This is a genomic window from Gordonia prachuapensis (assembly GCF_036350515.1).
GTDB classification, from domain to species: domain Bacteria; phylum Actinomycetota; class Actinomycetes; order Mycobacteriales; family Mycobacteriaceae; genus Gordonia; species Gordonia prachuapensis.
In genome coordinates this window covers 1-228,765 of record NZ_JAZDUE010000009.1, presented here as the reverse complement: position 1 = coordinate 228,765, position 228,765 = coordinate 1, and the positions used below count along the sequence as shown (strand labels likewise).

At 67.6% G+C, this 228,765-nt stretch carries 202 protein-coding genes, 4 tRNA genes and 2 pseudogenes (1 of these 208 only partly in view); 110 read left to right on the top strand and 98 right to left on the bottom strand.

All coding sequences use genetic code 11. The features are described 5' to 3' along the window. On the top strand, positions 1 to 479 hold the 3' portion of the coding sequence (locus V1Y59_RS12945) for a DUF5926 family protein (protein ID WP_330505362.1). The gene continues 442 nt to the left of window position 1, outside the view; 479 of the gene's 921 nt are visible here — the last part of the coding sequence; its start codon lies off the left edge, out of view; the stop codon is at positions 477 to 479. Position 480: 1 nt separating this feature from the next. Here the strand turns inward: V1Y59_RS12945 and V1Y59_RS12940 are convergent, their stop codons facing one another. Both V1Y59_RS12940 and V1Y59_RS12935 read right to left on the bottom strand, forming a co-directional pair. Continuing rightward, positions 481 to 1,026, bottom strand: a complete 546-nt coding sequence (locus V1Y59_RS12940; RefSeq protein ID WP_330505361.1) for a ferritin — start codon at positions 1,024 to 1,026, stop codon at positions 481 to 483. Between the two features lie 90 nt (positions 1,027 to 1,116). Further along, positions 1,117 to 2,586 (bottom strand): LCP family protein, encoded by a 1,470-nt coding sequence (locus V1Y59_RS12935; RefSeq protein WP_330505360.1) that lies wholly within the window; start codon positions 2,584 to 2,586, stop codon positions 1,117 to 1,119. Between the two features lie 165 nt (positions 2,587 to 2,751). On the opposite strand from V1Y59_RS12935, the gene V1Y59_RS12930 reads away from it, so the two are divergent. From V1Y59_RS12930 to V1Y59_RS12915, 4 genes are all read left to right on the top strand, one after another. After that, complete coding sequence (locus V1Y59_RS12930) at positions 2,752 to 3,666, top strand: AurF N-oxygenase family protein (RefSeq protein ID WP_330505359.1); 915 nt, start codon at positions 2,752 to 2,754, stop codon at positions 3,664 to 3,666. Beyond that, the gene (locus tag V1Y59_RS12925; RefSeq protein WP_330505358.1) at positions 3,663 to 4,349 is read left to right on the top strand and encodes a DUF4873 domain-containing protein; all 687 of its coding nucleotides are present in this window, start codon (positions 3,663 to 3,665) and stop codon (positions 4,347 to 4,349) included. The genes V1Y59_RS12930 and V1Y59_RS12925 overlap by 4 nt, the downstream gene beginning before the upstream one ends. A gap of 74 nt (positions 4,350 to 4,423) precedes the next feature. Next, positions 4,424 to 4,909 carry a hypothetical protein gene (locus V1Y59_RS12920; RefSeq protein WP_330505357.1) on the top strand — a complete coding sequence of 162 codons (486 nt, stop codon included), beginning with the start codon at positions 4,424 to 4,426 and terminating at the stop codon, positions 4,907 to 4,909. A 25-nt stretch (positions 4,910 to 4,934) separates the two neighbouring features. Continuing rightward, on the top strand, positions 4,935 to 5,495 hold the full coding sequence (locus tag V1Y59_RS12915) for a hypothetical protein (RefSeq protein ID WP_330505356.1): 561 nt from the start codon (positions 4,935 to 4,937) through the stop codon (positions 5,493 to 5,495). Between the two features lie 24 nt (positions 5,496 to 5,519). On the opposite strand, the gene V1Y59_RS12910 is transcribed toward V1Y59_RS12915, so the two are convergent. Both V1Y59_RS12910 and V1Y59_RS12905 read right to left on the bottom strand, forming a co-directional pair. Continuing rightward, positions 5,520 to 6,326: a CPBP family intramembrane glutamic endopeptidase gene (locus tag V1Y59_RS12910; RefSeq protein WP_330505355.1), complete on the bottom strand. Its 807-nt coding sequence runs from the start codon at positions 6,324 to 6,326 to the stop codon at positions 5,520 to 5,522. A 30-nt stretch (positions 6,327 to 6,356) separates the two neighbouring features. Then, entirely contained in the window at positions 6,357 to 7,112 is a 756-nt protein-coding gene (locus V1Y59_RS12905; protein WP_330505354.1) for a DUF2470 domain-containing protein, read from the bottom strand. Positions 7,113 to 7,267: 155 nt separating this feature from the next. Here V1Y59_RS12905 and pheA point away from each other — a divergent pair, with 155 nt between their 5' ends. Continuing rightward, entirely contained in the window at positions 7,268 to 8,218 is a 951-nt protein-coding gene (gene pheA, locus V1Y59_RS12900; protein WP_330505353.1) for a prephenate dehydratase, read from the top strand. Further along, a complete protein-coding gene (locus tag V1Y59_RS12895; RefSeq protein ID WP_330505352.1) occupies positions 8,218 to 8,880 on the top strand; it encodes a histidine phosphatase family protein in 663 nt (220 codons plus the stop codon). The genes pheA and V1Y59_RS12895 overlap by 1 nt, the downstream gene beginning before the upstream one ends. Positions 8,881 to 9,158: 278 nt before the next feature. On the opposite strand, the gene V1Y59_RS12890 is transcribed toward V1Y59_RS12895, so the two are convergent. Continuing rightward, positions 9,159 to 9,509 (bottom strand): metallopeptidase family protein, encoded by a 351-nt coding sequence (locus V1Y59_RS12890; protein WP_330505351.1) that lies wholly within the window; start codon positions 9,507 to 9,509, stop codon positions 9,159 to 9,161. Between the two features lie 4 nt (positions 9,510 to 9,513). Further along, positions 9,514 to 10,689, bottom strand: coding sequence for a septum formation family protein (locus tag V1Y59_RS12885; protein ID WP_330505350.1), 1,176 nt, complete (start codon positions 10,687 to 10,689; stop codon positions 9,514 to 9,516). 64 nt (positions 10,690 to 10,753) lie between these two features. Here V1Y59_RS12885 and V1Y59_RS12880 point away from each other — a divergent pair, with 64 nt between their 5' ends. The 6 genes from V1Y59_RS12880 to V1Y59_RS12855 all read left to right on the top strand — a co-directional run bounded on the left by V1Y59_RS12880 (position 10,754) and on the right by V1Y59_RS12855 (position 18,527). After that, positions 10,754 to 11,188 carry an ankyrin repeat domain-containing protein gene (locus V1Y59_RS12880; RefSeq protein ID WP_330505348.1) on the top strand — a complete coding sequence of 145 codons (435 nt, stop codon included), beginning with the start codon at positions 10,754 to 10,756 and terminating at the stop codon, positions 11,186 to 11,188. 10 nt (positions 11,189 to 11,198) lie between these two features. Continuing rightward, positions 11,199 to 12,455 (top strand): serine--tRNA ligase, encoded by a 1,257-nt coding sequence (serS, locus tag V1Y59_RS12875; RefSeq protein WP_330505347.1) that lies wholly within the window; start codon positions 11,199 to 11,201, stop codon positions 12,453 to 12,455. Between the two features lie 44 nt (positions 12,456 to 12,499). Continuing rightward, entirely contained in the window at positions 12,500 to 13,441 is a 942-nt protein-coding gene (locus V1Y59_RS12870) for an EamA/RhaT family transporter (RefSeq protein WP_330505346.1), read from the top strand. 68 nt (positions 13,442 to 13,509) lie between these two features. Next, positions 13,510 to 14,697 carry an NAD-dependent epimerase/dehydratase family protein gene (locus V1Y59_RS12865; RefSeq protein ID WP_330505345.1) on the top strand — a complete coding sequence of 396 codons (1,188 nt, stop codon included), beginning with the start codon at positions 13,510 to 13,512 and terminating at the stop codon, positions 14,695 to 14,697. 3 nt (positions 14,698 to 14,700) lie between these two features. Next, a complete protein-coding gene (locus tag V1Y59_RS12860) occupies positions 14,701 to 16,701 on the top strand; it encodes a hypothetical protein (RefSeq protein ID WP_330505344.1) in 2,001 nt (666 codons plus the stop codon). Next, a complete protein-coding gene (locus tag V1Y59_RS12855) occupies positions 16,698 to 18,527 on the top strand; it encodes a glycosyltransferase family 2 protein (protein WP_330505343.1) in 1,830 nt (609 codons plus the stop codon). The genes V1Y59_RS12860 and V1Y59_RS12855 overlap by 4 nt, the downstream gene beginning before the upstream one ends. A 9-nt stretch (positions 18,528 to 18,536) precedes the next feature. Here V1Y59_RS12855 and V1Y59_RS12850 read toward each other — a convergent pair whose 3' ends face one another. Beyond that, the gene (locus V1Y59_RS12850) at positions 18,537 to 19,049 is read right to left on the bottom strand and encodes a hypothetical protein (protein WP_330505342.1); all 513 of its coding nucleotides are present in this window, start codon (positions 19,047 to 19,049) and stop codon (positions 18,537 to 18,539) included. Between the two features lie 143 nt (positions 19,050 to 19,192). Between V1Y59_RS12850 and V1Y59_RS12845 the strand changes: the two genes are divergently transcribed. Then, positions 19,193 to 20,068: a hypothetical protein gene (locus tag V1Y59_RS12845; RefSeq protein WP_330505341.1), complete on the top strand. Its 876-nt coding sequence runs from the start codon at positions 19,193 to 19,195 to the stop codon at positions 20,066 to 20,068. Position 20,069: 1 nt separating this feature from the next. Here the strand turns inward: V1Y59_RS12845 and V1Y59_RS12840 are convergent, their stop codons facing one another. Further along, the gene (locus tag V1Y59_RS12840) at positions 20,070 to 20,669 is read right to left on the bottom strand and encodes a TetR/AcrR family transcriptional regulator (RefSeq protein WP_330505340.1); all 600 of its coding nucleotides are present in this window, start codon (positions 20,667 to 20,669) and stop codon (positions 20,070 to 20,072) included. A 74-nt stretch (positions 20,670 to 20,743) separates the two neighbouring features. Beyond that, a complete protein-coding gene (locus tag V1Y59_RS12835; RefSeq protein ID WP_330505339.1) occupies positions 20,744 to 22,345 on the bottom strand; it encodes a Rieske 2Fe-2S domain-containing protein in 1,602 nt (533 codons plus the stop codon). 543 nt (positions 22,346 to 22,888) lie between these two features. Here V1Y59_RS12835 and V1Y59_RS12830 point away from each other — a divergent pair. The 4 genes from V1Y59_RS12830 (at position 22,889) to V1Y59_RS12815 (ending at position 27,340) form a co-directional block, all read left to right on the top strand. Next, positions 22,889 to 23,671, top strand: a complete 783-nt coding sequence (locus V1Y59_RS12830) for a lysophospholipid acyltransferase family protein (protein ID WP_330505338.1) — start codon at positions 22,889 to 22,891, stop codon at positions 23,669 to 23,671. A gap of 26 nt (positions 23,672 to 23,697) precedes the next feature. Beyond that, a complete protein-coding gene (locus tag V1Y59_RS12825) occupies positions 23,698 to 24,471 on the top strand; it encodes a lysophospholipid acyltransferase family protein (RefSeq protein WP_330505337.1) in 774 nt (257 codons plus the stop codon). Beyond that, positions 24,468 to 25,325, top strand: a complete 858-nt coding sequence (locus V1Y59_RS12820) for an HAD family hydrolase (protein WP_330505336.1) — start codon at positions 24,468 to 24,470, stop codon at positions 25,323 to 25,325. Before V1Y59_RS12825 ends, V1Y59_RS12820 begins: the two co-directional genes overlap by 4 nt. A gap of 359 nt (positions 25,326 to 25,684) precedes the next feature. After that, the gene (locus tag V1Y59_RS12815) at positions 25,685 to 27,340 is read left to right on the top strand and encodes a DUF222 domain-containing protein (RefSeq protein WP_330505335.1); all 1,656 of its coding nucleotides are present in this window, start codon (positions 25,685 to 25,687) and stop codon (positions 27,338 to 27,340) included. Positions 27,341 to 27,369: 29 nt separating this feature from the next. Here V1Y59_RS12815 and V1Y59_RS12810 read toward each other — a convergent pair whose 3' ends face one another. Next, positions 27,370 to 29,007: a peptidoglycan recognition protein family protein gene (locus V1Y59_RS12810; RefSeq protein ID WP_330505334.1), complete on the bottom strand. Its 1,638-nt coding sequence runs from the start codon at positions 29,005 to 29,007 to the stop codon at positions 27,370 to 27,372. A 251-nt stretch (positions 29,008 to 29,258) separates the two neighbouring features. On the opposite strand from V1Y59_RS12810, the gene V1Y59_RS12805 reads away from it, so the two are divergent. Further along, entirely contained in the window at positions 29,259 to 30,689 is a 1,431-nt protein-coding gene (locus tag V1Y59_RS12805) for an MFS transporter (protein ID WP_330505333.1), read from the top strand. On the opposite strand, the gene V1Y59_RS12800 is transcribed toward V1Y59_RS12805, so the two are convergent. Next, positions 30,690 to 31,952, bottom strand: a complete 1,263-nt coding sequence (locus tag V1Y59_RS12800; protein WP_330505332.1) for a DUF7373 family lipoprotein — start codon at positions 31,950 to 31,952, stop codon at positions 30,690 to 30,692. A 249-nt stretch (positions 31,953 to 32,201) separates the two neighbouring features. Between V1Y59_RS12800 and V1Y59_RS12795 the strand changes: the two genes are divergently transcribed. The 5 genes from V1Y59_RS12795 (at position 32,202) to V1Y59_RS12775 (ending at position 40,419) form a co-directional block, all read left to right on the top strand. Continuing rightward, the gene (locus V1Y59_RS12795) at positions 32,202 to 34,031 is read left to right on the top strand and encodes a dynamin family protein (RefSeq protein ID WP_330505331.1); all 1,830 of its coding nucleotides are present in this window, start codon (positions 32,202 to 32,204) and stop codon (positions 34,029 to 34,031) included. Next, on the top strand, positions 34,028 to 35,449 hold the full coding sequence (locus V1Y59_RS12790) for a GTPase (protein ID WP_330505330.1): 1,422 nt from the start codon (positions 34,028 to 34,030) through the stop codon (positions 35,447 to 35,449). The genes V1Y59_RS12795 and V1Y59_RS12790 overlap by 4 nt, the downstream gene beginning before the upstream one ends. Before the next feature lie 42 nt (positions 35,450 to 35,491). Beyond that, positions 35,492 to 37,393, top strand: a complete 1,902-nt coding sequence (locus V1Y59_RS12785; RefSeq protein ID WP_330505329.1) for an Hsp70 family protein — start codon at positions 35,492 to 35,494, stop codon at positions 37,391 to 37,393. Between the two features lie 121 nt (positions 37,394 to 37,514). Continuing rightward, a complete protein-coding gene (locus tag V1Y59_RS12780) occupies positions 37,515 to 38,099 on the top strand; it encodes a hypothetical protein (RefSeq protein ID WP_330505328.1) in 585 nt (194 codons plus the stop codon). A gap of 31 nt (positions 38,100 to 38,130) precedes the next feature. Further along, the gene (locus V1Y59_RS12775; RefSeq protein WP_330505378.1) at positions 38,131 to 40,419 is read left to right on the top strand and encodes an ATP-binding cassette domain-containing protein; all 2,289 of its coding nucleotides are present in this window, start codon (positions 38,131 to 38,133) and stop codon (positions 40,417 to 40,419) included. Between the two features lie 89 nt (positions 40,420 to 40,508). Here V1Y59_RS12775 and V1Y59_RS12770 read toward each other — a convergent pair whose 3' ends face one another. Beyond that, positions 40,509 to 41,105: a hypothetical protein gene (locus V1Y59_RS12770; RefSeq protein ID WP_330505327.1), complete on the bottom strand. Its 597-nt coding sequence runs from the start codon at positions 41,103 to 41,105 to the stop codon at positions 40,509 to 40,511. 234 nt (positions 41,106 to 41,339) lie between these two features. Here V1Y59_RS12770 and V1Y59_RS12765 point away from each other — a divergent pair, with 234 nt between their 5' ends. After that, a complete protein-coding gene (locus tag V1Y59_RS12765) occupies positions 41,340 to 41,717 on the top strand; it encodes a hypothetical protein (RefSeq protein ID WP_330505326.1) in 378 nt (125 codons plus the stop codon). A 56-nt stretch (positions 41,718 to 41,773) separates the two neighbouring features. After that, positions 41,774 to 42,304, top strand: a complete 531-nt coding sequence (locus V1Y59_RS12760; RefSeq protein ID WP_330434456.1) for an RNA polymerase sigma factor — start codon at positions 41,774 to 41,776, stop codon at positions 42,302 to 42,304. 20 nt (positions 42,305 to 42,324) lie between these two features. Here V1Y59_RS12760 and V1Y59_RS12755 read toward each other — a convergent pair whose 3' ends face one another. Both V1Y59_RS12755 and V1Y59_RS12750 read right to left on the bottom strand, forming a co-directional pair. After that, positions 42,325 to 42,720: a type II toxin-antitoxin system VapC family toxin gene (locus V1Y59_RS12755; protein WP_330505325.1), complete on the bottom strand. Its 396-nt coding sequence runs from the start codon at positions 42,718 to 42,720 to the stop codon at positions 42,325 to 42,327. Then, positions 42,717 to 42,968: a type II toxin-antitoxin system Phd/YefM family antitoxin gene (locus V1Y59_RS12750; RefSeq protein ID WP_330505324.1), complete on the bottom strand. Its 252-nt coding sequence runs from the start codon at positions 42,966 to 42,968 to the stop codon at positions 42,717 to 42,719. Before V1Y59_RS12750 ends, V1Y59_RS12755 begins: the two co-directional genes overlap by 4 nt. Positions 42,969 to 43,150: 182 nt before the next feature. Between V1Y59_RS12750 and V1Y59_RS12745 the strand changes: the two genes are divergently transcribed. Further along, positions 43,151 to 44,671 carry a SpoIID/LytB domain-containing protein gene (locus V1Y59_RS12745; protein ID WP_431309162.1) on the top strand — a complete coding sequence of 507 codons (1,521 nt, stop codon included), beginning with the start codon at positions 43,151 to 43,153 and terminating at the stop codon, positions 44,669 to 44,671. 7 nt (positions 44,672 to 44,678) lie between these two features. Here V1Y59_RS12745 and V1Y59_RS12740 read toward each other — a convergent pair whose 3' ends face one another. The 5 genes from V1Y59_RS12740 to V1Y59_RS12720 form a co-directional block, all read right to left on the bottom strand. Next, positions 44,679 to 45,353 (bottom strand): GAF and ANTAR domain-containing protein, encoded by a 675-nt coding sequence (locus tag V1Y59_RS12740; protein WP_330434245.1) that lies wholly within the window; start codon positions 45,351 to 45,353, stop codon positions 44,679 to 44,681. A gap of 76 nt (positions 45,354 to 45,429) precedes the next feature. Beyond that, positions 45,430 to 46,086 carry an SAM-dependent methyltransferase gene (locus V1Y59_RS12735; protein WP_330505322.1) on the bottom strand — a complete coding sequence of 219 codons (657 nt, stop codon included), beginning with the start codon at positions 46,084 to 46,086 and terminating at the stop codon, positions 45,430 to 45,432. Next, a complete protein-coding gene (locus V1Y59_RS12730) occupies positions 46,083 to 46,889 on the bottom strand; it encodes a PIG-L deacetylase family protein (RefSeq protein WP_330505321.1) in 807 nt (268 codons plus the stop codon). Before V1Y59_RS12730 ends, V1Y59_RS12735 begins: the two co-directional genes overlap by 4 nt. After that, complete coding sequence (locus V1Y59_RS12725; RefSeq protein ID WP_330505319.1) at positions 46,880 to 47,869, bottom strand: acyl-CoA dehydrogenase family protein; 990 nt, start codon at positions 47,867 to 47,869, stop codon at positions 46,880 to 46,882. Before V1Y59_RS12725 ends, V1Y59_RS12730 begins: the two co-directional genes overlap by 10 nt. After that, positions 47,866 to 48,660, bottom strand: a complete 795-nt coding sequence (locus tag V1Y59_RS12720; protein ID WP_330505318.1) for a glycosyltransferase family 2 protein — start codon at positions 48,658 to 48,660, stop codon at positions 47,866 to 47,868. The genes V1Y59_RS12725 and V1Y59_RS12720 overlap by 4 nt, the downstream gene beginning before the upstream one ends. A gap of 184 nt (positions 48,661 to 48,844) precedes the next feature. Here V1Y59_RS12720 and glf point away from each other — a divergent pair, with 184 nt between their 5' ends. From glf to V1Y59_RS12675, 9 genes are all read left to right on the top strand, one after another. Further along, entirely contained in the window at positions 48,845 to 50,080 is a 1,236-nt protein-coding gene (gene glf / locus V1Y59_RS12715) for a UDP-galactopyranose mutase (protein ID WP_330505317.1), read from the top strand. Positions 50,081 to 50,102: 22 nt separating this feature from the next. Next, the gene (locus V1Y59_RS12710) at positions 50,103 to 52,043 is read left to right on the top strand and encodes a glycosyltransferase (RefSeq protein WP_330505316.1); all 1,941 of its coding nucleotides are present in this window, start codon (positions 50,103 to 50,105) and stop codon (positions 52,041 to 52,043) included. Further along, a complete protein-coding gene (locus V1Y59_RS12705; protein ID WP_330505315.1) occupies positions 52,024 to 52,620 on the top strand; it encodes a phosphatase PAP2 family protein in 597 nt (198 codons plus the stop codon). The genes V1Y59_RS12710 and V1Y59_RS12705 overlap by 20 nt, the downstream gene beginning before the upstream one ends. Before the next feature lie 10 nt (positions 52,621 to 52,630). Continuing rightward, positions 52,631 to 53,542 carry a decaprenyl-phosphate phosphoribosyltransferase gene (locus V1Y59_RS12700; protein WP_330505314.1) on the top strand — a complete coding sequence of 304 codons (912 nt, stop codon included), beginning with the start codon at positions 52,631 to 52,633 and terminating at the stop codon, positions 53,540 to 53,542. Then, the gene (locus tag V1Y59_RS12695; protein ID WP_431309161.1) at positions 53,529 to 55,640 is read left to right on the top strand and encodes an arabinofuranosyltransferase AftB family protein; all 2,112 of its coding nucleotides are present in this window, start codon (positions 53,529 to 53,531) and stop codon (positions 55,638 to 55,640) included. The genes V1Y59_RS12700 and V1Y59_RS12695 overlap by 14 nt, the downstream gene beginning before the upstream one ends. A gap of 379 nt (positions 55,641 to 56,019) precedes the next feature. Continuing rightward, a complete protein-coding gene (locus V1Y59_RS12690; protein ID WP_330505313.1) occupies positions 56,020 to 57,003 on the top strand; it encodes an alpha/beta hydrolase in 984 nt (327 codons plus the stop codon). A 317-nt stretch (positions 57,004 to 57,320) separates the two neighbouring features. After that, complete coding sequence (locus V1Y59_RS12685; RefSeq protein ID WP_330505376.1) at positions 57,321 to 58,715, top strand: alpha/beta hydrolase-fold protein; 1,395 nt, start codon at positions 57,321 to 57,323, stop codon at positions 58,713 to 58,715. A 228-nt stretch (positions 58,716 to 58,943) separates the two neighbouring features. Continuing rightward, on the top strand, positions 58,944 to 59,516 hold the full coding sequence (locus tag V1Y59_RS12680) for a DUF732 domain-containing protein (RefSeq protein ID WP_330505312.1): 573 nt from the start codon (positions 58,944 to 58,946) through the stop codon (positions 59,514 to 59,516). 3 nt (positions 59,517 to 59,519) lie between these two features. Beyond that, a complete protein-coding gene (locus V1Y59_RS12675) occupies positions 59,520 to 60,515 on the top strand; it encodes a cutinase family protein (RefSeq protein ID WP_330505311.1) in 996 nt (331 codons plus the stop codon). Positions 60,516 to 60,666: 151 nt separating this feature from the next. Here the strand turns inward: V1Y59_RS12675 and V1Y59_RS12670 are convergent, their stop codons facing one another. Next, on the bottom strand, positions 60,667 to 62,028 hold the full coding sequence (locus tag V1Y59_RS12670; protein WP_330505310.1) for an NAD(P)/FAD-dependent oxidoreductase: 1,362 nt from the start codon (positions 62,026 to 62,028) through the stop codon (positions 60,667 to 60,669). A gap of 187 nt (positions 62,029 to 62,215) precedes the next feature. Here V1Y59_RS12670 and V1Y59_RS12665 point away from each other — a divergent pair, with 187 nt between their 5' ends. From V1Y59_RS12665 to V1Y59_RS12650, 4 genes are all read left to right on the top strand, one after another. Then, positions 62,216 to 63,217, top strand: a complete 1,002-nt coding sequence (locus V1Y59_RS12665) for an LLM class F420-dependent oxidoreductase (protein WP_330505309.1) — start codon at positions 62,216 to 62,218, stop codon at positions 63,215 to 63,217. Between the two features lie 256 nt (positions 63,218 to 63,473). Next, positions 63,474 to 65,375 carry a long-chain-fatty-acid--AMP ligase FadD32 gene (gene fadD32 / locus V1Y59_RS12660; protein WP_330505308.1) on the top strand — a complete coding sequence of 634 codons (1,902 nt, stop codon included), beginning with the start codon at positions 63,474 to 63,476 and terminating at the stop codon, positions 65,373 to 65,375. Between the two features lie 69 nt (positions 65,376 to 65,444). Further along, on the top strand, positions 65,445 to 70,721 hold the full coding sequence (gene pks13, locus V1Y59_RS12655) for a polyketide synthase Pks13 (RefSeq protein WP_330505307.1): 5,277 nt from the start codon (positions 65,445 to 65,447) through the stop codon (positions 70,719 to 70,721). Between the two features lie 23 nt (positions 70,722 to 70,744). Next, complete coding sequence (locus tag V1Y59_RS12650; RefSeq protein WP_330505375.1) at positions 70,745 to 72,340, top strand: acyl-CoA carboxylase subunit beta; 1,596 nt, start codon at positions 70,745 to 70,747, stop codon at positions 72,338 to 72,340. Positions 72,341 to 72,350: 10 nt separating this feature from the next. Here V1Y59_RS12650 and V1Y59_RS12645 read toward each other — a convergent pair whose 3' ends face one another. The 3 genes from V1Y59_RS12645 to V1Y59_RS12635 form a co-directional block, all read right to left on the bottom strand. Beyond that, positions 72,351 to 73,583, bottom strand: a complete 1,233-nt coding sequence (locus tag V1Y59_RS12645; protein ID WP_330505306.1) for a DICT sensory domain-containing protein — start codon at positions 73,581 to 73,583, stop codon at positions 72,351 to 72,353. 165 nt (positions 73,584 to 73,748) lie between these two features. Beyond that, positions 73,749 to 74,297 (bottom strand): Dps family protein, encoded by a 549-nt coding sequence (locus V1Y59_RS12640; RefSeq protein WP_330505305.1) that lies wholly within the window; start codon positions 74,295 to 74,297, stop codon positions 73,749 to 73,751. Positions 74,298 to 74,408: 111 nt separating this feature from the next. Further along, entirely contained in the window at positions 74,409 to 75,131 is a 723-nt protein-coding gene (locus V1Y59_RS12635; protein ID WP_330505304.1) for a VIT1/CCC1 transporter family protein, read from the bottom strand. A gap of 175 nt (positions 75,132 to 75,306) precedes the next feature. Here V1Y59_RS12635 and V1Y59_RS12630 point away from each other — a divergent pair, with 175 nt between their 5' ends. Further along, complete coding sequence (locus V1Y59_RS12630) at positions 75,307 to 75,552, top strand: FitA-like ribbon-helix-helix domain-containing protein (RefSeq protein WP_330505303.1); 246 nt, start codon at positions 75,307 to 75,309, stop codon at positions 75,550 to 75,552. Further along, a complete protein-coding gene (locus V1Y59_RS12625) occupies positions 75,539 to 75,949 on the top strand; it encodes a type II toxin-antitoxin system VapC family toxin (protein ID WP_330505302.1) in 411 nt (136 codons plus the stop codon). The genes V1Y59_RS12630 and V1Y59_RS12625 overlap by 14 nt, the downstream gene beginning before the upstream one ends. A 3-nt stretch (positions 75,950 to 75,952) precedes the next feature. On the opposite strand, the gene V1Y59_RS12620 is transcribed toward V1Y59_RS12625, so the two are convergent. The 3 genes from V1Y59_RS12620 to V1Y59_RS12610 form a co-directional block, all read right to left on the bottom strand. Beyond that, positions 75,953 to 76,843 (bottom strand): oxygenase MpaB family protein, encoded by an 891-nt coding sequence (locus V1Y59_RS12620; RefSeq protein ID WP_330505301.1) that lies wholly within the window; start codon positions 76,841 to 76,843, stop codon positions 75,953 to 75,955. A 95-nt stretch (positions 76,844 to 76,938) separates the two neighbouring features. Beyond that, positions 76,939 to 80,268, bottom strand: coding sequence for an arabinosyltransferase domain-containing protein (locus V1Y59_RS12615; RefSeq protein WP_431309159.1), 3,330 nt, complete (start codon positions 80,266 to 80,268; stop codon positions 76,939 to 76,941). Continuing rightward, complete coding sequence (locus V1Y59_RS12610) at positions 80,261 to 83,599, bottom strand: arabinosyltransferase domain-containing protein (RefSeq protein ID WP_330505300.1); 3,339 nt, start codon at positions 83,597 to 83,599, stop codon at positions 80,261 to 80,263. The genes V1Y59_RS12615 and V1Y59_RS12610 overlap by 8 nt, the downstream gene beginning before the upstream one ends. 88 nt (positions 83,600 to 83,687) lie before the next feature. On the opposite strand from V1Y59_RS12610, the gene V1Y59_RS12605 reads away from it, so the two are divergent. Both V1Y59_RS12605 and V1Y59_RS12600 read left to right on the top strand, forming a co-directional pair. After that, complete coding sequence (locus V1Y59_RS12605; protein WP_330505299.1) at positions 83,688 to 86,978, top strand: arabinosyltransferase domain-containing protein; 3,291 nt, start codon at positions 83,688 to 83,690, stop codon at positions 86,976 to 86,978. Then, the gene (locus tag V1Y59_RS12600; RefSeq protein ID WP_330505298.1) at positions 86,971 to 90,285 is read left to right on the top strand and encodes an arabinosyltransferase domain-containing protein; all 3,315 of its coding nucleotides are present in this window, start codon (positions 86,971 to 86,973) and stop codon (positions 90,283 to 90,285) included. The genes V1Y59_RS12605 and V1Y59_RS12600 overlap by 8 nt, the downstream gene beginning before the upstream one ends. A 349-nt stretch (positions 90,286 to 90,634) precedes the next feature. Here the strand turns inward: V1Y59_RS12600 and V1Y59_RS12595 are convergent, their stop codons facing one another. Further along, a complete protein-coding gene (locus V1Y59_RS12595; RefSeq protein ID WP_330505297.1) occupies positions 90,635 to 93,961 on the bottom strand; it encodes an arabinosyltransferase domain-containing protein in 3,327 nt (1,108 codons plus the stop codon). Positions 93,962 to 94,031: 70 nt separating this feature from the next. On the opposite strand from V1Y59_RS12595, the gene aroQ reads away from it, so the two are divergent. Beyond that, on the top strand, positions 94,032 to 94,493 hold the full coding sequence (gene aroQ, locus V1Y59_RS12590; RefSeq protein ID WP_330505296.1) for a type II 3-dehydroquinate dehydratase: 462 nt from the start codon (positions 94,032 to 94,034) through the stop codon (positions 94,491 to 94,493). Positions 94,494 to 94,497: 4 nt separating this feature from the next. Here the strand turns inward: aroQ and V1Y59_RS12585 are convergent, their stop codons facing one another. Both V1Y59_RS12585 and V1Y59_RS12580 read right to left on the bottom strand, forming a co-directional pair. Continuing rightward, entirely contained in the window at positions 94,498 to 94,809 is a 312-nt protein-coding gene (locus V1Y59_RS12585) for an antibiotic biosynthesis monooxygenase family protein (protein ID WP_330505295.1), read from the bottom strand. Positions 94,810 to 94,856: 47 nt separating this feature from the next. Then, positions 94,857 to 95,219 carry a hypothetical protein gene (locus V1Y59_RS12580; RefSeq protein ID WP_330505294.1) on the bottom strand — a complete coding sequence of 121 codons (363 nt, stop codon included), beginning with the start codon at positions 95,217 to 95,219 and terminating at the stop codon, positions 94,857 to 94,859. Between the two features lie 168 nt (positions 95,220 to 95,387). On the opposite strand from V1Y59_RS12580, the gene V1Y59_RS12575 reads away from it, so the two are divergent. Both V1Y59_RS12575 and V1Y59_RS12570 read left to right on the top strand, forming a co-directional pair. After that, a complete protein-coding gene (locus V1Y59_RS12575; RefSeq protein WP_330505293.1) occupies positions 95,388 to 95,837 on the top strand; it encodes an SRPBCC domain-containing protein in 450 nt (149 codons plus the stop codon). Further along, positions 95,830 to 96,192 carry an ArsR/SmtB family transcription factor gene (locus V1Y59_RS12570; protein ID WP_330505292.1) on the top strand — a complete coding sequence of 121 codons (363 nt, stop codon included), beginning with the start codon at positions 95,830 to 95,832 and terminating at the stop codon, positions 96,190 to 96,192. The genes V1Y59_RS12575 and V1Y59_RS12570 overlap by 8 nt, the downstream gene beginning before the upstream one ends. A gap of 93 nt (positions 96,193 to 96,285) precedes the next feature. Here the strand turns inward: V1Y59_RS12570 and V1Y59_RS12565 are convergent, their stop codons facing one another. The 4 genes from V1Y59_RS12565 to dprE1 form a co-directional block, all read right to left on the bottom strand. Continuing rightward, the gene (locus V1Y59_RS12565; RefSeq protein ID WP_330505291.1) at positions 96,286 to 97,047 is read right to left on the bottom strand and encodes an MBL fold metallo-hydrolase; all 762 of its coding nucleotides are present in this window, start codon (positions 97,045 to 97,047) and stop codon (positions 96,286 to 96,288) included. Further along, entirely contained in the window at positions 97,044 to 98,981 is a 1,938-nt protein-coding gene (locus tag V1Y59_RS12560; RefSeq protein WP_330505290.1) for a galactan 5-O-arabinofuranosyltransferase, read from the bottom strand. Before V1Y59_RS12560 ends, V1Y59_RS12565 begins: the two co-directional genes overlap by 4 nt. A 2-nt stretch (positions 98,982 to 98,983) precedes the next feature. Beyond that, the gene (dprE2, locus tag V1Y59_RS12555) at positions 98,984 to 99,745 is read right to left on the bottom strand and encodes a decaprenylphospho-beta-D-erythro-pentofuranosid-2-ulose 2-reductase (protein WP_330505289.1); all 762 of its coding nucleotides are present in this window, start codon (positions 99,743 to 99,745) and stop codon (positions 98,984 to 98,986) included. A 72-nt stretch (positions 99,746 to 99,817) separates the two neighbouring features. Then, positions 99,818 to 101,242: a decaprenylphosphoryl-beta-D-ribose oxidase gene (gene dprE1, locus V1Y59_RS12550; RefSeq protein WP_330505288.1), complete on the bottom strand. Its 1,425-nt coding sequence runs from the start codon at positions 101,240 to 101,242 to the stop codon at positions 99,818 to 99,820. 111 nt (positions 101,243 to 101,353) lie between these two features. On the opposite strand from dprE1, the gene V1Y59_RS12545 reads away from it, so the two are divergent. Then, positions 101,354 to 101,584, top strand: a complete 231-nt coding sequence (locus V1Y59_RS12545) for a toxin-antitoxin system protein (protein ID WP_330505287.1) — start codon at positions 101,354 to 101,356, stop codon at positions 101,582 to 101,584. Positions 101,585 to 101,627: 43 nt separating this feature from the next. Further along, positions 101,628 to 101,957, top strand: a complete 330-nt coding sequence (locus V1Y59_RS12540) for a type II toxin-antitoxin system PemK/MazF family toxin (protein ID WP_330505286.1) — start codon at positions 101,628 to 101,630, stop codon at positions 101,955 to 101,957. Positions 101,958 to 101,987: 30 nt separating this feature from the next. On the opposite strand, the gene V1Y59_RS12535 is transcribed toward V1Y59_RS12540, so the two are convergent. The 3 genes from V1Y59_RS12535 to V1Y59_RS12525 are packed head-to-tail and all read right to left on the bottom strand — an operon-like array spanning position 101,988 to position 106,305. Further along, positions 101,988 to 103,514: an acyl-CoA carboxylase subunit beta gene (locus tag V1Y59_RS12535; protein WP_330505285.1), complete on the bottom strand. Its 1,527-nt coding sequence runs from the start codon at positions 103,512 to 103,514 to the stop codon at positions 101,988 to 101,990. A gap of 27 nt (positions 103,515 to 103,541) precedes the next feature. Next, entirely contained in the window at positions 103,542 to 105,086 is a 1,545-nt protein-coding gene (locus tag V1Y59_RS12530) for a phytoene desaturase family protein (protein ID WP_330505284.1), read from the bottom strand. A gap of 7 nt (positions 105,087 to 105,093) precedes the next feature. Then, a complete protein-coding gene (locus V1Y59_RS12525; RefSeq protein ID WP_330505373.1) occupies positions 105,094 to 106,305 on the bottom strand; it encodes an alpha/beta hydrolase family protein in 1,212 nt (403 codons plus the stop codon). Between the two features lie 71 nt (positions 106,306 to 106,376). Here V1Y59_RS12525 and V1Y59_RS12520 point away from each other — a divergent pair, with 71 nt between their 5' ends. Genes V1Y59_RS12520 through V1Y59_RS12505 form a run of 4 tightly spaced genes read left to right on the top strand, consistent with a single transcriptional unit; the run spans position 106,377 to position 111,185 of the window. Continuing rightward, on the top strand, positions 106,377 to 107,207 hold the full coding sequence (locus V1Y59_RS12520) for an aldo/keto reductase (protein ID WP_330505283.1): 831 nt from the start codon (positions 106,377 to 106,379) through the stop codon (positions 107,205 to 107,207). Positions 107,208 to 107,247: 40 nt separating this feature from the next. Continuing rightward, positions 107,248 to 109,260 (top strand): MDR family MFS transporter, encoded by a 2,013-nt coding sequence (locus V1Y59_RS12515; protein ID WP_330505282.1) that lies wholly within the window; start codon positions 107,248 to 107,250, stop codon positions 109,258 to 109,260. 3 nt (positions 109,261 to 109,263) lie between these two features. Next, on the top strand, positions 109,264 to 109,767 hold the full coding sequence (locus V1Y59_RS12510) for a GtrA family protein (protein WP_330505281.1): 504 nt from the start codon (positions 109,264 to 109,266) through the stop codon (positions 109,765 to 109,767). Between the two features lie 2 nt (positions 109,768 to 109,769). After that, a complete protein-coding gene (locus tag V1Y59_RS12505) occupies positions 109,770 to 111,185 on the top strand; it encodes a phytoene desaturase family protein (RefSeq protein ID WP_330505280.1) in 1,416 nt (471 codons plus the stop codon). Here the strand turns inward: V1Y59_RS12505 and V1Y59_RS12500 are convergent. Together V1Y59_RS12500 and V1Y59_RS12495 are read right to left on the bottom strand one after the other, a co-directional pair. Beyond that, positions 111,175 to 112,053, bottom strand: coding sequence for a TIGR03619 family F420-dependent LLM class oxidoreductase (locus tag V1Y59_RS12500; RefSeq protein ID WP_330505279.1), 879 nt, complete (start codon positions 112,051 to 112,053; stop codon positions 111,175 to 111,177). The genes V1Y59_RS12505 and V1Y59_RS12500 overlap by 11 nt on opposite strands. A gap of 88 nt (positions 112,054 to 112,141) precedes the next feature. Then, complete coding sequence (locus tag V1Y59_RS12495; RefSeq protein WP_330505278.1) at positions 112,142 to 112,621, bottom strand: winged helix-turn-helix transcriptional regulator; 480 nt, start codon at positions 112,619 to 112,621, stop codon at positions 112,142 to 112,144. Positions 112,622 to 112,674: 53 nt separating this feature from the next. On the opposite strand from V1Y59_RS12495, the gene V1Y59_RS12490 reads away from it, so the two are divergent. Together V1Y59_RS12490 and V1Y59_RS12485 are read left to right on the top strand one after the other, a co-directional pair. Next, the gene (locus V1Y59_RS12490) at positions 112,675 to 113,490 is read left to right on the top strand and encodes an acyl-CoA thioesterase (protein WP_330505277.1); all 816 of its coding nucleotides are present in this window, start codon (positions 112,675 to 112,677) and stop codon (positions 113,488 to 113,490) included. Continuing rightward, entirely contained in the window at positions 113,490 to 114,899 is a 1,410-nt protein-coding gene (locus tag V1Y59_RS12485; RefSeq protein ID WP_330505276.1) for an MFS transporter, read from the top strand. The genes V1Y59_RS12490 and V1Y59_RS12485 overlap by 1 nt, the downstream gene beginning before the upstream one ends. A 104-nt stretch (positions 114,900 to 115,003) precedes the next feature. Here the strand turns inward: V1Y59_RS12485 and glfT1 are convergent, their stop codons facing one another. Genes glfT1 through V1Y59_RS12465 form a run of 4 tightly spaced genes read right to left on the bottom strand, consistent with a single transcriptional unit; the run spans position 115,004 to position 118,160 of the window. After that, positions 115,004 to 115,900, bottom strand: coding sequence for a galactofuranosyltransferase GlfT1 (gene glfT1 / locus V1Y59_RS12480; protein ID WP_330505275.1), 897 nt, complete (start codon positions 115,898 to 115,900; stop codon positions 115,004 to 115,006). Further along, complete coding sequence (gene wzt / locus V1Y59_RS12475; protein WP_330505274.1) at positions 115,900 to 116,721, bottom strand: galactan export ABC transporter ATP-binding subunit Wzt/RfbE; 822 nt, start codon at positions 116,719 to 116,721, stop codon at positions 115,900 to 115,902. Before wzt ends, glfT1 begins: the two co-directional genes overlap by 1 nt. A gap of 11 nt (positions 116,722 to 116,732) precedes the next feature. Further along, a complete protein-coding gene (wzm, locus tag V1Y59_RS12470) occupies positions 116,733 to 117,593 on the bottom strand; it encodes a galactan export ABC transporter permease subunit Wzm/RfbD (protein WP_330505273.1) in 861 nt (286 codons plus the stop codon). 24 nt (positions 117,594 to 117,617) lie between these two features. Next, positions 117,618 to 118,160, bottom strand: coding sequence for a bacterial proteasome activator family protein (locus tag V1Y59_RS12465; protein WP_330505272.1), 543 nt, complete (start codon positions 118,158 to 118,160; stop codon positions 117,618 to 117,620). Positions 118,161 to 118,244: 84 nt separating this feature from the next. On the opposite strand from V1Y59_RS12465, the gene V1Y59_RS12460 reads away from it, so the two are divergent. Next, the gene (locus V1Y59_RS12460; RefSeq protein ID WP_330505271.1) at positions 118,245 to 119,441 is read left to right on the top strand and encodes a cysteine desulfurase-like protein; all 1,197 of its coding nucleotides are present in this window, start codon (positions 118,245 to 118,247) and stop codon (positions 119,439 to 119,441) included. 111 nt (positions 119,442 to 119,552) lie between these two features. After that, positions 119,553 to 120,014, top strand: coding sequence for a MarR family winged helix-turn-helix transcriptional regulator (locus tag V1Y59_RS12455; RefSeq protein WP_330505270.1), 462 nt, complete (start codon positions 119,553 to 119,555; stop codon positions 120,012 to 120,014). A 9-nt stretch (positions 120,015 to 120,023) separates the two neighbouring features. Here the strand turns inward: V1Y59_RS12455 and V1Y59_RS12450 are convergent, their stop codons facing one another. Beyond that, complete coding sequence (locus V1Y59_RS12450; RefSeq protein WP_330505269.1) at positions 120,024 to 120,989, bottom strand: NAD(P)H-quinone oxidoreductase; 966 nt, start codon at positions 120,987 to 120,989, stop codon at positions 120,024 to 120,026. A 46-nt stretch (positions 120,990 to 121,035) separates the two neighbouring features. On the opposite strand from V1Y59_RS12450, the gene V1Y59_RS12445 reads away from it, so the two are divergent. Then, positions 121,036 to 121,120, top strand: a tRNA-Ser gene (locus V1Y59_RS12445). A gap of 102 nt (positions 121,121 to 121,222) precedes the next feature. Here V1Y59_RS12445 and V1Y59_RS12440 read toward each other — a convergent pair. The 4 genes from V1Y59_RS12440 to V1Y59_RS12425 form a co-directional block, all read right to left on the bottom strand. Further along, complete coding sequence (locus tag V1Y59_RS12440) at positions 121,223 to 121,612, bottom strand: hypothetical protein (protein ID WP_330505268.1); 390 nt, start codon at positions 121,610 to 121,612, stop codon at positions 121,223 to 121,225. Between the two features lie 178 nt (positions 121,613 to 121,790). Then, positions 121,791 to 122,183 (bottom strand): hypothetical protein, encoded by a 393-nt coding sequence (locus V1Y59_RS12435; protein ID WP_330505267.1) that lies wholly within the window; start codon positions 122,181 to 122,183, stop codon positions 121,791 to 121,793. A gap of 91 nt (positions 122,184 to 122,274) precedes the next feature. Further along, entirely contained in the window at positions 122,275 to 122,934 is a 660-nt protein-coding gene (locus V1Y59_RS12430; RefSeq protein WP_330505266.1) for a DUF5701 family protein, read from the bottom strand. 42 nt (positions 122,935 to 122,976) lie between these two features. After that, positions 122,977 to 123,792 (bottom strand): class I SAM-dependent methyltransferase, encoded by an 816-nt coding sequence (locus V1Y59_RS12425; protein WP_330505265.1) that lies wholly within the window; start codon positions 123,790 to 123,792, stop codon positions 122,977 to 122,979. Between the two features lie 172 nt (positions 123,793 to 123,964). Here V1Y59_RS12425 and V1Y59_RS12420 point away from each other — a divergent pair, with 172 nt between their 5' ends. After that, on the top strand, positions 123,965 to 124,639 hold the full coding sequence (locus tag V1Y59_RS12420) for a winged helix-turn-helix transcriptional regulator (RefSeq protein WP_330505264.1): 675 nt from the start codon (positions 123,965 to 123,967) through the stop codon (positions 124,637 to 124,639). 15 nt (positions 124,640 to 124,654) lie between these two features. Here V1Y59_RS12420 and V1Y59_RS12415 read toward each other — a convergent pair whose 3' ends face one another. Beyond that, positions 124,655 to 125,671 (bottom strand): magnesium transporter CorA family protein, encoded by a 1,017-nt coding sequence (locus V1Y59_RS12415; RefSeq protein WP_330505263.1) that lies wholly within the window; start codon positions 125,669 to 125,671, stop codon positions 124,655 to 124,657. A gap of 43 nt (positions 125,672 to 125,714) precedes the next feature. On the opposite strand from V1Y59_RS12415, the gene V1Y59_RS12410 reads away from it, so the two are divergent. Both V1Y59_RS12410 and V1Y59_RS12405 read left to right on the top strand, forming a co-directional pair. Beyond that, positions 125,715 to 126,839, top strand: a complete 1,125-nt coding sequence (locus V1Y59_RS12410) for an acyltransferase family protein (RefSeq protein ID WP_330505372.1) — start codon at positions 125,715 to 125,717, stop codon at positions 126,837 to 126,839. A 51-nt stretch (positions 126,840 to 126,890) separates the two neighbouring features. Further along, entirely contained in the window at positions 126,891 to 128,132 is a 1,242-nt protein-coding gene (locus tag V1Y59_RS12405) for a hypothetical protein (RefSeq protein ID WP_330505262.1), read from the top strand. Here V1Y59_RS12405 and V1Y59_RS12400 read toward each other — a convergent pair. Further along, positions 128,117 to 128,608 carry an acyl-CoA thioesterase gene (locus V1Y59_RS12400; RefSeq protein WP_330505261.1) on the bottom strand — a complete coding sequence of 164 codons (492 nt, stop codon included), beginning with the start codon at positions 128,606 to 128,608 and terminating at the stop codon, positions 128,117 to 128,119. The genes V1Y59_RS12405 and V1Y59_RS12400 overlap by 16 nt on opposite strands. A 205-nt stretch (positions 128,609 to 128,813) precedes the next feature. Between V1Y59_RS12400 and V1Y59_RS12395 the strand changes: the two genes are divergently transcribed. Beyond that, entirely contained in the window at positions 128,814 to 129,788 is a 975-nt protein-coding gene (locus tag V1Y59_RS12395; protein WP_431309163.1) for an alpha/beta hydrolase, read from the top strand. Here V1Y59_RS12395 and hisC read toward each other — a convergent pair. Further along, positions 129,785 to 130,861, bottom strand: a complete 1,077-nt coding sequence (gene hisC / locus V1Y59_RS12390) for a histidinol-phosphate transaminase (RefSeq protein ID WP_330505259.1) — start codon at positions 130,859 to 130,861, stop codon at positions 129,785 to 129,787. The genes V1Y59_RS12395 and hisC overlap by 4 nt on opposite strands. A gap of 121 nt (positions 130,862 to 130,982) precedes the next feature. Between hisC and V1Y59_RS12385 the strand changes: the two genes are divergently transcribed. Then, a tRNA-Ser gene (locus tag V1Y59_RS12385) sits at positions 130,983 to 131,071 on the top strand. A gap of 37 nt (positions 131,072 to 131,108) precedes the next feature. Next, positions 131,109 to 131,181, top strand: a tRNA-Arg gene (locus tag V1Y59_RS12380). 75 nt (positions 131,182 to 131,256) lie between these two features. Here V1Y59_RS12380 and V1Y59_RS12375 read toward each other — a convergent pair. Next, complete coding sequence (locus tag V1Y59_RS12375) at positions 131,257 to 132,006, bottom strand: GAF and ANTAR domain-containing protein (protein ID WP_330505258.1); 750 nt, start codon at positions 132,004 to 132,006, stop codon at positions 131,257 to 131,259. A gap of 176 nt (positions 132,007 to 132,182) precedes the next feature. Here V1Y59_RS12375 and V1Y59_RS12370 point away from each other — a divergent pair, with 176 nt between their 5' ends. The 4 genes from V1Y59_RS12370 to V1Y59_RS12355 all read left to right on the top strand — a co-directional run bounded on the left by V1Y59_RS12370 (position 132,183) and on the right by V1Y59_RS12355 (position 135,022). Then, the gene (locus tag V1Y59_RS12370; RefSeq protein WP_330505257.1) at positions 132,183 to 132,599 is read left to right on the top strand and encodes an NUDIX hydrolase; all 417 of its coding nucleotides are present in this window, start codon (positions 132,183 to 132,185) and stop codon (positions 132,597 to 132,599) included. 107 nt (positions 132,600 to 132,706) lie between these two features. Next, on the top strand, positions 132,707 to 133,471 hold the full coding sequence (aqpZ, locus tag V1Y59_RS12365; RefSeq protein WP_330505256.1) for an aquaporin Z: 765 nt from the start codon (positions 132,707 to 132,709) through the stop codon (positions 133,469 to 133,471). Between the two features lie 143 nt (positions 133,472 to 133,614). Beyond that, positions 133,615 to 134,319 (top strand): MmpS family transport accessory protein, encoded by a 705-nt coding sequence (locus tag V1Y59_RS12360; RefSeq protein WP_330505255.1) that lies wholly within the window; start codon positions 133,615 to 133,617, stop codon positions 134,317 to 134,319. A gap of 79 nt (positions 134,320 to 134,398) precedes the next feature. Next, positions 134,399 to 135,022, top strand: a complete 624-nt coding sequence (locus tag V1Y59_RS12355) for a putative glycolipid-binding domain-containing protein (RefSeq protein ID WP_330505254.1) — start codon at positions 134,399 to 134,401, stop codon at positions 135,020 to 135,022. On the opposite strand, the gene V1Y59_RS12350 is transcribed toward V1Y59_RS12355, so the two are convergent. After that, the gene (locus V1Y59_RS12350) at positions 135,023 to 135,994 is read right to left on the bottom strand and encodes a prephenate dehydrogenase (protein ID WP_330505253.1); all 972 of its coding nucleotides are present in this window, start codon (positions 135,992 to 135,994) and stop codon (positions 135,023 to 135,025) included. A gap of 85 nt (positions 135,995 to 136,079) precedes the next feature. Here V1Y59_RS12350 and V1Y59_RS12345 point away from each other — a divergent pair, with 85 nt between their 5' ends. From V1Y59_RS12345 to V1Y59_RS12325, 5 genes are all read left to right on the top strand, one after another. After that, positions 136,080 to 136,625 carry a tRNA adenosine deaminase-associated protein gene (locus tag V1Y59_RS12345; protein WP_330505252.1) on the top strand — a complete coding sequence of 182 codons (546 nt, stop codon included), beginning with the start codon at positions 136,080 to 136,082 and terminating at the stop codon, positions 136,623 to 136,625. Positions 136,626 to 136,666: 41 nt separating this feature from the next. Beyond that, positions 136,667 to 137,119, top strand: coding sequence for a nucleoside deaminase (locus V1Y59_RS12340; RefSeq protein WP_330505371.1), 453 nt, complete (start codon positions 136,667 to 136,669; stop codon positions 137,117 to 137,119). A gap of 272 nt (positions 137,120 to 137,391) precedes the next feature. After that, positions 137,392 to 137,670 (top strand): hypothetical protein, encoded by a 279-nt coding sequence (locus tag V1Y59_RS12335; protein ID WP_330505251.1) that lies wholly within the window; start codon positions 137,392 to 137,394, stop codon positions 137,668 to 137,670. 96 nt (positions 137,671 to 137,766) lie between these two features. After that, positions 137,767 to 137,982, top strand: coding sequence for a CsbD family protein (locus V1Y59_RS12330; protein WP_330505250.1), 216 nt, complete (start codon positions 137,767 to 137,769; stop codon positions 137,980 to 137,982). A 77-nt stretch (positions 137,983 to 138,059) separates the two neighbouring features. Next, positions 138,060 to 138,147: transfer RNA gene (locus V1Y59_RS12325), tRNA-Ser, on the top strand. A gap of 398 nt (positions 138,148 to 138,545) precedes the next feature. On the opposite strand, the gene V1Y59_RS12320 is transcribed toward V1Y59_RS12325, so the two are convergent. From V1Y59_RS12320 to V1Y59_RS12240, 17 genes and pseudogenes are all read right to left on the bottom strand, one after another. Next, positions 138,546 to 142,364 carry an nSTAND1 domain-containing NTPase gene (locus tag V1Y59_RS12320; RefSeq protein ID WP_330505249.1) on the bottom strand — a complete coding sequence of 1,273 codons (3,819 nt, stop codon included), beginning with the start codon at positions 142,362 to 142,364 and terminating at the stop codon, positions 138,546 to 138,548. 8 nt (positions 142,365 to 142,372) lie between these two features. Then, entirely contained in the window at positions 142,373 to 143,143 is a 771-nt protein-coding gene (locus V1Y59_RS12315) for a hypothetical protein (RefSeq protein WP_330505248.1), read from the bottom strand. Positions 143,144 to 143,257: 114 nt separating this feature from the next. Next, positions 143,258 to 144,976: an NADH-quinone oxidoreductase subunit NuoN gene (gene nuoN, locus V1Y59_RS12310; protein ID WP_330505247.1), complete on the bottom strand. Its 1,719-nt coding sequence runs from the start codon at positions 144,974 to 144,976 to the stop codon at positions 143,258 to 143,260. Beyond that, positions 144,973 to 146,595: an NADH-quinone oxidoreductase subunit M gene (locus V1Y59_RS12305; protein ID WP_330505246.1), complete on the bottom strand. Its 1,623-nt coding sequence runs from the start codon at positions 146,593 to 146,595 to the stop codon at positions 144,973 to 144,975. The genes nuoN and V1Y59_RS12305 overlap by 4 nt, the downstream gene beginning before the upstream one ends. Further along, positions 146,592 to 148,496, bottom strand: a complete 1,905-nt coding sequence (gene nuoL, locus V1Y59_RS12300; RefSeq protein WP_330505245.1) for an NADH-quinone oxidoreductase subunit L — start codon at positions 148,494 to 148,496, stop codon at positions 146,592 to 146,594. The genes V1Y59_RS12305 and nuoL overlap by 4 nt, the downstream gene beginning before the upstream one ends. 9 nt (positions 148,497 to 148,505) lie before the next feature. Next, on the bottom strand, positions 148,506 to 148,805 hold the full coding sequence (gene nuoK / locus V1Y59_RS12295) for an NADH-quinone oxidoreductase subunit NuoK (protein ID WP_330505244.1): 300 nt from the start codon (positions 148,803 to 148,805) through the stop codon (positions 148,506 to 148,508). Next, complete coding sequence (locus V1Y59_RS12290; protein WP_330505243.1) at positions 148,802 to 149,623, bottom strand: NADH-quinone oxidoreductase subunit J; 822 nt, start codon at positions 149,621 to 149,623, stop codon at positions 148,802 to 148,804. Before V1Y59_RS12290 ends, nuoK begins: the two co-directional genes overlap by 4 nt. Continuing rightward, positions 149,620 to 150,156, bottom strand: coding sequence for an NADH-quinone oxidoreductase subunit NuoI (nuoI, locus tag V1Y59_RS12285; RefSeq protein ID WP_330505242.1), 537 nt, complete (start codon positions 150,154 to 150,156; stop codon positions 149,620 to 149,622). The genes V1Y59_RS12290 and nuoI overlap by 4 nt, the downstream gene beginning before the upstream one ends. Further along, complete coding sequence (gene nuoH, locus V1Y59_RS12280) at positions 150,149 to 151,510, bottom strand: NADH-quinone oxidoreductase subunit NuoH (RefSeq protein WP_330505241.1); 1,362 nt, start codon at positions 151,508 to 151,510, stop codon at positions 150,149 to 150,151. Before nuoH ends, nuoI begins: the two co-directional genes overlap by 8 nt. Continuing rightward, the gene (locus V1Y59_RS12275; RefSeq protein ID WP_330505240.1) at positions 151,507 to 153,915 is read right to left on the bottom strand and encodes an NADH-quinone oxidoreductase subunit G; all 2,409 of its coding nucleotides are present in this window, start codon (positions 153,913 to 153,915) and stop codon (positions 151,507 to 151,509) included. The genes nuoH and V1Y59_RS12275 overlap by 4 nt, the downstream gene beginning before the upstream one ends. Next, positions 153,912 to 155,965: pseudogene (gene nuoF, locus V1Y59_RS12270) on the bottom strand (NADH-quinone oxidoreductase subunit NuoF). Before nuoF ends, V1Y59_RS12275 begins: the two are co-directional and overlap by 4 nt. Continuing rightward, positions 155,962 to 157,299 (bottom strand): NADH dehydrogenase (quinone) subunit D, encoded by a 1,338-nt coding sequence (gene nuoD, locus V1Y59_RS12265; protein ID WP_330505239.1) that lies wholly within the window; start codon positions 157,297 to 157,299, stop codon positions 155,962 to 155,964. Before nuoD ends, nuoF begins: the two are co-directional and overlap by 4 nt. Continuing rightward, on the bottom strand, positions 157,299 to 157,994 hold the full coding sequence (locus V1Y59_RS12260) for an NADH-quinone oxidoreductase subunit C (RefSeq protein ID WP_488803374.1): 696 nt from the start codon (positions 157,992 to 157,994) through the stop codon (positions 157,299 to 157,301). Before V1Y59_RS12260 ends, nuoD begins: the two co-directional genes overlap by 1 nt. 32 nt (positions 157,995 to 158,026) lie before the next feature. Next, on the bottom strand, positions 158,027 to 158,581 hold the full coding sequence (locus V1Y59_RS12255; RefSeq protein WP_330505237.1) for a NuoB/complex I 20 kDa subunit family protein: 555 nt from the start codon (positions 158,579 to 158,581) through the stop codon (positions 158,027 to 158,029). A gap of 70 nt (positions 158,582 to 158,651) precedes the next feature. Further along, on the bottom strand, positions 158,652 to 159,077 hold the full coding sequence (locus V1Y59_RS12250) for an NADH-quinone oxidoreductase subunit A (protein WP_330505236.1): 426 nt from the start codon (positions 159,075 to 159,077) through the stop codon (positions 158,652 to 158,654). Positions 159,078 to 159,162: 85 nt separating this feature from the next. Beyond that, positions 159,163 to 159,549, bottom strand: a complete 387-nt coding sequence (locus tag V1Y59_RS12245) for a DNA-binding transcriptional response regulator (RefSeq protein ID WP_330505370.1) — start codon at positions 159,547 to 159,549, stop codon at positions 159,163 to 159,165. A gap of 358 nt (positions 159,550 to 159,907) precedes the next feature. Beyond that, positions 159,908 to 160,987: a D-alanine--D-alanine ligase family protein gene (locus V1Y59_RS12240; RefSeq protein ID WP_330505235.1), complete on the bottom strand. Its 1,080-nt coding sequence runs from the start codon at positions 160,985 to 160,987 to the stop codon at positions 159,908 to 159,910. An 85-nt stretch (positions 160,988 to 161,072) separates the two neighbouring features. On the opposite strand from V1Y59_RS12240, the gene V1Y59_RS12235 reads away from it, so the two are divergent. Further along, a complete protein-coding gene (locus V1Y59_RS12235; protein WP_330505234.1) occupies positions 161,073 to 162,401 on the top strand; it encodes a UDP-N-acetylmuramoyl-tripeptide--D-alanyl-D-alanine ligase in 1,329 nt (442 codons plus the stop codon). 220 nt (positions 162,402 to 162,621) lie between these two features. Here the strand turns inward: V1Y59_RS12235 and V1Y59_RS12230 are convergent, their stop codons facing one another. Both V1Y59_RS12230 and V1Y59_RS12225 read right to left on the bottom strand, forming a co-directional pair. After that, entirely contained in the window at positions 162,622 to 163,395 is a 774-nt protein-coding gene (locus V1Y59_RS12230; RefSeq protein ID WP_330505233.1) for a MerR family transcriptional regulator, read from the bottom strand. Positions 163,396 to 163,440: 45 nt separating this feature from the next. Next, entirely contained in the window at positions 163,441 to 163,887 is a 447-nt protein-coding gene (locus V1Y59_RS12225; protein ID WP_330505232.1) for a hypothetical protein, read from the bottom strand. Positions 163,888 to 163,968: 81 nt separating this feature from the next. On the opposite strand from V1Y59_RS12225, the gene tgt reads away from it, so the two are divergent. From tgt to V1Y59_RS12205, 4 genes are all read left to right on the top strand, one after another. Continuing rightward, the gene (tgt, locus tag V1Y59_RS12220; RefSeq protein ID WP_330505231.1) at positions 163,969 to 165,228 is read left to right on the top strand and encodes a tRNA guanosine(34) transglycosylase Tgt; all 1,260 of its coding nucleotides are present in this window, start codon (positions 163,969 to 163,971) and stop codon (positions 165,226 to 165,228) included. Positions 165,229 to 165,499: 271 nt separating this feature from the next. After that, positions 165,500 to 166,189, top strand: a complete 690-nt coding sequence (locus V1Y59_RS12215; protein WP_330505230.1) for a GAF and ANTAR domain-containing protein — start codon at positions 165,500 to 165,502, stop codon at positions 166,187 to 166,189. A gap of 206 nt (positions 166,190 to 166,395) precedes the next feature. Continuing rightward, the gene (locus tag V1Y59_RS12210) at positions 166,396 to 167,766 is read left to right on the top strand and encodes a hemolysin family protein (protein ID WP_330505229.1); all 1,371 of its coding nucleotides are present in this window, start codon (positions 166,396 to 166,398) and stop codon (positions 167,764 to 167,766) included. Beyond that, a complete protein-coding gene (locus V1Y59_RS12205; protein ID WP_330505228.1) occupies positions 167,763 to 168,767 on the top strand; it encodes a hemolysin family protein in 1,005 nt (334 codons plus the stop codon). Before V1Y59_RS12210 ends, V1Y59_RS12205 begins: the two co-directional genes overlap by 4 nt. Positions 168,768 to 168,793: 26 nt before the next feature. On the opposite strand, the gene gluQRS is transcribed toward V1Y59_RS12205, so the two are convergent. After that, positions 168,794 to 169,717 carry a tRNA glutamyl-Q(34) synthetase GluQRS gene (gluQRS, locus tag V1Y59_RS12200; RefSeq protein WP_330505227.1) on the bottom strand — a complete coding sequence of 308 codons (924 nt, stop codon included), beginning with the start codon at positions 169,715 to 169,717 and terminating at the stop codon, positions 168,794 to 168,796. Positions 169,718 to 169,861: 144 nt separating this feature from the next. On the opposite strand from gluQRS, the gene V1Y59_RS12195 reads away from it, so the two are divergent. Then, entirely contained in the window at positions 169,862 to 170,917 is a 1,056-nt protein-coding gene (locus V1Y59_RS12195) for an ATP-dependent DNA ligase (protein ID WP_330505226.1), read from the top strand. Position 170,918: 1 nt separating this feature from the next. Next, positions 170,919 to 171,983: a DNA polymerase domain-containing protein gene (locus tag V1Y59_RS12190; RefSeq protein ID WP_330505225.1), complete on the top strand. Its 1,065-nt coding sequence runs from the start codon at positions 170,919 to 170,921 to the stop codon at positions 171,981 to 171,983. Between the two features lie 13 nt (positions 171,984 to 171,996). On the opposite strand, the gene V1Y59_RS12185 is transcribed toward V1Y59_RS12190, so the two are convergent. Beyond that, positions 171,997 to 173,862, bottom strand: a complete 1,866-nt coding sequence (locus tag V1Y59_RS12185; protein WP_330505224.1) for an HNH endonuclease signature motif containing protein — start codon at positions 173,860 to 173,862, stop codon at positions 171,997 to 171,999. Between the two features lie 1,303 nt (positions 173,863 to 175,165). Between V1Y59_RS12185 and V1Y59_RS12180 the strand changes: the two genes are divergently transcribed. Beyond that, positions 175,166 to 177,172 carry an aconitate hydratase gene (locus tag V1Y59_RS12180; RefSeq protein WP_330505223.1) on the top strand — a complete coding sequence of 669 codons (2,007 nt, stop codon included), beginning with the start codon at positions 175,166 to 175,168 and terminating at the stop codon, positions 177,170 to 177,172. A gap of 6 nt (positions 177,173 to 177,178) precedes the next feature. On the opposite strand, the gene V1Y59_RS12175 is transcribed toward V1Y59_RS12180, so the two are convergent. After that, the gene (locus tag V1Y59_RS12175; RefSeq protein ID WP_330505221.1) at positions 177,179 to 177,817 is read right to left on the bottom strand and encodes an SRPBCC family protein; all 639 of its coding nucleotides are present in this window, start codon (positions 177,815 to 177,817) and stop codon (positions 177,179 to 177,181) included. A 109-nt stretch (positions 177,818 to 177,926) separates the two neighbouring features. On the opposite strand from V1Y59_RS12175, the gene V1Y59_RS12170 reads away from it, so the two are divergent. The 3 genes from V1Y59_RS12170 to V1Y59_RS12160 are packed head-to-tail and all read left to right on the top strand — an operon-like array spanning position 177,927 to position 179,753. Beyond that, positions 177,927 to 178,247 (top strand): ArsR/SmtB family transcription factor, encoded by a 321-nt coding sequence (locus V1Y59_RS12170; RefSeq protein WP_330505220.1) that lies wholly within the window; start codon positions 177,927 to 177,929, stop codon positions 178,245 to 178,247. Beyond that, on the top strand, positions 178,244 to 179,338 hold the full coding sequence (gene arsB, locus V1Y59_RS12165) for an ACR3 family arsenite efflux transporter (protein WP_330505219.1): 1,095 nt from the start codon (positions 178,244 to 178,246) through the stop codon (positions 179,336 to 179,338). Before V1Y59_RS12170 ends, arsB begins: the two co-directional genes overlap by 4 nt. Then, positions 179,331 to 179,753, top strand: a complete 423-nt coding sequence (locus tag V1Y59_RS12160; protein WP_330505218.1) for an arsenate-mycothiol transferase ArsC — start codon at positions 179,331 to 179,333, stop codon at positions 179,751 to 179,753. Before arsB ends, V1Y59_RS12160 begins: the two co-directional genes overlap by 8 nt. Positions 179,754 to 179,761: 8 nt before the next feature. Here V1Y59_RS12160 and V1Y59_RS12155 read toward each other — a convergent pair whose 3' ends face one another. After that, positions 179,762 to 180,181 carry an ArsI/CadI family heavy metal resistance metalloenzyme gene (locus tag V1Y59_RS12155; protein ID WP_330505217.1) on the bottom strand — a complete coding sequence of 140 codons (420 nt, stop codon included), beginning with the start codon at positions 180,179 to 180,181 and terminating at the stop codon, positions 179,762 to 179,764. A 92-nt stretch (positions 180,182 to 180,273) separates the two neighbouring features. Between V1Y59_RS12155 and V1Y59_RS12150 the strand changes: the two genes are divergently transcribed. Further along, on the top strand, positions 180,274 to 180,630 hold the full coding sequence (locus V1Y59_RS12150; protein WP_330505216.1) for an Rv2640c family ArsR-like transcriptional regulator: 357 nt from the start codon (positions 180,274 to 180,276) through the stop codon (positions 180,628 to 180,630). 25 nt (positions 180,631 to 180,655) lie between these two features. Continuing rightward, positions 180,656 to 182,356 (top strand): plasmid pRiA4b ORF-3 family protein, encoded by a 1,701-nt coding sequence (locus V1Y59_RS12145; RefSeq protein WP_330505215.1) that lies wholly within the window; start codon positions 180,656 to 180,658, stop codon positions 182,354 to 182,356. A gap of 1 nt (position 182,357) precedes the next feature. On the opposite strand, the gene V1Y59_RS12140 is transcribed toward V1Y59_RS12145, so the two are convergent. Continuing rightward, a complete protein-coding gene (locus V1Y59_RS12140) occupies positions 182,358 to 183,296 on the bottom strand; it encodes an NADP-dependent oxidoreductase (RefSeq protein WP_330505214.1) in 939 nt (312 codons plus the stop codon). A gap of 346 nt (positions 183,297 to 183,642) precedes the next feature. Beyond that, positions 183,643 to 184,251: a helix-turn-helix transcriptional regulator gene (locus V1Y59_RS12135; RefSeq protein WP_330505213.1), complete on the bottom strand. Its 609-nt coding sequence runs from the start codon at positions 184,249 to 184,251 to the stop codon at positions 183,643 to 183,645. Positions 184,252 to 184,424: 173 nt separating this feature from the next. On the opposite strand from V1Y59_RS12135, the gene V1Y59_RS12130 reads away from it, so the two are divergent. Continuing rightward, positions 184,425 to 185,165, top strand: a complete 741-nt coding sequence (locus V1Y59_RS12130; RefSeq protein ID WP_330505212.1) for an MSMEG_1198 family transcriptional regulator — start codon at positions 184,425 to 184,427, stop codon at positions 185,163 to 185,165. Here V1Y59_RS12130 and V1Y59_RS12125 read toward each other — a convergent pair. The 3 genes from V1Y59_RS12125 to V1Y59_RS12115 all read right to left on the bottom strand — a co-directional run bounded on the left by V1Y59_RS12125 (position 185,154) and on the right by V1Y59_RS12115 (position 188,064). Beyond that, the gene (locus tag V1Y59_RS12125; protein WP_330505211.1) at positions 185,154 to 186,143 is read right to left on the bottom strand and encodes a phosphatase PAP2 family protein; all 990 of its coding nucleotides are present in this window, start codon (positions 186,141 to 186,143) and stop codon (positions 185,154 to 185,156) included. The genes V1Y59_RS12130 and V1Y59_RS12125 overlap by 12 nt on opposite strands. Positions 186,144 to 186,269: 126 nt before the next feature. Continuing rightward, entirely contained in the window at positions 186,270 to 187,361 is a 1,092-nt protein-coding gene (locus V1Y59_RS12120) for an inositol-3-phosphate synthase (protein ID WP_330505210.1), read from the bottom strand. After that, positions 187,354 to 188,064, bottom strand: a complete 711-nt coding sequence (locus tag V1Y59_RS12115; RefSeq protein ID WP_330505209.1) for a PadR family transcriptional regulator — start codon at positions 188,062 to 188,064, stop codon at positions 187,354 to 187,356. Before V1Y59_RS12115 ends, V1Y59_RS12120 begins: the two co-directional genes overlap by 8 nt. A gap of 353 nt (positions 188,065 to 188,417) precedes the next feature. Between V1Y59_RS12115 and V1Y59_RS12110 the strand changes: the two genes are divergently transcribed. The 6 genes from V1Y59_RS12110 to V1Y59_RS12085 all read left to right on the top strand — a co-directional run bounded on the left by V1Y59_RS12110 (position 188,418) and on the right by V1Y59_RS12085 (position 195,054). Continuing rightward, positions 188,418 to 188,807, top strand: a complete 390-nt coding sequence (locus V1Y59_RS12110) for a DUF5318 family protein (RefSeq protein ID WP_330434027.1) — start codon at positions 188,418 to 188,420, stop codon at positions 188,805 to 188,807. Positions 188,808 to 188,990: 183 nt separating this feature from the next. Further along, on the top strand, positions 188,991 to 191,342 hold the full coding sequence (locus tag V1Y59_RS12105; protein ID WP_330505208.1) for a transglycosylase domain-containing protein: 2,352 nt from the start codon (positions 188,991 to 188,993) through the stop codon (positions 191,340 to 191,342). Positions 191,343 to 191,355: 13 nt separating this feature from the next. After that, complete coding sequence (locus tag V1Y59_RS12100; RefSeq protein ID WP_431309157.1) at positions 191,356 to 193,035, top strand: glycosyltransferase family 87 protein; 1,680 nt, start codon at positions 191,356 to 191,358, stop codon at positions 193,033 to 193,035. 216 nt (positions 193,036 to 193,251) lie between these two features. After that, positions 193,252 to 193,569, top strand: a complete 318-nt coding sequence (locus V1Y59_RS12095) for an HNH endonuclease (protein ID WP_330505368.1) — start codon at positions 193,252 to 193,254, stop codon at positions 193,567 to 193,569. Between the two features lie 10 nt (positions 193,570 to 193,579). Continuing rightward, positions 193,580 to 194,578 carry an acrylyl-CoA reductase family protein gene (locus V1Y59_RS12090; protein ID WP_330505207.1) on the top strand — a complete coding sequence of 333 codons (999 nt, stop codon included), beginning with the start codon at positions 193,580 to 193,582 and terminating at the stop codon, positions 194,576 to 194,578. Positions 194,579 to 194,646: 68 nt separating this feature from the next. Then, positions 194,647 to 195,054, top strand: a complete 408-nt coding sequence (locus V1Y59_RS12085; protein ID WP_330505206.1) for a hypothetical protein — start codon at positions 194,647 to 194,649, stop codon at positions 195,052 to 195,054. Here V1Y59_RS12085 and V1Y59_RS12080 read toward each other — a convergent pair. Beyond that, positions 195,051 to 195,638, bottom strand: coding sequence for a GNAT family N-acetyltransferase (locus tag V1Y59_RS12080; protein WP_330505205.1), 588 nt, complete (start codon positions 195,636 to 195,638; stop codon positions 195,051 to 195,053). The two genes, V1Y59_RS12085 and V1Y59_RS12080, sit on opposite strands and share 4 nt — an antisense overlap. Next, complete coding sequence (locus V1Y59_RS12075) at positions 195,635 to 197,086, bottom strand: hypothetical protein (RefSeq protein WP_330505204.1); 1,452 nt, start codon at positions 197,084 to 197,086, stop codon at positions 195,635 to 195,637. Before V1Y59_RS12075 ends, V1Y59_RS12080 begins: the two co-directional genes overlap by 4 nt. Positions 197,087 to 197,266: 180 nt before the next feature. Here V1Y59_RS12075 and rpsF point away from each other — a divergent pair, with 180 nt between their 5' ends. From rpsF to rplI, 4 genes are all read left to right on the top strand, one after another. After that, complete coding sequence (gene rpsF, locus V1Y59_RS12070) at positions 197,267 to 197,548, top strand: 30S ribosomal protein S6 (protein ID WP_330434019.1); 282 nt, start codon at positions 197,267 to 197,269, stop codon at positions 197,546 to 197,548. Positions 197,549 to 197,661: 113 nt separating this feature from the next. Further along, positions 197,662 to 198,168, top strand: coding sequence for a single-stranded DNA-binding protein (locus V1Y59_RS12065; protein ID WP_330505203.1), 507 nt, complete (start codon positions 197,662 to 197,664; stop codon positions 198,166 to 198,168). 18 nt (positions 198,169 to 198,186) lie between these two features. Next, complete coding sequence (gene rpsR, locus V1Y59_RS12060; protein ID WP_330434015.1) at positions 198,187 to 198,444, top strand: 30S ribosomal protein S18; 258 nt, start codon at positions 198,187 to 198,189, stop codon at positions 198,442 to 198,444. A 17-nt stretch (positions 198,445 to 198,461) separates the two neighbouring features. After that, positions 198,462 to 198,914: a 50S ribosomal protein L9 gene (gene rplI / locus V1Y59_RS12055; RefSeq protein ID WP_330505202.1), complete on the top strand. Its 453-nt coding sequence runs from the start codon at positions 198,462 to 198,464 to the stop codon at positions 198,912 to 198,914. Between the two features lie 73 nt (positions 198,915 to 198,987). Here the strand turns inward: rplI and V1Y59_RS12050 are convergent, their stop codons facing one another. Beyond that, positions 198,988 to 199,722, bottom strand: coding sequence for a GAF and ANTAR domain-containing protein (locus V1Y59_RS12050; protein ID WP_330505201.1), 735 nt, complete (start codon positions 199,720 to 199,722; stop codon positions 198,988 to 198,990). 371 nt (positions 199,723 to 200,093) lie between these two features. Between V1Y59_RS12050 and V1Y59_RS12045 the strand changes: the two genes are divergently transcribed. After that, on the top strand, positions 200,094 to 200,360 hold the full coding sequence (locus V1Y59_RS12045; RefSeq protein WP_330505200.1) for a hypothetical protein: 267 nt from the start codon (positions 200,094 to 200,096) through the stop codon (positions 200,358 to 200,360). Positions 200,361 to 200,373: 13 nt separating this feature from the next. On the opposite strand, the gene V1Y59_RS12040 is transcribed toward V1Y59_RS12045, so the two are convergent. Beyond that, positions 200,374 to 201,051 (bottom strand): hypothetical protein, encoded by a 678-nt coding sequence (locus tag V1Y59_RS12040; protein WP_431309156.1) that lies wholly within the window; start codon positions 201,049 to 201,051, stop codon positions 200,374 to 200,376. Positions 201,052 to 201,613: 562 nt separating this feature from the next. On the opposite strand from V1Y59_RS12040, the gene dnaB reads away from it, so the two are divergent. Next, on the top strand, positions 201,614 to 203,863 hold the full coding sequence (dnaB, locus tag V1Y59_RS12035) for a replicative DNA helicase (RefSeq protein ID WP_330505199.1): 2,250 nt from the start codon (positions 201,614 to 201,616) through the stop codon (positions 203,861 to 203,863). 298 nt (positions 203,864 to 204,161) lie between these two features. Here the strand turns inward: dnaB and V1Y59_RS12030 are convergent, their stop codons facing one another. The 6 genes from V1Y59_RS12030 to V1Y59_RS12005 form a co-directional block, all read right to left on the bottom strand. After that, the gene (locus V1Y59_RS12030) at positions 204,162 to 204,569 is read right to left on the bottom strand and encodes a GNAT family N-acetyltransferase (RefSeq protein ID WP_330505198.1); all 408 of its coding nucleotides are present in this window, start codon (positions 204,567 to 204,569) and stop codon (positions 204,162 to 204,164) included. Between the two features lie 95 nt (positions 204,570 to 204,664). After that, positions 204,665 to 205,348: an HAD family hydrolase gene (locus V1Y59_RS12025; RefSeq protein WP_330505197.1), complete on the bottom strand. Its 684-nt coding sequence runs from the start codon at positions 205,346 to 205,348 to the stop codon at positions 204,665 to 204,667. Positions 205,349 to 205,457: 109 nt separating this feature from the next. After that, positions 205,458 to 206,165, bottom strand: a complete 708-nt coding sequence (locus tag V1Y59_RS12020) for a hypothetical protein (protein WP_330505196.1) — start codon at positions 206,163 to 206,165, stop codon at positions 205,458 to 205,460. 85 nt (positions 206,166 to 206,250) lie between these two features. Continuing rightward, positions 206,251 to 207,702, bottom strand: a complete 1,452-nt coding sequence (locus V1Y59_RS12015) for a wax ester/triacylglycerol synthase domain-containing protein (protein ID WP_330505195.1) — start codon at positions 207,700 to 207,702, stop codon at positions 206,251 to 206,253. Beyond that, entirely contained in the window at positions 207,695 to 209,179 is a 1,485-nt protein-coding gene (locus tag V1Y59_RS12010; protein WP_330505194.1) for an HAD-IB family hydrolase, read from the bottom strand. The genes V1Y59_RS12015 and V1Y59_RS12010 overlap by 8 nt, the downstream gene beginning before the upstream one ends. After that, positions 209,176 to 211,443 (bottom strand): glycerol-3-phosphate 1-O-acyltransferase, encoded by a 2,268-nt coding sequence (locus V1Y59_RS12005; protein WP_330505193.1) that lies wholly within the window; start codon positions 211,441 to 211,443, stop codon positions 209,176 to 209,178. The genes V1Y59_RS12010 and V1Y59_RS12005 overlap by 4 nt, the downstream gene beginning before the upstream one ends. A 210-nt stretch (positions 211,444 to 211,653) precedes the next feature. Here V1Y59_RS12005 and V1Y59_RS12000 point away from each other — a divergent pair, with 210 nt between their 5' ends. The 5 genes from V1Y59_RS12000 to V1Y59_RS11980 all read left to right on the top strand — a co-directional run bounded on the left by V1Y59_RS12000 (position 211,654) and on the right by V1Y59_RS11980 (position 215,947). Beyond that, positions 211,654 to 212,958 (top strand): MFS transporter, encoded by a 1,305-nt coding sequence (locus tag V1Y59_RS12000; protein WP_330505192.1) that lies wholly within the window; start codon positions 211,654 to 211,656, stop codon positions 212,956 to 212,958. Between the two features lie 48 nt (positions 212,959 to 213,006). Next, complete coding sequence (locus tag V1Y59_RS11995; protein ID WP_330505191.1) at positions 213,007 to 213,528, top strand: TetR/AcrR family transcriptional regulator; 522 nt, start codon at positions 213,007 to 213,009, stop codon at positions 213,526 to 213,528. Between the two features lie 57 nt (positions 213,529 to 213,585). Then, the gene (locus V1Y59_RS11990; protein WP_330505190.1) at positions 213,586 to 214,248 is read left to right on the top strand and encodes an NAD(P)H-dependent oxidoreductase; all 663 of its coding nucleotides are present in this window, start codon (positions 213,586 to 213,588) and stop codon (positions 214,246 to 214,248) included. Positions 214,249 to 214,365: 117 nt separating this feature from the next. Beyond that, positions 214,366 to 215,421, top strand: coding sequence for a zinc-binding dehydrogenase (locus V1Y59_RS11985; RefSeq protein ID WP_330505189.1), 1,056 nt, complete (start codon positions 214,366 to 214,368; stop codon positions 215,419 to 215,421). Positions 215,422 to 215,566: 145 nt separating this feature from the next. Continuing rightward, complete coding sequence (locus V1Y59_RS11980; RefSeq protein WP_330505366.1) at positions 215,567 to 215,947, top strand: SRPBCC family protein; 381 nt, start codon at positions 215,567 to 215,569, stop codon at positions 215,945 to 215,947. A gap of 22 nt (positions 215,948 to 215,969) precedes the next feature. On the opposite strand, the gene V1Y59_RS11975 is transcribed toward V1Y59_RS11980, so the two are convergent. After that, complete coding sequence (locus V1Y59_RS11975; RefSeq protein ID WP_330505188.1) at positions 215,970 to 216,359, bottom strand: DUF2255 family protein; 390 nt, start codon at positions 216,357 to 216,359, stop codon at positions 215,970 to 215,972. A 51-nt stretch (positions 216,360 to 216,410) separates the two neighbouring features. Further along, a complete protein-coding gene (locus V1Y59_RS11970; protein WP_330505365.1) occupies positions 216,411 to 216,740 on the bottom strand; it encodes a VOC family protein in 330 nt (109 codons plus the stop codon). Positions 216,741 to 216,874: 134 nt separating this feature from the next. On the opposite strand from V1Y59_RS11970, the pseudogene V1Y59_RS11965 reads away from it, so the two are divergent. Both V1Y59_RS11965 and V1Y59_RS11960 read left to right on the top strand, forming a co-directional pair. After that, positions 216,875 to 217,027, top strand: a pseudogene (locus tag V1Y59_RS11965) (type II toxin-antitoxin system VapB family antitoxin); the annotation flags it as partial. A gap of 65 nt (positions 217,028 to 217,092) precedes the next feature. Then, positions 217,093 to 217,509, top strand: a complete 417-nt coding sequence (locus V1Y59_RS11960) for a PIN domain-containing protein (RefSeq protein WP_330505187.1) — start codon at positions 217,093 to 217,095, stop codon at positions 217,507 to 217,509. A 103-nt stretch (positions 217,510 to 217,612) separates the two neighbouring features. On the opposite strand, the gene V1Y59_RS11955 is transcribed toward V1Y59_RS11960, so the two are convergent. Continuing rightward, positions 217,613 to 218,428 (bottom strand): SHOCT domain-containing protein, encoded by an 816-nt coding sequence (locus V1Y59_RS11955; protein WP_330505364.1) that lies wholly within the window; start codon positions 218,426 to 218,428, stop codon positions 217,613 to 217,615. Between the two features lie 224 nt (positions 218,429 to 218,652). Between V1Y59_RS11955 and V1Y59_RS11950 the strand changes: the two genes are divergently transcribed. Together V1Y59_RS11950 and V1Y59_RS11945 are read left to right on the top strand one after the other, a co-directional pair. Next, positions 218,653 to 219,954, top strand: a complete 1,302-nt coding sequence (locus V1Y59_RS11950) for a dicarboxylate/amino acid:cation symporter (RefSeq protein ID WP_330505186.1) — start codon at positions 218,653 to 218,655, stop codon at positions 219,952 to 219,954. A 90-nt stretch (positions 219,955 to 220,044) separates the two neighbouring features. Then, the gene (locus V1Y59_RS11945; protein WP_330505185.1) at positions 220,045 to 221,178 is read left to right on the top strand and encodes a nitronate monooxygenase; all 1,134 of its coding nucleotides are present in this window, start codon (positions 220,045 to 220,047) and stop codon (positions 221,176 to 221,178) included. A 4-nt stretch (positions 221,179 to 221,182) separates the two neighbouring features. Here V1Y59_RS11945 and V1Y59_RS11940 read toward each other — a convergent pair whose 3' ends face one another. Next, positions 221,183 to 221,410, bottom strand: a complete 228-nt coding sequence (locus tag V1Y59_RS11940) for a hypothetical protein (RefSeq protein ID WP_330505184.1) — start codon at positions 221,408 to 221,410, stop codon at positions 221,183 to 221,185. Between the two features lie 3 nt (positions 221,411 to 221,413). Beyond that, on the bottom strand, positions 221,414 to 221,998 hold the full coding sequence (locus tag V1Y59_RS11935; RefSeq protein WP_330505183.1) for an Rv1733c family protein: 585 nt from the start codon (positions 221,996 to 221,998) through the stop codon (positions 221,414 to 221,416). Positions 221,999 to 222,639: 641 nt separating this feature from the next. Here V1Y59_RS11935 and V1Y59_RS11930 point away from each other — a divergent pair. After that, complete coding sequence (locus V1Y59_RS11930; RefSeq protein ID WP_330505182.1) at positions 222,640 to 223,257, top strand: transglycosylase SLT domain-containing protein; 618 nt, start codon at positions 222,640 to 222,642, stop codon at positions 223,255 to 223,257. On the opposite strand, the gene helR is transcribed toward V1Y59_RS11930, so the two are convergent. The 3 genes from helR to V1Y59_RS11915 form a co-directional block, all read right to left on the bottom strand. Next, complete coding sequence (gene helR / locus V1Y59_RS11925) at positions 223,251 to 225,413, bottom strand: RNA polymerase recycling motor ATPase HelR (RefSeq protein WP_330505181.1); 2,163 nt, start codon at positions 225,411 to 225,413, stop codon at positions 223,251 to 223,253. The two genes, V1Y59_RS11930 and helR, sit on opposite strands and share 7 nt — an antisense overlap. Positions 225,414 to 225,664: 251 nt before the next feature. Continuing rightward, the gene (locus V1Y59_RS11920; RefSeq protein WP_330505180.1) at positions 225,665 to 226,420 is read right to left on the bottom strand and encodes a hypothetical protein; all 756 of its coding nucleotides are present in this window, start codon (positions 226,418 to 226,420) and stop codon (positions 225,665 to 225,667) included. A 143-nt stretch (positions 226,421 to 226,563) separates the two neighbouring features. Then, entirely contained in the window at positions 226,564 to 227,502 is a 939-nt protein-coding gene (locus V1Y59_RS11915; protein ID WP_330505179.1) for a LysR family transcriptional regulator, read from the bottom strand. 82 nt (positions 227,503 to 227,584) lie between these two features. Between V1Y59_RS11915 and V1Y59_RS11910 the strand changes: the two genes are divergently transcribed. Then, complete coding sequence (locus tag V1Y59_RS11910) at positions 227,585 to 228,496, top strand: EamA family transporter (protein WP_330505178.1); 912 nt, start codon at positions 227,585 to 227,587, stop codon at positions 228,494 to 228,496. Positions 228,497 to 228,765: the final 269 nt, after the last annotated feature.

The window sequence follows — 228,765 nt, the reverse complement described above, 5'->3', positions numbered from 1 at the left end:
GCACTCTCGACGTCGTCGTGCACGACGATTTCGCGTGGTGGTTCCCGCCGGGCGCCGATGTCCCGGCCGAGTTCGCCGACATGCTCGAACAGGCCAAGGATTCGATCATGCCCAGCGCCCGCCTGACCGCGAAGAGCGGGATCGGCGCCCCGTGGTGGGTCGACGCCGGGGAACGGGCGCACCTCCGATGGGTCCGGCCCGAACCCGAGGACGAGGTGATGAACGCCCTGGCCCGTCTCCATGCGGCGGGCCGACTCACCCTCGGCGAGGGTTCGCGGTTCGCCGGATCGTTCCGCACCCATGGACTGCTGGTCCCCGTCTTCGACCTCGACAACGAACTGCACCACGAGGAATGGTCGGCGGGACTCGATCAGTTCGACGACTGGCTCTCCGAGGCGTTGGCGGTCGACGGCGATCTGAGCACCGCGGAGGTGCGGTCGCGTGACGGCATCCGCGGGCGGCAGGTCACCCTGCGCTAGGTCAGAGGTTGCCGCCGGCGGCCGCGGGCGGTGTCGCGGACTCCGGTGCGGCGCCGTTGATCTCGCGCTCGACGAAGTTCTCCAGGTCGAACAGATTGCCCTGCGCGCGTTCGGCGATGGTCTGCAACGTGGTCATGGTGGCGACCTCCTCGACCTGCTCGGCGAGGAACCACTGCATGAACTGCTCGCCCATGTAATCGCCGGAGTCGCGCGCCGCGCGTGCGAGGTCGACGATCTGTTCGGTGACCGACTTCTCCTGCGCCAACGCCAGCTCGATCGGTTCGCGATAGTCGGCGAAATCGTTGCGGGGCGCCGGGACTCCGGGGATCTCGACGTCGACGTCGCGGTCGAGGAAGTACTGCACGATCATCATCGCGTGATTGCGTTCTTCGACGGCCTGGGCATAGAAGTGCTTGGCCAGCTGGGGCATGTCGTGGCTGTCGTAGTAGATCGCGACCGCGATGTACTGCTGCGCGGCGGCGAACTCGTTGCCGATCTGATCGTGCAACAGTTTGTGGAACACGGACTCACCGGTATTCGATGTCATGACACCAGAATACGAGCACGTCAAAAAGCTATTTCGGATCAGCGCAGCCTAACTGATTTGAGCCTCACCATATTTCGGAGGCGGATCGAATCAGCCGCCGACGACTCCGCCCTGTTCGGACAGCAGATCCTCGGGAACCGGCGCGCCCTTGCGGACGTACGTGAAGAACTGTTCGGTGGTGTCGCTCACAGCGAGGGAGGAGCCGTCGGAGGTGTACTCGTTGCCTCCCGTGGGAACGGTGGTGGTGATCGGATCGCCACGTAACGACCACGCCAGCCCGGCCAGGTTCCACAGATGGTCGCCCTCGTCGACGGTGACCGCATCCACCGCGGAGTTGACGAACGGTACGAGCGCGAACGGATTCAGCAACACCGCGGGGCTCGTCGCCTTCGCCATGAGCGCGCTGAGGAACTTGCGCTGGTTCTCGATCCGTTCCAGGTCGGCGTTCGGGAAAGCCCGCGTGCGCACCAGCCCGAGTGCCTGCTGCCCGTTCAGTTCCTGGCAGCCGGCGGGAAGGTTCAGGCCGGCGAGCGGGTCGTTGAGGGGCTGATCGAGGCAGATCTCCACCCCGCCGACCGCGTCGACGACCTGGTCGAACCCGCCGAACCCGATCTCGGCGTAGTGGTCGATGCGCACCCCGCTGAGCTGTTCGAGGGTCTGCACGAGCAGTTGCGGCCCACCGAAGTTGAACGCCGCGTTGATCTTGTGCGATCCCTGTCCCGGGACGGGGACGTACAGGTCGCGCGGGACGCTGATGAGCATGGCATCGCCGCTCGGCGGCTTGTACACCATCATGATGGTGTCGGTGCGGGACCCGTCGCTGTCTCCGGTGGACAACTCCGCGCGCTCGGCGTCACTCAGGTCGGCCCGCGAATCCGTCCCGACGATCAGCCAATTCGTGCCAGGGGTGTCGACCGGGCGTCCGGCATATGCCGCGAGTGCGTCGGTGCGGTGGAGCTTGCCGTCGTAATAGAAGACGAGGCCGACCGACGCGACCACCAGGAGCAGCAGCGCCACCAGTAGCAACCGGCCGACGCGAATACGGCGACGACGTCGTCGTGGTTTCGGCGTCCCGACCGGTCGTCCCGACCTGCTTCCCGGGCGTCGAGGCGGCGCGCCACTGCTGCTGCGCGGGGAGGAACCCGCGCGGTCGGGAACCGGGCGACGGGTGCGCTCGGCCGCCGGGATTGGCTCGGGCTTCTGGGTCGGCGCGTACCCCCGCCCGGCGCGGCCGGGTTCCGACGAATCCGACCATGCAAGCGGCGGACGATAACGGCCGTCGCCGGCCTGGCGTTCACGCAGATGGGCGGTCGGGCCAGGGGCCTGGGCCCCCTGTGGCCGCGCGTTCGGGTGCTGCGGCGGATGAGGTGGAGGTGGCGGCGCCGGACTGCGCTGGGGTGGACTGTGCGGGGGTGGCACCCGGTGGGTGCGGCCGGGCTCGGGATTGGGGGGCGGCATCCGCCGGGGCGGTGTGCCGCGACGAGCGGGGTCGCCGCCGCGCGGCGCCGGCCCCGGGGGGACGTCGCGCCTGCGCATCATCGGCGGCTCCGGCTCGTTCATCCCGTCCAATGTACGCATCACCGGGGGCATCCCCGCCGCGCCGCGTCCGCCGTCCACCGGCAGCCGAAAATCACCCACCAGCCATTGTGACAGTGAGTGTTGACACATAGGCGCGGCGATCCTAGTGTCGGAGGTCACAGCCGATTCCATCGCAGGAGGTGCGCGATGACGATGACATCGCAGGTGAGACAGGGCGAGACGTCGGGACGGGAGGTCATCTCTCAGCGCCTGATCAACGGATCGGTGAAGCGCTCCTATGATCCGGTCGTCGATCTCGACTGGGATCGCGGACCGGAACCCGACCGCTACTTCCTACCGCCGCGCGTGGTGACCCTCACGGGCACCGACCTGTGGGAGCGGCTCTCCGACGAGCAGCGCATCGAGGTGTCGCGTCAGGAACTCGCGAACATTCTCTCGGTCGGGATCTGGTTCGAGAACCTGCTCAACCGCACGTTGCTGGCGCAGTTGATGACCGCCGACCCTGCGTCGGCCAGCACCCACTACGCGCTCACCGAGATGGGCGACGAATGTCGGCACATGGTGATGTTCGGCCGGGCCATCGAATGGTCCGGGGCACGCCCGTACAACATGAGGTTGTGGGAGCGGGCGGTGATGAAGGTGCTGCCGAATGCGTTGCGGGGCAGTCTGCTGTGGGTCGCCGCGCTGGTCGGTGAGGAGATCTTCGACGCCCTGCAGCGCGAGATGCTCGACGACCCACAGTTGCAACCGCTGGTGGCGCGGCTGATGCAGGTCCATGTCGCCGAAGAGGCCCGTCACATCGGCTTCGCGCGCGACGGGATCATGCGGCGCAAGCCCACCCGTAGCCGGTGGGAAACTTTCGTCGCGGCCAACGGTCACGCGATCGCCGGTGTCCTGTTCCAACGGCTCTTCACCAACCCCGCCATGTACCGGCGCGCCGGGCTGGATGGCCGGGCGGCGGCACGCGCGGCGAGATCCAACCCGCACTTCCACGACGTTCAGGTCCGTGGGTTCGCCTCGCTCGCAGCATTTTTCGAGGATGCCGGACTGATGAGCAGGCTGTCCCGGTCCGGGTGGCGTCGCGGCGGGTTCCTGCCGTGACCACCGCGGCGTCGGTGGCGGTCTGTGGGCGCGGACCGCTGGCAGAGCGACTGCGATCCCGAATTCGGCGTTCCCCGTTGCCCATCGAGATCATCGACGACGGGCGTCGTGCGGGCCTGATCGTGCGTGCGGGTCCCGCACCCGCCGGAAGTTATTTGGGCCTGGTCACCGCCAGTCGGGAGGGGGAGGTGTTCCTCGATGACGCACGCGCCCTCGACTACGTGGTGGCCATGGTCGAACACCTCGCGATGTCGGGCGCGGTGAGCGTCACCGTGCGCCGTCCAATCGAGAACGAATGGGCGATGATCGCGAACCCGCGACGTCGACGCGCGCGCCTGCGCCGATTCCGGCCCGACGACTACGACTGGCCGGGTGTGGAATCCATCGACGACGAGGTGTTCGACGGCGCCGCGGCGATGTCGGCGGACGGCTGCGCCGACCTCGTGGTCCGGCTGCGTCTGGTCGGCCACCTCGATCCCCTGGACGGCCGCTATCACTGGGCCGGTACGGCTTTCGGTGACGAGATCCGACGATGGAAGGACGACCGGGTGCGCACGGTGACGGTGTCCGTCGACGGGCGTGAGCCGGTCGATGCGCGGCTGGCCGAGGTCACGCCGTCCGGGGCGGTGCGCATCGTCGGCGTCGGGGCCCCGCCCTATGTCCTCGACGACCTGATGGTGTGACCGCGTGTCGTTCGCCTGACCGAATCAGCCGAGTGCGTTCGTCGCACCGGGGCCGGCCTCCTTACGATCCCTGCATGAGCTACCCGCCGCAGTCCGGCCGACCCCCGACGGGGATGGCGCCACCACTCGATCCCCGCGTCCTCCGCCAGCGGGCCGGTTCCGCGCGGGGCGGGGCCGTGCTGCTGTGGGTCGTCGTCGGGGTGCTGCTCCTCGGCATGCTGGGCAACGCCACCCGATCGACCAGTGAGCCGATGGTGAGTGAGTCGGGTTCGGCTGCCGAGTCCGCGGGCCGCGTCATCGGCACACTCCTGATCCCGGGCGCAGCGGCCCTCGGCGCCATCATGCTGCACCGACGCCGCGGGCGGCTGCTCCGCCAGGCGAGTCAGATCGAGGCGGCGCAGCAGGCCTACGGGTACTACGCCCCGGGGTATCCGCAACCCGGCCCGATGGCGCACCATCCCCAGAACTTCCCGCCCCACAGCTTCCCGCCCCAGAATCAGCCCCCACAGCCCTATCCGCGGTATCCGTATACGCCGCAAGCAGGCCCGCCGCCTGCGTAGCGCGGCGTGTTGGAGAAGTCCCCTCATGACCGAAGCCCAGGACCGAGGTCCAGGACGTTGGTGGACCGCACTCGTCGTCGCGACCACGCTCGCGGTCATTGCTGCCTGCGGCGCCCTCCTGTGGACGCTCGTTCCCCCGACTGCGGATTTCGCCTACCTCGTCCTCGCGATGTGGGCGTTGCTCGGGTTCGCGGCGATCTGGTTGGTGTTGGCTGTGTTCGGATGCTTTCGGTATCGGCGATTCCGATTGTCTGCAGTCGCTCCGCTCGTCATCTTGGTCACGGTGATCCTCGCGGTGGCCGATGTTCCGTCACGGGTCGGGTTCGCGGTGTCGAGGCCCGCGTTGGAGGCCGCGGCCGATCGTTGCGACGAGTCACTCGACGAGACGAAGATCGGTGTCTACGAGGTGTGGCGAATCGAATCGGCGGATGGTGGATGCCGGTTCTTCATGAAGGGTGGCCTGGTCGACTCGGTCGGCCTCGCATATCTGCCGGACGGTCCGCCGACCGAGCGGTCCGGTGACGAGCGCGAGATCACCTATCGCGGGTTCGAGGATGAGTGGTATCGATTCGTCCAGCAATTCTGACGCTGGAGCCGCTCAGAGCGCGCCTTACCCCACCCAGCTCAGATGTTCGTGGAGCAGGGCGTAACCAACGAACGCGACGATGTCCATCACGGCGTGGGCGACGACGAGCGGCCACACCCGTGACGTGATCTGGAAGAACCGGCCGAAGACCAGACCCATCACCAGATTGCCCAGGCCTGCGCCCAACCCCTGATACAGGTGGTAGCCGCCGCGCAACACCGAACTGGCGATCAGCGAGCTGTTCTCCGAGGTCCCGAGCTGTCGTAGCCGGGTGATGAAGTAGGCGACGACGATGATCTCCTCCGCGGCAGAGTTGCCCACGGCGAGCAGGATCAGGATCGGCCAGCGCCACCACACGCCGTCGACCTCGCTGGGCACCAGGTGGGCGTTGACGCCGAGGGCACGGGCGATCGCGACCAGCGCGAGACCGGGCAGTCCGACGAGGGCCGCCAGCCCGAGGCCGGCCGGGATGTCGCGGCGCGGCCGCCAGCGCCCGAGGCCGGCGCGTTCGAGGAGACCGCTGCGCCACAGCAGGTAGGCGCCGAGGCCGCCGATGGCGAACAGTCGGAGTGCGCTCATCAACTGCCGGAGGAAGTCGATCCAGCCGAGATCGGATCGTGCCGGGTTGAGCGCGACGGTGCTGTTGCCGATGCCGCCCGCCAGTTGTGCCTCGATCAGCGACAGCGCCGCCGAGAGTGCGGAGAACAGGAAGGTGAGGACGCCGACGATGGCGAGTTCGACGATGATCGCGCGGCGTTCGATGGGGTCGGTGACGACCGCGACGCCGGTGGGGCGCCGGGGGTGCAGCACCGATCGCAGCGGGGCACGCATGGTGGCCACACTACGGTCGGCGCGCGAGATTCAGTCCGGGAGGCTGTTCATGAACGGGCATCCCGCGAGCGTGCGCAACGCCTGGGAGAGCTCGTAGACGTCGGAGACCGGTCGCGCGAAGGGCACGCGGACGTCGGAATCCCCGGCGGGGGCCTCGACACGGAACCGGATGCCGAATCGATCGAGCCCGAGTGGCCGCACCCGTCCGGACCGCATGTCGCGGGGGAGGCGCCGGGCGAGTTGACCGACGAGGTCGGCGTGATCGGCGTCGAGGTGAGCGATCCAGTCGCTCTCGAACTCCCAGAAGGGGTCGGGTGCGGCTCCGGCGAGTTCCACCGATCCGACCGACGCCGCGCCCGCAGAGGTGGCGATGACGGCGTTGTCGATCTGCAGACGCAGCATCGAGTACCCGTGCCCGAGGTCGAGCAGTCCGTCGTCGGGATGTTCGGCAGCGATCTCCACGGCGAGATCGCGTTCGAGATTGGCGGGTACCGCGTGCAGGCTGCCGTTCAGCCAGACCAGCGATCGGACGCGTTCGCGCAGGTCGATCGGTGCGCAGTCGGTCACCTCGACCATCGCGGCGAGCCCATCGGAACACTCGCCGGCCAGCGTCATGGCCTCCCCGTCGGTGGGAACCAGCAGGAATGCCTGCGACTCGAACAGATGGACCACGTTGACCGTCGTGGTCTCCGCGCCCTCCACCGCGAGGGTGGCGCCGCCGACCTGGCGGCACGCGGTCTGGATCAGTTCGGCGTCCGACGGACGGTCGGTGACTGCGTGCGTCATGCGTTCCCTCGCTCTCGGCAGTGCGGTGAAGAAGAAGGTCGATCTGGAATGAAGGTAACCCTAACCTAAGGTGGTGTCGGCTGTCCGTCAATCCTTCCGATCGCCACACGGGGCAACGACGGCCAGTGGGTCGATCGCTCGACTAGGATCTTGTCGTGACTGTGTTCGCCTATTTCGGTCCCACGGGAACCTTCACCGAGATCGCGCTCGACCGGCTGCTTGCCGACCGTCTGCCCCGGCAGAGCGCTCCGCGTCCGGCCGGTGACGTGCAGAAGGTCGCGGCGGTCAGTCCGGCGGCGACCATCGGCATGGTGCGCGGTGGTGTCGCCGACTTCGGGTGCGTCCCCATCGAGAGCTCGGTCGAGGGTGCGGTGCCGGCCACCGCCGACGCGTTGGTCCCGCCGGGGCCGGGTACGTCGGGCCGGGTGCAGGTCTTCGCCGAGGTGGTCCTCGACGTCGCGTTCACGATCGGCGCGCGGACCGCGTTGTCGCCGGTCGACGTTCAAACCGTGGCGGCCTACCCGGTCGCCGCCGCGCAGGTTCGTGAGTCCATCGAAAAGCTTTATCCCAACGCACAATTCGTCACTGCGTCGTCCAACTCGGCGGCCGCGGCCGACGTCGCCGCGGGCAAGGCGGACGTGGCCGTCACGACCTCGTTGGCGGCGCAGTTGTCCGGGCTGGTCGTACTCGCCGACGGGGTGGCCGACGCCGCCGACGCCTACACCCGGTTCCTGCTGATCGGGGCGCCCGCGCCCCCGGCCGAGGCGACCGGCTCCGACCGCACATCGGTGATCCTGGACCTGCCAAACGTCCCGGGCAGCCTGATGACGGCGATGGATGAGTTCGCTTCTCGCGGAGTAGATCTCACCCGAATCGAGTCCCGTCCGCGGCGTGATGTCCCGGGCTCGTACCGGTTCTACCTGGACGCGGTCGGCCACCTCGACGACGACGCCGTCGGTGAAGCCTTGCGAGCGCTGTACCGGCGGTGCGAACGGGTGGTGTTCCTCGGGTCGTGGCCCACGGACCGGGCGACCGGATCTCAACCACCAAACACCGCCGAGAGCGCTGCATGGTTCGAACGACTTCGTCGCGGGGAGGACGGCTAGTGGCGAGGCTCCACCTGGTTCGGCACGGAGAAACCACATCGAACGTCATGCGTCGCCTCGACACCGCGTTGCCGGGCGCCGCGCTGACCGATTTCGGTGTGCGACAGGGTGTCCGGTTCGCCCTCGAGAACCGGCCGGTGCACGATGTGGTGCTGCTCAGCTCGTTCGCGCGGCGAGCCCAACAGACCGCCGAACTCATCGGGTCGGTCTGGGATGTGGAACCGGCGGTCACCGCGGGCATCCACGAGGTGCAGGTCGGTGAACTCGAGGACCGCTTCGACGACGACGCGCACGGTGTGTTCAAAGAGATCGTCGACCGGTGGCATCAGGGTGATCTCGAGGCACGCATCCCGGGCGGCGAATCCCTGGCGATGGTCTACGACCGCTACCTCCCGGTGATCGAGGATCTCCGGAGTCGACATCTGCAGGGCACCGATCAGCGGGATGTGTACGTGGTCAGTCACGGTGCGGCGATCCGGTTGATCGCCGCCCGCCTGGCCGGGGTCGATCCGAGCTTCGCCGCAGGCACCCACCTACGTAACACCGGCACCATCGAACTCGAATTCACCGACGGCGGTTGGCACCTGCATCGCTGGGGCGCGGTGACCGGGCCGTTCGGGCCGCGGATCGACGAGCCGCTGGTCACCGACCCGATGGGGTGAGCCACCCCTCCGATGGTCGATTAGCCACCACCCCCCCCCGATGGTCGAGTAGCCACACCCTTCCGATGGTCGAGTAGCCGCTACCCCCCCGATGGTCGAGTAGCCACGAGGCGCTAGCCGAGTGGCGTATCGAGACCAGTTCTCGCGCAACTCTTTACGGGTACCTCACCACCGGTCTCGATACGGCGCCTCGCCTAGCGGCTCGGCCCCTACTCGACCAGCGGAAAGACCAGCGGGGGGAGGGGGGAGCGAGGGGCCGAAGGCGGAGGACCGCGCCGTCAGCCCCACCCGTTGGCGTGCAACCATTCGTCGCTGATGCCGAAGTGGTGGGCGATCTCGTGGATGACCGTCACCGCCACTTCGTGCACCACTTCCTCACGGCTGTGGCACATGGCGAGGATCGGGTCGCGGTAGATGGTGATCGTGTCGGGGAGGAATCCGCCGTACTCGTGGTCGCGCATCGTCAACGCCACGCCGTGGTACAGGCCGAGGATCGTCGGCTCCTCCTCGTTGAACGGCTCGACGAGGATCACCACATTGGACATGTTGTCGGTCAGCTCCGACGGGATGGTGTCCAGTGCGTCGGAGACCAGCCCGTCGAACTCGTCGTCGGACATGCGAACGGTCATCGGATCACCCCGCCGGTGCCGGCACTTCTTGCGGATTCGGCGCGATGCCCGGTGGCAGCGGGACCGGGGTGGGCAGTGCGCGGCCCGGCGGCGCCTGCGGCGGCGGGACCGGCAGTTTGCCGTTGATCAACAGCGTCGACCGCGCATCGCCGACCAGGGTGGCGAAGCCGCCGCCGTCGGGCAGTCCGAGGTAGCACACCACGGTGCGGCTGCCGGCGAGCCAGCTGGGTTCCGACAGCACCGACCACTGCACGTTGAGGGTGGTCGCGTCGAGCTTCGGCTTGCCGCCCAGGAAGCGGGTGGCCTGCACCGGACAGATCGATCGCAGGTAGTCGTTCTGCGCTTCGACGCCGGGCCACGGCCTCCCGGACAGGCTGTTGCCGAAACGCTGGGCGAGCACCACTGTGCCCGTGGTCTGGAAGGCATGCGGTTCTGTGCAGTTCACCGCGACACCGGTGGCCGCCTTGGTCGCCGGGTTGATGCCGACGCAGGTGCCGGGCGGCCATTGGAAGGATTGGTCCTGGTCGGCGACCCGACCCACGAACTGGTCGGCCATCCCGTCGGCACCGGTCTGCTGCAGGCCGCACCGCAATTCGCGTGCACCCTTGTCCCACTGCACCTGGGACGGATACATCATCCCGACCGAGAAGCGGCCCTGCGGATCGAGCCGACCGTCGAGGTAGCCGTCGACGATGACCGGGCACTGCTCGTCGCGGATGGCGGCGAATCGTTCGGTCCCCGGCCACGGAGCAGACTCGCCGAACTCGCTGCCCGGCAACAGGGCGGTGTCCAGCGGGCCCGCCACCTCGAATCGGTGCTGCTGGTCGCACGCCACCTTGCTCGGGTCCCCCGGTGCACCTTCCGGCCAGTCGAGACAGTCCCCGGGTACCGACTCGGTGAAGGCGTTCTCCGCGAGCCGCTCACCTTCGCCGATGTCCGTGCCGCCGACGCTGCCGCTGTCGTTGAACACACCCATCGCCAAGGCGATCGCACCGGCGACGATCGCGCCGATCACCACCGCCGCGAGGACCACCCGGACCGGGTTGTGCAGCAGTGAGCCGCGCCAGCCCTGCTCACGCTGCGGTTCGCTCGGTTCGTCGTCGGGTCGGGGCTCGTCGTCGGCGGGCACGTTCACCCAGTCGTCGGCCCCGTCCTTCGGGGTCTGGTCTTCGCCGTTCATCGGGATCCATCATGCCTGCTGTCACGGACCGGCAGTACCGTCTCTCGGCCTACACTCGCGTCCGATGAGTTCTGAGCACCCCATCCCCGACCAGCCCGACACCGACGGCCCGATCCCCGACGAGGTCGCCGATCTGGCCGGCCGCCTGTTCGACATGGCCCGGGCCGGTGACACGCCGACCCTGGCCGCCTACCTCGACGCCGGGGTGCCCGTCGGGCTGCGCAACCAGTCAGGCGACTCCCTGCTGATGCTCGCCGCGTATCACGGCTCCGCCGCGACCGTCGCCGCGCTGGTCGAGCGTGGCGCCGACGTCGACGCCGCCAACGACAAAGGCCAGACCCCGCTGGCCGGGGCGGTGTTCAAGGGCCACGACGACGTCGTCGAGGCACTGGTGCGTGCGGGCGCCGACCCACACGCCGGGACGCCCACCGCGGACGACGCCGCCCGGATGTTCGGCCGCGAAGACTACGCGCAGCTGTGGCGCTCGGGCCTCCAGTAGGGTTTCACACGTGATCGACCTGAAGATTCTTCGTGAGAACCCCGACCTCGTGCGCACCTCTCAGCGGACCCGGGGCGAGGATCCCGGCCTGGTCGACGCGCTGCTGGACGCCGACGCCGCGCGTCGGGCCGCCATCGTCGAGGCCGACGGGCTGCGGTCGGAGCAGAAGGCTCTCGGCAAGCAGGTCGGCAAGGCGCAGGGCGAGGAGAAAACCGCGCTGCTGGCCAAGGGCAAGGAACTCGCCGAACAGGTCAAGGCGGCCGTCGCCCGACAGCACGAGGCCGACGAGGCGGCCGCGACCGCACACCGGGCCATCTCCAACCTCGTCGAGGAGGGTGCGCCGGCCGGTGGCGAGGCCGACTACGTGGTGCTCGAGCATGTCGGCGAACCCCGCACCATCGATGAGCCGAAGGATCACCTCGAACTCGGGGAGTCGCTCGGTCTCATCGACATGGAACGCGGCGCCAAGGTCTCCGGGTCGCGGTTCTACTTCCTCACCGGGCAGGGCGCGCTGCTGCAGCTCGGTCTGCTCAACATGGCTGCGCAGAAGGCCGTCGCCAACGGATTCACCCTGATGGTCCCGCCGGTGCTGGTGCGACCGGAGATCATGGGCGGCACCGGGTTCCTCGGCGCGCACGCCGACGAGATCTATCACCTCGAAGACGACGACCTCTACCTCGTCGGCACCTCCGAGGTGCCGCTGGCCGGCTACCACGCCGACGAGATCATCGACCTCGCCGACGGACCGAAGCGCTATGCCGCCTGGTCGAGCTGCTTCCGTCGGGAGGCCGGCAGTTACGGCAAGGACACCCGCGGCATCATCCGGGTGCACCAGTTCGACAAGGTCGAGGGCTTCATCTACTGCAAGCCCGAGGACGCCGCCGCCGAGCACCAGAAGCTGCTCGGGTGGGAGCGCGAGATGCTCGCCGCGATCGACGTGCCGTACCGGGTGATCGACGTCGCCGGCGGCGACCTCGGTTCCTCGGCGGCACGCAAGTACGACTGCGAGGCGTGGGTCCCGACGCAGGGCACCTATCGGGAACTCACCTCGACCTCGAACTGCACCACCTTCCAGGCGCGGCGACTGGCCATCCGGTACCGCGACGAGAACGGCAAACCGCAGATCGCCGCGACCCTCAACGGCACTCTGGCCACGACGCGATGGATCGTCGCGATCCTGGAGAACCACCAGCAGCCGGACGGCTCGGTGACGTTGCCGCCCGAGCTCGCCAAGTTCGTCGGCACCGACGTTCTCGAGCCACGCTGAACCGGCGGATGCGATGAGTCCGAGCTGATGATGAGTCCGAGCCGATGACCGCCGGGATCATCATCGCGGTGATCGGCTCCTTCGCCTTCGCCGCCGCGGCGGTGCTCCAGGCGTTGGGCGCCGATCAGGTCGCGCAACGTGCGGCGGTGCGGGAGGAACGCCGAAAGTCCGCCCGCGCGCATCCGTCGGTGCGCTCGACCGTCGCGACCATGCTGACGGTGCCGTTCCTGGTGGGGTTCGTGTTCGACATCATCGGCTTCGTCGCGACGATCCTGTCCGCGCGCCTGATCCCGTTGTTCTTGTCACAGACCATCATCTCGGCCCGCCTGGTCGCCACCGCCCTGCTCGCGATGATGGTGCTGCACATTCGGCTCACGATGCGCGACTGGATCGCGGGCACCGTCGTGGTGGCCTCACTGGTGTTGTTGGCCGTGTCCGCGGGCAGCGAGGGCACCGTGAACGAACGATGGATGCATTGGGCGGTGCTGGTGGCCGGCCCCGTGCTGTTCGGCCTCGGCCTACTGTGTATGCGCATGCTGCACAAGCACATCGCTGCCGCCACAGGTCTGATGGCGGGCGCCGTGTTCGGTGTCATGGCGATCGCGTCGCGGATCGTCGACGGCCTCGACGAGTTCGACCTGGCCGCGATGTTCACCGATCCCGCTTTGTACGCACTGCTGTTCAGCGGCATCACCGGTTTCTACCTGTTCACCGTCGCCTTGCAGACCGGGTCGGTGAACGGTGCCGCCGCAGCGCTTGTCGTGGGGCAGACCGTGCTACCCGGTGCGGTGGGCATCATCTTCCTCGGCGACGTGACCCGGGCCGGGTGGGGACCGGCGGCGATTGTCGCGTTCGTCGCCGCCGTCGCCGGTGGTGTGGTGCTGTCGTCCTCGCGTGCGGTCACCGCGGTCGAAACCGCGGACGCGACGAACATGCCTGCGGGTTATGGACATCCGCCGCGGGAGGTCGGACGGCACGTCGGCTGAATCGGTCGATGTGTCCGAACTTCACCGGTTGCCAACATGAACTGTCGGTATGTGCGAATCTGGGGTGCATGAAAATCGCAGTCCTGGGGGGCGACGGTTTCTGCGGGTGGCCGAGCTCGCTTCACCTGTCGGCGTCCGGGCACGAGGTGACCATCGTCGACAATCTGGTGCGCCGCCGCGCCGACGACGAGTTGGGTGTGCAATCCCTGACACCGATCGAACCCCTGGACGTGCGGGTGGCGGTGTGGAAAGAGGTGAGCGGCCGCATCATCGACGTCGTCGACCTGGACCTCGCCCACGACTACGACGGCCTGCTGTCCATGCTGGATGACGTGCGACCCGAAGTCGTCGTGCATTTCGCCGAACAACGCTCGGCGCCGTACTCGATGAAATCCCCGGCGCACAAGCGCTACACCGCCGACAACAACATCAACGCCACGCACAACCTGTTGGCCGCGATCGTGCAGAGCGGACGCGATGTGCATCTCGTCCACCTCGGCACGATGGGTGTCTACGGCTACGAGTCGGTCCCGCTCGACCTGCCCGAGGGGTATCTGACGGTCAGCTACCCTGACAACAACGGGGTGATGCGGGACCGCGAGATCCTCTATCCCACAAGGCCGGGCAGTGTGTATCACCTGACCAAGTCCATGGATCAGTTGATGTTCCAGTTCTATGCACAGAACGACGGCGTGCGCATCACCGATCTGCACCAGGGCATCGTCTGGGGAACACAGACGGCGGAGACCGAACAGGACGTGCGGCTGATCAACCGCTTCGACTACGACGGCGACTACGGCACCGTCCTCAACCGGTTCCTGGTCCAGGCAGCCATCGGCTATCCACTGACCGTGCACGGAAGCGGCGGTCAGACAAGGGCATTCATCAACATCAACGACTCGATCGAGTGCATCCGACTGGCCGTCGAATCCGGTGACGAGGTCGGCAACCGGGTGCGGGTGATGAACCAGATGACCGAGACGCACAAGGTCGCCGATCTCGCGGAACTCGTCGCCGACAAGGTGGGTGCCCAGATCGACCACCAGGTCAACCCCCGCGCGGAAGCCGACGAGAACGCACTCACCGTCCGCAACGACCGACTTCTCGGTCTCGGCCTCGACCCTGTCCGGCTCGATTCGGATCGACTCACCGCGGAGATCGATCTGGGAAAGCACTACGCACATCGCATCGACATGAGCCGCATCCCGTGCCGCTCGTACTGGAACAGAGATCGCCAATCGGCAGCCGAGGAGTGACGGGTGAGCGACGACGAGAAATCCCCGGACGAGGATCGATCATCAGCTGACAACCCACAATCCGACAACCCACAATCCGACAACCCGCACCCCGAGGATCCGTCCGCGGCGAACCCCGGTGATGAATCGTCCGCCCAGCCGAGGGAACCGGACCCACCCGAGGACGAGTACTTCACCGGCGAACGCGGACGCCGGATTCCACGCGCTGCGCTGGTGGTGTTCGGCATCGCCCTGGTTGTCCTGCTCGTCTTCGTGTTCGCACGTCCGGGGTGGTTCACCCGCGATGTCGGCGACCACAGCCTGCACGTCCCGTCGGAACGCCACTTCGTGAAGTCGCTGGCCGGCGCCGGGCGCGAGGACGGCGTGTGGCTCACGGACGACTCGCCCTCGTCGAGCTTTCTCGTCACCTTCCCGGCCGATTCGCCGCGCGAAGAGACCCGGGTGCACCTGCAGGGTGATACCAAGGTCGCCGAGGACAGCATCGTGTTCCTGACGGTCCGGATGGACGGCCAGCAGGTGTTCAAAGAAGAACTGCCCCGCGGCGACAACGACCTCGACGAGTACATCGATGTACCCGACCAGATCGCGGCCGATGGACAGGTCCGCGTGCAGATGCGCGTCGACGGCGACCTCACCGACCAGCAGTGCACCGCCGACCGCAGTACGGGCATGCAGGTGCACATCGCCGCCGATTCCGTGGCCGAGGCGGCTCTGTCGGAGCCCGTACACACGGTCCGAGACGCGGTCGTGTCCTGGGACCGCGACGTCACCGTCGTCGTGCCCGACCAGTCCGACGAGTGGCGGACCGCGGCCGCGCAGATGGGGATCGCGCTGACCCAGGCCGGGCACGACGTGACCTTCTCCGCCGCGATGCCGGAATCCGACGCCGACGACGTGCTGCTGGCCGGACCGCCGGCCGGGCTCACCGACCTCGGGTGGACGGCGCCCGATCAGGCCGAGGGCGCTCTGGCGGTCGGTACCGTCGACGACACACCGGTGCTGGCCGCTACGGAGCCGGACGGCAGCGTGCTGGCATCGTTCCTCACCGAGAACCCGGTCGCCACCGCGGATTCCGCCGCCACCGATCCGCGATCCGTGCCGGCGGCGGCACCGTCGGGCAACGAGGTCGGAGTGGCGGCGCTCGGTGCCGACACGTCGGTCACCGACGTCATGGACACCCAGAACTGGCGGATGCGTTACTCACTGACCGACCTTCCGGGCGGTCGGCTGCCGCAGGCCATCCGGGTCGCCCTTCAGCTTCCGGCGACACCCGACGACCTCACCTGGGTGATGAACACCGAACTCAACGGCCAACTGCTGCAGAGCCGTCGGCTCACGCAGTCGACGGGTGAGGCCGTCGTCCCGCTCCCGGCAGCCGCGCAACTGCTGAACAACGACCTGACCATCTCGGTGCTGCGCGACCGGGATCTGGGCGGATGCGACGTCCGGGTGACGCCGTACCCGATGCAACTCCTGCCCTCGTCGGCCGTGCAGATGGGCAACGACCCGGGCGCCGGGTTCACCGCGTTACCCCGTGTCCTGGCACCGGGATTCGCCGTGCACGTCCCGGATTCGGTGGATGCCGACGCCATCACCCAACTCGACGCCATCGTCCCCGTACTCGCCACCTTCGTTCCGTCGCATTACAACCCGGAGTTCCGGTGGGGCGCAGCGCCTGCGCCGGGGCAACCGTACATCGTCGTCGGGGAGAGTCCGGGGGTGAACACGATGGTGCGCATCGTGGACGGGCGGATCGAGGCGGGCCCGGCCACACCCGCTCTCGACATCACCTCGTTCGAGACCGGCATGGTCATCCAGACCGCCACCGGGCCGGGCGATGCGCGAGGGTTGTCCATCCAGTACGCGGGCGCCCCCGGCGGCATGGCGCTACCCGCGTTCGGACGGGAAACGGCCGAGGTGGTGACCGCCCAGGGCAGTTTCGCGGTCAATCCCGACGGCAGCACCGTGCCCAGTGATCAGGCGAGTGCGGGCAGTCCCGGATGACCATCGCGCCGCATCCCGAACACGCCACCGAGGCGATCGCCGATCACTTCCGTTCTGTCGACAGCGCACCCAAGGGGTACGCGATCGACCGTCCGGCATCGGCGGTGAACGGGTTCCTCGTCACGTTCATCGGACTGACGATCATCGCCTTCTGCGTGCGAACCTTCATGGTTCATGGCGGATTCGAGGGCACGCCCCGCGATCTGGTCTTTCTCGGACATGACCGGGGCAGTGTGGTGTTCCCGCTGCGTCTGTTCGTCGCCCTGTTCTTCCTGACCTATGCCATGCTGGCGTACTCCAACATCTGGCGACGGCTCTACCTCGCCGGCTCGCTGCTCGGGAAATTCGCCGTCTTCTGCGTGGCACTCGACATCATCGGCTGGGCGCTCCACAGCGTCGGGATCGTGTCGATCTCCGTGTTCGCCGGGCAGATGATCTCCGGGCTCACAGCTCTTGCCATCTTCCCGCACACCGTCATGCGGCAGGCGCAACTGCCCGAGGAGGGTCCGCTTGCGAAACCACCTCCCCTGCCGCGCAAGGCCTTTCTGCAGTGGGCGGGATGCCTGGCGGTGGCGATGGGCGGGGCCGCGGTGGCGATGCACGTCCTCTACAACGTGGTCGGTGTCCTGAAGGAGTTCGCCATCCTCGGCGGCATCGGTGCCGGCGTGTTCCTCATGCAGCAGATCCTCGCCGTGTCCACCGCGATCCTCGGCATCCGGATGCTGCGGCGGTCGCGCGACCGGGATTTCGCACCTCCGATCGCGATTCTCGTTCCCGCGCACAACGAGGCGCACAGTATCGGGGCGACCATCGAATCGGTGGACCGGGGAGCCGAGACCTACCCCGGCGACGTCCGGCTCTACGTCGTCAACAACGCGTCCTCGGATGCCACCGCGCAGGTGGCCCAAGAGACGATCCGCGACTGCCGGTTCATCACCGGAGTCGTCCTCGACTGTCCCACCCCGGGCAAGGCCATCGCGTTGAACATGGGGGTGGATCACATCACCGAGGAGTTCATCGTGCGCATCGACGCCGACACGGTGATCGGCCCGGGCTGTCTGGAGACGGCCATGCGGCACTTCGCCGACCCGAAGGTCGGCTGCGTGGGCGGGTTGCCGATGCCGCTGGAGGAGAAGACCTGGATCGACAAGTGTCGCCTCATCGAGGTGTACATGCGACACGGCTTCTTCCAGGTGTCTCTCGACGGCTACGACGGTGTGATGGGCATCCCCGGGATGTTCGCGGTCTATCGACGCAGCCAGCTGATCTCGGTGGGCGGCATGGTGCAGGGCATGAACGGCGAGGACACCGACATCTGCATGCGCCTGGCCGCTGCCGGGTACCGCAGCGTCGCCGATCCGACTGCCGTCTATTACAGCGAAACCCCCGTGTCCTATGCCCACCTACGGGAGCAACGCACCCGATGGTTCCGCAGCATCTATCACCTGACCGCACGCAACCGCGGTCTCGTGTTCGACGGCCGGACAATGATCGGGACGTTCGTGCTCCCGTTCAACCTCGTGAACGCTGCTCGTCGCGCCATGCTGGCGCCACTGCTGATCTACGCGTTGATCGCCTACACGATCTTCGGAACCACATTCACCACGATGCGATGGCAGCCCGTCGTCGCCACCCTCCTCGGGATGTCACTGATCCTCACGGTGATCGTGTGTCTCATCTATCGCGCCAGGTCGGTCCGCTATGTCCTCCACTACCTGGGGTTTCGCGTGCTACGCAGCTATTTCACGCTGGGCTCCGCGCTGACGCTGATCTATCCGCCCATGCATCCGAAGATGCCGAGGTTGCCGCGCCGCGCTACGCGATGACCGCAGGGCTCACCCGCCCGACGTCTCGATCTCACCGTCGAAGGCGAACGGGGTGTCGCCGGGTTGGCAACCCTTGACGTCCGCGGTGAGCATCGGCATGCCCACACCGACCATGTCGCTCCCGCCGTTGGTGCCCTCACGGACGGTGATCTGCACAGCCGCGACGTCCACGAACTGTTCGGGCAGGCCGAACGGCGCGACGTCACTGATGGGATACACGAGCGAGGCGGTGTTGCCCTGCACGTAGATGCACGTGACGGGCCCGGTGACCTCGATCGGAGTCGGATCGGCGCCGTTGAGGACGGTCGCCTTGTAGTCGCCGGTGGTCTCGCCGGATTCGGCCCGGTCGCCCTGCGCCTCGATGCGCAGCAGGTGGATGGTGGGGGTGAGCTGCAGGTCGCCCTCGATCGACAGGGTCGCCGGTTCGACGGCTGGTGCGGTGCCTGCGGCCATCGTGGCGGAAGCAACGGCCAGACCGGACGCCGCGACGACGGATGCGGCGAGGCGAGCTGATCTCCTCATGAGGTATCTCCTTCTCGAGCCCCCGGAGTTTTCGCGTCCCCACCCCTGCAGGGAGTAACCCGACTCCCGCCCTCTCAACCGTAGGACGTCCGGTATCGCCCCGAAAGGGCGCGGATGAGCCCCGCCGGGCCGATACTGATGCGGTGATCATCGGGATCGTCGCCGCGGTCGTCGCCGCGTTGGCCTACGGCACCGCATCCGTCCTACAGGCCCACGGAGCGCAGAGCATCACCGAGCCGCCGCCGACCGGCGGTGTGGGGACGGTGACGGCGACCCGCACCCCGACCCTGCGGTCGACGGTGACCGCGATGCTGACGATCTCGTTCCTCGCCGGGATCGGCCTCGACGCCATCGGCTTCGTCGGTAACCTGGTCGCCGCCCGCGACCTGCCGCTGTTCCTCGCACAGCCGATCGTCAGTGCGAACCTCGTCGTCACGGCCGTACTGGCCGCGATCTTCCTGCATGTGCGACTACGCACCCAGGACCGTGTCGCGATCGGTGTCGTGGTGGTCGCGCTGATCGTGCTCGGGATCGCGGCCGCCGACGAAGGACACGGTCACGACGCCACCTGGCTGCACTGGTCGGTGCTGCTGGTGGGTGCGGCGCTGTTCGCCGGTGGGCTCGCGTTGCTGCACTTCGCGGGCGGCCCCCGAACCGCGGCCATCGCCGGCCTGTTCGCGGGTGCACTGTTCGGGGTGATGGCGGTGGCGGTGCGCATCGTGCACGGACTCGATCCGTTCTCGCTGACCGAGATGCTCACCGACCCTGCCGCCTACGCCGTGGTCGGCTGCGGGATCTGCGGGTTCTACCTGTTCACGGTCGCGCTGCAGACCGGGTCGGTCAACGGTGCCGCGGCGGCACTCGTCGTCGGGGAGACGGTGGTGCCGGGAGCCGTCGGGCTGGCGCTGCTCGGTGACGCGACCCGCGCCGGCTGGGAGCCGGTCGCGGTGATCGCATTCATCGCGGCGGTGGTGGGTGCGGTGGTGGTGGCGTCGTCGCCGGCCGTGCCGCAGGGATGACTCAGGTGCGGTGCGTCTCGGCCAGAGCCGCGATGATCGCGACCAGCATCTCGACGACCGTCTCCTGGTCGGGCCGGTGCGTGCTGCTCGCCCACCGGTGTCCGGCGGCGGTCAGCGCACCGATGAAAGCCGCTGCCTCGTAGGCGAATCCGAACCCCGTCTCATCCGGGCCGAGGATCGCCGCAGCGGCACCGTCGAAGAACGCGGTCCACTCCTCACGGGACCGCACCCGGTGGCCCTCCACTCGGGCGCTGACACCGCCGACCTCGACGAAGGCGATGCGCATCCGCCGTGGATCGGCCGCGACCGAGTCGAAGAAGGCGGCGATCGCCGGCCGGGCCCGATCCGCGATGGTCGCCGCAGGGTCGTCGACGCCGGCGAACGCGGCGGCCACTGCCGCCCGGGCCTCGGCATGGATCATGTCGTACACCGCGATCAGCAGATCCTCACGGCTGTCGAATGATTCGTAGAACTGTCGCCGGGACAGACCGGCCACCGAACAGATCGCGGACACCGTGCCACCCGAATATCCCTGCGTCCCGAACACCTCGAGGGCCGCGGACATGAACCGCTCGCGTCGATCGGCGCGGCGTTCCGTCATCGGGCGGCCCCGATAAGAGCGGTGTGTCACAGGGTCTCTCGAGTTCTACTGTTGCCTCGTCTACTGCGGTTTCGTCAGGATTCCAGGCGCTGTGCGCGCAACTCGTGGCCCTTGGACGTCAGGCAACGCCCAGAGGCCAGATCCCACTGCCAGCCGTGCAGGTTGCACGTCAGCTTCTCGCCCTCGACGACACCGAACTTCGACAGATCGGCCTTCAGATGCGGGCACCGGCGCTGCATCTCCCAGCCGTCCTTGACGATCGACGCCGAATCGTCGTGTGCCTCGGCGAACCAGCCGTCCGCGTAGGCGATCCGCTCATCGGTGAGGCATTTGAAGAACGTGTACAGGTACTCGTTGTAGCCGCCGATCCGCCACGTGGTGAACCGGGTGGACAGGAAGATCGTGTTCACCCAGTCGGGTTCGTCGTCGCGCAGCACTGTCCGCACCAGCTCCGGGGCAATCCGGAAACCGTAGCGGTACTTGCCCTCTCCCTCTTTCGGCTCCCGCACGATTCGGTTGGGGAAGTCCAGCACCACCGTCTGCTCGCCCATCACGAGCCCCACGGGATAGCCGATGCCGTCACAGATCAGGTCCGACTGCGCCATGATCGGCTCGAAGAGCTGACGCAGCGGCTCCAGCAGCGATTCGCCGTCGTCGACGGCCCAGGTGGCCTTCTGCGCGGCGATGACCGGGGCGAACTTCTCCTTCATCTGCTCGAGGTAGGCCTGCTTGTGCTCGCCGAACACCTGCTCGGGCGGATACGGATGGGCGACCTCGTTGAGTTCGGAGCCGGTGAAGTCGGCCACCGAGCCGGACACCATCATCAGGCCCCGGTGGCGTTCACCGTCGTCGGTGCCGTGGATCGTCATCTGCTCCAGGAACGTGGCCTGGTCCGGGAAGATCGACGTCACGTCGCCCGGCCGCGGATTGTCCTCGTTGTCTGCGACGCCCGATCCGAAGTCGTTGAGCGCGAACAGATCCTCGTCGAGAAACATCGGCGGACCGGCGGACGGCACGACCCAGGTGGCACCCACCTGCTCGATGTAGGAACGCGCCCGGTCCATGCCGCGCTGGCGTTTCTGCGCCGCGAAGTTCGCCTTCGACTTGCGCGGGATGTCGTAGACCATCGGATACCAGATGGCGCCCGAGTACTGCAGCAGATGCACATCGACGTGCCCGAACGCCTCGGAGATCACGTCGAGATCGATCGGCCGGGCGTCGTTCATGTTGAAGCAGGTCGTCTCGCCGTCGGAGACGATCAAGCCGCTGTCGCCGATCGGACCGTCCGCGGGGGCGCGCAGCGCGACGATCATCACGTCCAGGGACCCCTTCGGGCCGCTGACCGTGGTCTTCACCGAGTCCTCGGTCTCCACGAACTTGTGGAACCCCAGGTTCTCCAGCTCCCGTTTGAGATCCGGCACCGGATAGTCGGGCAGCAGGACCGTGGCGTCCTTGTTGATGTTCTCCCGAAGGTTGCGCTCGTCGAAGTGGTCGCGGTGCAGATGCGAGACGTACAGGTAGTCGCAGTCGCCGAGCGAGCGCCAGTCGAGTTCCGAGTTGTCCGGGAACGGCACCCATGACGCGAAGTAGGCAGGGTTGACCCAGGGATCGCAGAGGATCGAACCGGCCGTCGTCTGGATGTGGAAACCGGCATGGCCGACGCTGGTGATCTGCACGGATGGCCTTTCATGAACTGTGCGGTTCGTGACGATGCGCTGGGCTGCGCGGGTGTCGCTCGAACTACCAATCTAACGACCGCGGCTACGTGATGTCGTGGGCCATTGGGCCACTGTTGCCGTCAGCCACTCGTCGACATCGGTTTGGGTGCGTAACCGGACCACAGGTGTCCCCGCGGCGATCATGCGCTCCATCCGTGCACGCATCTCCGGATGCTTGACCCACGTCCACCGAACGATGTTCCGCTCCGGGTCCCAATGAAGCCACCACCAGGGACTTTCGCGGTTTCCGTGCCACAACTCGCGGCGGAGAAGCCCACGTCGGACGGTACGTGTGACGATCCGTCGCATGGTGGTGCATCGGGAGTGGGGTGTGGTGTGACGAGGTCGTGCACGATGTCCAACGCTTCGTCCAGGTCACGCAGGGGCCAATCGGCGTCCCAGAACACCGCATCCAGTTCGAGCCGCGCAGGTCGAGACGGCCGTATGCAGGGGGTCACCCGGCCGTCGCGGACGATCTGGGCTCTGGCCTAAGCTCGACGCATGGAACCGGTCTACGACGCTGTGATCACCACCGCACGCATGTTGTGGCTGGCCGAGGGCTTGAAGTTCAAGGTGTCGGGCGTGGAGAACGTCCCGAAGGACGGTCCCGGCGTGGTGGCGATCAATCACACGGGCTACATGGACTTCACCTACGCCGGGATTCCGGCATTTCTGCAGGGGCGCCGCAAGGTTCGGTTCATGGCGAAGAAGGAAGTCTTCGACAGCAAGACGAGCGGCCCCATCATGCGTGCGCTGAAACACATCCCGGTCGACCGGTCGAGCGGCGCGCAGAGCTACCAGACCGCCGTCGAATACCTCAAGCGCGGAGAGCTCGTCGGTGTCTATCCGGAAGCGACCATCAGCCGCAGCTTCGAGCTGAAGGCGTTCAAATCCGGCGCCGCGCGAATGGCGCTGGAGTCGGGGGCACCGATCATCCCGACGGTGATCTGGGGTGCGCAGCGGGTGTGGACCAAGGGGCATCCGAAGAACCTCGGCCGCAGCAACGTCAAGATCATGATCGGTGTCGCCGAACCGATCGAACCGACCGGCGACGCGGAGTCCATCACCACCCGCCTGCACAAGGTGATGAGCGAGAAGCTGCTCGAACTGCAGGACGCGTACGGCGAGCACCCGCAGGGAGAGTTCTGGGTGCCCGCGCGGCTCGGTGGGTCGGCCCCCACGCTGGAGGAGGCCAACCAGATGGACGCCGACGAGCAGGCTGCGAAGGCTGCCCGGCGGGCCGAGCGGGAGGCCGGCGGGCCCAACCCGGGCGCCGATTCCTGACACGTCGGGCAGATAGGCTTGCCGGTATGGAACCGGTCTACCGGACGCTCGAGGTCATCGCACATGGCCTCGTTCGGGCACAGGGCCTCGACCTGCGGTTTTCCGGACTGGACAACATTCCGCGCGCCGGTGGCGCCGTCCTCGCGGTCAACCACACGAGCTACGTCGACTTCCTGCCCGTGGCCCTCGGGCTGTACCGGGTGGGGCGGCGCACGCGGTTCATGATCAAGTCCGAGGTGATGGACGTCGCGATCATGCGGTTCCTCGTCAACCACACCAAAACCGTGCCGGTCAACCGGTCGGCCGGGTCGGATGCGTATCGCCTCGCCGTCGAGGAACTCCGGGACGGGGAGATCGTCGCGGTCTACCCGGAGTCGACGATCAGCCGTAGCTTCGAGCTCAAGGAGTTCAAGACCGGCGCCGCGCGCATGGCAGGCGAGTCCGGGGTGCCGATCGTCCCCGCGATCGTGTGGGGCGCGCAGCGACAATGGACCAAGACCGATACCGGCACCCGACAGATGGGGCGCAGCCGTCTGCCGGTCGCCGTGAGGTACGGAGCGCCGCTGCACGTCGGCGCCGACGAGGAGCCGCAGTCGGCCACCGCACGACTGCGTGAGGAGATGACGACGTTGTTGCACCATGTGCAGGACGAGTACGGCCCACACCCGCACGGGGAGTTCTGGGTACCGGCGAGGCTCGGCGGATCGGCGCCCACGCCGGAGCAGGCGCGCGGCATCGAGGATGCCGAGGCCGCCGCCAAGGCCGCGGCACGCGAGCAGCGGGCGAAGGGCGGCAAGTGACCGAGAATCACACGGACAACAAGACTTTCGGCCCGCCGACGCTGATCGCGTCGGATGTGGACGGCACGCTGATCGACGACGAGAACCGGGTGTCGCGACGCACGATCGACGTGCTCGGTGCGGCGGTGACCGCGGGTGTGGACTTCGTCCTGGCGACCGGCCGACCGCCACGGTGGATCGCCGAGATCACCGATCAGTTCGAGAACACCGCCGCTCACGTCCGCTACGCGGTGTGCGCCAACGGCGCGATCCTCTATGACGTCGAACACGACCGGATCATCTCCGCCGCAACACTGGACCCGGACACCCTGGAGAAGCTGGTCGATCACGCATACCGGCAGCTGCCCGGCTGCGGCATCGCCGCCGAACGCGCCGGCAGGTCGGCCTACGACGCCGCCACACCGCCGTTCGTCGCGACGTCGGGCTACCGGCACGCCTGGCTCAATCCCGATCACATCGAGGTGGGCGACGACGAGGTGTACGCCGCGCCGGCGGTGAAACTCCTTGTGCGCCAGCCCGGTATGCGCAGCGACGAGATGTCGGCGGCCCTGAAGGATGCGGTCGGCGGGCTCGCCCAGATCACCTTCTCCACCGACAACGGGCTCATCGAACTGGCGGTCCCGGACACGCACAAGGCATCCGGGCTGCGTGAGATCGCCGGCCTGGGCGGCCTCGACACCTCCGCGACCGTGGCCTTCGGCGACATGCCCAACGATGTGGAGATGCTGACCTGGGCCGGCCACGGCGTCGCGATGTCGCACGGACATCCGGCCGCCCTCGCCGCCGCCGACGAGGTGACGCTCACCAATAACGACGACGGTGTCGCTCGGGTGCTGGAGCGGTGGTTCGGGTAGGCGGTCCGGTCGTTGGTTAAGTAGCCGCGCGAGCGTGGGCGGGGGCGCTCCTGTCGCCGGTTGAGTAGCCGCGCGAGCTTGCGAGCCGTCGCCCCTGCTCGCTGGTTGAGTAGCCGCGCGAGCCTGCGAGCCGGCCCCCTATGTCGTTGGTTGAGTAGCCGCGCGAGCGTGCGAGCCGGCGTATCGAAACCCCCGTGACCTGCACGAACCAAACTTGTCAGACCCATGTCGTAGCTTGGTTGTCAGCAGGAACGAAACGATGTTGATGCCGGCCGAACCGTAGGGTTTCGGGCCTTCTTTCAGAGATATGTGGGACGCAGTTCTCCTGCGCTGTCCTTAGCTGTCTCTGAAAGGTGTTTATGGTGTCGGGTCCGGGGTGGGCGTTGTCGTCGTGGTGGCGGGATCCGTCACCGTGGCCCGACGTGCCGCCGATCTTCACCGGCGGCCTCGACGCCAGCGACGTCGCGTCGACTGACACCAATGATCTGATCGGCGCCCTCGTCTCGGATGTGCGCGGGGAGGCGTTCCTGGCGTGGCACCGCTACCAGATCGCCGCCCAACTGCATGCCCGTCTGGTGGGTGCTGAGCCGTCGGATCACGACTTTCTCCTGGTCGACGGCCTCGCCGATTGCGCCGCCCGGGTCGCGTTGGGGTTGGGCATCGGACAGGCCGCCGCCGAACGCCTGATCACTGAGGCGATCGCGCTACGTGACCGACTGCCGCAGGTGTCGCAACGGCTGCGGGACGGCCGGATCAGCGCGGCGCTGATTCCGACGATCATCTCGCGTACCGACCTGGCCGACGGCCAACCCTATGCGGCGTTGGTGGATGCCGAGATCGCCGCCGAACTCGACGCGCACGCCGGGGGCTGGTCGGCGCACCGGCTACGCGACATGACAGACCGCATCGTGTTCCGGCACGACCCGGATGCGGTGCGGGAACGCCGCCGACGCGCCCTGGACGCGCGCGGTATGCACACGAAGAACAAGCCGGATGGGATGGCCGAGATCTCGGCGACCATGGCCGCCGAAAACGTACGGATCGCCGCCGCCGCGGTCACAGCCCTCGCCAACTCGGTGTGCGAGTTCGATGAGCGCACCCGACAGCAGCGAGCCTCGGATGCGATGTTCGCCCTGCTGTCCGGCACCCGGTTCGAGTGCACCTGCGGGCGCGCCGACTGCACCGCCGACATCCCCGTGCCGGGTACGGTGCCGCCGGTCGACGCCAAAGTGGTGGTGCACGTGGTGGCCGATGAGTCCACCCTGAACGGCACCGCGCAGCATGCGGCGTTCATCGCCGGGCACGGGGTGATCTCGGATGAACATGCCCGCGATCTCGCCGCCCGCCCCGATGCGGTCATTGCGCCGTTGGTGCCCGAGGGCACCCCCACCAACCCGGACGGCACCATCACCCTGCCGGCGCATCTGCCCTCGGATCCGTACCGGCCCTCGGCGGCCTTGGACCGGTTTGTGCGGGTGCGTGATGGCTACAGCGTGATCCCCGGCAACGGCACGTCGTCGTTTGACGCCGACCTCGATCACGTCCACGAGTACGACCACGCCCATCCGGAGCGGGGTGGGCAGACCGAGCCGGACAACCTGAACGCCAAAGACCGCTTCTCCCATCTACTCAAGACGTTCGGCAGGTGGGTGGATGAGCAGTACCGCGACCGGCGCGGCCGGCTACGGACGGCGTTCACCACGCCGGAGGGACTGATCATCGAGGGCGAACCGGACAATCTGGAAACGATGTTCCCCGGGCTGCGTCGCATCCGGTTCGCACCACCGGACCCACCGCCGCCGCGGCGGTCGGGCACCGATCCCGAACCGCCACCACCGCCACCATCGACGCCCGAACCTCCCACCCGATCCACACCCCGGGTGGCGGCCAAACATGCCCGCCGACAACAAGAACGAGAACGCAACCGACAGCGCCGACAAGAGGAACAGAGCCGACAAGAGGAGGAGAGACGAGCGGCGGAGGGACGACAAGAGGAGGGTGACGACTCCGCCTGACTCAGGCTCCCGTACTCAGGCTCCCGTACTCAGGCTGCGGGCGGAGGTGCGGGTGCCGGCGGCGCCGGCTCGGCAGGCGGCGGTGCGGGCGCGGGCTCCGCGGGAGGCGGAGGCGCCGGTTGCTCCTCCGGCGGTGCCTCCTGCGGTGGGGCCGGAGGCGGTGCGCCGCCGACCATCGCACGGATCGGCCCGAGTGCGGCGTAGCCGTGCTGGCCCGGGCAACTGGTGCTGTTGTAGTCGCGGTGGCCGCTGATGGTCGGGAGGTTGGTGACGGCGCCGGCCGGGAACTTGCTGCCGCTGAACGGTTCCGCGGTCAGCTGGGCGGTCGCGTTGGCGTTGATGCCGGCCTTGCCCAGGCGCCACCGCAGGAAGTTCGCGACCGAGTTCACCATCGCCGGCGGCGGCACCATCTCGTCCAGGTTGCCGATCATCGAGATGCCGATGGTGTCTTTGTTGAATCCGCCGGTGTGCGTGCCCTGCACGTTCTGGTCGAGCCCGCCGAACGCGCCCTCGAAGATCTGTCCGTACTTGTCGACGAGCACGTTGTAGCCGATGTCGCACCAGTTCAGGGTGCGTGCGTGATACGCGTAGATGCCGCGCACGATCTCGGCCGACTGCTCGGGTGTGTAGTCATTGCTGCCGGCGGTGTGGTGCACGATCGCCGCCCGCGCGGTCGGCGAGTACTGCGGCTGCGAACAGCGGGCGGATTCGTCGGCACCCCACTGGGCGCGTCCGACCACCGACGGGCCACCCAGCAGCGGGGTCAGCAACGACGATCCGAGCGACAGCAGCCCCTCGGGGCTGATCAGGTTCGCAGACAACGCCGACAGGGCCGTCGTCACCAGCTCGGTGACGATCGTGCTCGCCGACCCGATGCCCAATTCGGCAACGCCGCCGCCCTGCGGCTCGGCCGCCGGGATCGCCAGACCCTCGTCGGTGACGGCGACCTGGACCTCCTTGGCGTCACCCACCCACACCGGTTCGGTGCCCATCGGATGCTCCGCCGACACCGGGTGCGTCGCGTCCACCGGGTCGAGTGTCATCCACTCACCCCACGACCCGTCCTTCTCCTTGGCCCGCATCATCATCGACGCATCGACGGCACGGTCCCAGGTGAACGCGACCATCTTCAGCGGTTCGTCGCGCACGATGTGTTTCACCGCAGCGCCGACCTCGCGGCCGTCCGCCATCCGCGGCGGCTCGGGTGGCGCGGACGGTGCGGGTGACGCCTTCCCATCGGGGGCGCGCTCTGCCGGCGGCTCCTTGGGTGCCGGCTTGGGTGTCGACGAAGGTGCTGGCGAAGGCGCGGGCTCGGACGTCGGCGCCGGATCGGATCCGGGCTCCTCGTCCGCGTCAGGTGGTGGCGGCGGTGCCGCCGGCTGCGACTGTTGCGGCACGTCGGGCAGATCGAATGCCGTCGGGTCGATCTCGGGCAACCGCAGACCCGCCGCGGCGAGACCCGACTCGGCGATGTCGACCACCACGGACGGCACATCGGCCAAACCGACCTGATCGATGGTGGTCGGCGGGACCTCGCGGTGATTGTCGGTGGGGCGCGGGTCCGAGCCGGTGACGATGATCGCGAACGGGCTCGCGACGATGGCGGCAGCGATCGTCGCGAGAACGAACGACGGCCTGGGACGGGCGTTGGGACGAACTCGGCGCATGGTTCGCCATCGTGCTGGCCGACTCCTCGAGGCGACGACGGCGCACGCCGCTTCTCAGCAACCCGTGATGTAGTTGTTATCTAGTGTGACGAATGTGGCGTCGGTGCAAACCCCCCTTTGGGGGGTGTCGCGAACGTCCCGGTCTCGACAGAGTGTGATCTACCCCTCAACTCATCGTTGATGTGACCTACCTCCGGTCCGGGTGCGCCGAGGCAGACTCGCCTCGTTCCTGTTGAGAGCAAGGACAATTCATGACGACGACCCCGACAGCACCGACCTCACCGGTCCCGAGAGAACCGGAATCGACCACCACCGAGCCGCCACGGACGAGCCTGCGGCGCGTCGCCGCCGCGAGCTCGATCGGCACCACCATCGAGTTCTACGATTTCTTCATCTACGGCACGGCCGCCGCGCTGGTGTTCCCGACCATCTTCTTCCCGGCCGCCGACGACGTGACCGCCACGATCGCCTCGTTCGCGACCTTCGCCGTCGCCTTCTTCGCGCGCCCCGTCGGCGCCGTGCTGTTCGGGCACTTCGGCGACCGCATCGGCCGCAAACGCACCCTCGTCTGGACGCTGCTCATCATGGGTCTGGCGACCGTGGCGATCGGTCTGCTGCCGGGCTACGAGACCGGTGTGTTCGGCTTCGCCGAATCGGGCATCGGCATCCTCGCGCCGATCTTGCTCGTCGCCCTGCGTTTCCTGCAGGGCTTCGCGGTCGGTGGTGAATGGGCGGGCGCGACCCTGCTGACCGCGGAGTACGCCCCCGAGGGCAAACGCGGGATGTACGCGATGTTCCCGCAGCTGGGGCCGGCATTCGCATTCTTCTTGTCCAGCCTCACCTTCCTGATCGCCAATCTGACACTGGGCGAGGCGAGCTCGGCGTTTCTCGACTACGGCTGGCGGATTCCGTTCATCCTGTCGTTCGCGCTCGTCGCGGTGGGTCTGTGGGTGCGCCTCGCGGTCGCCGAGACCCCGGTGTTCCGGGAGACCCAGCGTGCCCAGGAGATCCAGCGCACGGAGGCCCACGGAAAGGGGGCCCACGGAACGGATGCCCAGGCGGTCCTGCCGTTCGGTGACGCCGTCCGTCACCAGTGGAAGGAGATCCTGATCGCCGGCGGCGCGCTGGCCAGCTTGTTCTCCCTCTTCTACATGGGCACGGCGTTCCTGACGAACTACGGCACCAAGACCCTCGAACTCTCGCGCACCTTCGTGCTGACCTCGGGTATGGCGGCTGCGGTGGTCTTCGGACTGTCCACCGCCGCGTCGGCCATGTGGTCGGACCGGATCGGCCGACGTCGCGTGATCATGACGTCGTGCGCGCTCGCCGTGCCGTGGTCCCTGGTGCTGTTCCCGATCCTGGAAACGGGCGGCGGTCTGGCCTTCCTCATCGGCCTCCTGGGCACGCTCCTGATCTTCGGGATCGCCTACGGCCCGGCCGGAGCATTGCTGCCCGAACTGTTCGAGGCCCGCTACCGCTACACCGGCGCCGGGATGGGCTACAACCTCGCGGGCATCTTCGGCGGAGCGATTCCGCCGCTGATCGCCGCGCCGCTGATCGCGGGTCCGGGTGCGATCTGGGTCGGCGTGATGCTGGCGGGGCTCTCCGCGGTCAGCGTGGTGTGCACCCTGGTCATCGTGGAGACCAAGGACCGGTCGATGCAGGTCGACGCCGCCCGTTGATCATTCCGCCTGCTGGTCGGCCTTCGTCAGGATGACGTACTGCGCGGATATCTGCTGGTAGGCGTCCTGCGGGCTCGGCGACGACACCGAGGCGACGTATCGGCCGTCCTGCACCAGGCAATAGAAGAACCGCTCCTTCGACTGGCAGGTGGCGATCGGCAACCCCGGCGGGCTGTCGATGTCCTCCCACCCCTGATTGCGATTCGACGAGAGAAACGCCTCGACGATCTGCCGTCCGCCGTCGGACGTCTCCGCCCGATACACGGTGGAACGTTCGACGGCGTTCGCGGTGGAACCGGTCTCGGTGAGCACGTTGTAGTCGGTCACCGGATCGCTGCTGGTGTGGGCCATCCCGCGCGGACCGTAGACCGCACGAACGCTCCCGCCCGGCACACCGGTCGCCGCGTCCGCCAACTCCTCGTCGGTGTAGGGCAGCGCGTAGATGAGGACGTGGTCCTGGTCGATCTGCGGTGCGCTCGAACCCGTGATGCCCTGCGCGGCGGCCTCCGCGCGGGTGGGGGTGGCCGGGAACCGGTCGATCAGCGGTCCCTGCAAGCCGATCGCCTTGCGGATCGTGGGTTCCAACAGGTCCTGCTGCTCCGGGGTCGTCTCGTACCACTGATAGAGCACGTAGGTGTCGCGCGGCGTGAACGCCAGGATCTGCCGGTCGCCGCCGCTGTTCGTGCGGACGACGAGGGTGCCCGGCAATCCCGGCAGCGTCGACGGTCGGGTGCTGCCGCCCTCGGCGGCCGCCGCGGCCATCTGCCGTGCGGCGGCCTCGGCATCGTCGGCCGTCTGGTAGCGCAGCACCATGTTGTTGAGACTGCGCTTGTTGCCGGCCCGCAGGTTCTCGTCGGGTGTGGAGGCCGTGGACACGTAACCGCCGAGCATCGACCGGTTGGCGGGTACGTCGGCCACCTCGGGTGAGAACACCAGGCGAAGGTTGCCTCGCGTGGAGATCACCATGGTCGGGATGCCGCTCTTGGTGAGGTCGGCGTCGATCTCGAACGGCACGACGACAAACTGCGCCATCCGCTGTCCCTCGATCTCCAGGATGTTCTCCTCGGTCGCCGTGCCGAACTCCGCCCGCGGCTCGGTCGGGTAGGCGCCGGTGTCCAGGGCGGCGACGTCGATGGACGGCTCGGCCGCCGTCGAGTCGAGCGCGTCAGTGGTGCTCGGTGTTCCCTCCACGGTGCAGCCGGCGAGTGCCACAACCGCCGCGACCACCCCCAGCCACCGCGCTGCCGTCGGTACACGCTTCATCTGCCGGCTCCCTCTCGCCACACGGCGGCCCCTGGTGTCGGATCGGCCGCTCACGGTTGTCATGCTCATTCGACGCATCGGCCGCGGCGTGATGTTCCCCGGGAGGGCATCCGGTGTCCGGGTTGCAGATTAGTGCACCGAAGGAATGACCAGCGCACAATTCATCTCGGTAGACTACGGGCCCGGCGGACACCGGAGAACCGTGCTCTGCTGTTTCCGTGATGTACGACGACCGGGGGAATGTCATCGATGGGTGAGTCCGCACCGCAGGCAGCGGCCCCCCGGTCCGCGTCGTCGGACGCCGCCCCGGTCGTCGACGGCGCGGTGAAGGTGCTCCGCGCCTACCAGATGGACGCCCTGGCCGACGTCGCCGTCGCCAAGCTGAACCGCGGCGTCCAGGAACGCACCGTCGTGGTCGTCGGCGAGGTGCAGCGCGGCAAGAGCTCCCTGGTGAATGCGATTGTCGGACAGAGGGATCTGTGTCCGGTGGGCGTCGACGTGACATCGTCGGTCGCACTGAGCGTGACCCCGGATCCCGCGCTCGAATCCGCGACCGTCGCCGAACTGTTCTTCCCCACCGGCGCCCGCCGTATCGACGCCACAGAGGTGCCGCAGTGGGTCACCACGACGGGTGCCAAGGTCTGCGATCCGCGTGTCGAGGAACTGCCCACCGCCGCGGCCGTGGCCGTCCGCGACGCCCGGATCGACAACGTCACGCTGGTCGACACCCCCGGCGTCGGCGGCCTCGACTCGGGGCTCGCCCGCCTCGCCGCGCAGTCCGCCGAACAGGCCTGTGTGCTGGTTCTCGTGTGCGACGCGTCGTCGCCGCTCACCGCGCCGGAGATGGAGTTCGTGCGCGAGTCGACCGCGACCGTCGACTCGGTGATCGTGGTGGTGACCAAGACGGACAAGAACCTGCGGCGGTGGCGGGAGATCGTCGCCGAGAACGAGCAGATCCTCGTCGCGCAGCTCGACCGTCCGGTCACCGTGCTGGGCGTCTCCAGTCTGCTTGCGGTGGTCGCCGCCGACGCGCCCGACCCGGCGATCCGGGCGCGCTTGGAGAACGACAGCGGGATCACCGCGCTGCGTGCGGAGATCGTTCGTCGCCTCGACGCCGCCGCCGAACTGCCGCATCTCGATGCGGTCCGGACCTGCCTGGAGGGACTGCGGGTGGTGCGGGCGAAGGTCAGCCGGGAACTCGACGCCGTCCAGGAGGGCGCGGCCGCGCTGCCGGACCTCACCGCGGACATGGAACGCCTGTCGGATCTGCAGGAACAGTCGCGGCAATGGGAGCAGTACCTCGCCCGCGACCTGACGCTGCTGCGGCAGTCGGCGGTCGACGACCTCGAGCGCCGGCTCGACGACATCCGCGACAAGTGGACGAACTACGTGAACACCCACGGCATGGCGGTCCTGCGACGCAGCGCGCAGAAGTTCACCGCCGACATGCAGACCGACCTGCAACTGGCGATGGCGGAGACGGTGTCGACGTTCCTGCAGCGCCTGCACGACGAGATCATCGCCCCCCGGTTCGCCGACGATCCGACGGTGTGGGAGGAACTCAGCACCCGCATCGTCGCGTCCATGCAGGGCAAGCGGATCGAGACCCATCAGGTGGGCAGCAAACGACACGGCCTGCTGGACCCGACGCTGCTGACCATGGGCGTCGTCGGCGGGTCGTCGTTGGGCGGACTGCTCGGGCTCTCTGCGCTGATGGGTGTCGGCCTGGTGGTGGGCACCGTGTGGGTGGGTGTGAATCTGAGCTTCCGGGCGATCCGCGCCGGCAAGACCAATCTGCTGACGTGGCTGCGCGAGACCATCGCGACCACGAAGGGCGCCACCGGTCGGCTGCTGGAAAGTGCGGTGGCGCAATCGCGTCCGGAGATAATCATCCGCTACCGCGACTACCTGCGGACCAACATCGAACAGCTGCAGAAGACGATCAACGAGGTGCAGAAGGCCGCGTCGGCCGACGCCGCGGCACGCGAGAAGTCGACGCAACGGCTCACGACGAACCTGCAGATCGTCGACAAGCGGATCGCGGCGGCCGAACAACTGATGGCGGGTGGCCGGTCGTGACGCACCCCGATCCCGTCCACGCGACGCTTGACCGCGGCCTTCATCAGCTCGCCGCGCTCGGCGGCGACCTTGCGGCGCATGCGAACTCGATCGGCACCATCCTGTGGTCGCCGCCGCGGGTGGTGATCGTCGGGCGACTCAAGGCCGGTAAGTCCACACTGGTCAACGCGCTGATCGGGGCGCCGGTGGCCGAGACGGCGGCGCTGGAGGCCACCAACACCGTCACCGTCTACCAGGACGGTTCGCCGTCGCGCGCCGAGGTCGTCGGGATGGACGGCCGGCGGCATCCGATGGCGGTCGGTCATCACCAGCAGCGCCTTCCGCTGCCGCTGGCCACCCCGGACATCGCATATGTGGACCGGTGGCTGCCGTCGGCGGCGTTGCGGCGGCTGACGCTCATCGACACACCGGGCCTGTCGACGCTCACCGTCGCAAACGACGCCGCCACCCGCCGCGCCATGATCGACGGATTCGAGCAGACCCGCACCGCCTCGATCGACGCCGACGCGGCGGTGTTCCTGTTCGACGCCGCACCCCGCACCGACGAGATCGAATTCCTCTCACAGCTGCCGTTCACGCCGCTGAACATGCTTGGGGTGCTATCCCGCGCGGACTCGTTCGGCGAAGGCGCGCTCGGACGGCGCGACCCGCTCGGACACGCAACGGAACACGCGGTCCGCATGGCGCAGCAGCTGACGGAGACGGTCAGTGCGGTGGTCCCGATCTCGGGCCTGATGGCGCAGACCAGCCACACCGGCATGCTGACCGAGCAGCACGCGGCGGCCCTCGCCCGGCTGCGGGGCATGCCCACGCTCGAGGTGATCCGCACCTTCGACACCGACGCCGCCGACGAGGTCCTGCCGCTGGCGACCCGCATCCAACTGCTCGCGCTGCTCGGCGAATACGGTGTGCTCAACGGACGCGAAATAGCCGCCGGAGGCGCGGCCGCACTCAACGCCTGGCTCACCGATCGGTCCGGTATCGGCGGGCTGATGCGCGCGCTGGACGCATCCACCACGCGTTTCGCGATTCTGCACCGCGCACACCGGATCCTGGCCCGGCTCGACCAACTGGCGTTCACCCACCCGGCCCGCGACCGCATCCGGTCCTTGGCGGCGCAGCTGCGGTCGGCGCCGGCGCTGCACATGGTGACCGTGCTCGAGGACTACCAGCGGATGCTGCGCACCGACCCGCGGGCCGCGGTCACCGACGAACTGCGCACCGTGCTCACCGCCACCTCGCAAGCGGGGCATCTCGGACTGCCCGACGACGCACCCGCACAGGCTGTGTCGGCCGAGGCGTCGCGCCGGCTCGCCGCGGCCCAGCAACGGTCGCTGGCCACCGGTTCCGCTGCCGAGGACGCCGCCATCGTCACGCTGATCCGGACCTACACCGCCTTGACCGCTGCACCTCACTGACCCCCAGACCTCACTGAACCCCTGAACGAGGACCCGACACCCATGACATTCGCCGCCTGGACACTGGCCATCGATTTCGGCACGTCCAACTCTGCCGCAGCGCATTCCGGCGCCACCAGCGGCGGGATCGAGACCTTGTCGTTGTCGCACACCAGCAACCTCATGCCGTCGGCGGTGTATGTCGCCGGGCCCGGTCGGATCACCGTGGGTGACGCGGCCATCAATGCCGCACAACAGAATCCGGCGGGGTTCGTCGCCTCCCCCAAGCGGCTGATCGGGGCCGATCCGACCTGCACTGTCAATGGGCAGACGATGCCGACCTATGCGTTGGTGTCGGCCGTGATCGGGGCGATCGTGGCCCGCGGCAAGGCAGCCCACGCGGGTGCGCCCCCGGCCCAGGTGGTGCTCACCCATCCGGAGGCGTGGGCCCATCAGCAGATCCGCGTCCTCATCGACGCCGCGGCCGCCGCCGGAATCCACCCGTCACGGATCACCACCATCTCCGAACCGCGCGCCGCGGCCGCCCACTACTCACGGTCACACGCGATGCAGCCGGGCGCGCGGATCGCCGTCTTCGACTTCGGTGGTGGAACACTGGACATCGCGGTGCTCACGGTGACGGCCCACAACTCGTTCGAGGTGATCGCGGCCCGCGGCGACAACGGCCTCGGCGGCAAGAACCTCGACGCGGTGATCGGCCGCTGGGTGTCCGACCGGGTCGCCGACCGCGACCCGGATCTCGCGAACTGGCTGAGCCGAGAGGCTCCCGTCGACGTCGTCCAGAGTCTGCAGGATTCGATCCGGCACGCGAAAGAACTACTGTCCGAGGCGCCGTCGGCCACCATCACGGTGCCCACCCCGACCGGCCGGACCACCCTGCAGATCACCCGCGACGAATTCGACGAACTCATCGGCCCCGCGGTCGGGCAGGCCATCCAACTGACCCGCGCCGCCCTGTACGACGCGGGCATCACCCACCCCACGCAACTGACCGCGCTCTACCTCACCGGCGGCTCCTCACGAATCCCGCTGATCCAGCAACGCCTCCACGAACTCGGCCCGGTCGCCACTCTCGACGACCCGAAAACCGTTGTCGCACAAGGCGCACTGGTGACCGCAATTGCCGAGGCGACGCCGCGGACGAACGAACGGCCGACTGCGGTTCCGGGCGCCGCCGACCTCATGCCGCCGCCCCCGGCATCGGGCCCACCCTCGGGTCCCCGCCCGGCCGGGCCTGCGCCGTCTCGCCCCCAACAGACTTCTCCCTCGTCCGGGCAGCAGAAGGGCGGACGACGGTGGGGCCGGATCGCCGCAGTCGCCGTCGGGGTCGTCGCGGTGATCGGCATCGGTGCCGGGGCCGTCGCGCTGATGACTTCCGGCGATGAGGACCCGAATCCCGACATCGCCGCGGAGTCGAGCGCCGCGGGCGGGACCGGTGCCGGGGCGACCGGGGCCGGGGCGACCGGGGCCGAGGCGACCGCGGCAGGGGAGACCGGCAAGGACGGAGGCCGCATCCTCACCGACGACGCCGATCTGATGGCGGCTCTTCCGGGCCCGCTGCAGGCATCCGTGGACAACTGCCGCAAGACGGGGTTCAACCAGAACGACGCGGTCGAGATGATGTGCGACATCGCCGACGACGGTTCGCTGGCCGAACTCGGGAGTCCCGATGCGCTCAGCTACTTCATCATGTTCCACGTCGACGACAACGAAGCCGACAGCATGATCGTCGACATCCGCAACGGCATCTACTCCAACGGCGACGGCGAGCTGGTGGAGGATGCCAACCGGGTGTCGGCCGCCGACATCGCGCCGCGACCGGCCACCTCGGACTACAAGATCGACTACGCCAACACGTCGTCGGGCCTGAACCTGAAGGTCTTCGGTGTCGCCTCGGTGGAAGACGGTCGGACCTTCCTGACCCGCTCGGGACTCATGTCCTGACTGCAGGATGTCCTGACCTGGCGATCCATCCCGGCGGGAACATCTGCGGCTGCTGCCTGCGTCTGATCCCCGACAACAGCAGACGCCCTCGCCGAGCGGGGGACGACGAAAGGCAGCAGCGATGTCCGACAGCACCAGCACCCCCGGCACCAGCACCCCCACCACCGAGAGCGCGGCACCCGAGAACGCCGCACAGGGCACCACGCACAGCGCCGTCGACATCGACCGCGACGGTAACGCCGACGTGGTGCACGGCACCACCGCCGAGGGCACCCCGATCAACACCTACCTCGACGACAACGGCAACGTCGTGCTGGTCGAAGCCGACACCGACGACAACGGCACCTTCGACACCCTCGTCTACGGCGGCCCGGACGGCACCACCATCGTCGAATCCGACTCCGACGACGACGGTTCCGCCGACGTGGTGGCGCAGCTGTCGGAGACCGGCGACGTCATGCAGATCAATCACATCGAGGACGGACAGGTCGTGTCGTCGGCGATCGACGTCGACGGCGACGGCAACCTCGACGTGCAGTTCGTCGACACCGACCGCGACGGCGGGTACGAGACCACCGTGATGGACGCCGACAACGACGGATCTCCGGACACCGTGGTGACCGACACCGACGGCGACGGACAGGCCGACAGTGTCAGCTACACCGGGGGCGACGACACGACCCTCGACGCCCCCGACGCATTCTGAACCGCCGCGGATCACCCACGTGATGACCACGATGATCCGCGGGACCGTCACCGTGGGGGACGCCGTCCACGGGCTGGGTGACGAACCGCAGCTCACGGTCGGGGCGGCGCCGGAGAACGACGTGGTCGTCGACCACCCGCTGGTCGCCGACCGACACCTGCGCATCGAGTGGCGCACGAACAGTTGGTGGGTCACCGCCGACGATCCGGCGACGCCGGCCTACGCGGCCGGCGTCGCGGTCACCGAGATCCTCGTGACCGCGTCCACGCAGATCCGGCTCGGCGACCCCGATGACGGCCCGACCCTGTGCATCACCTTCACCGACGACGAGCCGGGGCCACCGCGGCTGCCCGGCGCCCCCCATCTGATGCCGATGCGCCACGACGACCACGGCACCGCGATCACCCTGCACGGCATCCTCACGATCGGCCGCACCCCCGACAACGACGTCGTCGTCGACGACATGCTCGCCTCCCGCCGGCACGCCCGGATCGTCGCGCAGGCCGACGGACAGCTGATGATCGAAGACCTCGCGAGCAGCAACGGAACCTACGTCGACGGTCACCGCACCGCGCGGGCCTGGCTGGCCGATGATTCGGTGATCACCATCGGCAACAGCGATTTCGTCGTCCGCGGAGACGTCCTGGTGCGCGGACAGACGCCGAGCGCAGCCTCCGACGGACTGCACGTGCACGGCATCGGCCTGACCGTCGACGGCGGCACCACACTGCTGCGCGACATCGAATTCACCGCGCGCCCAGGAACACTGACCGCCGTGATCGGGCCGTCGGGGGCCGGCAAGTCGACGGTGTCCCGGGTCGTCGCCGGCCTGTCCACCCCGTCGGCGGGTCTCGTCACGTTCGAGGGACGCGACGTCCACGGCGAGTACGACGCCCTGCACACCCGGATCGGGATGGTCCCCCAGAACGATGTCCTGCATCGTCGGCTGACCTTGCGGGAGGCGCTCGGCTACGCAGCCGAACTGCGGCTGCCGCCGGATCTGTCGGACGGCGATCGCGACCGGGTGATCGCCGGAGTCCTCGCCGAACTGCACCTCACCGAGCATCTCGACACCCGCGTCGACAACCTGTCCGGCGGACAGCGCAAACGTGCGTCGATGGCGATGGAACTGCTCACGGGGCCGTCGTTGCTGATCCTCGACGAACCGACCTCGGGCCTCGACCCCGCGCTCGACCGGCAGGTGATGGGTGCGCTGCGACGTCTCGCCGACGCCGGACGCGTGGTGCTGGTGGTGACGCACTCCCTGACTCATCTCGCGATGTGCGACCAGGTGCTGCTCTTGGCGCCCGGCGGCCGTACCGCGTTCGTCGGTCGGCCCGACGAGGTGCCCGCCGCGATGGGCAGCGCGGACTGGGCGGAGATCTTCGCGTTCGTCGCCGCGCATCCCGGCCTCGCTCACCAGCGCCACCTCGATCGCACGCACCGCGCCCCGTCGGTGCCGATCCGCCGGCGTACCGGGGCGGTGGTGTGCGCACCGCAGGCAACCGCAATCGAACAGTGCAGCACCTTGATCCGCCGTCAGCTACGATTGATCCTCGCCGATCCCGGGTACCTGGCATTCCTCGGTCTGCTGCCGGTGGTGCTGGGCCTGCTGACGCTGATCATCCCCGGCTCGAGTGGTTTCGGCGTCAACGAGGCGACCGACACCGCCGGTGAGGCGCTGCAGATCCTGGTGATCCTCGTGGTGGGAGCGACGTTCATGGGAACCGCGCTGACCATCCGGGACCTCGTCGGCGAGCGCGACATCTTCGAGCGCGAACGTGCGGTCGGTCTGCGGCCGGGAGCCTATCTGGCCGCCAAGATCACCGTCTTCTCCGGTGTCGCCGTCGCACAGACCGCCGTCATGATGATCATCACGTTCGCGGGCAAGGGAATTCCCTCGGCCGGGGTGCCAGGTGCGGCGCCGCTGGGATTGTTCTGTGCGGTGGCCGCGCTCGCCTGTGTGAGCACCATTGTGGGACTTGCCGTCTCGGCGAAGGTCTCCTCGGTCGAACAGACGATGCCGCCGCTGGTGGTGTTGGTGCTCGCGCAACTGGTGTTCTGCGGCGGACTGTTCCGACTGACCACCCCGGTCCTCGCCCAGTTGTCGTGGCTGTTCCCGTCGTACTGGGGCTATGCGGGCGCGGCGAGTGCGGTCGACCTCAACAGGATCTCGCCGCTGGCACCCCAGACCGACGGCGCCGCACTCTGGGAGCCCACCGGCTCCAACGTGGTGCTCGCCTACAGCGCACTGCTGCTGATCTCGACGATCCTCGTCGTCTACACCGCCTCACGCCTGCAGCTCGACCGCCGCCGCTGAAGGATTTAATCAGGCGCACAACAAAGTTCGTCCCCCGGGGTCGATACCCGGGGGACGAACGGGGTGTGGAGCCGAGGGAGGAGGCGGCGTCAGAGGACGCTGTCGTCGGAGCCGTAGCCGCCCTGGCCGCCGCCGTAGGAACCGTCCGGACCGGAGTAGGCATCGGCCTGACCGTCACCATCGTTGTCGGCGGCAAAGGTGTCGAGCTCGCCGTCGCTGTCGGAGTCGACGGCGACGTAGTCGACGCGACCGTCCCCGTCCCGGTCGTAGGAGATCCGGTCGTAGACGCCGTCGCGGTCGGTGTCCTCGAGAACGGTGTCCGGCCGGCCGTCGCCGCTCTGGTCGAGGGTGGTCGCCACGATCTGTCCGTCCTCGACGGTGTCCACGCGGGTCAGATCGCCGCTCTGGTCCACGTGGGCGATGGTGTCGGCGCGGCCGTCGCCGTCCTCGTCGTGCGCCACGATCGTGGTGCCGTCGGCGGCGGTCGCGGCCGCGGTGTCATACCGGCCGTCGCCGTCGGTGTCGGCCTGGACGAGCGAGACGTTGCCGGCGGCGTCGTAGTGCACCGCGATGTCGTTGCCCTCGGCGTCGGTGGTGTAGCGGACGGTGTCCTGCTGCGAGGTCGGGTCCTGCTGCCCGGTCGGGTTGGACGCAGTCGAGTCCTGGCCGGTGGGGTTCTGGTTCATGGAGCGCATCTCTGATGGCCTTTCTGGTCTGTGTGGTCGAGCCTGTCGTTCGTCTGATGTACCCGGGTGGTGGAAATGTTCCCGGAGGTTTCGGACCGCGGATCTCGGCGACGGCGTCCCACGGAGATGACCGGCGGTTGTGCGGAGGAACAAAGCGGTCGGGCCGTAGCATCACATAAGGGACCGGCCACCGCGAGGTGGCGACACCGGATTCATCCGATCGGAGGGCAGCACATGCACGAGGAGGAGCCGTCCATCCTGGCTACGCTCGGCATCGACCCCGCCACCGCACCCCCGCCGCCCGACGACGTCTGGAACGGCGCGATGCAGGCCGCATTCGATCCGTCGGCGACGGCCGACCCCGACACCGTTCCCGACATGGACGACACGCCACCGGCGGACGGTGACGACGACGAGATCATCGTCGAGCCGGCGGTGGACAACGAGCCGGGGGATACCCACCCGTCGCCCGCGCTCGACGACGACACCGGTGACACCGAGTACCGCGACGCCGACCTGGACAGCGGCGACACCGAGGGCAGTTCGGATGACGTCGGCGGACACATCCCCGATGCCGGCGACCAACCCGACGACGACCACTACGATCTCTGACGTGGGGTGGGGGATCTGATGGGTTGGTGGACGTGACCGACGAGGCGGCGCTGCTGATGCAGGCGCGCGAAGGCGATCAGCATGCCTTCGCCGAGATCGTGGGCGCGCACCGGAATCATGTGTGGGCGGTGTGCCTCAACATCTGCGGCAACCCGCACGACGCCGAGGACGCCCTGCAGAACACGCTCGTCGCGGCCTGGCAGAACCTGCACAAGTTCCGCGGCGAGGCCCGCTTCTCCACCTGGCTGCATCGCATCGCCGCCAACAACGCGCTGTCGGTGGTCCGGCGCCGCAAGACCAACACGCAGATCACCGATTTCACCGATCCCGAGCAGCCGATCCAGCTCTCCGACGACGACGAGGGGCCCCGGTTCGACGAACGCCTCGCCCTGCGAGATGCGTTGCGCGACGCGCTGTCCCAACTGCCCGAGGACTTCCGCGAGGCCATCGTGCTGCGCGAATTCGGCGACATGACCTACGCGGACATCGCGGTGCATCAGGGTGTCGGCGTGCAGACCGTGAAGTCGCGGCTGAACCGGGCGCGCACCCAACTCGCCGAGATCATGCGCGATCGGATGCCGGCGTAACGCCGCGATTTTGCGATCGATCAGCGGGTGTCGAGCACGGATGTCATTGCGCCCGCGATGATCTGACGATCGCTGGTGGCGATCATCAGGCCGCGCCTGCTGGCCTGGGCGACGATCATGCGGTCGAACGGGTCTCTGTGCTCCCACGGCAGCCGCCCCGCCATGGCGGCATCGGCAGAATCGATGGGCAGGTCGACCGCACTCAGTCCGGCCACGGTTGCGTCCCAGGCGGACAACAGCGGGTCCGCGTCGATACGACCCAGGCGTGTCTTGATCGCCAGTTCCCACGCGGACACCGCCGATACGAAGAGCTCGTTCGTCTGGTCGGCGAGGATGCCGCGAGCCCGGTCCGACACGCGGTCCGGTGCCGACACCAGCCACAACAGCGCGTTCGTGTCGAGCAGGATCGCGGTCACCTGCCGCCCTCCGGACGTGGCAGCCCCTCCCATCCCGACAGTTCGGTGTCGGGCAGGGGCTCGTCGAAGTCATCCGGTACCACGACGTCGGGCAGCTGTCCGAACGTCCGAGGGCGCGACGTCACCGGCGACAGCACGGCCACCGGCCGCCCGTGACTGGTGATGGTGACGGCGACTCCGGTCCGCTCGACCTCGGCGAGTACAGCATTGAGCCGCGACTTCGCCTCGGTGCTGGTGATGGTCTTCACGGGAACGAGGCTACGCCGATACGGACTAGTCGGACTGGTTCGAAAAGTCCATCATGCTGCCCGGTCCACTCGATGCGCGGTTGTTATCTCCCTGACTGGACGCCATCGACAATCGTTAACTACTGTCACAACAGTCACACGAGTAACACTCGCTGCGCCCACGGAAGGTACCGAGCACGTTGGTGAACGTACGCCCTCGGCACGCCAGGACCCGATCGCTGTCGCTCGCCGCGATCGGGCTGCTGCCTGCGCTGCTGGTCGGCGGTCTGCTGACGGCTCCGCGGGTGCTGCACGACGACGTGGTGTTGTCAGCGGGCTCCGAAGTCGTCCTGATCGGGCACGGTCACGGACACGGTCGTGGGATGGGGCAGTGGGGCGCGTACGGCTACGCCCAGAAGGGTTGGTCGGCGACACAGATTTTGCGCCACTATTACGGCGGCACCACCGCGGGGAAGGTGGACAGGCCCGAGATCTCGGTCATCCTGACCGGAAAGAACTCGGTGAATGTGCACGCGGACGCCGGGATGCGAGTCGGTGGCCAAATGGTGGCTCCCGGACAGGCGGTCAGCCTGTCCGGGGGTACCGCCACCATCCGCAACGGATGTGGCGGCGGTGTCGTGCGATCGGTCCCGGCCCAGTTCGTCGAACCGATCAACATGGGCCCGAGCCGGCCGCCCGCCGAGTTCCTGAAGTACTGCGGGTCCAATCAGGCCTATCGCGGCGCCCTCGGTTTCGACGGCGGACGTGCGGCCAACCGCATCCACATCGACGACTACGTCAAAGGCGTGATCCCGAAGGAAAGCGTTCCCGGGTGGGCCGATTCCGGTGGCCTCGAGGCACTCAAGGCCCAGGCGGTGGCGGCCCGCACCTATGCGCTGGCGGCGATCGCGGGTGGCAAGCGGATCGACGACACCCAGAACTCCCAGGTCTACGGCGGAGTCGCCGGTGAGGACCCCCGGACCAACCGTGCCGCCGACGAGACGGCCGGCCAGATCCTGTTGCAGGGCGGCAAACCCGCGTTCACCGAGTTCTCCGCCTCCACCGGCGGCTACTCCGCGGGCGGCCGCTTCCCCGCGGTCCGCGACGACGGCGACACCGTTTCGCCGAACCACAACTGGACCGCGACCATCAGCGCCGGCAGTGTCGGATCGGCCTTCGGCGTCGGAGCGCTGCGGGCCCTCGAGGTCGTCGAGGCCAACGGACTCGGCGCCGAGAACGGCCGCGCGATCAAGGTGCGCGCGGTCGGGTCCGGCGGCACCGTCGAGGTCAGCGGCGAAGAGGCGCGCACCCGTCTGCAGCTGAAGTCGTCGTTCTTCTCGGTGCGGGGTCAGGCGTTCAAGCCGCGGATCGTCACACCGCCGACCGGACCGGACAGTCCCGGCGGCGCACTGGATCTCGGGAGCCTGATGGCGCTGCCCGAGCGGCTGCTGCCCGGGTCGTCGCAGTTGTTGTCGATCGGCACCGACGCCATCAACGGCAGATTCGACGAACTCGGCGGCATCACCGGCCCGCTCGGCCAGGCGATCGGGGTGCCGAACCTGACCCCCGACGGCAACGGTGTCATCGCGCTCTTCCAGCGCGGCATGATGTTCTTCAGTCCCGCCACCGGGGCGCACGCGCTCGTCGGCGGAGGCCTTGCCGACTACCTGGCGGCCGGTGGTCAGCCGGTGAAGGGCTTCCCGGATCGGGATCGGTTGCGCTGAGGCGAAGTTACGCCGGCCCGGCCTCGATGATCTGCCGCGCGACCGTCGCCAGCTTGGTGTTGCTCTCCTGGGACAGACGCGCCAACAGTCGGAACGCCTCGTCCGCATCGACCCGATAGCGCTCCATGATCATGCCCTTGGCCTGCCCGATGATGTCGCGCGAACTCAACGCGGTGAGCAACTGGTCCTTCTCCCGGACGGCGGAGAACGCGCTCGCGCAGTGCGCGGCGAACAACTGGCCCACCGCCAGCGCATCCGGATCGAACGCGTGGGTGGTGGTGCTCAGCAGGTTCAGTGCGCCGAAGTCGTGGCCGTCGATGTAGAGGCAGAAACAGGCCATCGACGCGATGCCGAGTTCGGTCGCCGCGGCGGCGTACCGGGGCCAGCGGCTCTCGTGTCGCATGTCGTCGATGATGATCGTGGTGTCGTCGACGGCCGACCGTACGCACGGCCCCTCGCTGAACTCGCGCTGCAGGGCATCCGACTTGCCCGCGAGGTCGCCGACGACGACCGGGGTCTCGATCTGGCCGCCCGTCACCAGGGTGACGCTGGCGTACTCGCTGCCCGGTACGGACGCGACCGCGGCTTTGGAGATGCGGCGCAGGATGGCGTCGGAGTCGTCACCCTCGATGCGGAGTTCGCGGACGATCTCCGCCATTCTCGTCGTCTGTTCCTGATTCATCTCTGCTCCTCCGCCCCGAACTCCGCCCACCGCCGACCCCACCGCCAACCTTGCGGCGGGTGCACCACTGACCAGATCAGCCTACGAGATTCTCACGCTGAGCGACCGACGGTCGGGGACCGACGGTGAAGACGTCGAGCCGCAGGTCGGCGTCGGAATAGCCGGCCACGTGATGCAGCGGCGACGCGATCAGCCGATCGTGGACGTCGTCGCCGGACTGGAGATAGTCGGGCACCTTGCGTCGCCAGTGCACGGCGACCACCTCGCCGTCGGGTGTCAGGGCATCGGACAGGCGCTCGACGACGCCGTCGACCTCATGCGGGTCGAGGTAGTACAGCAGCTCACTGAGGACGATCAGGTCGAAGCGCCCGTCGGGCCAGTCGGCCACCAGATCGCCGGTCCGCACGCTGACCCGGTCGCCGTAGACCGCGAGACGGTCGGCGGCCAGCGCCGTCGCCCGCGGACTGAGATCCAGGCACACCAGCTGGTCGCTGCGCAGGGCGAGCTCGGCACTGAGCACCCCGATAGAGCAGCCGGGTTCGAACACGCGGTGATATCGCTCGGCAGACAGCGCGGCGAGAGTGAGCGCGTACTTGCGACGCTCGTAGAACCGCTGCGTGAAGCCCCACGGATCATCGCTGTGGGCGTACATGGTGTGGAAGTAGCCGTCGGGCATGGAGCGCGACGGGGACGGGGCCGGCTGTGGGGTCGGGGTACCAGACGGCTGGGTCATGCGAAGACGAACTCCCTGGTGCGGGTGAGGTGGGCGAGGACATGCGGCGGGAGGATCGCCGCGTCGGCCGGGTCGTCGGACAGGGGCCGGACCTGTGTGTCGAAGGCGCCGATCGCGGCGTGCTTGATCGCCAGGATCGTCGGGTCGATCATGTGGGCGCGCAAGCGATCCCACGGGATGGTCGAGTCGCCGGGAACCGCCCAGTGCCACATCCAGATCGGGTACATCCACAGCGGCAGCCCGCGACGCCGGGCGACCTCCTCGACGCTACGGCCGACCGCGTCGTGGTCGGGGTGACCGTCGTGCGACCACACCGACAGCAGGCCGGTGCGCGCATCGGGTTCCTCGTCGATCACGGCATCGACGAGCCCGGCCATCGTGTGGTGCTGCTCGGCGAGTGCACCGTCGGTCAGGCCACACCACCGCGGTCGCGCCACGCCAAGCAGGTCGGTGGCGGTGTCGAGTTCGACGTGCCGGCGTTCGGCGAGTTGCTCGGGCGTCATCGTGGGAGAGCCGGGATGCGACGCCCGGCCGTCCGACATGCACACGATGACGACCTCGACGCCGGCCTGCGCGGCGGCGGCCATGATCCCGCCGGCACCGAGCACCTCGTCGTCGGGGTGGGCGCCCAACACGATCAGCCGCTCGACGTCGAGGGTCAGCTCCGGCCACGGACTCGACACGTTGAGCCAGGCCTGCCAGGCGTCCTCGCCGGTGCCCGTCGCCGACACCGGTGTGCCGATCAGCCCCGGGGTCGTCGGCTCCCCAGGGGTCGGTTTCTCAGCGGGATCGATCACCGACATGACTGCTCTCCCGCCCCGTCGGACCCGTCTCGTCGGGCGGCGCATTCCTGTGCGGCGAGCCGCCCGAGCGTCACGAGATCCCGGTCGGCATGCGACTGCCGGATGTAGACGCCCAGATCGGCCACCGCCTGTGCGTGCTCCCGGTCGTGCACCAGCGGTGACGGGCCGAGCGCGCGGTTCACCCGATCGATGACGCCGGTGGCGACCTGCTCGATCGACCACCGCACCTGATGGGCGAGACGCCGCGCCATCACCTCGTCTGTCGGGGCGGCGTCGATTTCGGCGGCGGCGTGGTCGAGCAGCGCCTGCCCCTGGGCCAGCAGGGCGTCGACGGCACCGACGTGCATGAGCGTGATGTCGTCGGACCGGTCGGCGGCGGCCGTGTACAAGGTGTCCGCCACCTTCTGGGCCCCGCCGAACCAGCAGGCGGCCACCCCGATCCCGCCGTGCCAGAAGCCGGGCCGGTTCAGGTAGTCGCCGGGAGCGCCGACCGGGCGGGCCGGGGCGTGGTCGAACCGTGCCGTCCCGGTCTCGGTCGACCGCATCCCGGTGGCGGCCCAGCCGCCCCGCTCCGGCCACACACCCGGTTGGGTCAGGTCCACGGCGAACAGCCGGCGAAGCTCGCCATCGCGGGCGGTGACCAGCGCATGTGTGCAGGCCGCGACGCCGGAACACCACGGTTTGGCCCCGGTGAGCTCCCACCGGCCGCCCTGACGCTCCGCTGTCACCGTCGGCTCGGGTGGCTCGGCGGCCCAGACTCCCCAGAAGTCCCCGGGGGCCACGCGCTCGCCGAGGATCTCGGCGAGGATGGCGTCGGCGTCGAGGTGGGCCTCGACGAGTCGGCCGACCGCGATGCCGTCGCGGCACCGCTCGGCGAGGATGCGCAGCCGGCGTGCGGTCTCGCCGTGGCCCGGCAGCGGCGCGTCGAGGACCTTCTCGGCCACGATGCGCTGGGCCAGCGCGGGAGCGTTGCACATCATCGGGACACCTCCGAGTTCTCCGGGATCTTCCGCGGGTCCGCGGGCGTGCCTGCCAGGATTTCCAGTCGCCGCAGGTAGTGCGCGAATCCGGCGTCGGTGCGGCCGTCGCGGCGGGTGGAGGTCGCCACCGGGGAGCGCGGGCTGCGGCACACCCGCGCACCGGACGACAGCAGGCGACGGACGATGTCGACGTCCTCGTCGCCGGTACGTGCGGAGAAACCGCCCACCCGTCGGTACACGTCGGCACGCATGCCCAGGTTGGCGCCGTGGACGTGATGGTGTCCCTCGTCGGCGACATACCGGTCGGCGAACATGTCGGCGACGGTCGTCGGCCAGTTGTCCCAGCCGTTCGGGACGACGGTTCCCACGAATGCGTCTGCGCCTTCCGCGGCGGCCGCGAGATGGGTCACCAACCAGTCCGGTGGCACCTCGGAGTCGGCGTCGGTGGTCGCGAACCAGGTCGTTTCCTCCCAGCCGGCGTCCCGCTCACGCCGTGCCGAATGGGCGAACCCTTCCCGACGCGCCACACCGACCGACCGTGCGCTGCAGGTCAGGGTTGTGACGTGCGGTGACACGACCCGCCAGGACGCATCGGTGCAGGCGTCGAGCACCACGATCGTCTCGACGTCGACGGCCGGCGTACGGGCCGTGACGACCCGGTTTGCGACATCAAGGGCGGCCAGACAGGAAGGAAGGAGGCGTTCCTCATTGTGGACGGGGACGACCACCACAGCACGGGTGATCGGTGAGCGGTCGCGACGAACGCGAGAATCGGACAGCGAATTGGACACCGGGCGGCCCCTGACGACGGTCGATGGACGTGCGCCCGGGTGTCTGCAGGCCGATAGGTCAAAAGATTACCCAGCCGACGGCGTTCCCACACGGGCGGGCGGGAGAGCACACTCCTGCGGTCATGGCCCCGCGCGGCCGTGTGCACGGCGATTCCTCAGGTTCGGTCCGTTACCCTGAACTCCCGTGGCAGGAAATGGTCAGGACCCGAGCAACCGGGCGGACGGCACCGCCGTCGACCTCATCGTCGTCGGCTCCGGCTTCTACGGATTGACGGTCGCCGAGCGCGCCGCGACCCAGCTCGACAAGAAGGTGCTGGTCCTCGACCGGCGCCCGCACATCGGCGGCAACGCGTACTCCGAACCCGAACCCACCACGGGTATCGAGATCCACAAGTACGGCGCCCACCTGTTCCACACCTCCAACAAGCGGGTGTGGGATTACGTCAACCAGTTCACCGTCTTCACCGGGTACCAGCATCGCGTCTTCGCGATGTACCAGGGCCAGGCCTACCAGTTCCCGATGGGCCTCGGCCTCGTGTCGCAGTTCTTCGGCCGCTACTTCAGCCCCGACGAGGCGCGCGCGCTGATCGCCGAGCAGGCCGCCGAGATCGACACCGCCGACGCCAAGAACCTCGAGGAGAAGGCGATCAGCCTGATCGGCCGTCCCCTCTACGAGGCGTTCGTCAAGCACTACACCGCCAAGCAGTGGCAGACCGACCCGAAGGAACTGCCCGCCGGCAACATCACCCGGTTGCCCGTGCGCTACACGTTCGACAACCGCTACTTCAACGACACCTACGAGGGTCTGCCCGTCGACGGGTACACCGCGTGGCTGGAGAAGATGGCCGACGACGACCGCATCGAGGTGCGGCTCGACACCGACTGGTTCGCCGTCCGCGACGAGCTACGGGCGCAGTCGCCGGACGCACCGGTCGTCTACACCGGCCCGCTGGACCGCTACTTCGACTACTCGGCGGGCCGACTCGGCTGGCGCACACTCGATTTCGAGACCGAGGTGCTCGACACCGGTGACTTCCAGGGCACCCCGGTGATGAACTACAACGACGCCGACGTGCCCTACACGCGCATCCACGAGTTCCGGCACTTCCACCCGGAGCGCAATTCCTACCCGTCGGACCAGACCGTCATCATGCGCGAGTACAGCCGATTCGCCGAGGCCGACGACGAGCCGTACTACCCGATCAACACGCCGGAGGATCGCGAGATGGTGTCGGCGTACCGCGAACTCGCCAAAGCCGAGACCGCGCAACAGAAGGTGTTGTTCGGCGGGCGGCTCGGCACCTACCAGTACCTCGACATGCACATGGCGATCGCGAGTGCGCTCACCATGTTCGACAACACCCTGGCACCGCATCTCGCCGACGGCGCGCCGCTCGACGCGGCGGCGGGTGACCGATGACCGAACTCATGAGGCGGAACAGATGACCGTGACACCCGTGAACCAGTCCGACATCCCCGCCGCGGGGTCCGGCCCGTCGAAGGCCGCCGCGTTGCTGCAGCGGGTCATCTTCCCCCGAGCGGGCGAGCCGATCGACGTCCGGTCCCTGTATGTGGTGGAGTCGCAGAACAATCCACGCCGCGCGCACGCCCCGAGCCGGACATCGGTGTTGCTCGGTGCCGAGTCCGAGGTGAGCTTCGAGACCTACTTCAACGCGTTCGCCGCCGCCTACTGGCGCCGCTGGAGTGTCCTCGAGTCGGTGGTGCTGCGCGTGGAGGTCCTCGGCACCTGTCGGGTCGACCTCTACCGCTCGAAGATCGACGGGTCGCGCATCGCGATCGGCGGCGACCTCATCGACACCGACGAGAACGGGCGCGGCGTCGCGGAATTCGAGCTCGACCTCGGACCCTTCGAGGACGGCGGCTGGATCTGGTTCGACATCACCACCGACACCGACACCGAGATCGTCGCGGCAGGTTGGTATTCGCCGATCGAGGCAGCTTCCGGCGACGACACCAAACGAGTCACGGTCGGCATCCCCACCTTCAATCGGCCGACCGATGCGGTCAACGCACTCGCCGCCCTCACGTCGGATCCGTTGGTGGACGAGGTGATCGACGCGGTGATGATGCCCGACCAGGGCACCCGCAAGGTGGTCGACGAGCCCGGCTACGACGAGGCGGCCGCGGCACTCGGCGATCGGCTGAACATCTTCGACCAGCCGAACCTGGGCGGCTCCGGCGGTTACGCGCGCATCATGTACGAAGCGTTGCGGCGCACCGACTCTCCGTACATCCTGTACATGGACGACGACATCATGATCGAGCCCGACTCGATCCTGCGGGCACTGGCCATGTCGCGCTTCGCCAAGTCCCCCATGCTCGTCGGCGGCCAGATGCTCAACCTGCAGGATCGCAGCCACCTGCACTGCATGGGTGAGGTCATCAACCGCGAGAAGTTCATGTGGACCGCGGCACCGTTCGTCTCCTACGACCACAACTTCGCGAAATACCCACTGCGCGACCGGGAGAACTCCAAGAACCTGCATCGGCGCATCGACGTCGAGGGCAACGGCTGGTGGATGTGCATGATCCCGCGGCAGTGTGCCGAGGAGATCGGCCTGCCGATGCCGCTGTTCATCAAGTGGGACGACTGGGAGTTCGCGTTGCGCGCGGCCAAGGCCGGCTACCCGACCGCCACCGTCCCGGGTATCGCCATCTGGCACATGGCCTGGAGCGACAAGGACGACGCCATCGACTGGCAGGCGTACTTCCACCTGCGCAACCGGCTCGTCGTCGCGTCGCTCACCAAGGACGGCCCCATCGACGGCATCCTGAAGTCGATGGTCAAGGCGACCGCGAAACACCTTTTGTGCCTGGAGTATTCGACGGTCGCGATCCAGAACGAGGCGATCCGCGACTTCCTCGCCGGACCCGACCACATCCGCAGCCTGCTGCCGACCGCGTTGCCGAAGGTCGCCGCGATGCGCAAGCAGTACCCGGACGCGGTGGTGTTGCCGTCCGCGACCGAACTGCCCCGCACCAGCGGTCAGGCCACCCACCTGGGCACCAACATCCCCGAGGGTCGGGTCGCCAAGCTCAAGTCGCTGACCGCGGCGCTGGTCCGCAACGCCAAACCCGCCGACCCACGCCACCACGAGGTGCCGCAGGCGAACTTCCCGCCGATCGAGGCGCGCTGGTTCAGCCTGGGCCGGGTCGACGGGGTCACGGTGACCACCGCCGACGGCCGCGGCGTGGTGTACCGCAAGCGGGACCGCGACAAGATGATCGCCCTCGCCAAGGAGTCGGCGGGTCTGGTCCGGGAACTGAAGGACCGTTTCCCGGACATGCGCGACACCTATCGGGCCGCACATCAGGATCTGACGAGTCAGGAGAGCTGGGCGCGTGTCTTCGGAATCGACTGAGTCGGTGCAGACGCCGGTCGTCATACCGCCGGCCACCGGTGAGGTCGCGGCGTTGCTCGCGGTGCAACGGGTCGTCGCGAACCGACCGGGTGTCGTGTCGGCCGCCCGCGGCATGTCGCACTTCGGTGAACACTCCCTCGGCTGGCTGGCCATCGCTGGCGCGGGTGTGCTCGCGACGCGTCGTCGTGGGGACAGCACCGCGGTTCGTCACTGGGCGGAGGCGGGCGTCGGGGCATTCGGTGCGCACGCCGCCTCGGTGATCATCAAGCGGGTCGTGCGACGCAAGCGCCCCCACGACGAACGCATCGCGGTCGGGGTGTCGACGCCCAGCAAGCTGAGCTTCCCGTCGTCGCACGCCACGTCGACGACGGCCGCGGCGATCCTCATCGGGCGCGCCGCCGGACTGCCGCCCGCGGCGCTGCCCGCCGTCCTGGTACCGCCGATGCTGCTGTCCCGGCTGGTCCTCGGCGTGCACTACCCCACCGATGTCCTCGCCGGGGCGGCCATCGGTGCCGCGAGCGCGGCGGCCGTGGTGGCGGGTGACAGACTGTTCGCGACGAACGTCGCTACGAGATGAGCCCGAGGACATGAGCGAAGAGCCGATCGAGCACGACACGGTGTTGGCACCGCCGAAGAATCTGGCGACCGGACTGATCAAAGCGGTGCGCCCACGGCAGTGGGTGAAGAACGTACTCGTTCTCGCCGCGCCGCTGGCCGCAGGCAGCGTCGGCGACGGGGACGTACTGGGCCCGGTCGCGATCGCATTCGTCGCGTTCTGTCTGGTGGCGTCGAGCATCTACCTGATCAACGATGCCCGCGACGTCGAGTCCGACCGCAACCATCCGACCAAGCGATTCCGTCCGATCGCAGCCGGTGTGGTGCCCGTGCCGCTCGCCTACGGCCTCGCGACCGCATTGGCCATCGCGTCGCTGGGGATCTCACTGATCGCGAACTGGGAAACCGCGGTCGTCATCGCGATCTACCTCGGCATCCAGCTCGGCTACTGCTTCGGCTGGAAGAACCAGCCCGTCATCGACATCTGCATCGTCTCCTCGGGCTTCCTGCTGCGTGCCATCGCCGGCGGTGTCGCCGCCGACATCGAACTGTCGCAGTGGTTCCTGCTGGTGATGGCGTTCGGCTCGCTGTTCATGGCCGCGGGCAAGCGCTACGCGGAGCTGCAACTCGCCGAGCGGACCGGCGCCAAGATCCGCAAGGCGCTGCAGTACTACACCACGACCTACCTGCGATTCGTGTGGACGCTGTCGGCGACCGCAGTGGTCGTCTTCTACGGTCTGTGGGCGTTCGACAACGCCGACACGAATGTCGCCTACTCCGTGTCGATGGTCCCGTTCACCATCGCGATCCTGCGCTACGCCGTCGACATCGACGGCGGTCAGGCCGGCGAACCGGAGGAGATCGCGCTCGGCGACCGCGTCCTGCAGTTGCTGGCGGTCGCCTGGCTGGTGTGCGTGGGTGTCGCGGTCTATGCAGTCTCCTGAGGTGCGAACCCCCGGGTCCGACAGTTCTGAACGGGCCGATTCCGAACGGGCCGACATCGAACCGGCAGACAGCACCGCGGAGCCCGACGACACCGAGCGGCGTGGCCTGCGGGCCTGGGGACCACGACAGTGGGTGCCGGTCATCAGTTTCCTCGTCGGGACGGTCACCGTCACCACGTTCTTCACGATCGGTGTCTGGCAGCGCCGCTGGATCGCCGACGACGGGCTGATCGTCCTGCGCACCCTGCGCAATCTCTTCGCCGGAAACGGCCCCGTGTTCAACATCGGCGAACGCGTGGAGGCCAACACCTCGACGGCGTGGACGTACCTGCTCTGGTTCTGGGCCGAGGTCACCGACGGTCAGCTCGAGTACGTCGCGCTGTGGGTCGCCCTGGTGCTGTCGGTCTCGGCGATCCCGATCGCCATGTACGGCAGCGCCCGCCTCCACCGCACGCGCCTGGGCGGGCTCACCGGCGACGGCTGGACCCTGTTGCTGCCGTTCGGCGTCATCCTCTACATCGCGCTGCCACCGGCGCGCGACTTCGCGACGAGCGGCCTGGAGAACGGCCTCTGCATCTTCTGGATCGCCGTCCTGTGGTGTCAGCTGGTGGCGTGGAGCCGTCGGCCCGGCCGCGCCGCCTCGCGGGGCCAGCAGGCCGCCACCCTCGCGCTGGCGTTCACCGCCGGTCTGGCGCCGCTGATCCGCCCCGAACTGACGATCCTCGGCGGGCTCGTGCTGATGCTGCTCGTGATCGCCCCCAACTCGTGGTGGATGCGGATCGGGATGGTCGTCGTCGCCGCGGTCCTGCCCGTCGGGTATCAGATCTTCCGGATGGGCTACTACGCCCTGCTGGTGCCGAACCCGGCCGTCGCGAAGGACGCCAGCGGCGCCAAATGGCACCAGGGCCTGCTCTATGTGGCCAACCTGTTCGGGCCCTATGTGCTGGTCCTGCCCGCCGTGCTGGTGATCCTGGCCGGCGTCATGCTCGTCGTCGGACGGCGAGTCGCCGAGCGCGGGGACCCCGCATCTGACACCCCTGCAGCCGACACCCCCGAGCGTGAGCAGATCTCGTGGCGCAGCCGTATGGGCCGGTGGTCGACGGCGTTGCAGACCCCCACCGCGGTGGTCGTGACGATCCTGGTGGCCGGACTGATCGGCGGTGTCTACTGGATTCGCCAGGGCGGCGACTTCATGCACGGCCGGGTCCTGCTCGCGTCGCTGTTCACCCTGCTGCTGCCGCTGATGGTCCTGCCGGTGACCATCCCGGCCCACGTCGGCCAGGCGTTCCGGCGGAGGCCCGCGACGGCGACGGACGGTGACGGTGAACCCCGTCGTCGGGTCCGGCTGCAGCTCGCCGGCTCGGCCGTCATGGGTGCGTTCTGGGTGACCACGGTGGCGTGGGCCGCGGTGTGCAGTCAGAACGTGTTGCCCAACGCCGGCATCGACATCGGTCGCAGCGGCATCGTCGACGAACGACGCTTCTACGTCACCAACATGGGCAACACCAACCCGGTGACCGCCGAGGACTACCTCGACTACCCGCGGATGGGCGCGATGGCGGAGTGGATCGAGCGCTACCACGACGAGGGTGGCGTCGTCCTGCCGTCGTTCAACTACGACGAGTGGTACATCGCGAAGCTGCCCGGCGACATCGCACCCGAGGACCGCATGCTGACGGTCTACTTCCTCAATCTGGGGATGACCAGCATGAACGCACCGCTCGACGTCCGGGTCATCGACCAGATGGGCCTGGCCTATCCGCTGGCGGCACACACCGAACGGCTCGAGGACGGTCGCATCGGCCACGACAAGGTATTGCCGTCGGAGTGGGTGGTCGCCGAGGCCGGCGCCTTTCCGCGCAAGCCGGTCCTGCCGGGATATCTCGACGAGGACCTGGTGCGTCAGGCGGAGGTCGCGCTGCGGTGTCCGGAGACCCGGGACCGGTTCGATTCGTACGAGGCGACGTGGACGTGGGAGCGGTTCAAACGAAACCTCAAGGAGTCTTTCGTCTGGACCGACTACCGGATCGAACGGGAGCCCGAGTACGAGATCCTGCGGTGTGGTCTGCAGATGCCGCCACGGATTCACCCGAAATGATGTTCCGGTTCCTGAGGAGCGAGCTTGCGAGCGTCTCGAAGGGCTCGGTTTGCCCGGACACATCTCGAATCGGTAACGTTCGCGCGGACTTGGTCGATAGATCAACGTGACCAGGACACCCACGCCGCTTGTCGCATAACGGCTCGCCGACGGACCGATGTGAGAGCAGTCACAGCGTTTGTCAGCGAATTGGCTATGCAATAGGCTCCCGAAACGGTGCCAACAGCCGAATTTCGGCTGATCGGCGAGTGATTCGCACAGAATCACCCACTGCGCCGAGGTGCTTTCGGGGGAGGACCAGCGGCCGGGTGTCGTAGCAGGATTCGGCGATGGGGGAAGACGTCCCCGGTCGTCGGATGACAGAGGGAGATATCAGTCGATGCGTGAAGCTGCTGCCAGTCCGCGAAGGGCCGGGTGGGCGCGGAACCGATTCGTCGCCGCTTTCATCGCGATGGCGACCGTGATCGGGCTGGCCGGTGTGATCGGTGCCGGTGATGCGGCCGCTCGGGTCAACGGCACCCAGGTCGGCAAACAGGAGTTCTGGGTCAACGGTTGCGGTATGCCGAACGTCAAGGTTCGTGCGTGGAAGCGCCCCGGCAACTACAAGACCGCCATCCTGCTCGACGGTATGCGCGCCCAGTACGACTACAGCGGCTGGGAGATCAACACCAACGTCCAGGAGATGGTGCGCTCCGGCGTCAACGTCGTCGAGCCGATCGGCGGCCCCGCGAGCTTCTACTCCGACTGGGATGCCCCCAGCAACTTCAACAATCAGCCGTACCGCTACACGTGGAACTGCGTCATCACCAAGACTCTGATCCGAGAGCTCGATCGTCGCGGCTTCCGCGGGCCGAGCGGCCGCTATGCCATCGCCGGACTCTCCTCCGGTGGTAACGCCGCCCTCGTCATCGGCGCGCAGAACCGCCACAACTTCGACCGCGTGGCCTCGCTGTCCGGCTACAACTTCCTCAACGCACCGGGCATGCGCACCGCGCTGCGTCTGGCGATGTTCGACGTCGACCCGAAGCCGTGGAACATCGACAGCATGTGGGGCCCGCCGTGGAGCCCGCGTTGGATCTCCAACGATCCGTTCATGAACATCAACCGCATGCACGGCATGAAGGTGTTCATCGGGTCCGGCAACGGTCTGTTCGGCCAGTACAACTCCCTGCCGAACGTCTTCGACGACCTGTTCAAGGGTTCGACCCTCGAGGTCCTGGCCTTCACCCAGGCCAAGGCGTTCGAGGCCGCCGCATTCGTCCAGGGTCTGCCGTTGATGACCTACTACTCGAACGGCACCCACGCCTGGGGTTACTGGCAGGACATGCTGTGGAACGCCAAGAACCGAGGCTTCTTCCGCTGACCGTCTGACGGCTGCGGTCCACGGCACAAGCGGGGCCGAGCCACTTCAGTCACAGAAATCCCACGCGTAACAGCGTGGCGCAACCAAAACAGAACGCCCTACGTGTAAGAAACACGTAGGGCGTTCTGTTGTCTGTGAGGTTGTTGTGACTTCTGGGGAAAGAGTTACACACTCACCTGGTCGAACGTCGTCAAACTCAGGTGGTGTGAAGGAGTCAGAGGGTGAACTGGCATGGGTTTCGGCACGTCGTGACGCGCAGGACGTGGGACACGACGTGTAGTGAACGGGGGCGGAACACCGGGACCGCCCGACGATGGCTGACCGGAGTCGCGGGAGCCGCGGCGACGGTACTGGTGCTCACCGCACCGGTCGTCCCGGCCGGTGCGGCACCGGACGACCCGCCCGGCGCGCCGGCGGTCCAACCGCCCCCCGCCGCCCCGGAGTCCGCCGCGCCGCCACCCGCGCCGGTGCCTGCGGCTGCCACCGAACCCGCCCGGGTGACCAACACGTTCTGGTACACGGATCGTCGCGTCGCACTGTGGGTCCACTCGCCGGCGATGAAGACCAACATCCAGGTGCAGATCCTGCTCGCCCGCGACTGGTGGTCCAAGCCGAAGGACAAGTTCCCGCAACTGGTCACTCTCGACGGCCTGCGGGCGCAGGAGGACCAGAGCGGCTGGATCATCAACACCGACATCGAGAACTTCTACCGCGACAAGAACGTCAACGTGGTCCTGCCGATCGGTGGTGAATCCAGCTTCTACACCGACTGGAAGGAACCGGACAAGGGCAAGAACTACCAGTGGGAGACCTTCCTGATCCGGGAGCTCCCGCCGATCCTGGAAGGTGACTGGCGCTCCACCGACGTCCGCGGTATCCAGGGCCTGTCGATGGGCGGTTCGGCCGCGATGATGCTGGCCAGCCGTAATCCGGGCTTCTACAAGTACGCCGCATCCTTCTCGGGCATCCTGCAGATGACCTCCTACGGCATGCCGCAGGCCATCCAGTTCGCGCTGCGCGACGGCGGCGGCTACGACTCCATGAAGATGTTCGGGCCGCCGAGCGACCCGGCATGGAAGGAGCACGACCCGTATCTGCACGCCGAGAAGCTGCGCGGCACCAGCCTGTACGTGTCGTCGGGCAACGGCCTCGTCGGGCCGCACGACAGTCCGTCGGACATCCCGCTGCTGGCCACCAACTACTCCGGCGTCGGACTGGAGATCCTGAGTAGGGTCACCTCGCAGCAGTTCGCGATCAAGCTCAACCAGCTCGGCATCCCCGGACAGGCGGTCTACCGGCCGTCCGGTACACACACATGGCCGTACTGGGAGTTCGAGATGCAGCAGTCGTGGCCGCAGGCCGCCGGCGCGCTGGGGCTGATGAACGACCGGCCGATGTGCAAGGTCGGATTCCCGAAGGCCTACAACGTGCACAAGGAGACGCTGGGCGAATGCCTGACTCCGGTGTACGGAGTGCCGGGTGGCAAGGCCCAGGACTTCCGCGGTGGCCGACTGATCACCGGACCGAAGGGACCCAAGATGGTCGGTGGCGGCATCGGCGGTGAATACGTCGCGGCCGGCGGCCCGGGCGGCAAGCTGGGTCTGCCGACCAGCGACGAGATGCCCACCCGCGACGGCAAGGGCCGGGTGAACACCTTCCAGAAGGGCCGGATCGTCTGGACGGCCGCGGACGGCGCGAAGGTCACCCGCTGATCTCAGGCAACGGCGGCGGCGCAATCTGAGCGGGACCCGTCGCCGGTGCTGAGACTTCGCTGAGGAATCGGAACGTTTCTGCTGGTCGGGCGGGTCGCGCCGCCGAAGTCGGACCGTGGAGGCTGTAGCCTGACCAAGGGCGGATCGCCAGCGAGCGAGCCGCGGCAGGTGTGAGAACCGGGTCGGTGACGATGACGTCGCCGGTCGGGCGTGACGAGGAAAGTGACGATGACCCGAAAGTTTCTGCAACTCGCGATGATCGCGGCGGGACTCGCGCTGACAGTGGGTTCGGTGTCGGCGTGCGCCGACGATTCGACGGCCACCGCGCCGATCACGAGCAATCCGGTCACGACCACGTCGATGTACTCGACGTCCCCCACCTCGGCCGACGAGTCGGCCTCGGCGTCGCCCAGCGCGACCGCGGATTCCGACGACGATCGCACCGAGGAGACCACCCGGGAACAGGAGTCGGACTCCGGCGCGCTGCCCGCGACCGCGCCGAATCCCGAGACCGACGTCCCGCAGAACTTCCCCGGACCCGAAGGGCAGGAGGTCGGCCCCAAGGGGCAGGCCTACCTCGCGCAGCTGAAGGCCGAGAACGTCGAGTTCATGGGTGACACCGACAACTCGGTCGCGCTCACGATGGCCGAGTACGTGTGCAACGAGCGGAAGAAGGGCACCGACCCCGTCACGGTGAAGGCGTTCGTCACCGCCTCGGTCGGCCCCGGCACCGAGACCGTCGCAGAGGCCAACGCCAAGGCCGACAAGGTCATCAAGGCCGCCGACCAGCATTACTGCTGACCCGTGAACGCACGAAGTGCGCAGCGCCGCAAGCGGCGACTGCCGAAGATCCTGCTGTTCCTCGGTCTGCTCGCCGTCGTCGCGATCATCCTGATCGTGGTGCTGGTGGTCGTGTTGCTGCAGCCCGGTCCGCCGCGCCTCCCGATCGGACCGGACGACACCACCAGTGAGCCGAGGCAGCGGCCCGACGCCCAGTCCGCCGACTGCCCCGACGTCCTGACCCTCGTCATCCCGGGCACCTGGGAGTCGGCGGCCGACGACGACCCGTACACGCCGACCGCGAACCCGCAGTCGCTGATGTTGCGGGTCTCGGGTGCGATCGCCGACGAATACCCGCAGTCACGCACCAGCGTCTACACCGTGCCGTACGTCGCGCAGTTCCGGAATCCGACGAACCTCGGTGACCGCCAGCGCGACTACGACTTCTCCCGGTCACAGGGCTACAAGCGGGCCGCCGGCAAGATGATCCAGACCAACCGCGACTGCCCCTTGACCCGCTACGTCATCATGGGCTTCTCCCAGGGGGCGGTGATCGCCGGCGACCTCGCCAGCAACATCGGCAACGGTCGCGGCGTGCTCGACCCGGCCGATCAGGACCTCGTCCTCGGGGTCGGGCTCATCGCCGACGGACGCCGACAGCCGGGCGAACAGAACGACATCGGGCCGTCGCCGAGCGGGGTGGGCGCCGAGGTCGCGCTCGCCGGGATGGGGCGTCTGGTGCCGGGCATCACCATGACCGGTCCCCGGGACGGCGGCTTCGGTGAGCTCCAGGATCGTGTCCAATCCATCTGCGCCCCAGGTGATCTGATCTGTGATTCGCCCACGGTCACCAACCCGGTCCGGGCGGTCAGCCAGCTGGCGGGGGCGATCAACAACCCGGTGCACGCCATGTACGCGACCACCGACTACTGGTCCCTCGACGGCGCGTCGGCGACGCAGTGGATGTACGGCTGGGCCGATCAGGTGATCGCCGAGGCGCCGCGGCCGGCGCACTACTGAGTTGCCCACCTGGTCCCTGAGGAGGTCCGGAGCTTGCGGAGGGCCGTCACGAAGGGCCGCCCTTCGTGACCCTTCGTGACGCTCGCAGGCTCGCTCCTCAGGGCGGCGCGCTCGCAAGCTCGCTCCTCAGGGGTCGGGGGAAGCTCCCTCCTCAGGACTCGGATGACGTCGGTATCCCCTGACTGCGCGTCAACGACGCCTCGTCGTCGCTGACGAGCCCGAAGGACACCAGCGGCCGGGGGTACACCGCATCACCCAGGTAGGCGGCCGCAACCGCCATCCGGTTGGCGCCGCGCGGCAGCGAGAACAGGTGATACGCCCGCGTGACCGCCTTGGCCGCATACCCCGAGAGGTGGATGCCGACGGGGTTGGCGACGGCGAACCGGGGTCCGAGGTCGACGACGAGCCCGAGATCGTTGTGGCGGTAGTCGGTGGCCGAGCCCACCCCGATGCCGGCGAGCACATTGCGTGCGACGACCTTGCCCTGCCGGACGGCGTGCTGCGCGGTCGGCGGGGTGATCGCGTCGTCCTTGGTGACGTCGGGCACGGCAGCCGCGTCGCCGGCGGCGAACACATGCGGATGGCCGGGCACCGACAGGTCGGTCCGCACCTTCAGCCGCCCCTTCTCCGCGGGCAGGCCGAGCGACTCGATCAGCGGGCTGGCCGCCACACCGGCCGCCCAGGCGACGGTGCGGGTGGGAACGGTGGTGCCGTCGCTCAGTTCGGCGTGCTCGGCGGTCAGCCGGTCGATCGTGGTGCCGAGCCGTACGTCGATCCCGCGGGAGCGCAGCACCTCGAGGACCTTGTCACCCAGTTTCTCGCCGACCTCGGGCATGACCCGATCGGCCATGTCCAGCAACACGAATCGGACGTCCTGTGGGTCGAAGTCGCGTTGCCGGGCGACCTCGTCGGCGAGGGCGCGCAGCTGTGCGGTGAGTTCGGCTCCGGCATACGAGGCGCCGACCACGACGACGGTACGGCGGGCCTTCGCGATCTCCGGATCCGTTTCCCGGCAGGCGAGTTCGAGTTGCTCGAGGAGTTGATCGCGCAGATACAGCGCCTCGGTCGTCGTCTTGAGGCCACGCGCGTGCTCGGTGAGTCCGGGGATGTCGAACAGCCGGGTGACCGATCCGGGCGTCAGCACGAGGCGATCCCATTCGACGGTTTCGGCGACTCCCTCGCGGTTGCGTACCTCCAGCGTGCGGCCGTCGAGATCCACTTTCTCCACCCGGCCGGCCACCAGCTGTGCGCCGGGCAGGGCCTGCGCGAGTGGGACGGCCACGAAGCGCGGGTCGAGCAGTCCGCCGGCGACGTCCGGGAGCAGGGGCGTGTACAGCATGAAGTCGTCCGGCGAGATCACGGTCACCTCGACCGGGTGGTCGACGTCCGAGCGCTGATGGCGCAACAGGCGCCGGGCGGTCTCGAACCCGGCGAAGCCTGCGCCGACGATGACGATGCGTACGGCACCTCCGGTGCGGTCGACGGGTTGGGTCGGGTCGACAGGTTCCGTCATGTGCACTTCCTGTTGTGGCGGTTTCGCGTCCGGTATGTCCGTACCCGCAGCGGGCCGGGGCAAACACGACGTGGCCCGTTTCGTTTGGTGGCGTGGTGGCGCTGCATTACCGTGATTGGGCTACCGATGCACGCGACGCGCAGCATGCGCACCAGGGACGCGCACCATGCGCATGAGGAGACGGTGAATGAGCCAGACCGGAGTGAGCGAGACCGGGAACCTGCGTGCGTTCCGTTTCGGCGCCGGTGGTGAGGGCAACAAGGACGAGGGCGGAGCGCGCAAGTTCGTCAAGCTCGCGCAGACCGCCGAGGAGTACGGCTACGACACGTTCGCCGTCCCCGATCACCTCGGCAACCAGGTGGGGCCGATCGCCGCACTCGGCGCCCTCACGCAGGCCACCTCGACCATCCGGCTGGGCACCTCGGTACTCGCGAACGGTTGGCGGCATCCCGCGCTGCTCGCGAAAGAGGCCACCACGATCGACGTGCTGTCGAAGGGTCGGCTCGAGCTGGGCATCGGTGCCGGGTGGATGAAAGAGGAGTTCGACAAGGCGGGGATCGAGTTCGAGTCGCCGGGCACCCGCATCCGTCGCCTCGACGAGGCGCTGACCATCCTGGATGGCCTCATGCGCGGGCAGACCGTGGACTTCGCCGGCGAGTTCTATCAGATCAGCGGACTCGAGGGCTCGCCTCGACCCCGGCAGGGCCCCCGGCCGCCGATCGCGGTCGGCGGCGGCGGTCCCAAGATGCTCGCGCTGGCCGCCAAGCACGCCGACATCATCTCCGTCGCGCCGTCGACGACTCGCGACGGCAAGATGCGGCTGTCGGACATGACCATCGAGAAGACCGCGGAGCGGGTCGCCCGCATCCGCGACGTCGCCGGGGACCGGTTCGACGACATCGAACTGAACTGGACCATCGCGGTGATCGTGATCACCGACGACCGGGAGGCCACGGCGGAGATGGCTCTCAAGGCGCTCGATCAGGGCTACCCGCCCAACATCGAACGTGACACCGATTTCACCGTCGACGACGTGTTGCAATCGCCATACCTCGCCATGGGCACCTTCGAGGAGATCGCCGATCAGATCCGCGAGGTCCGGCGGCGGACGTCGATGTCCTACGTGGGGGTCTTCCCGACCCAGATGGACGCGTTCGCGCCGGTCATCCAGCTTCTCAAGGGAGAGTAGGATTGCGACGATCTGATCGCGTCCGACTCGGGGGACGGGCATCGACACTGGCCACGCAGTGCTCGTGACCGAATTGCGTGAGGGCGAAGGTCGGATTGGCGATCATGAGCATTTCGAACGGATAACAATTTGGACTACCGTGACCGCGGTAGCAACGACGGGCGTGGAAAGCGTGGGTCGATGACATGACGGGGGACATGTCACCAGCCGGGGGAAGGAAGACGCGCGGTCCACGAGGGGGCCACAGGAGTAACGGATGTTGAACACAGAATTTGAGCAGTTCCTCGACGAGAACGGGCAACTCCACTTCACCGAGGACGCCACGCTCGTCGACTATGTCGAGCGCAACGTACGCGACGAGGCCGACACCCTCGCGTACCGCTTCATCGACTACAGCCGCGAGCGCGACGGCGAGGCCCAGGATCTGACGTGGGCTCAGTTCGGCAAGCGTCTGCGTGCGGTGGCTGCTCGTCTACAGCAGGTCACCAAGCCCGGCGACCGTGTCGCGATCCTCGCGCCGCAGTCGCTGGAGTATGTGATCGGGTTCTTCTCCGCGCTCTACGCCAGCAACGTCGCCGTTCCGTTGTTCTCGCCGGACGAGCCGGGCCACACCGACCGTCTGCACGCGGTGCTCGCCGACTGCGCGCCGACCGCCATCCTCACGTCCACCAAGTCCGCCGAGGCGGTCCGCGATTTCTTCAAGCCGCTGCCCGCCAAGGAGCGGCCCCGGGTGATCGCCGTGGACGCCGTCCCGGACTCGGTCGGCACCAGCTGGGTCCCGCCGGTGGCCGGCAAGGACCACAACAAGGACACCGTCGCGTACCTGCAGTACACCTCCGGCTCGACCCGTGTACCGGCCGGTGTCGAGATCACCTATCAGGCGGTGGCCGCGAACGTCCTGCAGATGTACGACTGCATCGAGATCGACCGCAACGCCCGCGGCGTGACATGGCTGCCGATGTTCCACGACATGGGCCTGCTCACGGTGATCCTCCCTGCGCTGGGCGGCAAGTACATCACCATCATGAGTCCGCAGGCGTTCGTCCGTCGCCCGGGCCGCTGGATCAAGGAACTGGCCGCCGAGGCCGACAACGCCCCCACCTATGCGGCCGCCCCCAACTTCGCCTACGAGCACGCTGCGGTACGTGGTCTGCCGAAGGACGGCGAACACCTCGACCTGTCCAACGTCATCGGCCTGATCAACGGCTCCGAGCCGGTCACCGTCAGTTCGATGAAGAAGTTCAACGACGCCTTCGCGCCGTACGGTCTGCCGAAGACGGCCATCAAGCCCTGCTACGGCATGGCCGAGGCCACCCTGTTCGTCTCGGCGACGCAGCGCGAGAACGAGGCCAAGGTCATCTACGTCGACCGCGACGAACTCAACGCCGGCCGGTTCAAGGTCGTCGATCAGCATGCGGAGAACGCGGTCGCCCAGGTGTCGTGCGGGCAGGTCGCACTGAGCCAGTGGGCCGCCATCGTCGATCCCGAATCCTCGACCGAGCAGGCCGACGGGAACGTCGGCGAGATCTGGTTGCACGGCATCAACATCGGCGCCGGCTACTGGAACAAGCCGGAAGAGTCCGAGGAGACCTTCCGCAACACGATCGCCCATCCGCTGGCCGACGGCAGCCACACGGAGGGCGCGCCCGCCGACGCCATCTGGATGCGGACCGGCGACTACGGCGTCTGGCTCGACGGTGAGCTCTACATCACCGGCCGGGTCAAGGACCTGGTGATCGTCGACGGCCGCAATCACTACCCGCAAGATCTCGAGTACAGCGCCCAGGAGGCCAGCGAGGCGCTGCGTCCGGGCTTCGTGGCCGCCTTCTCGGTGCCGTCGAACCAGCTGCCGCCGGTGGTGTTCGAACAGTCCACCAGCGGTCTCACCTTCGACGCCGACGACGCGTCGGAACAGTTGGTCATCGTCGCCGAACGCGGCCCCGGCAAGAAGCAGGATCCGCAGGAGATCGCCGACACCGTCCGCGCCGCCATCGCGCAGCGCCACGGAGTGATGGCACGCGACATCCTGATGGTCCCGGCCGGGTCGATCCCGCGCACGTCGAGCGGCAAGATCGCGCGCCGCGCCACCCGCACCGCCTACATCGACGGCAGCCTGCGCGGCGGCTACAAGCAGACGGCGTTCCCGGACGCCGAGTAGCGACAATCCGTTCCCTGAGGTGCGAGCTTGCGAGCCACGAAGGGTTCCCCGATCAGTAGTCTGGAAGCGATGTCTGAACTGAATACCGACGAGTCCAGCACCAGCATGGACGACGAGTCGAAGGCGACCGGAACCGCCGGCGAGACGGCCGGCGATCTCACCGTCGCCGAGCTGCGGGACTGGCTGCGTACCTGGGTTTCCGAGGCCACCGGTATCCCCGCCGACCAGATCTCGGACGACCGGCCGATGGAGGAGTTCGGACTGTCCTCGCGTGATGCCGTGGCGCTGGCCGCCGACGTCGAGGACAAGACCGGCGTGATCCTGACCGCGACCGCGGCCTACAACCATCCGACCATCGCGATGCTGGCGAAGCGGATCATCGAGGGAGACCCCGACGAGGGTCTCGACGACGGCGCGGACACCTTCTGGCAGCGGGAACGCAGCGCCGACGACGACATCGCGATCGTCGGGTTGTCCACCCGGTTCCCGAAGGCCGGTCACACCCCGGAATCGACGTGGGATGCGCTGATCAACGGTGTCGACGGCATCAGCGACCTACCCGACAACCGCTGGACCGAGTTCAAGGCAGACGCCCGGATCGCCGACGCCATCGCGTCGGCGAACGTGAAGGGCGGCTACCTCGACGATGTGAAGAGTTTCGATGCGGACTTCTTCCAGATGAGTCCGCGCGAGGTCGAGATGGTGGACCCGCAGCAGCGGCTGGCCCTCGAACTCACCTGGGAGGCGCTCGAACACGCCCACATCCCGGCCTCCGACCTCAAGGGCGGCCCGGTCGGTGTGTTCATCGGCACCTCGACCAACGACTACCAGATGCTGGCGACGCTCGGCCTCGGTGAGGGCGCCGAGGAGACCGCGGCCTATGCGTTGACCGGAACCGCGACCTCCATCGTGGCCAACCGGGTCTCCTATTTCTTCGACTTCCACGGCCCGTCGATCGCGGTGGACACCGCCTGTTCGTCGTCGCTGGTCGCAGTGCACCAGGCCGTGCGCAGTCTGCGATCCGGTGAGAGCTCGGTCGCGCTCGCCGGCGGTGTCAACATGATCATCACGCCCGCGGTCACCCTCGGTTTCGACCAGGTCGGTGCGCAGGCCAAGGACGGTCACATCAAGGCGTTCTCCGCCGACGCCGACGGCATGATCCGGGCCGAGGGCGGCGGTCTGGTCGTCCTCAAACGCATGTCCGACGCCCGCCGCGACGGGGACCGGGTGCTCGCGGTGATCTCCGGGTCCGCGGTCAACTCCGACGGCCGCTCCAACGGCCTGTTCGCGCCGAACCCGGAAGCGCAGGTCGAAGTGCTGCGCGACGCATACCGGGACGCCGCGCTCGATCCGCGGACGGTCGACTACGTGGAGGCGCACGGCACCGGCACCATCCTCGGCGATCCGATCGAGGCCGACGCGCTCGGCCGTGTCGTCGGCCGCGGCCGCGTGGTCGGCGCACCCGCGCTACTCGGCTCGGCGAAGACCAACTTCGGTCACATGGAGTCCGCCGCGGGTGCCGGCGCTCTCGCCAAGGTGATTCTGGCCCTGCAGCACAACACGATTCCCGCGTCGCTCAACTACTCGGGTCCCAACCCGTACATCCAGTTCGACGCCAACGGACTCAAGGTCAACCAGGAAGCCGGCACGTGGCCGCGCTACTCCGGGCACGCCATCGCCGGTGTCTCCGGGTTCGGCTTCGGCGGCACCAACGCCCACGTCATCGTCCGTGAGGTGCTGCCCACAGACCTGGACCCGGCAGCCCCCACCGCTGGTGGAGACGCTCCCACCGCTGGTCGAGTAGCGACGAGCGGCAGCGAGGAGCGTATCGAGACCTCGAGACCCGACGACATCGACGACCTCGACGACGACGAGTACCTCACCGAAGCCGAACGCGCCGTCCTGGCCGCGCAGGCCACCTCGGACACCGCTCCCGCCGAAGAAACCGAGAAAGACCCCGCCGAGGGTTTCGCACCGTGCGCCGCCGACGGATCGGTTGTCCCGCTGGTTCTTTCGGGTTTCCTGCCTTCGCGCCGCCGCAAGGCCGCCGAGGATCTGCTGGCATGGCTGGAATCCGAAGCGGGACAGTCGACCCCGCTCGCCGACATCGGACGTACGCTGGCCCACCGCAACCATGGCCGATCCCGCGCCGTGGTGATGGCGCGCACCCATGACGACGCCGTCACCGGGGTCCGGGCCATCGCCGAGGGCAAGAGCAATCCCCTTGTGTACTCGGCGGATTCGCCGGACGCCGCGACCGCCGTGTGGCTGCTGTCGGGCTTCGGCTCCCAGCACCGCAAGATGGCCAAGCAGCTCTACACCGAGAACCCGGTGTTCGCCAAGTACGTCGACCGCGTCGACGAGTACGTGCAGAACGAACTCGGCTACTCCATCGCCGAGATGTTCCTCGACGACGAGCAGACCTACGGCATCGAGACCAGCCAGGTCGGCATCTACACCATTCAGGTGGCGCTCGCCGACACACTGCGCCACTTCGGCGCCGAACCCGGTGTGCTGGTGCCGCATTCGATGGGTGAGGCGTCGGCCTCCTACATCAGTGGCGGACTCTCGCTGGAGGACGCGACCCGAGTCATCTGTCAGCGCTCGCGCCTCATGGGCGAGGGCGAGTCGATGCTCCAGGGCGACGACATCCGCCTGATGGCGCTCGTCGAGTACAGCGCCGAGGACATCAGCGATGTGCTCGTCGACTACCCGGACCTCGAGATCTGTGTCTACGCCGCGCCGACGCACACCGTGATCGGTGGACCCGAGTCGCAGGTCGACGCGATCGTCGCCCGCGCCGAGGAGGAGGGCAAGCTCGGTCGTAAGCTGCAGACCAAGGGCGCCAGCCACACGTCGCAGATGGACCCGCTGCTCGGCGAACTGGCCTACGAGTTGACCGGCATCGAACCGCTGCGGCCGACCGTCGGCTTCTACAGCTCGGTTGATCGCGAGACCTTCTACCGCCCCGGACATGAGCCGGTGCACACCATCGACTACTTCACCAAGGGCCTGCGGCACAGCGTCTGGTTCAGTCAGGCGATCTCCAAGTCGGTGGAGAACGGGCACCGTACCTTCCTCGAGCTCTCGCCCAACCCCGCGGTGCTGATCTCCGTTGCCGCCGTGACCTTCTCGGCCGGTCTGCATGACGCGGAATTGGTGGAGACGCTCAAGCGCAAGGAGGACGAGAGCTACGGCCTCGTCAACGCGCTGATGAAGCTGTACGTCCACGGACACCCGGTGAACGTCGGATCACTGTTCGGCACAGGAGAATTCGGCGACGTCCCGCGCACCCGCTTCGAACGCCGCGAGTTCTGGCTGAAGGCGACGATCAGCGGCGGCGGGTCGGCCGGATCGGTGCCGGGTTCGCATGTCGCGCTGCCGGACGGCCGGCATGCCTGGGAGGTGAGCGCGTCGGCGGTCACCGATCCGCGCGAGTTGGTCCGCGCCGCGGCCGCTCAGGTGCTGAGTGATGCGGCAGTCGGTGCAGCGCTCACGCACGCGTCGGTTCCCGGCGACGGCACCCTCACGACGACCCTCAGCCCGCACCCCGGCGGTGCGTCGGTGACCGTGCACAGCAAGGAGGACAAGAACTTCCGGCTGGTGTTCGAGGCCGTCGTCACCGGCGGTGACGTTCCCACGGAATCGCCTGTGCCGGCTGTGGAGTCCACATCCCCCGCCGCCGTCTTCGCCGACGACCGCGTGGTGACCGAGGACGAGGTCGTCGACGACATCGACAACAAGTGGTCGCCGGAGTCCGGCGAGACGGTGGAGCAGCGGCTGGCGATCATCGTCGGCGAGTCCATGGGGTACGACCCCGAGGACCTGCCGCGCGAGATCCCGCTGATCGAGCTGGGCCTGGACTCGCTGATGGCGGTGCGGATCAAGAATCGTGTCGAGTTCGAGTTCGACATCCCGCAGCTGCAACTGCAGGCCATGCGGCAGGCCAACCTGGGCGACGTGGTGAAGTTCGTCGAGTTCGCGGTCACCCACCGCGACCAGCTCGACGATCTGGCCCAGAACGCCGCCGGTGGTGGCGAACTCGACACCGCGGCGCTCAACGCCTACATCGATGAGCAGAATGCGAAGGATGTCGCGGAGGGTGATCCCCCCGCCGATTCCCCCGCTGATCCCCCCGCTGGTCGAGTAGTGACGAGCGCTAGCGAGGAGCGTATCGAGACCAAGGAGACCGACCTGTCCGACGCAGCCGCCGTCGCCGACGCCACCGGCTCCGACGTCCCGCCGCGCGATGCCGCGGAACGCCTGACCTTCGGTGTTTACGCGGTGGTGACCAAGAAGTCGGCCGGCGGCGTGTTCAACAAGCTTCCGGTGCTCGAAGAGGATGTGGCGCAACAGCTCACGGATCGTCTGAACGAACGTACCGGCGGTGACATCGACGTCGAGGACATCCTCGACTCGGAGACCATCGAGGAGATGTCGAACTACGTCCGCGAGTTCCTCGACGCCGGCGCCGACACCGACGGGTTCATCCGCTACCTGCGGCTCGTCGACGGCAAGAAGAGCTACGACCCCACCGCCGGCGACCCGGTCCCCGCGCTGCTCTTCCACCCGGCAGGCGGCAACACCTCCGCCTACGAGGCGCTGCTGAAGCGTCTTCCCGACGATCAGCCGGTCATCGGTTTCGACCGCGTCGAGGGTTCGATCGAAGAGCGTGTGCTGCAGTACATGCCGCGTCTGCGGGAGATCGCGCCGCACGGTCCGTACGTGCTGATCGGATGGTCCCTCGGCGGCGCACTCGCCTACGGCTGTGCGCAGGTGCTGCGGGACGCGGGCGAAGAGGTGTCCTTCGTCGGCCTGATCGACGTGGTGCGGCCCTCCGAACCGGTGGTGGAGACCCCGGACACCAAGCGGGCCCGCCTCGAACGCTGGCGCGACTTCGCGATCCGCACCTACGACCTCGACGACGACATCCCGATCCCGATGGATCGCCTGGTCGAGGCCGACGACGAAGAACAGTTCGCCATCATCATGGAGATGATGTCGATGTCGGGCACCAAGATCCCCGGCGGCATCATCGAACACCAGCGCACGTCGTTCCTGGACAACCGGGCGCTGACCAACATCGAACCCACGAGCTACGACGGCAAGGTGATCCTCTACCGTGCCGACAAGATGCACGACGGAGCCATCGAGTTGGAGCCGCAGTGGGCGAACATCGACGAGGACGGCCGCTGGGGCGAGGTCGTGGATGATCTGGAGATCATCCACATCGGTGGTGATCACCTGTCGATCGTCGACGAGCCGTACATCGGACGGATCGGTGCGGATCTCACGCAACGCCTACGGACCGTGGGTGATTCGGCGAGGTCGGCGGAGAGGAAGTAGGCAGCATCGTGACGGAATCGACTGTGTCGGAAACGGCTGGGACGGGAACGACTGCGACACAAGCACCCGCGACCGGGACCACCGCCGAGAAACTGGCGGACCTGCGTGAGAAGCTGGAATCGGCAAAGGAACCCGGCGGCGAGAAGGCGATCGCCAAGCGTGCGGCCAAGGGCATCTGCTCGCCGCGTGAACGGCTGATGATGCTGTTCGACGCGGGCACGTTCGTCGAGATCGGTGCGCTCGCCAAGATGCCCGGCGCCGCCCATTCCGGCTACGGCGACGGCGTCGTCACCGGGCACGGACTGGTGCACGGTCGCCCGGTCGCCGCGTTCTCCCACGATCAGACCGTTTTCGGCGGAACCGTCGGAGAGATGTTCGGCCGCAAGGTGTCCGCGCTGATGGAATGGGCCGGCAAGATCGGCTGTCCGATGGTCGGCATCAACGACTCCGCGGGCGCCCGCATCCAGGACGCCGTGACGTCGCTGGCCTGGTATGCGGAGATGGGGCGCCGCAACCTGCTGCTGTCCGGACTCGCTCCGCAGGTGTCGGTGATCCTCGGAAAGTGCGCCGGTGGCGCGGTCTACACGCCGGCCAACACCGACATCCTGGTCGCCGTCGAGGACAAGAGCTACATGTTCGTCACCGGCCCGGATGTGCTCAAACAGGTCAATGGCGAGGACATCTCGGCCGAGGACCTCGGCAGCGCCCACAACCAGGCCCGGTGGGGCAACATCCATCACGTCGCGGAGGACGAGAAGTCGGCCTTCGACTGGGTGCGCGAGTACCTGCAGTACATGCCGTCGAGTGCGTATGAGCAGCCGCCGGTGATCAATCCGGGGCTCGAGCCGGAGATCACCGAGTCCGATCTGTCGTTGAACGCGTTCATGCCGGACAACGACAATGCCGGCTACGACATGCACGACATCATCATCAAGCTGTTCGACGACGGGGCGTTCCACGAGGTCGGTGAGTTGTTCGCGCCGAACATCCTCACCGGTTATGCGCGCGTCGACGGCCGGTCGGTGGGCGTGGTCGCCAACCAGCCGAACGTGATGTCGGGCGTGCTGGACACCGATTCGTCGGAGAAGGCCACGCGGTTCGTGCGGATCTGCAACGCCTTTCGCATCCCGCTGATCTTCCTGGTCGACACCCCGGGCATCCTGCCGGGTCTGGCCGAGGAGCAGAAGGGCACCATCCGGCGTTCGGGCAAGTTCCTCTACGCCTACGTCGAGGCCGATGTCCCGAAGGTGACGGTGGTGCTGCGCAAGGCCTATGGCGGTGCGTACGCGGTGATGGGATGCAAGCAGCTCGGTGCCGACATCAACCTCGCCTGGCCGAGCGCCAAGATCGCGGTGATGGGTGCCGAATCCGCCGCGGCGGTGCTGACTCGGCGCCAGACCGAGGGCATGTCCGCGGCCGAAGCCGACAAGGTGCGTCGCGACTTCATCGACTTCTACAACACGATGATGGCCACGCCGTACCTCGCCGCCGAACGTGGCTACATCGACGCCGTCATCGAGCCCGCCGAGACCCGGCTACAGCTGCGAAAGGCATTGGCGCAACTGCGCGACAAGACCGAATACCGGACGCCGCGCAAGCACTACCTGATGCCGATCTAGCGCCCACGCTTCAGTCGAAACGCCGCAGGATCGAGTGCACCGCCTGCGTCACGGTGAGCCGGTCGTAGCTCTGCACGAAGTCGAATGTGCGGTCGAGATCGCTTGCGCCGCTGTGGAGATCGCGTGCCGATAGTAACGCGGCGAAATGTGGTCCGAGGACGGCGACGTTCCATTCGTTCACCAGATCGTCGTCTGCGTCGAGCGGGGCGCGATGGACGTTGCCGTCGCGCACGTCGGGGAGGCCCACGCCGTACACGCCGGCGAGACCGGTCTTCTCCGACATCGCGCGCCACCGCTCCGCGGTGCGCCGGGTGAAGTGGTCGGCGTGCTGGAAGGTACCGAGAACGATCGACGCGCCGCCGATGGCGGCTTGGTGCTCGAGTGCCTTGCTCATCTCGATGAGCAGCCGTTTGTCACCGAGTCGCGGCGTGAGCGACGCCGAGGCGATCGCATACGGCGTCTGCTGGTCGGGCGCGGGTGTCGACCACACCGGCATGTCCGGGAGCGGAACGATGGCCGACGTCGACAACGTCGACGGATTCTCCACCGACGGATAGAGGGCGCCGATCCCGAAGGACGCGCCCATGGTCATCGCGATCACCCGGCGCGACTCGTCGTCCACGCCTTCGGCCACCACCACGGCCCGGCTGCGTTCGGTGTGCGCGGCGAGTGTGTGCGCGAGCTGAGCCGACTCGGGATTGGAGTTCTGGCTCAGCAGATCGGCCGAGGTGACCACGATGTCGGGCTCGATCAGCGTCAGCAGCGTCGCCGCGTGGTCGCTGCTGCTGAGCCCATCGACGCAGATCACCTTTCCCGCCGCCCGTGCCCGGGCCACCCGCGCCAGGGTGCGCTGGGGGCTGCGTTCCACCGCGCTCGGCAGCACGACCATCACGTGCCGTTCGAGGGCTTCGACGGTGTCGTCGCCGAGGTCGTCGAACAGTTCGAGATCCATGCCGACGAGCAGGGGGAGGATCTTGGCGACCGATTGGGCGCGGGCTGACCGGGCGAACTCCTGGCGCCGGCGATCGAGGACGTGATGCTGTTCCATCAGCCGCGCGGCCCGGCGCAGCGCATCGGCGGTGCCCAGGCGGGTCCCGGAGGGTCCGCGGAGCTGCAGCTCGACGGCGGCGAGTGCACCGTCGCTGAGCCGGCAGACCGGCGCGAACTGCATGTGGAGCTCCAGATCCTCGAACAGGGTGAACCCGCCCTCGGTTGCCGATGCCTGCCGGACCTCGGGTGTCATGCGGAAACAGCGATCATCGGGCGCCTCCCGTCGGAGCCGTAGCTGGCTCCGAGATGAAGTGGGAGGATGCGGGGTCTTCACATCCTGTGCAGGGCAAACGTGCTGCCTGCGGCCAGGATAACAAAGGTCGTGGGCAGTCCCCGGGCGAGCGGGGACGCCCCGGCGTCAGCCGGCCGAGCGTGCGGCGTCGGCGGCTTCGGTCTCACTGGTCCGGCCGGCGTTGGCGAGTTCGCCGGTGTAGCTCTCCAGGTGCGCGCGGACGAACCACTGGAACTTCTCGAGCTCGGCGGTCTGGCCGATCAGGATGTCCTCGGTGATCGGGTCCAGCTCGCCGACCTTCTCGATCGCCGCACGGTGGGAGGTGATGAAACCGTCGTAGACCAGGTCGAGGGCGCCGAGGTGTGCCTGGGCGGTGTCGCGGCCGATCGAGTAGTCACCCCACGAGCGGTCGTCCTCGATGGCCTTGGCCGTGCCGCGCGGCGACGAGCCCAACGTGGCGATGCGTTCGGCGAGCGTGTCCGCGTACCCGCGCACCAGGTCCACCTGCGGGTCGATCATCTCGTGCACGCCGATGAAGTTGGCGCCCACGACATTCCAGTGGATGTGCTTGAGCGTGAGATGCAGGTCGTTGAGCGCGCTGAGGCGCTCCTGCAGGCAATCGGACACGGTGGTGGCCGAGTCGACGGACAATCCGGGAGCGGTGAAAGTGGTCATGAACCCGACGCTAGGGACCGCGGCCGTGTGCAACGAGTGGCGATCGTGATCGGCAACCCAACCGAGACCGATGGTCACGGAACGGTAACGGGCAGGATTGGATGGCGCCGGTCAGATGACGGTGGTGCCGACCAGGCGGCCGATCGCGAACGTCACGATCATGGCGAGCGCGCCACCGATCACCACCCGCACCATCGGGCGCCACGGACGCGAACCGCCGAGCGTCGCGCCCGTCGCGCCGGTCAACGCCAAGGCCAGCAGGACTGCCACGAAGGCCACCGGGATGCGCCACGACGGGGCCGGCACGAGGATCGCGATCAACGGCAGCAACGCGCCGACAGTGAACGAGATCGCCGATGACAGCGCCGCCTGCCATGGGCTGGTCAGCTCATGGGGATCGATGCCCAGCTCGACCTCGGCGTGGGCTTCGAAGGCGTCGTTCTCGGTGAGTTCGGCGGCGACACGGCACGCGGTCTCGTGGCTCAGGCCCTTGGCCTCGTAGAGACCGACGAGCTCGTCGAACTCCTCGTCGGGTTGCTCCGCGAGCTCCCGACGCTCCGTGGCCAGCAGGGTCTCCTCGCTGTCACGCTGCGTGCTCACCGAGACGTACTCGCCGAGCGCCATCGACACCGCGCCCGCGGCGAGGCCGGCGACACCGGCGGTGAAGATGGCGCCGCGATCTGCGGTGGCGGCGGCGACGCCCACCACGATGCCCGCGGTGGACACGATGCCGTCGTTGGCGCCCAGGACTCCTGCGCGCAGCCAGTTGAGCCTGTTCGCCAGCGAACCACGGTGCGGCTCGTTGCGGTGCTGGTGCTCGTGGTCGACGGACATGGGTCAACTCAACTGGCGCAGCATGATTCATGCAAGCAAGGCAAACGTTGCCTCAGTACGGCCGTCACCCTTCGTGACGCACACTCACTTCGTTCGCGTGCTCCTCAGGGGTCGGCAGGGACGCGAAGGGCCTCGCCACCTGCAGTGATGCAAAAATGCATGTTAGCATGCACATATGCCCAAGACCGTGCAGATCCGTGACCTCGAGGACGATGTCTATGCCGCATTGGCCCGTCGCGCCGCCGAGGAAGGGGTCAGCGTGCCGGAGCTGCTCCGACGGGAGGCGACCCGGTTGGCGGCACGTCCGTCGGTCGCAGAATGGTTGCGCCGCACCGGACGGCGCCCGTCGCAGATCTCGACCGCCGACGCTTTGGATGCGCTCGACGACTGGCGAGGGCAATGGCCCGATGCTGGTCGTTGACGCTTCGTGCCTCTTCGAGGTGGTCGCCGACACCCCGCGGGCCGAGGGCATCCGCGCGCGCCTCGCATCGGACACCGACCATGTCGCTCCCGAGGTGATCGATGTCGAAGTTCTCGGAGTCATTCGCGCGCAATATCTTCGAGGGAGGCTGGATGCCACGGCGGCGGCGCTGGCCGTCGACGATCTCCGTGACTGGCCGGGCGAGCGGCACTCACATCGATGGATGCTCGACAGAGTCTGGCACCTGCGCGACACGGTCCGCGGATGGGACGCCTTCTATGTCACCCTGGCCGAGGCCATGGACGCCACCCTCGTCACGATGGACGCCCGTCTGGCACGGGCCCCCGGGCCGCAGTGCCCGATCGAGGTTCTCGGTGGGCAGCCACTCATCGGGTGATCGTCAGAACACCTTCACCCCGAGCCGTCTACGCAGACGCAGATCGACGATGTAGACCGACATGATGGCGCGCATGAGGCGTCCGGTCGCCGGGTCCAGCTTGCGGGCCAGGTCGAGGGCGCGGTCGAGGCGACGGTCGTCCCGAGCGCTCCACTGCCAGTGCATCATGTCGCGGAACTCCGGCGGCAGACCCGCTTTGATCAGATACTTCGACTGCCGGCCGAGGTAGCGGTGCACCAGCGCGCCCGCTGTGCCGATCCGCTGCTCCAGAAACGACAGGTCGGAGAGCTGCTGCAGCATGTCGCGTACCGGCGGGTCGATGGACATGCCGGGGACCTGGGCATCCCAGTACTCCTGCATTGCCTCGTAGCTCGCCGGCCACTGCTCGGGAGCCACGTTCAACGTGGTGCCCAGCCATCGGGAGTCGGCGACCACCCGTTCCTTCTCGGCGGGGCTCAATGGGCCGTACAGCAGTTCGTACTGGTCGATGAAGTACTTGGTCAGACAGACGGCGACCCAGAGCTGCAATCGAGAGTCGTTGCCGCTGTAGGTCACCGGACTCTGCTCGGTGGAGTAGACGAGCGCGTGGATGCGCTGGAGCTCCTCGTTGACGAACTTCTTGTCCTCGTCGGTGCCGAACAACGCGACGGCGAGGAACGTGCCTGTGGTGCGGCTGCGCTTGATCGGATGCTTCATGGCGCTACCCGACTCCACGCGGCTCTCGACGACGCCGTACCCCACCTTGGGGTGCGCCAATTGCATGATCACGTTGGCGCCGGCGATGGACGGCCCCAACCCGGTGACCAGGTCGCCGGTCCTGCGCACCGGACGTCGGCGCCGCGCGGGCGCGACATCGGCGACGTGCTCGTGCTGATAGTGATCAACGACCGTCATGTCCCCATCATGGCCGCAGATATGAAATTTTGCGACGGTAGCCGACACGAACCGCAACACGACCACAACGAAACCGTGATGGTCCGTCGGTCCGGTCAGTACCCGCTCGACCGCATCGGCGCCGGGTTGTACAGCGCGGACCGTCGCTCCTCACCCAGGTCGAGCTCGGCCGCCGGGGCCGGGTCGATCTCGTCGAAGCGTTGCAGGCCGCCCCAGTCGCGACCCCAGTTGTTGCGCAGATAGGTCGGCAGCAGGGTGGGTGTCAACATCGCCTCGGTGATGCCGAGCGGGCCGCCCGCACGTCCCGACATCCAGGTCTGGCTGTTCTTCCGGGTGGCCTCGGCATCGGGCATGATCCGCCACTGCGGCACCTCGAGCACCCCGTCGGACACCTTCATCGGCTGTTGGCAGGGGAAGACGAGCCCGGGCAGCCAGTCGATGAACACCGGGTCGGTGGTGCCGACGACGTCGTTGAGGGTGCGCAACTCGGTGACCCGCGGCGGGGTGATCGCCACCCATTCCGACGGCGCTGCGGCCGTGTCCCGGACCTCGACCCGTACGACGTCGGCGCGCGGTGGGGCATCGGCCAGTGGGTACCGCAGGTTGCGCCAGATCGGTACCTCGCCGATGTCGATGGGCGACATCGTCCCCACCGGGGTGACCGACCCGTCGGCCTCGGTCCGCCCGAACTGAACGGTCACCTGCTGGCCGGCCTGTCGCACGCCCAGTCCGTCGACGGCCTCGACCGAACCGGCCACGGCGATGGTCAGCAGCGGTGCGTCCGGGTTGCGGTCGGGCAGCTGGTACCAGTCGGTGGTCAACGACCCTGTGCCGGCGGGTGATCCGTAGCTGCCCAGCACCGGGGTGTTCGCGGGGTTCAGGCCGAACGGCAGGCGCACGGTGGAACCGTTCACGCCACGCTCGCCCTGACCGCCCGCGGTGCCGCCCTGCGCGGATTCGCTTGTCTCGGTGGATTCTTCGGCACCCGCGCCCGTCTGGGCGGTGTTCTGGGCCGACGTCGTCGCGGAGTCCTGCTCCTCGGTGGAGTCGATCGACAGTCGGTTCGGCACGCCGTTCGGGGTGAAACCGGCCGGGTCGGTCGAGCCGGCCAACGCATCGGAGATGTCGGGCGCCGGCCGGCCGTCGACCGCGGCGGGGGCGAGCAGTCCCAGGTTCGGGTCGGCCTCCACGAGCACGTCGTTGGCCAGCGCGCACTCGTTGCCGGTCAGGGCGCGGGCGTTGGACTTCAGCCACGACCAGCTGTCGCGCTGCTCGTAGGCACCCTTCACGAAGGAGGCGACCATGAAGATCACCATCAGACCGGAGATCACCGGCAGCGGCGAGAACTTCAGCCGCGACAGCCACCCGCTCCCGCCGCGGGTGCGGGTCTGCTCGTCGACGTAGTCGTCGCGGAAGTGGAACCAGAGGCCGACCAGGGCGGTGATCACCGCGACCGCGAGAATCGCCCAGCCCACCTTGATCCCGGCGATGGACGGCGGGCGGTCCCACCACGGCACGCCGAAGCTGCCGACGAACCACCAGCCGTTGGTCCCGGTGAACGAGATCGCGGTGACGGCAAGAACCGCTGCGGCGAAGAACGTCCGGTTTCGTCTCGACCGCAGGATCGCCGGCGCCATCATCGCTCCCGCTGCGGCGGCGAGGCCGGCCGCGATGCCGGCGTACACGCCGAAGTGGTGGGTCCACTTGGTCGGGGTGAACGAGATGAAGAACATGGTGCCGAGCGTGACGGCGATGAGTCGCCAGATCGGGGCGCGGGACACCCCGTTGGGATGTTCGCGGCGTAGGAGCCGCAACAGCACCACCACCAGGCAGAGGATCATGATGAGCACGCCGAACCGGCGCGCCAGGGTGCCGTCGGCGGTCGGCAGGATCAGGTAGTAGTAGCGCACCGGCTCCGACCACCATTCGAGCGTCGGCCCGACGTCGGTGGCGACCCGGTTGCCCTCGATCAGCGGCATCAACGGCTGGTCGTAGAAGATCTGGTACAGCACTGCGGTTCCGGCCGCGAGGATCGGTGCGAGCATCGGCAGCAGGCCGTCGCGGGTGCGGCGGGTGACGAGGGTCTTGATCACCGGACGGATACCGGCGAGCAACGCCGCGACCGCCATCAGCCCGCCGGGTGCGAGTGCGAGGGTGAACGCCGCGACGACGACCGCGACGGCGTACGGCAGCAAGCGGCGGGTGGCGATGGCGCGCTCCACGCAACACCACGTCAGCAGCGCGCCGACGGCCTCGGCGGGTTCGGGTCGCAGACCGTTGTTGTACGGCAACCAGATCGCCAGGAACACGAACGCCGCCGACCACACCGCCGGGGTGCTGGTGCGCACCGCCCGACCGAGGCGGGGGATCACCTCCCGGCTGATCAGCCACCACCCCAGCAATCCCAGCAGGAATGCCGGCAGCCGCATCCACGGTGCGGCCAGGCTCACGTTCGTCATCGCGGAGATGACCTGGAAGTGCCAGCCGAACGGGTCCTGCGGCACGCCGAAGTAGCGGAAGTAGTTGTCCGCGTAGCCCGCTTCGCCGGCGATGCGGCCGACGGTGAAGTTGTAGCCGTCGTCGGAGGTGTTGGCCCCGCCGATCCACCAGAACGCCAGGATCGCGAACACCGCGATGTCCGGGCCGCGGATCGTCCACCATCCCGACGGCAGGAAACGCTTGTGGCTGCGGCCATCTCGCCGGTCGAGCACACCGAGCGCGATCAACGAGAGGATCGTCATCAGGATGCCGACCACGATCACCGCGAGTTTCAGCGCGGTGGGCGTGCTGACGTACCGGGTGTCGATGGTGGCGTGGAACGAAAGTCCGTCACGCGGAGCGGTTTCCGGCAGGTCGGTGTAGACGCCGATGATCTGCGGGCGCATCTCGTGATCGGGGACGGAGAACGCGTGCAGGCCGTCGCCGGACACGTTGTCCACGCTCGCCCGAACGCCCTCGCCGTCGGCGTGGAACGTGATGCGGCAGTCCGGGTTCGCCTGCGCCGCTGCGCGGGGCGTGTTGAGGATGACGACGTCGCGGTCGGTGACGAGCAGTGCGTCGGCGGTGGCCCGGATCATCAGGGCGCGGGCCGCTGCCTGCTGGCCACCCTCGGGGACGGTCGACAGCAGCATCCCACCGTCGGCGGGCAACTCGGCGGCCAGCGTGCAGGGCACCGACACGTCCATGTCGATCGGCACATACGACACGAGTGGCGCAGCGACGCTGCCCACGCCCTCACCCTGCGGCCAATCGAGCTCCGCGGTCGACTGGTTCACCGGCGTCAGCGGCGTGACGATCGCCATCAGGAAGCCGAGCAGGCCGGCGACCACTGCCACGATCTTCGCCGTGCGTGGGGTGACGCGCGAGGGTCGGGTGGTGGAGGCCGGCCCGGTCGGAGAGGTGGGCCCGGTGGAAGTCTCAGTCATCGGATTGCGGCTCCACCCTGATCGAACCGGTACGTGACCAGCCCCATCGCGTCGTCTGCGAGGTGTCGACCCGTACGTCGGCCGCATCCGGTTCCAGCGGCGTCAACCGTTCGAGCGCACCCCATTCACGGGTCCAGTCGTCGCGCAGGTACGTCGGCACCGCCTGCGCCGACGTCGTCGACTCCGAGATCGACAACAGACCACCGTCGGCGCCCGACTGCCACGTCTTGGACTGCGAATTGGTGAGCGGATAGTCGCCCATGATGCGCCATCTCGGCACCTCGGCCACCCCGTTGGTGATCCGTAGCGGCCGCTGACACGGGAAGTGTGCGGCGACACCGAAGTCGATGACGGTCGGCGCCTCGGTCCCGACGATTTCCTGCAGCGTCTGCAGGCGCGGCGCGCGGGGTGGGGTGACCGCGATGAACTGGTCGGGCCCGAGGTTGTTGTCGGCCAGTTCCAGTCGCATGACCGTCGCCGCGCGCGGTGCGGCGTTCATCGGGATGCGGAGGTTGCGCCACGGCCGGTTGGTGATGACCGGTCCCGGGTCGATGGGCAGCACGTCGGGGCCGATCTGGGTGAACGATCCATCCGGGCCCGGCCGGCCGAACTGTACGACGAGTTTCTGCCCGAAGGTCCGGACACCGAAGGTGTCGATGGTGGACACCGCGCCGGCCACGCTGAACACGAGCAGCGGCGAGACGGCGCGCACCGCCGGCAGGTCGTACCAGCCGGTGGTGAGCCGTGCCTCGCCCGGATAGGCATAGCTGCCCAGCACCGGGGTGGTGGCCGGGTCGAGCCCGTACGGCAGCGCTGCCGTCGACCCGTTCACGGTGCGCGGGCCCTGACCGCCGGTGGTCCCGGCCCCGAGCCCGCCGGTGATCGCGAACGGACGGGAGAAGCTGGCGGACACGTTCATCTGCCCGGGACGCTGGTTGCCGGGTTCGGGAGCGAGGTCGTTCGGGATGCCGTCCGGGGTGAAGCCCACCGGATCGCTGCCGGACAGGGCCGCGGACACCGACTGGTCGTCGGCCGGAGTCAGCATGCCGGCGTTCGCGTCGGGCTCCACCAGGACCTCGGAGGCCATACCGCACGTGTTGCCGCGCAGGGTGTCGAGGTTCTCGGCCAGCACCGTGGTCGCCGGGTACCGGGCGACGGCTGCCTTGGCGAACACCAGGACTTCGGCGATCACCATCAGACCGGCGACGAGGGCGATCGGTGACGACGCCAGGAACAGCCGGCGCCGGTCGGCGCGGCTCTCGTCACGTCCGTGGCCGGTGTGGGCGAGTCCCTTGTTCTCCACGTAGTCGAGCCGCAGGTGCTGCCACACCGCGATGCCGGCGGTGATCACGGCCAGGACCAGCAGCATCGTCGAGATCGGCCGGCCCGCCAACACCGGCGCCCGGTCGAACCACGAGATGTCGTATTCGTAGGCGAACGGCCACGCGTTGTATCCGGCGGTGGCGGCGGCGAGGGCGAAGAACAGGCCGGAGATGAACACGGTCAGGTTGCGGGTGGACCGCGCGGCCGATTGCGCCACGGCCAGGGTCGCGGTGGCCGCGATCGCAGCGGCCAGGCCGGCGAAGATGCCGAACTGGATGGTCCACTTGGTCGGGGTGAACGCCAGCAGCAGCAACGTCACGCCGATCGCCCCGATGAGGCGCCAGGTCGGTCCCGGATCGACACCGCGGATACGGGTGCGTCGCAACATCACGGCCACGGTGACGATCAGTCCGGCGAGCAGCAGCAGGACCGGCACCCGGCGGGTGAGGGAGCCGTCGTCGGTGGTGACGGAGATGAAGTAGTACCGCAGGTACTCCTGGTGCCAGCTGATCACCGGCCCGACCTGGTAGCGGATCTTCATCGCCTCGAGCACCGTGGCGAGTGTCTGGTCCCGGAACACCACCACCAGCACGAGTAGCCCGGCCGCGGTCATCGGCGCGAGCAGCGCCAGGGTGCCCGACTCCCGACGCCGTTCGAGCAGGACACGTAGTAGTGGTCGCGCGGACACCAGCAGGATCGCCACGGCGATCACGCCCTGCGGAGCCAGGGCCAGGGTGAATCCGGCCGCGATGGCAGCGAGTGCCGCAGGGAACAGGCGGCGCGTCGCGATCGCCTGCTCGGCCGCCCACCAGGTCAGCACGGACCCGAGCACGATCATCGTCTCGCTGCGCAGCCCGCTGTTGAACGGCAGCCAGAACGCCAGGAAGACGGTGGCGGCCGCCCACACGGCCCAGCCGCTGCGGCGCACCGCGGCGCCGAGTCGGGGCAACAGCACACGGCTCAGCACGAACCACGAGGCAAGGCCGGCGAGCAGCGGCGGGATGTGCATCCACAGCAGCGACGTGGAGACCGACGACCACTGGGCGAGGAGGCTGTAATACCAGTCGAACGGCGCCTCCGGGATTCCGTACCACCGGTAGTAGTTGGCGAGGTAGCCCGACGCGTCGGCGGTGCGACCCATGTTCAGGATGTAGCCGTCGTCGGCGGTGCCCGCACCGAGCACCGTCCAGACCAGCAGGACGCCGGTGACGACGATGTCGGTCGGACCCGGGATGGCCGTCCGCCACATCGATCGGGCGCGGACACCGATCCGCCGGTGATAGCCGTGCACGCGGTCGAGCTGGGCGAGCGCGAACAGCGCCACCACGACCGCGATCACGGCGAGCACCATGACGATCAGCTTCAGCAGGGTCGGGGAGCTGACGTACCGGTTGTCGATCTCGACCTGTACCCGCAGCCCGTCCTGCGCGGCGGCGGTGACGTCGGCGGTCGGCAGTTCGGAGAAGATGCCGTCGACCTGTGGCCGTCGGTCGGGGGGCAGGACCGTGCGCTCGCCGATCCCGACGAACTGGGCGCCCGGCCCCGCGGGCTGCGACCAGATGTGCAGTTCGTCGCATCGCGCCAGCTGCTCGCGTGGCGCACTCGCGGCGAGCGCGTTGCGGAACGTCACCGACACGGCGTCGCGGTTCGCGGTGACATACAGCGCCGACGACCGGCTCTGCGGCGCGTCGGTGGGCATCGTGGTCAGCACGGTCGCGCCGTCGGCCGGCAGCGCGTCGAGCAGGCTGCACGGAATACGTGCGTCGAGGGTCTGCGGCGTCTGGGCGATCAGCGGGGCGACGACCGACGACGAGTCGGCGGACAACTGCTGACCCTGCGGCCAGTCGAACGACGCGTCGGTGGCGTCGACGGGCAGGAACGGGGTGATCGCGCAGAGGACGGCCCCGATGACGCCGGCCACGATGGCGACCATGCGCGCGGTGCCCGCGGACACCCTGGCGGTCGGCCGCGCGGCATCGGGCGCAGCGTTCGGGGCTGTCACAGGCACGATGTCTGATGCTAAGCGACTTCGCGGTGATGACCTAGTTGGTGCGGCTCACGGCGCACTCAGTTCTTTCGATTAGGGTCACCGTCTGATGAGTGACAAATCCCGACAGGTGTCGGCTCGGACGTGGGCTGTGGTCGCCACCGTGACCGGACTCGTGGCGATCGTCGCCGCGATCCTGACGCCGCTGCTGCCGGTGGATCAGCGCTCGGCGTCGATCGACTGGCCCGATCGGGACATCGCGACCGCGTCGAGTGCCTCGGTGACCGCGCCGCTCGTGGCGCAGACCCCCGCAGGCCTCGACATCACCATCGGCTGCCCCGTCCTCGCCGACGCGGCCGATGCCGACGGGTCCACCCTCGTGATGTCGACGATGCCGCCGGCGGGCACCGATGCGTCCACCAAGGCGCTGTTCGTGACCGCGAACGCCGCCGGAATGGACGTCATGCTGCGCGGCCAGGACCTGTTGCGCGTCCCGAGGTCGGAGCTGAACGGATGCGAGCGGCTCCGCATCCGGGCCTCGTTCGACGGCGTCGAGGCGCGGCTGGTGGGTGCCGGCCAGTCGGCCACCGCCGACCCTGGCCAGCGCCCCCAGGTGTCCGGCATCTTCACCGACCTCGGCCCCGAGGAAGCCGCGCGCGCCGCCGACGCCGGCGACCTCGCGGTCCGCATCGACGTCGACAACCGGTTCGAGTCGTCTCCGTCGCTGATCAAACTCCTCGTGATGATCCTGGGTGTGCTCGCGGTGATCGTCACGTTCGTCGCGATCGCCGCGCTCGACGTCGCGGGCGGCTATCACCGTCGCGTCGGCCGCCCGGACCTGCGCCGACTGTTCCGGCCGCGCATCACCGACCTCGCGGTCACCGCCACGCTGGTCGTCTGGCACTTCCTCGGGGCCGGCTCCTCCGACGACGGCTACATCCTGTCGATGGGCCGCAACGCCTCCGACGCGGGATACCTCGCCAACTACTACCGGTTCTTCGGTATCCCCGAGGCGCCGTTCGACTGGTACTACGCGTTCCTGTCCCACTGGGAGACCGTCTCGTCGGCCGGGGTGTGGATGCGGTTGCCGGCGCTGGTCGCGGGCCTCGCGAGCTGGTTCATCCTGAGCCGCATCCTCCTGCCGCGCCTGGGTGGCGCGGTGCGGCGCTCGCAGTGGGCGATGTTCACCGCCGCCGCGGTCTTCGTCGCGTTCTGGATGCCCCTGGCCAGCGGGTTGCGCAGCGAAGGCATCATCGTCCTCGGATCACTGCTCACCTGGTGGGGGGTGGAGCAGGCCGTCGCGACGCGCCGGATGCTGCCCGCTGCAGGCGCGGCACTCGCGGCAGGCCTGACGCTCGCCGTCGCCCCGCACGGCCTGATCGCCGTCGCCCTGCTGATCGCGGGGTCCCGACCGATGCTGCGGACCGTGCGTCGCCGCCGCACCGAGAACGGCCTGCTGCCACTGCTGGCGCCGGTCGCGGCGGCCGCCGCGTTCGTGGTGATCGTGGTGTTCCGCGACCAGACGCTGGCCACGGTCGCCGAGGCGGTACGCGTCCGCTACACCGTCGGACCCACGCTCGTCTGGTATCAGGAACTCCTGCGGTTCTACTACCTGACGCTGACCACCCAGGACGGCTCCCTGGTGCGACGCGTGCCGATGCTGTTGCTGCTCGCCGCGGTGTTCGTGACGCTCGCGGTCATGTTGCGACGCAAGCACATCCGTGGTGTCGACCCGGCTCCGGTGTGGCGGGTGATCGGCGCGATCCTGCTGACCGTGCTGCTGTTGTCGTTCACCCCGACGAAGTGGACGGTGCAATTCGGCATCTACGCCGGCGTGGGCGCTGCGATGGCGGCGGTCGCCACGGTTGCCGTGGCGCAGTCCGCGCGCCGCTCACCGCGCAATCTGTGCATGTACATCGCCGTGCTGCTGTTCGCCTGCGCCCTCGCCGCAGCCGGTGAGAACGCGTGGGGGTGGGCGTACGACTTCGGCATCTCCTGGTTCGACAAGGCGCCGTCCATCGCGGGCACCCCGTTGTCGACGATCTTCCTGGTGCTGACCGGACTCGCGCTCGCGGTGGCCATCTGGTTCCACCTGCGTATCGACATCGACGCCGACAAGGGCGTGATCCGCGACGACCGCCGGGCGGTCTCGCGCACCCAGGTCGCGGTGTCGTCGGCGCCGATGCTGGTGATCGCCACCCTGGTCGTGATCGTCGAACTACTGCTGTTTGCGAAGGCCGCGGTCGCGCGGTCGGACACGTACACGACGTTCAGTGCCAACATGCGGGCGCTGGCCGGTGACACCTGCGGCATGGCCGACGACGTCCTCGTCGAGGACGACCCGAATCGCGGTGCACTGCAACCCATCGGAACCACCGACATCTCCCGCGCGCTCGCCGGTGAGTCCACCGGGTTCGCCCCTGACGGGGTGGCCGACGACCTGATGCCCGACCCCACCGCGCTGGGGGCGGGCACCATCAACACCTCGGGCGATCTGTCGCGGCCGTTCATCGTCAGCGGCGGACCGCCCGGCACCACCGGTGGACGTGGCCCGGAAGGTGTCAACGGCAGCACCGCCGCACTTCCGTTCGGTCTGGAACCGGACACGACACCCGTTCTCGGCACCTACGGGCACGACAACGGGATCGCCGAACTGACGTCGATGCCCTACCGGTTGCCGGATCGGTCGGCGTCACCACTGTTGGTGATCACCGCCGCCGGTCCGGTGTTCTCGATCGACGAGGACGGCGTGGGCCGCCCGGGTCGGTCGGTGCGAGTGCAGTTCGGTGTCGCGGGCGATGGCCCCGACGATTTCCGGCAGATCGGGGAGCCCTACGTACCGATCGATCCGGGGCCCGAACGGCAGAACCGGCCGTGGCGCAACCTGCGGGTGCCGATGTCGGCGGTGCCGGAGAACGCCACGGCCATGCGGATCGTCGCCGTCGACAACAACGTGAGCCCCGACCAGTGGCTGGCGATCACCCCGCCTCGTGCGCCGGAGCTGCAGACCCTGCAGGAGGTGGTCGGCACCCAGACACCGGTGCTGCTGGACCTCTCGGTGGGCAGCCAGTTCCCTTGCCAACATCCGATGGGAACCCGCCACGGCGTGGCGGAGATCCCCGAATGGCGAATCGTGCCGGACCAGACGACCACCAACTCGAAATCGAAGACGTGGCAGGCCGCGATCAACGGTGGCATCCTCACCACGCCCGAGGCGCTGACCCGTGAGGACACGATGGCCACCTACCTCGACGGGGACTGGTACCGCGACTGGGGAGGGTTGCGGCGGTTGACGCCGATCGCCCCCGAGGCAAGACCGGCGCCGATCAGCACCGAGAGCTCGACCACATGGGGATGGACCCGCCCCGGACCGATCAGGGTGGTGCCACAGAATGACTGACCGCGTGGAAGTCTCGGGTCCGTCGACGGACCGTACGGTGCGCGTCGCGAAGATCGTCGCGATCGTCGCGGGCGCGATCGGTGTACTGCTGGCCGTCGTCGCGCCGTTCCTGCCGGTGAGCTACACCAAGGCCGAACTGCAGTGGCCGCAGCCCACGACCGGCGCGGTGGAGAACATCGCGGCGCCCAACGTCGCGTATGTGCCGGTGTCGATGGACATCTCGGTGCCGTGTGCGCTGGCCGCCGAACTGCCGGCCGACGGCGGAGTGCTGCTGTCGACGGTGCCGGAGAACGGCGCCGAGGCGAGCACGGTCGGCCTGTTCGTCCGGGCCACCGCCGACCGGCTGCTGGTGACGCAGCGCAATGCCGTGCTGCTCAACGTGTCCCGCAACGACGCTCAGCAGGCCCCGGACTGCCGGATCGTCATCGCCGCCGACACGGGCGGAACCCGTGGTGCCGTCGAGGGATTCGTCCCCGCCGGCGGCGAACCGGCCACCTTCGACATCGCCGACCCGAACATGCGTCCGCAGATCATCGGCGTCTACACCGATCTGCCCCCGGATGTGCCGACCGAGGGTCTGTCGTACACCTCGACCGTCGACACGCGCTTCAGCACCAGCCCGACACTGCTGAAGGGGCTGGTGCTGATCGTCGGTGTGCTGATGACGATCGCATCGATCGTCGCACTCGCCGTGCTGGATTCGCGCGACGGCCGCCGGTTCGGTCTCGGGCTGCCGGCCCGGTGGTGGCGGCCCAAGCCGCTCGACGCGGTGGTCACCGGCGCGCTGCTCGTGTGGCTGTTCGTGGGCGGCAACACCGCCGACGACGGCTACCAGGTCACGGTCGGCCGGGTCGCACCCGACGCCGGCTACCTCGACAACTACTACCGCTACTTCGGCGCGCCACAGGACCCGTTCGGATGGCACTACCGCTATCTGGCTCTGTGGATGGAGGTCAGCACCGCGACACCGTGGCTTCGGTTGCTGCCGTTGCTGTTCGCCCTCGCCGGCTGGTTCCTGATCAGCCGGTTCGCGCTGCCGCGCCTCGGTCCCGCGGTGCGCACCTCGCGCGCCGCGTACTGGGCGGCCGGGCTGGGTTTCCTCGCGGTGTGGCTCCCGTTCAACAACGGGCTACGGGTGGAACCCGCACTGAGCGTGGGCATCCTGCTCACCTGGGTGCTCGTCGAGCGGTCCATCGCCACCGGACGATTCCTCCCGCTGACCCTCGCCGTGGTGTCCGCGTGGCTGACCCTGACGATCCACCCGGCCGGCGCCATCGCCATCCTGCCGCTGCTGGCCGCCTTGCGGCCACTGCTGCGGCGACTGCGCCAACGCCGCGACCGGGACGGCCTGCTGCCCCTGCTGATCCCGGTGCTCGCCGCCGGTCTGGCCGTGATGTTCCTGATCTTCGTCGACCAGACGTTGGCGACGATCATGGAGGGCATCGAGGTGCAGGGCATCGTCGGCCCCACCAACGAGTGGTGGACCGAGGCGATGCGCTACTACATCCTGCTCAACCCCACCCCGGACGGCTCGATCGCCCGACGGGTCGGCATCTTCGTCACCTTCCTCGCCGCCGCGATCATCGCGCTCACCCTGCTGAGCAAGCGCCGCGTGCCCGGTGTGGCGTCCGCACCGTTGTGGCGGCTGATCGCGGTCGCCGCGGGTGCGGTCGCCGTGCTGGCCTTCGTGCCCACCAAGGCAACCCATCAGATGGGTGCCTTCGCCTGCCTCACCGGAGTTCTCGTCGCCGCGGCCACCGTGTTCCTGCGTCCCGAGGTCATGCGACGCCGCTGCAACCGGACATTCGTCGCCGCGGCCGCGGCCTATGCGCTCGCGGTCGCGTTCGCCGGACGGAATCAGTGGTGGTACGTGGGCAGCTACGGGATTCCCTGGTCCGACGACACCCCCAACGTCGCGGGCGTCGAGCTGTTCACCCCCATCCTGCTGATCGCGGTGGTGCTCACCGCGATCGGCGCCTGGCAGTACTACCGCGACGACCGGCTCACCGAACGCGGCGCACTGCCGGGGACGCCCGGTACGTCCAGCCTGATCCAGCGGATGCCGACATACTCGCTGGCGATCATCTGCGCGATCATCCTGCTCTTCAACTTCGTCTCGTTCGCGAAAGCGGTCCAGACGCAGCGGGATTCGTGGTCGTGGACGAGTTCCAACCTGAACGCGATGCGCGGCGAACCGTGTGCGCTCGCGGACGCGGTGCTGGTCGAGGCGAACCCGAATGACGGACTGCTGGCGCCCGCACAGGTTGCCGGACAGGGCGATCCGTCGCCCGGCGATGCACTCGCCGGTGCCGACATGGAGGGCTTCGACCCGAACGGTGTCTCCACCAGCCTGGAGAGTCAGGGCGACGCGAACCCCGAATCCACCGGCATCGACCGCACCCAGACCGATCCGTCGGAGCCCCAGGAGGAACCGAGCGGAACGGCCGGGTCGGCCGACACCGGGGGCGGCACCACCGACACCCGCGGCGTGAACGGGTCGTCGGTGCGTCTGCCCTTCGGCCTCGACCAGCAGCAGGTCCCGGTGCTCGGCACCTACGGAACACCAAGCGGGCGTGGGCATCTCACATCCGACTGGTATCAGATGCCGGAGCGGTCCGAGGATGCCCCGCTGGTCACCATGTCGGTGGCGGGCACCATCGAGTACGTCGATGAACTCGCGGTGACCCACCCGGGACAGCGACTGCGCCTGGAGTTCGGTCGGGTCGAGCCCGACGGTCGGGTCACCACCGTGGCATCGATGGTGCCGCTCGACATCGGAAACGACCCCGAGTGGCGCAACCTCCGATTCCCGATCGATCAGGCACCGCCGCGCGCGTCGGTGGTACGCATCGTCGCCGACGACACCTCCGGCAACCCGGCGCAGTGGCTGGCGGTGACGCCACCACGCGTGACCCCGCTGGTGACGCTGAATTCCCTGGTGGGCAGCGACGATCCGGTGCTGCTCGACTGGGAGGTGGCCCTCGCCTTCCCGTGCCAGCGGGCGGCGACCGTCGTGAACGGGGTCTTCGAGACGCCGCAATGGCGCGTCACCCCGGACGCGGAGGGCGAGAGGGTCAACTCACGGCGCTGGATGGCCGGCGACTACGGCGGCCCACTCGGCATCGTCGAGAACGAGTTGCGGCCCACGGTGTTGCCGTCCTACCTACGCAACGGCTGGGCCAAGGACTGGGGCAGCCTGCAACGCCTCACCCCGCTGCAGCCCCAGGTGGATGCCGAACTCGTCATCAGCGAGGAGGTCCACGGCGGGTTGTGGACGCCGGGTCCGATGCGGGCGATCCGGAACTGAGGCGCCCCGTCCCCTCTCGCTGATCGAGTGGGTTCGACGCCCCCCGCCGTATCCCCCCGCTGGTCGAGTGGGTTCGACGCCCCCCGCCGTATCCCCCGCTGATCGAGTAGATTCGACGCCCCCACCCGCTGATCGAGTAGGTTCGAGCCGCTAGGCGAGAACCGTATCGAGATCCGACTCACGCTGCGGCACAAGAGGTCTCGATACGCCTCCTCGCCTAGCGGCTCGTCGGCTACTCGACCACCGGAGGGGGCGGCTCGTCGGCTACTCGATCACCGGAGGGGGCGGCTCGGCGGCTACTCGACCACCGGGTGGGGCGGCTCGTCGGCTACTCGACCACCGGGATACATCAGTACCGGATCGGCGCCGGACTCCACAGGCCGCCCCGGGTGGCGGTGCCGGTGTCGACGTCGGCGAGGGTGGTGACGTCACCGTAGGGGGTGTACCGCTCGAGTGACCCCCAGTCGCGCCCGATGTCGCCCTGCAGGTAGGTGGCGACCGCCTGGGGTTCCTGCGACACCTCGAGCCACCCCAACGGTCCACCGCCGTAGGAGTTCTGCCACGCCGACACCGCTGCGGCCAGGTCGGCGCCCGGTTTGATCCGCCACTGCGGGATCTCCGCGACCCCGTTGGCATGGGTGAACGGACGCTGGCACGGGAAGACCAGCCCGGACGTCCAGTCGACGTGCACCGGGTCCTCGCGGCCGACGACCTCCTGCAGCGTCTGCATCTCGGGCAGCCGGGGCGGCGTGACGACGATGAAGCGGTCCGACGACAGGTTGTCGTCGGTGGCGACGATCCGCACCGCGGTGGTGTCCGACGGCAGCGAGTCGGTGGTGATGCGGACGTTGCGCCAGGACGGGCGGGGCCCCGGGTCGATCAGCTCGGTCTCGCCCGCGGCCTCCAGCTCGTCGTCGCCGGTACCGGCATCGATCGGATCGGTCGTGTACTCCAACAACAGATTCGGATTGTCGTAGAGGCCGGCGACGGAGAACGTCAGCAACGGACGGTCCGCGAAATCGCTTGGCAGCGCATACCAGGCGGAGGTCAGGCGGGCCGGCATCTGATCCGAACTCGAGTAGCTGCCCATCACGGGTGTGCGCGCCGGGTCCAGAAAGAACGGAAGTTCGGCGAAGCTGCCGTTCACACCCGCCTGCGACGCCACGCCACCGCCGGTGCCGCCGGTGTTGGCGGTCAGCACATCCGGGGAGTCGGCGGCGCTGCGGGCCAGCACCCCCAGCGAGCCCTCGGTGGCGGTGCTCTCCAACTCCACCGGCACGCCGTTGGCGGTGAAGCCGGAGGTGGCCGGGCGGGTGGCGCCCTCCGGTGCGGTCGGTGGTCCGGCCAGTGGATCGGTGATCGAACCGTCGACCGGTTCGAGGAGGAAGCGACTGGGATCCGATTCGACCCACACCTTGTCCGCCATGCCGCACTCGTGGCCGGCGAGAGCTTCCAGGTTCGACCGCGGAACCGAATACGACGAGCTCTGCTGGATGCCCGCGAACGCGGCGGTGACCAGAGCGAACACGACGACCGCTGCCGAGACGAACGCCAAGGGCGCCGACGCGAGCACCGACCATGCCCGCCGGTACCACGGTCCTCGACCGTCGGGGCGGTCGTCGTCGGCCGGATCCGCACCGGTGAACGGCTCACGGAAGTGGAACCACAGTGCGAGCAGCAACAACAGCAGGGCCGAGTAGAGGAGCACGCTGGCGAGGTTGACGCCGAAGCTCACCTGGGTCACCCCCCACGGCATCCCCCACGCCGAGGAGTAATAGAAGGAGTTCGGCGCCGTGAAGGCCATCGCCGCGACGAACAGCACCAGCGAGGCGAAGAGAGTTCGATTGCGCCGTGAATGCATCGCCTGATGACCGGCGGCGATGGCGGCGAGCGCGGCCAGCGCGGCTGCGAGACCGGCGAACACACCGAAGTGATGCGTCCACTTGGTGGGCGTGAACATCAGGAACACCAGCGATGCGAAGGTGATGCCGACGATCCGCCGCGACGGACCCAACGCGGTGCCCGGGATGCGGGACCGACGGATCAGCATCGCCGCGGACACCACCAGCGACAGGATCATCGTGAGTACCGCAAACCGGCGGGGGATCGAGCCGTCGGCGGAGAACGCGAACAACGACGAGTAGCGGTTGATCTCGTTGTACCAATGCATCGACGGGCCCAGCGCCGACTTCATCTGGGATGCCTCGACGAAGGAACGCAACGTGAGGTTGGAGAACACCACGAAGATGACGAACGTCCCGGCCGCGACGATCGGCGCCAGCAGTGCGACATAGGACCAGCGACCGCCGCCGATCGCCCGCGCCCGCTTGATCAACGCGAGGATCATCGGACGCGCGCCGGCGATCAGTGCCGCCACGGCCAGCAGGCCGGTCGGCCCGGCGGCCAGACTGAACGCACCGATCAGACAGGCCACCGCGGCGGGCAACATGCGGCCGGTGGCGATGGCGCGCTCGACCGAGCACCAGGTCAGCAGGGCGCCGAGACAGATGATGGGTTCCGGCCGCAGTCCGTTGTTGAACGGGAACCACGAGATGAGGAAGACGAACGCGGCCGTCCAGCCCACCGACGGGCGGGTGATGGCGGCCCGGCCGAGCCGCGGCAGCACCTCGTGACTGACGATCAGCCACACGCCGATCCCACAGAGCAGAGCGGGGATGCGCATCCACGGGCTGGCCACGCTGACGTGACTGAGCCAGCCGAACACCTGGTAGTACCAGCCGAACGGCGCTTCCGGGGCGCCGAACCAGCGGAAGTAGTTCGCGGTGTAGTCAGCGTCCTGGGCGACCCGCGACATGGTGAGCAGATAGCCGTCGTCGGACGTGTTCGGTCCGATGATGTGCCAGACGATCAGTGCGCCGATGACCACGTAGTCGCGTGCGTTGAGGCGCCACCATCGGGCGGGCAGGATGCGGCGGTGCCGGCGGCCGTCGGTGGAGTCGAGCACCGCCAACGCGGCCAGGGAGAGCAGTGTCGCGATGATCCCGATGACCAGGACGGCCCATTTCAGGATGGTCGGTGCGGTGGAGTAGCGCGAGTCGATGGTGACGTGCGCGTCCAGGCCCGGCAATGTGGCGGCGGGCCCGTCGAGGTCGGTGAACAGTCCGGTGACCTGCGGGCGCTGGTCGGCGTCGTAGGTATCGGATTCGCGGCCGGCGGTGGTGCCGTCGAGGGCGTCCCCGTCGTCGTTGCGCATGCCGACGAACTCGGCGGACACCGCTTCGGAGTCGGCACGCACGGAGATCTCACGACAGTCCTGGGTGCGGATCTGCTCCAGCGTCGCCGACACCAGTGGGACGTTGCGGATGACGACCTCGACGGTCTGTCGGTCGGCGGGATCGCCCGGCTGGCCCGTTTTGCGGATGAACAGGCCGCGCTCGCCCGACTTCTCCGCCTCTTTCGGGGTTGTCGAGAGCAGCACCGACTCGCCGTCGCCGAGTTGTTCGACCGCGCTGCACGGGATGTGCGCATCGAGGTCGATCGGGACGTAGCTGGTCAGGGGGGCGGCCACCGATTCGATCTGATCGCCCTGCGGCCAGGAGATCTGCGCGGTCGTCTGGTGCACCGGCATCAGCGGAGTCGCCACGGCCATGAGGAATCCGAGCAGTCCGGTGATGATGGCGACGACCCTGGCGCGTCTTACCGTCTGCGATGGCACAAAGAGAGATGGTAACGGTTGGCCTCGCGGGCTCCGTTCGGCCGAATGGCGGGAGAACTATGGTTGATCCATGTCTGACACCGCCGCCGGCACCGAGCCGCTTCCGATCCTGCTGCTCAACGGGCCGAATCTGAACACCCTCGGGGTCCGGCAACCCGAGGTCTACGGGGCGGCGACGCTCGACGACGTCGTCGACCTCGCCGAGCGCACGGCGACCGAGCTCGGGTTCGGGCTGCGAGCGGCGCAGACCAACCACGAGGGGCAGATGATCGACTGGCTGCACGAGGCGCGCGGGCAGGTCAGCGGGATCGTCATCAACCCGGCGGCGTGGACGCATACCTCGGTGGCGCTCGCCGATGCCCTGGTGATCCCCGACGTGCCGATCATGGAGGTGCACATCAGCAACGTGCACAAGCGCGAGGCCTTCCGGCATCACTCCTACGTGTCGCCCCTCGCCGCGGGCGTGATCGCCGGATACGGGATTCGTGGCTACGAGTTCGCGATCCGGCGGCTCGTCGAACTCGTCGGCTGACTCCTCACGCGGCGTAGGTCCCGAAGTCTCCGGTCACCCCGAGTCGCTCCAGGAATCTGTCGCGGTCGAATCCGGTCTGCGCGACATCAGCGGCAACCGCGCGCCCGGCGTTGCGTAGCGCGTCGGCGGACTCCCACGAGACGACGGTGACCACGTTGAACGTGCTGTCCCCGCCGATCAGCGTGAGGACGTCGTTGCGGAGGATGCCCGGCTGGGCGCCGAGGATCGCGTGGGTGTGGTGGACCTGACGGAGGAACTCGTCGCGCGAGCTCTCGGGAACGGCGAACTTGTCGATGCGGTGCAGGTGATCTGTCATGCGCTCCAGCATCGAACTTCAAGTGGGCTTGATGTCAATGCGTCCAACTACTCCACGAAACCTGGACCGTCCACCCGCTCACGCCGGCTCGTGACCTTGGTTTGGAGATAGTCGAGGCCGCGAGTGATGAGCACCCACAGCACCGCGCCGATCGCGGCGCCGACCAGCGCCATCCATACGTTCGCGCTGCCAGTGCTCACGCTCAGCGTGAAGAAGATTGCAAAGAACACGGCGGCTTGACGGAGCTCGGTGTTGGCCCATGACTTCATTTCGGAAGGCCAATCTGCTTCCGGCGACGCATGTTGCCGGCGATGCCGACGCTGAAAGCGACTGCGAAACCGATTGCTGCGACCATCAACATCTTCCTTGCGTATCCCCTCGTCGGCTCCGCGCGAGAGCATGCTCTTCACGCGGAGTTCCAGCGTCCATCCCGCAACAGTGATCGTGTCTGGCGGCCCAGCCTACAGCGGAGTCGGGAGGCCCACGCAGTGCGCGCGAAAATGGTGCAACCGAGGGGTTGCGCAGACGAGGGCGGTGTGCAACTGTGGAGTTGCACATCTTCTAGGAAGGAACCCCCAATGGACACCGAATTCGATCGCATCGAACGAGAGATCACCATCGACGCACCGACCGAGCGCGTGTGGGCGCTCGTCGCCGAACCCGGCTGGTACATCAACGACGACCGAATGGTCGAGCACGAGGTCCGGCGCGACGGCGACGTCAGCTACGTGACCGACCCCAAGTACGGCACCTTCGCGTTCCGTACCGTGGAACTCGACGAACCCAACTACGCGGCGTTCCGCTGGCACATCGACACCGAGAACTTGGAGAGCTCGTCGACGCTGGTCGAGTTCTGGCTGACGCCAACCGAATCCGGCGTGCTGCTCAAGGTCGCCGAGAGCGGGTTCGCCTCCCTCGACGAGCCGGAGGCCGATCGACGATCGCGATTCGACGACCACTTCGTCGGGTGGCCGCAGGAACTGGAGATCGCCCGCAAGCACCTCACCGGGGTGGCTGCCGGTGCCTGACGGCGACATCGCGGAGGTCGGGGCAGTCGACGACGGGGCGCCGGTCGAGCTGTTCGCGGCGCTCGCCGACGACAGTCGATGGCAGATCCTCGTCGAACTGTCCCGGTCCCCGGCCTCGGCGTCCGCGCTGGCGGGTCGTCTCCCGATCACCCGCCAGGCCATCGCCAAACACCTACGGGTGCTCACCGAAGCCGGACTCGTCGATGCGACCAAGTCCGGCCGCGAGGTGCGTTACGAACCCGTGGGCGCTCGGCTCAGTCAGGTGGCGCGGCAGCTCGATGCCATCGCCCGTGGTTGGGACCGTCGACTCGAGCGGATCCGGGCGCTGGCCGAAGGTGGGGGCGACCCTTCGTGACATTCGCAGGCTCGCTCCTCAGGGATCAGGATGAGGCTCGGCTCAACCGATCCCTGAGGAGGTCCGGAGCTTGCGGAGGGCCGTCACGAAGGGTCAGGACACCTCGAGCGCCCGGCTAGCTGCGTCGGCGACCGAACCGTCGTGCCGTGGTCCGTGGCCGGGGAACAGCGTCGTCGCGTCGAGAGTGGTGAAGGACTCGACGGCGTCCCGCGCGGCCTCCTCGTCGTGCTGAAAAGCCGGTGAGATGCATTGCGGCCCGCTGATCTTCGAGATCGGGTGCCCGCTGACCAGCGCATCCCCCGAGACGAGCACCGACGAATCGGCAACCAGGTAGGCGCTGTGGCCGTCGGTGTGCCCGTGTGCCGCAACAGGTACCGGGCGGCCGGGCAGATCGAGCGGCTCCGGGAACGGCTTGGCGTCGGCGATGCCCTTACGGCTCAACACCCCGAGTGGGGTGACCTTGGACAGCCAACGCAGCACGCGCGGCTGATAGGCCAGCGGAACGATGTCGGCCGGGCCGGCCTGCTGGAGATGGTCGCGGCGCGCATGCGACACCTCCACCGGATCCATGTAGACGTCGAACTCGTAACGTTCGCGCAGCGACACCAACCCACCGAGGTGGTCGACGTGGGCGTGGGTGAGCAGCGCGGCGCGGATGTCCTCCGGCCGACCGCCGATCTGGCGGATCGATTCCACCACCGCCGACGCATGTCCCGGATAGCCGCCGTCGATCAGGGTGATGTCCGAACCCTCTTGGAGCAGTACCCAGTTCACCACGTCGGTGCTGACCAGGAATGCCGTCGACGACCCGGCGTCGACCCGGGTGATCCGAAACGAACTCTTCGGCTTGATCATCGGCGCACCACCACTACGAAGGGCCCCACCTCGGTCACGATGAACCGCGGGTCGGCGAACACCGCCGGGTCGAAGGTGACCGTGTAGCGCTTGACGTTCGGATCATTGGGGTACACATCCTCCGCTAGTCGCAACGTGTAACCGTCCGCAGCATAACGGAACAGGAACACATTGGGCGGGGTCCACGGTGCGAGATCGAGTCGTCGTACGAGTTGATCCGGGGTGGTGGCCTCGGCCCACCGCTCGATGGTCGCGGCGCGTTTGTCGAACTCGGCCAACGGGTTCGCGTAGTGCGCGGTCAGTCCCTGGAAACCCCAGTACGGATAGATGGACAGGAAGCCGTAGTCGGCCGTGAGCACCACGTTCTCGGTGGCCGGTTGACCGGTCTGTTGCCGGATGAGCCGATGGATCTCCGGATAGTAGGACTCGGCACCGGGTGGCCGCTGGTCGGCGCGTTCACCGCGGCCATCGGTGTCGGTGTACGCGGTGGTGATCTCCGACGACAGGTGGCCCGGAATGCCCTGCGCGAGCGCGATCGCGGACACCGCCGCGAGCGCACCGATGGCAAACCGGACGTCGCCGAACTTGCCGATCGCCCATTTCGAGAGGTCGGCGATACCGAGCACGCCGGCCGCCGCGAGTGCCCCGTAGAGCAGCGGATTGAGGCGGAAGGACAGCAGTGTGCTGCCACTCGCGGTTCGCAGCATCGACAGCAGACAGAACACATAGATCGTCACCACGACGATGAACAGGGCGAGCGCGACGGTTCGGCGTTGGAACCGGAGCAGCAGCCAGACGAGGCCGACCAGCGTGAGCACGCCGACGATGCTGAACTCGAAGAACGGTAGCGGCAGCACCGCTCCGCGGTCGGGCAGATAGTGTTCGGCCGTGCCGCCGCTGGTGGGCTCGTTCTGCGCGCGTGCCCACAGGTAGGGCGCCCAGGCCACCAGTGCGATCAGCCCGGCGATGACTCCCATCGCGACGAGCCGACCGATGATCGCGCCGATCACCCCCCGCCGCCGTCCGGACACGGTCGAGTCGGGCACTGCCTTGTTCGATGCGCGGAGCCACGCGACGACACAGAGGTAGAGGGCCATGATCACCGCGGTCAACGCGAACAGGCCGGTGTAGAGCGTGTAGCAGGTGGCGCTGATGCCGAGGAACACGCCGGTGCCGATCACCGCGGGCCAGCTCGTGCCCGAGCGCAGACCGCCGACCGGGCCGTCGGCGATGCGTGACTGTCCGCGCAGCCCGTACAGCATCGGGATCGTCATCGGGAGTCCGAGCAGGACGAGCACCGCCGCATACGGTTCCGGTGACGCGTACGTCAGCGTGATGAGCGTGATGACGAGCGAGATCGGGATGCCGCGCAGCGCACCGATCATCCGCGTCCACAGCAGGACGGACACCGCGGCGGCCGCGGCGATCGAGATGATGGCCCACGGCTTGTACGCCTCCCAACCCGGCAGGCCCTCGAAGTTCGCGAAGCGGCCACCCCACCAGAACCAGCCCGCCGGATAGAACGGCGGCAGGTCGAGATAGGTCATGTCCGCCAGCCGTGGGCTGCTCGTCATCCGCGTCAGGTACTCGGTGCGGAACTCCTGATCGACCGACAGGCCGAACAAATACAGCTTGGTGGCGCCCAGTGGCATGCCGAGCGTCACGGTCACCATGCCCGCCGACCCGGCGGTCGCGAGTACCGCGGTCAGCCAACGTGGTTTCCCGTAACGGTCGAGCAGCACCGCGACGACGAGCACCGCGACCGCGAACACCTGGCCGACCGTGGTCAGCGCGCGGGTCACGTTGGACGAGTTGAACGCGGGCCAGTCAACGGTCGCGACGACCTTCAGCCCGACGAAGGCGATGAGTGCGCCGAAGACGAGCGCGGCGACGAGCTCGCCGACGTCGCGGGCGCGGCGGACGGCAGTGGTCACGATCAGATGGGCAGCCGACGGAAGATCGGACGCGGGATGTGCCGCAGGATCATCATCACGAAGCGGAACGGCCCGGGCGCCCAGACGATCTCCTTGCCCTTGTCGGCGGCCGCGACCACCATCCGGCCGACGTCCTCCTTGTTCACCGTCATCGGCGCTTCGTCGACATGGGCCGACAGCCGGGTGCGGACCTGACCGGGCCGGACGACGAGGACGCGAGGACCGAACGGTCGCAACGCATCACCGAGGCCGAGGTAGAAGCCGTCGAGTCCGGCCTTGGTGGAGCCGTAGACGAAGTTGCTGCGCCGCACGCGCTCTCCGGCCACGGAGCTCATCGCGATGATCTGGCCGGAGCCCTGCGCGCGCATCTTCTCGCCGAGCAGGACACCGACCGACACCGCTGCCGTGTAGTTGATGCCGACCTCGGTGACCGCACCCTTGTGGTCCTGCCACACCTTCTCGTCGTCGAACTGCACACCGAAGGCGACGATCGCGACGTCGATGTCGCCGCCGGCGAAGGCCTTGTCGATGACGGCCGGGTGGGTGTCAGGGGCGAGGGCATCGAAGTCGATCTGTTCGACGTCGGTGGCGCCCGCGGTCTTCATCTTGTCGACCGCGGCGTCGGCGGTCGGATCGCCCGGCACGGTGGCCAGGACCAGACGCGCGGGCCCCTTCTTCAGATACTCCTCGGCGATCGCCAGCCCGATCTCGGAACTGCCGCCGAGGATCAGGATGGATTGGGGTGCGCCGACGGCGTTGATCATGGTGCCCTTTCGGTGTCGTGCAGGGTTCGGGGTCGTGCAGGGGACGTTGGAGTTGGTGGATTCGGTTGGTGGTCAGGCGAGTTCGAGCCTGCGACCCATATCGGACATGAACACCCCGGTCGGGTCGATCCGACGGCGCGCCGCAGTCCACTCGTCGATCCGTGGGTACATCGCGTGGAAGTTCCGGGCGGACGTCCGCGAGTCCTTGGCGGTGTAGAGGCGGCCGCCCATCTCCATCACACGACGGTCCAGGTCGTTGAGGAACTCCGCGAGCCCCTTCTTGACCGGGAAGTCGAGGCAGACGTTCCACCCCTTGAACGGGAAGCTCAGCGGCGCCTTGTTTCCCTCGCCGAACAGCTTGATGACGTTGAGGAAGCTAACGTGGCCGGAGGCCTGGATGTCGACGATGAGTTGCTTGAAGTCCTTCTCGTTGCCGGTCGGCACGATGAACTGATACTGCGTGAACCCGCCACCGCGGCCGTAGGCGTTGTTCCAGTTCCCGACGACGTCGAGCATGTGGTAGAACTGCGCCAAATTCTTGATCTGGCCCATCTTGTTCGAACCCATCCGGTAGTAGGCCTCACCCACCAGCGCGAAGTCGAACTTGTTGGCCAGCCCGCGCGGGAACACATCGGGCAGCGAGATCAGCGGTTTGCTGTTGAACGCCAACGGGTCCTCGCGGTACTTCGCGGGCAGATCGTCGAGGGTCGCGAGATTTCCGCGGCTGAACGACCCGCGCCCCAGTTTCGGCGGCCCGCTGATCGTGTCGAACCATCCCGAGGCGTACTCGAAGCCGTCCTCGTAGCGCTGCTCGAGGTGCAGATCGATCGTCTCGTCGAGGGTGTTCGTGGTGAACGTGTCGGCGAGGAACAGGGCGCTCTCGGTGCGCTTCATCGCGATCTTGGCGCGCAGGATGATGCCGGTGAGGCCGATGCCGGCCACCGTCGCCCAGAACAGTTCGCCATCCTGGTCGTCGGAGGAGCCGTCGGGGGTCAGGATCAGGACCCGGCCGTCGGCGACGAGCAGATGCATTTCGACGATGTGGTTGCCGAAGCTACCCGCGCTGTGGTGGTTCTTGCCATGGATGTCGTGGGCGATCGCGCCGCCGACCGTCACCTGACGGGTGCCCGGCAGCACCGGAACCCACAGCCCGAACGGCAGAGCCGCGGCCATGAGGGCGTCGAGAGACAGTCCGGCGTCGACGTCGGCGATCGCGGTGTTCGGGTCGATCGAGTAGATCCGCGTCAGCGGCGTCATGTCGACGGTCAGTCCGCCGCTGTTCTGGCCGGACTCGTTGTAGGAACGCCCCAGGCCGCGAGCGATCACCCCGCGCTTGAGATAGTCCGGTTTGTCCGCGTTGTCGTCGGCGACCCGAGCGACCGCTTCCGCGATGACCTCGGGATATGGCGTCGAGAGCACGTGCCCGACGGTCGGGGTGGTGCGTGACCACCCCACCAGCTTGCGGGTCTCGATCGGCAACAGCTCGTGAGTAGACATCGCACATGAGGGTACCTGTCCGCTCGGGCGGTCGGATCGCGATGAGAAACACCTGGTCGCGGAGTTAAGGCGTGGTAGACGTGTCGGTATACCCGTCGGTACCCTCGGTGTATGGCGGCAACCACGATCAAGGTGTCGGTAGAACTCCGCGATCGCATCAACCGTGATGCCGAGGCCAACGGCGTCACCGCAGCGGGCCTGATCGAACGGCTTCTCGACGGATACGAGCGCAGACAACGGATGGAGTTGTTCGGCCGATCGATCCGAGGTGCGGACGAACAGTACTGGGACGAATTCAACGACTGGGACACCGCCCTGAACACAGGTGAAGGTGCAGTCTGAATTGCGGCCGTCTGACTTGCGGCCGTCTGACTTGCGGCGCGGGATGGTCGTCTGGACCGAACTGGACCCGGTTCGTGGGCGCGGGCAGGACGGCCGTCGTCCCGCTCTCCTGGTCGCCAGCGACATGTATCTCGAGCAGGCCGAAACACTCGCGATCATCCTGCCCGCCACGACGATCGACCGCGGATGGCCCAATCATGTGCGCCTGCGCGGACCCGCCTTCACGCCGACGCGTCCGACGTTCGCGATGACCGAGCAGCCACGTACGGTCACCCGCGGACGCCTGCACGACGTGGTGGGTTCCGTCGATTCGGAGACGATGGCCGAGGTCGATGGATGGCTGCGTGACTTCCTGTCGCTGCCGACGCGTTGACGCGGCGATGATGCACCGCGCGAAGTGATCTCACCGCGCCCGACGCAACATGCCCGCGACGATGCGGCGCGTATCCGCCGGATCGATCACGTCGTCGATCTCGAACACCCGAGCGGCGTTGAGCGCCTTGGCGTGCTCACGCATCGCATCGGTGCTCGTGCGGACGAGCTCCTCTCGTTCGTCCTCCGGGAGTGCGGCGAGCTGTTTGGCCATCGAGAGCCGTACCGCACCCTCGAGCCCCATCGGGCCGAGATGGGCCTGCGGCCAGGCCACGGTGAGGACGGGCCGGTGCGTGTCACCGCCGAGCATCGCCTGGGCGCCGAGGCCGTAGCCACGCCGCAGCACGACACCGATCAGCGGCTGGGTGAACTGCGACCCGACGTTGACCATTCGAGATGCGGTTCGCACCAGGCCGGTGCGTTCGGCCTCGGGCCCGACCATGAACCCGGGGGTGTCGACGAGACTGAGCATCGGGATGCTCCACCGCTCGCACACTTCGAGGAAGTCGGCGGCCTTGGTCGCGGCATCGGAGGTGAGCGCACCCGCGAGGTGGCTGGACTGATTCGCCATCACCCCCACCGGCATCCCGTCGATCCGGGCGAGAGCAGTGACGAGTTCCGGCGCCCACCGCTCGCGCAGCCAGAGCGCTGTTCCCGTGTCGACCATGCCTTCGACGATCGGCCGGACGTCGAAGGCCTCGCGGTCGTTGGCGGGCAGGGCGTCACGCAGCACTGTCTGATCGTCGGCGACGACCTCGACCGGGCCGCCCGGTGCGACCATGCCGAGCAACTGCCGCACGACCGCGACGGCCTCGGCTTCGTCGGCGACCAGGACGTCGATCACCCCGTTGGCGGCCTGTTCCTCGGCAGGCCCGATGTCCTCGGCGGCCACCTGCCCGAGTCCGCCGCCGGCGATCATCGCCGGACCGGCCATCCCGAGATTGGCGTCCGGCGTGGCGACCCGGATGTCCGCCGACCCGGCCAGGACCGCGTTGCCCGCGAAGCAGCGCCCGGACACGACCGCGATCCGCGGCGCCACCTCGCCGAGCGCACCCCACATCCGGAACGAACCCACGTCGAGCGCCGACACCACCGGATAGTCGGTGTCGCCGGGGCGCCCGCCGCCACCCTCGGTGAAGAACACCGCCGGCAGCCGCAGGCGGGTGGCGACGTCGATCAGCCGGTCGGTCTTGTGATGCCCGCGCATGCCCTGGGTGCCGGCCTGCACCATCCAGTCGTAGCTCATCACCACACATGCGCGGCCGTCGACGGTGGCGGTGCCGCCGATCAACCCGTCGGCCGGGGTGTCGAGCACCAGATCCATCAGGTCTCGACGTTGTTCCTGTGCAGCGGTGGCGAATTGGCCGTACTCGATCAGCGAGCCGGTGTCGATCAGATCGGCGATGTTCTCTCGGGCGGTGCGACGTCCGGCGGTGTGACGGCGGGCGACCTTCTCCGGCCGCGCCGCATCCGTCGTCAGGTGCCGGCGTGCGGTCACCTCGTCGAGCCCGGTGGCCGGGGCGGTGTGGTCGTCGCGGCCGCCATCCTGTTCACCCATAATGCAGTCAACCTCACTCGCACTCATCTACCCGCCCAACACTTTCCGCGCAGCGTTCCGCCCCGGAACCCCGCTCACGCCGCCGCCCCGCCGCGCGCCCGCACCACACAGCAGCAGCCTGGGGTGGCGCGTCTCCACGCCCCAGGTGCCGACCTCGTGATCGGACTGCGCCCACGGCCACTGGAGACTGCGGTGGAAGATGTTGCCGCCGGGCAGGCCCAGGGTCTCCTCGAGATCCTGCGGGGTCTTCACCTCGATACACGGATCGCCGGCGGCATCGCGGGTGATCACGTTCTGGACAGGTTCGGCCAGAACGGAATTGAGTGACGCCAGGGTCGCGCCGACAGCGTGCTCGACGGCGCCGGGTGAATCGAACACCTCCGGCGGCGTGTGCAGGCCGAACAGCGTCAAGGTGTGTTTCCCGTCGAGCTCGGGCCCTAGGATCGATCGATCCGACAGGGTGTGGCAATAGATCTCACACGGCGGCAGCTCGGGGACCTGTCCGCGGTCGGCCTGTCGGTACGCGGTGCGCAGTTGGTGGGCGCTCTCGTTGATGTGGAACGTGCCGGAGAATGCTGCCTCCGGAGACACCGAGCCATCGCGTAGGCGGGGTAGCCGGTCGAGCAGCAGATTGATCTTCAGTTGCGCGCCGCGGGGCTCGGTCTCGGTCTCGATCGGATCGTCGAGAAGAGTGTTGAGCACGGTTGGCGCGCAGGCTGCGTACAGCATGGTCGCCGATACCGTGCGGTCGGCGAGTTCGACGGTTCCATCGGATGGGTCGATGCCGAGCACCTCTACGCCGGTGCGGATCTCGGCGCCGGCGGCGGCAGCGGCCTGATACAGCGCGCCGGACACCGCGCCCATTCCGCCGACGGGCACGTCCCAGTCGCCGGTGCCGCCTCCGATCACGTGATACAGGAAGCAGATGTTCTGCCGCAGCGACGGATCGTCGAGGTCGGCGAAAGTGCCGATGAGGCCGTCGGTCGCGGCGATCCCACGCACCACGTCGTCGTCGAAGTACTGCTCGAGCAGAGTGCCGAGCGGACGTGCCGTGAGCGTCTCCCAGAACTCGGCCTCACTGGAATCCGTTCCGGTGACCAGATCGTGCATCTCACCGGCCGAACGAAGCGGTTCGAGCATGGTCGGGAAGACCCGTTCGGCGATGGTCCCCAGGTGTGTGTAGAACGACTGCCAGGCAGTATGAACCGTGTCGGAACCTGTTGCCTTGCGGAAGGATTCGGCGGTGGAATCGGGATCGTCGTTGTCGACGAGGATGCCGGTGACCGGGTCTGCGGGCACGGGTGTGTACGACGAGTACCGGCGCCGGATCAGCCGGATGTCGAGACCGAGGTCGGCGATGATCGCACGCGGCATCAGCGAGACCAGATACGAGTAGCGCGACAGTTGCGCAGGAAGGCCGGCAAACGGCATCGCCGATACCGCGGCACCGCCGACGTGATCGGCCTTCTCCACCACCAGTACGGAGCGGCCCGCGCCGGCGAGGTAGGCCGCGGCGGTCAGGCCGTTGTGACCGGCGCCGATGATGACATCGTCGTAATGGGTGGCAGGCACGTCGGATTCACCTCATGATGCGTTGCAGGAACGGGGTCGAATCCCGGATGGATGCGAGAACCGTCCCCGAGTGGTCTTCGGCGGGGTAGACGTGGAGTTCCACGGGCTGACCTGCCGCGGTCATCTGCGCGTACAGCGAAAGCGCCGACGGTGCGGGCACATCCGTGTCCAGGAGACCCTGGCCGAGGAAGATCGGGCGGTCGTAGCCGGAGTACGGCGTGCCCATGTAGTCGGCGAGACCTTCACGCACACCGGGGATACCGGCAAGTGGGCGGCGGAACAGCGTCCGCAGGTCGACGCCGGTCATCAGATCGGCCATCTCGGCGTAGCAGAGCGTGCGCGCGGCCGCGACGAGTTCCGCACCGCGGGGAGTGAGCGCCGACCGCACTCCCAGATCGGGCCGCGCCTCGATGAACCCGGCCAGGATGTAGGCAGCGTAAGTGTTCAGCCCGGCCGGCAGGGTGACCGGTGGGAAGTCCGGGCCGCCCAACGCGATGACCTGCTCGATGTTGGCGGGGGTGCCGGTGGCAACCACGCCGCGGTAGTCCAACCCGGACCCGCGCGACAACGCGGTCGCCTGGTGGGCGCCGTTGAGCGCTGCGCCGGCCCCCTGCGATTGCCCGACGATCGCCCAGCGGTTGCTCAGCGGGAGGCCGGTCTGCCGCGCCGCTTTGACCGAGTCGACGATCGAATGAGCCTCCGAGTCCCCGTTGAGGTAGCTCATCAAGCCGGGTGTGCCGAGGCCGACGTAGTCGGTGGACACGATGGCGTAACCCTCGCCCAGCCAGTGGGACAGATACGCGGAGTCCCGATCACTGCGCGGCTGCGCGGACGGGGTGCAGTCGTCACCCAGACCGGTGGTGCCGTGTGCCCACGCGAGAACCGGCCAGCCGCCCGGCGGTGGTGTGCCCGCCGGCAAGAAGATCGCACCGGTGCTGCTCGCCTGCCGGCCGTGCTGATCCGGTGTCGCGTAATGGATTCGGTAGGCGCGTGCGGCTCCGGGGATGCTCAGGTCGGCGGCGAGCGGAACCTGCTCGATGAGGGTGCCGGCCTGTGCCGGCACCGGTCCGGAGTAGTCGCGGACGTCCATGCCGGACCAGTTGGGCGGCGGGGTGGACGTCGGGTCGGCTGCCGCGCTCGGCTGGGCGACGACGACCGCGACCGCGGTCGAGAGGGTGGTGAGTATCGCCGTGGCGATGAGCCGCAGCCGTCGAGACATCATGGTCGCCGAGCCTAGCCCCCGCCCTCGACCGGCACGCCCAGATGTCGCATTGGACCTATTCTGAGGTCGTGGATATTCCGTCAGTGAAGCTGAACAACGGTTATTCGATCCCGATGGTCGGCCTGGGAACGTTCGGGATGCTGGGGCGGCCCGGCGTGGCGGCCGTCGCCGGAGCGCTGCGTGCCGGGTATCGCATGCTCGACACCGCGACGCGGTACAGCAACGAACGCAGCGTAGGTCTGGGACTGCGTGAGTCGGGGGTGCCGCGCGACGACGTCGTCGTCCAGACCAAACTCGGTGGCGGCGACCAGGGATTCGACGAAGCCATCAACGCGGCCAAGGACAGCGCCCGTCGCCTCGGGGTCGACCACATCGACGTCTACCTGATCCACTGGCCGTGCCCGAGTCTCGGTCGCACGGTCGACTCGTGGAAAGCGCTGCTCACCTTGGCCGACGAGGGTTTCATCCGCACCGCCGGGGTGTCGAACTTCAAGCAGCATCACCTGCAGATGCTCTACGACGAGACCGGGCGCTGGCCGGCCATCAACCAGATCCAGTGCTCGCCTGCCCTGGCCCGATCCGAGATCCGGGAGTTCATGGATGACAAGGGCATCCACGCGCAGGCGTGGCATCCCACCGGTCGCAAGGAAGGGATGCTGGGGGAGGCGGCGGTGATCCGGCTGGCCCGCAAATACGGCAAATCGCCGACCCAGATCGCGCTGCGGTGGGCGGTGCAGCAGGGCGTGAGCGTCGTGCCCAAGTCGTCGCACCTGGGTCGGCAACGCGAGAACGCCGACCTGTTCGACTTCGAGTTCGACGCCGACGACCTCGCTGCGCTCGTCGCGCTCGACCGCGGGGAGAGGGCCGCGCGGGACTCGGACGTCGAAGAGGAGTTCTGAACCCACGCGGGCCACCACCACCCGGACGTAGTCTCAGCCCATGACGGATGGCCGCGCCACCCCGACCTCCCCCGAAGCCCCGGCAGGCGAACTCGATCAACGCAAGATATGGTCCATCTTCGCCGGGCTGATGCTCGCGATGCTGCTGGCGGCGCTCGACCAGACCATCGTCGCCACCGCGCTGCCGACCATCGTCAACGACCTCGGTGGCGCCGACCACCTGACCTGGGTCGTCACCGCCTACATGCTCGCCACCACGGCGACCACCCCGCTGTGGGGCAAACTCGGCGACCTCTACGGCAGACGCAACCTGTTCCTCGCGTGCGTCGTGATCTTCCTCGTCGGGTCCGGGCTCTGCGGAACCGCGAACTCGATGGAGACGTTGATCGCGTATCGCGCATTGCAGGGCATCGGCGCCGGCGGGTTGATGGTGTTGTCGCAGGCCATCATCGGCGATGTCGTCCCGCCACGTGAGCGCGGGCGTTACCAGGGCATCTTCGGTGCGGTGTTCGGTTTCGCCAGCGTGGTGGGGCCGCTGCTCGGCGGGTTCTTCGTCGACAACCTCAGTTGGCGGTGGGTCTTCTACATCAACCTGCCGATCGGGATCGTCGCCCTCGTCGTGGTGATCGCGGTGCTGCCCAAGACCGTCGCGCAGACCAAACCGTCGATCGACTATCTCGGCATCCTGCTGTTGATGACGGCCGCGACCGGCATCGTGCTCGTCACCAGCTTCGGTGCGCTCTGGGGTTGGACGTCCGGGCGGGTGCTGGGTCTCGCCGCGCTGTCGGTGCTGGCAGCGGTCGCGTTCATCGTCCAGGAACGGCGCGCGCCCGAACCGGTGATGCCGGTGCGACTGCTGACCGACCGGGTCTTCGTGATCGCGGCGTCGGTCGGATTCGTCGTCGGTTTCGCGATGTTCGGTGCCATCACGTTCCTGCCGCTGTTCCTGCAGGCGGTGCAGGGCGCCACCGCCACATCGTCTGGGCTGCGGATGATCCCGATGATGGCGGGCCTGCTGCTCACCTCGATCGGCAGCGGCCAGCTGATCAGCCGTACCGGCCGTTACAAGTTCTACCCGATCGTCGGTACCGCGATCTTCACCGTCGCGCTGTACCTGCTGTCGACGATGGACGAGACCACGTCGACGACGCTGACCAGCATCTATCTGTTCATTCTCGGGCTCGGCCTCGGCATGGTGATGCAGGTGCTGGTCCTGGCGGTGCAGAACTCCGTCGAGTACCGCGATCTCGGCGCGGGCACCAGTGGCGCGACGTTCTTCCGCACGATCGGCGCCTCGGTCGGCGTCGCCGCGTTCGGCGCCGTCTTCAACACCCGCCTCGACGACCATCTCTCGCAGGCTCCGCCGCCGGGCGCTGTCGGGCCGTGTTCGGCCGAGGTGCTCGAGGCGTCCACGCTCACCCTGCCGTCGTGTCCGCCGGACGTCCAGTTGTGGTTCCTCGACGGCTTCACCGGCTCCTTCCAGATGGTGTTCCTGGTGGCGGTGCCGATCGGGCTGATCGCCTTCGGGCTCAGCTGGTTCTTGCCGGAGGTTCCGCTGCGGACTGTGACCAAGACCCCCGACACCGGGGAGAGCTTCGGGATGCCGTCGGATCGCACATCGCTGGAGGAACTGCGGTTGAAGGTGTGGGAGACCCTCGCCCGCGACGACCGGCTACGGGCGTGGGAACTCGTGGTGGAGACGGCGGAGAGTTCGCTGTCACGCGGTGAGGCATGGATGGTCAGCCGAGTCGCCGAAGAGTCCACGCGGGAGATCTCCGCCATGGTCGCGGCGTCGGAGACCCCGAGGTCCACGGTGGAGGCGACGGCCGAGTCATTGGCCCGGCGCGGGATGGTGACCATCGACCAGGGCGTGGTCGCCATCACCGCCGAGGGTTCCGCCGAAGCCGAGCGACTGCTGGAGGCCCAGCGCACGCGGCTGCGGCGATTCGTCGCCGACTACCCCGGCAGCGAGGGGGCAGAAGTCGACGAACTGCTCGACGAGATCGCCCGTCGGCTGCATACGGAGACACCCCCGGAGTGGTCTAGGGTTTGAGGCGTGTCCCGACCTGAATCCGACGCGGCCGAACCGCAGCCGCATCACACGGATTTCACGTCTCCGCACCCGGCGGTACCGCTGGAGTTGCCGCTCAACGACGGCGAGTTGTCCACCAACGCCGACCTGAAGACCCAGATCGTCCGGTTCACCATCACCGGCGCCGGGTCGGGCGTCCTGGACTTCGGACTCACCGTGCTCCTCCAGTACGTGTTCGGGGCGCCGTTCGCGATCGCCAAATCGCTCGGCTTCATCCTCGGGACCACCACCGCCTACCTGCTCAACCGGCGCTGGACGTTCCAGGCTGAGCCCAGTGCGCTGCGATTCGTCGCGGTTGCGTTCCTCTACGGCGTCACGTTCTTCGTCAACGTCGGGCTGTACACATGGCTCTCGCACCTATGGCCGGAGACCCTGCTGTACAGCTTCATCGCCTACGTGATCGCCCAGGGCACCGCCACCGTGATCAACTTCGTGGTGCAACGCCTCGTCATCTTCCGGATTCGCTGACGGTGACCACCGCCGTCGTCGTCGGAAGCGGGCCCAACGGTCTGACCGCGGCGGTCGTGCTGGCGCGGGCCGGCCTGTCGGTTCGCGTCGTCGAGGCCGCCGACCGGATCGGCGGCGGTGCCCGCACCGAGCCCCTGCTGCGCTCCGACGTCCTGCACGACACCTGTTCGGCGGTGCATCCGTTCGGTGCGGCGTCGCCGGCGTTCCGGGAACTGCGGCTGGAGGAGTCGGGGCTGCGGTGGCGATGGCCCGAGGTGGACTGTGCGCATCCCCTCGATGACGGACCCGCGGCCGTGCTGCACCGCTCGGTGGACGAGACGGCGGCGGGCCTCGGCCCCGACGGCCAGACCTGGAAGGACGTGATCGGGGGCGTCGCCGACGATTTCGACGAACTCGCCGACGACGTCCTCGGCCCCCTCGTGTCGGTTCCCCGCCATCCGATTCGACTCGCCGAGTTCGGCCATCACGCCATCTATCCGGCGACGTCGATGTCGCGGGTCTTCAGCCAGGATCAGGCCCGAGCGCTGTTCGCCGGTGTCGCCGCGCATTCGTTCACGCGACTTGACCGGGCGGGAACGGCAGCGACAGGGCTGATGATGCTCGGTGCAGGTCACCGCTACGGGTGGCCGGTCGCCGAGGGCGGATCGTCGGCGATCGTGAACGCGCTCGCCGCAGCGCTGATCGACGCCGGCGGCACGATGACCACCGGTGTGCGCATCGAGTCCGTGGACGAGGTCGAGCCCGCCGATGTGGTCCTGTTGGACGTCATGCCCGGGGCGGCGGCGACCATGCTCGGAAAACGACTGTCCGAGAGCAGGTTTCGAAAGTTCGCCCGGTATCGACATGGTCCCGCCGCATTCAAGGTGGACTACCTGATCGACGGCGAGGTGGGGTGGACCGACGAGGCGTGCCGACGTGCCGGCACCATCCACCTCGGCGGCACCGTCGACGAGATCGCCGATGCGGAGGCTGCCGCCGTGGCCGGCCGGATGCCGTCGCGTCCGTTCACGCTGATCGCCCAGCAATGGTTGGCCGATCCGACGCGCGCCCCCGGAACGGCCAAGCCGCTGTGGGCGTATGCCCATGTGCCACATGGGTTCAGTGGTGATGCGACCGAGGCGGTCACGGCCCAGATCGAACGCTTCGCCCCGGGTTTCCGCGATCGGATCATCGACTCGGTCAGCACGTCACCGGCCGAGCTGGAACTGCGCAACCCGAACATCGTCGGCGGCGACATCGGCGGCGGCCGAAACGATCTCCGTCATCTCCTCGCCCGGCCGCGGCTGTCCCCGAATCCGTACGCGACCGGTGCGCCGGGTGTGTTCCTCTGTTCGTCGGCCACTCCGCCTGGCGGGGGAGTGCACGGCATGTGCGGATACCGCGCCGCACACGCCGCGCTGCGTCATCTCAGCCGTTGACCTTGGCGATGACGTTCTCCGCATACCAGTTCAGATGCTCGATCTTCTTCTCCAGGGGTTCGGTGTCCGCGCCCCGGACGTATGGCATCCGGAAACCGACGATGACGTCGGTGATCCCTTTGTCCTCCAGTCGTTTACATCCGTCCACGCTGTAGGCGTCCATGGAGATCACGTGGATCTCGAACGGGTCGTTGGTCTTTCCCTCGGCCTTGCGGATGTCGGCGATCTTGTCCAGCAGTTCGTCGAGCTCCTCCGCCGGACCGCCGCCGTGCATCCAGCCGTCGCCGCGAACAACCGCTCGCTTGAGTGCGAGGTCGGCGTGACCGCCCACGAGCAGCGGAATCGGCTGCGTCGGTGCCGGGGTCATCTTGATCTTGGGGATGTCGTAGAACTCGCCGTGGAACTCGAAGTAGTCACCGGTCGTCAGCCCGCGGATGATGTCCATGCACTCGTCCATGCGCTTGCCGCGACGCTTGAAGTCGACGCCCATGATGTCGTAGTCCTCCGGCCACGGGCTGGTGCCGACGCCGAGCGCGAACCGGTTGTTGGTCAGGTACGCCACGGAACTCGCCTGCTTGGCGACCAGGGCCGGTGGACGCACCGGAAGCTTGACCACGAACGGGGTGAAGCGGATGGTCTCGGTGACCGCGCCGAGAGTGGCGGCCTGGATGAACGTCTCGATGAACGCCTTGCCGTCGAGGAACTCACGATCGCCGTCGGGGGTGTACGGATAGGTCGCGTCCGACTCCTCGGGATAGGCCAGGGAATCGGGGATGGTGAATCCGGAGTACCCGGCCTGTTCGGCGGCCTGCGCGAGCGGCGCGTAGTAGCTCGGGTCGGTCATGGCCTCGGCGAAGGTGAAGCGCATCGTGCTCCTCGGGACGTGACGGTGGTCTCCCCAGAGTAGAACACGTTCTAGTTTGGCTGGGAAGAGATCGTCGTATCGCCGATGTCGATCAGTGCCGCGGGACAGGTAGCGGGCTGCGGTCGTCGGCACCGGGGCCACGGAGCACTCGCAGGTCGGATCGCGTCACGCGAGTGCCGCACTCGGAACACACCGGTTCGACGGTCATGACGTGGCCGCATCCAGGGTGTTCGGTGACGACGGGAGGTGAGCCGTCGATCGCCCATTTGTCGCCCCACTGGCGCAGGGCCGCCAGAACGGTCCACAGATCGCGACCCTTCTCGGTCAATCGATAGTCGTACCGAACTGGTTTGTCCTGGTATGGCTCCCTGATCAGCACCCCGTGCTCGACGAGGGTGTCGAGGCGTTGGGTCAGCACATTGCGCGCGATGCCGAGCCGCGTGGAGAAGTCGTCGAAGCGTGTCACGCCGAACAGGGCGTCGCGAATGATCAGCAGCGTCCACCACTCGCCGACGATCTCGAGGGTTTGGGCGACAGAGCAGTTCATGTCGGTGAAGCGTGCGCGGCGCATGCGCTCACGATAGTGGGTTGCGTGAAGCAACTCAACATGGTTTGGTCAGTTTCATGAAACAACTAAGTAGGTTCGCGCTCGCCGATGAGTTCTCGGCGCACATCGGCGATGACGGCACGTGGTCGGCGGAGATAGATCGGTCGTGGTGGGGATGGTCGGGTCCGCATGGCGGGGTGATCGCTGCGCTGGCCGTCCACGTGGCCGGACAGACAGCTCCGGACGCCACCGTGCGAGCCCTCGACCTCCGGTTCGTCGGCCGTCCCGACGACGGCGAGGTGGTGCTCACGCCGACGGTCACGCCGGTGGGTCGAAGCACCCGAGTGGTCGACGTCGTCATCGGCCAACGCGGCGGCGCCATCGCCACGGCATCCATCACGGTGGGGCGCGTCGAACGGTCCGGGGCCGCCGACATCATCGACACCTCGTCCGACGACGTTCCGCGGCCGGAGGATTGCGCGCCGTTCATGATCCCGCCGGAGATCGTGCCGATGGGTGGGCACCTGGATCTGCGACCCGTCGACGGTCCGCTGCCCTTGACCGGGGCACCCGAGCCGTGGATGCGAGCGTGGATCTCCACACTACGGCCGATGACCGTCGATGCCGCCTATCTCGCTCTCCTCGCCGACTGCCTGCCGCCGGCGGTCTTCCCTACCCTCACCGCGCCGATGGCGGTGCCGACGGTGGCATTCTCGATGCATCTCGCTGCGCCGTCGGATGATCCGGGCCCGGCGCCGATCCTGGTGCATACCAGAAACATCTCGACGTCTGGCGGATGGTCGGTCGATGACACCACTCTGCGTGACGAACGCGGACGGTTGCTGGCCGCGGCTCGACAGAGTCGACGCGTCGTCGGATGGGCGGACCGGTGATGAGTATCGGCGCGCTACGGCCGAATCCGGCGGCAGCGTCACGTTCTGCCCCGTCGGGCCTGGTGCTCGCCGTACTGTCGACCGCGGCGTTCATGGCCAGCCTCGACGTGTTCATCGTCAATGTGGCGTTCGACGACATCGGGGCGGACTTCGACGGTGTGTCGCTCTCGCAGGTGTCCTGGGTGCTGAACGCGTACACGATCATCTACGCGGCCCTCCTGGTGCCCGCCGGACGACTGGCCGACCGGTACGGACGCAAGGGCGCATTCCTCGCCGGCCTCGCGCTGTTCACCCTGGCGAGCGTGGCATGTGCTCTGGCCGAGGGGATCTGGTGGCTGGTCGCGTTCCGCGTCGTGCAGGCTGTCGGTGCGGCGATCCTGACGCCGGCGAGCCTCGGGCTCGTGGTGACGACGATGCCCCCGGCCATGCGTGCGCGATCGGTTCGGATCTGGGCGGCGACCGGTGCGCTCGCGGCAGCGCTCGGGCCCGCGGTCGGCGGCCTGCTCGTGGAGTTGTCCTGGAGGTGGGTGTTCCTGGTGAATCTGCCGGTCGGGGTGGTCGCCATCGTTGTGGGCGCCGTGGTGATCGCGAAGTCTCCCAACGAGTCCGGCAGCCCACTGCCAGACGTCCTCGGAGCAGTATTGCTCGCCCTCGCGATCGGTGCGGTCACGCTCGGGCTCGTCGAGGGACCGGAATGGGGATGGACGGACCCGCGAATCGTCGCGACGTGGGTGGTCGCGGTGATCGCGCTCGCGGGGTTCGTCCTCAGCTCGATCCGTCATGCGGTTCCGGTGATCGACCCGGCCTTGTTGAGGGTGCGGGCCTTCTCGTTCGCCAATCTGACCGCGGTCTTGTTCGCGGTCCCCTTTGCCGGCGCGCTGCTCGCCAATATCCTGTGGTTGCAACAGGTCTGGGGATACTCCGCGATCAAGACCGGGTTCGCGGTGTCGACGGGGCCGTTGATGGTCCCGATCTTCGCCGCGGTGGCGCATCGGCTGACCGCGCGCTATCCGGTGGGGTGGATCGTGAGTGCGGGATGCCTCCTGTTCGGCTTCGGTGGTGTGCTGATCGCGATGTCGGTCGGCGAGACGCCGAACTACGCGACCGAGGTGTTGCCGGGCTGGCTGATCGGTGGTGTCGGTGTCGGCCTGGCACTGCCGGCGATCCTGTCGTCGGCGACCGCAGATCTGCCACCCCACCAATCCGCAACCGGTAGCGCGGTCGTGAACATGAGTCGCCAGATCGGTATGGCCCTCGGGGTCAGTGTTCTCGTCGCCATCCTGGGCAGCCCGATCGGATACGACGCCGCGCACCACGTGTTCGTGCAGGCGTGGTGGGTGCTCGGTGGCGTCGCGGTGCTGGGGGCCGTGGCGGCGTTGGGGATGACGCCACGAACTCCGGCGGCCTGACCGTTCCTTCCCGGGGAGGTAGCGGGTTTCGATACGCCCTCCGCTAGCGCTCCGGGCTACTCAACCAGCGGTTGGGAAGCGGTTGCGCTCGGTTTCGCAACCCCTCACGGCCGCGTGAACCGCTCCCGACGCCCGAGCCGACGCAGCCGCACCCACTCTGCGAACCCCTTAGGATCACGTTGCTGTACAAGGAAGTACCAGCCGAAGCGCGCGTACTCCTGGGGGATCAACTTGCGCAGCCCGGGCTGACTCATGAGGTAGCCGCGGTTGCGGTAGGTGAAGTAACGCTTGGTGGGATTGTCGGGGTACTGGGTGTGCATGCGGCCGCCGAGTATCGGCCGGAATTCCTCCGAACCGTCCGGGTGCAGATAGCCCGCGGTCAGGCAGGTTCCGAACGCCAGCCCGGAACGTTGCAGCCGTCGGTGGATCTCCACCTCGTCGCCGCGGAAGAACAATCGCAGGTCGGGGACCCCGACCTCTTCGATGGCCCGGGCAGAGAACAAGGCGCCGTTGAACAGCGACGCGATACCCGGGAGGAAGTCGGAGGCGTCGTCCTCGAAGAGTTCGGAACGCTTGCGCCGCCACACCATCCCGCGTCGAAGCGGAAACGCGAGGGTGTCCGGGTCGTCGATGTTGGCGACCACCGGCGACACCTCGTCGAGCTGATGCCTTGCCGCGCAATCCATCAGAGTGCTCAGCACGGTCGGGCCATCGGGCCGGCCGTCGTCGTCGGCGCACCAGATCCAGTCCGCGCCGAGTGCCAGCGCGTGCAGCATCCCGAGCGCGAAGCCGCCCGCGCCGCCGAGGTTGCGCTGCGACGCGATGCACGTTGTCGGAATCGGCTGCCGCGCAACGAGATCGGCCACCTCGGGTTCGGCGGCGTTGTCGACGACGATGAGGTGATCGACCGGACGATCCTGGGTGGCGATCACGGCGAGGGAACCCTCGAGGAGCTCCACCCGTCGGTGGGTCACCACCACGGCCACGACCCGGTCGGCCATCAGTTGCGTGCCTCGCCCTCGAAGGTCTCGACCGTGTCGAGCACCTTGCGCACATGCGCCGCCGCCTTCGGTCCCTCGTAGGCGCCGACGACCTCCTCGATGCCGCCTTCCATCCGGATCTGGCCCTTGTCGATCCACAGGGCGCGGTCGCACAACTGCGCGAGGAACTCGTTGGAATGGCTGGCGAACACCAGGATGCCCGACCGTTCGACCAGCGCCTGCAGCCGGGAACGAGCCTTGCGCATGAAGTCCGCGTCGACCGCGCCGATGCCCTCGTCCAGGATCAGGATCTCCGGGTCGATACTGGTGACCACGCCGAGCGCCACCCGCACCCGCATGCCGGTCGAATACGTGCGCAGCGGCATCTGCAGATAGTCGCCGAGCTCGGTGAACTCCGCGATGTCGTCGATCTTCTTCAGCATCTCCTTGCGGCTCATGCCGAGAAACATCCCGCGGATGATGATGTTCTCGTAGCCGGAGATCTCGGGGTCCATACCGACGCCGAGGTCGAAGACGGGTGCGACCCGTCCTCGGATGCGACAGGAGCCGCGCGTGGGTTCGTAGATGCCTGACAGCAGACGCAGCAGCGTCGATTTCCCGGCACCGTTGTGGCCGACCAGCCCCACCCGGTCGCCGTGCTGCAGGTGCAGGTTGATGCCCTTGAGGGCCTCGACCACCACCACATTCGACGACGTCGCACCGATGACGCCGCCGGCGGCGCCCATGACCGACTTCTTGATCGACCGAGTCTTGGCGTCGAAGATCGGGAAGTCCACACACGCGTCCCAGGTGTCGACGCGAACGTTGCTTCGTGATGCCATGTCGAACCGTCCTAAACCCAGTACGCCACGCGGGCCCGATAGTTACGCATCACGAACATCGCCAGCACCCAGCCGACCGCCGTGCAGCCCAGAACGATGGCCCAGTGATAGAACTGCACCGACTCGCCGAGCAGGGGTCCGCGGGCGATCTCCAGGTAATGGAACATCGGGTTGATCTCGACCAGCTTGAGCCGTGACGAGGTCTCGCCGGTGGCGCTGCCGAGGCTCTTGGTGGTCCAGATGATCGGCGTCATGAAGAACACCAGCTGAACCACCGTGGCCAGCAACTGCCCGATGTCGCGGAACCGGGTGGACAGGATGCCGAAGACGATCGCCACCCACAGTGCGTTGAGCACGTACAGCGCGATGGCGGGGATGACCAGCAGCACTGTCCAGTTCAGTGGCGGCGGGAAGATCACGAAGATGATCGCGATGATCACGATGTTGTGGGTGAAAATGATCAGCTGCCGCCAGACCACCCGGTAGACGTGCACGCTCACCGGTGCCGGCAACTGTTTGATCAGGCCCTCGTTGGCGGAGAAGACCGCCGACCCCTCGAGGATCGAGCTCGAGATGAAGCTCCAGAAGATGAAGCCGAGCGCCACGTACGGCAGGAAGAAGTTGATGTCCATCCCGAACAGCTCGCCGTACAGCAGACCCATGGCGACCGCGGTGACGCCGGTTGCGATGGTGATCCACAGCGGACCGAGGACCGACCTGCGGTAACGCTGCTTGATGTCCTGCCATCCGAGGTGCAGCCACAGCTCCGAGGTCCGTAGTCCCCGGGAGAGGTCGGCGACGGCGCGACGCATGGTGCGGGAGTCCGACACCTGCGGTGCTGCGGGGATCTCGTCGCTGACTACGGATGACACGAGCACACAGCTTACAAGTGCCGGCTACAGGTATTGGCCGGTGCTGGGTCCGTGTGGTCCGCCGCCGGTCATCACGCCGGGTGGCAATTGGCCCTGACGCATCTGTTCCAGCTGAGCCCGGGCAGCCATCTGCTGGGCGAATAGCGCCGTCTGGATGCCGTGGAAGAGGCCTTCCAGCCAGCCGACGAGCTGGGCCTGCGCGATCCGCAGCTCAGCGTCGGACGGGGTGGCGTCGTCGGTGAACGGCAACGCGAGCCGTTCGAGTTCCTCACGCAGCTCGGGCGCCAGCCCGTCCTCGAGCTCGCGGATCGACGACTCGTGGATCTCGCGCAGCCGGTTGCGGCTGGCCTCGTCCAGGGGAGCGGCCCGGACCTCCTCGAGGAGCTGCTTGATCATGGTGCCGATCCGCATGACCTTCGCCGGCTGCTCCACCATGTCGGCGACGCTCTGACCATCGTCGTCCTTGCCTGCCGCCGATTGCGCACCGACGACGATGACGTTGTCGGATTCGTCGCCGGGGGTGTGGTCGCCGCCGGGGAACGGTCCGGGAGTCGGTCCAGAAGACATGGCACCCATTGTGCCGAAGGCCGTGCGGCTGCGCGAAGGCCGTACGGGCATGGCGGCCCGACCCCCATGTCTATGGTGTCTCGTATGGCCTTCGACGTCGCGCACGTGCGGGGATTGTTCCCCTCGCTCGGTGACGGCTGGATTCACCTCGATCCGCAGGTCGGCATGCTGATCCCGGATTCGGTGGCCACCGCGGTGTCGACCGGGTTCCGGAACCTCTCGACCGCACCCGGCGGCGAGTACCCCGCGGCGCGCGCCGTGGCCGACACCGTCGACCGGGCGCGGCGTGCGGTGGCCGACCTGGTGGGCGGGGACCCGGCCGGGGTGGTGCTCGGACCGTCACGTTCGGCGTTGGTCGCCGGGCTCACCGAGGCGCTGCCGGTGTCGACGTGGTTCGGTGCCAACGTCGTGCTCAGCCGGCAGGACGACGAGCCCAACATCGTGCCGTGGCTGCGGATCGCCGACATCCACGGCGCCCAGACGCGGTGGGCCGAGGTCGACGTGGAAACCGGGTCGTTGCCGAGCTGGCAGTACCGCGAACTGATCGACGAACGCACCGCGGTGGTCGCGGTGACCCTGGCCTCGTCGACGATGGGTGCGATCACCGACGTCAGTGCGATCGCCGCCCAGGCGCGGCAGGCGGGAGCGCTCGTCGTCGTCGACGCCACCAGCGCCGCCCCGTATCTGTCGCTCGACATCGCCGAACTGGGCGCCGACGTGCTGCTCGTCTCGGCCGAACGGTGGGGCGGTCCGCGGGTCGCGGCCATGGCGTTTCGCGACCCGACAGCGATGCGCCCCCTGCGCACCTTGTCGATGGATCCGCGCGCCGAGGGCCCGGCGCGGCTGGAACCCGAGCCGCTGCAGGGCGGACTGCTCGCCGGGCTGGTGGCGTCGGTCGAGCATCTGGCATCGCTCGACGAGTCCGCCATCGGGCGGCGTCGAGCACGCCTGGTGACGGCGCTCGACGGCGTATCCGAATACATGCAGCGCCTGACGTTCTATTTGATGACCACCGTGCAGCACTTGAACCAGGTCAACCTGATCGGGACCGCCGACGATCGCATTCCGGCGGTCAGCTTCACCTTCGACGGCGTCGGCGCCGACAAGGTGGTGCGACGCCTCGCCGACAACGGCATCTGCGCGCTGGCCGATGTGCCCAGCCGCGCCCTGGTCCGCATGGGCGCACCGGATTTCGGTGGCGCCGTGACCGTGGGTCTCGGACCGTACTCGACGCCGTATGAGGTGGATCACCTCGTGCGAGCGCTCGGGTCACTCGGTTGACCGACAAACCTGGTCAATCGTCTGAGAATTCGGACATCGCGACTCGCCATCCGTCATCGCGGCCATTAGGTTTACGACAATGAAGGTTGTCATCGGGCTGTCGGGGAGGTGATGGTCGTCGGTCACGAGGAGTCGGATCGTACGCTCACGGCCAGCGAACGGGAGGTCTGGCGGACCTTTGTCAGCGGCGGTTGGGGGCTGCTGGCCGCGATCAACTCGACCATGTCCGCGCGGGGGATGTCGCAGGCCGATCTGCGGGTGCTGGAGACGCTCCAGGACTCGCGGGAGCGAAGTATCAGCGAACTCGCCGCCCAGGTCCACATGACGGTCAGCACCGTGTCGCGGCAGATCAGCAGGCTCGTGGACGAGGGATCGGTGGAGCGGGTCCACCGGGGTACCGACGGCCGCCACCGCTTCGTGCGTATCACCGACCATGGCCGCGAGACCCTGACGGAACACGTGCTGGTCCGCGACGACCTCATCCGGAGACTCGTGATCGAGCAACTGACCCCCGACGAGTTCGCGATGCTGGGACATGTGTTCGGCAAGATCGGTGCGAATCTGTCCCGGTGAGAGGTGGTGTCAGTCGAGGGTGAGCAGCACCTTGCCGATGGCGTCGCCGCTGTCGAGCCGCTCGTGGGCGGCGTCGGCCTCGGCGAGCGGGAACGTCGAGTCGATGACCGGTGAGACCTCGCCCGCGTCGATTCTCGGCCAGGTGAGCCGGCGCGTCGTGTCGACCACTTCGGCTTTGGAACCTGCGCCGGTCACCGGTCGGGCGCGCAGCGTGGTGCCGAACACCGACGCGCGTTTGGTCATCAGGGCGCCGATCGACAGTTCGGCCTTGACGCCGCCCTGCATGCCGATGATCACCAGCCGTCCGCCGGTGTTCAGCGACTTCACGTTCTGCTCCAGGTACTTGGCCCCCATGATGTCGAGGACGACGTCGGCGCCGCCGCTTTCCCGGATCACCTCGACGAAGTCGTCGGACGTGTAGTCGATCAGGATGTCGGCGCCGAGTTCGCGGCAGCGCTCCAGCTTGGTCGCGTTGCGGGCGGTCACCGCGACGCGCGCACCGATCGCGTGCGCGAGCTGGATCGCGTGCGTCCCGATCCCCGACGAACCGCCGTGCACCAGCAGCAGTTCACCGGGCTGCAGGTGCCCGACGTCGAACACGTTCGACGCGACGGTGCACGCCACCTCGGGTAGCGCGGCGGCCGAGATCAGATCCACCGCCGCCGGATTCGGCAGCACCTGGACCGCGGGTACCGCGACCTTCTCCGCGTAGCCCCCGCCGGCCAGCAGTGCGCACACCTCGTCGCCGACCTGCCACGCCGACACGTGGTCGCCGACGGCGGAGACCCGACCGGACACCTCGAGGCCGAGCGTGTCGACCGCGCCGGGCGGTGGCGGATACAGGCCCTTGCGCTGCAGTAGGTCGGCCCGGTTGACCCCCGCGGCTGCGACGTCGATGACGACCTCGTCGGGGCCGGGTTCGGGATCGGGGAGGGTGACGACGGACAGCTGGTCGGTTCCGGCTATGGCGCGCACCCTGCCGATGCTAGTCACCGCCCGACTCCAGTAGCCTCTTCGGTAGGGAAGCGTGGCAGAGCGGCCGAATGCACTCGCCTTGAAAGCGAGCGTGGGTAAAACCACCGGGGGTTCAAATCCCTCCGCTTCCGCCGGGTGATTGCGTCATTTCACGCAGAAACCTCACCCCTGGCCAGCGACCTTCGTTGCGCGGAAGGTTTGTGGCGGGAGGTGAGGTTTGTGACGGCGTGTGGTCAGCGGACCTTCTTGAGGGTCGTGTCGATCAGCGGGATTCCGAACTCCGAATAGACGCCCTTGTATCCGTAGTCGGTCTTCGTGTATTTCGTGCTGCTGATCCACTGCATGGTGGGGTCGCTGCTCGTGGCCACCACACCGCCGTCCCGGGTCGGGAAGATCGGACCACTGGAGTAGTTCCACGGGCCGAGTCCGTAATAGTCCTGGTACATCCGGTTCCCGACGACCCGGACGTTGGATTCCGGTGTGGGGATGAAGCCGAAAGTGAAGCGCTGGCTCTTGTACTGCCCCGGCTCGATCTTTGCTTCCGCGTTGCCGGCTCCGAGACTGATCCCCATGACCGCGGCTCCGCCGATCAGGGCCCCCGCGATGATCCTTTTCGTGTTCACAAGTTCGGCACTGTAGCGCAGACGCGCGCTGCCACCGAGTTGTCGTCATCCACGCGAACGATTCGATGGCCTGCCCGGCACACACCTCGTTTCGGTGAATCCACCTTGGTTCACACGCAAGGTGGATTCACCGATCTGGGGTGCGTGTCGGCTCGATCCGAGGCTGTCGTGCGCGGGCTCAGCGAACCTTCTTGAGCATCGCGTTACCGAACGGGATCTTCCCGTAGCTGTAGGTGGTACCCCAGTAGCCGTTGCGCGACTTGTTCATCTCGTGGTGGCCCAGCCAGACGACGGCCGGGTGGTCTGAGTTGCTGACGATGCCGCCGCGCTCGGTCGGCATGATCTGCAGGCTGCTCAGGTTCCACGGTCCGATCCCGTAGTAATCCTGGTACATCCGGTTTCCGATGACACGAACGTTGGATTCCGGTGTCGGGATGAACCCGTAGATCAGATACTGGCTCTTGTACTGCCCCGGCTCGATCTTCGCTTCCGCGTTGCCGGCTCCGAGACTGATCCCCATGACTGCGGCTCCGCCGATCAGGGCCCCCGCGATGATCCTTTTGATGTTCACAAGTCCGGCACTGTAGCCGAGATCGATCTGCGTTCCGGGCGATCATCATTCGCCCGAATGATCGGCGTCCGGTCGACGGCGGAAACCTGGCCTACCGCCCCGTCAACGCGAACCGCCGTGCGACCGAACCGAAACCGAGCCACGTGTGCCGGTTGCCGGCCCAGCACCAGCCGACCTTCGGTGCGCCTTTGCGCTCGCGGCCGTCGCGCCCGGTGCCGCCGGAGATCCAGATCGCCGGGGTGCGGGCGTCGAGCTTGCCGTTCGCCTTGCGAAGACGCGAACCGATCGTCATGAAGCAGTGGTTGGGCTCGAGCTGCTCGGGTTGCTGCAGCAGCCACGCGATGCCCTCGCCGATCGTCATCGGGGTGCGGCCTGCCCCGGTGACGGCGGGCAGGGCCTCGTCCGGACTCCAGTTCGCCATCTCGTCCCCGCGCTCGAGTCCGGACACCACATAGAAAGGCGCTTCCGGCACGTCGACGCCGGCGATCGGCGCGAAGTCGTCGAGATCGGTCATGTCCACGACGACGAAGCCCGGTTTTCCGGCCCGGCTCAGCAGCGGGGCGAGCTTCGACGGCGCCACCAGATTCGGGCCCGGCACGAGTAGCGAGTCCTCCGGACAGTCGACACCTGTGACGGCGGAGATGATCTCCGACTCGGAGAGTGCGCCGACCCCGAGGTCGACGAGGCCCAGCTCGATGAGCCGGCGGGCCTGGGAGGCGAGATCGGGGAGATGGAGTGCGGTGGCGACCATCCCGCCGAGGATACGCCCGTCCAGGCCCTGCCGGTGTGCTGCTCAGCCCGCGACGGTCGCCGTCACCAGCAGGTACTCCCACTGCATGACACCGTCGACGATGTAGCGGTCGGCGAGTTCGGCGATCTCACGGTCGAGCTGGGCAGCCCGCTCGGCGTCGTCGCCGATGTTCTTGTACGCGGCGATGGTCGGGCCGTAGCAGGCCTTGAAGAACTCGCGGAACGCCGCACCGTCGGCAAACGCCGACACCTCGAGCTGCTCGGCGGTGGCTGTCAGGTCACGTACGCGATCGCCGAAGAGCCCACGTACGTGGTCGGCGTCGCCCCACAGCACCCCCGGCTGCGCGCCGGGCGGCGGCGTCGGTACGTACGGCTTCATCACCTTGAACAGCTGACCGATGAAACCCGCCGGCGTCCAATTGATCAGCCCGATCCTTCCGCCGGTCCGAACGGTCCGGGCGAGTTCGTCGGCGCACGGCTGGTGATGCGGCGCGAACATCACACCCACGCACGACACCGCGACGTCGAAGGTGTCGTCGTCGAACGGCAGGTCCTCGGCATCGGCTGTCCGCCAGACGATTCCGAGGTCGGATTCCCGACCCTCGCCGACCGTGAGCAGTTCCGGGGTGAGGTCGGTGGCCACGACGTGCGCACCGGTTCGGGCGGCGGGGATCGCCACATTGCCGGCGCCGGCCGCGACGTCGACGACCTTGTCGTCGGCGCCGATCCCGGTGGCCGCGACCAGTCGGGGGCCCAGGGCGGCGATGACATCGGCGACGGCCGGATAGTCGCCGGATGCCCACATGGCACGGTGGCGTTGCTTGATCGCGGCGTCGGTGGCGATGGTGTTCACGGACATGAAAGATCTCCTTGGTGAGATGGTGCGGCCTCGGTGGCCATCGACACCATCCCGCGGACGGCCACTGTGGTTCCAGATCAACATCTGAACCACCGGTGGTTCACAATCTGTACTGGTCAACTGCCCCCGGGGGGTGTGTACTTGAACGCGGTAGATCCGAGGACGGTGCGCGATGACCACATACGGACAGTTCTGTCCGGTCGCCAAGGCGATGGAGTTGCTCGACGAGCGCTGGACGATTCTCGTTGTGCGCGAATTACTTTTGGGAAGCCGGCACTTCAACGAGCTCCGGCGTGGGGTGCCGAAGATGTCGCCGGCATTGTTGACGAAGCGATTGCGGACCCTGGAACGGGCCGGTGTCATTCGACGGTCCGACGTCGGCGGTCGATCGGTGTACACCCTCACCGAGAAAGGTGAGGAACTCGAGGAGATCGTGACGGCGTTGAGCGCCTGGGGAATCCGGTGGATCGGCGAACTCGGCGACGCCGATCTCGACCCGCATCTGCTCATGTGGGACATCCACCGGTCCATGCCGATCGAGCGATGGCCTCGCCGACGGGCGGTGGTCGAGTTCGGGTTCTCCGACGTCGTCGGCAAGGCGAGGTCCTGGTGGATCGTCGTCAGCGACGGTGTGCCTCAGGTCTGCGATTTCGACCCGGGCTACGGCGTCGACGCCACCGTGGCGACCGACCTGCGCACGCTGACCGAGGTGTGGCGCGGCGACATCGACTGGCAGAACGCGTTGGCCGAGCAGCTGATCACGATCACCGCGCCCACCGAGGTGCGTCGCGAGATCCCGAGCTGGATCGGGCAGAGCTCAACCGCGGCGGTGCCCCGGCCTGCGTGAGTGGACGCGTGCCGATCAGAGCCATCCGCGGCGTCGGAATCCCACATACAGGGCACCCACGATCACAACGATGAGCACGGTGCTGACGATGAGACCCGACGTCTTCTCGTAGCCCGGATAGGGCACGTTCTGTCCGTAGAAGCCGGTGATGGCGGTGGGCACCGCGATGATCGCCGCCCACCCGGTCAACTTCTTCATCACCGAGTTCAGCCGGGCGTCGGCGAGCGACAGGCTGGTCTCGAAGACGGTGGCGATCATGTCGCGCAACGAATCCGTCCACTCGGCGGCCCGCATCGCGTGGTCGTGGAGATCGGAGAAATGCGGGTCCAGTTCGCGGGGCGCCTCGTTCTCCAGGCGTTGACGCTGGATGCTCGCGATCACCTCACGCATCGGGATGATCACGCGGCGCAGCCGGACGAGATCCTTGCGCAGGTCATAGGTTTGCCGTTGCAGCGTCCGGGCCCGCATCCGTTCGTCGAACAAGAGCGCCTCGAGGGATTCGACCGCGTCGTCGAGGCGTTGCAGCGCGTCGAAGTGATGGTCGACGACCACATCCAGCAGCCCGTGCAGCAGGGCGCCGATGCCGTAACGCTCGACGCCCATCTCGTCCCAGCGTTGGACCACCTCGTCGATGTCGAAGCCGTCGGACAGCCGGACGGTGATCAGCGCGTTCTGCTTGAGGAACATCGAGATGCGGTGGAGTTCAAACGCTTCCGATCGCTCCGCGGGATGTTCGATGTCCAGCGAGGTGCCCTCGGACTCGGTGTCGGTGACGGCGTAGACCATCACGAAGGTGTGGTGCTCGTAGGCGACCGACTTCACCCGTTCCGCCGAGGCGGTGGTGTCCTCGACCGCGAACGAATCCAGATCGAGTTCGGCTGCGAGGGTTTCCATCGTCTCGTGCGTCGGGCATTCCAGGTCCGCCCACACCAGAACGCCGTCCTGGCCGATCAGCTCGGAGATCTCGCTCAGCTCGAAGCCGTCGACCTTCTCGCCGTCCCGCCAGATCTGGCCCCGGACACGTTCTCCCATGTGCACATCCTGCCACCGCATGCCGGGATGGCAGGATCGCACCATGCGCTCGCGGATTCCGTCTCTCACCGGCATCCGGGCCATCGCAGCGCTCACCGTCTGCCTCACCCACGCCGCGTTCTGGACCGGGTACTACACCGACGATTTCGTCGGCCGGTTGCTGGCGCGCTTCGAGATCGGCGTCGCCATCTTCTTCGTGCTCTCCGGCTTTCTGCTGTTCTCGCCGTGGGTCCACGCGCTCACGGCGGAGCGTGATCTGCCGTCGGTGGGCCGCTACCTCTGGCATCGTGCCCGGCGCGTCCTGCCCGCGTACTGGCTCACCGTGATCGCCGTGTACGTGCTCTATCTCGTCTACGAACCCGCCGACGCCGCACCGACCGGGACCGGCTGGTCGGGCTTCCTGCGCAACATGTCCCTGACGCAGGTCTACGGGGCGGGCCATCTGCACTCCGGTCTGACCCAGATGTGGAGTCTGGCCGCCGAGGTCGTCTTCTATCTCCTGCTGCCGCCGCTCGCATGGCTGCTCGCGGTGCTGATCTGCCGACGGCGCTGGCGTCCGGACCTGCTCCTCGTCGGCCTGGGTGCCCTGATGCTGGTGTCGCCGATCTGGTCGGTGGTGGTCGCCGGCAGCACCGGGATCAGCCCCACCGCGCGGCTGTGGGCGCCGGCGTTCTTCGGGTGGTTCGTCGCGGGCATGATCCTGGCGGTCTGCCGGCACCTGATCCGGCGGTGGGACCCGACGCTCTCCGTCCTCGTCGCCGTCGGGGCATTCGTGCTCTCCGGCACCGCGATCGCGGGTGAACCGACCATCACCCCGACCTCCGCATCGGCGACCATCGTGAAACATCTTCTGTACGTGATCGTCGCGGTCGGGCTCATCGGTCCACTCGCGATCCGCGGATCGTCCGACGACGACTGGTGGTCGAGGGTGTGCGGCAACCGGCCGATGGTGTGGCTCGGCGAGATCTCCTACGAGTTCTTCCTCGTTCACGTGATCGTGCTGGAGGTGGTGATGGACCTGAAGAACTGGCGGGTGTTCACCGGTTCGATGCCGGTGGCGTTCGTGCTGACGACCGCGGCCAGTGTGCCGATCGCGTGGCTGCTGCACCGGGTCACGCGTCCCGTCACGCATGCTCACACCCCCGAGGTGCTCACCGGGCGCAGGTAGCATCGGAGGTGATGCACGGCAGGTCCGGGTAGGAATCGAGGGTTATCTCCAATGGTCGACAACCGGCGTCCCGAGCTTCCGGCCGGGTCCACCACCGGCGACGAGATTCGCGCGTGGTGCGACCAGTCGCGGGTCCCTGGCGAGCGTCCCGAACTCTCCGACACCGCGGCCGTGCTGATCTCGTCGGGCTTCCTGACCCCGGCCGGACGCGCGATCGCGGTGCGTCGGATCTCGACCGGTCTGCCGGTCCCGGTGCTGCCCGGCGGATTCGGTGATCTGCGCCGCCTGCAACGGGCCATCGCGCAGGCCGAACATCAACTCGACAACCCGGTGCTGCCCGGGGTGGTGGCCGCTGTGATGCGTAACCGCCTCAACGGCCTGCACCGCCGCCGCGACGACGCGCGCAAGCAACTGGTCACCGCCAAGGGGGTCTTCGCCGGTGGAACGCGCGCGATCCGCCGGGAACGACGCGAGAACGTCTACCTCGAGATCGAGGAACGCGAGCGCCTGTTCGCGGGTCTGCTCTGTACCCCCACGCCCAACCTGAACAACTCCGGATACGTCCGGCGCGCCGGTACCGCCGCCTTCGATCGACTGGCGGGCGTCGTCGGACAGGTCGCGACCCGGTCGGGGTATCCGCAGGCTGGGGAGTGGGCCAGCCAGATCCTCACACCCGAACGTGACGAGGAGGCGCCGACGACGTCCGCGGCGGCCGGGTCATCGACGTTTGTGGACGGCTACGAGACCCTGCTGTTCATCGCCGGGCACTTCTACGACCGCATCGTCACCAACCCCGCCTGGCTGTCGGACCACTTCGAGGTGCAACGCACGCAGGTCAACCTGCACGCCGAGCTCGCCGAGATCGCCGCCGACGTCATCGCCCTGCGCGCGGTGCGCATCGACCTCGATCGCGCGAAACGCAACGGCGGATTCGACCGGTCGTTCGCCGAGCACATCGACCAGCGCGAGAAGACGTTGCGACCGGTGTGGACCGAGCTGATCGATCGGGTGCAGGCACTCGGCGACGTGGCCTCGGTCGTCGAGTCGGCGGCCATCGAGTTGCGGGTGCTCGCCGAGTACAACCGGACGACCACCATCGACGACCGCATCGATGCGCTCATCGCTCGGTCGGGGGACCGGGAGATCTCGGTGGACAACGCCAAACGTCTCACCGAACAGGTGCGCAGCGGCGAAGAGCAGCTACGCGTCTATCGCGACGTGCTCCAGGGCGACATCGCCCGGATCTCGCCGGCCACGGCACGGGAACTCCCGGCGCGTTACGAACCGTCCTGAGGCCGCATCCACGACCGCAGGTACGTCTTCTCCTCCGGCGTGATCCGCCGCAGCGTGTGCGCCTCGACGTCGACGACGGCCATCTGGGTGGTCGCCACGCATGCCGCCTTCACTCCCGGCTCGTCGTCGGCCGCCCGGATCTCGTAGCCGATGGTGAAGTCGACGGAACGATGCCCGGTGATCCACATGCCGATCTGCAATGGGGTGTCGTCATGCCGCAGCTGGCGCTGGTAGCGGATCTCGACGTGCACGATCATCGCGCTCATGATCAGCGAGGCATAGTCGTCGGGGCGATGCTCCGGCCCGCCCGAGGTGAGCCACTCGATCCGCGCCTCTTCCATCAGCGTGACCATGCGGGCGTGGTTGATGTGGCCGAAGGCGTCCATGTCCGACCACCGCACCGTCACCCGTGCGACGAACGCGAACCCGTCCGCGTCGAGGCCGCCGCCCATGGTTGCGTCGCCTGGCGAGAGCATTTGTCGCCTCCTTCGTGTCGTCGCACGGCGTGCGCGCCGGCGAACTGCAGCATAATGTGAGGGGTTCCGAAACCCGGTGACCACTCAGTACCCTGTTCGGGGATAAGCGGTTCAGGGGAGATGCCGCATTCGACCGGTCTTCGGACGCCCTCGACGACGACGTCGGTGGGCGGCGCGTCACGTCGTGGTGAGGTAGAGCATGCGGATGTCGAATCGGTGGTTGGCCGTCTGTGCCGCGGCCGCGATCGGGTTGCTGGCGGCACCTGCGGTGGGCCACGCCGACACCAAGGTCGCCCAGATCGCCAAGACGGCCAAGCTCAGCCCGCTGCGCACCGACATCTGGGTGAAGTCACCGTCCATGGGCGGCAAGGTCAAGGTCTCGGTCCTCACCCCGCAGAACTCGTCCGGGCCCCGGTCGACGGTCTACCTGCTCGACGGTGCGGACGCCGGCGAAGACGTCAGCGACTGGATCACCAAGGGGCGGGCCGGAAAGTTCTTCGCCGACAAGAACGTCAACGTCGTGCTGCCGACCGGCGGTGCCGGCAGCTTCTACACGAACTGGCGCCGGCACGACGCGGCGATGGGCAAACCACAGTGGGAGACGTTCCTCGCGAAGGAGTTGCCGCCGCTGATCGACGACCGGTTCGACGGAACCGGCCGAAACGCCGTCATCGGCCTGTCCATGGGCGGACAGTCGGCCTTCACGCTCGCCGTGCGCCACCCCAGCCTCTACAGCGGGATCGCGTCGCTGAGCGGGTGCCCGCCGGTGTCGGGCCCGGTCAACGAGAGCTATGTCCGGACCACCGTTGCCAAAAGCGGCGGTGACGCCACCAACATGTGGGGCCCGTTCGGATCGGCCACCTGGGACGCCCACGACCCGAGCAAGCATCTGGACAAGCTGCGCGGCAAGGACATCTTCATCGCCGCCGGGTCCGGCGCGGTCGGGCCGCTCGACCTGACGGCACCGCACGACCCCGCCGACGGCCCGCGGTCGGCGGTCACCGCCGCAGGTTCGGCCCTCGAACTCGGCGCATGGCGGTGCTCACTGGAGTTCGCGGCGACCCTGCGGGCCAACAATGTGCCGTTCACCGACGGCTTCCGGCTCATCGGCACCCACAACTGGGTGTACTGGGAACGCGACCTGCCGGTGGCCTGGCCGACGATCTCGCGCGGTCTCTAAGCGGATTCGGGTCGGCGCGCGCTCCACTGCTCGGCGAAGCGCAGGAACAGGTCGGTCTCGGCCGGGTGGGTCACCGTGACCCGCACGCCGTCGCCGGCGAACGGCCGCACCACCACCCCCGCCTCGACACATGCCTGCGCGAAATCCATCGTCGCCTCGCCGAGGTGCACCCACACGAAGTTCGCCTGTGAGTCGGGCACCCGATACCCGAGATCACGCAGTCGGCCGGAGACGCGGGTCCGCTCGGCCACGACCGCGTCGGTGCGGGCCAGCAGTTCGTCCTCGGCGGCCAGACTGGCCAGCGCCGCGTGCTGGGCCAGACTGTTGACGGAGAACGGGACGTGGGCCTTGCCGAGCGCGACGATCACCTCGGGATCGGCAAGTGCGTACCCGACGCGCAAGCCCGCGAGCCCATAGGCCTTGGAGAAGGTCCGCAGCACGACCAGGTTGCGGAACTCACGCCGCAGCTCCAGGGCGTCGTAGGCGTGTGCGCCGTCCAGACGGAGATATTCGAAGTACGCCTCGTCGAGCACGACGACGACATCGGACGGGACCGTCTGCAGGAACTCCCGCAGCGCGGCGGCCTCCACCACGGTCCCGGTGGGGTTGTTGGGGTTGCAGATGAACACGAGCCGCGTGCGGTCGGTGATCGCGGCAGCCATCGCGGGCAGGTCGTAGGTGAGGTCGGCGTCGAGCGGCACCTGGACGGGCGTCGCGCCGGCCACCCGCGTCGCCAGCGGATAGGTCTCGAACGACCGCCAACCGAACAGGACCTCGTCGCCCGGACCGCTGGTCACCGTGATCAGGTTCTGGCACAGGATCACCGACCCGCAGCCGACCTGGATCTCGTTCTCGGTGACCCCCAACTTCTTCGACAGGGTGGCGGTGAGCTCGACCATCCCGTTGTCGGGGTAGCGGTTGACGCTCGCCGCAGCCGCTCCGATCGCCTCGCGCACGCTGGGCAGGGGGCCCTCGGTGACCTCGTTGCTGGCCAGCTTCACCGCGCCCGGGAAGGTCTTGCCGGGCACGTAGACGGGCAGGTCGTCGAGGTCGGGACGGATACGCAGAGCCACCCGTCAAATGTAGTTGTGCGGCCTGGACGCGACCAAGGCCGCCCGGCCGTCCCCGTGGTTTGCTTCGCCCCGCACACTGTGTGTAACCTTTCGCTTCGGCAGTTCGAAAGGACTCCGCCAAGGAGGCGTGCCAGAGCGGCCGAATGGGACTCACTGCTAATGAGTTGTCTCGCTAACACGGGACCGGAGGTTCAAATCCTCTCGCCTCCGCCGACCTCGCCGCGAGCGGGGAACAATTGAAGAGCACGCGCCCGTAGCTCAACGGATAGAGCATCTGACTACGGATCAGAAGGTTTGGGGTTCGAATCCCTACGGGCGCACAGCGACACGACACCCCGCACCTGTTTCAGGTGCGGGGTGTCGTGTTCTCGGAATGCTGACCGCCCTGTCGGGTCTCATGGGGCCTCGTCGGGCGGCGGATGGTCCTTCATCACGAGCTTCTCCGCCAGCTCACTCAGCGGTGTGTTCGTCTCCTGGGACAACTGCCGAAGCAGTTCGAATGCGGCCAGAGCGTCTGTGTCGAAGCGCTCCATGATGATGCCCTTGGCCTGTCCGATGATGTCGCGGGAGGCGAGGGCACTGCGGAACTGCTCACCGCGGCGGGCCCCGGACAACGCGATCGCCGCGTGGGTGGCGAGGTTGGTGGCCAGATCCTCGGCCGCGTCGTCGAAGGCATCGGGGTGTTCGGAGTACAGATTCAGGGCGCCCAGTTCGTCGTCGGTCACGAACAGTTGAATGGACAGGACAGACCGCACGGGGGTCTGCTCTTCGACCGCCCGGATGAAGTCGGGCCACCGTGTCTCGCTGGCGAAATCGGCCAGATACATCGTCTGCTGCTGCCACACCGCGTCGAAACAGGGACCCTGTCCGGTCTGGTGCTGAAGGCGGTCGACGAGTCGGGGGATATCACCGGTAGCCGCCGTCGACTCGAGCTCGGCCGGGCGACTGCCGCGTGCCTTCTTGCGGACCAGGGTGACGCCCGCGTGGTCGACTCCCGGCAGCACGTCCACAGCGCCCTGGGTGACCTCGAGCAGGACATTCTGTGGTTCGGAGAACCTGATGGATCGCGTGGTGCCGTGCAGCCGCCGCGCCAAGCGAGCGATCTGTCCGTGGACGCCGTGCTCGTGCTGGTCCGTTTCCGTCACGACGCGGTTCGTTCCTCTCGTTCCGGGGGCTTCGTTCGAGGGTTCTTACGTTCATCGTCGTCCGTCGGACGGTGCCTGTCCACACGCGGATGACCGAATTACACACATGTGAGTAGATCTTGTGGACAATTTCGCCGCCACGGGTGTGGGAAGTCCGGCACGGGTACGATTGCCCGGTGCCGAACACCGGATTGATCGTCGTCAGCGGCGTGATCGTCCGCGACCGTGACGGCCGCCTGCTCACGGTCCGCAAGCGCGGGACGGCGCGATTCATGCTTCCCGGCGGCAAACCCGAACCCTCCGAATCGGCGGTCGACGCCGCGGCGCGCGAGTGTGTGGAGGAGATCGGGCTGCGAGTCGCACCGGACCGACTACGCCCCTGGGGACGGTTCCGCAGTGCCGCGGCCAACGAGGACGGATACGAGCTCGAAGCAACACTTTTCGGCTACGACGGAGTCGTCGCGGAGATCGTCCCGGCCGCGGAGATCGCCGAGATCCGCTGGCTCGACGTGGATGTCCGGCCCCTTCCCGACGACCTCGCGCCGCTGCTCGTCGAGCACGTGATCCCGGCCCTGACGGTCGCGGACTCGTAATAGGCGATCCGGCAGAGTTTTCCCAGGATTCACCGATATCGCCGAGATGTCGGTTACCGTGATCCGCGGGGAAACCATCGACGCGCCACACCAGAAAGGTTTCAGTCATGAACTCTTCCTCGCCCGTCGCAAAACTGGCCGCGGAGTTGTTCGGTACATTCTGGCTCGTATTCGGCGGCTGCGGTTCGGCGATTTTCGCCGCCAAACAGATCGCCATGGCCACCGACGGTGGCGACAATTATCAGGTCGGCATCGGATACCTCGGTGTCGCACTTGCTTTCGGGTTGACCGTGGTCACGATGGCGTACGCCGTCGGACACGTCTCGGGTGGCCATTTCAATCCGGCGATCACCCTGGGTGCGGCCATCGGTGGCCGGCTCTCCTGGAAAGAACTGCCGGGCTATTGGATCGCCCAGGTCGTCGGCGGCCTTCTCGCCGGGCTGATGTTGTTCATCATCGCAAGCGGCAAAGACGGTTTCGACCGCATCGGAAATATGGCCGCCAACGGTTACGGCGACAATTCTCCCGACGGATACTCGTTGGTTGCAGTGCTGATCGCCGAGATCCTGCTCACCGCGTTCTTCCTGCTCGTCGTACTCGGCACCACCGGCGGCAAGGCGCCCTCCAACTTCGCGCCACTGGCCATCGGCCTGTGCCTGACCCTGATCCACCTCATCTCGATCCCGATCAGCAACACGTCGGTGAACCCGGCGCGGTCCACCGCCGTCGCATTCTTCAACGGGGACGGTGCGCCGGGCCAGTTGTGGATGTTCTGGGTGGCGCCGCTGATCGGTGGGCTCATCGGCGGCCTCCTGTACCCGCTGCTGTTCGAGGACGGGAAGCTCAAGATCGGCGCCGCATCGTCGTCGTGAGCGCAGGTCGTCGGGTATCGGCGCAGGTGCGCTGACCGGACGCCGCCGGGCGCCTGCGGCCGACGTAGTGTCGAAGGGTGGGCGGAGGTGCCCGCGAGCCGGCCGGTGCGCCGGACCCGACGACACGCGACGGGAGGCCGACGATGGGACATCCCACCGGGCAGCCGCCCGACGACCTCTACCGCACCCCGCTGTACCCCCAGCTGTACCCGCCACTGGGCTACGCACCCGACGGCTCCCCGATCTTCGTCCCCGGTCAGCCGCCTGATCCGGGCCGGTCGACCGACACGACACCGCCGCAAACGCCGGATGGATCGGTTGCCCCGGACTCCGACAAGGAAACGGACGACGGGCTGCAACGATCGCCATCCGACCGACGGCTCGTCGGGATCGTCGCGCTGGTCGCGGTGGCCGCGCTGGGCCTGCTGGCCCTCACCGTCGGGCGGGCGGCGCTGCGCGGCGACGATCCGGTTACCCAGCCGACGCTGCCGATGGTCATCTCGGAGCTGCCGACACCACCCCGCACCCCGCAACAGGAGCCGACCGCTCCCGGGGACCCGGCGGTGCCGGGGAATCCGGCCCAGCCGGGGGGCCGGGAGGTCGTCTACGAGGTGGCCGCGTCGTCACCCGCGACGATCCTCTACGTCGACGATGTCGGCTTGCGTACCACGATCGGCTCGTCGACGTCGTGGACGATCACCTTCACCGGTTCCGCCAACCCGCTGCGGGTGCTCGTCCTGGCGGGTGACGGCGAGGCGACCTGCTCGATCACCGTCGACGGACGGGTCGTCGCCACGGACCGGATCACCGCCGAGTCGCCGCGGCGGACCGTGTCCTGCCGCGCCTGAGTGGGCCCGGTCACAGCTTTCGCGGTCCGGGCTCCGCATCAACTGTGTACGTCGGTGCTCGGGTCGCTACCGTAGGTTCGTGAGTTCTTCTCAGACAGCACCAGAGAACACCGCCGGGGCAGGCGGCTCGTCGTCCGCCCCCGACGTCAAGACGATCGTCACATGGCGCGGTGAGCGCTCCGACCGGCTCGAACAGGTCCGTCTGCACGTCAACGGCGCCCGGCTCAAGGCCTACGGGCGCATCATCGCCTCCGCCACCGACACCCACGAGGCGTTCTCGGCGTCCTACGAACTCGTCACCAACGACATCGGGGTGACCAAACGTCTGTCGATCCATTTGCTGCGTGCGAGCGGAGAAACACAGCTGGCCATCACCCGTGACGGTGAGCACAACTGGTTGGTGCAGAGCGCGGACGGGACCGTCCGCGGCGACTTCAACGGCGCCGCCGACGTCGACCTGGCCCTGTCGCCGATGTTCAACGCCCTGCCGATCCGTCGCCTCCAGATGCATCGGGGTGGCGACGAGGTCGACATCCCCGTGGTCTACCTGTATCTGCCCGACGGGCGGGTGGAGCCCGCGACCCTGCACTACACGCCGACCGAGGCCGGCGTCGACGTGGTGTCCCCGGTCGCGACATCGTCGCTGACGGTCGACGAGAACGGTTTCGTCATCGACTACGCGGGCCTGGCAACCCGGGTCTGATCAGTCCAGCCACACCCGTCCCTGGTGTGCCTGCCGCCGGAGTTCCTGCGCCCAACCGGGTTCGCCGATGTGTACCCCGGTGATCGGCGCGGGATCGGCGCCGGCGATCTTCTCGTAGGCGAGCCGGGACCGGTGGCCGTCGTCGACGAGGATCTCGACGGTGCCGTGTTCGCGTAGTTCGTCGCGGGCCGCGACCAACCGGTCGATGGTCTCGCTGAGGACGTTGAGCAGCGCTATCCCATTGGCCTCCAACATGGCCCGCTGCAGCGTGGGCGCGGTGCCGGCCACGCGGGTGCCGTCGCGGAAGCTGCCTGCGGCCAGTCGCAGGGCGAGGTCGCTCTCCCCGGCGCCGACCGCCGCGGTCGCCGCGGCGGTGAGATGCGGCAGGTGGGAGATCGCGGCCACGGCCCGGTCGTGCGCGTCCGCGGCGGCGGGCACCACGAACGCACCGACCGACCGCGCCATCGCCGCGACGGCCGACCAGTCGGCGGGGTCGGTGTCGTCCTCGGTCGACACCATCCACATCGCCGACCGGAACAGGTCGGGGTCGGTGGCCGACCACCCGGATCGGCTGGTCCCCGCCATCGGGTGCCCACCGACGTAGCGCAGGCCCGGGGCGTGCCGCGAAACAGCTGCGGCGACAGCCTGTTTGACGCTGATGACGTCGGTGAGCAGGCAGTTGGGTGCGTGCGCCGCGATCTCGGGCAGTAGATCGTCGATCGTGGTGGCGGGAGTCGCGAGCACGAGGAGCGCGTCGTCGGCCGCGGCGCGATCGAGAGTGGACACGAGATCGGTGGACGCGTCGTGGCCCGCGGCGACGGCCGCCTCGACGGTCTCCGCCGAGCGGTTGTAGCCGAAGACCGGATGGTCACCGCCGTCGAGGGCTCGGATCAGGGAGCCGCCGATCAGTCCGAGACCGAGCACACAGATCGGTCCGGAGGCCGGGCGCGGGGAGGCAGACGCGGCAGTCACCCCATCACATTCCCACATTCTCGTTCCGGCGTCGGCGGCCGGCGGGGACTTGGGCGGCCCGCGGTTAACGGCTACGGTGACCTGCATGGCAGGTGCCGGCGCGGGTGTATCGGGTGGTCCCAACAAACAGGGTGTCAACGACGAGATCGAGGGGTTCGCGGTCGCGGTCGTCCGCGAGGAAGGTGCGTGGAAGGTCAGCGCGCTGACGTCCTCCGCACTCACGGATCTCGGTGACGCGGAGAAGCAGCTCCGCGAGTTGCGCGCCACCGGCGCGGTGTTCGGTCTCCTCGATGTCGACGACGAGTTCTTCATCGTTCTCCGTCCGGCTCCGCAGGGGCCACGTCTGCTGGTCTCCGACGCGACGGCCGGCATCGACTACGACGTCGCCGCCGACGCTCTGGATGCCATGAACATCGACATCCCCGACCTCGATCCCGACGAACTCGACGACGTCGACCCGTGGGAGGAGGGGGACCTGGCCATCCTGGCCGATCTGGGACTGCCCGACGCGGTTATGAGTGTCATCGTCGGGGACACCGACCTTTATGCCGACGAACAGGTGGGCATGATCGCGGCTCGCCTCGGGTTCGCCGACGAACTGTCCAAGGTGCTCGACAAGCTGGGTCATTGAGCCCGGCCGGCGGCGGTGCGCGGCACGCGGAGTGGGAGACCATGATGCGCGACGCGCTCGCCGCCGCATCGGACGCACCTGACGACGACGTCCCGATCGGCGCCGTGGTGTTCGACCCGGCAGGCATCGAACTGGCGCGCGCGGCGAACCGCCGAGAAGCCGATGGGGACCCCACCGCGCATGCCGAGATCGTCGCGTTGCGCGCGGCGGCCCGCCGCTTCGGCGATGGGTGGCGGTTGCCGGGCTGCACGCTCGTCGTGACCGTCGAACCGTGCACGATGTGCGCCGGCGCGATCACCCTCGCCCGGATCGGGACGCTCGTGTTCGGGGCCTGGGAACCGAAGACGGGTGCGGTCGGGTCGTTGTGGGATGTCGTCCGCGATCCACGGCTGTCCCACCGGCCCGAGGTGGTCGGTGGGGTGCTGGAGTCGGAGTGCCGGGCGCTGATGCTGGACTTCTTCGGTGCTCGGCGGGAGTCGCGTCCGGATCACTGAGCCGCCCTTCGTGGCTCGTCGCTTGCGCTCCTCGCACCTCAGGGAGCGGTGGGCGCGGCGTGCGCTCCTCGCACCTCAGGGAGCGTTGGGCGCGGCGTGCGTTTCCCCCCGATCCCTGAGGAGCCCGCGAGCTTGCGAGCGTGCGTCTCGAAGGGCCTGAAGTGCGATTTCAGGGTGAATCTCAGGGTCCGTGGCCGCGATTCCTCTGGCAGATTGGAGCCATGGGCGCGCACGGTGCCGTGAGTGCCACCCCACCGAACCGAGGAGCCAGCATGTCCGACACGACAGCCAAGATCAACGAGGTCGTCGACACCGTCCGCGAGAAGATCGAGGAGTTCGCCGCCAGCGACTCCGTCCAGGGCGCAGTGGCGAGCGCGCGGGGCAAGATCAACGAGTTCGCCGAGAGTGACACCGTTCACAACGCCGTGGACACGGCCAAGGAGAAGTTCACCGAGTTCACCGAGAACGAGAAGGTCCAGGAGGCGATGGCCACCGCAAAGGAGAAGGCGGGCGAGTTCCGCGACCGCCTGGGTGGCCACGACGCGCACTGACCTGCGGCTCTGCAGAGGTTTGAACCACCATGCCAGGGTGGTAAGTGCTCTGGAAGCCGGGACATCGGGTCCCGGGCACTCAGGAGGAGGCAGTTCATGGGTATCGAAGACGACGCCAAGAACAAGGCCGAGGAGATGAAGGGCCGCGGTAAGGAAGCTGCCGGCTCCCTCACCGACAACGAGGACCTCAAGGGCGAGGGCAAGGCCGATCAGGGCGAGGCCCAGGGCAAGCAGAAGATCGCCGACGCGGCCGACGCCGTCAAGGGCAAGGTCGACGACGTGAAGAACAAGATCACGGGCAACAACAACTAGCCTCGCCCTCGAGGCCACCTTTCGGCCCCTGACCGGCCAATTTAGGCACAGACGCCGACTGCGGTACAGTCTTCCGCGGTGGCGTGTCCGAGCGGCCGAAGGTGCAGCACTCGAAATGCTGTGTGCGGTAACCCCGTACCGAGGGTTCAAATCCCTCCGCCACCGCAGCGAACGGCCCCCTACCGAATCCGGTAGGGGGCCGTTTTGTGCTTTCCGGACGTGTCCGGTTCCGTTCCGGACGTGGGTTCCGTCCGGAACGGATGACTCATTTGTATGCGCTGACCAGCGCGGATGCTGTCCGGCGCGGTGCGCGGCGTCGTCGTGGGGTGCCAACGTGGTGATGCGCCCGAAACGCGGCGCATCGAGATGAATCAACGAAAGGGCAACCAATGCTCACCGGCCTCACCCAGTTCTTCAACGACCTCGTGATCTTCGGCGGCGACCTGCTGAACATCGGCATCAGCTTCGGCTGACCCGAAGACAGGGGCGACAGCCCGCATGGTGGGAACGTTCGGGGGACCATCATGCGGGCTTCGTCGCGTCCGGGAAGCGACGATCGAGTGTCAGCTGCACGCCTCGCTGAGTTCGTCGGCCCACAGGTCTTGATCGTTGCCGAGTTCGGTTCCCGCGGTCGCCGCGCACACCCGGTCGGCCGTGTGTGCCTCGTCGGTGCTCCACCACCGCAACGCGCCGTTCTCGCCACCCGCGCTGAGCCGGCCACGCGGACCGAACTCCACCTGCCACCGAACCGTCCCCGGTGGCGCGAGAGACCGGCCGATCGGCTGTGGCGCGTCCAGATCTTCGAGGGACCAGAGCCGGACCGTCTGGTCGTCGGCGCCCGAGGCCAACAGATCCGAGGTGGGGTCGAAGCTCACCGACCGGATCGTCGAGTCGTGCCCATACAGCCGGGCCACCTCGTCCACCCGCTCCCCACTCGTGCGGTCACCGTCGTCGATCCGCAGGATCCGGATGATCTGATCGTCGCCCGCGGCGGCGAGCAGCGATCCGTCCGCGTTGATCGACAGCGCGTTGATCGGACCGTCCTGCGCGGCCACCACCTGACTCGCCGAGGCGCCTGCCGCCACGTCCCACTCGTGCAGCCGCTGGTCGGCGGACGCGCCGAAGAGCCGCGAGCCGTCCGGGGTGAACTCGACCGCGGTGATCCAGCCGTCGGGCCCGGTCAGCGGTTCGCCCCGACGGGTCGGCCGCGTGGGATCCGCCAGATCCCACAGTTGAACACTCGAGTCGTCGGACGCGGTGGCCAGCGTCGACGAATCCGGTGAGAACGCCAACTCATGTGTGTACCGGGCGGCCGGATTGGACAGCACGGCCAGAGGTCCGGGTCGAGCCGGGTCGGTGGCGTCGTAGAGCTCGACGTCACCGGTGTCGAGCGACGTCATCGCCAGCATACCGCCGTCCGGCGAAAGTGCGACGTTCTCCACGCGCGCATCGCCGGCGAGCGGCACCGTGGAGATGCGCGCCGGCCGCTCCCCGGACACGTCCCACAACAACACCTGCCCGTCCCACGAGCCGGTGGCCATGAGTCGCCCGGCGGCATCGAAGGCCGGCGCCTGCACCCGGCGGGTGTGACCCGAGATGGTGGCCGGCGACAGCGTCCAGACCCGCAACTGCCCGTCCTGACCACCGGTGAGAACGCGCGGCCCGTCGAGGAACGAGACCGTCGTGAGGCCGCCACGGCTGCCGTTCATCGGTTGCCCGAGGGGGATCGGGTGCGCGGGGTCGGCCAGGCTCCACAGTGCGGCGGTGCCGTCCCAGGCGGCCGTAGCCAGCGCGGTGCCGTCCGGTGAGAACGCCACCGACCACAGCGCCGCCGAGTGGGCGTCGACGGGAGCGCCGAGCGGGACGACGTCGCGGCCGCGCACCGACCACAGCCGGAAACTCTGGTCGTCGCTGGCGGTGGCCAGCATCGTTCCGTCGGGGCTGAACGCCACCGAATGGATGGTCAGGGTCTGACCGGTCAACGGTGCGCCGACCTGGACGGCGCGGGCGGGGTCGGCGGTGTCCCAGACCCGCGCGGTGCGATCGTCGCTTCCGCTGACGAGTAGGCGCCCGTCCGGGCTGAAGGCGACCGTGCGGACCGGGGCGGTGTGGCCCGCGAGGACACGGACCTCGCCGGTGACGAGGTCGTACAGGCGCACCGACCGGTCGTCGCCTGCGGTGGCGATCCACCGGCCGTCCGGTCGCATCGCGACGGCGTACGCGGTGCCCGTGTGCCCGACGTCGATCTCGTCGAGGGGCACCGGACGCGCGGGGTCGGCGACGTCCCACCGCGCGATCGTTCCGGTCGCCCCGGTCGCGAACAGCTCCTCACCGTCGGGGGAGAACGCGACCGCGGTCACCCACGACGACGTCGACAGCGGCTCGCCGATCGCGACGAGCCCCTGCTCGGTGTCGTGTCGCCACAAGCGCACCGCGTTGTCGTAGCCGCCCGACGCGATGAGACCGGTCGACGACTGCGCGGTGCCGTAGATCGCCCCGCGGTGACCCGCGTAGGTCGCCGCCAACGGTGACGACTGTGACGCCAGCAAGAGTCCACGCGCGGCCGGGTCGTCGGGCCGTTCGACATTCGCTGCGAGGGCGAGCTGCGCGGATTCGGTGGGGTTCGTCGACTGGTCGCGTAGACCGGATGCGATCAGCGCGGCGTACTGCGCGTCGGCACGTTCGCGTTCGGCTCGCTGACTCTGCCGCATCGACACGACGGCCAGCACCGAGGTCACCACGACACCGACGACGAGCAGCACCGCGATCGCCCGGCGGATGTTGGTCTGGCGGCGTCGGACGAGTTGTGCGGAGGCGAGGAAGTCGACTGCCGCCGGGGACAGGGTGGCGGGTGAGCGGGCTGCGAGTTCGTCGGCCACGGCCAGCCGGCTGCCGCGATAGAGCAGGGAGCGGTCCCGCTCCGACGCCACCCATTCGTCGGCGTCGCCTTGAATGCGCAAGCGGGTGAACGCATCCTCGCGGTCCTCTTCGACCCAGTCGGCCAGCCGTGGCCAGGCCGCGATCACCGCGTCGTGCGACAGCGAGGTGCCATGGGCGTCATGGGTGATGATCCGGGCCCCTGCCAGCGCTTCGAGCACGGTGTCGGCGGCGGCCCGATCCGGACTGCGGTGGTACAGGTCGTCGCGATCCACTCGCCGGCCGACCGCCGATCCGTCCGGCACCGGCGTCACCAGTTCCAGCAGAATGGTCCGGGCGACCTCTCGTTCCTCAGTGCTGAATGCCTCCCAGCAGTCCTCGGCGCTCGCGGCGATCGCGCCGCGAACCCCGCCGGCCTTCTCGTAGGCGCGCACGCTGAGGACCTTGCCCTCACGGAACTGCCAGGTGCTGCGCAGGGCATGGGCGAGGAGCGGGAACGTACCCACCCGCACCGGCTCGGCCGCGGTGTCGGCCCGCACCCCGAGATCGGCCAGGATCAGTTCGACGAGGCCGTCGCCGACCATCAGGCCCTGCGACCGCGCGGGTTCGACGATCGCCGCGGTGAGTTCGTCGACAGTCGGCGGACCCAGGAGCATCTGGTTGTGCTGCAACGCATGTGCGAGTTCGGGGTGCTCTGCGGCGGTCGGGTAGAAGTCGGCGCGCAGCGCGGCGACGACGCCGGAACACTCGCCCGGTCCGGCCTCCCCGGGGGTCGAGAGCGCGACGAGCACGTCGATGTACGACGAGGCGGCCGCGTCGTCGAACGGCGCCACGAACAGTTCCTCGAGCTGGTCGACGGCCAGCACGAACGGCTTCGACGCCGAGGCCCGGTCGCGCACCCACGCCTCGAGGCCGTCGGCCGGGACAGCGGTGGGGGTGACCAGCAGAACGTCGACGTCGTCGCGGATGCGTGCTGCGAATCCTGCTTGCAGCAGCGACGACTTGCCCGACCCGGACGCGCCGACCAGCACCAGCAACTCTCCGGCGGTACTGGTCTGGCCGAACCAGGTCAGCATGGTGTCGACCTGTCCGTGCCGACCGGCGAAGAACTCGCTGTCGCCGATGGTCAACGGTGCGAGGCCCGGGTAGGGACACACCTCGGGTTCCGTGCGGGTGGCGCCGGCCCGGTCGTGTTGCGCCCGCTCCCACAGCTTTCGCCATTCCGTTGCCGAATACAGGCCGGGCACAGAGGGTTCCGGATGGTTCCGGCGGGCCGCGACGATCAGGACGCTCAGTACCGACGCCAACCCGTCGAACTTCGCGGGCACGCTGCGGCCGCGTCGCCAGTCGGAGATCCGTTGTGCCGCGATGTCGCGGCCCCGTGGGTCCCGGGCACGGAGTTCGCGAGTCGCCCTGGCACTCACCGCTTTCAACGGCGGCGACCCCGCGTCGGTGTACAGCACGTCGAGCCGGTGCGCCAGCTCTGCTCTCGGGTCCGCCGCCATGGGCACCATCATCCGCCCAGCCGGTCCGCCATCCCCGGCCGCAGCAGATCGGTGATGTCGTCCCACGGCACGGTGACCGGCAGCCAGTCACCCAGCGCGTGCGCCACGGGCACGTAGGTGTGGAAGCCCTCGGCCAGCGGTACCCAGTTCAGGAACGTGTTGACCTCGGGCGCGACATAGTCGACACGTGAATCGATGCGGGTGACGGCCTGTGCGAGGACGGCCGCGGCAGCCGCCGGATCGGTGAACACGTCGGTCAGCCGGATGGGGCGGGCGTCCTCGGCGTCGATGGTGATCGTCGCGACGTGGTTGTTGGGGTGCGCCGCACCGTCGGAGTAGGTGTTCAGGATCAGCACACCGGCGACCACACCGTCGGTGATGGTGGTGACCCGACTGCGTTCGTCGCCGAGTAGGGACCCGTCGCCGACGGTGGTGGCGACGTAACTGCTGATGATGTCGTCGAACGCGATCCGCATGCCGTCGTTGAAGCGGTCGCGGACATCATCCCGACCTCCGCGTACCTGCGGCAGATCCGCGTCGAATCGGGTGGACCCACGATTGCCGTTGACGTGTACGAGCGCAGGTTGGTAGGCGGTGGCCGCCGGGGCAGATGACTGTGGCGATGCCGCACCGTCGGGCGCGGAGATCGGCATGGATGTGGTCTGGAGGGAACGTGTCGCCGGGATCGGTGTGCCGTCGTCGTCGCCGCACGCGCCGGCCGCGACCGCGACACAGACGACGGTCGTGGCCACGGCAACGCGACGAAGAAAAGAGCCCACTCTCGAACTGTATTCGCAGGAGTCGGGGACGACGCTCGGGTTGCTGACATCCGCTCGGGTTGCAGGGTGCGCGGATGTCAGGTTTCTGCGCGTCTTCGACCTGGCGCCGGGCACTCACCCGAGGAACACCGCCGCGTCCTGCGCCAGATCCAGCAACGGTTGCGGGAACACACCCAGCCCGATGGTCACCACCGTGCACACCGCGATCGACGCGGTCGTCAGCACACTCGGTTTCACGATGTGCGGTGCGTCGACGGGCACGTCGGCGAAGAACATCGCCACGATGATCCGGATGTAGAAGTACGCGGCGATGGCGCTGCTGATCACACCGACCACCACCAGCACGCCGGCGCCCGCACCCGCCGCTGCCGCGAACACGTCGAACTTGGCGATGAAACCGCTCGTCAACGGGATGCCGGCGAAGGCGAGCAGGAACATCGAGAACATCGCTCCGACAAGCGGATAGCGTCGACCCAGCCCGGCCCACTGTCGGATGTCGGTGGCCTCACGGCCGGACAGGTGTGGCCCCGACTGCCGGTCGGGTTCCCGCACCACCGCGACGGTGGCGAACGCTCCGAACGTCGAGAAGCCGTACGCCGCAAGGTAGAACATCGTCGCCGCCACGCCTGCTTCGTCGAAGGCCACCAGACCCAGCAGGATGAAACCCGCGTGGGTGATCGACGAATACGCCAGCATCCGTTTGATGTCGGTCTGTGTCACCGCCATCACCGCGCCGATCAGCATCGTGGCGATCGCGACCGCCCAGACGATCGGCTCCCAATCGGCCTGCAGGTCGTCGAACGCGACGTAGAACACCCGGAGCAGGGCGCCGAACGCGGCGATCTTGGTGGCAGCGGCCATGAACGCGGTCACCGGGGTGGGCGCACCCTGGTACACGTCGGGAATCCACGCGTGGAACGGCACCGCACCGACCTTGAACAGCAGCCCGACCGACAACAACCCGAGCGCGATCAGCGGCAGAACCGTGTCCCCGCCGGGTGTGTCGACGGCCTCACCCACAGCGTCGCCGATCGCATCGAGCTGCAGGGAACCGGTTGCGCCGTAGGCGAACGCGGCGCCGAACAGGAAGAACGCCGACGAGAACGACCCCAGCAGAAAGTACTTGAGTGACGCCTCCTGGGAGATGAGACGACGTCGTCGTGCCAGCCCGCACAGCAGATACAGCGGCAGCGAGAACACCTCGAGCGCGATGAACATCGTGAGAAGGTCACCGCAGGCGGGGAACAGCATCATGCCGCCGACGGCGAGCAGCGTCAGCGGGAACACCTCGGTGGTGAGACCGCCCGCCCGGGTCGCCTCGAACTCGGCGTCGGTGTTGGGCACCGACGCCCCGGACGGGGTGAACATGTCCGCCTCGACCGAGGTGAGCGAGGCCTGCGCCGCGGCTCCGGGGCCGTCGCTGACCCGCCGGCCCGACGACGGCGCCGCGACGACACGCTCGAGACGCCGCTCGGCCATGAACGCCACGGACGCGATCGCGATCAGCACGAGCAGCCCCTGCAGGAACAGGGTGGGCCGGTCGATGACCACCGCCCCGGACATCGCGAACTGCCCGAGCCCCCCGTCGGACGTCTGCGCAACCGCCACCGCGACGACTGCCACGAACGCGGCGACGAGCCCGCCGAGCGACAGCACCAGATGGGTCGGATACCGCAGCGGCCGGGGTGCGAAGGCCTCCACCAGCACGCCGACGACGGCGACACCGAAGACGATCAGCATCGGCGACAGCGCACCGTACTCGACGCTGGGTGCCTCGATGGCGGCCATGTGGTCGACGGTCAGGTGGTCGACGGTCAGTTGCTCCACGGTCATGGCGGGCCTCCATCCGTCGTCGGCACCGTGGGCGCCGGGTCACGCTCGTCGATCGTGCTCATCGTGTGCCCCACAGCGGGATCGATCACGTCGAGCAGCGGCTTGGGATAGACGCCGAACACCACCAGCAACGCGACGAGGGGCGCCACCACGGCGAGCTCACGGCCGTGCAGGTCGCGCATCGGGCGCGCCGCCGCGCCGGGCCCCTCGCCGACCGCTCGCGGTGGGCCACCCATCATCCGCTGATAGGTCCACAGGATGTAGATCGCCGACAGCACCAGCGCGGAGGCGGCGACGATCGCCGCCACCGGATAGCGCGTGAACGTGCCGATCAGCACCAGGAACTCGCTGATGAACGGCGCCAGGCCCGGCAACGACAGGGTTGCGAGGCCGGCGATCAGGAAGGTGCCGGCCAGCAGGGGGGCGATCTTCTGCACCCCGCCGTAGTCGGCGATCAGTCGACTGCCCCGCCGCGACACCAGGAAACCGGCCACCAGGAACAGTGCAGCAGTGGAGATCCCGTGGTTGACCATGTACAAGGTCGAACCGGTCTGTCCCTGATTGGTCAGCGCGAAGATCCCGAGGATGATGAACCCGAAGTGGGAGATCGACGTGTACGCGATCAGCCGCATCACATCGGTCTGGCCGATCGCCAGGATCGCGCCGTAGACGATGCCGATCACCGCCAATGTCGCGATCAGCGGGGCGAAATAGCGTGACGCATCCGGGAACAACTGCAGACAGTACCGAAGCATGGCGAAGGTGCCGACCTTGTCGACCACCGCCATCATCAACACCGCACTGGCCGGTGTCGCCGACACCGCCGCGTCCGGCAGCCACGAATGGAAGGGCCACAGCGGAGCCTTCACCGCGAACGCGAACATGAAGCCGAGGAACAACATCCGGATCAGCCCGCTGCCGGCATCGAGCTCGCCCGCGGACACGGCGTCGACGATCGCCCGCAGATCGAAGGTGCCGGCCCCGTCCTCGCCGAGTCCCGACCGCACCGTCACCACGTAGAGGCCGATGACCGCGGCCAGCATGATCAAACCGCCGAACAGGTTGTACAGCAGGAACTTCACCGCGGCCCGGGACCGGTCCACCCCCTGCTGCCGGCCGAAGCCGCCGATCAGGAAGTACATCGGGATCAGCATGGCCTCGAAGAAGATGTAGAACAGCAGGATGTCGAGGGCGACGAAGCTCATCAGCACCATCGCCTCGACCGACAGCATCAGTGCGAGGTAGATGTGCGGGCCCTTCTGCCGCCGGCCGCCCGCGTGATCCAACGATCCGGACTGGTCGGCATCGCCCCAGCCCGCGAGGATGAGGATCGGCAGCAGCACGGCGGTGAGCAGCACCAGCACGAGCCCGATCCCGTCGAGCCCCAACGCGTATCGGGTGCCGAGCGCCGGAATCCAGCTGAGATCCTCGACGAACTGATACCGGGCGCCGTCGGCGTCGAAGCCCACCGCCAGCCCCAACGACAGCCCGAACACCCCCAGCGACACCACGAGCGCCAGCCATTTCGCGACGTCCGGGCGGGTGTTCGGCACCGCCAGCACGGCGAGCGCGCCGACGGCGGGCGCCAGCCACAGGATGGTCAGCCAGGGTGCGCTCACAGCACGTTCACCACCATCACCATCGCGACGATCAGTACGGCGCCGGCGAACATCGACAACGCGTAGGACCGCACATAGCCGTTCTGCCACCGTCGTATTCGGTGTGACGCCGCACCGATCGCCGCACCGACACCGGTGGTGAGGCCGTCGACACCGTCGTGCTCCACGGCCACGAGACCACGGGTGACCTGCTGGCCCGGCCGCATCAGCAGGTTCTCGTTGACCGTGTCGCCGTACAGGTCACGGCGTGCGGCGACGGTGAGCGCGGACACGTCGTCGGGGGCGGTCTCCGGAACCGGCCGGGTGGCGTACTGCCGCCACGCCAGTCCGATGCCGATCGCCACCACCGCGAGGATCGTCACCGTGATCACCCACGCCGGCACGGCCAGCTCGTGATGCTCCTCGCCGACAACGGGTTCCAGCCAGTGCACCAGCGAGTCGCCCCACGCCAGTACAGCACCCGAGGCCACCGAGCCGATGGCGATCAGGATCATCGGCGCGGTCATCACGCCCGGCGACTCGTGGGGATGCGGCGACGGATCGTGGTTCCACCGCCGCTCACCGAAGAACGTCAACAGCATCACCCGCGTCATGTAGAACGCGGTGATACCGGCACCCAACAGCGCGGCCCCACCGAGCAGCCAGCCGCCCACCCCGCCTTCGGCGAACGCCGACTCGATGATCGGGTCCTTGGAGAAGAAGCCGGAGAACGGCGGCACCCCGATGATCGCGAGATAGCCGAGACCGAACGTGACGAAGGTGATCGGCATGACGCTGCGTAGCCCGCCGTACCGCCGCATGTCGGTCTCGTCGTTCATGCCGTGCATCACCGATCCGGCACCCAGGAACAGGCCGGCCTTGAAGAACCCGTGGGTGAGCAGATGCATGATCGCGAAGGCGTAGCCGGCGGGTCCGAGTCCGGTGGCCAGCACCATGTATCCGATCTGGCTCATCGTGGACGCGGCGAGTGCCTTCTTGATGTCGTCCTTGGCGCAGCCGATGATCGCGCCGAACAGCAATGTGACCGCGCCGACGACCGCCACCCCGGCCTGCGCGGCCGGCGCCAGGTCGAAGATCGGGTTGGACCGCGCGATCAGGTACACACCCGCGGTCACCATCGTCGCGGCGTGGATGAGCGCCGACACCGGGGTGGGGCCCTCCATCGCGTCCCCGAGCCACGACTGCAGCGGCACCTGCGCCGACTTGCCGCACGCGGCCAGCAGCAGCATGAATCCCAGTGCGGTGAGGACGTTCTCGCCGGCCTCACCCGACCCGGCGAACACCGCCTCGAACGACACCGACCCGAACGTCGCGAACATGATCATCAGCGCAACGGCGAGACCGATGTCGCCCACCCTGTTCACCACGAACGCCTTCTTCGCGGCGGTGGCTGCGGTCGGTTTGTACTGCCAGAACCCGATCAGCAGATACGAGGCGAGCCCGACCCCTTCCCAGCCCACGTAGAGGCCGAGATAGTTGTCGGCCAACACCAGCAACAGCATGGCGGCGAGAAAGAGGTTGAGGTAGGCGAAGAATCGGCGCCGGTCGGGGTCGTCGGCCATGTAACCGATGGAGTAGATGTGGATCAACGACCCGACGCCCGTGATCAGCAGCACGAAGCACATCGACAATTGATCGAGCTGTAGCCCGAAGTCGACCTGCAGTTCGCCGACCGGAATCCAGCTGAACAGGATCTGATGCACGGCACGGTCGTCGGCGCCCCGGTCGACCATGCCGAGGAACATCACCAGCCCGACGACGAACGACGCGAGCGCCAGCCCGGTGCCCAGCAGATGCCCCCACCGGTCGGTGCGGCGCCCGCCCAGGAGCAGCACCAACGCGCCCAACAGCGGCAGCGCGGGCACCAGCCAGAGCAGGTCGGCGGTCGTCTGGGTGCTCACCGGTGCCTCCTACCGCTTCAGCAGATCCGCGCCGTCGACCGAGGCCGACCGGCGAGCCCGGAAGATGGTCATGATGATCGCGAGGCCGACGACGACTTCGGCTGCCGCCACGACCATGACGAAGAACGCGATGACCTGACCGTCGAACGATCCATGCATCCGCGCGAACGTGACGAACGCCAGGTTCGTCGCGTTCAGCATCAGCTCGATGCACATGAACACGACGATGGCGTTGCGCCGCAACAGCACCCCGGCGGCGCCGATGCTGAACAGCAGCGCCGCGAGGTAGAGGTAGTTCTCCGGATTCATGGGCCGCCTCCCGGACGGCCCTCGCCGAGTTGTCGGCGGATGCTGTCGGGTTCGGAGGTCGGCGGGGCGACGGCAGGCCGCGGCCGCAGCGTCGCGTTGACGGAGAGTTCCGACGGCGAACCATCCGGCAGGCGGGCCGGTACGTCGACGGCGTTGTGGCGTGCGTAGACACCGGGGCTCGGCAGCGGCGTCATGTCGACGCCGTGGAGGAACCGTTCGGTCGACAGTTCGCGCTGACTGCGTCGCGGTCCGAACCGCTCCCGGTGCGCCAGCACCATCGCGCCCAGCGTGGCGGCGATGAGCAGCGCGCCGGTGAGTTCGAACGCCCACAGGTACTGCACGAAGATCAGCTCCGCGAGTGCCTCCACATTGCCGTCACCGGCCGTGGCCGGGGCGCCGGGCACGCCCGCCACCGGCGCGCCCACGAACACCGCAAGCGAGGCGGAACCGATGCCGGCGATCAGCAGGATTCCGAACCCGACACCGATCAGCACAGCCGCGACCCGTTGTCCGCGTAACGTTTCCACCAGCGAGTCCGACGAGTCGACACCAATCAGCATCAGCACGAACAAGAACAACATCATCACCGCGCCGGTGTAGACCACCACCTGCACCACGCCGAGGAACAGCGCACCCTGCGCGACGTAGAAGATCGCGAGGATGATCATCGTGGTCGCCAGGAAGATGGCCGAATACACCGCCTTGGTGGCGAACACGACCCCGAGCGCCCCGAGTACCGCGACCACACCGAGGACCCAGAACTGGACGGCCTCGCCAGACGACGTGCGGGTCAGCTCCGCGAGCACCGTCGTGGTCACGAATCGTCCCTTCCGACGAGCCGGCCTTCCTTCGACACCTCACCGCGGTAGTAGCTCTCCTCGGTGGAACCGGGAGCCATGTCGTGCGGTGGTGGCGCGGCGCCCGGCTCGAGCGGCGCGAGCAGGCGGTCCTTCTCGTAGATGAGATCGGCCCGGTTGTCGTCGGCCATCTCGTAGTCGTTAGTCATGGTCAACGCCCGCGTGGGACATGCCTCGATGCACAGCCCGCACCCGATGCACCGCAGGTAGTTGATCTGGTAGACGCGGCCGTACCGTTCGCCCGGCGAGTACCGTTCGTCCTCGGTGTTGTCGGCGCCCTCGACGTAGATGGCGTCGGCGGGACATGCCCACGCGCACAACTCACAGCCGATGCACTTCTCCAAACCGTCCGGGTGCCGATTGAGTTGGTGGCGACCGTGATAGCGCGGCGCGGTCGGGGTCTTCTCCTCGGGGTACTGCTCGGTGATGGTCGGGGAGAACATCCCCGAGAACGTCACGCCGAACCCGCTGATCGGCTTCATGAAGTCAGGCATCGGTCGTCTCCTTCGCAGGATCAGGGGGTGGCACGGCACGCTGCGGTAAGACCTGGCCCGGTAGCGGCGGTACCGGGAAGCCACCGGCCATCGGGTCGAAGGGTTCCGGTTCCCCATCCGCCTCTCCATCCGGCTCTCCATCCGCTGGTCGAGTAGCGGCGACGGAGGAGCCGCGTATCGAGACCCGGTGACCCGCAGTCTTCTCGACCGGCAACCGTACGAGCCGCCACACGGCGTACAGCAGCAATGCGGTCACCACGATCCCGGCCGCCGCCAGCACCAGCGACCGGGCCAGGTCGTTGTCCTCGGAGCCGCCGATGGCGACGCGGATGACGGCCACCACCATCACCCAGGTCAGCGAGATCGGGATGAGGACCTTCCAGCCGAGGTTCATGAACTGGTCGTAACGCAGGCGGGGAAGGCTGGTGCGTAGCCAGATGAAGACGAACAGGAAGATCCACACCTTGAGCGTGAACCAGAGGATCGGCCACCAGCCGGAGTTGGCCCAGTCGAAGAAGCTGAGCGGCCACGGGGCCTGCCACCCGCCGAGGAACAGAGTGGTGGCCAGCGCGGACACGGTGACCATATTGATGTACTCGGCGAGCATGAACATGGCGAACTTCAGGGAGCTGTACTCGGTGTGGAAGCCGCCGACCAGTTCGCCCTCCGCCTCGGGCAGGTCGAAGGGGGCGCGGTTGGTCTCGCCGACCATCGAGATCGCGTAGATCACGAACGACGGCAGCAACAGCAGCACATACCAGTGATGTTCCTGTGCCGCCACGATTCCCGACGTCGACATGGTCGCGGCGTCGAGGAACACCGCCGCGAACGTCAGTCCCATCGCGATCTCGTAGGAGATCACCTGCGCGGTCGAGCGGAGACCACCGAGCAGCGGATAGGTGGAACCCGACGACCATCCGGCGAGCACGATGCCGTACACACCGACAGAGGTGATGGCGAGCACGTACAGCACGCCCACCGGGAGATCGGTGAGCTGCAACGGCGTCTCGTGCCCGAACACCGACACCATCGGACCGAACGGGATCACCGCGAAGGCCATCACCGCCGGCACCACGGCGATGATTGGTGCGAGAAGGTAGATCGGCTTGTCCACGCCGCTCGGGACGATGCCCTCCTTGAGGGCCAGTTTCACCCCGTCGGCCAGGCTCTGCAGGAGTCCGCGTGGACCCACCCGATTGGGTCCGATCCGGGTCTGCATGCGTGCCATGATCTTTCGTTCGATCAGGATCGCGGCGAGCGGGTTGGCCACCAGGAACGCGAACACGGCCAGCGCCTTGAGCACGATGAGCCACCACGGGTCGTGGCCGAAGTCGGCAAGGTCGGGGAAGTTCATCGAGCCTCCCCGGCCGTCGCGATGGCGACGACATCACCTGCGTGGGCGCGCAACTCGGTGGAGACCGAGCAGCCCGGTGAGTTCATCGGCACCCAGACCACCCCGTCGACCATGTCGGTGAGCTGGAGTGGGAGGACGATCGCGCCCCGTTCGGTGCCGACCTCGACCGGCGTCCCGTCGGACGCACCGATCCCGGCGGCGGTGGCCGCGGACATCCGGGCCACCGGGGGGCGGGCGGTACCGGCGAGATCGGGTTCGTTGTCCTGCAGGCGGCCGTCGTCGAGCAGCATCCGCCAGGTGGCGAGGACCGCACGTCGGGTCTCAGGGTTGCCGTGATGCGTGGGCGGGGCCGTCACTGCGGGCGTCGGTGGTCGCAATCCGCGCCACGGCCCGATGCGTTCGAGGTCGGCGCGGATGGTCGCGGTGTCGGCGCACCGCAGGTCGATGCCCATCTGGCTGGCCAACGCGTCGAGCACCCGGTGGTCGGGCAGGGTTCCCGCCTCGGGTAGGGCTGTCGTGAACGGCCGCGCCCGTCCTTCCCAGTCGAGGAACATGCCGGATTTCTCCGCGGTGGCGGCGACCGGCAGCACCACGTCGGCGCGATCGGTCACCGCGCTGCGACGGATCTCGAGGCTGACGACGAATCCTGCATCGGCGAGAGCGGATTCGGCGGCTCTCGGGTCCGGGAGATCGGCGAGCTCCACACCTCCGACGAGCAGTGCTGAGATCTCCTGGCGTGCCGCGGCGTCCAGTATCCCGGTGGTGTCGCGGCCGGGCACACTGGGCAGGTCGGCCACCTGCCAAGTGAGTGCCATCTCCGTCCGGGCGGTCAGGTCGGCCACCGGGCGTCCGCCGGGTAGCAGGTTCGGTGCCGCACCGACTTCCAGGGCGCCGCGTTCCCCGGCGCGGCGCGGTATCCACGCCAGTCGTGCCCCGGTCCGTTCGGCCAGTCGGGCGGCGGCGCTGAAACCGCCGGGAACCCCGGCGAGCCGCTCGCCGACGACGATCACCGAACCGTCGGCCGTCACGGCGTCGGCAGCCGCGTCGGAATCCAGCACGGCTGCTTCATCTCCCGGCACCGCGGCGAGGAGCTGACCGTTCAGTTTGACGAGTCCACGGCTGCGGAGCGCGGCGATCGACGTCACCCGCTGGCCGGAAGTCCGGACCGCGCGACGCATGCGCAGGAAGACGATCGGCGACTCTTCTTCCGGCTCGAACGCCACCAGCAGCACCGCAGGCGCGCCCGCGAGGTCGTGGTAGGTGACGTCGTCGGGCCGGGCCGCGACATGCGCGGCGAGGAAGTCGGCTTCCTCGCCGCTGTGGCCGCGGGCGCGGAAGTCGATGTCGTTGGTATCCAGGGCCACCCGGGCAAACCGTGCGTACGCGTAGGCGTCCTCCGCGGTCAGGCGCCCGCCGGTGAGGACGCCGGCCCGGCCGCGTGCGGACGACAACCCCTCGGCCGCATGCCGTAGCGCGTGAGCCCAGGACACCTCCCGCAGTGTTCCGTCGGCCGACCGGATCGTCGGAGCAGCGATGCGGTCGGCGGCGGTGGCGTAGGCGAACGCGAACCGGCCCTTGTCGCAGTTCCACTCCTGGTTGACGTCCGGATCGTCACCGGCGAGGCGGCGCAACACCTTTCCGCGCCGATGATCGGTGCGTTGAGCGCATCCGCTCGCGCAGTGCTCACACACACTCGGCGTCGACACGAGGTCGAAGGGCCGCGCTCGGAAACGGTAGGCGGTACTGGTCAGCGCTCCCACCGGACAGATCTGCACGGTGTTGCCGGAGAAGTACGACTCGAACGGCTCGTCCTGGTAGATCGCGACCTGCTGCAACGCGCCGCGGTCTGCGAAGTCGATCAGCGGATCCCCGGCGACCTGCGACGAGAACCGGGTACACCGCGCGCACAGCACGCACCGTTCCCGATCGAGCAGCACTTCCGAGGACAGCGGGATGGGTTTGGTGAAAGTGCGTTTCACGCCGGTGAAGCGGGAATCGCCGCGGCCCGACGACATCGCCTGGTTCTGCAGTGGGCATTCCCCGCCCTTGTCGCACACCGGGCAGTCGAGCGGATGATTGATCAGCAGCAGCTCCATCACACCCCGCTGCGCCTTCTCGGCCACATCCGAGGTGCGTTGGGTGTGCACCACCATCCCGTCGGTCACCACCGTGGTGCACGAGGCGAGCGGCTTACGTTGGCCCTCCACCTCCACCAGGCATTGCCGGCAGGCCCCCACGGGGTCGAGCAGCGGATGATCGCAGAACCGGGGGATCTGGGTGCCGATCATCTCCGCGGCCCGGATGACCAGGGTCCCTTTGGGAACGACGATCTCGGTGCCGTCGATGGTCACCGACACCAGATCCGGGCGTCGGTCCGTGGTGGCAGGTTCGTCGACCGCGGTCATCGGTCACCTCCGGAGTCGGTGTCAGAGAACAGGGTCGAGGCGTGCGGATCGAACGGGCAGCCGCCGTCGAAGTGGGCGAGGTACTCGTCGCGGAAGTACTTCAGCGAAGACACGATCGGACTGCCCGCACCGTCCCCGAGCGCGCAGAACGACTTACCGACGATGCTGTTGGTGACGTCGGTGATGATGTCGAGATCGGCTTCGGTTCCCTGCCCCGCCTCGACCCGCGCCAGCAGTTGCACCAACCAGTAGGTGCCCTCGCGACACGGCGTGCACTTGCCGCAGGACTCGTGAGCGTAGAACTCGGTCCACCGCAGGACCGCCCGCACCACACAGGTCGTCTCATCGAAGATCTGTAATGCCTTGGTGCCCAGCATCGACCCGGCTTCTCCGACGCCCTCGTAGTCGAGTGGAACGTCGAGGTGATCGCCGGTGAGGATCGGTGTGGACGAGCCGCCCGGAGTCCAGAACTTGAGTCGGTGCCCGGCGCGCACACCGCCCACGCGGTCGAGCAGCTCCCGGAGGGTGACGCCCAGAGGTGCCTCGTACTGGCCCGGCCGGGCGACGTGTCCCGACAGCGAATACAGCGTGAAGCCCGGCGACTTCTCGGTTCCCATGGATCGGAACCAGTCCACGCCGTTGCGGATGATCGGTGGCACGCTGGCGATCGACTCGACGTTGTTGACCACGGTCGGGCTGGCGTACAGTCCGGCGACCGCGGGGAAGGGCGGGCGTAGCCGAGGCTGGCCGCGCCTACCCTCCAACGAGTCGAGCAGCGCCGTCTCCTCGCCGCAGATGTAGGCCCCCGCACCGGCGTGCACGACCAGTTCCAGATCGAACCCCGAACCGAGGATGTCGTAGCCGAGATAGCCTGCGGTGTAGGCCTCCTCGACTGCCGTGCGGAGTCGGCGCAACACTGAGGCCACCTCCCCGCGGACGTAGATGAACGCGTGCGCGGCGCGGATCGCGTACGCGGCGATGATCGCCCCCTCGATCAGCGAGTGCGGCGACGCGAACATCAGCGGGATGTCCTTGCAGGTACCGGGTTCCGACTCGTCGGCGTTGACCACGAGGTAATGCGGCCGCGGGTCGGGTGCATCCGGATCGGCCGGATCGGACTGCGGGATGAACGACCACTTGACGCCCACCGGGAATCCCGCGCCGCCCCGCCCGCGCAGACCCGACGCCTTGACCATCTCGATGATGTCATCGGGGGACTGTTGTAACGCGTTGCGCAGCGCCGCATATCCGTTGTGCGTCTCGTAGCTGTGCAGCGTCCACGACTCGGGCTCGCCCCAGTGGCGGCTCAGCACGGGTGGCTCGGCCGGCTCCGCACCTTTGACGACGGCGGTCACGAATCCTCACCGTCCTCGGGCAGTCCGGCGAGCAGGCGCGCCGTCTGACGGAACGAGCACACACCACCCGTGCCCCGGGTCGGTGTGACGCCGACGCCGGCACGGAGATCCTCGACGAGTTCGATGGTTCCCGCCGGGGTCTGGTTGTCGAAGAACTCCCAGTTGACCATCACCACCGGTGCAAAGTCGCAGGCGGCGTTGCACTCGACGCGCTCGAGGGTGATCCGCCCGTCCGCGGTCGTGTCGCCCGGCGCGATACCCAGGTGCTCACGCAGGGCCGCCAGAATCTCGTCGCCGCCCATCACCGCGCACAGCGTGTTGGTGCACACCCCGACCAGGTACTCACCGGTCGGCGTCCGGCGATACATCGAGTAGAAGGTGGCGACCGCCGCCACCTCGGCGGCGGTGATGTCCAGTTGTGCCGCACAGAAGTCCACACCTGCGCGGGTGATCTGTCCGTCTTCGGCCTGGACGAGGTGTAGCAGTGGCAGCAACGCCGACCGCGGCTGCGGATAGCGGTCGAGGATGCCGGCGGCATCGGCGGCCAGACGCGCCGCCACGTCGTCGGGGTAGCTGTCGGGTCCGTCGAACCGGACGGTCGGATGCGGCTGCGGGGCCACCACCGGAAGCCCCTCGGCGGGTGGTGCGCCGCCGGTCGAGGGTGTGGTCAGGTCGACGAACACGGGTTCACTCATCGGTCCACCCCTCCCATCACCGGATCGATACTGGCGACCGCGGTGATCACGTCGGCCACCATGCCGCCCTCGCACATCGCCGCCACCGCTTGCAGATTCGTGAACGACGGGTCGCGGTAGTGCACTCGGTAGGGCCGGGTGCCGCCGTCGGAGACCATGTGCACGCCGAGTTCGCCGCGCGGTGACTCGACCGCCACATAACACTGTCCGGCGGGCACGCGCATACCCTCGGTGACCAGTTTGAAGTGGTGGATGAGCGCTTCCATCGAGGTGCCCATGATCTTCGCGATGTGTTCGGGTGAATTGCCCAGTCCGTCGGGGCCCAGAGCGAGGTCGGCGGGCCAGGCGATCTTGCGGTCGGCGACCATCACCGGGCCCGGCCTGAGCCGGTCCAGGCATTGGCGGGCGATGCGTACCGATTCCTGCATCTCCTTGACCCGGATCAGATATCGGCCGTAGGAGTCGCAGGTGGTGTCGGTGATGACGTCGAACTCGTAGTTCTCGTAGCCGCAGTAGGGTTCGGACTTGCGCAGGTCGTGTGGCAGGCCGGTGGAACGCAGCACCGGCCCGGTGATTCCCAGCGCCATGCAGCCGGTGAGGTCGAGGTAGCCGACGCCCTGGGTGCGGGCCTTCCAGATGTAGTTCTCGTTGAGGAGATCCTCGAGCTCACCGAGCCGTTTCGGCAGCACATCGAGCAGGTCGGCGACCTTGTCGACGGCGTCGTCGGGGAGGTCCTGGGACACCCCGCCGGGCCGGATGTAGGCGTGGTTCATCCTCAGGCCGGTGATGTACTCGAAGATGTCGAGGATCATCTCCCGTTCCCGGAAGCCCAGGAACATCGCGGTGACCGCGCCGAGTTCCATTCCGCCGGTGGCCAATGCGACGAGGTGTGAGGAGATGCGGTTCAGTTCCATCAGCAGCACCCGGATCACGCTGGCCCGCTCGGGGACGTCGTCGGTGATGCCGAGTAGGCGTTCGACGCCCAGGCAGTACGCCGTCTCGTTGAAGAACGGCGACAGGTAGTCCATCCGCGTCACGAAGGTCACGCCCTGCATCCAGGTGCGGTACTCGAGGTTCTTCTCGATTCCGGTGTGCAGGTACCCGATTCCGCATCGCGCCTCGGTGACCGTCTCACCTTCGATCTCCAGGATCAGCCGCAGGACGCCGTGCGTGGAGGGATGTTGTGGCCCCATGTTGACGACGATGCGCTCGTCGCCCGGTTGGGCGGCCGCACGTTCGCGCACGGCGGTGACGATGTCGTCCCAGTCCTGCCCGGACACGGTATAGGTCTGCGTGGGGTGCACGTCGTTGGGATCGCTGTCGGTGGTCGTCATCAGTTGTAGGACCTCCGCTGGTCGGGCGGTGCTATGCGGGTTCCCTTGTATTCCACCGGGACTCCGCCGAGCGGGTAGTCCTTGCGCTGCGGGTGGCCCTGCCAGTCGTCGGGCATCTCGATGCGGGTCAGGGACCGATGGCCGTCGAAGACGATGCCGAAGAAGTCGTAGGTCTCCCGTTCGTGCCAGTCGTTGGTGGGGTAGATGTCGGTCAGGGACGGGATGTGGGGATCTGCGTCGGGGGCGGCCACTTCGAGGCGCACCCGGCGATTGTGGGTGATCGATGCCAGCGGGTACACGGCGTGCAGTTCGCGGCCGTGATCGTCGGGGTAGTGAACGCCGTTGACGCCCAGGCACAGTTCGAATCGCAGCGAGTCCCGGTTGCGCAGGGTGAGCGCCACCGGCCGGAGATGTTCGCGGCGGATGTGCATGGTCATCTCGTCCCGGAAGATCACCACCTTCTCCACCGCGTCGTCGTAGGAGAGGTTGTGCGGCTGGGGGATCTCGGTGAGGCCGGCGGCGAGCTCGTCGGCGATCTCGTCGAAGTAGCCGCCGTACGGGCGGGTGGAACTGCCGGGCAGCGTGACCGCTTGGACCAGGCCGCCGTATCCGGAGGTGTCACCGCTGCCGTGCACTCCGAATAGCCCCTTGCGCACACCGATCTGTTCGGGTCCGGTCTGCTCCGCGCGGCTCATGTCGCCCGCGGTCTTGGGAACCTCCGGGTCGGTCATCGCAGCAGGCCCTTCATCTCGATGGTCGGACGGGCCTGCAGCGCAGCCTGTTCGGCCGCCCAGATCGCCTGCTCCCGGTTGACGCCCAACGGCATCTGCTGGATCTGTTCGTGCAGCTTGAGGATGGCGTGCAGCAGCATCTCCGGACGTGGCGGGCAGCCCGGCAGGTAGATGTCGACGGGGACCACGTGGTCGACGCCCTGCACGATCGCGTAGTTGTTGAACATCCCACCCGAGGACGCGCAAACCCCCATCGCCAGTACCCATTTGGGCTCGGTCATCTGGTCGTAGATCTGACGGAGCACGGGCGCCATCTTCTGGCTGACGCGGCCGGCGACGATCATCAGGTCCGCCTGCCGGGGGGAGGCGCGGAACGCCTCCATGCCGAAGCGGGCCAGGTCGTAGCGGCCGGAGGTGGTCGCCATCATCTCGATGGCGCAGCACGCCAATCCGAAAGTGGCCGGCCACAACGAGCCCTTCCGCATGAACCCGGCCAGGTCCTCGACCGTGCTCAGCAGGAATCCGCTGGGCAGTTTCTCCTCGAGTCCCATCCGCGAACCTCCTTGCGTGTAGCGGCGGTCCCGGCACGTGCCCGTCGTCGGGCACACGCCGGGGCCCAGATCATTCCCAGGTGAGCCCTCCGCGCCGCCATTCGTAGGCGTAGGCCACCGAGACATTGACGATGAACAGGGTCATTGCGGCGAGACCGAACCAGCCGAGGAGGTCGAAGGCGACCGCCCACGGGTAGAGGAAGACGATCTCGATGTCGAAGATGATGAACAGCATCGCGGTGAGGTAGTACTTCACCGGGATGCGCTGAACCGCGCGTTCGGTGATGCGCGACGCGGTGAGGACACCGCCACCCGCCTCGCCGCCGGCAGTTGCCAGGGAGTGGGATTCGGTCAGCGGTTCGATGCCGCACTCGTAGGGCTCGAGTTTGGCGCGGTTGTACCGTTTCGGGCCGACCAGCATCGCCACCCCGACCGAAAAGACCGCGAACGCCACAGCAATTGCCCCGAGCACCATGATCGGGACGTAGGCGTTCATATCGTGACGGCCTCCCCACAGTAGGAGTCACATGTGAGCTGTGACACAAGACTACTAGTGGGCGAGCGGCCCTTGTCGAGGTTTTCTACAGTTCCGTGTTTCGCAGCAGGTCGACCAGCGTGGTGGACAACGCGATCGGGTCGATCGGCAGTGTCGCGGTCGCGTCGGCGCGGGACCAGTCGGCCAGCCAGCGGTCATCGGCACGGCCGAGGAGCACGAGCGTCGGCGGGCACGGGTCGATCTCGTCCTTCATCTGCTTCGCCAACCCCATTCCGCCGGCGGGGGCGGCCTCGCCGTCGAGGATCGCCACGTCGATCGCTCCGGCGTCGAGCTGCGCGAAGACCATCGGGGCGGTGGCGACCTCGACGAAGCTGAGTTCGGGAAGCGCCGGATCGGGGGTGCGGCCCAGCGCCCCGATAACTGCCGCGCGCGTGTCCGAATGATCCGAATACACCAGGACGCGCAGCACCACGACCGGCTCCCCGTCCCGACGGCGCAGCGAGGGCGTCGCGTCGCGGTCGGGGTCTGTCACGTCGAGCACATTACCGTCCCGGCTTCGTCGACCGTGCCCGAAACCCCGGCCGATCCGGCTTTCGCGTCGACTGGGGGTTTCTGGGGTTTCGATACGCGTCGGGCTCGCAGGCTCGCACGTCGCTACTCAACCGGCGAATGGCGACGACCCTCCGTGACCTCAACCACCCCCCGTGGATCGAGTAGCGGCGCCCCTCTCCGTGGATCGAGTAGCGGCGAACGGAGTGAGTCGCGTATCGAGATCAGCGCGACCCTCCGTGGATCGAGTAGCGGCGAACGGAGTGAGTCGCGTATCGAGATCAGTGCTCGGTCGAGAACCCGGTGCGTCGACGATGACCGTCCAGCGCCAGCGCGACCAGCTGATCGATGAGATCCGGATAGCTGATCCCCGTCGCCTCCCACAGTTTGGGATACATCGAGGCCGGGGTGAAGCCGGGAATCGTGTTGATTTCGTTGAGCAACCAGCCGCGCCCGTCGGCCTCGTAGAAGAAGTCGACGCGGGCCATTCCGGCGCAGCGCAGGGCGGTGAACGCGCGGGCCGCCAGCTCCCGCACGTCGCGGGTGACGTCGTCGGGGAGATCTGCCGGGATCACCAGCTGCGCGGCACCGGTGACGTACTTGTCCTCGTAGTCGTAGAACTCGCTGCCCGGCAGGATCTCGCCCGGCACCGACGACTCGGGGGCGGTGTTGCCGAGGACCGCCACCTCCACCTCGCGTGCGGTGACGGCTTCCTCGATGATCACCACGTCGTCGTAGCGCAGGGCGAGGTCGATCGCCTTGTCGACCTCGGAGGCATCGTGGGCCTTGGTGATCCCGACCGACGAACCCAGGTTGGCGGGCTTCACGAACACCGGCAGCCCGAGCTCGTCGACGACGCGCGACACGATCTCGCGCGGGTCGTCGATGCCGTCGCGGAACTGGACCCACCGGCACTGCGGGATTCCCGACTGCTCGGCGACGATCTTCGCCATCGCCTTGTCCATGCACACCGCCGACGACAACACGCCCGCACCCACGTAGGGGACCTTGAACAGCTCGAGCATTCCCTGGATGGTGCCGTCCTCGCCGTGCGGGCCGTGCAGCAGCGGGAGGACGACGGTGACCGCCTGGGAGCTGCCGTCGCCGCGGATCGCGGTCAGCGGTTCCACCTCGGTGCCCGCCGGTTCCAGTTTGTCGGGCAGCTCGCCGCCCTCGCCGATCGTGGCGATGGCCTTGTCGTTGCGGAGCCAGACACCGGACTTGGTGATGCCGACGGGGACGAGGTCGTACTTGCTGCGGTCGGCCGCGGCCAGCACGTGGGCGGCCGTGACACACGAGACGTCGTGTTCGGCGGACACACCGCCGTAGAGGACGACCAGACGCAGCAGGGGTGAAGCCATGGCTGACACGATACGGCCACGGCTCTGGCGCAGCCGCACATGCGCGCCCGGCGTCGGGAATCGCGCCCCTTGTAGCGTTGGGCGTGTGCAGTTCAAGGCGAGTCAGGTAGCGGCAGCCGTCTCCGGGCGGCTGGTCGGCGACGAGGTGGACATCGACGGTGCGGGCATCGACTCACGCACCGTTGCGGCGGGCCAGTTGTTCGTCCCGATCGTCGCGGCCCGCGACGGCCACGAGTTCGTGTCGTCGGCGCAGGCGTCCGGCGCCACCGCGTACCTGTCGTCGGAGGGCTCGGTACCGGACGTCTCGATCCCCGCGATCACCGTCACCGACACCGCCGCCGCTCTCGCCGACCTCGGCGGCGCGGCCCGCGACCGCCTGCCCGACCGCGTGGTCGGGGTCACCGGGTCCGTGGGCAAGACATCGACGAAGGATCTGCTCGCCGGTGCGCTCGCCACCACCTTCCGCGCCACGGCCAGCGAGAAATCGTTCAACAACGAACTCGGCCTGCCGCTGACGCTGGTCAACGCCCCCGGAGACACCGAGGCGGTCGTCGTCGAGATGGGCGCCCGCGGCGTCGGCCACATCGACCTGCTGTGTTCCATCGCCCGACCCACCGTCGGGATCGTCACCCGTGTCGAAGGTGTGCACCTTGAGTTGTTCGGCGACATCGAGTCGGTGGCCCGCGCCAAGGGTGAGCTGGTGGAGGCCCTGCCGGTGGACGGTTTGGCCGTGCTGAACGCCGACGACGAGCGTGTGGCGGCGATGGCCGAGCGCACCGACGCCGGTGTGCTCACGTTCGGGCTGACCTCGTCGGCCGATGTGTCGGCGTCCGGCGTCGTCGTCGACGACGAACTGCGTGCGTCGTTCCGGCTGCACACCCCCTGGGGCGATACCGACATCGCGTTGGGCGCGCGGGGCGAGCACCAGGTTCCCAACGCTCTCGCCGCGGTCGCGGCAGCCGGATGGCTCGGTGTGCCCGTGGAGCAGATGGCGCAGGGGCTGATCGGCGCGGCGCTGTCCGGGCTGCGCATGGAGCTGGCGACGTCGCAGGCCGGGGTGGTGGTCCTCAACGACGCCTACAACGCCAACCCGACGTCGATGTCCGCGGCCCTGCGGTCGTTGGCGGCTCTCGACGCCGGTCGCCGGGTCGCAGTCCTCGGGACGATGGGCGAACTCGGGGCCGGGTCGGCGGCCGCACACGCCTCGATTGCAGAGCAGGCCCGCGACCTCGGGATCGAGGTCATCGCGGTGGACGCACCCGATTACGGGGAGTCCGCCCGACATGTCCCCGACGTCGACGCCGCGGTGGCCGACCTCGCCGACCTGCGGTCCGGTGATGCCGTACTCGTCAAGGCCAGCCGCGTCGCCGCGCTCGAGCGGGTGGCGGCGGCGTTGCTGTCCCCCGCTCCGTGAGAAGGCCCCCTGGTCCCCGAGGTGCCCGGCGAGCTTGCGCGTCACCCCCTGGTCCCTGAGGAGCCCGCGAGCTTGCGCGTCACCCCCGGTCCCTGAGGAGCCCGCGAGCTTGCGAGCGTGCGTCACGAAGGGCCCCTTCGTGACGCAGGCTCCTTCGTCGCATGCTCCTCAGGGGTCGGACTGACGCAGGCTCCTCAGGGAGCGGGGTGACGACGCGAGATCACCTGCGCTGCTCGGCATTCGCGACGATGACGTCGTGCACGTACTGTGCCAGGCCGTCGGCCCGCTCGTCGTAGTGCGCGGTGAACCTGGGGTCCGCGATGTACATCTCGGCGAGGTTCACCTGCATCTCGTGGCCGCAGTCGTAGAACCGGTTGATCGACGCCCGATGCTCCTCGGCGAGGGCATTGGCCTCCGGTGAACCCGGCGCCACGCCGCCGCGCAAGGCCTCGGCGAGACGCGCCTCCAGCGCATCGGTGTCGGCCTTGACCGCCCGCCAGTCGTCTTTCGAGAACCGGGCGGTGCGTTCCTGGCTCTGCCGCCAGGCGTCGGTGTCGCCCCACCGATCCTCGGCCTCGGCGGCGTACTCCTCGCCCAGCCAGTCCTGGCCGAAGATCTCGGCCTGCTCCTCGGCGGTGAGCTGGATGCCCTTCTTCTTCGCGTTCATCATGTCCTCCACAGCGGCGACCATCCGGTGCAAGCGATCGATCCGATCGGTCAGCAACTCACGCTGATCGCGTAGATGCGCCCAGGCATCCACGGACGGGTCGTCGAGCAGGGTCGCGATCTGCTCCAGCGAGAACCCGAGTTCGCGGTAGGTCAGCACCTGATGCAGACGTTCGACGTCGCCTGCGTCGTAGACCCGGTAGCCGGTGGGAGTGCGCTCCGACGGCACCACCAGACCGACGTGGTCGTAATGATGCAGCGTGCGGACGCTCACCCCGACGAGGCGGGCGACGTCGCCGACCGTGTACCCGTGTTCCGTTTCGCTCACATCGGCCACTGTGGTGCCTCACGTTGCGTCAGGGTCAAGGGGGAGTCAGGGCGCGAAGTCGATCTCGTCATCGTCGTCGTCGATCGCGTCGTCGTTGTCGCGTTCGCACTGCGCGAGCACCCCGTCGTCGTCGGACGGGCCGCAGTCCCACCCGTCGACCATCTGGTCCTGGCCGGTAGCGATCAGCGGTCCGTATCGCGCCGCGACCGCCATCGCTTCATCGCAGGTGACGTCGCCGTCGGTGACCAGCACCCGCAGCGCGCCGTCGGGGCCGGAGGTGGTGCCGCACTCCCGGTCATCGTCGTCGGCCTGGGCGGGTACCTGCGTGTTGGGCCGAGGACTCGGCCCGGCGACCACGGGCGCCGACGGGTTCTCGGTGACGGTGGTCGTGGTGGTCTCGACGGCCTGCTCCTCGGTTCCGCACGCGGCGGCGAGCACGAGGAGGGCGACGGCGGGGACTCCGATGGCCAGGCGTTTGACGAGGTGCGGCATGCGTTCACCGTATCGAACATCGGGCATCACCCCAGGGGCTCCGAGTTTTGTGTGTCCGGGTCGAACTGCGAGAATTCGCCGGTGAGTGCCACCGCCCTGCCACCCGACCATGCGTTCACCGTCGGGACCACACTCCCCGGGACGCTGGGCCGCACCGGGGTCATCGACACCCCGCACGGCCGCATCCATACCCCGGCCTTCGTCCCCGTCGGCACCAAGGCGACGGTCAAGACGGTGCTGCCCGAGTCGGTCCGCGACCTCGGCGCGCAGGCCGTCCTCGCCAACGCCTACCACCTGTACCTGCAGCCGGGGCCGGAGATCATCGACGAGGCCGGCGGACTCGGCGCCTTCATGAACTGGTCCGGACCCACCTACACCGACAGCGGCGGCTTCCAGGTGATGTCGCTGGGCGCAGGGTTCAAGAAGGTGATCTCGATGGACGTCACCGGCGAACAGAACGACGAGATCACCGCCGCCGGCCGCGAGCGGCTCTCCCTCGTCGACGACGACGGCGTCACCTTCAAATCGCACCTCGACGGCTCGGCGCACCGCTTCACCCCCGAGGTGTCGATGCAGATCCAGCATCAGCTCGGCGCCGACATCATCTTCGCGTTCGACGAGCTGACGACGTTGATGAACACCCGTGGCTACCAGGAGAATTCGCTGGAACGGACACGTCTGTGGGCGATCAGGTGCCTCGCCGAACACAACCGGCTGTCGCGGGAGCGTGCGCATCGCCCGCAGCAGTCGCTGTGGGGTGTCATCCAGGGGGCGCAGTACGAGGACCTGCGACGCAAGGCGGCCCGCGACCTCGTCACGATGAGCGCGATGGACCAGGCCGACGGCGGACGCGGCTTCGGCGGGTACGGCATCGGCGGTGCCCTCACCAAGGACGACCTCGGCACCATCGTCGGGTGGGTCAACCAGGAACTGCCGGAGGACTCCGCCAAACACCTACTCGGCATCAGCGAGCCCGACGACATCTTCACCGCCATCGAGAACGGTGCCGACACGTTCGACTGCGTCTCGCCGACGCGGGTGGCCCGCAACGGTGCGATCTACTCGCTCGACGGGCGCTACAACATCACCAATGCGCGCTACCGCAGGGACTTCCGGCCGCTCGACCCCGAGGTCGACAACTATTCCGCGCAGTACAGCCGGGCCTATCTCCACCACCTGTTCAAGGCGAAGGAAGGCCTGGCCGCCACACTGGCGACGCTGCACAACGTCTCGTTCATCGTCACCATGGTGGACCGGGCGCGGCAGGCCATCGAGGACGGCCGCTACGTCGAGTACCGCGACGAATTCCTGGCGCGCTACTACGCCGGGACGCCGAACTGAGCGTCGTTCGCGCGGGCGAATATCCGTCCGGCGTGTTTCAGCCGCTCGTGGCGCGGGTAGACGCTCACGAAGCCCGGGCGGGCGCCGCGGAGTTCGCCGAGGGCCAGGTCCCCGGGGTTCGGACGTTGTAGCTCCGGGGACCGCTTCTGTGGGGACACGGCCCCGTGTCTGCCGCCGCCGACTACGGTGGATCCGGGTTCACCAGCGGTGGCTGCGGGTATTCGGGCGGGCCGTTCGGGTGGGGGCGCTCGACAGAGGAGACGACGAGAAGATGAGTGTTCACCAGGCGATCGCCGACCTCGCGCGGTCGATGCATGCGATCCCGGAGAGCGACCGGACGGCAGCGGATTCGGTGTTCGAGGCGGTCACCTTCGGTGCCGTGGAACATGTTCCGGGGACCGATCACGCCGGCGTGCTCGTCGTCGACCCCAAAGCAGGTGAGTACGAGACGATCGCACCCACCGACGACATCATGACCCATCTCGATCTGCTGCAGAAGGAGACCGGGCAGGGTCCGTGTGTCGAGGCGGCCTGGGAGCACCACATGGTGCGCGTAGACGACATCGCCGAGGATTCGCGGTGGCCGGAGCTGTCGGCACGCACCATCGCCGAGACGCCGGCACGCTCGAGCATGTCGTTCCATCTGTTCTCCCACCAAGGCACTATCGGCGCGCTGAACCTGTTCTCGGATGAGGTCAATGCCTTCGACAGTGACGCCGAGGAGGTCGGCCTCGTCTACGCCACCCATGCCTCCCTCGCACTGTTCCGGGCACGTCAACAGGGCGATTTCCGCAGCGCGCTGGCCAGCCGGGACCTGATCGGCCAGGCGAAGGGCATGATCATGGAACGGTTCAAGATCGACGCCGTCCAGGCGTTCGAGCTGCTGCGCCGGTTGTCGCAGGACAGCAACACCCCACTGATCGACGTTGCGCGGCAGGTGATCGACGCCGAAGCGGAGTGAGTCCCACCTGTCCGTCCCGAGTGAGTTCGGCCCGGGAACACACCAACCGCTGCTTTCGTTGGGGATTCGAGGAAAGTACTCTTTCCACCATTCCCGAAGTCCAGCGAGAAAGACCCGATGAGACGCGCCCAGCGCCCCCGACCCAAACGCAAGAAACCTCGAAGACCCGGCGCACAGCCTGACGCGACCTCCGTGGCGGTGGCCACGTGTTGACCCTCCTGGGAATCGTCGCCGGCATCCTGGTCGTCTTCCTCATCACCGCCCTGACCGGCTACTTCGTCGCGCAAGAGTTCGGCTTCATGGCCGTGGACCGGTCCGCGCTCAAGGCGCGCGCCGAAGCGGGCGATGCCGCCGCGGAACGTGCACTGTCGGTCACCCGCCGCACCTCGTTCATGCTGTCGGGCGCCCAGCTCGGCATCACCGTCACCGGCCTGCTCGTCGGTTACGTCGCCGAACCGCTCATCGGTAGCGGTGTGGGTGAGCTCCTCGGCGACGTCGGCATCCCGGTCGCCCTGGGGGTGACCATCGGCACGATCATCGCCATCCTGTTCTCCACCGTGGTCCAGATGGTGTTCGGGGAACTCTTCCCCAAGAACCTCGCCATCGCGCGTCCCGAGCCGGTCGCGCGCTGGCTGGCGCGCTCGACAACCATCTACCTCGCCGTGTTCGGCTGGCTGATCAGCCTTTTCGACACCGCGTCGAACCTGCTGCTCAAAGCACTCCGGATCGAACCGGTGCACGACGTCGAGCATTCGGCCACCCCGCGCGACCTCGAGCACATCGTCGCCGAGTCCCGCGACGCCGGTGAACTCCCTGCCGACCTGTCCGCGCTGCTCGACCGGGTTCTCGACTTCCCGACGCGCACGGCGGGGCACGCGATGATCCCGCGTACCCGTGTGGACACCGTCCGCGCCGACGACCCGGCCGGATCGGTTCTCGCCGCGATGAGCAGTGGGCACACCCGCTACCCGATCGTCGACGATCGCACCGACGTCGTCGGCGTCGTTCACCTGCCCGAACTGCTGGCCTGGTCGGACGGGCCGGATCGCCCGGCCACCGCCGCCGACCTCGCGCGGCAGGCGGTCATCGTGCCCATCTCGCTGCCGCTGCCCGAGGTGCTCGCCCAGATCGACGACGCCTCCGACGAGATGGCGGTCGTGATCGACGAGTACGGCGGTTTCGCCGGTGTGGTGACGGTCGAGGACATCGCCGAGGAACTGGTCGGCGAGATCGATGACGAACACGACACCGATGTCGCGACCCCGGTAGCGCGCCTCGACGACGGCTGGCGGGTGCGCGGTGACGCACACCTCGACGAGGTGTCCCGCGTCATCGGCCGAGACCTGCCCGAAGGTGACCACGAGACCGTCGCCGGCCTGGTGATGGCCGAGTTCGGTGGGCTGCCGGAGGTCGGCGACTCCGTCGAGGTGGAACTGGCCGACGACCCTGCACTGCTGGACGAGGACGACGCGGTCGCCCCCCGGGCGACGATCAGGGTGCTGTCGGTGGCCCGGCATGTGCCGTCGTCGGTGCTGTTGACCATCCCGGCCGACGCCGACGAAGGGAGCGACCGATGAGCAACCCGTGGATCGTCGCACTCGCGACCGTCGGTCTGATCGCGGCGAGCGCCTTCTTCGTCGCGGTCGAGTTCGCACTGATCGCCGCCCGCCGGCACCGGCTCGAGGACGCTGCCGTCAACAGTCGTTCCGCACGTGCGGCGTTGCGCAGCGCGTCGGAGCTCTCGGTGCTGCTCGCCGGGTCGCAGCTGGGTATCACCGTGTGCACGCTTGCGCTCGGCGCGATCACCAAACCCGCTGTGCATCACTGGCTCACGCCGGTGTTCGCCGGCTGGGGCATGCCGGCATGGACCGCCGACGTGGCCGGTTTCGTCCTCGCGCTGGTCATCGTGACGTTCCTGCATCTGGTGGTCGGGGAGATGGCGCCGAAGTCGTGGGCGATCGCTCACCCGGAACGGTCGGCGACGTTGCTGGCCATCCCGATGCGGGTGTTCATGTGGGTGACCCGTCCGCTCATCACCCGGCTCAACGCGCTGGCGAACTGGTGTCTGCACCGGGTCGGTGTGCAGCCGGTCGACGAGGTCGGGGCCGGGCAGGACGCCGACGCGCTGCGCCATCTGGTCGAGCATTCGGCCACGGTCGGCACACTGGACGAGCGGTATCACGCGCATCTGACCGGGGCGCTGGAGTTGCAGCGACTCACCGTCGCCGATGTGCTCTCCGACGACCTGGTGAGTTCCGTCGACCGCGGCGCGACCGCCGAGGAGGTCCGCGAGAAGTCGATGGCGACCGGTCACCGACGACTACTGGTGCGCGACAACACCACTGGCATCTATGTCGGTGTGGTCCATGTGCGGGACAGCCTGTCGGCGCCGCCCGGGATGTCGGCGGCCGACCTGATGCGGCCGGTGCCCACCTTCGCGGCCGACGAGCCGGTCTACAAGGCGCTGGCGGTCATGCGGGAAACCCGCAGGCATGTCGCGGTCGTCGTCGACGGCGACCGGGTGGCCGGTGTGCTGACCCTGCACGACGTCCTCGATCGGCTGCTCGCCACGGCCTGACCGACGCGTCTCACCGGCGCCCCGCGTCACCGCCACTCGGCGTCGGTGAGTATCCACGGCTCCTTCGGCAGTGCGGCCGGATCGAATCGATCGGCCAGGGTGGGTAGGTTCACGGACTCGCCGTCGGCGGCCAGGTGCAGGGACCGCGCGATGTGGGTCAGCACCTGGTCGGCGGTCACTCCGTGTTCCGCGAGGTCGCCGAGGGTGACCGCACCGTCGCGTTTGCTGAGCCGGATGCGTTTCTCGTTGAGCACCATAGGGACGTGGGCGTAGGTGGGCGGCCGGTGGCCGAGCAGGGTCGCCAGGTAGGCCTGGCGGGGTGCCGAGGACAGCAGGTCGCCGCCGCGCACCACCTGGTCGATGCCCTGCGCGGCGTCGTCGACGACTACTGCCAGGTTGTAGGCGGGTGTGCCGTCGTTGCGTTGGATGACGAAGTCGTCGACCGCCGCGGTGTGGTCCCCGTGCAGCAGGTCGTGGACGGTGAAGTGGTCGACGTCCGTGCGGATGCGGACTGCCGGGGCGCGTCCCGTCGCGCGGCGTTCGGCGCGTTCGGCATCGGTGAGGTCGCGGCAGGTGCCGGGGTAGGCGCCCTGTGGTGCGTGAGGTGCCGACGGAGCGTCGAGGATCTCCCGGCGCGTGCAGAAGCATTCGAAAGTGCGTCCCTGGTCACGCAACCCGTCGATCACCGACTGGTAGGACGCGAGTCGCGTGGTCTGGTAGATGACCGGCGGGTCCCAGTCGAGGCCCAATGCGGCCAGATCGGCCAGTTGTTGCTGGTCGGACCCGACGGCGGTGCGGTCCAGATCTTCCATGCGGATCAGGAAAGTGCGTTCAGTGGTGCGGGCGAACAGCCACGCCAGCACCGCGGTGCGCAGGTTGCCGACGTGCAGGTCACCCGACGGCGACGGCGCGTACCGCCCGGCCGGCGGCGCTATCTCTCCCAGGTCCATCGCGGGTCACCTTACCGAGGAGGCCACCCGCTGGTTGAGTAGCCGCGCGAGCTTGCGAGCCGGTGTCCCCTTTCCGTTGGTTGAGTAGCCGCGCGAGCTTGCGAGCCGGCGTATCGAAACCCCTCCGCCACGTACCATGAACGCGTGGACCTCCCGGTTATGCCGCCGATCGCCCCGATGCTCGCCAAAGCCGTGACCACCGTGCCCGACCAACCCGGTGGCGACCCGATCTGGTCGTACGAGCCGAAGTGGGATGGCTTTCGGGCGTTGATCTTTCGCGACGGCGACGAGGTGGCGATCGGGTCGCGGGGCGGTAAGGATCTGGCCCGCTATTTTCCGGAGTTGGTCGCCGCGGCGAAGGAGGAGCTGCCCGACAAGGCTGTGGTCGACGGTGAGATCGGCGTTCCGGCACTGATCGGAGACACCCACAGGCTCGACTGGGACTCCCTCACGCAGCGCATCCATCCCGCGGAGTCCCGCATCAACATGCTTGCTGAGAAGACCCCGGCGATCTTCATCGGCTTCGACGCATTGGCGCTCGGTAAGGCGAGCGTCGTCGACGAACCGTTCCCGGTGCGGCGGGAGGCGTTGCTGCAGGCGATCGACCCTTCCGGCGGGGGTGACCGACGACTTCGGGTGAGTCGCGTGACCAGTGATGCCGCGGTGGCTACCGACTGGTTCACCGCCTTCGAAGGTGCGGGACTCGACGGCGTGGTGGGCAAGCGGCTCGACGGCGCGTACGTCGAGGGCAAACGCGAGATGGTGAAGGTCAAGCACAAGCGCACCGCCGACTGTGTGGTGTTCGGCTACCGCGTGCACAAGAGCGGCACCGGACTGGGGTCGATGCTGCTCGGCCTCTATGCCGACGGCGAGCTGCGGATGGTTGGCGGTGCCGGCGCATTCTCTGACGCCAAACGCGTGGAGTTGCAGCAGATGTTCGAGCCGATGCGACTCGACCCGGACAAGCCGGCCTCCGGTGAGCCGACGCGGTGGCGGTCGGAGAAGTCGGGGGAGTGGATTCCCATCAAGCCGGACCTCGTCGTGGAGGTCGCCTACGACCAGATGGAGAACCATCGGTTCCGGCACACGGTGAAGTTCTTGCGGTGGCGGCCGGATCGGGAACCGGAGAGCTGCACGTACGAGCAGCTCGAGGTTCCGCTGACCTACGATCTGCACGACGTGCTGGAAGGGACGTCCTGACATGCCTTCTCGTTCGCCCGCGGAAGAGCTCGATGTCGACGGCGTGGCCGTGCGGCTCAGCAACCCGGACAAGATCTACTTCCCGGAGCTCGGCGAGAACGGCGGCCGCAAACGGGATCTGGTGGGCTACTACCGCGAGATGGCGCTGCAGGGTGCCATCATGACGGCGCTGCGCGATCGGCCGACCTTTCTCCAACGATTCCCGGAAGGTGTCGAGGGTGAGGAGATCTATCAGAAGCACATCGCCAAGAAGCGTCCCGATCACGTGCAGTCGACCCACATCGTCTTCCCGTCCGGCCGCACGGGTGATGCGATCAAGCCGACCATCCCGGCCGACGTGGTGTGGGGAGCGAACCTCGGTACCTTCACCTTTCACAGTTGGCCCACGGTAGACCCGGACAACGAGCACCCTGATCAGTTGCGTATCGACCTGGATCCGCAGCCGGGGACCGACTTCGACGACGTGCGGCGGGTGGCGATCGAGGTGCTTGCGCCGCTGCTGGAGGAGCTGGGCTACAAAGGTTTTCCCAAGACATCGGGTGGTCGCGGCATCCACGTGTTCGTACCCATCGAACCGAAGTGGGACTTCATCGCCACCCGCCGCGCGGTGATCGCGATCGCACGCGAGATGGAGCGTCGCGACCCCGAGGGGGTGACTCCGGCGTGGTGGAAAGAAGAGCGCGGCGAACGCATTTTCATCGATTACAACCAGAACGCCCGCGACCGCACGATGGCATCGCCGTACTCTGCGCGGCGCAGCCCCAATGCGCGGGTGTCGACGCCGGTGACATGGGATGAGCTCGCCGACGTCGATCCCGACGACTGCACCATCGCGACGGTCCCGGATCTCGTTGCGAGGCGCGGAGATCCGATGGACGACATCGCCGATCACCGTCGCGGGATCGAACCACTTCTCGAGATGGTGCAGCGCGACGACGAGAACGGTCTCGGCGACATGCCCTACCCGCCGAGCTATCCCAAGATGCCCGGCGAGCCGCCACGGGTGCAGCCGAGCAAGAAGGTTGCCGCCCACTGGGATGAGAAGGGCAACCGGATCGAGGACTGACCCTCCGACTACGTCACCGTGGGTAGGTGATGATGGTTTCGCCGGTGCGTAGGTTGCGCCAGGTGATGGTGCGGTCGGTGTGCATGGTCGGTACCCAGCCGCCGTCGTGTTTGCGGTGGTGGTCGGGTCGGCACAGCGGTGCGAAGTTGAACGGCACGCTCCAGCCGCCGGCCAGCGGGTCGGCATGGTTGAACTTCACCAGGTGGTCGAGCTCGCACTCGTGGGACGGTCGGCTGCAGTACGGGTAGCGGCAGCGCCGATCGAGGTAGGTGATCTCGGCGCGTAGTCGGTCGGACGGTCGGTAGATCAGGGCGCCGGGTGGTGGGATGTCGAACCCGCCGTGTCCGGTGGGGTCGATGGGTGGGGCCAGGGCTCGTTCGCCGACGACGATCAGTCGGCTGGCCGGTTTCGGCGTCGCAAGGGTGGGAACGGTGATGATCTTCGCCCGTTGTGCCAGGTCGGCGGCGTGGGCTGGATCGATGGCGCCGTAGCCCTGCAGACGGGTGGGTTCGATGCCGGTGGGGTCGTGCAGCAGGGTCCAGACGGGTGGGGTCGGGAGGTCGGTGGGCGCTGGGGCGGTGTCGGTTTGTTCGGTGCTGTCGGCGTCTTCGGCGTTGTCGGTGTCGTCCGCGGTGTCGGCGTCGTTCTCGGCCGTGTCGCGATCGTCGGTGCTGTCGACGTTGGCGAGGTCGGCGGCGGACTCGCTGCCGATCTCGGCGGGCGCGGTAATGGACGCGCTGTTCGGCGACCGACCATTCTCGTCGTCACCGTTGCTCGGGTCGGCCTCGCCATCGGCAGTGTCGTCGGTGGCCGTGGTGTCGATGGCGGTGGCCGGCGGGCGGTTGTCGCCCGGGTCGCCGTCGTTCGGCGACGAACTGTTCGCGTCCGCGTCCGTGTCGGTGCTTGGCGCCGACCGCTTCCCACGGCCAGTGCGGGTCTTTCCTGCGGTGCAGGTGTCGTCGCCGCATTCACACCTCAGGCTCGCGCCGGGGATGCCCACGATCTCGCCGAACGCAAGGATGCGCTGGCGACCGAGGGTGCGCGGGTCGCTCTTACAAACCCGTGCGGCGACCAACGCGCTGATGCGGTCACGCAGATGCACCCCGTGTTCAGCCGGCATGCACGCGTCGAGGTTCATGTGCCCGCCGGCCTCATTGCTGAACGTGATGTTCTCGAACGCTTCAGCGATCGCATCCCGCGACTCGGCCGCCCCGTCCGGATCCAGGCTGATCACGGCGTCGGCCAGGTCATCACGCAGTGCGGTGTCGGTGGAGGCCCGATTGCCCAGTTCCAGGGCGAGGTCTTCGAAACTGACCGGCTCATCGACCTCGGGTTGTGGTTCTGGCTGTACCTCGGCATCCGGATCGGTGTCGTCGAGGAGGTCGTCGAGGAGGTCGTCGAGGGTCGGGTCGGTCGGCTCGTCGGCCGGCTCGTCGCTGTCGGTGGTGTCGTTGGGGTTGGGCAGTTGGTCGCGCAGGTCACCTTTGGGGGCGATGTCGGCGGCGTGCACCATCACCGACATCCGGTGGGTGCTGAATTCGCCGGCCAGATACGCCATCCGGATCTTCGGGTACTCCTGCAGGGAGGCGCCCAGGGAGTACCATTCGCCGGCTTTGGTTTTGTTGATCCGCAACGCCAGGGAGATCTCGCCGACCGCGGCGTTGCGGGCGGTCTGGCCGAAGATCATGCGGTGGCGGCCATCGGCTCCGAACAGCCGCTCGTTGTAGGCTCTTTCGCCGATGCGGTAGGCCATCAGCAGTGCGCGGGCTTCGGCTTGCCGACTCAACCGCAACGCATCCCGCGCGAACGCCCCCAACCCCTCAGCGCCGACCGACGACAACAGAGTGTCGTCGGCGGTGGGGTCGGTGTAGGTGAACACGCCAGGCCTTTCACGAGTAAGAACTGATGGGCGGGAACGAAACTGATATCGGGATATCGGGTAGGTCTGACAACCTTGGTCGGTGAGCGGCTACCTGTGGATAACGTTAGGTCTGCGTTTTTCGTTTGGGTTCAGGATATCGGGTAGGTGTGACAAGTTCGGTGGTGCAGGATGATTCGCTCGTTCTGAAGGTCTCGATAACGTCCTCGCCTAGCGGCTCGGACTACTCGACCAGCGGTTAGGGGGTGCGGCTCGGACTACTCGACCAGCGGGTGGGGGTGCGGCTCGGACTACTCGACCAACGGGTGAAAGTCGCGGCCGGGTTGGTGTAGGTGAACACGCCAGGCCCTTCGTGTGGGGAGCGGTTGTGCGGGAATGGAACTGATATCAGGATATCGGGTAAGTCTGACAACTTTGGTGGGTCAGCGGCGGCCTGTGGATAATGTTGGGTCTGCGCTTTTCGGTTGCGTTCAGGATATCGGTTGGGTGTGACAAGTTCGGTGGTGCAGAGGTTTCGAGGTCTCGATACGTCCTCGCCTAGCGGCTCGGACTACTCGACCAACAGTTGAAAGTCCCGGCTCGGACTACTCGACCAACAGTTGAAAGTGCCGGCTCGGACTACTCGACCAGCGGGTGGGGTGCGGCTCGGACTACTCGACCACCGATAGGTGGAGCGGGGCGATCGATGTAGGTGAACACGCCAGGCCTTTCACGAGTGGGAAGTGCTGTGCGGGAATGGGACTGATACCAGAGTATCGGGTGGGTCGGACAATTTGGTGGGTCGGCGGCGGCCTGTGGAGAACGGGTCGGTGTGCGATTTCGATTGCGGTCAGAGTATCGCGTGGGTGTGACAAGTTCGGTGGTACAGGATGATTCGCGGCCCTAGGAGGTCTCGATACGTCCTCGCCTAGCGGCTCGGACTACTCGACCAGCGGGGGGCGGGGCTTGGACTACACGGCCAGCGGGTGGGAGCGGGTTGGACTACTCGACCAGCGGGTGGGAGCGGGTTGGAGTGCTCGATCAGCGGGTTGTGGGCGGCTTGGAGTGCTCGACCAGCGGGTTGGGGGGTTCGGCTCGGACTGCTCGACCAACGAATCAAGGTGCGGCTCGACTCGACCAACGGTTGAAAGGTGCGGCTCGGACTACTCGATATGGCCGATCCGTCGCGGCCGCCTGTTGAGCCTCAGGAAACCGAGATGCCGCGAGTCGAGACCTCGACAGTGTAGGCGCCCTCATCACTGGGTACCCCGTATCAGGAACCAGCCCGAGCGAGAACGCCCAACGTGTCGCGGAGGAGTGCACGATGCCCGAGAATGTCGCACGCAAGCTGATCGGTGCGCATCTGGAATCGGGGGAGATGACCCCGGGCGAGGAGATCGCCATCCGGATCGACCAGACCCTCACCCAGGACGCCACCGGGACCCTCGTCATGCAGGAGCTCGAGTCCCTCGGCCTCGACCGTGCACGGACCGAGGTCAGCGTCCAGTACGTCGACCACAACCTGCTGCAGACCGACGAGAAGAACGCCGAGGATCACGAGTACCTGCGCACGGCGTGCGAGCGCTTCGGCATCTGGTTCTCCAAACCCGGCAACGGTGTCTCCCACCCGACGCACATGCAGCGCTTCGGCATTCCGGGCAAGACGATGGTCGGATCCGACTCGCACACGCCGGCGGCGGGGTCGCTGGGAATGCTCGCCATCGGTGTGGGTGGACTCGAGGTGGCCCTGGCCATCGCCGGCCGCCCGCTGAACATCCGCATGCCCGAGATCTGGGGTGTACGGCTCGAAGGCAGGCTGCCGGACTGGTGCTCGGCCAAGGACGTGATCCTGGAGATGCTCCGCCGCCACGACGTCAAGGGTGGCGTGAACCGGATCATCGAGTACCACGGCCCGGGCCTGGAGACGCTCACCGCGATGGACCGTCACGTCATCGCCAACATGGGGGCCGAGCTCGGTGCCACCACCACGGTGTTCCCCAGCGACGACGAGGTTCGGCATTTCCTGCGCGCAGAGGGCCGCGAGGACGACTGGATCGAACTCGTCGCCGACGACGGCGCCACCTACGACACCGAGGAGACCATCGACCTCGGCGACATCGAACCGCTCATCGCGAAACCGTCGTCCCCCGGCAACGTGGTGCCGGTACGTGAGGTGGCCGGCGAGGACATCTCGCAGGTGGTGATCGGGTCCAGCGCGAACCCCGGACTGCGCGACTTCGCGATCGCCGCCGCCATGGTCGACGGGCGCCAGACGTCGCCGGAAGTGAGCTTCGACGTCAACCCCACCTCGCGGGAGATCCTCACCGACCTCACCAAGATGGGCGCCACCACCAGCCTCGTCATCGGCGGTGCGCGCATCCATCAGGCCGGCTGCATGGGCTGCATCGGCATGGGACAGGCACCGGCCACCGGCCGCAACTCGCTCCGCACGATGCCGCGCAACTTCCCCGGACGCTCGGGCACCAAGGAGGATTCGGTGTGGTTGTGCTCGCCGGAGACCGCAGCCGCCTCCGCGCTGACCGGCGTGATCTCCGACCCCCGCGACTGGGCGCGTGACACCGACGTGGCATACCCGGAACTGGACTTCCCGCAACAGCATTCGATCAACACGGCGATGCTCGTGGAGCCGCCGCCCGCAGCGGAGGCGGCCGAGGTCGAGCCGGTGAAGGGCCCCAACATCTCGAGCCTCCCCGAGCTGGACGCGCTGCCCGACAACATCGAGGCACCGGTCCTGCTCAAGGTCGGCGACAACATCTCCACCGACGAGATCTCGCCGGCCGGTGCACGCGCACTTCCCTTCCGCTCCAACATCCCGAAGCTCGCGGAGTTCAGTTTCACCCAGGTCGACGACACCTATCCGGACCGCGCCCGCGGCGCAGACGCCGGGCACGTCATCGTCGGCGGTGACAACTACGGGCAGGGGTCGTCACGCGAACACGCCGCCATCGCACCCCGCCACCTGGGACTTCGGGTCGTCATCGCGAAGTCGTTCGCGCGCATCCACTGGCAGAATCTCGCCAACTTCGGTGTTCTGGCAGTCGAATTCGACGATCCCGCCGACTACGACGGCATCGACCGCGACGACGTGGTCCGTCTCGAGGACGTCCGAGATGCCCTCGACGCCAAGGACACCCTCACCGTCCGCAACATCACCAAGGATCGGACGTTCACTGTGCGGCACCGGTTGTCGTCGCGGCAGGTCGCCGACGTCCTCGCGGGTGGGTTGATCCCACGCCTGGCCGCCGAGGAGCATTCCGACGAGCACCGGGCCGAAGAAACCGTCCTGCAGGACAGCGGCGAGATCAGTTGACCGGCATCACCGTAATCGCCGCACAGCTGCTCCATCATGCATGTGCTCCGCTCGATGCCGGATGCCCAGCAACATCTTTCGCTCCATGATCAGAGATCCCGCCTCCATCGGCAGCATGCCGATCCGATCCCGCAGCCGAGGCAGACGATAACGGTTGCGGCTGATCAGTCGGCACGTGCCGTCGGCGCGGTCGACGATCGTGAACGCCCAGACCCAGTTCCCGTCCGCCGAGCGGATCGCGAACGCCTCACCGGGGTTGGCGATCTCGATGATCATCCGATTCGGACCGAGGTCGACCTCGGTGCCGATCGTCGGATGCTGGAACGCGTCGAGCACCACGTCGCTGCTGTGCATGTGCAACCCGAGCAGGTTCTCCACCCAGTCGTAGGTGTAGGCGCCTCCTCGCGGATCGGGCCCCATCTGCACGAGCCACGGGTACACCTGCTGGGGTTGCGCGGCAACGGTGATCGCCCGGGTCGACACGCCGTCGGCCCCGGGGAGTAGTTCGTCGCCGCGCAGGGCCGCCGACACCTCGTCGGGCGTGGCGCCCCACGTCAGTATCAGCCTACGCAGAAACCACTGGTAGACGACCGCCGCGGCGGCACTGGCAAGACCGCCGACGACGATGGCCGCTCTGGTCCTCATGCCTTCATCCTGCTCGGCCGCGGGCGCCATGTCGTGGGCCTTTCGGCACACATTCGGCGTCTCACCTGGCCGGTTGCCGACTGGCATCGATGACTGTCAATATAGACGGGTGTCGATACAGGAAATCGGTCTGGATGTCGCGGCCGGCACCCTACGTGCGCTCGCCGACCCGGTTCGGCTGCGGTTGCTTCACGAGTTGGCGCAGAGACCGGGCGGCGAATCGTGTGTCTGCGACCTGCTCGGGCTCGTCGAACTCTCCCAGCCGACCGTCTCGCACCACTTGAAGGTCTTGCGCGAGGCGGGGCTCGTCGCCAGTGAGCGACGCGGCACGTGGGTGTACTACCGGGTGATTCCCGAAGCGCTGCAACCACTCTCCACACTCCTGGCGAGTATGGCCGAGGTGTCGGGCACTGCGCAGGACTGCCGATGAGCGGCGACACCGCGGTGGTCGGCCGCCTCTCGACGCTGGACCGGTTCCTACCCGTCTGGATCGGCGTGGCAATGGCCGCCGGGCTCCTGCTGGGTCGTGCCGTACCCGGCCTGGGCGACATCCTCGGCGCCGTCGAGGTCGACGGCGTCTCGGTCCCCATCGCTCTCGGTCTGCTGATCATGATGTACCCGGTGCTGGCGAAGGTCCGCTACGACCGACTCGACTCCGTCACCGGCGACAAGCGCATGCTGATCGCGTCACTCGTCCTGAACTGGGTCGTCGGCCCGGCGCTGATGTTCGCGCTCGCCTGGCTGCTGTTGCCGGACCTCCCGGAGTACCGAACCGGCCTCATCATCGTCGGGTTGGCCCGATGCATCGCGATGGTGATCATCTGGAACGACCTCGCCTGCGGGGACCGCGAGGCGGCGGCAGTGCTCGTCGCGCTCAACTCGGTGTTCCAGGTCATCATGTTCGGCCTGCTCGGCTGGTTCTACCTCTCGGTGCTGCCGGGCTGGCTCGGCCTCGAACAGACGACGATCGACACCTCGCCGTGGCAGATCGCGATGTCGGTGGTGATCTTCCTCGGCATCCCGCTGCTGGCCGGCTATCTGTCGCGGCGCATCGGGGAACGTACCCGTGGTCGCACGTGGTACGAGGAGCGGTTCCTCCCCCGGATCGGCCCGTGGGCGCTCTACGGTCTGCTGTTCACCATCGTCGTCCTGTTCGCACTGCAGGGCGACCAGATCACCAGCCGCCCCTGGGATGTGGTGCGGATCGCGATCCCCCTGCTGATCTACTTCGCGGTGATGTGGGGTGGCGGCTTCGCGCTCGGCGCCGCGCTCGGCCTCGGGTACGAACGCACGACGACGCTGGCATTCACCGCCGCGGGCAACAACTTCGAACTCGCGATCGCCGTCGCGATCGCCACCTACGGTGCGTCGTCCGGGCAGGCCCTCGCCGGGGTCATCGGCCCGCTGATCGAGGTTCCCGTGCTCGTCGGACTGGTGTATGTCTCACTCGCACTGCGACAACGCTTCACCGGCCCCACTCCACAACCCGATTCCGAGAGCGAGGCGATCCGCGATGCCTGACGACGGCACGAGGCTTCCCGACGTGGTGTTCGTCTGCGTCAGCAATCGAGGTAAGTCGGTGATGGCCGAAGGTCTCGCGCGCCTCGACGCCGCCGACAGCCTGCACGCCTCGTCGGCGGGTACGAGCGCGAAACTCGGTGCGTCGCCGAATGAACTGTCGGCGCAGGTACTCGACGAAGTGGGCATCGACATCTCCGCCCACCGGCCTCGGCAACTCACCGATGACCTGATGCGCGCCGCCGACCGGGTGGTGATCGTCGGCACCGCCGAGGTGACACCACCCGATGGCGTCACCGTCGAGGTATGGGACGTCGACGAACCGTCGGCCCGGGGAATCGACGGGATCGATCGGATGCGGCTGATCCGCGACGAACTACGTTCCCGGATCGCCGATCTCGCGGTTCGTCTGCGCTGACCGGGTTCTCAGCAGCAGGCGCTGCGTTCGGTCTCGGCACCGTCGGGCACGTTGCAGAGCACGTCGGCGTCGCCCAGCACCGTGTAGAACTCCCAGTCCTCGTCGTCGGGGCCGCTCACCCACGTCTTGTCCTGTGTCGCATAGCAACACGCGGTGCCGAACTCCTCGGCCGTCGTCAATCCCTCCGCGCGCAATCGTTCGATCTCGGAACGGACTGCCTCTGTGCTCTCCACTTCGACGCCGAGATGGTTGAGCGAGCCGCCTCGACCAGGGTTCTCCATCAGCACCAGCTTCAACGGTGGGTCGGCCACCGCGAAGTTTGCGTATCCGGGCCTACGCTTCGCCGGCTCGGTGCCGAACATCTTTCGATAGAAATCCACCGCTGCGTCCAGGTCGTCGACGTTGAGCGCCAATTGCACTCGTGCCATGGTGATCGCCTCCATTGGTAGTTCGACATATGTCGAATTCGATGGTGGCACGTATTCGACATATGTCAAGGTCCTGCAGGTATGCTGGTCAGATGCCGAAGACCCTGCCCGTCATCGATGTGACTTCCCCGGTCTGCTGTGCGCCCGTGTCGGCGGAACCGATGGGTGCGGACGCGGCGCTCGAGGTGGCCCTCCGACTCAAGGCGCTCGCCGACCCGGCGCGGCTGCGACTGATGTCGATGCTGCTCACCAGCGACGTCGGCGAGGTGTGTACCTGCGACCTGGCGGCTGCTGTCGGGCTGTCCGAGGCCACCGTCAGCCACCATCTGACGCAACTGCGCAAGGCCGGGATGGTGGTGTCGCAAAGGCAAGGCATGAACGTCTTCCACCGCGCACGACGCGACGCGATGGAAGCGCTGCGACACGTCTTGACTCCCGACTGCTGCTGAGCAGAACTGGTTAGACTCGTCGGCAATGAGCTCCGACAAGCGTGCGCGGCGCGCCAAACGTGCTGCCAAATCCCGCAAGCGACACACGCATGGTCACGAGAACAAGGTCGTGGGGTTTCTCCGCGGCACCGACCTCAACAGTTTGGTCGGCTCATTCCGGACATGGCTGGTCGAGACTGACTTCTACGAGAATGACGCCGACCCCGCGGTACTCGCCGAGGCAGCCGCGGCGATGGGCACTGCGGCGTACGAGCGGAGGTCGGATTTCCAGCCCGACTGCTGGACGGTCTCCGACGTCGACGCGGCGATCGGCTTCGCCGAGGAAATGGAAGAGCTCGACCCCGACGCGCCCAGCGCGGCGCTGCCGGTCTTCGCGCTGCGTGCGTTCCTCGACTTCCTCCGAGAGACCGACCGATGGGCCGGGCCAGAAGATCTCTGTGACGTCGTCATGGACGTCGTCGACGAAGCGCTCGTGAGCTACCTGACCGACCAGCACCTCGACGTCGACGACGTGGACCCCGTCGAGGAGGAAACAGCGTTGTCGGGGCTGGAGGTGATTCGGCGCCTCGATGCCCTGTTGGCCTGGGTCGGCAGTGGTCGCCCGGCCACCGAGGAAGGATCGCTCGACCCGACCCTGCTGCAGGATGCATCGAACGCGATCGACCTCGGGATGCCCGACGCGGTCGAGACGATGGGCGACCATCCCACACTGGCTGATCTGTGGGTACTGGCCGAGGTCATCGGCCTCATCGCCGTGAGGTCGGGGAGTGCCGAACCCGGCCTGCGGGCCCAAGAATGGAGCTCCGGACCGAACGTGGAGATGCTGCGCGAGACCGCTGAACGCGGGCTCGAGGCGAAAGTCGCCGCGTGGGAGTCGGAGGCGATGCAGGAAATAGCGGTGACGGTCCTGCGGCGTGGGCTCACCAGACTGCCGCTGCACGAGGACGATATCCGGGCGGACGATGACACCGTCCCGGACACACGACTGGCCCTCGAGATCATGGCCTACGTCGCCGGGGAGCTACAGGCCGACGGGTGGCTGCACCTCGCCGACGACGGCGGTTACGTGGTTCCGTCGGCCCTGCGACTGGTCGTGAGCAATGCGGTCGAGGTTCTGTCGAACAAACTCAATCCGGTCCCGGTGGTCACCCTGCAGTTGGAGATGCCCGGCATCGAACCGCCTGTGTCGCGTCGGGTCGAGGTGACCGGCCTGCTGTCACTTATCGGTGTGCACGACCTGATCCAATCGCTCATGTCGTGGAACGACAGCCACCTCCACCGGTTCAGCGTGTACCCGCGCGACGACTCGCTCCCGTTCATGCCCCAGTCCGCCATCGACGACGGCCTGGTAGGGCGCTCGGAAGCGATCCCCGAGGACCGGGTGCCGATCGGCGTCATCCTCGAAGAACCCGGTGCACAGCTGCTCTACGAGTACGACTTCGGAGACGGCTGGGAAGTTCTCGTCACCTTGGAGGCGGCGAGGCCGCCGGTCGGTGACGTCGACAACTACCTGCTCACCGTCATCGACGGGACCGGCACGGCACCGTTCGACGACGTCGGTGGCGCCGGCGGCTGGGAGGTGTTCGTCGCAGCGGTGACCGATCCGACCCACGAACAACACGCCGAACTCCGGGACTGGGCCGGACTGTCGCCCACGGCGCCGTTCGACCCCACCGCCTTCGACGTCGAGGCCGCGAACCGGGCCTTGGAAGCGGATCTGACCTGACTTACGGGATGAGCGCGACCTTCCCGCCCGGATGACCGCCGGCAACCAGCCGAAGTGCCGCCGGAGCGTCGGCCAGGGGATAGGTGCGGGCCATCGGCACCATCAGATGACCATTGCGGGCGAGACGAATGAGGCTTGCGCGCACCGTATCTCGGAACATCAGACTCTCCGGTCGCGACCCGCCGAGGGCGACGAACCCCTCGGCGTCGGCGCGCCGGGGTGCGACGATCGTGACCACTCGCGAACGGTCGTCGACGAGCTCCAGCGAGGTGTCGATGGCCTCGTCGGTGCCGACCGCGTCGAGCGCGGCAACGACACCGTCGGGCGCCGCGGCGCGAACCCGGTCGACCAGACCCGGGCCGTATTCGATCGGCAGACCACCGAACTCGCGGACCCGTTCGGCGCTGTCCAGTCCGCAGGTGCCGAGCACCGAGATCCCGCGGAGCCGCGCCATCTGCAGAACCGCGACACCCACGGCCCCCGACGCCGCGTGCAGCAGGACGGTCTCGCCGCGTTCGACCCGAGCCGCCCGGAGCATGTCGGCTGCCGTACACCCGGCCAGCAGCAGGTTGGCTGCCTCCGGGAAGTCGACCGTGTCGGGTTTGGCGAACACCTTGTCGGCGGGCACCGTGAGCGCGGTCGCGTATCCGCCGCGCACCCGGAACGCGAGCACGGCATCTCCGAGCGCGGCTGCACCCGAGGCGATCTCGGTGTCCGGTCCGATGTCGAGGATGGTGCCGGCCACCTCGTAGCCGATCGGCAGCGGCAGCTCCGCGGGATCGCCGTCTCGTTGTGCGTGCTTGAGATCGGCCGGGTTGACCCCGGCCGCCCGGACCTCGATGGTGACCTCGCCGGGGCCCGGCGCCGACAGTTCGTCCTCGACGAACGCGAAGTCGTCGAGTCCGGAGTACCCGGTGGCCACCCAGCGATGTGTCCGCATGGTGCCAGGCTACGGAAGGAGACTTCAACCGCGCCGTCCGCCAACGACTGATCGAGTTACCCCCAACCGCCTAGCGAGTGCACCCCTGAGTCGCTGATCGAGTGCCCCCGTCAACCGCCTACCGAGTGCACCCCTGAGCCGCTGACCGAGCGCCCCCCCAACCGCTGATCGAGTTAGGTGACGAGCGGCAGCGAGGAGCCGTATCGAGATCTCGTATGGTGCTGGGATCTCGATACGCCCTCGGCTAGCGCCTCGGGCTACTCGATCAGCGGTTTGGCACTCGATCAACGGTTGGGCGACTCGATCAACGGTTGGGGCGGGGGCGACTCGATCAACGGTCAGCCCGTCAGACGGCCAACTGCTCGGGCAGCACCCACCCGTCGGCCATGAACTGCAACAACAGCTGCGCCTTGTTGCCCACCTGGCGACCGGCGTCGCAGTAGCGCTGCGACACCCGGCGGTAGTGTGCCCGCACGGTGCTCTCCGCGACGTAGTGCGTCTGCGCGGTCTCGCGCAGGGTCGCGCCGAGAGCGTAGGTGGTGAGGATCTCGAGTTCACGCTCGGTGACATTCACCCGGCTGCGCAGTTCCGGCCGACGGCGGGCCGCTTGTTCGAGGAGCCGCTCGAGCTGTCGTGCGGCGAGCGGCGAATCCGCGATCGCGACCCCGGGGGCGTCCCGCAGGTCCACGCCGATCGCGGCGATGAGGCAGTTGCGCATCCCGCGCAGTGCCCGGAACCGGGCCAGCTTGTCCGCCGAGCGCACGATGGCGATGGCCGGCGGGAGTGGCTCCGGATGCGCATCCAGATCGACGACGACAGCGTGATACCCGAGGCTCTCCACAAGCGCGACGAGTGCGGCGTCGCTGATGTCACGCTCGGCGACGATCGCGACCGTCGTCGGACTGGGTAGCGGGTACAGCGGCACCCGGAGTTCGCGGTCGATCTGGCTGGTCATGGGTTCCCCTGGATTGGAGATCGGACAAGTGAATCAAAGCTTCCTTCATTGCACCGACAGGTTCAGCAGTTCTTGTGACCAGATCTGCGACGTTTAAGCCTCGTTGTCACCTGAACGGTTGGTTCTGATGTCAGATCACGCATGACCAATCGAATCGGGGGAAGATTGCGCATGTGGGACATCGGATACGTATTCTCATCGCCTCGCCCCTGGGCCAGGTCATCGCGAAGCCGCTGGAGTCCGCGTACGACGATGTGATGGTCGAGGTGGCCACCGGCCAGGACGAGTTCGTTCGCCGGATCGCCGGACGTGTCCGGTTCGACGTGGTGACCGCGGACCTCATCTGGAACCGGCCGTCGATGGAGTGGACGTTCGACGGGCTGGACGTCATCGACGCGCTGCGTCACGCGGATCGTTTGGCCCCCGTCCTGCTCACCACACAGGGACACAGCATGGAGCGCGATCATCTCGAGGAGGCGCGGCTGCGGCCCGAGGTGTCCGGGGTCCTCGCCAAGTCCGAGGGCCTGGTGCCGTTGATGAGCGCGATCCGCACCGTCGCGCTCGGACAGCGGCTGACCGCGGCCGACCACGTGAGCGATCGACGGCCCCCGCTCTACGAGCTGTTCGTCGGGCGTCGCGGCCATACCGCCGCCCGTCTGGCGGGGGCGATCGCCTCCGGCAACGCGGCCGACAGCGCGTCGCTCGCAGCCGCCGCGAAGGTGTCCCCGAATACCGCGAACAAACTCACCAGCCACTACCTGGGACCGATCATCACCCAGCGTCGCGAGCACGACGACCGACTGCCGCTCACCCAGGCGACGGTGTACCGATGGTGCGGCCTGCACGCTAGGTACATCGTGAGCTGGTGTCGACGGCACGGACACTCGGATGTGCTGGGGCAGTTACCGCGCTGAACTGTCGTCGCGAGCCGCAGGGCCGTCACCGATCGAGACCCGCTGCAACGTCCACCAGAAAACCAGCCCCGACGCAATCGCCCCTGCCGCGGAGAGGAGTTGGGCGCCGAGGAAGTAGTTGTACTCCGCGGCGTCATCCATCTGTCCGTTGCTCCACGTGAGCGACCAGAGCGCGAGACCGACACCGGTCGCGATCACGAACAGGACGACCCAGAACCAGACGATGACCCGGCGACCGACGATGTGCTCCGGCGGTCCGGCGTCGGTGATCGTCAGGTATTTGGTGCGCACGCCGACGACACAGACCACACAGGCGACGACCAACGCGATCGCATCGGCGGTGAGGGTGTCGGAGAAGCGATGCCATTTGGCCGTGATGGTGTAGGCGCCGACGCCGATCACCCACGGCATCACCACCAACACGGTGAGTCCGCGCAGCCGGAACGGTGTCACCAGCAGGACGGCCAGCAGGATCGTCATCGCCGCGGCGGTGTGGCCGCTCGGCAGGCTGTTCTGCACGTACTGAGGCGATGCGTCCACCAGTTCGGGCCGGGGAAGGACATAGCTCTTGAGGACCTGGACGATCGCCTGCCCGCCGCCGATGATGGCGAGTGCGGCCAGGCCGACCCAGGGTTGGCGGCGCAGCACCGCGACGACCAGCAGTGCGAGCATGGCGATCACCATCGACGTGATCGTGATGGTGCCGAGCACCGAGTCGGCCGGGGCGGTCATCGCCCGTCCCGCCTGATCTGCTCCGCGCAGTGCAGCGTTCTCGATCCGCTGGCCGGTCACCGTCCGCACCGCCAGCAGGTAGCCGGCCACGCCGACCGCCGCCGCGACGACGCAGATCAGCAGCCAGCGAATGATCGTGTGGGGGTTGCGTTGTGGCCGCGCCTCGGCTGGTGGGGATGCGGGCGCGGTGTGCTCCGCCGGGTTGTGCAGGACCCTGTCCTCTCCGTGGTGTTCTCGGTCGCACAACCTTTGCACACAACGTCGACGAACTCGGTGGTGACGACAATCGTCCCCGTGACGTGTCACCGAGGGAAGATTCCCCTCGGTCGTCCGTCACGGGGACGATGTCAGTCATCGACTCCGGTCAGTGAGTCAGGCTCCGGCGATGAACTCCTCGAGCTGTGCACGCGCGACGTCGTCGGCGAGCTGCTGCGGCGGCGACTTCATCAGGTAGGACGATGCCGGCAGGATCGGGCCGCCGATGCCGCGGTCCTTGGCGATCTTGGCGGCGCGCACGGCGTCGATGATGATGCCGGCCGAGTTGGGGGAGTCCCAGACCTCGAGCTTGTACTCCAGGTTCAGCGGCACGTCACCGAAGGCGCGACCCTCGAGGCGGACGTAGGCCCACTTGCGGTCGTCGAGCCACTCGACGTGGTCGGACGGGCCGATGTGGACGTTCTTGTCCTCGACCTTGCCGGCCAGCGAACCGGTCAGGTTCGACGTCACGGCCTGGGTCTTGGAGACCTTCTTGGACTCCAGACGCTCACGCTCGAGCATGTTCTTGAAGTCCATGTTGCCGCCGACGTTGAGCTGGTAGGTGCGGTCGAGGGTGACGCCGCGGTCCTCGAACAGCTTGGCCATCACGCGGTGGGTGATGGTCGCGCCGACCTGGCTCTTGATGTCGTCGCCGACGATGGGGACACCGGCGTCTGTGAACTTCTGTGCCCACACCGGGTCGGAGGCGATGAACACGGGCAGGGCGTTGACGAACGCGACGTTCGCGTCGATCGCGCACTGGGCGTAGAACTTGTCGGCCTGATCCGAACCGACGGGCAGGTAGGACACGAGAACGTCGACCTCGGCGTCCTTCAGTGCCTGGACCACGTCGACGCCGTCGCCGTCGGCCTCGGTGATGGTCTCGCGGTAGTACTTGCCGAGACCGTCGAGGGTCTGACCGCGCTGGACGGTGACGCCGGTCGGCGGCACGTCGGCGATCTTGATGGTGTTGTTCTCGCTCGCGAAGATCGCGTCGGACAGATCGAAACCGACCTTCTTGGCATCGACGTCGAACGCGGCGACGAACTCGACATCGCGGATGTGGTACTCGCCGAACTTCACGTGCATCAGGCCGGGGACGGTCGCGCTCTCGTCGGCGTCCTTGTAGTACTGCACGCCTTGGACCAAGGATGAAGCGCAGTTTCCTACGCCCACAATGGCCACGCGCACCTTATTGTGCTCACCCATGGTCGGGTTCTCCTTCAGATCGGGGCATCGCAGATCGCTGCGCCACCGGTGTTTTCTCTTCTTCGGTTTCTTCTCGCCCCGCGTCACGGCTCTTCTCTGAGCTCGTGACACGGAAGTCTCTGTCGGCGGTGTCGACCAGCGGATCGCGTCGCAGATCCGTGTCGCCGACCTCGTCGTCGTGATCGCCGGAGGCCTCGGCGGCGATCAATTCGTTGAGCCAGCGCACCTCACGCTCACTGGATTCGAGGCTGAGCTGATGCAGCTGACGGGTGTAGCGGTCGACCGCCCGGTTGGAGCGGCCGACGATCTCGCGCAGCCCCTCGCGGCGTTCCTCGACCTGACGGCGACGGCCCTCCAGGATTCGCATTCTCGCGACCGCCGGTGTCCGGCTGAAGAACGCGAGGTGCACCCCGAACCCGTCATCGGTGTAGTTCTGCGGTCCGGTGTCGGCGACGAGTTCGCTGAACCGTTCCCGGCCCTTGTCCGTGAGTTGATAGACGCGGCGGCCGCGACGCACCTTGACCGCCGTCGGCGCGGTCGCCTCGTCGATCAGTCCGTCGGCCTGCATCCGGCGAAGCGTCGGATACAGCGACCCATAGGAGAAGGCGCGGAACGCGCCGAGCAGCCCGGTCAGTCGCTTGCGGAGTTCGTAGCCGTGCATCGGGGATTCCAGGAGCAATCCGAGAACCGCGAGCTCCAACATGGGTGCCCACTCCTCTCTCGATCGATGACCTGACCCGTCTGGTGTTGCGCCACCGCGTGATGATTCGTCGGCAACCTGACGCTCCGACACCTCGCCGCGATGTGTTTCCCAATGTATCGCACCGATATAACTGCGGTCTACAGCGGGCCGGCCTTCGTGACGCCCGCTCGTTCCTCGCGGGCTCCTCAGGCGGCGGGGGGTAGAGCTTGCGGAGGGATGTCACGAAGGGCGCCTTCGTGACGCCCGCTCGTACCTCGGGGGCTCCTCAGGCGGCGGGGGAAACTCACGACACGTGCCGATCGGGATGACGGTCACACCGACAGCGCGGGTGGCGACCACGTACCCTTGAACCCGTGCAACGCCAGATCGTCGACTACGCCCTGCAGCGCAGGTCGCGGCTGTCCGAGGTCCATTCGGGCCGGACCGCCGTGGCCGATGTCTGCGACGCGAGTCCGTATCTGCTGCGGGCCGCGAAATTCCATGGACGGCCGTCGTCGACGCTGTGTCCGATCTGCCGGAAAGAGCAGGTCACGCTCGTGTCGTGGGTGTTCGGCGAGAAACTCGGGCAGGTGTCGGGTTCGGCTCGGACCAACGACGAGATCTCACGGCTGGCCACCACCGCCGAGGAGTTCTCGGTCCACGTCGTCGAGGTGTGCCGCACCTGCAGCTGGAACCATCTGGTGCAGTCGTACGTTGCGGGTTTGCCGCCACGTTCCACGCGCTCCCGGCGGGTCGCCAAGTAAAGACCAGGTGCGGAGCGCGGGAGGTGCTCGGCGCCGACGACGGCTCGGTGCCCGTCGTCTTCCCGGCGCAAGACTTTGCCCGGACACCCCTTCGTAGGTCACAGTGGGGTAACGAGCTGAACGACGGAGATGGATTGTGAGTAGCGCTGACGTGGTCGTGCGCACGGATCGGATGGTGGAACGATGAGTAGCCCCCGCGGTACGTCGTCGACCTCCCGCAGGAGCCGTACGCCTGCCGACGACCCGGCCCGCAAGAAGCAGAAGCGGCTGGCCGTCGGTCTCGGCGTCATCGGTGCCATCATCCCGGGCATCGCACTGCTCGGCATCCTCGCGTTCGTCGTCACCTATGCGACGGCGTCGGTACCGGCTCCCGGCGACATCAAACAGAACCAGGTCGCCACCATCGTGACCTCCACCGGCAGCCCGCTGGCGCGTGTGGTGCCCGAGGAGGGCAACCGCACCGACGTCCAGATCGAGGACATCCCGGTCTCGGTGCAGGAAGCGGTGATCGCGGCCGAGGACCGTCAGTTCCGCAGCAACTCCGGATTCTCCATCCGCGGCCTTTCCCGCGCGGCGATCGGCCAGGTCACCGGCAACGGCGGCCAGGCCGGCGGCGGATCGACGATCACGCAGCAGTACGTCAAGAACGCGCTGGTCGGTGACGAACGCAGCTACGAGCGCAAGTTCAAGGAACTCGCGATCGCCACCAAGATGTCGAACGAGTGGTCCAAGGACGACATCATGGCTGCCTACCTCAACACCATCTACTTTGGTCGCGGCGCCTACGGCGTGTCCGCGGCGTCGCAGGCCTACTTCCGCAAGGACCTGAGCAAGATCACCACCGAGGAGGCCGCGGTGCTCGCGGCGGCGATCCGGTCGCCGTCGTACTACGACCCGGAGATCAACCTCGAGGCGTCTGAGGCCCGCTGGAACTACGTCCTCGACGGCATGGTCGCCACCGGCGCGCTGGCCGCCAGTGACCGTGCCGACATGCAGTATCCGAACGTGCCCGAAGCCCGACCGCAAGGTGACGACACGCCGGGTGCGAACGGCCTGATCAAGCGGCAGGTGCTGGCCGAGCTCGGCCGTCTCAACATCTCCGAACAGCAGGTCCGCACCGAGGGACTGAAGATCACCACGTCCATCGATCCGCAGGTCCAGCGTTCCGTCGTCCAGGCCGCCAACGGCAAACTCGAGGGCGAACCGGACAAGCTGCGGACCTCCGCCGTCGCCGTGGACCCGCGTACCGGCGGGATCAAGGGCTACTTCGGCGGCAACGACGCCAACGGCTGGGACTACGCACAGGCCGGGCTGCAGACCGGATCGTCGTTCAAGGTGTTCGCTCTCGTCGCGGCCCTCGAGCAGGACATTCCGCTGTCGCAGGTCTACAGCTCCGCGCCCTACTCGGCGCCCGGCGGACTCACGGTCGAGAACTCCGAGGGCATGAGCTGCGGGTCCTGCAACCTCGCGACCGCGATGAAGATGTCGCTCAACACCGTCTACTACCGCCTGATGATGGACCTCGACGGGCAGGCGCAGGCCGTCGCCGACGCCGCCCACAAGGCAGGCGTCGCGGAGAGCTTCGGCACGATCGACCACACCCTGCAGGAGGAGAACGGCGGCGTCGAGGGCGGCGTCGTGCTCGGCCAGTACCCGTCGCGGGTGCTCGACATGGCCTCGGCTTATGCCACGCTCGCCGCCTCCGGGGTGTACCGCGAACCGTATTTCGTCCAGAAAGTCGAGACCTCCGACGGCGAGGTGTTGTTCGATCGCCAGCCCAACAAGGGTGAGCGCAGGTTCGAGGCCAAGGTCGCCGACAACGTGAGCGCCGCGCTGGAACCGGTCGCCTCGTACTCCAACGGGCATGCGCTGTCGGATCCCACGCTGGGTTCGCGGCCGTCGGCCTCCAAGACGGGTACCGCCCAGCTCGGCGACACCGGACAGAACAAGGACGCCTGGATGGTCGGTTACACGCCGCAGCTCTCGACCGCGGTGTGGGTCGGGACCGACGGCGGCAGCGCCATCACGAACTACGCCGGATCGTCGATCTACGGCAGTGGCCTGCCGTCCGACATCTGGCAGGCGGCGATGAACGACGCGCTGGAGGGCAAACCGATTCAGCAGTTCCCCGAACCGGATGCGGTCGGCGGTCAGGCGGGTGTGCCCTACGAGCCGCCGGTCACCTACGACGACGACTACGACTCGCCGGGAACCCAGTCCCCGAACGGTGGCCAGAACCAGAGCCCCAACGGGCGTTTTCCGGGCGACCGCAACGGAGACGGCAACCTCACCCTGGCACCCGGCGTGACGATCCCGCTGCCGGGCAACGCCGAACAGGGCGGTGGCGGCAACTCCGGTGGTAACTCCGGCGGCGGAGGCGGCAACTCCGGCGGCGGCGGTGGCGACACCGGCGGTGGTGACACGGGTGGCGGCGACTTCGGTGGCGGCGGGACCGGCGACGGCGGAACCGGCGGCGACACCGGTGGCGGTGGCGACTTCGGGGGCGATGTCCCGGAGCCACCCGGATTCAACTGAGCCGTCCTAGACCGTGGCAGAGGAGAACTCGACGACACCGGGCTCCCCCGGTGATGCGGGTCCGGATGCACGCGTAGGCGGTGCGGCCGACCAGGCCTGGGAATCCGCGGCGGTCCTCTCCGACGACACGCGTGTCGACGACACCCGCGTGCTCCCGAGCCGCACGGATGTCGTCGCACGGGAGGCGTCGAGCGTCATCGGTGGTCCGGTCGGTCGGCACGCGGCGATCGGGCGGAGCCGGGCCTGGACACCCATCCGGGTGCTGTTTCTGCTCGCCCTCTGCGGTCTCGCACTGAGCTGGTTCGGCAAGGCGAGCTGCCTGCAGCAGGCCCCGGCCGACGCGAACTCGCCGACGGGCACCGAACTGCGGCTCGACTGGGACGATCAGCGCCAGTACACCAATCTCTGCTACGCCGACATCATCGGCCTGTTCGGTGCCGAACGCCTCGATGAAGGCGCATTCCCGTACCGCACGTTCTGGTTCGAGGACGGCCCCGACGGGCAACAGATCAAGCGCTACATGGAGTACCCGGTCATCACCGGCATGTACATGTACGGCGTCGCCACCGTCGCGCGGGCGTGGGAGTCGGCGCATGAGGACTGGGGCGTGCCCGCGGCGCTCGACGTGGTGCTGTTCTTCAATCTGGCCGCGCTCGGCCTCGCGCTGTTCTGGCTGGTGACGATCTGGGCGACCGCGCTCACCGCCCGGGCAAGGATCTGGGCAGCGTGGATGGCGGCGCTCTCGCCGCTGGTGGTGGTGCACGCATTCACCAATTTCGACACGATCGCGACGGCGATGGTGGCGTTGGCGCTGCTGTCGTGGGCGCGTCGGATGCCCTGGCTGGCAGGTGTTTTCATCGGTCTCGGCGCCGCCGCCAAACTGTATCCGGCGCTCCTGCTCGTGGTGTTGCTCGTGTTGTGTCTGCGGGCCGGGCGACTCCGGGAGTTCCTGCAGACCGCGGCTGCGGCGGTGCTGGTGTGGATCGCGGTCAACCTGCCGATCCTCGTCATGTATCCCCGCGGTTGGTGGGAGTTCTTCCGCTTCAACTCCGAACGCGCGCCCGAGAGCGACAGCCTGTATCGCGTCGTGAGCCGAGCCGCCGGATTCAATTGGGACGTCACCGTTCTCAACGCACTCTCGCTCGGATTGCTGGTGCTCGTCGCGGTCGGCATCGGTGTCGTCGCCCTCACCGCACCGCAGCGTCCACGGGTGGCGCAACTGGCCTTCCTGATGGTGGCCGGCTTCCTGCTGGTGAACAAGGTGTGGAGTCCGCAGTACTCACTGTGGCTCGTACCGTTGGCCGTCCTGGCCATCCCGCACACGCGGCTGCTGTTCGCGTGGATGGTCGTCGACGCGCTGGTATGGGTGCCGCGGATGTCGCTGTACCTCGACGCCGACCGCCGCTGGTTGCCCGACGAGTGGTTCACCGCCGCCATCGTCGTGCGGGCGGCGATGGTGATCGCGCTGTGCGCCGTGGTGATCTGGCAGATCTGGCATCCCGCCGACGATCTGATGCGTCGTCCGCGACGAGACGACCGCGGCACCGGACCCGACCCCGATCAACTCCTCGACGACCCGGCCGGCGGAGTCCTCGACGGTGCGCCCGACCGGCTCACCCTGCGTCGCCGCGGGGCCGCGCAACCCGCGGCACCCCCGCCGACAGAACCCGATCTCGCGCCGACAGCACCCTGATCTCCGCCGACAGAACCCGGTTTCGCGCGACAGAATCCCGAAACTCGCCGACAGAACCCGGTTTCGCGCCGACAGAACCCGGATGTACGCCGACGGCATCGCGGCCGCGCCACCGCGGTGCCCTTCCGCGACCTCCGGTGCGCATCGGCCTACGATCATCGGGTGGGGTCCCCGAACTCGAGACGCGCACGGGCCGGTCGTCGTCGTCAGCGTCGGATGCGGCTGGCCGACAACGATCTGAGTCGCGAACAGTGGGACGAGATCAAGGCGGCGTGGGGTGGTTGCGCCTATTGCGGCCGCACGGACACCGCGCTGCAACGTGACTGCGTCCAGCCGCTGTCCATCGGCGGTCGTTACACCGAGCTCAACGTCGTGCCGGCATGTCGGTCGTGCAATGCCAGCAAGTGCAACACCGAGGTGACCGCATGGATGCGGCGCAAAGGTCTGGACGAGGAACTGTTCCTGCGCCGGCTGGTCGGTATCCGCGCTTCCCGCGTCGTCGTCGCGGACCCGCCGGCCGACGCACTTCAGTAGGGTGCGATACATGGCTGACGTACAGGCACTGGTAGCCCATCAGGACGACGACGGCAACATCGACCTCGTCCACGAAACCGTCGACACGAGCTTTCTGCCCGACGGTGACGTCGAGATCGCGGTCGAGTTCTCCGGCGTCAACTTCAAGGATGCACTCGCCGTCACGCCCAAAGGCGGTGTGGCACGGTCGTATCCGTTGATCCCCGGGATCGACCTGGCCGGCACGGTCACCTCGAGCGCGTCGTCGGAGTTCTCGGTCGGCGACGTCGTGGTCGCACATGGCTACGACATCGGGACCGGCCGCCACGGCGGCTATGCGGACACCGCGCGACTGCCCGCCGACATGGTGGTCAAGCTGTCCGGACTGTCGGCGAAGGAGGCGGCGGCCATCGGCACGGCCGGCTTCACCGCGGCGATGAGCGTCGAGGCCCTGATCACGCACGGCATCACCCCGTCGGATGGACCGGTGCTCGTCACGGGTGCGACGGGCGGCGTGGGCAGCGTCAGCGTCGACCTGCTCGCCGCCGCCGGCTACGAGGTCATCGCGTCGACGGGCAAGTCCGAGGCCGCCGACCTGTTGCGTAGCCTCGGCGCTACCGAGGTCATCGGCCGGCTGCCCGAGGAGGGCGAGAAGGTCCGTGCGCTCGGCAAGTCGCGGTGGGCCGCGGCGGTCGACTGCGTCGGTGGTCCGACCCTGGCGTATGCGTTGAGCACGCTGAACTACGGCGGTGTGGTCGCCGCGTCCGGACTCGCCGGCAGCGCCGACCTCCCGACGACGGTGCACCCGTTCATCCTGCGCGGGGTCACCCTGGCCGGGATCGACTCGGTGCAGCTACCCATCGTCAACCGTCGCGCGCTGTGGGCGAAACTCGAAGGCGAACTCAAGCCGCGTCACCTCGACGACGTGACCACCGACGTGTCGGTGACGGACCTGCCGACGTCGATCAAGACGATCCTCTCGGGCGGCGTGACCGGGCGGACCCGGGTGATCGTCGCCGGCGAGTGGTGACCGATTCGTGACCGGCGATTCGCGCATTGGCCGATTCGACGTGGCCTGAGCCGGGTACTGATGGACCCATGGCTGATCGCGCCGAACACATCTCGGATGCCACCGCCGATGCGGTGGGAAAACTGTCCGAGGCCCTCGAATACGTCGAACGTGCACGCGGGCACCTGTACAGCTTTCACCAGCTGATCGGTCACGCCGACCTGGTCCTCGGCGAGGCGGCCGACGCCCTCCGGGCCGACGGCCACAGCGACCTCGCGGACATGCTCGACGTCGAGATCGTCGGACGCAACGTCATCGACGGGCGGTGGACGTTTCAGGTGGTCGAGGAGTTCGACGACACCTACTGGACGCCGTTTCGTCAGGCGGAGAAGCGCGCCCGCGACGAGCTGATGGACGGGGTGCGGCATCTGCACGAGGCGAGGATGAAGGAGCAGCGTCGCACGCACGGGCATCCCGATCACACGGAGAAGCCCTAGCTTCCCTGGCTCGAGATCCGCTGCAGCAGCCGCGCCTTCGCGGCAGGCCAGTCGTCGTCGGTCATCGCGTACTGGGCGGTGGTGCGCCAGCCGTCGCCGAACCGGCGATGCTTGCGGAGTAGACCCTCGAACGTGGCGCCCAGCTTCGATATCGCCGCGCGCGACTGCACGTTGTGCTCGTGTGTGTGCCACACCAGGCGCACCGCGCCACACTCCTCGAATGCGTGCCGCATCAGCAGGAGCTTCGCGGTGGGGTTGATCGCCGTGCCCTGTACGTCCTCGGCGTAGAAGGTGTAACCGATTGCCGCAGCACGGTTTGCGTGGTCGATCTGGTAGTAGCTCGTCGACCCGATCAACCGCGAGTCGGTGTTGTCGATGACCGCGAAAGCGACGCGATCCGTCGTCGTGCGTGCGTTCTCGATCCACCGGCGGCTCGACTCGAGGTCCGATGGGACGCCCGGAACCCACCGGAATCGCTCGGGCTCGCCGACGACGCGCGACAGCGCCTCGGCATCATCGGCGACGAGTGGTCGCAGCGTCACCCGTCCGAGCGAGAGTGGACCGCTGCCCAGCCAGTCGCTCACGACTGCGCCGACACGAGGTCCGGTTCGGTCGGCCGGGGCCGACGGCCGAACGACGCCAGCGGTTCACGCAGCGGTGCCCGGACGAACGCGACGATCAGGTAGGCCAGCAGCACCGCGTGCACCCACACACCCAGGTTCACGCCGCCGATCACCCACCACTGCATGGGTGATCCGGACGTGTAGATCCCGAAGAGCCGGAAGATGGTGGTGTCGAGGATGAAGTCGGCGACCAGGTAGCCGACGATGACCGGCCAGCGGATCTGCAGCAGCACGAAGAACGGCAGAATCCACAGGGTGTACTGCGGGGAGTGCACCTTGTGGAACAGCATGAACCCGGCCAGCATCGACGCGGCAACCCCGATCCAGGGATACAGTCCGGTGCGTTGGTAGACCCGCCAGCCCAGGTACACCGACACGGCGAACGCGGCGACGATCAGCAGCGGCGAGAGCACCCCGACGAGCGAGTTGTAGGTGTCGTTCTGGCCGCCGGTGAGATGCCGGAGACCCCAGTACCAGATGGAGTTGGTGTCGACGTCGGCCTTGCGTTTGCCCTGGAACGAGAGCGCGGCCTTCCAGCCTTCGAAGCCGAGCAGGATGAACGGCAGCTGGATGGCGAGGACGGTGATCGTCGCGGCTGCGGCAACCCACACCGCGCCCACCCAGTCGAGGGTGCGGCGCACCGGTGTCCGGCCGTCGGCGTCCGGCGAGGTGCCGTAGGTGAGGACGTAGATGGCCAGCGGCAACACGAAGAAGCCGGGATAGAGCTTCAGGCAGAATCCGACGGCGAGCAGGATCGCGGCCAGGATCGCGGCGGTCCGCACGGCGAGCCGACGGTCCCCGGTGCGCGGATTGATGGTCGATCCCCAGGCCATGACGGCGACGGCGCCGACGGTGGTCGCGACCACCGGCAGTTCCCAGTTGTGGAAGGCGTAGAGCACCATCGGCGGTGTGGCGGCCCACAGCAGCACCCACCAGCGGGTCATCAGGGCCAGCATCACCGTCACGGCCAGCCCGAACGGGACGAGCAGCAGCACCGAATGCTGGAAGAACTCGGTGTCGGTGTCGGCGCCGATCGCACCCAGCCACATCAGCATCCCCGACAGCACCGGGTACTCGACGACCCCGCCGAACAGGGTTCCGTCCGGGGTGATGCCGCCGTTGATGAACGGGAACACGTGATTGTTGATGTCCCGGCCGATCCACAGGTACATCAGGTCGGAGTAGCAGGGGATGACGGCATCCGGATCGCCGACGGGCCAGTGTGAGCTGCGGCCCTCCGCCAGGAACGGCGGGCCGCCGCACTTGAGTTTCGCCTGGTAGCTCCACCACATCGTCACGCACGTGGCCAGCAACGACACGACGAGGACCAACGTCGTGTTGCCGCGGCCGGCGACTGCGGAGGACAGACGCGACGCCCGGTCGGCTCGCAAAGTGGGGGCGTCGGACATGGCCAACAGCGTAAGTGGTCGCGCCTCGAGCGAGAATTCGGAATCGGGTGGTCGTGACTGCGGGCCACGATTTCGCTGGTCAGGGGTTCGTCATGTATCTTGGACCGGTTGCCGACGCAGGCGACCCTCCTGCCACGGACAGTCCGTGGCCGATTAGCCCATAGGAGGTGATGTGGTCTTATGCGTCACTACGAATTGATGGTCATTCTCGATCCGAATCTGGACGAGCGCACCGTCGCCCCCTCACTGGATACCTTCCTCAACGTTGTCCGCAACGACGGCGGCAAGGTGGATGGTGTCGACATCTGGGGCAAGCGCCGCCTCGCCTACGAGATCGCCAAGCACAATGAGGGCATCTACGCCGTCATCGATCTCGACGCGGAACCCCAGACGGTCACCGAACTCGACCGTCAGCTGAAGCTGAACGAGTCGGTTCTGCGCACCAAGGTTCTGCGGAAGTAATCCACAGTTCCTTGATCGACACGTAAGCAGTCGGTGCCGGGCTCTAGGGTTGAACCCGACGAACCCGGTGCAGTCGATCAACGAGTGCCCATCCACGACCTAAGGGGAGACACATGGCAGGCGACACGGTCATCACCGTTGTGGGCAACCTGACCGCAGATCCGGAACTCCGGTTCACGCCGTCGGGAGCCGCGGTGGCCAACTTCACGGTGGCCTCCACGCCGCGCACGTTCGACCGTCAGACCAATGAGTGGAAGGACGGCGAAGCGCTGTTCCTCCGCTGCAACATCTGGCGCGATGCGGCGGAGAACGTGACCGAGAGCCTGTCCAAGGGAACCCGCGTCGTTGTGCAGGGTCGCCTCAAGCAGCGGTCTTTCGAGACCCGCGAAGGCGAGAAGCGCACAGTGGTGGAACTCGAGGTCGATGAGATCGGTCCCTCGCTGCGGTACGCCACCGCCAAGGTCAACAAGGCCTCGCGTGGCGGTGGTGGCGGCGGATTCTCCTCCGGCGGCGGTAGCCGCAGCGGCGGGGGAGGTCAGCAGGTCGCCGACGATCCCTGGGGCAGCGCGCCCGCGAGCAGCGGATCGTTCGGTGGCGGGGACGACGAACCACCTTTCTAGAAACACACTGGAGTACCAATGGCAAAGGCAAAGAGCAGCCGGAAGCCTCGCGTCGAGAAGGTCACCAAGACCAAGGCGTGCAGCTTCTGCAAGGACAAGAAGGCCGACATCGACTACAAGGACACTGCGCTGCTGCGCCGTTTCCTGTCCGATCGCGGCAAGATCCGGTCGCGTCGCGTGACCGGCAACTGCGTGCAGCATCAGCGCGATGTCGCTGTGGCCGTCAAGAATTCGCGTGAGGTGGCGCTGCTGCCGTTCACCTCGACCGGACGCTGAGCGGGAAGGGATCTGACATGAAACTCATCCTCACCGCCGCCGTGGAGAACCTCGGCGAGGCCGGCGACACCGTGGAGGTCAAGGACGGCTACGGCCGCAACTACCTCCTGCCGCGCGGACTGGCCATCAAGGCCACCCGTGGCGCGCAGAAGCAGGTCGAGGACATCCGTCGTGTCCAGGCCGCTCGCGAGGTCCGCGGTCTGGAGCACGCGAACGAGCTCAAGCAGGCACTCGAGGCGCTCAGCGCCGTGTCGCTGGGTGTGAAGACCCACGACTCGGGCAAGCTGTTCGGCTCGGTCACCGCCGCCGACGTCGCGGGTGCGATCAAGTCGGCCGGCGGCCCCGCCGTCGACAAGCGCACCGTGGAACTGCCGAAGGGTCACATCAAGGCCACCGGCAGCTACCCGGTCGTGGTGAACCTGCACCCTGACGTGCGGGCCACCGTCGACATCGCGGTCGTCGCGAACTGACGCGAGTCACCAGCTCGAAACGACGCCGGCCGAATCCCTACGGGGGTTCGGCCGGCGTCGTCGTCTCTGCTCTTCACACATTCGCGCCCGCGTCGTCGACATCCGGTATCGGACGGTCGGCGTCCACGAGCTGCCGGGCGACGTCACGCAATGGTCTGTTCGTCTCCTGAGAGAGCTTGGTGAGCAAACCGAACGCGTGGTCGGCGTCGCAACGGTAGCGCTCCATGATGATGCCCTTGGCCTGGCCGATGATGTCTCGGGTGGCCAAAGCCGTGGCGAACTGTTCCTTGCGGCGCAACGCATCCCACGCCAGCGTGGCATGCGTGGCGTAGGCCTGGGCGATGTCGAAGGCTTCGTCGTCGTATGCGTCCGGGGTGTCGGAGTACACGTTGAGGGTCCCGAGGATGTGTGTGGAGCTCACCAACGGGAACGCCATGATGGCCCGGATCGGCGTGCGCTTGAGCGCGCCCTCCCGGTAGCGAGGCCACCGCGACTCGCGTTCGAGGTCATCGATGCGGATCGGTTCCTGATCGGCTGCCGCCTGGAGGCACGGGCCCTCCTGCCGGTTGTGCTGGACGTCGTCGAGGATCGCGGGATAGCGATGGGTCGACGCGGCTGTGTCCACGGTGCCTTTGTCGGTCGTCACCGTCACGGCGGCATACTGCGCACCGGGAATCAGCCGGGCCGCGCCTGTGGTGATCTCGTCGAGCGCCAGCGGGACGTCGGTGTCGGCGTACCGCTGGACCCGCTGCATCAGATCTGCGATCTGAAGTTGGAGTCGCGCAGGGTCGACACTGTCGGAATTCAAATGCGTAGACCTCTCGCCGGCTCGTGACCCGGCAAGCGATCGCACGGCGGTGCCGGGTCGCTGCTTGTTCAACGTGAACAGAACTCTACCCACTGCGTCGAAGCGTCGCTCTTGGTGTCGCCCATGTCGATCCGGCGTCGACCGCAGTGCTGGTTGCGGCCGCCCGGAGCCATCGACTGCGTAGTGGCCGCACACGTAGGGACCCGGCCCGATGAAGTCGGGTAGTCCGGTACCCGTTCCGGATGGCCGGTCCGTCCGTAGCGTCCTCGGTACGAGTTCGTCACTCCGGGGGGGGAACCGGATGGACGCACCAGGCGAACGTCCAGGACTCGTGCACAACCGACCGCAGTCACTTCCAGGAGACGTTCGCCATGCTGATCATCACCTTCGTCGTCGTCGGCGCCGTCGTCGCGGTTCTGGCATTTCTGTATCAACCCTCGATCGACTTCGCCCGCTACGAGCAGCGTCAGGCAATCGCCACGCGTGACCGCACGCGACGCCGACTGGCGCGTCAGCAGGCCAGGGCAACTGCCCGGGCCGCTACGGCCGAGGAGACCCAACGAACCGCTCGGGAGACGCAACCGGGTTCGCGCGCATGGTTGTTCGACTTCGCGACTCAGCTTCGCTCGTTCATCTGATGCCGTGCGGGGATCAGCGCGGCGGAGCGGGGTTGAGCGGCAGCTGATTCCAGTACTGCAGCCGGGGCGGCAGATAGCGCGGTGCCGGGTTCGGGCTGTGCGCGGAGTCCCCGCTGGGGAAGAAGAACTTGTGCCAGCCCGGTGTGAAGATCAGTGCGCGCGACCCGGTCCTGCAGGCCACGGTGTCACGCCGGGGTGCGGTGCAGGTGACGCCGTAGAGCGTGACCCGACTGCCCACCGACAGCGTCGGCGGGCGGAAACCGGTCGGTGCGCCGAATCGGTAGGTCGTACCGGGCGGCACCCACCAGGGTCCCTGCTGATCGCCCGAGATCGCGGCGCCACGCACCTGCGGCGGCGCGGTGGCCGGGTGGCCCTGGCAGCCGACATAGCGGTAGACCGGACCGATCTGGCACATCCACCGGCCGACGCGGAGGAATCCCCGGCCGTTGTCGGCGTAGGCGAGGGACCGGTACCGCTCGGGATCGACGGGCTGGTAGCGCGAGAGGTCGAACTCGACCGGAAGCGTGGGTCCGGGCGGCGCGGCCGTTGCCGACGTCGGAACCACACCTAGCGCGCCCACGAACAACGCCGATGCGATCACCGCTGTGACGTAGCGGGTCCGCAACCGTGACCGCCGAGTGGCGCTCGTGTGCGTGTACCGTGCGCTGTGCTGCCTCCCCACGCCGACCATTGCAGCACAGGATCATCGCGCGTGACGCGGAACCGTTCGAACTGTGGACAACCGACCCAGTCGGGTCCCATCGATGGAACCGGGCTGACCTGCTGTTACCCAGGTCACATCGGATGTTTACCGAGTTGTTGAATACCCGTGGTTGACCCTTGGGGCGCAACACGCCGATCCGGCGTTCCGGCATGACACGCCGAAGAGAATTCAGACTGTTCCTGTGCATGAAGCCGCAACACGTTGACCTGCGGGAACTTCGGGCTTGCGCAAACATTTCCCCACGTTGTGCACAGGGGGTTCACAACGCTCCCGACTGGGTCCACAGTCGGTCCACAGTTTGCTGACAAGGTTGTGCACATCTGCGTTTGAGTGCCGCCGGATGCGGGATCTAATGTGCTCCGTCAGTGCTTCTGCGTGAGCGCTCGGAGTCCGGCTTGGGCAATCTGTCGGAGCTGCTGAGTACCACGGAGGCAGCACGACCGACGTCGGTGGTGTGTGCCGCCGACGCCACAGAGTCGGACCCACTCGAAGTGTGAGTGGTGCAAGTACTGCGAGAGGTTTGACACGCGTGGCAGTAGTCGATGACCGCGGGCATGACCCGGGTCGATTGGAGCCGGTGCCCGGCGGACGGTCGGGCCGCGGGGACGACGGGGTTCCTGCCGAGGACTTCGGGCGCCAGCCGCCGCAGGACATGGCGGCCGAGCAGTCCGTGCTCGGCGGCATGCTGCTGTCCAAGGACGCCATCGCCGACGTCGTGGAGAAACTCCGGTCGGCCGACTTCTACCGACCCGCGCATCAAGCGGTCTACGACGCGATCCTGGAGCTGTACGGCAAAGGTGAGCCGGCCGACGCGGTGACCGTGTCCGCCGAGCTCGAACGTGCCGGGGAGCTCCGCCGGGTCGGCGGGGCACCCTACCTGCACACGCTGATCTCCACCGTGCCCACTGCGGCCAATGCCGGCTACTACGCCGAGATCGTCGCGGAGAAGGCCATTCTGCGGCGCCTGGTGGCCGCAGGGACCCGCATCGTGCAGTTCGGCTACGCCGGTGCTGACGGCCAGGACGTCGCCGAGGTCGTCGACCGTGCCCAGGCCGAGGTCTACGAGGTCACCGAGCGCCGCACCGCCGAGGACTACGTGCCGCTGGAGGAACTGCTCCAGCCGACGATGGACGAGATCGACTCGATCGCGTCGCGTGGCGGACTGTCGCTGGGCGTGCCCACCGGCTTCGTGGATCTCGACCAGATCACCAACGGCCTACATCCCGGGCAGATGATCATCGTCGCCGCACGACCCGGTGTCGGCAAGGCACTCGCCCTCGATACACCGCTGCCCACGCCCACCGGGTGGACCACGATGGGCAACGTCACTGTCGGTGAGCAGCTGCTCGATGCCCGCGGATGGCCCACCCGGGTGGTCGCGGCCACCGACGTGATGACCGAACGACCGTGCTATGAGGTCGAATTCAACGACGGCACGGTGCTGATCGCCGACGAACAGCATCAATGGGTCGCCGACATCGACGGCAAGCGGCAGACCGTCAACACGGGCGCACTTCGCGCGCACGTCGGGTGTGCGGTGGTGCGCAACACCGAGCCGCTGGACCTGCCGCGCAAACGCTTCGCCTACGGTCCGTACACGGTCGCGGCGCTGGCCGGGATGGCCTTCGACGATCCCGAGATCAGCATGCGTATCGACGCCGAGGGCCCGGTCGACGTGATGACATTGATGGCCGACCTCGGCGGCCGTATCCCGTTCGAATATCTTCGGGGGTCGATCGCGCAGCGTCGGGCACTACTCGCGGGGTTGCTCGACGCTCGCGCCACGGTCGACGACGACGGCTGGATCACCGTGCCGGCCGCCACGCGGCACATGACCGCCGTCGTCGCCGACCTGGTCGCCGGTCTCGGCTACAACTACAAGCGGTCGGCCACCGGATGGTTGCGCGTGGACGCCGACGACGACGTGTTCACCGTGCACCACAAGGCGATTCGGCACAAGGAACTCCGTCGCCGCGCCGGCGTGCGACGGCTGATCGCGGTGCGCGCCATCGACAGCGTGCCAGTGCGGTGCGTCGAGGTGGACAATGACGACCACATGTATCTGGCCGGCGAGGCCATGGTGCCCACGCACAATTCGACGTTGGCGATGGACTTCCTGCGGTCGTGCTCCATCTCCAACGGGCTGACCAGTGCGATGTTCTCGCTGGAGATGAGTAAGACCGAGATCGTCATGCGCCTGCTGTCGGCGGAGGCGAAGGTCAAACTCGGCGACATGCGTGGCGGCAAAATGAGCGACGACGACTGGACCCGCCTCGCCCGCCGTATGGGGGAGATCTCCGAATCGCCGTTGTTCATCGACGATTCGCCGAACCTGACGATGATGGAGATCCGCGCCAAGGCACGTCGCCTCAAGCAGCGCCACGACCTGCGACTCGTCGTCGTGGACTACATGCAGCTGATGACATCGGGCAAGAAGGTCGAGTCCCGCCAGCAGGAGGTCTCCGAGTTCTCCCGCCAATTGAAGCTGCTGGCAAAGGAACTCGAGGTTCCGGTGGTCGCGATCAGCCAGCTCAACCGCGGGCCGGAACAGCGGACGGACAAGAAGCCGCAAGTCTCTGACCTGCGCGAGTCGGGCAGTTTGGAGCAGGATGCGGACATGGTCATCCTGCTCCACCGCCCCGACGCCTTCGAGCGCGACGACCCTCGCGCCGGCGAAGCCGACATCATCTTGGGTAAACACCGCAACGGTCCGACGGCGACAATCACTGTGGCACACCAGCTTCATTTGTCGAGATTCGTGGATATGGCGCGCGGTTAGAAGTGCGGCGGCGATCGCTCCGTTGGATTCGCCCGCGGCGCACACCAGCACGATCCTGCTTCGAAGCGCCAACGCCTGAGACGATTTATCGCGCTTGGCCTATCGGTTCGCGCACTCATCGTCCGATAGCTCGATCACTGCAGATGGCCGTCCACGAGACGCTATAATGAAATCCATTGCGTGATAGTATGTTTCATCAACTCTTTCACGTTCCTGATCAGGTGGAAGCCGACACGCTCAGTCAATTGGCGGACTGAATTGACAGGCCGCTAGGCAACTGGTCGCAGCCAAGATCGAATCATGCTCTCGTCATGCGTGACTCATGGCACTCCCAGGCGGGATCGAACCGGGTATCGCCGTCGAGTTCGAACCCGTGCTTGCGGTAGAAACTCATCGCTCGGCCGTTACCCGTCGCTACCCATAGGTAGGCCGCAACATCCTCGCCGAGGACCTCGTGCATCAGCTCGCTAGCAAGGCCTGTGCCGTGATGATCAGGAACAACATTGAGCGACCACAGTTCGGCCGATGTCGGGGCAAGGTCATCTCGCGGCGTGCCCGCCGTCGCGAAACCGACGATCTGGTTGCTCAAGGTGTGGACCGCGCACCTGGTCTGGACTTCGCGTACGGCGACATCGGTAGCGATCGACGTCCACCGCGGGAGAGATTCCTCTGGGGTCAGAGCAACGTGTTTGGTCTCGTTGACCATTCCTGGATAGGTAGCCTTCCAGATAGCCACGTGAGCGCGGGCAAGGTGCTCAGCATCGCCCAGTCTGACCTTACCGATCAGGTAACCCGTCCCTGTCATAGCGGTGACGTCCCAGAGCTATCAGCTGGCGGCGCCGACATCCCCAACTGTTTTGGCAACATCGTGCGCAGCTGATGCAGCGAATCCAATAGGAGGTCGGCACGGTCGGCTTCTGGCCGGCGACTATGAATATGTCCCCAGGGCCCGCGACGCAGCAGCGCCGTGCGGATGCCGACTGCGGCGGCGGGCAGGACGTCGTTATCAAGGCGATCGCCGACATACAGAATGTCCTCAGCCGGCATGCCGACGGCACGCACAAGTCGGCTGAAGAACCCCACTGAAGGCTTGGACACACCCCACTGTGCTGAGGAGGCCACCACATCGGCCTCGAAGCCGAGGTCGCTCAATTGCGCTACGGCACCCGCCGGTTGATTGCCGGCGATGCCGACTACAAAACCAGCAGTCTTCACCGCCGACAGGCAATCCAGCGCATCAGGGTAGAGGTCAGTCGACTTGATCTGGGGTGCCGTATCAGGACGATCGACCCCCAGGACGCGCCACGCATGGTCATGCGGTTGCCCAGCCTCAATGAGCGCACCGATCACACCCATCAACGCAAACGGTGTCACCCCAACTCGACGAGCGTGATAGCTCCACATACGTGACTCATCAACTAGAGTCTCCCCAACATCGAAGACCACCGCCCGAACTCCGCCCGGCAGGCGGAGAGGTCCACTCATCCGCTCTATCTCCACATGCGACAGATAGACGCGGTCCAGCCGCCAGTCAAGCCTGGAGGCCGAAGCAGGCTGTTTGCCGGCGGGCGAAACACATTGACACCTGGTCAGATCAGATCGGTCCTGCAGCCACGGAGAACTGAAAGTTCCCTGCGCCCACGGACCGCGTGAGGGTCCGCAGCACAGCATCCGGATTGTCGTAGGGCCCGCTGAGGTAGGACGGTTGACCGTCTCGACCGAATTCGATCTGTCCCGGCCCGTCCCAGTCACCCAGGAACGCTGCGGCGTCACCGTCGAACGCGCCCGCCGGCTCGAATCCAAGCTCCCGTGCATAATGCACCGCTCCCAGAATCAGTTCGCGGCCGAGTTCTATCGGAATCTCCACCGGAGGAAGGTCGAAAGCCGCGTAGAACGTGCGGACTGCGCCGGGGAGGTGACCGGCGTCCATGGTTTCGGCGTCACGGACGTTCTTGACCCCCAGGCAGTGCACGTCTGCCAAATAGCCCCATAGGGTTGCCCGACCACGCCGTGATTCTCGAGCCACCAACACCTGAGCCATGCCTTCGACCTCACCCGCGGGGGCGTCCAGTTCCGCCCACTCCGGATGTTTTTCGAGTCCAAGACCAACACTCCAGCCACGATTGACCCAGCACCCGAGCACCTTTCCCAATCCCTGGGCGGCCTGGGCTTCGGCGGCGATTTGTTTCACCAATGGCGCCACTACCGACGGTCGCACGCCCAGCGCGCGTGCGATTCCCTTCGGTGGGTCACCGCGCTGCCAGCGCTCTCGCACCTGTTCGAGCAACTCCACCTCGTCCATACCCCCCATTCTGCTGCACCGACCGGAGGATCGCGTGCGACCGACTGCAGCGCGTTGCGACGGCCCGGGCTCGAGCCCGCGCGCGTCACACCACCCGACGCAACACCCCGGCCACCCCGTCCGGTTCGGCGAGCGCGAGTACCTCACCGAAACCGGCGACGAGGCAGTCGGCGAACAGTTCGAGGTCGGTGACGGCGGCGCCGTCTGAGTTCAGGCCCAGGCAGGCGGTGCCGTTGTGGGTGATCATGGTCGCCATCATCGCGCAGCCGGGCAGCGGTCCGAACGGGAACATCCGTTCCACCTTGGCGCCGGCAACGTAGGTGTCCCAGGGGATTCCGGGGACGTTGCTGGCCTGCAGATCGTTCTGGCTGGTGGTTCCGCTGAACTGCATGAGCAGTGATCCGGGCAACCAGGCCATCACCGAGCCGAGCGTGTTGAACAGGTCGACGGCGGGTTCGTGGCGGGCGACGCGGACCTGTTCACGGATGGTCAGTACACGTTCGAACGGGTCGGCGATCCCGACAGGTCCGGCCAGGCGGCCGACGGCGATCCGGTTGCCGCCGGCCGGGTCCTCGGGCCGGCGCACCGAGATCGGGATCGCGACGGGGATCGCCTCCACCGGCGTGCCCATCTTCTCGTGATACCGGCGGAAACCGCCGATCAGCCCGGCGAGGTAGACGTCGTTGATCGACGCTTTCGTGGCCGCGGCGGCCGCCTTCAGATCGGTGAACGGAACCTCGAACGCGCTGAACCGCCAGGACAGGCTGCGGTGGGCGAGCAGTGGGGAGCCGGGTGGACTCGCCAGCCCCGCCACCCGGGGCACCGACCGTCCGTAGCGCAGCGCGGAACTCAACGCGCGCCGGGGACGTCCCAGTGCGCGTACTCCGGATACGGCCACATCGAGGCGGTGGGGAACGCGACGGAGCTCCTCGCCGAGTTGTCGGCGCAGCAGATCGAGGGCGGTGATGTTGTCCGGGTCGGGGTTCGGCGGTTGAGGTTTGCTCGGATTGTGTTCGCGCGTCGGCGAATGCAGCTGGGCGAGACCGAGGATGGCGCCCAGCCCGTCAGTGAGGGCGTGATGTCCCTTCAACAGGTACGCGGCCTTGCCGCCGGGCAGGCCTTCGATCAACGTGCCCTCCCATGGCGGGCGCGCGGGATCCAACGCGGTCATGGCGAGCTGTTCGCACGTGGTGAGCAGCTCACGCATGCTGCCGTCGCCGCCGATCCGGATCCGCCGCAGGTGGTAGTGCAGGTCGAACTCGGGATCGACTGCCCAGCTGGGTGTTCCGGTGCCGAACGGCGAGTCGACAACCCGTTGGCGGAACCGCGGCGCCATCCGGCTCGCCCACTCATGGGCGGCGACCAGCCGGTCCCAGTCCGGGGCGCAGTCGTAGATCTCCAGCATGCAGATGGTGCCGCGCATGCGACGGTCGGTGTCACCGCGCCACATGATGGTGTCCACCGGGCTCATATGTGGTTCATTCGCCCAGTCCAGCGGGCGGCCACTCGCATCCTCGGTATCACCACCGTCAGTCATCTTTCGCCTCCTGTTCCACATCCGTCGAATCGTCGGTGAACGACTCGAGCGGCCAATCGGCGAGTGCGCTCACGAACATCTGCCGCACCTCCTCGGCGTGAGCACCCATCTCCTTGGCCCGCCACCCCGTGGTGTCGACCGGTGGCAGCACCCGTACCTCGACGATTCCGGGTCTGATCAACTGCGAACCGCGCCACATCAATTCGCCGGTATTGCGCAGCACCACCGGCACCACCGGTACTTCCGCCTGTGCGGCGATGTGGAACGGGCCCTTCTTGAAGGATCCGATCCGCGGCGTCGCCGATCGCGTCCCCTCGGGCGCCACCACCAGCGACATCCCGTCGTCACGGAGTGCGTTGACCGCCGGCGTCAGCTGTTCGATCGCCCGACCCGGGTCGGCGCGATCGATGAACACGAGTCCGGCCTGATCGAGGATCTGCCCCACCACGGGCACCCGCTGTACTTCCTTCTTGGCCACTCCCGTCGCATCCGATCGGACCAGGTGGATCATCACCGGGAGGTCCAGTTTGGACTGGTGATTGAACACGAAGACGCACGGGCGGTCTGAGGTGAGATACTCGCCGCCGTCGAGGACCCGCACGTGTACGCCGGCCAGAGATAATCCGACATCGACACCCGTCGGCAGGGTCTCGACGAGTGCCTGGGGGTTTCGACGCACCAGGCCTGCGGTGAAACCTACTGCGGCAGAAGTGATGAACGAACCGTAGAAGGCGCCGGTTCGGGCCAGCATGCCGGCCCGGTTGTAGGTGGGGTTCTTCAGGTCCAGGATCGGCCAGCCGCGGGCCTCGGCTTCGGCGCGCAGCAGGCGACGCGGTGAGACGGCCGCCGGATGGCCCACGGACTCCAGGTACGGGATGTCCTCGTTGCCGTCGCTGTAGGCGAACGACGCGCCCAAATCGATCTCGTGGTCGCGGGCCAATGCACGCACGGCCGCGGCCTTACCCGGTCCCCACAGTGGTCGTCCCAGGATGTTGCCGGTGACCACGCCGTCGACGACCTCGACGTCGGTGGCCAGCGCGTGGTCGGCGTCGATCTCTCGCGCGATGGGCGCGATCTGGAATCGGGTGGCCGACGACGCGATCACGATCGTGTGCCCCATCTCCCGGTGCGCACGCAGGATCTGCCACATCTGCGGCCGCAGCTTTGCCGCCGTCTCATGCTTGAACAGATCCTCACCGAACTCCAGCATCTCGGTGTAGGTCTTGCCCGCGAAAGTCGGCTTCGTCGCCGCGAGTACCTCGGCGTAGTCCTGCTCGGACACCACCCCGCGCAGCCCGATCAGCAGGTAGTCGACGACCTCACCGAGCCCGAACTCCATGCTGCGCATGCGCGCCCGCATGATGGCTGCGGCGGAGAAACCCTCGATGAGGGTGCCGTCGTAGTCGAACAGCGCGGCCACCTTCTTGCCGGTCGGCGCCGCACGGATCGCGCGCATCCGGTCGGTGAAAGCGCTCATCGAGCCTCCTTCCGTCCGAGCGACGGTTGGATGTCCTCGATCTGGGTGATCCGAGCGAGTCGATCCCGCATGAGGTTCACCTCGTCGAGCCACGCCTGACGCGCCGCAGCAACGTCGGTGAGTTCCTCGCCGTGGATGAGGTGGCGGTTGTCGGCGAGTCGATAGGCACCGTCGTAGAGGTCCTTGGACACCGAATCCTTGCTGCGCACAATCCCTTGCAATGACAACTGGCGGCCCAGGCCCAGGCAGTCGGCCATCAGGTCGTCTTTGTCGCGGGCGGCAACGCCCAGTTGGACGAGCCGCGTGGCGACCACCAGCTGCGCATCGAAGAACGGCTGCAGGGTCCGACGGGCGAGCAGGGCTCCGGTATGACCGTGCAGGACGTCATACGTCCACTCCTGCGTCGGTATCCGCCCGCGCCACTCCGGCGCGATCAGGTCGAGTTCGGCGGCGAGCCGGTGGAAGTACTCGTCCTTGCCCGGAAAGAAGAACTCGAACTTGAGCAGATCTCGCATCCGCAGGGCTTCGCGCTGGGACACGGCCAGCAGGCCTTCATCGGTGACGTAGTCGCCGGTGGCGCGGATCTCGCCTTCGGCCACCGCCAGCATGTTGACCTCGACGATGGCGCGGTTCACGAAATGGTGCAGCGCACCGTTGCGGTAGTAGGCGGCGACGGCGCGGTTGTCCGGCACGATCGACCAGACCGGCTCGGACCCGCCGTCGAAACAGCTCACCACGCCGTTGCCGGCCAGCACCCGCAGGGTCTGGGTCAGGCCGACCCCGCGGCACCGTGCCGGGTCGGGTCCGGGCAGACCGCGGCGGGCGATGTAGTCGAGCAGTGGCACCAGAATCGCCTCGATCTCAGGCAGGGTGTAGGCGCGGTCGGGTGCACCCAGCAGGGCGAAGCCGACCAACGACGTCGCCGAGATCGGTGTGGCGGAATTGATCTCGTCCATCACGCGGAATGCGACCTTCTCCAGACGGGCGCGACCCTCGCCGGCGTCGGCGAGCGCCGAGCGCAGCGAGAACGGGGTGCCGAAGCGGACCCTCGCCTCGCCCAGATAGCTGCGCTGTGCCTTCGCGTATCGCAGCAGCCAACCGACACCCTCGGGCTTCTTGGTGCCGCCGGCGTCCTCGGCGGCCATCGCGCCGATCTCCTGCAACTGGTCGTACACGATCGAGGTGGGCACGATCGTCACGTCGCCGGATTCGAGTTGGGTCACCGCGTCGACGACGTAGGTGAGCAGGCCCATCATCGGTTTGCGCAGCTTGCCGGTGCGACTGCGGCCGCCCTCGATGTACCACTCGAGGTTGAACCGTTTCTCGACGATGTAGGAGAGATACGACCGCATGGCGAACTTGTAGACCGGGTCCGACCCGAACTTCCGTCGGATGAAGATCATCCCGGCCCGACGCGCCACCGGGCCCACCGGCCAGAACGACAAGTTGTTACCACCCAGTACCAGAGTGGGTGGGAAATCGTTGCTGCGCAATACTTTCGCCAACACCAACGGATCGACGTAGGACCGGTGGGACGGCAGGAACACCAGGCCGGTCGACTTGTTCAGCGTCCGCAGGGTGTCGAGGGTGTCCCGATCCACCGTGACGTGCCACGCGCGTTCGTGGAGCCTGTCGAACGTCGCGGAGAACACATCGTCCATCAGGTGACTCTGCGTGGCCACGAAGCCGGACAGTTTGTCGACGGCCTCGGTCACCACTGCTTCGGTCGGCCTGCCGAGTTCGGCCGCCAGCTTGGCCGCGCCGGCCTGGAATCGTGCCGAGCTGCTGACCTGTTCGGCGACCAGCCGCGGCACCTTGTAGCGGTCCCCGATGATCTGCCGCTCGGCGCGGTCGGCCGACAGCGAGGCCTGGACCGCGACGAACGTCCCGAACGGTTCACCCTCGGCGAGGTCGCGGGTGTGTCGCTCACGCAGTTCCGCGATCGTCGCCGGCACACCTTGCACCACGCGCAGGCTGTCCGGCCGCCGGCCACGAATCAGCGGTTGAACGAGCCCGACGGGCCGCCGCGGGTTGGACAGGGCCAGCAGGTCACCCAGTGTGACGCGGCGTTCGCCCTGGCGGACCGCGGGCAGCCACACCGGCCGTACCGGTACCAGCATCGTCGACGGTGGCAGTGCGTCGAGGTCGACATCGTCCGGCCGGTGAACCGGGGAATCGGGGTATGCGGTCGACGCCCAGTCGGATACCGCCCGCCGCTCGACGGACGTGCGCGTCTCCGCCAGCACGACAACCTCGTCGGTCATGTGTGCACCACCCTCACGTCCGCCTCGCCGCAGAGCGCTGCAGCAGCTCTATTGTGGCGCGGGTCACATGCCGGCTGGTGGGCTTTGGCTTAGATCGATCGGGCGGCGACAAGGTGTGGATACCCGGAGGATCGAGTACCCGATCGCATGCCGGACAATGAATCGAGTGTTCGACAATCTGCAGCAGGGGCGATCGATGGATCGCCGCCGATGACCGCCCCACCGCGCCCGGCCCAGGCGATGGCGATCTGGCTTGTCGGACTCGCGGTCTACTTCGTCGCCGTATTCCATCGTTCGTCGCTGGCCGTCGCCGGCCTGCTCGCGGCCGATCGCTTCGACATCACGGCGTCGCAGCTGTCGACCTTCGTGGTGCTGCAGTTGCTGATCTACGCGCTCATGCAGGTGCCCGTCGGGCTCCTGGTGGACCGGTTCGGCCCGCGTTGGGTGTTGCTGTGCGGCACGTTGATCCTCACCTGCGCCCAGCTCAGCTTCGCATTCGCCGACAACTACATCTGGGCGTTGTCGTCGCGCTTCTTCGTCGGGATCGGCGACGCCATGACCTTCGTGTGCGTCCTGCGGTTGGTAACCGTCTGGTTCCCCGTCCGCCGCATCCCGCTGATGACCCAACTCACCGGGGTGCTCGGACAGCTCGGTGCGGTTGCCGCCGCGGTGCCCATGACGTGGGCGCTGTCGGCGTTGGGCTGGACACACGCCTATCTCGCCACCGCCGCGCTCGGTGCCGCGCTGTTGATTGCGACACTGGTCGTGGTTCGGGACTCGGCGCAGGCGCGCTCGGTGTCGGGTCCGATGCTCGGCCTGGCCGGTATCAAGAACAGCCTGGTCGCATCGTGGGAACATCCGGGCACGCGGCTCGGGTTCTGGATGCATTTCTCCACTCAATTCAGTGCAACCGTGCTGGGCCTGCTGTGGGGGTACCCGTTCTTCGTCGAAGGGCAGGGCGTCAGCTCGGCGGCGGCCGGTGTCCTGCTGACCGTCATGGTGCTCTCGATCATGGCGTTCGGTCCTGCCTTCGCCTGGCTGATCACCCGATGGCCCTGGCATCGGTCGACGCTCGTGCTGCTGGTGGTCGCCGCGATCGCGGGTACCTGGGCGGTGGTGCTGGCGTGGCCCGGACCGGCGCCCTATTGGCTACTGGTGATCCTGGTGGTGATCTGCGGGATGGGCGGTCCGGCGTCGATGGTCGGCTTCGACCTCGGTCGCACCTCCAATCCGGTGTTCCGGGTCAGTACCGCCACCGGCATCATCAACCAGGGCGGATTCTTTGCCAGCCTCACCCTGGTGGCGGCGATCGGCCTGATCCTCGACTGGCGGACCGCCGACGACGTGGCGGGCTATTCCGCCGACGCGTTCACCTGGGCCATGTCGGCACAGTTTCTGTTGTGGGGGATTGGCGTGACGCAGATCTGGCGCTATCGGCGCAAGGGGCGCGCTCGCCTGCTGCGCGACGATCCGGAGCTCTGGTCACAGCAGTCGGGGCGGCCGGTGCCGAACTGAGGAGACCACACCCTTGCCAGTGTAAAACGATCGTTTTACACTGGCGCTGTGTCCACCAAAGCCGCCATCGTCGTCAGCGCCGAGCAGGTCTTCGACCGGCACGGGTTCGCGGCGACGGGCATGGACCGCCTCACCGAGGCCGCCGGGGTGTCGACGCGAACGTTGTACAAGCACGTCGGGAGCAAGACCGGCCTCATGGCCGCGGTGCTCGAACTCCGGATGGAGCGGTTCTTCGTACAGTTCGACGTCGACAGCGTCGACGCGCTGTTCACGGCATTCGAGGAGTGGATCGCGGCCGAAGGTGCGCGGGGCTGCTTGTTCCTGCGGGCCCTCGCCGAGACCGGTGGCCTGACCCCCGAGGTCGCCGACGTCGTCGCCGCATACCGGGAGCGGTTGCGAGAGATGCTGGGGCGCATCGTCGTCCATGAGACCGGCCGCGATGACGGCGACCTGACCGATCAGCTCCTCGTGATCTTCGAGGGGATGACCTCGACGGCGTCGTACCTGGGCCCGCGAGCCGTGACCGCGGCCCGGGGCGCGGCGGCGCTCGCCCTCGGCCGGCCACGCTGACGAGCCGGGGCACGAACCAGAGGTCACGAACCTGTCCACGACGCGAAAGGATCACCCATGCACCTGATGACCGTGTTCGCCCATCCGTTCGCCGACAAGTATCCGGCGGCCGTGAGGGATGCCTTCCATGAACCGTTCGCCGAATCCGGGTACACGGTCGACGTTCTCGACCTTCACCGCGAGGGTTTCGACCCACGCTTCACCGAGGCCGACCACGCCCACTTCTGGGGCGGCCCCATCCCGTCCGACATCCCCGAGATGCACCGCCGCGTCGAGGCGGCCGACCGACTCGCCTTCGTGTTCCCGGTCTACTGGTGGTCGATGCCGGCGCTGATGAAGGGCTGGGTCGAGCGGGTCTTCACCGCCGGATGGGCCTACCAGTACGGCCGCGGTGTCGAGGATCGCGGTGCGGCACCGCTCAGTGGTCTGCTGCCCAGCATTCCCACCGCTCTGGTCGGTGTCGGTGGGTCGTCGAAGCGCACCTACGACAAGTACGGGTACGACGAGGCGATGCGCACCCAACTGGACGTCGGGATCTTCGCCTACTGCGGGATGAACGACGTCGAGAGTCACCTCATCTACGACGTCGAGGGAGATGTCAACGCCCCCAAGCGAGAAGACGGCGTCCGGCGAGCGCGTGAGATCGGTGCGGACTTCGCGTCGACCACCCGTGTTCCGCACACCGCAAAGGAAGATCACCTCGCCAGGCGATCCGCGTGACGCCGTCCATCTCATCTTGAGACGGACGCTCAAACATATGGCCTTCTGTGCATACGATCAACCCGACCGGCCTGCGCGCACCATCGCAGTTGCATCAGCGGACGGAGGATCCGAACAATGAAAGCACTCGTTTACCACGGTCCCGGTGACAAATCGTGGGAAGACGTTCCGGACCCCGTCATCGTCGACGCCACGGATGCGATCGTGCGCATGGAGACCACCACCATCTGCGGTACCGACCTGCACATACTCAAGGGCGACGTCCCTGCCGTCACCGCCGGCAGGGTCCTCGGTCACGAGGGGGTGGGCGTGGTTACCGAGGTGGGCGCCGACTGCACGAGAGTCAAGGTCGGGGACCGGGTGATCATCTCATGTGTCACCAAGTGCGGAACCTGCGAGTACTGCCGGATGGGGATGACCTCGCATTGTCAGACCGTCGGCGGCATCGGCTGGATCTTCGGACATCTGATCGACGGCACGCAGGCCGAGTATGTACGAGTTCCCTTCGCCGACAACGGCTTGATCCGGTTGCCGGAGGGCATCTCGGCCGAACAGGGCACAATGCTGAGCGACATCCTGCCGACCGGCTTCGAGATCGGTGTGCTCTACGGCGCGGTCAAGGAAGGCGATGTCGTCGCGGTGGTCGGCGTGGGACCGGTGGGACTGGCTGCGGTGATGACCGCATCGGCGCAGGGCGCATCCAAGGTGATCGCCGTGGACGGCAACAAGTTCCGCCTGGAGCAGTCCCGCGACTTCGGGGCCACCGACACCATCGACGTCAACGAGGGTGGTGACGTGATCGCCGAACTCAAGGAGCTCAGCCGAGGCGGCCTCGGGGTCGACGTCGCCATCGAGGCGGTCGGCGTCCCGGCGACGTTTTCGACGTGTCTGGACAGCGTGCGCCCGGGCGGCCACGTCGCCAATGTCGGCGTGCACGGGGCGAGTGTCGAGTTCCCCATTGAGCGGGACTGGATCAACAACCTCACCATCACAACAGGTTTGGTCAACGCAACCACGGCACCCGAACTGCTCGACCGCATTCAGAACGGCGAGATCGAACCGCAGAAGTTCGTGACCCACCGGTACTCGTTCGACGAGTTCGACGCGGCGTACGACACTTTCGCCAACGCCGCCGACGAGCACGCGCTCAAGGTGATCATTTCGCGCAGGTGATCGGCGCACGTCACGCGCCCGCCCCGGGGAGGGTAGACAGGGAACTGACAGATCCCCGACATCCGACACCGAAGGACGACCGATGGCACGCGCGATGCACACGGCCACGTCGGCGCTGCGGATCCGCGGCGGCTTTCGTCGCGGCATGCCGAGCGCCGAACTCCGGGTGGATCTCCCGCCGGAGACTGTCTGGTCGACAATCACCGATGTCGACACCTGGTCACGGTGGGGACCGACGGTGACCGGCGCGAAGGTCGACAACGATGCCCCGTTGGCGAACGGTATGCGAGGCATTGTCACGACCGCGGTGGGTGTGTCACTGCCGTTCGAGATCACCGAGTTCAGCGAGGGACGAGTGTGGGCGTGGAAGGTCGCCGGAGTCGACGCCACACGTCACGAGGTGATCCCGACCGCCGGCGGTTGTGTGCTGAGCTTCGGGGCGCCGATCTGGGCCGTCGGCTACCTGCCGGTGTTGGCGATTGCTCTCGCGCGCATCGAGCGGCTGGCGTCGGAGCGTAGGGACTGACCTGGCGTGCCGAGCAGGTCACTCATTCATCGACCAGGTCCAGCCGCAACGTCGTCTGCGCCGCCTCGTCGCCGACCATCCGCCCGACCGAACCCCCGTTGCGTCCGTACTTGCTGACGTAGGCCGCATCAACCGCGGATCGGATCTTGCCGTCGACGCGTCCGACGTCGGTGACCACCACGTCGGTCTGCATGCCGCCGAGTCGAACACGGGCGCTGCGAGATTGGATTGCTCGCCCGTACCAGCCCGTGTCGCGGCGATACCAGGTGCGGACGTAGATGTCGTCCCCATGCCTGACCATCCACACCGGGGTGAATCGCAGGTACCGTCCATCCGGATGTCGGGCCGAGATCTCGATCTCGGGCGAATCATCCACGGCGGTCAGCATTTCGGTCGACCAGGAATCGGACATGTTCTCATCGTAGCCGCGCTGACCACGCTCGAGATCTGCCGAATGCCATCGCTACCGGCCGCCGACACCGACCTCGTTTCCATCCGGATCACGGAAGATCGCCTTGCGGACACCGTTGTCGTAGGTTTCCTGCGATTCAGGCACCACACCGCGGCTCTCCGCCGACGTCAGGAACCCGGTCAGATCGTCGACGAACAGCGTTACATGGCCGTGTCCCGCGTCCGCGGGAGCGACCACGGCATACACGTGCCCGTGTTCGGCCAGCGTCCACACCCGTTCGACGTCATTCGGGTCGAACGATTCCACGTCGCCCAACAGCTGCTCGAACCAGTCGATTGCCCGCTCCAGGTCGGTCACCGGGACCCCGGCGAACACTTCCATGGTCACCGCCTCCGTTCGTCTCAGCTTCCAGTTGCCCGCACCTCCAGTGTGCGGTGCAGACGGACGACGACACACGGATCAGGAATGTTGGTGATGTATCGTTGTTGCATACATCACCAACATCGGAGGCTGCCGTGGCCGTGACACAGATCGATCTGGACGACGAGGCTCTCGCGGGGGTCATGCGGCTTGCGGGAGTGCACACCAAGAAAGAAGCCGTGAATCTCGCGCTCCGGGAGTACGTCGAGCGGTTCCAGCGGATCGAGGCGATCGCACGGTCTCGTGAGTATGCGCGGGGCTGGGACCACGAAGGGTGGCTGGAAGCGCGGGCAGATGAGAAAGCCACCGGCGCTTGATCTTCTATATCGTCGACTCCTCCGCGGTATGGCGGCTACAAAGGCAGCCCGAACTCACCGGATTCTGGGAGTCCGCCCTGATCGGCGGAGCGATCGGCTCGTGTGAACCGCAGCGCGCCGAGTTTCGCAGGTCGGCCCGCAATGTGGCCGAACTCGATCAGATGAACGAGGCTTTTCGAGAGATCTACCCGGATGTGCCAGTGCCGAAGTCGGTCTGGCGGTGGATCGAATCGGCGCAGCACCGACTCGCTGCAGCGGGCGCGGTTCGGGCGCTGTCAGTTGTGGATCTGCTGATTTGCGGTACCGCGGCTGCCCATGGTCTGACCGTGTTGCATGATGACGCTGACTACGAACTCGCGGCGCGTCATCTCTCAGACGTGATGGCCAGGAGAGTCATCGAAGCCGCACGCTGATCGGCCGCTCAGGCTGCGTTCCGTTCTGGCCGCACCTGCAGCTTCCGGCCGCAGTTTCATGTCCAAGCCGGAACCTGGAACTGCGGCCAGAACGGAACGCGTCTCAGAGCCGACCCAGCAACTCCGCCTTCTTGGCGGCGAACTCCTCGTCGGAGAGGATGCCTCGCTGATGTAACCCGGCGAGCGACTCGATGGCGCTGATGATCCCGGCCGAGTCGTCAGACCCGGTGGGAGGCAACGGTGCCTGCGACTCTGGTCCTTGGGGCTGCGGTGCTTGAGGTTGCGGCGCTTGAGGTTCGGGGGCGGCGAACGCCGGTGCCGCCTCGGGAGGGGCTGCTGCCGCCGGCCCGTCACCCGGCTGGGTGCCCAGCTCCTGCAGACTCGACACGTCGAAGGTGCCGAACTGGCTCGTGAAGGTCACCAGTCCGTACGCTGCGCCCTGTTGCTGCTGGACGCCGCCGATGTTGTGCTCACCGGTGTCGAAGATCCGGACCACGCCGTCGATGTTGATCGCCAGCCGACGAGGGCCCGGGAAGATCGCGTAGCGCACATGATTCTGTCCGCCCGACGAACTCGGCGAACCCAGTTCGGCCGGCCACCAGTTGTTGGCCGCGAAACCCCCGGCCGGCGCTGCAGCGGGAGGGAACACCGTCATGGTGGCCAGCATCTGCGCCAGTTCATTGCAGAGGGTGTCGACTCGGGCCTTCAACGCGTTGTCGAACATGTTGCCGACCATGGTCATCCCGCCGCGCATCCACTGTCCGGATCCGCCGAGTTCGGGGATCGAGAACTGGGCCATGGTGCCGCCGCCGGCGTTCACGGCGACCAGCATCGACACCACCGCATCGCGGGACAGGCCGTGCCGTTGCGCGATGTCGTTGACAGCGGTGTCGCCTTCGGGGGTGAGGGGTGCGCTCATGTCGATGATCCCGTTCATGTCGGGCCGATCTCCGTTGTGCCGGTGATGCCCGTTGTGTCGGTGATGCCCTGTCGGGCGATGCCGGGTTCGAGCCTACACAGGACGCCGAAACCCGCAGGCAACGCTGTCGCGATGTGCCGGTAGCGCTCCTGGCATACGTTCCACCCGGTGCGAATGCTGCGCAACCGGCAGATGGCGGGAAACCGAATTCGTGGAGGACACCAATGCGCAAAGCCTTGACCAATCCGGCGCTCCAGATCGGGGTGGGCGCGATCGCCGGCATCGTCTTCGGATTGATCGTCGGCGAGTGGGCGGCCAACCTCGAGTTCATCGGTGACATGTTCATCCGGCTGATCCAGATGTCGATCGTGCCGCTGGTGATGGCGTCGGTGATCGTCGCGACCGGCTCGATGACCGGCGCCGGAACCGGTCGGATCGCCTTTCGCACCTTCAAGTGGATGCTGGGGTTCTCGCTCGTCGCGGCAGTTCTGGCCTGGGTGCTGTGCGTGCTCATCCAGCCCGGTGCCGGCATGGTGTTCGACGGTGAACTGGACTCCTCGCTGGAGGCGGAGGCCGACGAGGCGCTCGGCTGGCAGGAGACCCTGCTGAACTTCGTGTCCACCAACATCTTCGAGGCGATGTCGACCGCGACGATGGTGCCGATCATCATCTTCTCGCTGCTGTTCGGCATCGCGCTGCGCATGCAGATCACCAAGACCGGCGACACCCGCGTCCTCACGTTCATCGATCAGGTCCAGCAGATCGTGCTGACGATGATCCGGCTGGTCATGTACATCGCCCCGGTGGGCGTCTTCTGCCTGCTCGCCGCGTTGGCCGGAGACGTGGGCTTCTCGGTGGTGACCACCGCCCTGAAGTACCTGGGCACGACGCTGATCGGGGTGCTGATCCTGTTCGCGTTGTTCGTCGTGGTCGTCACCATGCGGACCCGGTTGAACCCGGCGAAACTGCCGGGCAAGCTCGGCGAGCAGACCGCGATCGCGATCACCACGACCAGTTCGGCGGTCACGTTCCCGACGGTCCTGAAGAACACCGTCGAGAAGGTCGGCGTCAGCCAGAAGATCGCGAATTTCACGCTGTCCGTGGGATTGACGATGGGTTCCTACGGCGCCGTCCTCAACTACATGATCGTCGTCATGTTCCTGGCCCAGGCCGGCGACATCTCGCTGAGCTTCGGTCAGATCGCCCTCGGCATGGGCCTGGCGATCCTGCTCAACATGGGCACCATCACCGTTCCGGGCGGGTTCCCGGTCGTCGCGATGTTCCTCGCCACCTCCCTCGACCTCCCGTTCGAGGCGATCGGCCTGCTCATCGCGGTCGACTGGTTCACCGGCATCTTCCGCACCTTCCTCAACGTCAACGGCGACACCTTCGTCGCGATGCTGGTGGCCAACGCCGACGACGAGATCGACCGCGACGTCTACAACGGCACCAAGACGGTGACCGCGGAGGAGATCGACCTCGACGAATACGGCGACGCGATGGCACGGGCAGATCAGGCGGACTGACCGGGACCAACCACTTGTCGGGCGGGACCCCGTCTAGTATCAAGATTAGAACACGTTCTAGTTCGAGCCCTGGTGCTGAAGGAGTCCCGCATGCACACCCCGATCTGTGACGAGCTCGGCATCGAGTTCCCGATCTTCGCGTTCACCCACTGCCGCGACGTGGTGGTCGCGGTCAGCAAGGCGGGGGGATTCGGTGTGCTGGGCGCGGTCGGCTTCACGCCGGAGCAGCTCGAGGTCGAGCTGAACTGGATCGACGAGCACATCGGCGACCACCCATACGGCGTCGACATCGTCATCCCGAACAAGTACGAGGGCATGGACGCCGACATGTCGACCGAGGAGCTCACCAAGATGCTCCAGTCGATGGTGCCGGCCGAGACACTCGACTTCGGTCGCAAGCTGCTGCTCGACCACGGAGTCCCGTTGAACGAGGACGACGACAACTCGTTGCAGCTCCTCGGCTGGACGGAGGCGACCGCCACGCCTCAGGTGGAGATAGCGCTGCAGCATCCGAAGGTGAAGCTGATCGCCAACGCCCTCGGCACCCCGCCGGCGGACATGATCGAGAAGATCCACGAGTCCGGACGCAAGGTCGCCGCGCTGTGTGGCTCCCCGCAGCAGGCACTCAAGCACGCGGCCGCAGACGTGGACATCATCATCGCGCAGGGCGGCGAAGGCGGCGGCCACTGCGGCGAGGTGGGCTCGATCGTGCTGTGGCCGCAGGTCGTCAAGGCGGTCGCGCCGCGTCCGGTACTCGCCGCCGGCGGTATCGGCAGCGGCCAGCAGATCGCCGCGGCGCTGGCGCTGGGCACCCAAGGTGCATGGACGGGGTCGCAGTGGCTGATGGTGGAAGAGGCCGAGAACACCCCCACGCAGCAGGCGGCCTACGTCAACGCGGGAAGCCGTGACACCGTCCGCAGCCGGTCGTTCACCGGCAAGCCATGCCGAATGCTGCGCAACGACTGGACCGAGGCGTGGGAGGACCCGAACAATCCCGAGCCGCTCGGAATGCCGTTGCAGTACATGGTGTCCGGCATGGCCGTCGCCGCCACCCACAAGTACCCCGACGAGAGCATCGACGTCGCCTTCAACCCGGTCGGCCAGGTGGTCGGTCAGTTCGAGAAGGTGGAGAAGACATCGGCGGTCATCGAACGGTGGGTCGGGGAGTACATCGACGCCACAACCACTTTGGAAGGCCTGGCCAACTCCGCGGCGTCGGTCTGAGTCGTCAGGCGATCAGCGCCCAGACGAACCGTAACCCGATCGCCGTGAACCCGAACACCGCGGTGGCGACCAGCCAGCGTCGAGCCAATCGATCCCGGGTGTCGTTGTCGCGGTGGGGGTTCGGGCGAAGGTAGACGAAGGCGGCGGTCAGTGCACAGGCCGATGCCGTTGCGCCGGTGAGGATGACCAGAGTCAACATCACCACGTTCGTCGTGTCGTCGAGTGATCCCATCGGTCAGTGCCGGAGCTGGTCGCCACCGTCGCCGGTCAACAGGGCGAGACCGGCGTCCCACTGGCGTCGGCGATACCGGTCGGCGATGGCTCGTGCGGCCACGACGAATCCGATGACGAGCGAGATGGCCGCCAGGTAGAACCCGACCGCAGCCAGAGCTGCGCTGATCGCCGCGTCGTTGGCGGTCATCGGCGGCAGCGTGGACTCGCCGCGTGGATTGACCCACACCGTGACAGGGTCGCCGGCATCGATGGTGATGTCGTCGGTGGTGACGGTGTCGGTGTGCGTCACCGAGTTGTGTGTCCACTGTGCCGTGACGATGCCGGACGGCGTGGCTTCGGTGGCGACTGCCGTCGCGTCATCGACCGCTGTGGCCGTTATCGGCTGGATGGTCCGCGCCTGCTGCTCGACGGCGGCGATCTGAGAGTCGTGGACGTTGCCCATCACCAGAGCGGCGAGCGGTATCGCCACCACCGCGAGTATCGCCGCCAGGCAGGCAGCCAACGCCTCGGCCCGGTCTGACCGGCGAACGAGCGGATTGCTGCTGAACAGAGGCGCCACGGACCATCGGCGAGTCATGCGATACATGCCGACCACCCCCGGCCCTGATTGATTGCACCCCGGACGAGTTCATCGTGACACCGGAACACCCCTGCTGGCCAGCCACTGAAAAGGGGACGGGGCCAACGTCACAGCACGATCCGGATCCTCAGAGGTGCGGTAGCGAACGGTGTCGTATGGGTAACGAATCGGCGGCGGAAACGTGTCGTCTCTTGACATTGATTGTGTGAAACCCGTCACAGCCGGGAGGGTCTGGGAAACCGCAGGTCAAATGACCTATCTCGCTGCTCGGGGGGTCAGCCGCACCCCGCTCGCGCGGCTGTCGTAAGCGTCCTCTATTGGACATTCCTCAGGAACGTATATCAATCTGTTACCTACCAGGAGGCAGGCGACGGTCTGCCCAGCACGAGAAAGTCGAATAGCTATGCGGAACCATCCCGCATGCGCAATCCGCGGACTCGTGTTGGCCATCAGGGTCATCACCGCCGCTGTCTGAGCGAGCCGCGCCAGACGACCACCCGACCGAACGGGTTTTGCGCCATGCGCCGGGCGTCCCTTCGCCCGATCAACAAGTTCACCAAGCATCATCTCGGCCGAGCGCATCGCGCGTGTCGGCGGGCTGGATGCTGCCGGTCGCCATCCGGCCGGCCCAATCAGGAATCACGCTCATGAATGTTGTCTCTACCTCGCTTCGCCGTACCCGCGGCTTGCTTCACTCTCGCTCCAGCCACGTCATCGGGTCGGTCACGCTGGCATTCGCCGCGCTGGTCACCGTCGCATCGGTGAGCGTCGACGAGCCGGCCCGGGCCGACCAGCAGATCACGGCCACGGCCAAGACCGAAGACATCCAGAAGAAGGCCGAGGAGGCGATCGCCGCGCTGCCGAGCGAGCCGTCGGCGACGTCGACACCGGCCCCCGCTCCCGCACCGGCCCCTGAGCCCAAACCCGCGCCCAAGCCGGTCTACCCGAACAACCTGGACGGCTGGATTCGTGAGGCCCTCGACATCATGCGGGCGAACAACATCCCCGGCAGCTACGACGCCATCCACCGCAACATCATGCGTGAGTCCACCGGCAACCCGCAGGCCATCAACCTGTGGGACTCGAACGCCGCTGCCGGCATCCCGTCCAAGGGGCTGCTGCAGGTGATCGACCCGACCTTCGCGGCCTACCACGTGCACGGTACCGCGTTCGATGTGTGGAACCCGGTCTCCAACATCGTGGCAGCCTGCAACTATGCGGCCCACCGGTACGGCTCGATGGACAACGTCAACTCGGCCTACTGATCGAGCACGACCAACTCGCGCGTCGCCCGCGTCATCGCCACATAGCGGTCGACCGCGCCGGTGACCCCGGACCCGAATTCATCTGGGTTGACCAGCACTACCAGGTCGTACTCCAGTCCCTTGGCCTGCTGCGGGGACAACGACCGCACACGTGCGGTGCCGACGAAGGCGGGGTCACCGATCACGCACGCGGTGCCCTCATCGTTCTCCGCCAGCCATACTCGGAGGATCTCGTCGAGTTCCCCCACCGCGGCATGCCGGACCGGTAGGCCGCTGCTCCGGATGGACGTGGGAACGTTGGCATCGGGCAGGGCGGCGCGGATGACCGGCTCCGCGTGGGTCATGATCTCTTCCGGCGTACGGTAATTCACTGTCAGCGACGCCATCGTGACGTCGCGCAGCCCGACGCGCTCGAGGCGTTCGGTCCATGTATCGGTGAACCCCGAACGTGCCTGGGCGCGATCGCCGACCACGGTGAAGCTGCGAGATGGGCAGCGCGCCAACAACATCTGCCATTCGGCGTCGGTGAGTTCCTGGGCCTCATCGACGATGATGTGGGCGAACGGTCCGGCCAGGACATCGGCGTCGTTCGTGGGCACAGTGTCGGCGTCGTCGAGGACGTCGCGTAGGTCCGTACTGCGCAACATCGACATCAGGCCCTCGCCGTCGTCGTAGGTGCTGGAGTCGAGCAGCTCGTCGACGACGCGCTCCATCCGGTCGTGGCCCGCGCGCCGCTGCGCCTCGGCGTGACGTCGTCGCCGCGATGCGGCCGGGTCCCCGAGTCGGCGACGTGCGGCGTCCAGGAGCGGTAGATCCGATGTGGTCCACGCATCGACATCGGTGCGCTGCAGTGCGGCGACGTCGTCACGAACCAGTTCGGGGGCACACAGCCGCAGATAGGCGGGCACCGACCAGAGGTCGCCGACCAGATCGGTGTACTCCAGGATCGGCCACGCCCGGCCGAGAGTCGACGTCAGTTCTTCATTGTCTGCCAACGAGTTCCGAAGTTGAGTCGTCGGAACGTCGCGATCGTGTTTCGCGATGATGATGTCCACCAAGGCCTCCCACACCTGGTCACGCGCCTCGTTATGGGGTGTGCCCGCCTCCGGCGCGGCGAAGGCCTCCGCCCAGTCCGGTCGGGTGAGAACCACATCGGCCCAGTCGGTCTCCACTGTCATCGATGTCGTCGGCGGGGTCTCGTAGAACCGCACCGCGGGTTCGATCGCATCGACCATCGAGGAGGATGCTTTCAACCGGGCCACCGTGGGATCGGTCTCGGGCCGTGCGCGGGCGCCCTCGGGGAGCAGGTCGCGCAGCGTCACCGTCTGCACGCTCTCCTCGCCGAGGCTCGGCAGCACATCGGCGATGTATCCGAGGTAGGGCTCGTGCGGGCCCACCACCAGCACACCTCCGCGGTTGCCCGCCAGACGCGGGTCGGCGTAGAGCAGGTAGGCGGCGCGATGCAGCGCCACCACCGTCTTGCCGGTGCCGGGGCCGCCGTCGACCGCCAGGGCACCGTGCGAGTCGGCGCGCACGATGGTGTCCTGATCGGACGCGATCGTGCTCAGCACATCCCGCATGCGTGGCGAACGGCTCGCGCCGAGACCGGCGATGAACGCCGAGTCGTCGTCGAGGACCAGCGATCCGTCGTCGGCGGCGTCGGTGGTGAACACCTCGTCCCAATAGTCGACGATCTGACCGCGCCCCCACCGGTACCGACGCCGGCTCCGTAGCCCCATCGGATGTGCGGGCGTGGCCGAGAAGAACGGTGCAGCGGCCGGCGCCCGCCAGTCGATCAGGAGTTGACGTCCGGTTCGGTCGGTCAGTCCGATGCGGCCGATGTAGTGGACCTCGACGGAGCCGTCCTCCGGATTGCCGCTGACGATCCGGCCCAGGCACAGATCCAGGCGGAAGCGTCGCAGCGTGCGCAGTCGTCGGTTCAGTTCGTGGATCTCCAGATCACGTTCGATCGCCTGCTTGCCTTTGCGTGCGGATGTCCTCCGCAGCACGTCGAGGCGAGAGGTGAGGTCGGCGATCAGCTCGTCGAGGCTGGTCGACATCGCGGCGAAGTGCCGCTCGTCGTCGGTGATCCGGGCGGGCTCGTCCTTGGCGGGATGGGCGGCGAGATCGAAAACGGACGTGGTCAACGGTGGCATGTGGGCGGCTCCCGGGATCAGGCAAGGATGGATCGGTGGCACTGTCGGAGTGAAGGTTTGGGCACAACGCGGCAACGGTTGGACGGTGATCGGCGGCGGGCGAAGGCTCCGCGCAGTCGGTGTCGGCGCACGCAGAGGAGACCATTGTGCAGCGTGCCGGGGGCCTTGCGGCAAGCCCCGGTCCCCGCTATACCTTGAAAGGGGCAGGGTTCACGCCGACATCGAAACCGCGATCATCACAGCGGCAACCATCACAGCGGCGATGAAGTCCACCATCCCGGGTCCGGCGGCATTGGCGGCCAGGGCGAATCGGTCTGGCCGGGCAGACGAGACGGCACTTCGGCCGGAGCAGCGGCCGCGCACGCATGCTCATCGGCGGTGGTGCGCGGGTAGACCGCCGCGAAGTCGTATCGGGTCACATGCCAGTCGCCGAAGACATCACCGTCGGGCGTCCGTGCGGTCCCGCGGGTGTTACCCGGTGGGAGAACCCCGCTGCGGCGGAAGTCGATCTCGACCGGCCGTGGCGCGTCGAGTCGAATCGACCATTCACCGTCGGTCATCTTGATCGATCGATACCCATAGCGGCACAGTACGATTCGAGTCCAGTCCGCCTTGTCGACGCGACGGAGGCCGGTGAAGAACGCAGTGCCCACACCGGGATTGGTCTCGGTCGTCTCCGACGGGTAGAACTCGACCATCTGCCCGATGTTCGACGGTGCCGCGTCCTCGAATCCCCGGTATCCCCACTCCGCCGAGCGTCCGGCATTCGCCAGCTCAAACGATTCGACGAAGGCACGGACGAAGGTGCCTTCCTGTCCGAACACATCGAACACGCCTCCGGTCAGCCAGCGGAAGGTGACGTCGAAAGAGGCCGGGATGTTCTCGGGCGGTGGCGAAGCAGGCTCCGGAGTCGGAGGCTGTGCCGAGCCCGCGCATCCGCCGATCGCGAGCGCGGCGACGACCGCCGCGGTGGCCGCGGCGATTCGATGGTGACGTACTCGTCCCATCGGCGGTCCATCCCTTCGGGCGGCCCCCCACTCGGCTTGAGTGCAGGATAGGCGCCCGAGTGAACCCCGAGGCCCCCGCTGTGGCATCGGAACGGCCTAGAAAAGGCAACGAAAGCGACACGGCCGCGTCCGGTGGCGACCGACTAGCCCGTGGTTGCCCGCAACCGGTGGCGCGGCTCGTCGAGACGCCGCTCGGCCGCGACCTGTGCGAGCACGTCACGAAACGCGACGACGGCAGGGTGGCCGGTGCGTCCGGCCCGCACCGACGTGTACAGAATTCGTTCCGGATCGCCCGGCAGGGCGGCGAGCTGTGCACCGCGCAGGTGTTCGGCGGCGATGAGCGCGGTGACGAACGCCAAGGCATGTCCGGTCCGGACCATCTGCGCATGCAGCAACGGATCCGGGCCCTCGAGCATCACCCGCGGTTCGAAACCCGCACCACGACAGACGGCCCGCCCCCAGTCGCCGCTGGCGGTTCCCTCCGGGTCCAGGGCCCACGGTGCGTCGGCCAGGTCGGCGATCCTCTCTGGCGTCTGTGCCCATGGACCGTGAGAGGGCACGGCGAGGAACAGCGAATCGCGCACGAGGTCGGCGCGGTCGGTTCCGGTTCGCGGAGGGTCGGGCAGGTCGGGATACTCCTCGCCGAGGATGAGGTCGAAGTCGTGAGCGAGCAGGCCGCTGAATGCGGCGTCGACCACGCGCTGCGTGATCTCGACCTGCAGGGCGGGGTAGGCCTCGTTCAGCCGGGTCAGGGCCGGGGGCACGATCTCGAGCGCCACGGACTGGAACGAGGCGACGCGCAATGTACCGCTGACGCTCGGCTGGGTGGCCGCGAGTTCGGCTTCGGCCTGCTCGAGCTGTGCCAGCACCACCTCGGTGTGTCCCACCAGGGTGACCGCGTCGTCGGTCAGGCGGACTCGGCGGCCGACGTGCTCGAGCAGCGGGACGCCGACCTCGCGTTCGAGCAGGGACAACTGCTGTGAGATCGCTGACGGGCTGTACGACAGCGCGTCGGCGACCTGCGCCAGGGTGCCGCGCAGATGCAGCTCACGGAGGATGCGCAGCCGGGTCACGTTCAGCACCCTCCAATGGTAAGAGAATCTGATGGATATCACGCGAAAACATTCACTGGACTGACCGGATTCGGCGCGTGATGCTGTCAGCATGAGAGCGACGGCGACGACAAGGCGATCGGGTTGCGGCGGTGTGGACCAGACCGGTCCGGCCGTGTTGATGATCCTCGGATCGTGTATCTCGTTGCAGTTCGGCGCCGCTCTCGCCGTTCACCTGTTCCCGCATGTGGGGGCACTCGGGGCGACCACACTGCGTCTGGCCATTGCGGCACTGATCCTGCTGGTGGTGATCCGGCCGGACATCCGGCGGTGGACGCGTACGGAATGGACGGCCGTTCTGGCATTCGGGATCGCCATCGGCGCCATGAACGCGGCGTTCTACTCGGCGATCGATCGGATACCGCTCGGTGTGGCGGTGTCGATCGAGTTCGCCGGTCCCCTGATCCTGGCCGCCGCGCTGTCGCGGAGCCGCGCCGATCTCGCCTGGGTGTCGCTGGCGGTGGTCGGCATGGGACTGCTGGGCGTGGAGGGGGTGCTGCATGCCGACGGGCTCGACCTCGTCGGCGTGGCGTTCGCACTGTTGGCCGGGGCGTTCTGGGCCGGGTACATCCTGACCAGTTCGACCGCGGGTCGGCTCGTGCCCGGCAACGACGGTCTGGCCGTGGCGTTGGTGGTGTCGGCCATGGTGGTCGCTCCGCTGGGTGCCTCGGGTGCGGCGGCGGCGTTCACCGACGTGCGGCTGCTGGCGTTCGCGGCGGCCGTCGCCGTGCTCGCGTCGGTGATCCCGTACTCCCTGGAGTTCGCCGCGGTGCGCCGCCTCCCCAAGCACGTGTTCGGGGTGCTGCTGAGTCTGGAGCCCATCGTCGCCGCGGTGGCCGGCTGGCTGCTGCTCGATCAGTCCCTGGGCGCAGTCCGGCTCGGGGCGATCATGCTGATCGTGTTCGCCAGCATGGGCACGACGGTCACGGCATCGCGGGCGCGGCGGCGGACGACGGCCGGGTGAGGCGTGCGGTTCGCGCGTTGACCGAGTGGGTTCATCCGTTGATCGAGTAGCCGGTTGCCCCCGTTGATCGAGTAGCCGGTGAGCTTGCGAGCCGGCGTATCGAGATCGTGGTCAGTGCAACTGGTTTCGATACGCGTGCTCGCCTAGTGTCCTGTCAGGTAGATTCGTCGTTTAATTGTTGTTCTCGTTGATCGCGGCGCAGTAGCCGGCGAGGCGTTGCAGGATTTCGTCTGCGGTTTTGTGCCAGATGAAGGGCGTGGGGTTGGTGT

What these genes read in the sequence shown, in the direction of transcription:
- V1Y59_RS12940 (WP_330505361.1), bottom strand. Translation starts at nt 1,026, where the DNA reads ATGACATCGAATACCGGTGAGTCCGTGTTCCACAAACTGTTGCACGAT.
- V1Y59_RS12935 (WP_330505360.1), bottom strand. Translation starts at nt 2,586, where the DNA reads ATGAACGAGCCGGAGCCGCCGATGATGCGCAGGCGCGACGTCCCCCCG.
- V1Y59_RS12930 (WP_330505359.1), top strand. Translation starts at nt 2,752, where the DNA reads ATGACGATGACATCGCAGGTGAGACAGGGCGAGACGTCGGGACGGGAG.
- V1Y59_RS12920 (WP_330505357.1), top strand. Translation starts at nt 4,424, where the DNA reads ATGAGCTACCCGCCGCAGTCCGGCCGACCCCCGACGGGGATGGCGCCA.
- V1Y59_RS12915 (WP_330505356.1), top strand. Translation starts at nt 4,935, where the DNA reads ATGACCGAAGCCCAGGACCGAGGTCCAGGACGTTGGTGGACCGCACTC.
- V1Y59_RS12910 (WP_330505355.1), bottom strand. Translation starts at nt 6,326, where the DNA reads ATGCGTGCCCCGCTGCGATCGGTGCTGCACCCCCGGCGCCCCACCGGC.
- V1Y59_RS12905 (WP_330505354.1), bottom strand. Translation starts at nt 7,112, where the DNA reads ATGACGCACGCAGTCACCGACCGTCCGTCGGACGCCGAACTGATCCAG.
- V1Y59_RS12890 (WP_330505351.1), bottom strand. Translation starts at nt 9,509, where the DNA reads ATGACCGTTCGCATGTCCGACGACGAGTTCGACGGGCTGGTCTCCGAC.
- V1Y59_RS12885 (WP_330505350.1), bottom strand. Translation starts at nt 10,689, where the DNA reads ATGAACGGCGAAGACCAGACCCCGAAGGACGGGGCCGACGACTGGGTG.
- V1Y59_RS12880 (WP_330505348.1), top strand. Translation starts at nt 10,754, where the DNA reads ATGAGTTCTGAGCACCCCATCCCCGACCAGCCCGACACCGACGGCCCG.
- V1Y59_RS12870 (WP_330505346.1), top strand. Translation starts at nt 12,500, where the DNA reads ATGACCGCCGGGATCATCATCGCGGTGATCGGCTCCTTCGCCTTCGCC.
- V1Y59_RS12865 (WP_330505345.1), top strand. Translation starts at nt 13,510, where the DNA reads ATGAAAATCGCAGTCCTGGGGGGCGACGGTTTCTGCGGGTGGCCGAGC.
- V1Y59_RS12855 (WP_330505343.1), top strand. Translation starts at nt 16,698, where the DNA reads ATGACCATCGCGCCGCATCCCGAACACGCCACCGAGGCGATCGCCGAT.
- V1Y59_RS12850 (WP_330505342.1), bottom strand. Translation starts at nt 19,049, where the DNA reads ATGAGGAGATCAGCTCGCCTCGCCGCATCCGTCGTCGCGGCGTCCGGT.
- V1Y59_RS12840 (WP_330505340.1), bottom strand. Translation starts at nt 20,669, where the DNA reads ATGACGGAACGCCGCGCCGATCGACGCGAGCGGTTCATGTCCGCGGCC.
- V1Y59_RS12830 (WP_330505338.1), top strand. Translation starts at nt 22,889, where the DNA reads ATGGAACCGGTCTACGACGCTGTGATCACCACCGCACGCATGTTGTGG.
- V1Y59_RS12825 (WP_330505337.1), top strand. Translation starts at nt 23,698, where the DNA reads ATGGAACCGGTCTACCGGACGCTCGAGGTCATCGCACATGGCCTCGTT.
- V1Y59_RS12815 (WP_330505335.1), top strand. Translation starts at nt 25,685, where the DNA reads ATGGTGTCGGGTCCGGGGTGGGCGTTGTCGTCGTGGTGGCGGGATCCG.
- V1Y59_RS12810 (WP_330505334.1), bottom strand. Translation starts at nt 29,007, where the DNA reads ATGCGCCGAGTTCGTCCCAACGCCCGTCCCAGGCCGTCGTTCGTTCTC.
- V1Y59_RS12805 (WP_330505333.1), top strand. Translation starts at nt 29,259, where the DNA reads ATGACGACGACCCCGACAGCACCGACCTCACCGGTCCCGAGAGAACCG.
- V1Y59_RS12800 (WP_330505332.1), bottom strand. Translation starts at nt 31,952, where the DNA reads ATGAAGCGTGTACCGACGGCAGCGCGGTGGCTGGGGGTGGTCGCGGCG.
- V1Y59_RS12795 (WP_330505331.1), top strand. Translation starts at nt 32,202, where the DNA reads ATGGGTGAGTCCGCACCGCAGGCAGCGGCCCCCCGGTCCGCGTCGTCG.
- V1Y59_RS12785 (WP_330505329.1), top strand. Translation starts at nt 35,492, where the DNA reads ATGACATTCGCCGCCTGGACACTGGCCATCGATTTCGGCACGTCCAAC.
- V1Y59_RS12780 (WP_330505328.1), top strand. Translation starts at nt 37,515, where the DNA reads ATGTCCGACAGCACCAGCACCCCCGGCACCAGCACCCCCACCACCGAG.
- V1Y59_RS12775 (WP_330505378.1), top strand. Translation starts at nt 38,131, where the DNA reads ATGATCCGCGGGACCGTCACCGTGGGGGACGCCGTCCACGGGCTGGGT.
- V1Y59_RS12770 (WP_330505327.1), bottom strand. Translation starts at nt 41,105, where the DNA reads ATGAACCAGAACCCCACCGGCCAGGACTCGACTGCGTCCAACCCGACC.
- V1Y59_RS12765 (WP_330505326.1), top strand. Translation starts at nt 41,340, where the DNA reads ATGCACGAGGAGGAGCCGTCCATCCTGGCTACGCTCGGCATCGACCCC.
- V1Y59_RS12760 (WP_330434456.1), top strand. Translation starts at nt 41,774, where the DNA reads ATGCAGGCGCGCGAAGGCGATCAGCATGCCTTCGCCGAGATCGTGGGC.
- V1Y59_RS12740 (WP_330434245.1), bottom strand. Translation starts at nt 45,353, where the DNA reads ATGAATCAGGAACAGACGACGAGAATGGCGGAGATCGTCCGCGAACTC.
- V1Y59_RS12735 (WP_330505322.1), bottom strand. Translation starts at nt 46,086, where the DNA reads ATGACCCAGCCGTCTGGTACCCCGACCCCACAGCCGGCCCCGTCCCCG.
- V1Y59_RS12730 (WP_330505321.1), bottom strand. Translation starts at nt 46,889, where the DNA reads ATGTCGGTGATCGATCCCGCTGAGAAACCGACCCCTGGGGAGCCGACG.
- V1Y59_RS12725 (WP_330505319.1), bottom strand. Translation starts at nt 47,869, where the DNA reads ATGATGTGCAACGCTCCCGCGCTGGCCCAGCGCATCGTGGCCGAGAAG.
- V1Y59_RS12710 (WP_330505316.1), top strand. Translation starts at nt 50,103, where the DNA reads ATGACCGTGACACCCGTGAACCAGTCCGACATCCCCGCCGCGGGGTCC.
- V1Y59_RS12700 (WP_330505314.1), top strand. Translation starts at nt 52,631, where the DNA reads ATGAGCGAAGAGCCGATCGAGCACGACACGGTGTTGGCACCGCCGAAG.
- V1Y59_RS12695 (WP_431309161.1), top strand. Translation starts at nt 53,529, where the DNA reads ATGCAGTCTCCTGAGGTGCGAACCCCCGGGTCCGACAGTTCTGAACGG.
- V1Y59_RS12690 (WP_330505313.1), top strand. Translation starts at nt 56,020, where the DNA reads ATGCGTGAAGCTGCTGCCAGTCCGCGAAGGGCCGGGTGGGCGCGGAAC.
- V1Y59_RS12680 (WP_330505312.1), top strand. Translation starts at nt 58,944, where the DNA reads ATGACCCGAAAGTTTCTGCAACTCGCGATGATCGCGGCGGGACTCGCG.
- V1Y59_RS12670 (WP_330505310.1), bottom strand. Translation starts at nt 62,028, where the DNA reads ATGACGGAACCTGTCGACCCGACCCAACCCGTCGACCGCACCGGAGGT.
- V1Y59_RS12665 (WP_330505309.1), top strand. Translation starts at nt 62,216, where the DNA reads ATGAGCCAGACCGGAGTGAGCGAGACCGGGAACCTGCGTGCGTTCCGT.
- fadD32 (WP_330505308.1), top strand. Translation starts at nt 63,474, where the DNA reads ATGTTGAACACAGAATTTGAGCAGTTCCTCGACGAGAACGGGCAACTC.
- pks13 (WP_330505307.1), top strand. Translation starts at nt 65,445, where the DNA reads ATGTCTGAACTGAATACCGACGAGTCCAGCACCAGCATGGACGACGAG.
- V1Y59_RS12645 (WP_330505306.1), bottom strand. Translation starts at nt 73,583, where the DNA reads ATGACACCCGAGGTCCGGCAGGCATCGGCAACCGAGGGCGGGTTCACC.
- V1Y59_RS12640 (WP_330505305.1), bottom strand. Translation starts at nt 74,297, where the DNA reads ATGACCACTTTCACCGCTCCCGGATTGTCCGTCGACTCGGCCACCACC.
- V1Y59_RS12635 (WP_330505304.1), bottom strand. Translation starts at nt 75,131, where the DNA reads ATGTCCGTCGACCACGAGCACCAGCACCGCAACGAGCCGCACCGTGGT.
- V1Y59_RS12630 (WP_330505303.1), top strand. Translation starts at nt 75,307, where the DNA reads ATGCCCAAGACCGTGCAGATCCGTGACCTCGAGGACGATGTCTATGCC.
- V1Y59_RS12625 (WP_330505302.1), top strand. Translation starts at nt 75,539, where the DNA reads ATGCTGGTCGTTGACGCTTCGTGCCTCTTCGAGGTGGTCGCCGACACC.
- V1Y59_RS12620 (WP_330505301.1), bottom strand. Translation starts at nt 76,843, where the DNA reads ATGACGGTCGTTGATCACTATCAGCACGAGCACGTCGCCGATGTCGCG.
- V1Y59_RS12615 (WP_431309159.1), bottom strand. Translation starts at nt 80,268, where the DNA reads ATGACTGAGACTTCCACCGGGCCCACCTCTCCGACCGGGCCGGCCTCC.
- V1Y59_RS12605 (WP_330505299.1), top strand. Translation starts at nt 83,688, where the DNA reads ATGAGTGACAAATCCCGACAGGTGTCGGCTCGGACGTGGGCTGTGGTC.
- V1Y59_RS12600 (WP_330505298.1), top strand. Translation starts at nt 86,971, where the DNA reads ATGACTGACCGCGTGGAAGTCTCGGGTCCGTCGACGGACCGTACGGTG.
- aroQ (WP_330505296.1), top strand. Translation starts at nt 94,032, where the DNA reads ATGTCTGACACCGCCGCCGGCACCGAGCCGCTTCCGATCCTGCTGCTC.
- V1Y59_RS12585 (WP_330505295.1), bottom strand. Translation starts at nt 94,809, where the DNA reads ATGACAGATCACCTGCACCGCATCGACAAGTTCGCCGTTCCCGAGAGC.
- V1Y59_RS12575 (WP_330505293.1), top strand. Translation starts at nt 95,388, where the DNA reads ATGGACACCGAATTCGATCGCATCGAACGAGAGATCACCATCGACGCA.
- V1Y59_RS12565 (WP_330505291.1), bottom strand. Translation starts at nt 97,047, where the DNA reads ATGATCAAGCCGAAGAGTTCGTTTCGGATCACCCGGGTCGACGCCGGG.
- dprE2 (WP_330505289.1), bottom strand. Translation starts at nt 99,745, where the DNA reads ATGATCAACGCCGTCGGCGCACCCCAATCCATCCTGATCCTCGGCGGC.
- dprE1 (WP_330505288.1), bottom strand. Translation starts at nt 101,242, where the DNA reads ATGTCTACTCACGAGCTGTTGCCGATCGAGACCCGCAAGCTGGTGGGG.
- V1Y59_RS12545 (WP_330505287.1), top strand. Translation starts at nt 101,354, where the DNA reads ATGGCGGCAACCACGATCAAGGTGTCGGTAGAACTCCGCGATCGCATC.
- V1Y59_RS12540 (WP_330505286.1), top strand. Translation starts at nt 101,628, where the DNA reads ATGGTCGTCTGGACCGAACTGGACCCGGTTCGTGGGCGCGGGCAGGAC.
- V1Y59_RS12535 (WP_330505285.1), bottom strand. Translation starts at nt 103,514, where the DNA reads ATGGGTGAACAGGATGGCGGCCGCGACGACCACACCGCCCCGGCCACC.
- V1Y59_RS12525 (WP_330505373.1), bottom strand. Translation starts at nt 106,305, where the DNA reads ATGTCTCGACGGCTGCGGCTCATCGCCACGGCGATACTCACCACCCTC.
- V1Y59_RS12515 (WP_330505282.1), top strand. Translation starts at nt 107,248, where the DNA reads ATGACGGATGGCCGCGCCACCCCGACCTCCCCCGAAGCCCCGGCAGGC.
- V1Y59_RS12500 (WP_330505279.1), bottom strand. Translation starts at nt 112,053, where the DNA reads ATGCGCTTCACCTTCGCCGAGGCCATGACCGACCCGAGCTACTACGCG.
- V1Y59_RS12495 (WP_330505278.1), bottom strand. Translation starts at nt 112,621, where the DNA reads ATGCGCCGCGCACGCTTCACCGACATGAACTGCTCTGTCGCCCAAACC.
- V1Y59_RS12490 (WP_330505277.1), top strand. Translation starts at nt 112,675, where the DNA reads ATGAAACAACTAAGTAGGTTCGCGCTCGCCGATGAGTTCTCGGCGCAC.
- V1Y59_RS12485 (WP_330505276.1), top strand. Translation starts at nt 113,490, where the DNA reads ATGAGTATCGGCGCGCTACGGCCGAATCCGGCGGCAGCGTCACGTTCT.
- glfT1 (WP_330505275.1), bottom strand. Translation starts at nt 115,900, where the DNA reads ATGGCCGACCGGGTCGTGGCCGTGGTGGTGACCCACCGACGGGTGGAG.
- wzt (WP_330505274.1), bottom strand. Translation starts at nt 116,721, where the DNA reads ATGGCATCACGAAGCAACGTTCGCGTCGACACCTGGGACGCGTGTGTG.
- V1Y59_RS12465 (WP_330505272.1), bottom strand. Translation starts at nt 118,160, where the DNA reads ATGTCTTCTGGACCGACTCCCGGACCGTTCCCCGGCGGCGACCACACC.
- V1Y59_RS12460 (WP_330505271.1), top strand. Translation starts at nt 118,245, where the DNA reads ATGGCCTTCGACGTCGCGCACGTGCGGGGATTGTTCCCCTCGCTCGGT.
- V1Y59_RS12455 (WP_330505270.1), top strand. Translation starts at nt 119,553, where the DNA reads ATGGTCGTCGGTCACGAGGAGTCGGATCGTACGCTCACGGCCAGCGAA.
- V1Y59_RS12430 (WP_330505266.1), bottom strand. Translation starts at nt 122,934, where the DNA reads ATGGTCGCCACCGCACTCCATCTCCCCGATCTCGCCTCCCAGGCCCGC.
- V1Y59_RS12425 (WP_330505265.1), bottom strand. Translation starts at nt 123,792, where the DNA reads ATGTCCGTGAACACCATCGCCACCGACGCCGCGATCAAGCAACGCCAC.
- V1Y59_RS12420 (WP_330505264.1), top strand. Translation starts at nt 123,965, where the DNA reads ATGACCACATACGGACAGTTCTGTCCGGTCGCCAAGGCGATGGAGTTG.
- V1Y59_RS12415 (WP_330505263.1), bottom strand. Translation starts at nt 125,671, where the DNA reads ATGGGAGAACGTGTCCGGGGCCAGATCTGGCGGGACGGCGAGAAGGTC.
- V1Y59_RS12410 (WP_330505372.1), top strand. Translation starts at nt 125,715, where the DNA reads ATGCGCTCGCGGATTCCGTCTCTCACCGGCATCCGGGCCATCGCAGCG.
- V1Y59_RS12405 (WP_330505262.1), top strand. Translation starts at nt 126,891, where the DNA reads ATGGTCGACAACCGGCGTCCCGAGCTTCCGGCCGGGTCCACCACCGGC.
- V1Y59_RS12400 (WP_330505261.1), bottom strand. Translation starts at nt 128,608, where the DNA reads ATGCTCTCGCCAGGCGACGCAACCATGGGCGGCGGCCTCGACGCGGAC.
- V1Y59_RS12395 (WP_431309163.1), top strand. Translation starts at nt 128,814, where the DNA reads ATGTCGAATCGGTGGTTGGCCGTCTGTGCCGCGGCCGCGATCGGGTTG.
- aqpZ (WP_330505256.1), top strand. Translation starts at nt 132,707, where the DNA reads ATGAACTCTTCCTCGCCCGTCGCAAAACTGGCCGCGGAGTTGTTCGGT.
- V1Y59_RS12360 (WP_330505255.1), top strand. Translation starts at nt 133,615, where the DNA reads ATGGGACATCCCACCGGGCAGCCGCCCGACGACCTCTACCGCACCCCG.
- V1Y59_RS12345 (WP_330505252.1), top strand. Translation starts at nt 136,080, where the DNA reads ATGGCAGGTGCCGGCGCGGGTGTATCGGGTGGTCCCAACAAACAGGGT.
- V1Y59_RS12340 (WP_330505371.1), top strand. Translation starts at nt 136,667, where the DNA reads ATGATGCGCGACGCGCTCGCCGCCGCATCGGACGCACCTGACGACGAC.
- V1Y59_RS12335 (WP_330505251.1), top strand. Translation starts at nt 137,392, where the DNA reads ATGTCCGACACGACAGCCAAGATCAACGAGGTCGTCGACACCGTCCGC.
- V1Y59_RS12330 (WP_330505250.1), top strand. Translation starts at nt 137,767, where the DNA reads ATGGGTATCGAAGACGACGCCAAGAACAAGGCCGAGGAGATGAAGGGC.
- V1Y59_RS12320 (WP_330505249.1), bottom strand. Translation starts at nt 142,364, where the DNA reads ATGGCGGCGGACCCGAGAGCAGAGCTGGCGCACCGGCTCGACGTGCTG.
- nuoN (WP_330505247.1), bottom strand. Translation starts at nt 144,976, where the DNA reads ATGACCGTGGAGCAACTGACCGTCGACCACCTGACCGTCGACCACATG.
- nuoK (WP_330505244.1), bottom strand. Translation starts at nt 148,805, where the DNA reads ATGAATCCGGAGAACTACCTCTACCTCGCGGCGCTGCTGTTCAGCATC.
- nuoI (WP_330505242.1), bottom strand. Translation starts at nt 150,156, where the DNA reads ATGCCTGACTTCATGAAGCCGATCAGCGGGTTCGGCGTGACGTTCTCG.
- nuoH (WP_330505241.1), bottom strand. Translation starts at nt 151,510, where the DNA reads ATGAACTTCCCCGACCTTGCCGACTTCGGCCACGACCCGTGGTGGCTC.
- V1Y59_RS12275 (WP_330505240.1), bottom strand. Translation starts at nt 153,915, where the DNA reads ATGACCGCGGTCGACGAACCTGCCACCACGGACCGACGCCCGGATCTG.
- nuoD (WP_330505239.1), bottom strand. Translation starts at nt 157,299, where the DNA reads ATGACGACCACCGACAGCGATCCCAACGACGTGCACCCCACGCAGACC.
- V1Y59_RS12260 (WP_488803374.1), bottom strand. Translation starts at nt 157,994, where the DNA reads ATGAGCCGCGCGGAGCAGACCGGACCCGAACAGATCGGTGTGCGCAAG.
- V1Y59_RS12255 (WP_330505237.1), bottom strand. Translation starts at nt 158,581, where the DNA reads ATGGGACTCGAGGAGAAACTGCCCAGCGGATTCCTGCTGAGCACGGTC.
- V1Y59_RS12250 (WP_330505236.1), bottom strand. Translation starts at nt 159,077, where the DNA reads ATGAACGCCTACGTCCCGATCATGGTGCTCGGGGCAATTGCTGTGGCG.
- V1Y59_RS12240 (WP_330505235.1), bottom strand. Translation starts at nt 160,987, where the DNA reads ATGGCTTCACCCCTGCTGCGTCTGGTCGTCCTCTACGGCGGTGTGTCC.
- V1Y59_RS12225 (WP_330505232.1), bottom strand. Translation starts at nt 163,887, where the DNA reads ATGCCGCACCTCGTCAAACGCCTGGCCATCGGAGTCCCCGCCGTCGCC.
- V1Y59_RS12215 (WP_330505230.1), top strand. Translation starts at nt 165,500, where the DNA reads ATGAGTGTTCACCAGGCGATCGCCGACCTCGCGCGGTCGATGCATGCG.
- V1Y59_RS12205 (WP_330505228.1), top strand. Translation starts at nt 167,763, where the DNA reads ATGAGCAACCCGTGGATCGTCGCACTCGCGACCGTCGGTCTGATCGCG.
- gluQRS (WP_330505227.1), bottom strand. Translation starts at nt 169,717, where the DNA reads ATGGACCTGGGAGAGATAGCGCCGCCGGCCGGGCGGTACGCGCCGTCG.
- V1Y59_RS12190 (WP_330505225.1), top strand. Translation starts at nt 170,919, where the DNA reads ATGCCTTCTCGTTCGCCCGCGGAAGAGCTCGATGTCGACGGCGTGGCC.
- V1Y59_RS12180 (WP_330505223.1), top strand. Translation starts at nt 175,166, where the DNA reads ATGCCCGAGAATGTCGCACGCAAGCTGATCGGTGCGCATCTGGAATCG.
- V1Y59_RS12175 (WP_330505221.1), bottom strand. Translation starts at nt 177,817, where the DNA reads ATGAGGACCAGAGCGGCCATCGTCGTCGGCGGTCTTGCCAGTGCCGCC.
- arsB (WP_330505219.1), top strand. Translation starts at nt 178,244, where the DNA reads ATGAGCGGCGACACCGCGGTGGTCGGCCGCCTCTCGACGCTGGACCGG.
- V1Y59_RS12160 (WP_330505218.1), top strand. Translation starts at nt 179,331, where the DNA reads ATGCCTGACGACGGCACGAGGCTTCCCGACGTGGTGTTCGTCTGCGTC.
- V1Y59_RS12155 (WP_330505217.1), bottom strand. Translation starts at nt 180,181, where the DNA reads ATGGCACGAGTGCAATTGGCGCTCAACGTCGACGACCTGGACGCAGCG.
- V1Y59_RS12150 (WP_330505216.1), top strand. Translation starts at nt 180,274, where the DNA reads ATGCCGAAGACCCTGCCCGTCATCGATGTGACTTCCCCGGTCTGCTGT.
- V1Y59_RS12145 (WP_330505215.1), top strand. Translation starts at nt 180,656, where the DNA reads ATGAGCTCCGACAAGCGTGCGCGGCGCGCCAAACGTGCTGCCAAATCC.
- V1Y59_RS12140 (WP_330505214.1), bottom strand. Translation starts at nt 183,296, where the DNA reads ATGCGGACACATCGCTGGGTGGCCACCGGGTACTCCGGACTCGACGAC.
- V1Y59_RS12135 (WP_330505213.1), bottom strand. Translation starts at nt 184,251, where the DNA reads ATGACCAGCCAGATCGACCGCGAACTCCGGGTGCCGCTGTACCCGCTA.
- V1Y59_RS12120 (WP_330505210.1), bottom strand. Translation starts at nt 187,361, where the DNA reads ATGGGTGAGCACAATAAGGTGCGCGTGGCCATTGTGGGCGTAGGAAAC.
- V1Y59_RS12115 (WP_330505209.1), bottom strand. Translation starts at nt 188,064, where the DNA reads ATGTTGGAGCTCGCGGTTCTCGGATTGCTCCTGGAATCCCCGATGCAC.
- V1Y59_RS12105 (WP_330505208.1), top strand. Translation starts at nt 188,991, where the DNA reads ATGAGTAGCCCCCGCGGTACGTCGTCGACCTCCCGCAGGAGCCGTACG.
- V1Y59_RS12095 (WP_330505368.1), top strand. Translation starts at nt 193,252, where the DNA reads ATGCGGCTGGCCGACAACGATCTGAGTCGCGAACAGTGGGACGAGATC.
- V1Y59_RS12090 (WP_330505207.1), top strand. Translation starts at nt 193,580, where the DNA reads ATGGCTGACGTACAGGCACTGGTAGCCCATCAGGACGACGACGGCAAC.
- V1Y59_RS12085 (WP_330505206.1), top strand. Translation starts at nt 194,647, where the DNA reads ATGGCTGATCGCGCCGAACACATCTCGGATGCCACCGCCGATGCGGTG.
- V1Y59_RS12075 (WP_330505204.1), bottom strand. Translation starts at nt 197,086, where the DNA reads ATGTCCGACGCCCCCACTTTGCGAGCCGACCGGGCGTCGCGTCTGTCC.
- rpsF (WP_330434019.1), top strand. Translation starts at nt 197,267, where the DNA reads ATGCGTCACTACGAATTGATGGTCATTCTCGATCCGAATCTGGACGAG.
- V1Y59_RS12065 (WP_330505203.1), top strand. Translation starts at nt 197,662, where the DNA reads ATGGCAGGCGACACGGTCATCACCGTTGTGGGCAACCTGACCGCAGAT.
- rpsR (WP_330434015.1), top strand. Translation starts at nt 198,187, where the DNA reads ATGGCAAAGGCAAAGAGCAGCCGGAAGCCTCGCGTCGAGAAGGTCACC.
- rplI (WP_330505202.1), top strand. Translation starts at nt 198,462, where the DNA reads ATGAAACTCATCCTCACCGCCGCCGTGGAGAACCTCGGCGAGGCCGGC.
- V1Y59_RS12045 (WP_330505200.1), top strand. Translation starts at nt 200,094, where the DNA reads ATGCTGATCATCACCTTCGTCGTCGTCGGCGCCGTCGTCGCGGTTCTG.
- V1Y59_RS12040 (WP_431309156.1), bottom strand. Translation starts at nt 201,051, where the DNA reads ATGGTCGGCGTGGGGAGGCAGCACAGCGCACGGTACACGCACACGAGC.
- V1Y59_RS12030 (WP_330505198.1), bottom strand. Translation starts at nt 204,569, where the DNA reads ATGGTCAACGAGACCAAACACGTTGCTCTGACCCCAGAGGAATCTCTC.
- V1Y59_RS12025 (WP_330505197.1), bottom strand. Translation starts at nt 205,348, where the DNA reads ATGAGTGGACCTCTCCGCCTGCCGGGCGGAGTTCGGGCGGTGGTCTTC.
- V1Y59_RS12020 (WP_330505196.1), bottom strand. Translation starts at nt 206,165, where the DNA reads ATGGACGAGGTGGAGTTGCTCGAACAGGTGCGAGAGCGCTGGCAGCGC.
- V1Y59_RS12015 (WP_330505195.1), bottom strand. Translation starts at nt 207,702, where the DNA reads ATGACTGACGGTGGTGATACCGAGGATGCGAGTGGCCGCCCGCTGGAC.
- V1Y59_RS12010 (WP_330505194.1), bottom strand. Translation starts at nt 209,179, where the DNA reads ATGAGCGCTTTCACCGACCGGATGCGCGCGATCCGTGCGGCGCCGACC.
- V1Y59_RS12005 (WP_330505193.1), bottom strand. Translation starts at nt 211,443, where the DNA reads ATGACCGACGAGGTTGTCGTGCTGGCGGAGACGCGCACGTCCGTCGAG.
- V1Y59_RS12000 (WP_330505192.1), top strand. Translation starts at nt 211,654, where the DNA reads ATGACCGCCCCACCGCGCCCGGCCCAGGCGATGGCGATCTGGCTTGTC.
- V1Y59_RS11990 (WP_330505190.1), top strand. Translation starts at nt 213,586, where the DNA reads ATGCACCTGATGACCGTGTTCGCCCATCCGTTCGCCGACAAGTATCCG.
- V1Y59_RS11985 (WP_330505189.1), top strand. Translation starts at nt 214,366, where the DNA reads ATGAAAGCACTCGTTTACCACGGTCCCGGTGACAAATCGTGGGAAGAC.
- V1Y59_RS11980 (WP_330505366.1), top strand. Translation starts at nt 215,567, where the DNA reads ATGCCGAGCGCCGAACTCCGGGTGGATCTCCCGCCGGAGACTGTCTGG.
- V1Y59_RS11975 (WP_330505188.1), bottom strand. Translation starts at nt 216,359, where the DNA reads ATGTCCGATTCCTGGTCGACCGAAATGCTGACCGCCGTGGATGATTCG.
- V1Y59_RS11970 (WP_330505365.1), bottom strand. Translation starts at nt 216,740, where the DNA reads ATGGAAGTGTTCGCCGGGGTCCCGGTGACCGACCTGGAGCGGGCAATC.
- V1Y59_RS11955 (WP_330505364.1), bottom strand. Translation starts at nt 218,428, where the DNA reads ATGAGCGCACCCCTCACCCCCGAAGGCGACACCGCTGTCAACGACATC.
- V1Y59_RS11950 (WP_330505186.1), top strand. Translation starts at nt 218,653, where the DNA reads ATGCGCAAAGCCTTGACCAATCCGGCGCTCCAGATCGGGGTGGGCGCG.
- V1Y59_RS11945 (WP_330505185.1), top strand. Translation starts at nt 220,045, where the DNA reads ATGCACACCCCGATCTGTGACGAGCTCGGCATCGAGTTCCCGATCTTC.
- V1Y59_RS11940 (WP_330505184.1), bottom strand. Translation starts at nt 221,410, where the DNA reads ATGGGATCACTCGACGACACGACGAACGTGGTGATGTTGACTCTGGTC.
- V1Y59_RS11935 (WP_330505183.1), bottom strand. Translation starts at nt 221,998, where the DNA reads ATGTATCGCATGACTCGCCGATGGTCCGTGGCGCCTCTGTTCAGCAGC.
- V1Y59_RS11930 (WP_330505182.1), top strand. Translation starts at nt 222,640, where the DNA reads ATGAATGTTGTCTCTACCTCGCTTCGCCGTACCCGCGGCTTGCTTCAC.
- helR (WP_330505181.1), bottom strand. Translation starts at nt 225,413, where the DNA reads ATGCCACCGTTGACCACGTCCGTTTTCGATCTCGCCGCCCATCCCGCC.
- V1Y59_RS11920 (WP_330505180.1), bottom strand. Translation starts at nt 226,420, where the DNA reads ATGGGACGAGTACGTCACCATCGAATCGCCGCGGCCACCGCGGCGGTC.
- V1Y59_RS11910 (WP_330505178.1), top strand. Translation starts at nt 227,585, where the DNA reads ATGAGAGCGACGGCGACGACAAGGCGATCGGGTTGCGGCGGTGTGGAC.